Annotated in this window: 155 protein-coding genes, 2 tRNA genes and 1 riboswitch; of the genes, 65 read left to right on the forward strand and 92 right to left on the reverse strand. The window is 66.3% G+C overall.

Annotated elements, in window-relative coordinates:
* Positions 1-237 precede the first annotated feature (237 nt).
* The 8 genes from GO986_RS06765 to GO986_RS06800 all read right to left on the reverse strand — a co-directional run bounded on the left by GO986_RS06765 (position 238) and on the right by GO986_RS06800 (position 9141).
* Complete coding sequence (locus tag GO986_RS06765) at positions 238-936, reverse strand: class I SAM-dependent methyltransferase (RefSeq protein ID WP_157458534.1); 699 nt, start codon at positions 934-936, stop codon at positions 238-240.
* Positions 884-3352, reverse strand: coding sequence for an ATP-dependent helicase HrpB (gene hrpB, locus GO986_RS06770; protein ID WP_369409208.1), 2469 nt, complete (start codon positions 3350-3352; stop codon positions 884-886). The genes GO986_RS06765 and hrpB overlap by 53 nt, the downstream gene beginning before the upstream one ends.
* A 576-nt stretch (positions 3353-3928) precedes the next feature.
* Positions 3929-4570: an HAD family hydrolase gene (locus GO986_RS06775; RefSeq protein ID WP_157458535.1), complete on the reverse strand. Its 642-nt coding sequence runs from the start codon at positions 4568-4570 to the stop codon at positions 3929-3931.
* A 28-nt stretch (positions 4571-4598) separates the two neighbouring features.
* Positions 4599-5549, reverse strand: a complete 951-nt coding sequence (locus tag GO986_RS06780; RefSeq protein WP_157458536.1) for an NAD(P)/FAD-dependent oxidoreductase — start codon at positions 5547-5549, stop codon at positions 4599-4601.
* Positions 5546-6235: an SDR family oxidoreductase gene (locus GO986_RS06785; protein WP_157458537.1), complete on the reverse strand. Its 690-nt coding sequence runs from the start codon at positions 6233-6235 to the stop codon at positions 5546-5548. Before GO986_RS06785 ends, GO986_RS06780 begins: the two co-directional genes overlap by 4 nt.
* A gap of 10 nt (positions 6236-6245) precedes the next feature.
* Positions 6246-6599, reverse strand: a complete 354-nt coding sequence (locus tag GO986_RS06790; RefSeq protein ID WP_157458538.1) for an inorganic diphosphatase — start codon at positions 6597-6599, stop codon at positions 6246-6248.
* On the reverse strand, positions 6596-7291 hold the full coding sequence (gene nfi, locus GO986_RS06795; RefSeq protein ID WP_198170464.1) for a deoxyribonuclease V: 696 nt from the start codon (positions 7289-7291) through the stop codon (positions 6596-6598). Before nfi ends, GO986_RS06790 begins: the two co-directional genes overlap by 4 nt.
* A complete protein-coding gene (locus tag GO986_RS06800) occupies positions 7288-9141 on the reverse strand; it encodes an N-acetylmuramoyl-L-alanine amidase (protein ID WP_157458539.1) in 1854 nt (617 codons plus the stop codon). Before GO986_RS06800 ends, nfi begins: the two co-directional genes overlap by 4 nt.
* A 35-nt stretch (positions 9142-9176) precedes the next feature.
* On the opposite strand from GO986_RS06800, the gene GO986_RS06805 reads away from it, so the two are divergent.
* Together GO986_RS06805 and GO986_RS06810 are read left to right on the forward strand one after the other, a co-directional pair.
* Positions 9177-10361, forward strand: a complete 1185-nt coding sequence (locus tag GO986_RS06805) for a GTP pyrophosphokinase (protein WP_157458540.1) — start codon at positions 9177-9179, stop codon at positions 10359-10361.
* A gap of 90 nt (positions 10362-10451) precedes the next feature.
* Entirely contained in the window at positions 10452-11249 is a 798-nt protein-coding gene (locus GO986_RS06810) for a glycine-rich domain-containing protein (protein WP_157458541.1), read from the forward strand.
* A gap of 282 nt (positions 11250-11531) precedes the next feature.
* Here the strand turns inward: GO986_RS06810 and GO986_RS06815 are convergent, their stop codons facing one another.
* From GO986_RS06815 to GO986_RS06825, 3 genes are all read right to left on the reverse strand, one after another.
* Complete coding sequence (locus GO986_RS06815; protein WP_157458542.1) at positions 11532-12263, reverse strand: HAD family hydrolase; 732 nt, start codon at positions 12261-12263, stop codon at positions 11532-11534.
* Between the two features lie 396 nt (positions 12264-12659).
* Positions 12660-13865 carry a 23S rRNA (cytosine(2499)-C(5))-methyltransferase gene (locus GO986_RS06820; RefSeq protein WP_157458664.1) on the reverse strand — a complete coding sequence of 402 codons (1206 nt, stop codon included), beginning with the start codon at positions 13863-13865 and terminating at the stop codon, positions 12660-12662.
* Positions 13866-14078: 213 nt separating this feature from the next.
* Positions 14079-15302, reverse strand: a complete 1224-nt coding sequence (locus tag GO986_RS06825) for a cation:proton antiporter (protein WP_157458543.1) — start codon at positions 15300-15302, stop codon at positions 14079-14081.
* A 260-nt stretch (positions 15303-15562) separates the two neighbouring features.
* Here GO986_RS06825 and GO986_RS06830 point away from each other — a divergent pair, with 260 nt between their 5' ends.
* Positions 15563-16468 (forward strand): Ig-like domain-containing protein, encoded by a 906-nt coding sequence (locus tag GO986_RS06830; RefSeq protein WP_157458544.1) that lies wholly within the window; start codon positions 15563-15565, stop codon positions 16466-16468.
* 57 nt (positions 16469-16525) lie between these two features.
* Here GO986_RS06830 and GO986_RS06835 read toward each other — a convergent pair whose 3' ends face one another.
* From GO986_RS06835 to tilS, 10 genes are all read right to left on the reverse strand, one after another.
* A complete protein-coding gene (locus tag GO986_RS06835; RefSeq protein WP_157458545.1) occupies positions 16526-17725 on the reverse strand; it encodes a thiolase family protein in 1200 nt (399 codons plus the stop codon).
* A gap of 27 nt (positions 17726-17752) precedes the next feature.
* Positions 17753-18190 (reverse strand): hypothetical protein, encoded by a 438-nt coding sequence (locus GO986_RS06840; RefSeq protein ID WP_157458546.1) that lies wholly within the window; start codon positions 18188-18190, stop codon positions 17753-17755.
* Positions 18187-19368, reverse strand: coding sequence for an alpha/beta hydrolase family protein (locus tag GO986_RS06845; RefSeq protein ID WP_157458547.1), 1182 nt, complete (start codon positions 19366-19368; stop codon positions 18187-18189). Before GO986_RS06845 ends, GO986_RS06840 begins: the two co-directional genes overlap by 4 nt.
* Positions 19369-19393: 25 nt before the next feature.
* On the reverse strand, positions 19394-21754 hold the full coding sequence (locus GO986_RS06850) for a 3-hydroxyacyl-CoA dehydrogenase/enoyl-CoA hydratase family protein (protein WP_157458548.1): 2361 nt from the start codon (positions 21752-21754) through the stop codon (positions 19394-19396).
* A gap of 125 nt (positions 21755-21879) precedes the next feature.
* On the reverse strand, positions 21880-22770 hold the full coding sequence (locus GO986_RS06855) for a phosphotransferase (protein ID WP_157458549.1): 891 nt from the start codon (positions 22768-22770) through the stop codon (positions 21880-21882).
* A complete protein-coding gene (locus GO986_RS06860; protein WP_157458550.1) occupies positions 22767-24734 on the reverse strand; it encodes a radical SAM protein in 1968 nt (655 codons plus the stop codon). Before GO986_RS06860 ends, GO986_RS06855 begins: the two co-directional genes overlap by 4 nt.
* Positions 24735-24946: 212 nt before the next feature.
* Positions 24947-25219, reverse strand: a complete 273-nt coding sequence (locus GO986_RS06865) for a hypothetical protein (protein ID WP_157458551.1) — start codon at positions 25217-25219, stop codon at positions 24947-24949.
* Entirely contained in the window at positions 25216-25983 is a 768-nt protein-coding gene (locus GO986_RS06870; protein ID WP_224575439.1) for a sulfite exporter TauE/SafE family protein, read from the reverse strand. Before GO986_RS06870 ends, GO986_RS06865 begins: the two co-directional genes overlap by 4 nt.
* Positions 25984-26309: 326 nt before the next feature.
* Positions 26310-26690 (reverse strand): hypothetical protein, encoded by a 381-nt coding sequence (locus tag GO986_RS06875; protein WP_157458552.1) that lies wholly within the window; start codon positions 26688-26690, stop codon positions 26310-26312.
* Positions 26687-28288 carry a tRNA lysidine(34) synthetase TilS gene (gene tilS / locus GO986_RS06880; protein WP_369409211.1) on the reverse strand — a complete coding sequence of 534 codons (1602 nt, stop codon included), beginning with the start codon at positions 28286-28288 and terminating at the stop codon, positions 26687-26689. The genes GO986_RS06875 and tilS overlap by 4 nt, the downstream gene beginning before the upstream one ends.
* Positions 28289-28333: 45 nt before the next feature.
* Between tilS and GO986_RS06885 the strand changes: the two genes are divergently transcribed.
* Together GO986_RS06885 and GO986_RS06890 are read left to right on the forward strand one after the other, a co-directional pair.
* Complete coding sequence (locus tag GO986_RS06885; protein WP_157458553.1) at positions 28334-28822, forward strand: peroxiredoxin; 489 nt, start codon at positions 28334-28336, stop codon at positions 28820-28822.
* A gap of 43 nt (positions 28823-28865) precedes the next feature.
* Positions 28866-29615, forward strand: coding sequence for a hypothetical protein (locus tag GO986_RS06890; RefSeq protein WP_157458554.1), 750 nt, complete (start codon positions 28866-28868; stop codon positions 29613-29615).
* A 75-nt stretch (positions 29616-29690) separates the two neighbouring features.
* Here the strand turns inward: GO986_RS06890 and GO986_RS06895 are convergent, their stop codons facing one another.
* Genes GO986_RS06895 through GO986_RS06905 form a run of 3 tightly spaced genes read right to left on the reverse strand, consistent with a single transcriptional unit; the run spans position 29691 to position 33019 of the window.
* Complete coding sequence (locus GO986_RS06895) at positions 29691-31052, reverse strand: acetyl ornithine aminotransferase family protein (protein ID WP_157458555.1); 1362 nt, start codon at positions 31050-31052, stop codon at positions 29691-29693.
* Between the two features lie 5 nt (positions 31053-31057).
* Positions 31058-31570, reverse strand: a complete 513-nt coding sequence (locus tag GO986_RS06900) for a hypothetical protein (RefSeq protein WP_157458556.1) — start codon at positions 31568-31570, stop codon at positions 31058-31060.
* 12 nt (positions 31571-31582) lie between these two features.
* Positions 31583-33019, reverse strand: a complete 1437-nt coding sequence (locus tag GO986_RS06905) for a KamA family radical SAM protein (protein WP_157458557.1) — start codon at positions 33017-33019, stop codon at positions 31583-31585.
* 164 nt (positions 33020-33183) lie between these two features.
* Between GO986_RS06905 and GO986_RS06910 the strand changes: the two genes are divergently transcribed.
* Both GO986_RS06910 and GO986_RS06915 read left to right on the forward strand, forming a co-directional pair.
* Positions 33184-33645: an Lrp/AsnC family transcriptional regulator gene (locus GO986_RS06910; protein ID WP_157458558.1), complete on the forward strand. Its 462-nt coding sequence runs from the start codon at positions 33184-33186 to the stop codon at positions 33643-33645.
* 5 nt (positions 33646-33650) lie between these two features.
* Complete coding sequence (locus tag GO986_RS06915) at positions 33651-34301, forward strand: hypothetical protein (protein ID WP_157458559.1); 651 nt, start codon at positions 33651-33653, stop codon at positions 34299-34301.
* A gap of 19 nt (positions 34302-34320) precedes the next feature.
* Here GO986_RS06915 and GO986_RS06920 read toward each other — a convergent pair whose 3' ends face one another.
* Genes GO986_RS06920 through trpE form a run of 5 tightly spaced genes read right to left on the reverse strand, consistent with a single transcriptional unit; the run spans position 34321 to position 38759 of the window.
* Positions 34321-35217: an ATP-grasp domain-containing protein gene (locus GO986_RS06920; RefSeq protein WP_157458560.1), complete on the reverse strand. Its 897-nt coding sequence runs from the start codon at positions 35215-35217 to the stop codon at positions 34321-34323.
* A gap of 10 nt (positions 35218-35227) precedes the next feature.
* A complete protein-coding gene (trpD, locus tag GO986_RS06925) occupies positions 35228-36244 on the reverse strand; it encodes an anthranilate phosphoribosyltransferase (protein WP_157458667.1) in 1017 nt (338 codons plus the stop codon).
* Positions 36245-36249: 5 nt separating this feature from the next.
* Positions 36250-36894, reverse strand: a complete 645-nt coding sequence (locus GO986_RS06930; protein ID WP_157458561.1) for an anthranilate synthase component II — start codon at positions 36892-36894, stop codon at positions 36250-36252.
* Positions 36891-37286 (reverse strand): four helix bundle protein, encoded by a 396-nt coding sequence (locus GO986_RS06935; RefSeq protein ID WP_232337505.1) that lies wholly within the window; start codon positions 37284-37286, stop codon positions 36891-36893. Before GO986_RS06935 ends, GO986_RS06930 begins: the two co-directional genes overlap by 4 nt.
* Positions 37287-37316: 30 nt before the next feature.
* Positions 37317-38759 (reverse strand): anthranilate synthase component I, encoded by a 1443-nt coding sequence (gene trpE / locus GO986_RS06940; RefSeq protein ID WP_157458562.1) that lies wholly within the window; start codon positions 38757-38759, stop codon positions 37317-37319.
* Positions 38760-39015: 256 nt separating this feature from the next.
* Here trpE and GO986_RS06945 point away from each other — a divergent pair, with 256 nt between their 5' ends.
* Both GO986_RS06945 and GO986_RS06950 read left to right on the forward strand, forming a co-directional pair.
* On the forward strand, positions 39016-39333 hold the full coding sequence (locus tag GO986_RS06945) for a hypothetical protein (protein WP_157458563.1): 318 nt from the start codon (positions 39016-39018) through the stop codon (positions 39331-39333).
* Positions 39330-39890: a hypothetical protein gene (locus GO986_RS06950; RefSeq protein ID WP_157458564.1), complete on the forward strand. Its 561-nt coding sequence runs from the start codon at positions 39330-39332 to the stop codon at positions 39888-39890. The genes GO986_RS06945 and GO986_RS06950 overlap by 4 nt, the downstream gene beginning before the upstream one ends.
* Positions 39891-39922: 32 nt before the next feature.
* Here GO986_RS06950 and GO986_RS22565 read toward each other — a convergent pair whose 3' ends face one another.
* The 11 genes from GO986_RS22565 to GO986_RS07005 form a co-directional block, all read right to left on the reverse strand.
* Positions 39923-44299: an SNF2-related protein gene (locus tag GO986_RS22565; RefSeq protein ID WP_369409212.1), complete on the reverse strand. Its 4377-nt coding sequence runs from the start codon at positions 44297-44299 to the stop codon at positions 39923-39925.
* Positions 44300-44574: 275 nt separating this feature from the next.
* Entirely contained in the window at positions 44575-45696 is a 1122-nt protein-coding gene (locus GO986_RS06960; protein ID WP_369409213.1) for a PQQ-dependent sugar dehydrogenase, read from the reverse strand.
* A 55-nt stretch (positions 45697-45751) separates the two neighbouring features.
* A complete protein-coding gene (locus tag GO986_RS06965; protein ID WP_157458565.1) occupies positions 45752-46033 on the reverse strand; it encodes a YiaA/YiaB family inner membrane protein in 282 nt (93 codons plus the stop codon).
* A gap of 374 nt (positions 46034-46407) precedes the next feature.
* The gene (gene aroA, locus GO986_RS06970) at positions 46408-47727 is read right to left on the reverse strand and encodes a 3-phosphoshikimate 1-carboxyvinyltransferase (RefSeq protein ID WP_198170466.1); all 1320 of its coding nucleotides are present in this window, start codon (positions 47725-47727) and stop codon (positions 46408-46410) included.
* 378 nt (positions 47728-48105) lie between these two features.
* Entirely contained in the window at positions 48106-48705 is a 600-nt protein-coding gene (locus GO986_RS06975) for a macro domain-containing protein (protein WP_157458567.1), read from the reverse strand.
* 293 nt (positions 48706-48998) lie between these two features.
* The gene (locus GO986_RS06980; protein WP_157458568.1) at positions 48999-49988 is read right to left on the reverse strand and encodes a 3-oxoacyl-[acyl-carrier-protein] synthase III C-terminal domain-containing protein; all 990 of its coding nucleotides are present in this window, start codon (positions 49986-49988) and stop codon (positions 48999-49001) included.
* Positions 49985-51304: a F390 synthetase-related protein gene (locus tag GO986_RS06985; RefSeq protein WP_157458569.1), complete on the reverse strand. Its 1320-nt coding sequence runs from the start codon at positions 51302-51304 to the stop codon at positions 49985-49987. Before GO986_RS06985 ends, GO986_RS06980 begins: the two co-directional genes overlap by 4 nt.
* Positions 51301-52116 carry an MBL fold metallo-hydrolase gene (locus tag GO986_RS06990; RefSeq protein ID WP_157458570.1) on the reverse strand — a complete coding sequence of 272 codons (816 nt, stop codon included), beginning with the start codon at positions 52114-52116 and terminating at the stop codon, positions 51301-51303. Before GO986_RS06990 ends, GO986_RS06985 begins: the two co-directional genes overlap by 4 nt.
* Positions 52113-53078, reverse strand: coding sequence for an NAD-dependent epimerase/dehydratase family protein (locus tag GO986_RS06995; protein ID WP_157458571.1), 966 nt, complete (start codon positions 53076-53078; stop codon positions 52113-52115). The genes GO986_RS06990 and GO986_RS06995 overlap by 4 nt, the downstream gene beginning before the upstream one ends.
* Before the next feature lie 491 nt (positions 53079-53569).
* A complete protein-coding gene (locus GO986_RS07000) occupies positions 53570-53905 on the reverse strand; it encodes a hypothetical protein (protein ID WP_157458572.1) in 336 nt (111 codons plus the stop codon).
* Positions 53902-54303 (reverse strand): hypothetical protein, encoded by a 402-nt coding sequence (locus GO986_RS07005; protein WP_157458573.1) that lies wholly within the window; start codon positions 54301-54303, stop codon positions 53902-53904. Before GO986_RS07005 ends, GO986_RS07000 begins: the two co-directional genes overlap by 4 nt.
* 56 nt (positions 54304-54359) lie before the next feature.
* On the opposite strand from GO986_RS07005, the gene GO986_RS07010 reads away from it, so the two are divergent.
* Genes GO986_RS07010 through GO986_RS07020 form a run of 3 tightly spaced genes read left to right on the forward strand, consistent with a single transcriptional unit; the run spans position 54360 to position 56629 of the window.
* A complete protein-coding gene (locus GO986_RS07010) occupies positions 54360-55577 on the forward strand; it encodes a saccharopine dehydrogenase family protein (protein ID WP_157458574.1) in 1218 nt (405 codons plus the stop codon).
* Between the two features lie 5 nt (positions 55578-55582).
* Complete coding sequence (locus GO986_RS07015) at positions 55583-56320, forward strand: class I SAM-dependent methyltransferase (protein WP_157458575.1); 738 nt, start codon at positions 55583-55585, stop codon at positions 56318-56320.
* Positions 56321-56332: 12 nt separating this feature from the next.
* A complete protein-coding gene (locus tag GO986_RS07020) occupies positions 56333-56629 on the forward strand; it encodes a YciI-like protein (protein WP_157458576.1) in 297 nt (98 codons plus the stop codon).
* Between the two features lie 20 nt (positions 56630-56649).
* Here the strand turns inward: GO986_RS07020 and GO986_RS07025 are convergent, their stop codons facing one another.
* A complete protein-coding gene (locus GO986_RS07025; RefSeq protein ID WP_157458577.1) occupies positions 56650-58365 on the reverse strand; it encodes a hypothetical protein in 1716 nt (571 codons plus the stop codon).
* A 431-nt stretch (positions 58366-58796) separates the two neighbouring features.
* Between GO986_RS07025 and GO986_RS07030 the strand changes: the two genes are divergently transcribed.
* A complete protein-coding gene (locus tag GO986_RS07030) occupies positions 58797-59063 on the forward strand; it encodes a hypothetical protein (RefSeq protein WP_157458578.1) in 267 nt (88 codons plus the stop codon).
* Positions 59064-59076: 13 nt separating this feature from the next.
* Here GO986_RS07030 and GO986_RS07035 read toward each other — a convergent pair whose 3' ends face one another.
* Complete coding sequence (locus tag GO986_RS07035; protein WP_157458579.1) at positions 59077-60771, reverse strand: putative ABC transporter permease subunit; 1695 nt, start codon at positions 60769-60771, stop codon at positions 59077-59079.
* Entirely contained in the window at positions 60768-61532 is a 765-nt protein-coding gene (locus GO986_RS07040) for an ABC transporter ATP-binding protein (RefSeq protein WP_157458580.1), read from the reverse strand. Before GO986_RS07040 ends, GO986_RS07035 begins: the two co-directional genes overlap by 4 nt.
* Before the next feature lie 248 nt (positions 61533-61780).
* Between GO986_RS07040 and mutL the strand changes: the two genes are divergently transcribed.
* Positions 61781-63433: a DNA mismatch repair endonuclease MutL gene (mutL, locus tag GO986_RS07045; protein ID WP_157458581.1), complete on the forward strand. Its 1653-nt coding sequence runs from the start codon at positions 61781-61783 to the stop codon at positions 63431-63433.
* Here the strand turns inward: mutL and GO986_RS07050 are convergent.
* Positions 63420-64049 (reverse strand): hypothetical protein, encoded by a 630-nt coding sequence (locus GO986_RS07050; RefSeq protein WP_157458582.1) that lies wholly within the window; start codon positions 64047-64049, stop codon positions 63420-63422. The two genes, mutL and GO986_RS07050, sit on opposite strands and share 14 nt — an antisense overlap.
* Positions 64050-64328: 279 nt before the next feature.
* Between GO986_RS07050 and GO986_RS07055 the strand changes: the two genes are divergently transcribed.
* Positions 64329-65327, forward strand: coding sequence for an MBL fold metallo-hydrolase (locus GO986_RS07055; protein WP_157458583.1), 999 nt, complete (start codon positions 64329-64331; stop codon positions 65325-65327).
* A 230-nt stretch (positions 65328-65557) separates the two neighbouring features.
* On the opposite strand, the gene GO986_RS23385 is transcribed toward GO986_RS07055, so the two are convergent.
* Positions 65558-66799, reverse strand: a complete 1242-nt coding sequence (locus GO986_RS23385) for a phosphotransferase (RefSeq protein ID WP_198170469.1) — start codon at positions 66797-66799, stop codon at positions 65558-65560.
* Entirely contained in the window at positions 66792-67325 is a 534-nt protein-coding gene (locus GO986_RS07065; RefSeq protein ID WP_157458585.1) for a flavin reductase family protein, read from the reverse strand. Before GO986_RS07065 ends, GO986_RS23385 begins: the two co-directional genes overlap by 8 nt.
* Positions 67326-67380: 55 nt before the next feature.
* On the opposite strand from GO986_RS07065, the gene gltX reads away from it, so the two are divergent.
* Entirely contained in the window at positions 67381-68802 is a 1422-nt protein-coding gene (gltX, locus tag GO986_RS07070; protein WP_198170471.1) for a glutamate--tRNA ligase, read from the forward strand.
* 389 nt (positions 68803-69191) lie between these two features.
* Here the strand turns inward: gltX and GO986_RS07075 are convergent, their stop codons facing one another.
* Positions 69192-70355, reverse strand: coding sequence for an META domain-containing protein (locus GO986_RS07075; protein ID WP_157458587.1), 1164 nt, complete (start codon positions 70353-70355; stop codon positions 69192-69194).
* A gap of 276 nt (positions 70356-70631) precedes the next feature.
* Between GO986_RS07075 and GO986_RS07080 the strand changes: the two genes are divergently transcribed.
* Both GO986_RS07080 and GO986_RS07085 read left to right on the forward strand, forming a co-directional pair.
* A complete protein-coding gene (locus GO986_RS07080; RefSeq protein WP_157458588.1) occupies positions 70632-71054 on the forward strand; it encodes a cobalamin B12-binding domain-containing protein in 423 nt (140 codons plus the stop codon).
* Positions 71055-71069: 15 nt separating this feature from the next.
* Positions 71070-72236 carry an MFS transporter gene (locus tag GO986_RS07085; protein WP_369409214.1) on the forward strand — a complete coding sequence of 389 codons (1167 nt, stop codon included), beginning with the start codon at positions 71070-71072 and terminating at the stop codon, positions 72234-72236.
* Between the two features lie 307 nt (positions 72237-72543).
* Here GO986_RS07085 and GO986_RS07090 read toward each other — a convergent pair whose 3' ends face one another.
* Both GO986_RS07090 and GO986_RS07095 read right to left on the reverse strand, forming a co-directional pair.
* Positions 72544-73587, reverse strand: a complete 1044-nt coding sequence (locus tag GO986_RS07090) for an alpha/beta hydrolase family protein (protein ID WP_157458589.1) — start codon at positions 73585-73587, stop codon at positions 72544-72546.
* A gap of 420 nt (positions 73588-74007) precedes the next feature.
* Positions 74008-74097 (reverse strand) — tRNA-Ser (locus GO986_RS07095).
* 203 nt (positions 74098-74300) lie between these two features.
* Between GO986_RS07095 and plsY the strand changes: the two genes are divergently transcribed.
* The 4 genes from plsY (at position 74301) to GO986_RS07115 (ending at position 77501) form a co-directional block, all read left to right on the forward strand.
* Positions 74301-74894 carry a glycerol-3-phosphate 1-O-acyltransferase PlsY gene (plsY, locus tag GO986_RS07100; RefSeq protein ID WP_224576634.1) on the forward strand — a complete coding sequence of 198 codons (594 nt, stop codon included), beginning with the start codon at positions 74301-74303 and terminating at the stop codon, positions 74892-74894.
* Between the two features lie 257 nt (positions 74895-75151).
* Positions 75152-75451, forward strand: coding sequence for a hypothetical protein (locus GO986_RS07105; protein WP_157458590.1), 300 nt, complete (start codon positions 75152-75154; stop codon positions 75449-75451).
* 324 nt (positions 75452-75775) lie between these two features.
* The gene (locus GO986_RS07110; RefSeq protein WP_157458591.1) at positions 75776-76795 is read left to right on the forward strand and encodes an aspartate-semialdehyde dehydrogenase; all 1020 of its coding nucleotides are present in this window, start codon (positions 75776-75778) and stop codon (positions 76793-76795) included.
* 82 nt (positions 76796-76877) lie between these two features.
* Entirely contained in the window at positions 76878-77501 is a 624-nt protein-coding gene (locus GO986_RS07115) for a rhomboid family intramembrane serine protease (protein ID WP_369409215.1), read from the forward strand.
* On the opposite strand, the gene GO986_RS07120 is transcribed toward GO986_RS07115, so the two are convergent.
* Genes GO986_RS07120 through GO986_RS07150 form a run of 7 tightly spaced genes read right to left on the reverse strand, consistent with a single transcriptional unit; the run spans position 77474 to position 83207 of the window.
* Positions 77474-77950, reverse strand: coding sequence for an NUDIX domain-containing protein (locus GO986_RS07120; RefSeq protein WP_157458592.1), 477 nt, complete (start codon positions 77948-77950; stop codon positions 77474-77476). The genes GO986_RS07115 and GO986_RS07120 overlap by 28 nt on opposite strands.
* Entirely contained in the window at positions 77947-78555 is a 609-nt protein-coding gene (locus GO986_RS07125; RefSeq protein WP_157458593.1) for a VOC family protein, read from the reverse strand. Before GO986_RS07125 ends, GO986_RS07120 begins: the two co-directional genes overlap by 4 nt.
* A 51-nt stretch (positions 78556-78606) precedes the next feature.
* The gene (locus GO986_RS07130) at positions 78607-79896 is read right to left on the reverse strand and encodes a hypothetical protein (protein ID WP_157458594.1); all 1290 of its coding nucleotides are present in this window, start codon (positions 79894-79896) and stop codon (positions 78607-78609) included.
* 50 nt (positions 79897-79946) lie between these two features.
* Positions 79947-81215, reverse strand: coding sequence for an NAD(P)/FAD-dependent oxidoreductase (locus GO986_RS07135; RefSeq protein WP_157458595.1), 1269 nt, complete (start codon positions 81213-81215; stop codon positions 79947-79949).
* Between the two features lie 47 nt (positions 81216-81262).
* Positions 81263-82075: a cytochrome c oxidase assembly protein gene (locus tag GO986_RS07140; protein WP_369409216.1), complete on the reverse strand. Its 813-nt coding sequence runs from the start codon at positions 82073-82075 to the stop codon at positions 81263-81265.
* Complete coding sequence (locus tag GO986_RS07145; RefSeq protein WP_157458596.1) at positions 82072-82716, reverse strand: SCO family protein; 645 nt, start codon at positions 82714-82716, stop codon at positions 82072-82074. The genes GO986_RS07140 and GO986_RS07145 overlap by 4 nt, the downstream gene beginning before the upstream one ends.
* Entirely contained in the window at positions 82716-83207 is a 492-nt protein-coding gene (locus GO986_RS07150) for a copper chaperone PCu(A)C (RefSeq protein ID WP_157458597.1), read from the reverse strand. The genes GO986_RS07145 and GO986_RS07150 overlap by 1 nt, the downstream gene beginning before the upstream one ends.
* A 245-nt stretch (positions 83208-83452) precedes the next feature.
* Between GO986_RS07150 and GO986_RS07155 the strand changes: the two genes are divergently transcribed.
* Together GO986_RS07155 and GO986_RS07160 are read left to right on the forward strand one after the other, a co-directional pair.
* The gene (locus tag GO986_RS07155; RefSeq protein ID WP_198170473.1) at positions 83453-84454 is read left to right on the forward strand and encodes a LacI family DNA-binding transcriptional regulator; all 1002 of its coding nucleotides are present in this window, start codon (positions 83453-83455) and stop codon (positions 84452-84454) included.
* Complete coding sequence (locus GO986_RS07160; protein ID WP_369409217.1) at positions 84451-84978, forward strand: DinB family protein; 528 nt, start codon at positions 84451-84453, stop codon at positions 84976-84978. Before GO986_RS07155 ends, GO986_RS07160 begins: the two co-directional genes overlap by 4 nt.
* 15 nt (positions 84979-84993) lie before the next feature.
* Here GO986_RS07160 and GO986_RS07165 read toward each other — a convergent pair whose 3' ends face one another.
* Positions 84994-85362 carry an FUN14 domain-containing protein gene (locus GO986_RS07165; protein WP_224576649.1) on the reverse strand — a complete coding sequence of 123 codons (369 nt, stop codon included), beginning with the start codon at positions 85360-85362 and terminating at the stop codon, positions 84994-84996.
* A 67-nt stretch (positions 85363-85429) separates the two neighbouring features.
* Here GO986_RS07165 and GO986_RS07170 point away from each other — a divergent pair, with 67 nt between their 5' ends.
* Positions 85430-86035 (forward strand): RNA polymerase sigma factor, encoded by a 606-nt coding sequence (locus GO986_RS07170; protein ID WP_198170476.1) that lies wholly within the window; start codon positions 85430-85432, stop codon positions 86033-86035.
* Positions 86036-86304: 269 nt separating this feature from the next.
* Here the strand turns inward: GO986_RS07170 and GO986_RS07175 are convergent, their stop codons facing one another.
* The 3 genes from GO986_RS07175 to GO986_RS07185 all read right to left on the reverse strand — a co-directional run bounded on the left by GO986_RS07175 (position 86305) and on the right by GO986_RS07185 (position 89296).
* Entirely contained in the window at positions 86305-87297 is a 993-nt protein-coding gene (locus tag GO986_RS07175; protein ID WP_369409218.1) for a CAP domain-containing protein, read from the reverse strand.
* Positions 87298-87503: 206 nt separating this feature from the next.
* Entirely contained in the window at positions 87504-88751 is a 1248-nt protein-coding gene (locus GO986_RS07180) for a sensor histidine kinase (RefSeq protein WP_369409219.1), read from the reverse strand.
* Positions 88748-89296, reverse strand: a complete 549-nt coding sequence (locus GO986_RS07185) for a hypothetical protein (RefSeq protein WP_369409220.1) — start codon at positions 89294-89296, stop codon at positions 88748-88750. The genes GO986_RS07180 and GO986_RS07185 overlap by 4 nt, the downstream gene beginning before the upstream one ends.
* Before the next feature lie 201 nt (positions 89297-89497).
* On the opposite strand from GO986_RS07185, the gene GO986_RS07190 reads away from it, so the two are divergent.
* The 5 genes from GO986_RS07190 (at position 89498) to GO986_RS07210 (ending at position 96521) form a co-directional block, all read left to right on the forward strand.
* Positions 89498-90409: a DUF4384 domain-containing protein gene (locus GO986_RS07190; protein WP_157458602.1), complete on the forward strand. Its 912-nt coding sequence runs from the start codon at positions 89498-89500 to the stop codon at positions 90407-90409.
* 156 nt (positions 90410-90565) lie between these two features.
* Positions 90566-92536, forward strand: coding sequence for an alpha-amylase family glycosyl hydrolase (locus GO986_RS07195; RefSeq protein ID WP_369409221.1), 1971 nt, complete (start codon positions 90566-90568; stop codon positions 92534-92536).
* A gap of 367 nt (positions 92537-92903) precedes the next feature.
* Positions 92904-94043, forward strand: coding sequence for a pyruvate dehydrogenase (acetyl-transferring) E1 component subunit alpha (pdhA, locus tag GO986_RS07200; RefSeq protein WP_157458603.1), 1140 nt, complete (start codon positions 92904-92906; stop codon positions 94041-94043).
* Entirely contained in the window at positions 94040-95041 is a 1002-nt protein-coding gene (locus GO986_RS07205) for an alpha-ketoacid dehydrogenase subunit beta (RefSeq protein WP_157458604.1), read from the forward strand. The genes pdhA and GO986_RS07205 overlap by 4 nt, the downstream gene beginning before the upstream one ends.
* Before the next feature lie 250 nt (positions 95042-95291).
* Complete coding sequence (locus GO986_RS07210; protein ID WP_157458605.1) at positions 95292-96521, forward strand: tetratricopeptide repeat protein; 1230 nt, start codon at positions 95292-95294, stop codon at positions 96519-96521.
* Between the two features lie 75 nt (positions 96522-96596).
* Here the strand turns inward: GO986_RS07210 and GO986_RS07215 are convergent, their stop codons facing one another.
* From GO986_RS07215 to rpmH, 4 genes are all read right to left on the reverse strand, one after another.
* On the reverse strand, positions 96597-98240 hold the full coding sequence (locus GO986_RS07215) for a YidC/Oxa1 family membrane protein insertase (RefSeq protein ID WP_157458606.1): 1644 nt from the start codon (positions 98238-98240) through the stop codon (positions 96597-96599).
* Entirely contained in the window at positions 98237-98482 is a 246-nt protein-coding gene (yidD, locus tag GO986_RS07220) for a membrane protein insertion efficiency factor YidD (protein ID WP_157458607.1), read from the reverse strand. The genes GO986_RS07215 and yidD overlap by 4 nt, the downstream gene beginning before the upstream one ends.
* Positions 98479-98901: a ribonuclease P protein component gene (rnpA, locus tag GO986_RS07225; RefSeq protein WP_157458608.1), complete on the reverse strand. Its 423-nt coding sequence runs from the start codon at positions 98899-98901 to the stop codon at positions 98479-98481. The genes yidD and rnpA overlap by 4 nt, the downstream gene beginning before the upstream one ends.
* Positions 98902-98992: 91 nt before the next feature.
* The gene (gene rpmH, locus GO986_RS07230; protein WP_157458609.1) at positions 98993-99136 is read right to left on the reverse strand and encodes a 50S ribosomal protein L34; all 144 of its coding nucleotides are present in this window, start codon (positions 99134-99136) and stop codon (positions 98993-98995) included.
* 343 nt (positions 99137-99479) lie between these two features.
* Here rpmH and GO986_RS07235 point away from each other — a divergent pair, with 343 nt between their 5' ends.
* The 3 genes from GO986_RS07235 to GO986_RS07245 all read left to right on the forward strand — a co-directional run bounded on the left by GO986_RS07235 (position 99480) and on the right by GO986_RS07245 (position 103476).
* A complete protein-coding gene (locus GO986_RS07235) occupies positions 99480-99860 on the forward strand; it encodes a ComEA family DNA-binding protein (protein WP_157458610.1) in 381 nt (126 codons plus the stop codon).
* 95 nt (positions 99861-99955) lie between these two features.
* On the forward strand, positions 99956-101569 hold the full coding sequence (locus GO986_RS07240) for a ComEC/Rec2 family competence protein (RefSeq protein WP_369409222.1): 1614 nt from the start codon (positions 99956-99958) through the stop codon (positions 101567-101569).
* Between the two features lie 77 nt (positions 101570-101646).
* Complete coding sequence (locus GO986_RS07245; protein WP_157458612.1) at positions 101647-103476, forward strand: hypothetical protein; 1830 nt, start codon at positions 101647-101649, stop codon at positions 103474-103476.
* Here GO986_RS07245 and GO986_RS07250 read toward each other — a convergent pair.
* The 9 genes from GO986_RS07250 to GO986_RS07290 are packed head-to-tail and all read right to left on the reverse strand — an operon-like array spanning position 103424 to position 112416.
* Positions 103424-103936, reverse strand: a complete 513-nt coding sequence (locus GO986_RS07250; RefSeq protein WP_198170478.1) for a hypothetical protein — start codon at positions 103934-103936, stop codon at positions 103424-103426. The two genes, GO986_RS07245 and GO986_RS07250, sit on opposite strands and share 53 nt — an antisense overlap.
* Positions 103937-103951: 15 nt before the next feature.
* Positions 103952-105226, reverse strand: a complete 1275-nt coding sequence (locus GO986_RS07255; RefSeq protein ID WP_198170480.1) for a helix-turn-helix domain-containing protein — start codon at positions 105224-105226, stop codon at positions 103952-103954.
* Positions 105227-105240: 14 nt separating this feature from the next.
* Positions 105241-106635 carry a 7-cyano-7-deazaguanine synthase gene (locus GO986_RS07260; protein ID WP_157458615.1) on the reverse strand — a complete coding sequence of 465 codons (1395 nt, stop codon included), beginning with the start codon at positions 106633-106635 and terminating at the stop codon, positions 105241-105243.
* On the reverse strand, positions 106632-107255 hold the full coding sequence (locus GO986_RS07265; protein WP_157458616.1) for a PIN domain-containing protein: 624 nt from the start codon (positions 107253-107255) through the stop codon (positions 106632-106634). Before GO986_RS07265 ends, GO986_RS07260 begins: the two co-directional genes overlap by 4 nt.
* 37 nt (positions 107256-107292) lie before the next feature.
* A complete protein-coding gene (locus GO986_RS07270; protein ID WP_157458617.1) occupies positions 107293-107760 on the reverse strand; it encodes an ASCH domain-containing protein in 468 nt (155 codons plus the stop codon).
* A gap of 36 nt (positions 107761-107796) precedes the next feature.
* Positions 107797-108954 carry a TniQ family protein gene (locus GO986_RS07275; protein WP_157458618.1) on the reverse strand — a complete coding sequence of 386 codons (1158 nt, stop codon included), beginning with the start codon at positions 108952-108954 and terminating at the stop codon, positions 107797-107799.
* Positions 108951-109853 (reverse strand): TniB family NTP-binding protein, encoded by a 903-nt coding sequence (locus tag GO986_RS07280; protein ID WP_157458619.1) that lies wholly within the window; start codon positions 109851-109853, stop codon positions 108951-108953. Before GO986_RS07280 ends, GO986_RS07275 begins: the two co-directional genes overlap by 4 nt.
* Positions 109850-111760, reverse strand: coding sequence for a TnsB C-terminal domain-containing protein (locus GO986_RS07285; RefSeq protein WP_157458620.1), 1911 nt, complete (start codon positions 111758-111760; stop codon positions 109850-109852). Before GO986_RS07285 ends, GO986_RS07280 begins: the two co-directional genes overlap by 4 nt.
* On the reverse strand, positions 111757-112416 hold the full coding sequence (locus tag GO986_RS07290) for a TnsA endonuclease N-terminal domain-containing protein (protein ID WP_157458621.1): 660 nt from the start codon (positions 112414-112416) through the stop codon (positions 111757-111759). Before GO986_RS07290 ends, GO986_RS07285 begins: the two co-directional genes overlap by 4 nt.
* Before the next feature lie 122 nt (positions 112417-112538).
* Here GO986_RS07290 and GO986_RS07295 point away from each other — a divergent pair, with 122 nt between their 5' ends.
* A complete protein-coding gene (locus GO986_RS07295) occupies positions 112539-113075 on the forward strand; it encodes a ComEC/Rec2 family competence protein (protein WP_198170483.1) in 537 nt (178 codons plus the stop codon).
* Positions 113076-113094: 19 nt separating this feature from the next.
* On the opposite strand, the gene GO986_RS07300 is transcribed toward GO986_RS07295, so the two are convergent.
* Complete coding sequence (locus tag GO986_RS07300; protein ID WP_157458622.1) at positions 113095-113544, reverse strand: NUDIX domain-containing protein; 450 nt, start codon at positions 113542-113544, stop codon at positions 113095-113097.
* The gene (locus tag GO986_RS07305) at positions 113541-113999 is read right to left on the reverse strand and encodes an NUDIX domain-containing protein (RefSeq protein WP_157458623.1); all 459 of its coding nucleotides are present in this window, start codon (positions 113997-113999) and stop codon (positions 113541-113543) included. The genes GO986_RS07300 and GO986_RS07305 overlap by 4 nt, the downstream gene beginning before the upstream one ends.
* A gap of 49 nt (positions 114000-114048) precedes the next feature.
* Here GO986_RS07305 and GO986_RS07310 point away from each other — a divergent pair, with 49 nt between their 5' ends.
* The 6 genes from GO986_RS07310 (at position 114049) to GO986_RS07335 (ending at position 120058) form a co-directional block, all read left to right on the forward strand.
* Positions 114049-114507: a hypothetical protein gene (locus GO986_RS07310; RefSeq protein ID WP_157458624.1), complete on the forward strand. Its 459-nt coding sequence runs from the start codon at positions 114049-114051 to the stop codon at positions 114505-114507.
* Between the two features lie 20 nt (positions 114508-114527).
* A riboswitch (TPP riboswitch) is annotated at positions 114528-114629 on the forward strand.
* A 52-nt stretch (positions 114630-114681) separates the two neighbouring features.
* Positions 114682-115710 (forward strand): thiamine ABC transporter substrate-binding protein, encoded by a 1029-nt coding sequence (locus tag GO986_RS07315; protein WP_157458625.1) that lies wholly within the window; start codon positions 114682-114684, stop codon positions 115708-115710.
* Between the two features lie 538 nt (positions 115711-116248).
* Positions 116249-117790 (forward strand): ABC transporter permease, encoded by a 1542-nt coding sequence (locus tag GO986_RS07320; RefSeq protein WP_198170493.1) that lies wholly within the window; start codon positions 116249-116251, stop codon positions 117788-117790.
* A gap of 11 nt (positions 117791-117801) precedes the next feature.
* A complete protein-coding gene (locus GO986_RS07325) occupies positions 117802-118455 on the forward strand; it encodes a DUF8548 family protein (protein ID WP_157458626.1) in 654 nt (217 codons plus the stop codon).
* Positions 118452-119426, forward strand: coding sequence for an ABC transporter ATP-binding protein (locus tag GO986_RS07330; protein ID WP_369409223.1), 975 nt, complete (start codon positions 118452-118454; stop codon positions 119424-119426). Before GO986_RS07325 ends, GO986_RS07330 begins: the two co-directional genes overlap by 4 nt.
* The gene (locus tag GO986_RS07335; protein WP_369409224.1) at positions 119423-120058 is read left to right on the forward strand and encodes a thiamine diphosphokinase; all 636 of its coding nucleotides are present in this window, start codon (positions 119423-119425) and stop codon (positions 120056-120058) included. Before GO986_RS07330 ends, GO986_RS07335 begins: the two co-directional genes overlap by 4 nt.
* Positions 120059-120086: 28 nt before the next feature.
* Here the strand turns inward: GO986_RS07335 and GO986_RS07340 are convergent, their stop codons facing one another.
* Positions 120087-121457, reverse strand: a complete 1371-nt coding sequence (locus GO986_RS07340) for an alpha/beta hydrolase family protein (RefSeq protein WP_157458627.1) — start codon at positions 121455-121457, stop codon at positions 120087-120089.
* A 106-nt stretch (positions 121458-121563) separates the two neighbouring features.
* Between GO986_RS07340 and GO986_RS07345 the strand changes: the two genes are divergently transcribed.
* The 5 genes from GO986_RS07345 (at position 121564) to GO986_RS07365 (ending at position 126005) form a co-directional block, all read left to right on the forward strand.
* Positions 121564-122235 carry a hypothetical protein gene (locus tag GO986_RS07345; RefSeq protein WP_232337506.1) on the forward strand — a complete coding sequence of 224 codons (672 nt, stop codon included), beginning with the start codon at positions 121564-121566 and terminating at the stop codon, positions 122233-122235.
* Between the two features lie 145 nt (positions 122236-122380).
* Positions 122381-122863 (forward strand): hypothetical protein, encoded by a 483-nt coding sequence (locus GO986_RS07350; protein WP_157458628.1) that lies wholly within the window; start codon positions 122381-122383, stop codon positions 122861-122863.
* A 336-nt stretch (positions 122864-123199) separates the two neighbouring features.
* Positions 123200-124546, forward strand: coding sequence for a glutamate-1-semialdehyde 2,1-aminomutase (gene hemL, locus GO986_RS07355; RefSeq protein ID WP_157458629.1), 1347 nt, complete (start codon positions 123200-123202; stop codon positions 124544-124546).
* Positions 124543-124971: a CoA-binding protein gene (locus GO986_RS07360; protein ID WP_157458630.1), complete on the forward strand. Its 429-nt coding sequence runs from the start codon at positions 124543-124545 to the stop codon at positions 124969-124971. Before hemL ends, GO986_RS07360 begins: the two co-directional genes overlap by 4 nt.
* Positions 124972-124973: 2 nt before the next feature.
* On the forward strand, positions 124974-126005 hold the full coding sequence (locus GO986_RS07365; protein ID WP_369409225.1) for an NAD(P)/FAD-dependent oxidoreductase: 1032 nt from the start codon (positions 124974-124976) through the stop codon (positions 126003-126005).
* A gap of 365 nt (positions 126006-126370) precedes the next feature.
* On the opposite strand, the gene recJ is transcribed toward GO986_RS07365, so the two are convergent.
* The 3 genes from recJ to GO986_RS07380 all read right to left on the reverse strand — a co-directional run bounded on the left by recJ (position 126371) and on the right by GO986_RS07380 (position 130317).
* Positions 126371-128437, reverse strand: coding sequence for a single-stranded-DNA-specific exonuclease RecJ (gene recJ, locus GO986_RS07370; protein WP_157458683.1), 2067 nt, complete (start codon positions 128435-128437; stop codon positions 126371-126373).
* Positions 128438-128505: 68 nt separating this feature from the next.
* Positions 128506-128844 carry a hypothetical protein gene (locus GO986_RS07375; protein ID WP_157458632.1) on the reverse strand — a complete coding sequence of 113 codons (339 nt, stop codon included), beginning with the start codon at positions 128842-128844 and terminating at the stop codon, positions 128506-128508.
* A 270-nt stretch (positions 128845-129114) separates the two neighbouring features.
* On the reverse strand, positions 129115-130317 hold the full coding sequence (locus GO986_RS07380; RefSeq protein ID WP_157458633.1) for an outer membrane protein: 1203 nt from the start codon (positions 130315-130317) through the stop codon (positions 129115-129117).
* A 358-nt stretch (positions 130318-130675) separates the two neighbouring features.
* Between GO986_RS07380 and GO986_RS07385 the strand changes: the two genes are divergently transcribed.
* From GO986_RS07385 to GO986_RS07395, 3 genes are all read left to right on the forward strand, one after another.
* Positions 130676-131395 carry a phosphorylase family protein gene (locus GO986_RS07385; RefSeq protein WP_157458634.1) on the forward strand — a complete coding sequence of 240 codons (720 nt, stop codon included), beginning with the start codon at positions 130676-130678 and terminating at the stop codon, positions 131393-131395.
* 331 nt (positions 131396-131726) lie between these two features.
* Entirely contained in the window at positions 131727-132524 is a 798-nt protein-coding gene (locus GO986_RS07390; protein WP_157458635.1) for an enoyl-CoA hydratase/isomerase family protein, read from the forward strand.
* A complete protein-coding gene (locus GO986_RS07395) occupies positions 132517-133572 on the forward strand; it encodes a phosphohydrolase (protein ID WP_369409226.1) in 1056 nt (351 codons plus the stop codon). Before GO986_RS07390 ends, GO986_RS07395 begins: the two co-directional genes overlap by 8 nt.
* 202 nt (positions 133573-133774) lie before the next feature.
* Here GO986_RS07395 and GO986_RS07400 read toward each other — a convergent pair whose 3' ends face one another.
* Positions 133775-134113, reverse strand: coding sequence for a hypothetical protein (locus GO986_RS07400; protein ID WP_157458636.1), 339 nt, complete (start codon positions 134111-134113; stop codon positions 133775-133777).
* Positions 134114-134254: 141 nt separating this feature from the next.
* Here GO986_RS07400 and GO986_RS07405 point away from each other — a divergent pair, with 141 nt between their 5' ends.
* Positions 134255-134725, forward strand: a complete 471-nt coding sequence (locus tag GO986_RS07405) for a transcription elongation factor GreA (RefSeq protein ID WP_157458637.1) — start codon at positions 134255-134257, stop codon at positions 134723-134725.
* A 228-nt stretch (positions 134726-134953) separates the two neighbouring features.
* On the opposite strand, the gene GO986_RS07410 is transcribed toward GO986_RS07405, so the two are convergent.
* On the reverse strand, positions 134954-135448 hold the full coding sequence (locus GO986_RS07410) for an NUDIX hydrolase (RefSeq protein WP_157458638.1): 495 nt from the start codon (positions 135446-135448) through the stop codon (positions 134954-134956).
* Entirely contained in the window at positions 135435-136535 is a 1101-nt protein-coding gene (gene prfA / locus GO986_RS07415) for a peptide chain release factor 1 (protein WP_369409231.1), read from the reverse strand. Before prfA ends, GO986_RS07410 begins: the two co-directional genes overlap by 14 nt.
* A gap of 212 nt (positions 136536-136747) precedes the next feature.
* Here prfA and GO986_RS07420 point away from each other — a divergent pair, with 212 nt between their 5' ends.
* Positions 136748-137710, forward strand: coding sequence for a homoserine dehydrogenase (locus GO986_RS07420; protein WP_157458640.1), 963 nt, complete (start codon positions 136748-136750; stop codon positions 137708-137710).
* A gap of 79 nt (positions 137711-137789) precedes the next feature.
* Here GO986_RS07420 and GO986_RS07425 read toward each other — a convergent pair whose 3' ends face one another.
* Both GO986_RS07425 and GO986_RS07430 read right to left on the reverse strand, forming a co-directional pair.
* Positions 137790-138785, reverse strand: a complete 996-nt coding sequence (locus tag GO986_RS07425; protein WP_157458641.1) for an SIS domain-containing protein — start codon at positions 138783-138785, stop codon at positions 137790-137792.
* 189 nt (positions 138786-138974) lie between these two features.
* Positions 138975-139051, reverse strand: a tRNA-Arg gene (locus GO986_RS07430).
* Positions 139052-139091: 40 nt separating this feature from the next.
* On the opposite strand from GO986_RS07430, the gene GO986_RS07435 reads away from it, so the two are divergent.
* The 3 genes from GO986_RS07435 (at position 139092) to GO986_RS07445 (ending at position 143108) form a co-directional block, all read left to right on the forward strand.
* Positions 139092-141044, forward strand: coding sequence for a peptidylprolyl isomerase (locus GO986_RS07435; RefSeq protein WP_369409227.1), 1953 nt, complete (start codon positions 139092-139094; stop codon positions 141042-141044).
* Positions 141045-141330: 286 nt separating this feature from the next.
* Complete coding sequence (gene trpS, locus GO986_RS07440) at positions 141331-142329, forward strand: tryptophan--tRNA ligase (protein WP_157458642.1); 999 nt, start codon at positions 141331-141333, stop codon at positions 142327-142329.
* A 5-nt stretch (positions 142330-142334) separates the two neighbouring features.
* Positions 142335-143108, forward strand: a complete 774-nt coding sequence (locus tag GO986_RS07445; RefSeq protein WP_369409228.1) for a segregation/condensation protein A — start codon at positions 142335-142337, stop codon at positions 143106-143108.
* A 279-nt stretch (positions 143109-143387) separates the two neighbouring features.
* Here GO986_RS07445 and GO986_RS07450 read toward each other — a convergent pair whose 3' ends face one another.
* Both GO986_RS07450 and GO986_RS07455 read right to left on the reverse strand, forming a co-directional pair.
* Positions 143388-143783: a barstar family protein gene (locus tag GO986_RS07450; RefSeq protein WP_157458643.1), complete on the reverse strand. Its 396-nt coding sequence runs from the start codon at positions 143781-143783 to the stop codon at positions 143388-143390.
* A 151-nt stretch (positions 143784-143934) separates the two neighbouring features.
* A complete protein-coding gene (locus tag GO986_RS07455) occupies positions 143935-144372 on the reverse strand; it encodes a guanyl-specific ribonuclease (protein WP_157458644.1) in 438 nt (145 codons plus the stop codon).
* Positions 144373-144923: 551 nt separating this feature from the next.
* Here GO986_RS07455 and GO986_RS07460 point away from each other — a divergent pair.
* The gene (locus tag GO986_RS07460; protein ID WP_198170495.1) at positions 144924-145406 is read left to right on the forward strand and encodes a DinB family protein; all 483 of its coding nucleotides are present in this window, start codon (positions 144924-144926) and stop codon (positions 145404-145406) included.
* A gap of 197 nt (positions 145407-145603) precedes the next feature.
* Here the strand turns inward: GO986_RS07460 and GO986_RS07465 are convergent, their stop codons facing one another.
* Positions 145604-146431: an undecaprenyl-diphosphate phosphatase gene (locus GO986_RS07465; RefSeq protein ID WP_157458646.1), complete on the reverse strand. Its 828-nt coding sequence runs from the start codon at positions 146429-146431 to the stop codon at positions 145604-145606.
* A gap of 242 nt (positions 146432-146673) precedes the next feature.
* Between GO986_RS07465 and GO986_RS07470 the strand changes: the two genes are divergently transcribed.
* The 8 genes from GO986_RS07470 to GO986_RS07505 all read left to right on the forward strand — a co-directional run bounded on the left by GO986_RS07470 (position 146674) and on the right by GO986_RS07505 (position 154577).
* Positions 146674-147477: an aminoglycoside phosphotransferase family protein gene (locus GO986_RS07470; RefSeq protein WP_369409229.1), complete on the forward strand. Its 804-nt coding sequence runs from the start codon at positions 146674-146676 to the stop codon at positions 147475-147477.
* A gap of 139 nt (positions 147478-147616) precedes the next feature.
* Entirely contained in the window at positions 147617-148366 is a 750-nt protein-coding gene (gene rpsB, locus GO986_RS07475; protein ID WP_157458648.1) for a 30S ribosomal protein S2, read from the forward strand.
* Between the two features lie 96 nt (positions 148367-148462).
* Positions 148463-149257 carry a translation elongation factor Ts gene (gene tsf, locus GO986_RS07480; RefSeq protein WP_157458687.1) on the forward strand — a complete coding sequence of 265 codons (795 nt, stop codon included), beginning with the start codon at positions 148463-148465 and terminating at the stop codon, positions 149255-149257.
* A 122-nt stretch (positions 149258-149379) separates the two neighbouring features.
* Positions 149380-150087, forward strand: coding sequence for a UMP kinase (pyrH, locus tag GO986_RS07485; protein ID WP_157458649.1), 708 nt, complete (start codon positions 149380-149382; stop codon positions 150085-150087).
* A 287-nt stretch (positions 150088-150374) separates the two neighbouring features.
* Entirely contained in the window at positions 150375-150926 is a 552-nt protein-coding gene (gene frr, locus GO986_RS07490) for a ribosome recycling factor (protein ID WP_157458650.1), read from the forward strand.
* Positions 150927-151020: 94 nt separating this feature from the next.
* On the forward strand, positions 151021-151851 hold the full coding sequence (locus GO986_RS07495; protein ID WP_157458651.1) for a phosphatidate cytidylyltransferase: 831 nt from the start codon (positions 151021-151023) through the stop codon (positions 151849-151851).
* 429 nt (positions 151852-152280) lie between these two features.
* Entirely contained in the window at positions 152281-153462 is a 1182-nt protein-coding gene (gene dxr / locus GO986_RS07500; RefSeq protein WP_157458652.1) for a 1-deoxy-D-xylulose-5-phosphate reductoisomerase, read from the forward strand.
* Positions 153459-154577, forward strand: a complete 1119-nt coding sequence (locus GO986_RS07505) for a M50 family metallopeptidase (protein ID WP_369409230.1) — start codon at positions 153459-153461, stop codon at positions 154575-154577. Before dxr ends, GO986_RS07505 begins: the two co-directional genes overlap by 4 nt.
* 68 nt (positions 154578-154645) lie before the next feature.
* Here GO986_RS07505 and GO986_RS07510 read toward each other — a convergent pair whose 3' ends face one another.
* Both GO986_RS07510 and alr read right to left on the reverse strand, forming a co-directional pair.
* Positions 154646-155536, reverse strand: coding sequence for an NmrA family NAD(P)-binding protein (locus GO986_RS07510; RefSeq protein ID WP_157458654.1), 891 nt, complete (start codon positions 155534-155536; stop codon positions 154646-154648).
* A gap of 426 nt (positions 155537-155962) precedes the next feature.
* Positions 155963-157045, reverse strand: a complete 1083-nt coding sequence (alr, locus tag GO986_RS07515; RefSeq protein WP_157458655.1) for an alanine racemase — start codon at positions 157043-157045, stop codon at positions 155963-155965.
* A gap of 49 nt (positions 157046-157094) precedes the next feature.
* On the opposite strand from alr, the gene GO986_RS07520 reads away from it, so the two are divergent.
* Both GO986_RS07520 and GO986_RS07525 read left to right on the forward strand, forming a co-directional pair.
* Complete coding sequence (locus tag GO986_RS07520; protein ID WP_157458656.1) at positions 157095-159050, forward strand: hypothetical protein; 1956 nt, start codon at positions 157095-157097, stop codon at positions 159048-159050.
* A gap of 56 nt (positions 159051-159106) precedes the next feature.
* On the forward strand, positions 159107-159529 hold the full coding sequence (locus tag GO986_RS07525; protein ID WP_157458657.1) for a hypothetical protein: 423 nt from the start codon (positions 159107-159109) through the stop codon (positions 159527-159529).
* Positions 159530-160052: 523 nt separating this feature from the next.
* Here GO986_RS07525 and GO986_RS07530 read toward each other — a convergent pair.
* The 3 genes from GO986_RS07530 to GO986_RS07540 form a co-directional block, all read right to left on the reverse strand.
* Entirely contained in the window at positions 160053-160754 is a 702-nt protein-coding gene (locus GO986_RS07530; RefSeq protein WP_157458658.1) for an ABC transporter ATP-binding protein, read from the reverse strand.
* 1 nt (position 160755) lies between these two features.
* Positions 160756-161919 carry an ABC transporter permease gene (locus tag GO986_RS07535; protein WP_157458659.1) on the reverse strand — a complete coding sequence of 388 codons (1164 nt, stop codon included), beginning with the start codon at positions 161917-161919 and terminating at the stop codon, positions 160756-160758.
* A gap of 82 nt (positions 161920-162001) precedes the next feature.
* The gene (locus GO986_RS07540) at positions 162002-162379 is read right to left on the reverse strand and encodes a hypothetical protein (protein WP_198170497.1); all 378 of its coding nucleotides are present in this window, start codon (positions 162377-162379) and stop codon (positions 162002-162004) included.
* Positions 162380-162476: 97 nt separating this feature from the next.
* Between GO986_RS07540 and GO986_RS07545 the strand changes: the two genes are divergently transcribed.
* The gene (locus GO986_RS07545) at positions 162477-163730 is read left to right on the forward strand and encodes a DUF4127 family protein (RefSeq protein WP_157458661.1); all 1254 of its coding nucleotides are present in this window, start codon (positions 162477-162479) and stop codon (positions 163728-163730) included.
* Positions 163731-163926: the final 196 nt, after the last annotated feature.

Here is a 163926-nt window from a genome sequence, read left to right on the forward strand (position 1 = left end):
GATTGTCGGGGCGTCATCGCGCCCCTGCTGACGCGAGAGCTGGGCACGAATGTCGTCCTGAAGAACGGTCTTCCGTTGCGTTGATGGCAGGGAGGCACCACCAACTTCATTGCAACCGCTGTTTATGGACAGAGCCTCAGTCCGGTCACCCGAGAATTCTGCTCTGAGCAGCGGCCTGGAGGTCTTTTTTGTCCCTGCTGGCGTGACGCTGGATGTCAGCCCAGTCCACACTGAGCGTTAAGCCACCACTGCGCCCTCGGCCTCCAGCACAAACAGGTGGTGGCCCAGGTGAACGCCCAGCACTGTAGACGTCCATCCTTCCTCGGCCAGCACACGCAGCCCGCAGCTGGCAAAGAGAGCTCTCCACTCCACACCAGAGCGCTGGGTCTGGGGGTGGCCCACCTCTAGATTCATCAGGGCGTCCAGCGCCTGGGCCCGGCGGGACGCGCGCGCACCACCCACTTCCACGTCCTCCAGCACCAGCAGCCGCCCGTCCGAGACGCGCGCCGCCTCACGCACGACCGCCGCCGGATCGGGGCAGTGATGCAGCACGAAGGCCAGCAGCACCGTCCCAAACGCCTGGTCCTGAAAAGGCAGGGTCCGGCCGTCGTAGAGTACTCGGCGCAGGCCCAGCCGCCGCGCCAAATGCCGGGCCAGCGGCTGAGCCACCAGCCATTGCCCGGCGGCCCCCCGGTGCGGCCGGACATCCGCCAGGGTGACGGACCAGCCCGCGCGGGCCAGCAGCGCCCCCGTGTGCCCGGTGCCGGCTCCCAGGTCCAGCACTGGGCCGGGAACCATGTAGGGCAACAGCCGCCGCCGCAGGTCTGCCGCCCGCGCCCAGCCCACCGGACCGTACAGGGCCGCCATCAGGGCGCCCCACACGCTACTGGCCCCGCTTTTTGGTGCCGCGCATGGGGGCGTGGGTCCAGGGGTCATCCGGCCAGGGATGCTTGGGATAGCGGCCGCGCAGATCCTTGCGGACCTCGAAATACGACGAGTTCCAGAACGAGCGCAGATCCTGCGTGACCTGCACCGGGCGCCCAGCCGGCGACAGCAGGTGCAGCAGCACTGGGGTGCGCCCGCCGTTGACAGCCGGCGTGTCGGCCAGCCCGAACAGTTCCTGCAACTTGACCGCCAGAATGGGCGCTTGGCCGGGGCGGTAGGTCAGGCGGATGCGGCTGCCGGTCGGCACAGTCAGGTGGGTGGGAGCCAGGTCGTCCAGCTGAGCGAGCAGCCGCCAGGGGAGCTGGGCTTGCAGGGCCGGCAGAAGGTTCAGGCGGGCCAGGTCCTCACGCGAGCGCGCGCTACCCAGAACGGGCCCCAGCCAGTCGTCCAGGGTAGCCAGCAGGCCGGCGTCACTGAGGTCCGGCCAGCTGTCCTCGGGGCGCCAGGCGCGCAGCGATTCCACGCGGTCCCGCAGCGCCTGCGCCTCGGGGGCAAAAGTGAGGAGGTGCAGCCCTTCCGCGCGAATGGCTCCCGTCAGGGCCGCTGCCCGCGATTCCGGGGGCAGGTCGCGCAGGGGGCGCGTCTCCAGCACCAGCGCCCCAAAGCGCCGCTCTCGCTGGGCCAGCAGGGTGCCGCTGCGGGGGTCCCAGCGCACGGCGTCGGTCCACTCGGCGCCGGCCTCCAACGCGGCGGGGTCCAGCGGCGCGGCCAGAAAGATGCGCCCTTCCGCCTGCCCAGCGTCTAGGTGGGCCACGGCCAGCGCCCGCGCCCCGGCCAGGGCGTCCCCCTCGGGCAGCGCGGCGCCCTGGCCGCCCGCCAGCAGAAAGCGCCCGCTCCTGAGCCCAGACACCGACTCGCGCGCCAGTGCCGCCCGCTCCGGGTAGGCCCACGCCACCAGGGCGCCCACCGCGAACGGATCGGGCGGGGTATCGTCTGGGCGCACTCTCAGCAGGCCGCGCCACTGCCGGGACAAGCGCTCGGTACGGTCCAGCACGCCTGCGTCCCCCCTTCCCCGCTCGCCGCGTCGCCAGGCGCGCAGCGCGGCCACCCGGTCGGTCAGGTCTGCGCCGGACCCTGGCGGCAGCGGGTCGCGTTCTTCCAGCAGCGCGGCCACATCGGCGGCCAGGGGAGCGTCCTCAGCCGCGCTCAGCAGATGGGCCAGCCGTGGATGGGTGGGAAAGTCCAGTAGGCGCGCGCCCTCCGGCGTGACGCGGCCCGCGTCGTCCAGGGCGTCCAGACCGCGCAGCACCTCGCGGGCCGCCTGGACCCGGCGCGCGGGCGGCTCGTCCAACCACCAGAGCGTGCCCGGCTCCTGCACGCCCCACTGCGCCAGTTCTAGGGTGAGGGGGGCCAGGTCGGCCTCCAAGACCTCGGGGGGCCGGGCCGCCGGCAAGAGGGGCTGGGTGCGCTCGCTCCAGAGCCGGTAGGCCACCCCCGGCGCCGTGCGCCCGGCCCGGCCCGCCCGCTGCGCCGCCGCGTCCTGTGTGACCCGGCCCGTGACCATGCGCGATAGACCCGAAGCCGGGTCAAACTGGGCAAAACGGCTTTGGCCGCCGTCCACGACCACCCGAACGCCGTCAATGGTGAGCGAGGTTTCCGCGATGCTGGTCGCCAGCACCACCTTGCGCCGCCCCTGGGGGTCAGGGCGCAGCGCCCTTTGCTGCTCGGCCACTGGGAGGTCGCCGTAAAGAGGCAGCACGGCGGCGTCCGTGTCGGCCAGCTGCGCCGCCGCGCCCCGAATCTCCCGCACGCCGGGCAGAAAGGCCAACACGTCCCCCGGCTGGGCCGCCAGCGCCGCGCGCACCTGCCGCGCCACGAGGTCTTCCACGCGCCCGGTCGGGTCAGTGGCCAGATACCGCACCTCAACGGGGTAAGCACGGCCCTGACTTTCAATCAGCGGCGCCCCCAGGCGGCCGGGTAGGGCTGGGTCGAGGGTGGCACTCATGACCAGCACGCGCAGGTCGCCCCGCAGAGCACCCTGCACTTCGCGCAGCAGGGCCAGCGCCAGGTCGGCATTCAGCGAGCGCTCGTGAAACTCGTCCAGAATGACCAGGCCCACGCCGGCCAGTTCCGGATCGTGTTGCAGCCGCCGGGTCAGAATGCCTTCAGTGACCACCTCCAGCCGCGTGGCGGCCGACACCCGCGCTTCAAAGCGCACGCGGTAGCCCACGGTGGCGCCGACCTCTTCCCCCAGACCTTGCGCCAGCCGCGCCGCCACCGCCCGCGCCGCCACCCGCCGGGGCTGAAGCATGATGATCTTTTGCCCGGCCAGCCAGGGCTGATCCAGCAGCGTCAGCGGCAGGGCCGTGCTTTTGCCTGCGCCGGGCGGCGCCTGGACCACCACCAGCGGTTGGGTGGCCAGGGCCGCTTGCACGGCGGGAATGACGTCTTGGATGGGGAGGGTCACGGGGTGAATGGTAAGGGGTGAGTGGCTTTATGATTTTGGGTTGGATGGGGTTTGAAATGCTTTACCCCACCCCCCAGCCCCCTCCCCCAAAGGGGCAGGGGGAGCAACGTTAGCACTGGGCAGGGGTTGACTGATGCGGCGAAGAAGCCAATTCTTTCTGCGCGGTAGACGCCATGGCACACCTGCCGCCCATCGCCCCACGCCCGCGCGCTGCGCGCACGACGGCTTCCGTTGCTGGCCCCGTAAAGTTGGAGTATAGGGACACTTAAACACGAGGTTTTACTTTTGAAAAGACAGAAAAAGGCGCTGTTACTTGCGCGCTTTTGCCTTTGAAAGTAGAACCCACCGAGCGCACCAAGACCCCTTGCCCCAGTGCCGCCCAGGTCCAGGCGAGGCCATTGTGCGCGCAGCGCGCAGGCCCTTTCGCGGGGGCAGCGGATGGCGTCGAAGCCAGACACGTGGACGAACAGAGCAAGCTGGCCGACGCCAGTCAAAACTCTTGCCCAGTGCCAACGTCTGCTCCCCCGTCCCCCCTGGGGATGGGGGCTGGGGGGTGGGGTAAAGCCGCCTAAAAACCTACCCAAGCCCCAACACCCCCCGCAAATCCCCTAGCACCACTTCCGGCACCTCCCCCCCCAACCCATGCCCCGTCGGCAAATATGCCGCCCGCAGCCCCACCGCCTGCGGCCCCCAAATGTCGTTGCGCGGCGAGTCCCCCACAAACCAGGCGTCAGCAGCCCCAACCCTAAGCCGCTCCAGCGCCAACTGGTAAATGCGCGGGTCCGGCTTGCTGAAGCCAACCACTTTGCTGATGACCACATCGTCCACCAAGTCGCTCAGGCCACAGCGGGCCAGGCAGGCCTGTTGCACCGCCTCCCAGCCGTTGGTGACGATACCCAGCCGAACGCCACGCGAACGCAGGGCCCGCAACACGTCGTGGGCGTGTGACATAGGCACAGCGTGATTCATATGCGTCCAGAAATCTTCGAAGAGTGCCTGCGGATCATGCGCCAAAGCCAGTTCTTTGACCAGCTGCGGCATCACCAGCGTCTTGGAACGGTAGCCGTGGTCGTCCAGCTCGACAAACCGCCCGGCGTACCGTTCCGGCAGCTCAAACCGCGCCACATGCTCCGCCAACCAGGCGCGCACAGTGGCCGCGCGGTCATGCAAGGTGCCATCTAGATCGAAAAGAATCGCGTGGGGAACGGCCGCAGGCATCACACGCAGGATAGCCAGCCGAGTCGCCTTAGGACGCCTTACCCTCTGGCCCCTCGTCTGGGGACTTGTGGAAAGCCGCGCCCATGCGGCGCACTTCCTCGTGAATCAGGGTGGTGTTCAGCGACACGGCGGCCGTCATGCCGCCCGACGCCGCACTCATGACGTACTGGGGCGCGCCGGTCATGTCGCCGGCGGCCCACACGCCCCGCACACTGGTCATGCCGTTCTCGTTGACCACCACGCGGCTCTTGTCGTTCAGGTCGCAGCCCAGCGCGGCCGGGAGGGTGCTGCACTGCTGCTGGGTCGGATTGAGAAACAAAGCGTCCAGGCACAGGTCGCCGCCGCCCCGGAACCTCACACGCACATCTTCCCGGCCCGCCAGCCGCAGTAGACGCCCCGTCTGCACGGTAATGCCCACCCGCTGAAGGTCCAGCCGCTGCTCGGCCGTTAATTCGTCGGGGCCGTCAGTGAGCAGCGTGACCTCGTCCGACCAGGACCGCACACTCAGCGCCAGATGGTGCCCCTCCTGGCCCGAACCCAGTACGCCCAGCCGGGCGTCCCGGTTGGGCCAGCCGTCGCAGTAGGGGCAGTGGTGAACGGTCTTGCCCCAGCGCTCGCGCAGGCCAGGCAGGGTGGGCAGTACGTCGCGCACGCCCGTGGCCAGCAGCAGGCGCTGTGACCGCACCCACATGCCTTCTAGGCGCAAGGCGAACCCGTCAGAGGTAAAAGCCGCTTCCCGTGCCAGTTGAGGCACCACCGTCACTGGGTAGGGCGCCAGGTCCGCCAGGCCGATGGTTTTCAGGTGCGTGGGCGTCACCCCGTCGCGGGTGAACACCCCGTGCGCCGCCTGCGCCCGCACGTTGCGGGGAGGGCCGCCGTCCAGCAGCAGGACCCGGCGGTCGGCGCCGCCCAGCACGAGCGCGGCATTCAGGCCCGCCGGCCCCGCGCCCACCACCACGGCGTCGTAAGCATCTGTCATGGGCGTGGCCCCGGCCGCACGCTGAGGTCCGGCAGCGTGGCGTCGCGCGGCGCCTGAAGGGCGAAAGCGATGGTGGCCGCCACCGTCTGCGGATCAACAAAGGCCTCGGGGGTGTAGTCAGCGCCTTCCTGAGCGCGCACTTTGGCCTGCATGGGGGTGGCGGTGCGGCCAGGGTAGATGCTCGTGACGCGCACGCCGTGCTCAGCTTCTTCGTCGCGCAGGGCGTCGGCCAGGGCTTTTAGGGCAAACTTGCTGGCCGCGTAACTGGCCCAGCCCGCGTTCGCCCGCAGGCCCGCCGTGCTGTTCACAAAGACCACGGTGCCCCGCTCGGCCCGCAACTGGGGCAGCAGCAGCCGGGTCAGTTCGGCGGGCGCCACTGTGTTGACCGCCAGGGTATGGGTCCAGACGTCGTGGGGCTGGTCGGCCACCGTGCCCAGTTCAACCACGGCCGCGCTGTGGATGAGATTGGTCACGCGCGGAATGCCGGAGAGAGGCGCCGCAAACGTTTCGGGACGGGTCAAGTCCAGGAGCAGTGGCTGGGCCTGGAGTTCGGCGCATAGGGCATCTAGGGCTGGGCCGCCGCGCCCAGCCAGCAGCAGGTCGTGGGTCGGGGCCAGGGTGCGGGCCAGCGCCGAGCCAATGCCGCCCGCCGCGCCGGTAATCAGGGTGAGGGGCCGCTGGGTCATGGCCCCAACGTTAACGCCCTTCGGCCCACAGCAGGCGCGTGCGAAAATACTGTTCCTGAAACCGGATGATGGTGCCCACCGATTCGGGCGTCCAGGCGGTGCCGCCCCTGGCCACCACCAGCTTGTCTTCGGCGTCGTCCAGGCGCTCGATAATGGCAATCACCTCGCCTTGGGCCGCCTGCACAGGTTCGTCCCAGCCCAGCAGGTAGGCGTCAATGGGGTGACCATCGCCCGCCAGGGTGCCCGGCACCTCGCCGTAATTGACGGGATACACGAGGTCGGGATGCCGGGGATGCACTGACCCCAGGGGCCGGTCCACAACCACCTGCACCTGCTGACCCAAGTAGGAAAGCAGAGCACTCATGGCTGCGCCTCCGGCTGAGTCCCTGGACTGGCCGGCGTGCGGCGCACCAACCCATCGGCGGCGCGCGTGGTTTCGGGGAGGCGGTAGCGCGGGGCCAGGTGCAGCACCCAGGTGAGGGCCGTGGGCAGTGAGACCCGGTGCCCCACCGAGACATACACCGGCCGCACGCCACTCTGGGTTCGCAGGGTGGCCCCCAGGACTTCGGCACCGTCCAGCAGCGGCGTATGCGCGCCTCGGTCCGGTCCCGGCGGCGTCTCTGCACCCGTCAGGCGGGTCTTGCCGCAGCCGATGGTGGGCAGGTCCAGCGCCACGCCCAGATGGCAGGCCAAGCCAAAGCGGCGCGGATGGGCCCGCCCATGCCCGTCACAGACGATTAGGTCGGGGCGGCGGCTCAGGGCTTCCACCGCCCGCGCCACGGGCGAGCATTCGCGGAAGGAAAACAGCCCTGGGATGTAGGGAAACTGCGCCTGGTCACGCACCGTCACCTCCTCCAGCACGGTCAGGGTGCGCGCGTCCAGAAGGGCCGCGGCGGCCACCAGTTCGCCGCTCTGGTCGTGATAGGCCACGTCCACGCCCGCCACTGTGGCCACAGGGCCCAGGTCGTCCTCGGCGACCACCAGCCCGGCCCAGGCGCGCTGCCAGGCCTCGGCCACCTGGGGGTTGGGCGGCGGCGCCAGCAGGTCGGGCCTCACCGCGCCGCTCCAGCGTAAAAGTCAGCGACGCCCTGGGCCAGCGCCTGCGCCAGCCGCTCCTGGCCGGCCGGGCTGTGCAACAGGCGCAGGTTGCCCGCATCGGTCAGGTAGGCCAGTTCCACCAGCACGCTGGGCTGGGTGGTGGGGCGGGTCAGGGCCAGGTCGGCCCCTGGTTTGAGGCCCGCGCCCGGCCCCAGATCGGGCAGACGCGCCCGCAGCGCCGCGAGGATGGCCGCTGCCACCGGCTGCGCCTGCGGATGGGAAAAATACACCTCGGGGCCCCGAATCCCGCGTGGGTCGCGGCCGTCGGGCAGGGCGTTGGCATGCACCGAGATCAGCAGGTCGCTGGCTGTCTCCTCGGCCAGCAGCCCGCGCTCGGTCAGGCCCAGGGTGACGTCGGCGGTGCGGGTCAGGTAAACGGTGGCGCCCTGGGCGCGCAGCAATTCGGCCGCCCGCCGGGCAATCGGCAGCACCAGTCCCTTTTCCGGCACCCGCAAGCTGCCGGCGCCCCCGTTCTGAGTGCCCCCGTGGCCGGGGTCCAGCGTCACCACGCGCCCCAGCAGCGGCTGCGCCGGGTTGAGGCTGGGCGGCAGCCGCACCCTCAGGCGCAGGTCGGGGCCGTCGTAAGCGGCCCTGAAGCCCCAGGCCGCCTGGGCCAGGCGCAGGGTCAACCGGGTGACACCGGGGGCCACCGCCTGCACCTCGGCCCCGGCCAGGGCTGGGGGCCGCTCTGCGGGGACCGTGAGCGGCGCAGCCAATGAGCCATAGAGCGTTAACGCCAGAGTCCGGGCGTCCGGCTGTTCCAGAGTGAACGGTGGGCGCGCAGGGCCCAGTGGCACCCGCACCGAGAGCGCCGGGGTGGGGACAGCGGTGGGCACCGATTTGGGCGGCGCGCTGCTGGTGGCCGTGGGGAGGGCGGACAGAACGGTCCCCTCCCCTTCCCCTTCGGCCGTCACCCCGCCGCCGCTCAGGGCGGGAGGCGGGGCAAAGCCCAGCGGCGAGACCTGGTCAGCCGCCACCAGAGCACCCAGCCCAGGGGCCAGGCGCAGCCGCAGGTCAGGCCCGACCCGGCCCACAGCCCGGAAGGTCATGCCCTCGCGTGGGTACAGCAGCGCCTCGCCGTTCAGGGTGGTCAGGACCGTGCCGGCGGCGTTGATGCCCAGGCCCGGCACACTGCCCGGCAGCTGCGTGACGCTGCGGGCCAGGGCCGGCGCACTGCTGAGGCGGCCCGGCGCCGCCGCGCTGACGGTGCGGCCGTCGCGGCCCGTCAGGCTGACTGTCAATGCCGCGCCGGTCAGGGTCAGCCCGGTGGGCAGCGTATAGGCCCCGCTGTAAACCCCAGCCGGCCCCTCGGTCAGCGGCTGCGCCGGGCCGCCCGCCACCCGGAAGGTGGCCCGGCCACCCGGCGACCCCAGGAAGCGCACCGGCACCCGCCGCTCGGCCGGGCTGTCGTTGGCTGCGTCCCAGAAGTCCAGCGGCTGCGCGGGCTGCACGCTGGCGCGGTCAATGGCGGTGGGCACCGCCGGCAGCGCGCGGGCCACGGTGCGCGTGACGGTCAGCACCCGCGCCGCACTCTGACCGCCCAGGCGCGTCACCAGCCGCAGGGCATTGCCGCCGGCTTTCAGCGGCCACCACGTCATGAACAGGCCATCGGGGCCGGTGGGCACCAGGGTGCCGCTGACCGTCAGAGTGGCGCCCGGCGTCACGCTGCCTTCCAGAATGACGTGGTCGGCGGCCACGCGGTGCCCGTCCGGTGGATAGGCCACATAAATATCCGGCGCGGCCTGCGCGGCGCCCGTCAGCAAGGCGAGACCCAAGACCAGCGAAAGAGAGGGCTTGCAAACGCGCATGCTCCCCGAGATAGCACGGCGTATGCTGCAACTCCATGAGCGACCCGCTGCTGACGGCTTTTGACGCCCAGTTGCCGACCTATGAAGCGCTGCGGGACGCGGCGGTCGCGCACACCGCCAGCTTGATTACGGAGGCGGGCCTGAACATTCACCACGTCACCGGGCGCGTGAAAAAGCGTGCCAGCCTGGGGGATAAACTGCGCCGCAAACCCGGCCGCTACGGCGCGCTGGCCGACGTGACCGACCTGGTGGCCGCGCGCGTGATTACCTATTTCGAGTCGGATGTGGGCCTGGTCGCGCGACTGTTAGAGGAGCACCACACCATCGACTGGGACAACTCGATGGACAAGAGCAAGATGCACGATCCGGACCGTTTTGGGTATCTGGGCGTGCATTACGTCGTGGAGGTGACGCCGCAGACGCCGGGGCTGGCGGCCTTTGCCGGTCTGAAGTTTGAAGTGCAGATTCGCTCGATCCTCCAGCACGCTTGGGCCGAGATTGAGCATGACCTGGGCTACAAAAACCGTGAGGCTATTCCGCGCGAGGTGCAGCGGCGCTTTTACCGCCTGGCGGGCCTGCTGGAGATGGCCGATGAGGAATTCATGGCCCTGCACCGCCTGTCGCGCGACTACGCCGCCACGCTGCCGCAGCGGGTGGCCGAGGCCCCGGACAGCGTGTTTATCGACGCCGCCAGCATGACGCACCTGCTGGGTTTGCCCCCGGTGCGCGACTTGGACGAAGCGGTGGCGCAGGCCCTGCAGGTGCCGCTGCTGACCGGCTGGCCCGACCCCGAGCGCCCGCAGCGCCTGGCCCAGCTGCTGCATTATGTGGGGGTGCATTCGGTGGGGGCGCTGCACAAGGAACTGCGCCGCCACCACGCCGAGGTGGTGTGTTTTGCCTCCACGCTGCTGCCGACCCTCCGCGAGACCTGGACGCCGGCCGGCGGCGCGCGACCCGGCACCAGCGTGGTGCATTACGGCCTGCTGCGCGCCTGCGTCAATCCGGCCCTGAACCCTCACGAGATTGTCAACCTGCTGGACCTGCGCGGCGTTCTGAGCAGTGAGCACCTGGTGCAGGCGGTTCAGAACGCCTACGAGTGTGCGGTGGCGAGCCGTGGGCCAGAGGCCACGCCGCAACCTCTTCAGCCTGCCGTGTCAGCGGGGGCTGAAGATGAGACCCCCGCCCCCCCAGGGCTTGAGCGTCGCCTGACGAGCGACTGACACAGGCGGCGCACGCTGAAGGCGACGGAACAGGGCCAGTGCCGACCGTCCTGGTCAGCCCGCCGCGCCCGCCGTCAAGGGAGAAAGGCTATGCGTTCTGAAGAAACGGTTCGTCAGCCACTGGTCAACGCCGCTTCCCTGTCTACCCCGCTCCTGTGGGCCGCGCTGAACGCCTACGAGTTCCCGCCGGCTCTGCTTCGCCGCGCGGCCCAGGACGCCCGCTGGACCCCGGCCTTCACGGCCCGCGCCGCCCAGGAATACCGCCGCTTTCTGTATCTGGCGGCTATCTGCTCCCACCCCGTCACGCCGTCGAAAGCGGTGGACGAGCTGTGGCACACCCACCTGCTGTTCACCCGCGATTACTGGGAGCGCCTGACGCCGCTGCTGCCCCGGCCCCTGCACCATGAACCCGGCGACGGCCAGCCGAGCGACGCCGCCCACTTCCGCACGCAGTACGAGCAGACGCTGGACGCCTATGCCCAGACCTTTGGAGAGCTGCCCCCAGCAGACCTGTGGCCAGACGCGCGCCGCGCACCCAAGCCGGCCCCGCAAGTGCAGGGCAGCACACGCGGCGCGGCCCTGTGGCTGGCCAGCGGCGCCGGGCTAACCTTGCTCCTCACCTTGCTGGGCCTGCCGCTCTGGTTGACCCTGCCCGTGTTCGGGCTGCTGACGCTCCTGGTGCTGGGTGGGCGTAGCAATCCCCGGACGCCACGCCACGCACCGCGGCGCTACCGCGACAGCGACACCGGGGCGCTGGCCTTCATCGGTCTGGACACCAGTTCAGGCCAAGCCGACAACAGCTGTGACAGCAGTTCCAGTGGAGACAGCGGCGGCGGATGTAGCGATGGAGGCGGCAGCAGTTGCGGTGGCGGGGGCTGTGGCAGCTGAGGCCCTCCCGAACGGAACCCACTGCCTGACAGCGCCATTGAAAGCGCACGGTCTGCGCCTCCGAACCGCGAACTCCGTGCACCCTGCTCCGCCGCTGTCTGATACGGATTCCGCTGAATTGCAGCACAGCCGGAAAGGCACCGCCTGCGCTTCCATATCGCGAAATCCGCATTTTTTCCTTCTCGCTCTGCTGCGCAGCTTTCCAAGTCCGCTCGGATTTCACCGAGCATTCTGCTCAATTCAATCGGAGTGCGTATGAGTCTTCTGACTCTGGCGTCCAGATCAGGTCTTCCCCTCTCGCCAGACACCCTCTGCCCCGGAACGCGGGAGCCCCAGCACCGCCGGCAAGTCCACCAGCCGCTGTACAGAGGGCACCTGGTGGTCGGGGGCGGGGTGGCCGACCCGGTTGACCCACACCGCCCGCAGCCCCGCGTGACGCGCTCCCTCGACATCGTTGGCCCAGGAATCGCCCACCATCACGGCCGCTTCGGGCTGGACGCCCAGCGCGGCGCAGGCGGCGTGGTAGGCGCGGGGGTCAGGCTTGGCGCAGCCCAGATCGTCTATGCACAGCAGCGCGTCCAGTTGGCCCTCCAGCCCAAAGTGCGCCAGTTTTTCAGCCTGCACCTCGCGCACGTAGTTCGTCAGCACCGCCAGCTTCAGGCCCGCCGCCCGCAGGGTGCTCAGCAGGGCGCCGGCACCGTCCAGAAGCGTCCACGCCTGGCGGTAAGCGCTGCGGTAGGTGTGGGTGGCGGCTTCACCGTCGGGCGCCGCCACCCCCAGGTCCGTCAGCAGCCGCGTAAAACGCAGCACCCGCGCGCCGTGGGCCGTCAGCTCGCCCCGAAACAGCATCGGGTCAATCGCCCGAATATGCGCCGCGTGCTGAGCAAACAAGTCGTGGGGGTCCAGGGTCAGGCGGTGACCCGTCGCCAGCGCCCGCAGCCCCGCGTGGGTGCAGGCCGTATCGTCAAACAGAGTGTCGTCCAGGTCCAGAATCACAGCCCGCAGCGGCGTCATGAACGGAGTGTAGAGCGGGTCTTCTGTAACAGGCGGCGCCTCGGCGCAGGAACGGCGTCAGGGGTCGGGCCCGAAGCGGGTGACCTGGACCGCGACCCGGTGGAGCCCTCCCGAAACAGGCACTTGCAAGGTCACCCACATGGGGTAGCCAGAGTGCCCATGAAACACGGCAAGCACATCGAAACAGGTCAGCCGCGAGACCTCCAACAGTTCTCCAATCAGTTCAAACAGCTGTTAGGTCGTCAGAGCGGCCTGTGCCCAGCGGACCTGCGCCTGAGCAAAGCGCTCCTCTAAACGCGCCCGCCGGTCGTCCTGGGCGGGTGAGCATGCCCCGGCCACCGCCGTTCCCAGCATGAAGACCAGCGCTAACCCGCGCCCACATCTGACGGCCCGCATCTAATCCAGTTGCAGGAAAATCGCTTTGAGGTACTGCGCTTCTGGAAAAGTCGCATAGTGGTCCGGAGCGTGGCCGCTGGTCGCCAGTTCGCGCCACGTGCGGCCACTGCGCCCCGCCGCTCCGCGCACCGCTTCCCAGAACTCAGGCGCGCTGACATGCGCCGAGCACGACGCGCTGACCAGAATGCCGCCGCGCTCCAACCGCCGAATCCCGTCGGCCGCCAGCTTGCCGTATGCCCGAATGGCTCCGGCCCGCTCCGTCTCACGCCGGGCCAGCGAAGGCGGGTCGAGAATCACCAGGTCAAAGGGGCGCCCCGGCTGGGCCAGCCACTCGAACACATCGGCCTGCACGGTTTCGTGAGGCGCGGTGAGCTTCGGATTCAGGGCAAAGTTGCGCGCTGCACCCGCCAGAGCGTGCGCGCTGATGTCCAGACTGACCACCTCGGCTGCGCCGCCCCGCGCCGCGTACAGCGAAAAGCCCCCGCTGAAGGAAAAGGCATTCAGGACCCGCCGGCCCCGCGCGTGTTTTTCGACGCGGCGACGGTTGTCGCGCTGGTCCAGAAAAAAGCCGGTCTTCTGCCCGCGCAGGACATCGGCCTCGAAAGCCAGGCCTGTTTCATGGAAAACGACAGTACCGTCCTCTACCTCTCCCGCCACCACCTGACCGTCATGCAGCCCCAGTGCCCCCGCCTGGGCCTGAATATTGCGGCTGAGGCGCAGCACCACCGCGAACCCAGGAAAGCGGGCGGCGAGCAGCCCAAGCACCCGTTCCAGGTGTGGGAACCACGCCGCCGTGTAGAGCTTGAGCACCAGCGTCTGCGAGTAGCGGTCCACCACCAGGCCTGGAAAGCCGTCAGATTCGCCGTTCACCACCCGGTAGCCGTCGGTGTCGGGCCCAAACAGCGGCGCGCGGCGCAGCAAGGCGGCGTCCAGGCGGGCGGTCCACCACGCATCGTCCAGGGTCACGGGCGCGCCCTGATGCAGCACCCGCACCCGCAGCGGGCTGGCCGGGTCGTACAGGCCGATGGCCAGAAAGCGGTCGCGGCGGTCATAGATAACGGCCAGTTCACCGGCCTCGCCTTCGCGGTTCTGGTCACGCAGGCTCGATTCGTACACCCAGGGGTGACCGGCGCGGATATGGGTCTCGGCAGCGGGCGACACCCGCAGGCGCAGGCGGGCACGGGGGGCAGAGGCGGCGTCCGGCATCCCCGCAGGGTAGCGCATGGGGCGCAGAGTCGGCCTCGGCGTGGCGACCTCACCTCCAGCAGTCAGGCTGCCCAGGGGGTAGTAATTCACCTGTATACGCGGCTTTCCCGAGGCCAGACCTGACGGGAAAGGAGCGCCGATCTACTTTTGCAGAACTGTATCCCGTTCTTTCTCTGCCCTGCGCTACCGCACAAGTCCACCTCCTCCCCACCCTCAGGACACCGAACCGACTGCTGTTCGCCGGACCAGCACCCGCAGGGCCAGCGGCGCCAGCACCGTGGTCAGCAGCACCATCAGCAGCACCTGGGCATACACGGGCCCCTCAATGATCCCGGCGGCCAGGCCCAGACTGGCGACAATCAGGCCCACCTCGCCGCGCGGCACCATGCCGGTGCCCACGAGCAGGGCCTCTTGGCCCAGGCTGCGCGCCCCCAGCAGGCCGCCCAGCACCTTACCCGCCACCGCCAGCAGCGTCAGGGCGCCCCCGGCCAGCACCACTGCGGCGCTGGTCAGCACGCTCAGGTCCACCTGCAAGCCCACCACCACGAAGAAGATGGGGGCCAGAAAGGCTTCCAGGGCCTGCACCTTCGACTCGAATTCCAGCTCGTCCTTCACTTCCGCCAGCACCATCCCAGCCAGAAACGCCCCGATGATGGGCGCCAGGCCTGCCACCGTGCTGAGCGCCGCCACCCCCAGGCCCGTCACCACGGCCACATTAAACATGCGCGACACGCTGAGGCTACGCAGGCGCGACTCGAAACGGCGAATGAGCGGCAGGCCCACAGTCAGTACCAGCGCCACAAATCCCAGGCTGAGGCCCAGAATCAGCCCCACCTGCGCCGCGCCCATGCTCTGCCCGGTGCCCAGGCCGCTGACCACCGCCAGCAAGGTCAGGCCCAGAATGTCGTCGATGACCGCTGCACCCAGGATGACCTGGGCGAAGCGGGCGTCCATCACGCCCAGTTCCTGCAACACCTTGGCTGTGATCCCCACCGAGGTCGCCACCAGCGCCGTGCCCACGAACAGGGCACTGACGGTGCCCAGGTTCTGCCACAACCCGAACCCCAGGCCCAGCCCCAGCGGCAGGATGATGCCCAGCAGGGCCACCAGCACGGCTTCCTTGCCCACCGCCAGCAGGTCGCGGAAGCGGGTTTCCAGTCCCACCATGAACAGCAGGAACACGGCGCCCAGTTCGGCCAGGCTCAGTAGAAAGTCGTCGGCCTGCACCAGCCCCAGGGCGCCGGGGCCAATCAGCAGCCCGGCCAGCACTTGCCCCACCACGGCTGGCATCCCAAGGCGGCTGGCCAGCGCCCCGCAAAGGGTGGCCGCGAGCACCACCCAGAACAAGCCCAGCAGCAACCCGGCCGTCTCTCCCGAACTGGCCGCCAGCGCCGAACCAGACAGCAGGGGCAGAAAGGTCAAAAGGAACTTGAACATAGGGAAACCTCCGGTGGAAGCGGATCGAACATAGGGACGGGCCTCAGCGGCGGCACAAAAGAATAGAGACAGGCCAATTTGACCTGTCTCCACCCAAGCGGACTATAGGGGCCGCACCCCGCCGCACGGTGGCGGCGCTGTTCTGCGTTCACTCTACTGCACCCAGCGCCTACCCGGCTCCGACCCTAAGGCCAGATGAGGCAAGCCCGCTGCGGCAAATGAGGCAGCGCGGGGCGTGAGAACACTCTAAGCTGCTTGACGTGAAGCGTTCCGCCCGACTGGCCCTGCCTCTGCTGACCTGCACCGCCCTGCTGACCGCCTGCCCCGGCGGCGGCGACGGTGGCACCACCCCGCCGCCCCCTCCGGCCGACACCACCGCGCCCACTGTGACGCTTCAGGGCGTTCAGAGCGGCCGAACCCTGACGCTGACGGCCAGCGCTCAGGACGCTGTTGGTGTGGCACGGGTGGACTTTTTTGCGGGTACGACCCTGCTGGGCAGTGACACCACCGCGCCCTACGAAGCCCGCCGCACCGTGAGCAATGCAGACAACGGCATTCAGAACTTCACGGCTAAAGCCTATGACGCCGCTGGCAACATGAGCGCGGCGGGCACGCAGGTGACGGTGAATGTTGCCCCCACGCTGTACCAGGGCGTCTGGGGCTGGGGTCTGGTCAACGCGGCCGGCACCTTTGTTGACCAGGGCGCCGTCATTTTTGACGATGAAGGCCGCCAGAACGGCCAGACGGCGGCGCTGGGCATCTACTGGAACCAGGCCGAGACCCGCGCCGGATACAGTCTGCTGGGCGAGATTACCGCCCGAGCAAGACTGGAAACAGCCTTCTCCTTTGACGAGAACCTCAATGACCTGCGCTTTTATTTCATTGGGATAGACGACGACCAGCAGATGGGCACCTTCCAGGGCAAAGCCGCCTTTGAAGGCAGCGGCGCCATCTTCAATGCAGCCGGTGAACCCACGCAAGACGTGTTTGTGTTGCTCGTTCAGTCATCCACCTCTGTGCCCAGCGGGCTGGGCGCCCAGAGCGCCGCCAAAGCACAGGCCCGCGCACTGGTGACTGGAGCGCTGGCTCAGCGCCAGGGCCGCCTGACCCAGCTGAAGACCAACCCTGATGCGGTACGCAACGCCGCACGCACTTTCCTGAAATAAACGCCAAAGCAGAGGGGGACGGAGGCACTAAGCTCCCGTCCCCCTTTCTTATCCTGCTCAGTCGGCCGCTTGCCCTTCTTCCGCCGGGTAAACCTCAATAATCCCCGCTGCGCCCATGCCGCCGCCGATGCACATGGTAATCAGGGCCTTACCGCCGCCCCGGCGCCCAAGCTCGTAGATGGCGCTGGTGGTCAGCTTGGCGCCCGAGCAGCCCAGTGGGTGGCCCAGAGCGATGGCGCCGCCATTCACGTTCAGAATTGCCTCGTCCAGCCCCAGTTCGCGGGCAACCGCCAGCGACTGTGCGGCAAAGGCCTCGTTCAGCTCAATCAAATCAATATCCGCCAGGGTCAGACCCGTCTGGGCCAGCACCTTGGGTACGGCCTTAACGGGGCCAATACCCATCAATTCGGGCTCTACGCCCGCTACCGCAAAGCCCAAGAACTTGGCCAGAGGTTTGACACCCAGTTCCTGCGCCTTCTCGCCGCTCATCAGCAGGACGGCAGCGGCGCCGTCACTGAAAGGGCTGCTATTAGCGGCACTGACCGAGCCGGTCGCTTTGAACGCCGGACGCACCTTGGCCATGTCAGCCAGGTTGGCATCGCGGCGAATCAGCTCGTCCTTGTCAAACTGCATGGTGTCAGACTTCATCTTGGTGCCCTTGGCCTTGTCCACGCGCACTGGCACCGGCACAATCTCCGCGTCAAACTTGCCGGCGTCCTGCGCGGCGGCGGCACGCTGGTGGCTGCGCAGGGCGAAGGCGTCCTGATCTTCGCGGGAAATGCCGTACTTGGTCGCCACGTTCTCGGCAGTCAGGCCCATGCCGATATACGCGCCGGGGCGGCTGTCCACCAGATCGGGGTTGGGGCTGGGGTTGTGGCCGCTCATGGGCACGAAGCTCATGGATTCCACACCGCCCGCCAGCATCACGTCGGCCTGACCCGCCTGAATGGCCGCCGCCGCCATCGCAATGGTTTGCAGGCCGCTGGAGCAGAAGCGGTTGACGGTCACGCCGCCTACGCTGTCGGGCATGCCCGCGCGCAGGGCGGCCAGACGGGCCACGTTCAGGCCCTGCTCGGCTTCGGGGATGGCGCAGCCGAGGTACACGTCTTCCACGACGGCGGCGTCTACACCAGCGCGCTTCACAGCCTCATTTAGCACAAGAGCAGCGAGGTCGTCGGGGCGGGTGTTGGCCAGCGTGCCTTTGACGCCACGACCAACAGGAGTCCGAACAGCCGAAACAATAACAGCATCACGCATACAAATTCTCTCCTCTTATTCGAGAATTCATGAAAGCTCAAGGTGGATTAGGTGGTCTGGAGCATGAAAGAAGAGCTCCTGTTTGACGGGCCTCTGAACTAGAGCAATATTGATGACCTTGTGAGTCATGATATTGACCTTCAACAAACGTCTCCATTCGAATCTAGCCGTTTCGCCAAGAACTAATTCAATGTTTTTGGGCGATCCAAACGGATGGGCAGAAAAGGGAGTCGCTCTCAATAGACCCTCTTGGAGCTTTAGGCCTATCTCTTGGGGTTGGGCAAAGACAAGATTGTCGTATTCAAGCACTCTGTCTTCTCGGATTGACGACACAAAATGAGCAACAGCCACTGTTGAGTGCGCAATTTTGATGACGGGCAGTCTCATCGCCAACTTTGCTTCCTGACGTGCCTGCTTATTTTCGAACAGACCAAGGTGCTGAATAATGACTAAGGGCTCAGTCACACGTCCACCTTCTCCAGCACCCTTCCCACAAACCCCTCTAACTGCGCGTCGTACTTTGCCGGGTCAATGTTCCAGCAGCGGATGTGCTTGGCGCCTTCGACGCGGTGGTACTCGATCAGGTCGGGGCGCGCAGCAGCCAGGGCATCTGCCTGCGACACCGGAATGGTGCGGTCGCGGGTGCCGTGCCACAGAATCATGGGCAGGGTGAACTTCGGCGCAGCGCGTAACTGGTCCACCGTGTCAAAGTCCTGCCCACTGCGGCGCGTCACCACATACTGCGTAAAGGCCGCCACATGCCGCGCCAGAAACTTCGGCAGGCCGAAGCGCGTGCCTTGCGACAGAATCGTGGCCCGCCAGTCCAGCACCGGGCAGTCCAGCGCCACACCCAGCACAGGCAGGGGGAAGGGCTGGTGCTTCTCTCGCAGAACACTCAGCACCACATTTCCACCCATGCTGAAGCCATATAGAACAGCACGCTGGTAGCCGTGTTCTTTAGCCCAGGTCAGGGCGGCGCAGATGTCCTCGGCTTCCTGGTCGCCCAGGGTCAGGTAACCATTGGCTGAACGGGGCGCCCCATGGGCATTGCGGAAGGTGACGAACAGGGAGCCCACCCCCGTCCGCTGCAGTGCCGGCAGCATCCGCAGCGCCTGGGCCCGCTGCCCACCGTGCCCGTGCACCACGATGACCAGGGCGTCCGAATGCTCCGGCACCTCACCTGTGGGCGGAATATGCCAGGCGGGCATCTCGCCCAGCGGCGTAGAGACGGCGGTGTCTTCAAAGGCCACACCCAGCTGGGCCGGCGTGCCGTTGTAGACGAAGGTGGACACCCACGCCAGCGCGCCGTTCGGCAGCACCCCGCGCTCCTGAAGCACTGGGCGCTTGACCAGCGTACCCGTCAACTTGCCGCCGCCCAGCACCGCGTGGCCCCGGTTGGGCAGCAGCGGCACCACACCCACCACCCCGCGCGACAGCGTTTCCGAGCCCGCCGGCAGGTAGATGTCGTTGCCGCGCCGCCCCACCGGCACAAACACACCCTTCACCCATCGGGTTTTAGACCGCAGGGTAATGTCGGCCCCGAACAGCGCGCCAGCGAACACCAGAGCGGCGTAGCCCAGCGCGGCCCAGGCCAGGGCGCGGCGTTTGCGAACGGAGCGGAGTCGGTCAGTCAGGCGGGTCATGGAGTCATCCTGTCAGGTGTGCGCGTTAGTTGCGCAGCGGCTTGCCGGTTTTGAGCATGTGGTCAATGCGCTGCTGCGTGCCCTTCTTGCCCAGCAGGGTCAGGAAGGCCTCGCGTTCCAGGTCCAGCAGGTGCCCCTCGCTGACCTTGGCGGTGCGGTTGTTGCCAGTGCCGCCCGACAGCACGCGCGCCAGTTGCTCTGACACCACAAGGTCGTAATCGGTGATGTAGCCGCCCTGGTGCATACCGTGCAGGGCGCTCTTGATGGCGGCAATGGCGGCGTCGCCCATTACGGGGATGTCCTGGCGAGGCGTGGGCTGCACGTAGCCGGGGGCCAGCGCGAGCACCTGCCGCTTGGCATCCTCCAGGATGTGGTTTTTGTTCATGGCGACGGTGTCGCTGCTGCGCAGGAAGCCCAGGTTGCGCGCTTCCAGGGCGCTGGTGCTGACTTTGGCGGTGCCGATCAATTCAAAGGCGCGCTGCACGGCAGGCAATAGGGTCGCCCCCACGCGCTGGTTAGGCTGCTGCATATCCGTAAAGCGCAGCAGCATTTCCTTGGTGCCGCCGCCGCCGGGAATCAGGCCCACGCCCACTTCCACCAGACCCATGTACAGCTCGGCGCTGGCGACCACATGGTCGGCGTGCAGCGTGAACTCGGCGCCGCCGCCCAGCGTCAGGCCGAAGGGGGCTGCAACCGTGGGGTGGGGGCTGAAGCGCAGGCTGGTCGTCACCTGTTGGAACTGCTTGATGGCATCATCCAGCTCGTCCCACTCGTCGGCTTGGGCCTGCGAGAGAATCAGGGGGAGGTTGGCCCCCGCACTGAAGTTCTCGCCCTGGTTGCCAATCACCAGGCCTGCATAACCCATGTCCTGCACCAGCTTGTGGGCGTCCTGCACGGTCCGCAGCTGATCTTCGCCCAGCGCGTTCATCTTGGCGTGCCACTCGGCCAGCAGCACCCCGTCGCCCAGGTCAATAACGCTGGCTCCGGCGCGCTTCTTGACGACCCTGGTGGCGTCTTTCTTCAGGTCCGTCAGGATGAAGTACGGCGCCTCGTACTTTGTGGCCTCGCCAGTGGGCGTCACGGTTTCCTCGCCCTGGTAGAAGGCCTGGCGGCCACTGGCCTTCATGGCGGCCAGCAGGGGGGGCAGAGGCCGCCCTTCGGCTTCCAGATTGGCGATGACCGTCTGCACGCCCAGGGTGTCCATGGTTTCGAACGGCCCCTGCTCCCAGCCGAAGCCCCATTTCAGGGCGTTGTCAATGTCTTGCAGACGATTCGATACGTTGCCCGCCATCTTGGCGGCGTACCAGAAGCCGTCGTTCATCACGCCGCGCACGAATTCGCCTTCGGGGCCTTCAGCGGCATACAGCGCCTTCACGCGGTCGGCCAGGGGCCGCCCCTTCACGGCGTCCACGGCGGGCACTTTCACCTTGCCCTGGTCCTCGTACTCAAAGGTGTCCAGGTTCAAGTTCAGAATCTTGGTTTTGCCCTTCTCGTCCTTGGTCTTTTTATAGAAGCCGCTGCCGGTCTTGTCCCCCAGAAACTTCTTGTCTTCCACCAGCGCGCGGAAGGCAGGCGTCAGGGTGAAATCCTCGTCCTCGGGCGTGGCTTTGCCCAGGTCGTTGGCCACGTGGTAGATGATGTCCAGGCCCGACAGGTCCGCCGTGCGGAAAGTGGCACTGTTGGCGCGGCCCAGTGCGGGGCCCGTCAGTTGGTCCACCTGGGCCGGCGTCAGGCTCGCCTTTTGCATGTGCTGCATGGCGCGCACGATGCCGTACACCCCAATGCGGTTCGCCACGAAGCCGGGCACGTCGTTGGCCACGACTACACCTTTGCCCAGCGTCGTTTCAGCAAACTCGCTGAAGGTCTTCACGACTTCCGGGTCGGTCTTGGGGGTGGGAATGACTTCCAGCAGATGCAGGTAGCGCGGCGGGTTGAAGAAGTGCGCGCCCACGAAGCGGCGCTGGAAATCCTCACTCCGCCCCTCGATCTGGAGGTGCATGGGAATGCCCGACGAGTTACTGGAAATGATGGCCGTCTTCTTGGCGACCTTTTCGACGCGCTCCCACAGGTCGCGCTTGGCGTCCAGCTTCTCGATGACCGCTTCCAGAATCCAGTCGGCGTCTTTCAGTTTCTTCAGGTCGTCTTCGAGGTTGCCAGGCGTAATCAGGGCGGCGCGACCCGCGTCCATGAAGGCGGCGGGGCGGGCTTTCAGGGCGCGCTGGACGCCCTGCTTGGCCAGGAAATTGCGGTCGGGGTTGTCCGGCAGCACGATGTCGAGCAGCAAAACGGGAATCCCGGCGTTGGCGAGTTGCGCGGCAATAGCAGCGCCCATGACGCCCGCGCCGAGCACGGCAGCCTTTTGAATACGGTGGGGCTGAATCTTCATGCGACCTCCTGCGAGATGGTGAAAAATTAGACTCGGTTCAAGTTTAAGGCGGGGCAGGGGCGTTTGTCCACTGAACGGAAGGCGGGAGCAAGGAAGCAGCAGGTGGGAAAGACAGCGGGCAAGGACTAGAGGATGGGCTTCCCCATCGCCTGCACACTGCCTCGCGCCAGGCGGTCGAGGGCCCGGCGTCCAGCTCGGAGATACGCTTCTTTCCCTTCCGCCACGCCATACGCTAGGTCGCCCAGCGCGCGACAGGTGGCGTACCACGTCGCGCGGCGCAGCAGGGCAGCCGGTTGCGGCGCAACCGCCAACGCAGCAGCCAACAGGTCTGGCTCGGCCCAGTGCAGCAGCCCGGCCCAGTCGCGTGCCGGATCACCCAGGGCGGCGTCGGCCCAGTCCAGCACGCCGCAGGGCAGACCAGCCACATTCAGCAGGACGTGTTCGGCGGCAAAGTCGCCGTGGATGGGCACCAGGGACACATCCAGAGGCGGGGGCGAATCCACGACACGCGCCCAAAAGGCTGAGTTAACAAGGTCGCCTCCAGCCGCCAGGTCCGCGTGCGCGGCCTCCCGCCAATCTGCGCCAGTAGGGTCGTGGTCGGTTGGAAGGTCTATGGACGACCGGGGAACGCGGTGCAGGGCGTTCAGGAAGTGGCCCAGGCTTCGGCCCACCTGGTCAGGCGCGGGCAGCGCCACACCCAGACCAGAGCGGCCGTCCAGCGAGCGCGCCACAGCGAAACCTTCTGGGCATGACGGCGTCGGCTGGCCCCAGCCCAGCACCTCGGGCACCGACAACGGCAGTGCTGGGGCCAGCGCCGCCAGCAGGGCTGCTTCTCTCCGCAGCGCCTCTCCCCTACCGGACCACTTGGGGAAGCGTAGGACCCGCGCCTGACCCAGTCGGTAGACCCGGTGGTCGGTGCCTTCGCCCAGCCAGGTGACTGGCTCCTCTGCCAGGTCCGGGGGCAGCAGGGCCGCCACTTCGGCTGGGCTGAGAGTAGGCAGCGCATCCCCGTTCACAGACGCTTCAGATAGTCCGCGATGCGCAGATAGATGCCAAATTGTTCAGGACCAACGGCCGTGACAAAGCGCCCCCCCTGCTGTAGCGCCCTGATCAGTTTGCCGAACTGGGTGCGATCAAAGCGGCTGAACCCCAGGTTAGACGTGGCGTAGTCAAGGACTGTGCGCGAGAACGCTGGAGCTTCGGCCCAGAGGCGTTCAAGCCGCGCTATGAACTGATCCAGGTCTTCCGGCGGGGCTTTCAGAACGAGCGAGAACCACTGCCTGCACCCAGTGACCCGGTCACGGTCGGACTGAGTCAGCAAAAAATCGGGTGGATGCAGCCCGGCGGCGGCCAGCACCTTCAGAAACAGGGCCGCGTGGTCCGGCCCCTGTTCTTCGTCTTCCTCGCTGCCTTGCAGCAGGGCCGCCCTGACCTCCGCCCAGGAAAGGCCCGCTGCCAGTGCGCGCTGCACCACAGCCAGAAAGTGCTGCCCCCGGACCAGACCCAACAGATAGAGCGGCTCACTCAGCTGTGGGGGGCGCGGCGGGAGGGGGTGTTCGGCTTCGTCCAGCGAGAGCATGTACATGAAGTCGGCGGCGTCCAACTCCACATCTACTGCTGCCCAGCGCGGCTCATCCTCGTCGCCCCCCATGTCACTGCGGCCAAAAATACTGACTGACGGCGCCAACAGCACTGTCCTGACGCGCTCAAACTGGTGAGGGTGTGGGCCAGCCCCCGCCGGATTCGGCTTAAACCACAGGGCGCTCTGATGGTCTATGCCTTCGGCGCTGAGGGGCGCCCCTTCCGGGAGATCACAGAGGTGGCGAATCAGGGCCTGCGCTTCGGCTTCCGTCTGCCGAGAGAAGAGCTGCTCTCTGGCCATCATCAGCGCGGCGGCCAGGTAATACCTTCTGGCCTCCAGGCTGGCGGCTGTGAACTCGCCGTACTTGGTCGCAAACGCTTCTTCCCACTCAACAGGATCAGCTGGGTCATCCGCGACGGGTTCCCGCAGAAGCACCAGAGAATGACTGCTGCTGGAATTGGTGGCAAAGCCCAGGCGGACCCGGCCCCGTGCGGGCGGCGTGACTGGGCCCTGAACAAAACCTGGCGCGGCAAAGTGCTGGAGCCAGTCCGCGTCAAACGGCACCACCGGCCCGCTGTGATAACTGCTGGGCGCCAGCGTCATGGCCACGGCGTCCACATAGGCGCTGAAGCGGCCTTCCTCAGTGTGGTACGAGCCAGGGAGCAGCAGCGCGGCCAGGTCGGCCGGACATTCGGCCGCCAGCGCGGTGTCAATGCTGACAGGCGTGTGCCGCACATAGTCAGCTAAGTCGGCCAGCCACCAGTCATAACTCAGAGGCTGGAACGTCTGCCCGCGTCCCACATCCTTGAAGCCCAGCAGGGTCACACGAATGCCCGCCGCGCCTGCTTCCCGAACCAGCGAGCGTAGTTCTTCCGGCTGCACAGTGCCCATGACCACCTGCGCGACCAACTGCCCGCTGCGGCGCTCGGACGTTAGAATCAGGCTGCCCAGCAGGCGCACCTCGGCGGCGCGGGCCACGCTGACTGCCACGCCGCCCACAAGGTCCCGCACCTGCGGCCACAGCTGCGCCAGCCACCGTAGGCGCCGCGTGGTGAAGTTGGGCACGACGCCCGCCGCCCGGAACAGGTGCAGCGCCGCCAGAAAATCCGGGTATTCGCTGACTTCGCCGCCGCCCAGCGCGACCTCAAACACGCCAGCGCGGCCCGCCTCGGCGGCAATCTGGGCCACATCCTCCAGTCGGGCATGTCTGCGCCCTGGACGCGAGTCCTGATAACAGAACGCGCAGCCCACGCTGCACACATCCGTCAGTTTCACGTCCAGCAGCTCTGGCGCACGCAAACGGGCTGGGGTGAGGCCGGTACTCAGCCGGGCACCCGTCGCCGTGCAAAAGGCCGTCAGTTGCCCACCTTCACTGCGAAAACGCCATGCGGGAAGCATAGAAGCAGTGTAGAGGCCTCAGCGACGACAGGGCGCGACGAAGCTGGCGCAGGGTCAGTCCGAACAGACCAACTAAATCCAGAAGATTCAGGCGTCAGATAGAGCGAATGGCCAGCGGAAGGCGAACTTAGAGCCCTGTGCTGCCCAAAAGTCTCTGCTCACTGCCTGCTGCCGTTGCACGTCAGGCGGAACCACATACTTGTCCTGAACCATCAAAGCAACTGCCGGACCATAACCACCAGCCCCAGCCCTGCCAGGGCCAGCAGCGCTGCCACGCTCAGGCGGCGGTCTGTGCGCCAGCCGCTCAGCGCCACCCACAGCGCGGCCAGCACGGGTACGGCCGCCACCCAGACCACACCCACCCACACCGCAGAAGGCACCAGCAAACCCAGCGCCAGCAGCACCACCCCCACCCAGAAGCCCAGCGGGTACAGCCAGGCAGGAAGTCCAGCCAGCTCCGTATCTGGGCGCGGCTCCGCACTCATGCGTGCCCCCAGTATTTCCAGAGCAGTTGCCCAGCAGTGAAGATGAGCAGGAGGCTGAACAACAGTTTGAGCTGCGCGGCGGGAATGCGGCTTTGTAGGGTGGCCCCGGCCCGCGCGCCCAGCAGCACCCCCAGCGCAATCCCAGCCGCCAGGCGTACGTCCAGCAGCCCACCGGCCTGATACACCAGGGCGTTGCCCACCGCCGTGAGGCCCATGATGAAGGTGCTCGTGGCAATCGCTTGCCGGATAGGCACCCCAGCCATCAGGTTCAGAACCGGCACCTGCACCGTGCCGCCACCTATGCCCAGTAGACCGCTCATGACGCCGGCAAAGGTCATGGCGGGCGGCACCAGCCGGCTGGGGGGACGCTCCTGCTCCACCCGTTTCAGACCGCGCAGGAGGTTGTACGCCGAATACAGCAGCAGCGCCGCAAAAACGGTGGCCACCGCACGGCCCGGCAGCACCAGCCCCAGAAACGACCCCAGCGCGCCGCCCACAATCGTGTACGGCGAGAGCAGGTAACCGGTGCGCGCCCGCACCAGCCCTTGCTGCAGGTAGCTGGCGGCGCCACTGAGGCCCACCGCCAGCACGCCAATCTGACTGACCGCCACGGCCTGTGCGATCGTGATGTCACGGCCAAACAGGGGCAGCACGAATTCCAGGGCGGGCACCACCACCACACCGCCGCCCAGACCCAGGATGGCCCCCAGCACTCCGGCCAGCAGCCCAATGCCGATCACCGCCAGCGTCAGGGCGCTCAGCACCCCAGTCCTTTCTTGCCTGCTTTCACGCCCCGGAGGCTAACGCATGAGGGGCGCCAGGCAGAGGTGAGCGTCTGCTTTTGTAGAGGGGTGACAGATGAGCACTGACCCCAGCCATTTTGTCAGCGAGGCTATTGGGACGCACCGAGACACCTGCACGGGAACAGGACGGGTGCAGGAATAACACAGAGAGGGCCTGAGGATGGCTCTCAAGCTGACTGAAGCGACCCGCCACCAGCCGCCGCCTGCGTTGGGGGGAGAACGGCGATGGTCCCACCCGATAACGTCAGTTCTGTCCCAAGTGGTGAACGGCACAGCCAGAGGCCCTTTTACATTTCTCCTTCAACCGCAGCCACGAACCAGGCGTCGCGGCACGACACCACCACTTCGGCGTAGCCGCTGCCGCCCTGCACCGTGGTCACGAGCGGCAGGGCCAGCAGAAAGCGGCAGCGCAGCTCATCGCCCAGGCGCCCGAACTGGGCTTCCAAAACCTCCCAGGCCACCTCGCCAGTCAGGGGCACCCCCTGCAGGTCGTGCTGGGCCTCAACACCCTGGACATCCTCAAAGACCAGCTGGCCGGGCTGCGCATCCCCGTCCTGGTGAATGTCCCAGCGGAACACCTGAACCGTCCAGACCAGATGCGGCGGGTCAGGGTGCAGGGCGTCTACAGAGGCGTCGTGCCACGTCAGGGTATCGGCGGCGAGCTTCATGGGGTGCCGTCCGGCTGTTTGGCAGCCCGCACTGCCTGAAACGTCTGGCGCAGCAGCCGGGCCGCTTCTCGGGCGCGCACGCCGCCGGTCACCTCTGGCACGTGGCCCCAGTGGGCGGTCAGCAGGTCGTGCTGGCCCCCCAGCGCCCCGGCCCTGGGGTTGGGGGCGCCGTAGACAATCTGCCCCACGCGGGCTTCCAGCGCGGCGCCTAGGCACATGGGGCAGGGTTCCAGGGTCACGACCAGGGTGCAGCCCGTCAGGTAGGGGGTACCCAGAGTGCGGGCGGCTTCCCGCAGAGCGGCCAGCTCGGCGTGCCGGGTCATGTCGCCGTGTTCGCGGCTGGTGTTGCGGCCCCGGCCCGCCACGGCGCCGTCTGGGCCAAGCACCACCGCGCCCACAGGCACCTCGTCGGCCGCAGCGGCCTGGTGCGCCAGCGCCAGCGCCTCACCCATCGCGGCGTGCCAGGGGTCGGGTGGGGCGCCCACCTGTTCACGCGCGCCTACCGCCCACACGGGGGGCTGTACCCCTACCCACTGCACCCCCTCCCCCGACACCAGCAGTGGCATCTGGCCCCGGGCCTCACGCGGCACCTTCAGGTCGGTCAGCACGTCGCTGAGCTTACGCGTGCCGCCAGACAGGGTGATGCGGTCGCCGGGCTGCCGGGTGCGCCGCTGCCAGCCGGCCGGCAGTACAAACGCGGGCTCGGGCAAGGGAACGGGGGCCAGCCAGAGCTTCGAGTCCGTCACGGTTACGGCGTGCGCGTCCGGCAGCGTGAGGTGCGCGGTCTCCCCTGCCGTCAGTGCCCCGACCAGCCGGTCCAGATGCCCGGCATGAAACCGCAGGCCCGCGCCCGACAGTTGCGCGTGCACCCAGCGGCGCAGCACAGCAGGCGGCTGTCGCTCCAGCGGTCCGTGTGCCGTGAGGCCGCTGGCCTGAACCCGCAGCGCCGCGTCATCCTGGGCCTGGTACTGCGCGACACGGGCCAGCGCGGCCTCGACGCTGGGAAAGCGGGCAGCCAGGACCGGCATGACCGCCCCGCGCAGCCAGGCGCGGGTATAGGTGGGGTCGGCGTTGGTTTCATCCTCGCGCCAGCCCTGGCCCAGCCCATGCAAAAAGGTTTCCAAGTCGGCGCGGACCACCGCCAGCCAGGGGCGGTGCACCCAGCCGCGCACCGGGGGAATGCCGTGCAACACGCCCTCGCCGCGCAGCAGCGCCAGCAGCACCGTTTCGGCCTGGTCGCGGCGGGTGTGGGCGGTCAGGATGGCCTGGGCGCCGTGCTTCCGGGCGGTGCGGCCCAGAAAGTCGGCGCGCAGGCGCCGGGCGGCGTCTTCCAGATTCCAGCCGCGCTTTTGCGCCACCGCCGCCGCGTCCACCCGCACCGTTTCAAACGGCACACTCAGCGCGGCGGCCAGTTCGCCCACCCACGCCGCATCTGCTGCTGAGGCTGGCCGCAGGGCATGGTCTAAGTGCGCCGCCACAGGCCGCACACCCATCAGCACCAGCGCCCGCAGCAGCGCCACGCTGTCGGCCCCGCCCGACACACCCACCACGACGACCTGACCGCTGTAGGGCCGCAGCGGCGTTAGCAACACCTTCACCCCTGCATTCTACGGAGGCGGGGGCCGGCGCCTAGAATCGGGCGCATGAGTGTTCAAGTCGGCCAGCCGGCCCCCGACTTTACCCGCCGCAGTGATGATGGCCGCGAGGTCCAGCTGTCGGCCCTGCGGGGCGGGTGGGTGGTGCTGTACTTTTACCCGCGTGCCAGTTCGGCCGGCTGCTCCATTGAGGCGCAGCGCTTTGAAGCGGCCCTGCCAGAATTTGAGCGGCTGGGCGCTCAGGTCGTCGGCGTCAGCACCGATACCGAAGCCCGGCAGGCGGCCTTCCGCGACAGCTGCTCGCTGAGCTACCCCCTGATTCCCGACAGCGACCGCAGCCTGTGCCGCACGTATGGGGTGATCGGCGGCCTGGGCGGGCTGCTGAACATGGCCGCCCGCGCCACCTTCCTGATTGATCCGCAGGGGGCCGTCGCCTGGGTTCACCGCAGCGCCAACCCCATGAGCCATGTGACCGGCACCCTGGCGGAACTGGAACGGCAGCAAGCGGCGCGCGCAGGACAGGCAGCGCGTGGTTAAAAGGTCGTGTCTGGACGGCTCACCTCTGGCCTCCACTCAGCGGGTGAAGCGGCCTGTCCTCCGCGCTGCGCTGATGGTTCTCACTGGCCTGGCGCCCGGGACCAGTGCCGCCGCCCAGACCACCCTCACCGGCACCGTGAAAGCCCAGTCAGAGCACACGGATGAGGCCCTGATCGCGGTGCCGTGGCGGGGTGGCGCAGGCCAGGTGGAGGGGCGTGTGGCGAGCAGCCTGGGCGTGAGCAAGGTCATCGTGAGCGCCCCCATGAGCGCCAGCGGGCAATTCAGCCTCAAGTTGCCAGCCGCCCTGGACAGCAGTCTGTTGCCGCCAGCGACCCGCAGCCCTCTGCCCGGCACGCTGTTTGCGCCGTCTCCAGGGGCCACCTGCACCGGGGCCATCCAGGCCAGCGACCCCACAGCCCGCGTGGTGCAACTGGCGCTGAGTGTCAAGGCGGTCAACACGGGGGGTGAGATTTTCTCGGTGATCAGCAGCGGCCAGTACGATGAGGCCCAGGCCGCCAGTCTTGGCCGCACCCAGACCGGACTGATCTATTACGCCGAGCGGCCTGTCCAGATGCGGGGCACCCAGTCCTGTCAGTGGCGGGACCAGGACTACTTGAACAAAATGACCATCGTGGTTGCGGGTCAGCTGACCCAGGGCTGGAACCGCATGACGCTGGATGTGACCGCCATCACCAAGGGCGCCGAGGTAGACACCACGTTCCGCCTGACCAGCGGCGCGCTGCCCACAAATGACTGGACCCTGTTACCGGACGCGCAGACGGAAGAGCGGTGAAGAGGGGGAATCAAACGCGAGGAGCGTGGTGAGGAAAACCTCAGACCACGCTCCCCGCTGTTCAAACCCCGTTCCTTACTTCAGCTCTCTCAGCGTTGCCCGCATGATCTCCAGACCGGTTGCGGCTTCTTCTTTGGTCAGGATCAGAGGCGGGCTGATACGGATGACCGCCTCACCGCAGTCGAGGTTCAGGAGACCCTTTTCAAACATCGCCATGCTGGCGCGGTCGCGCAGGGCGCCGTCCGGGCTGCCGTCAGGCTTCACGAATTCCAGCCCGATAAAGAGGCCCCGGCCACGCACATCGCCCAGGAAGGGGAATTCTGCCTGCATGCCCTTTAGCTCGGCCATGATGTAGTCGCCCACCACTGAGGCGTTAGTCATCAGGCTGTCGCCGCAGCCAGGATGCTTGATGACACCTTCGAGCAGGTCCAGCGTGGCGTGAGACGCTGCCGCCGCCACCGGATTGCCGCCGTAGGTCGAGCCGTGCGAGCCCACCGGCCACGTCATGACGCTGTCCTTGGCCAGCAGCGCGCCCAGCGGCATGCCCGAGGCAATGCCCTTGGCTGAAGTGATGATGTCAGGCTGCACGTCAAAGTGCTGGAAGCTGAACATCTTGCCGGTGCGGCCCATGCCGGCCTGCACCTCATCGAAAATCAGCATGATGCCGTGCTTGTCGCACAGGGCCCGCAGGCCCGGCAGGAAGTCGGCCGGCGGCACGATGTAGCCACCCTCGCCCTGCATGGGCTCAACGATGATGGCCGCGACCTCATCGGCAGGCAGGATGCCCACGAACAGTTCTTCAATGTGTGCCAGCACCGCCTGCCCGCAGGTTTCGGGGGTGCTGCCCAGCGGCGGACGAAACGGGTTGGGGTAGGGCACGTGTGATACGGCGGGCAGCAGCGGGCCAAAGCCGCGCTTGTACTTGGTTTTGCTGCCGGTCAGGGTAATGGCGCCGTAGGTACGCCCGTGGAAGCTGCCCATCGTGGAGATGATGTGCTGGCGGCCGGTGTGGTTGCGGGCCAATTTGACAGCGGCCTCGACGGCCTCAGCGCCCGAGTTAGAGAAGAACACGCGCCACTTTTCACCGGGCTTTTCGACATGCTTGACCAGCCGCTCGGCCAGGCTGGTGGTGATTTCCTGCGGGTAGTCGGTCAGGCAGACGTGCGTAAACTTCGCCACCTGCTCCTGCACGCCTTTTACGACGTGCGGGTGGGCGTGGCCGGTGGTGCTCACCGCAATGCCGGCAAAGAAGTCCAGCATGGTGTTGCCGTCTACATCAGTCAGCCACACGCCTTCGCCGTGGTCCGGCACGAAGGGATAAGGGCGCATGTAGGAGGTCGAAAGGTGCGCGCGGTCGCGCTCCATGATGGCGGCGGTGTTCGGGCCAGGGAGGGCGGTTTTGAGTTCGGGTTGGCGGGGCTTTGGCAGGGTGGTCATTTTTTCTACTCCTTCAAATCAAAGACTTGCTCAGCAATCCGAGGAGGTAAGCCTTCGCGCCATTCATCTATAAGACGACGGGCGTTCACGGTTACACCTGGAATTGCTTGCCTCAAGCGCGGAGAACCTTTCGAGTCACCTTCAGGAAGAGAATCCAGCCAGTTCAATGGAAAGCTGAGTGGCCCGACCGACTCACTAATGTCTCTAGCAGGGTTAAAACCCAGCTCTGACACGCTGTAAAAACCCGTGTCAAAGTACCGCTCAACTGTCTCAAAGACGGCATATCTCACGGAATGGCAACGGGAAATCTGGCCACGTTTCCGGTAATCAGCGCAGACATACGGATGCGAGTACCAGTAAAGGGCCAGGGCAACCGCTTCTGGACACCGCCGCTGATTCGCCATCCACAGGGCGAGGTCAACATGAAAGTTATCCAGGTACAGCCAGGCAAGGCACATCCACTCAGCGTCAGACGCTGCTTCAGCAAAATGAAAGGCCGCCCAACTGTACTTATCCACACTCAGACCCTATTAATCGCCGCTCACCGACTGCGCTTCACCTTCGACCGGCTGCGGCGCCTGCACCATGCCGTCGGGGGCGGTATCGGTTACAGGACTCCCACCCACGCCGTGCGCGACCCACTTGTCTTCGCGGCTGTTCAGGCGGTGCTTGGTGGCGCCGGGCCGGTTACGACTTTCGCTGAATTCCTTAGGCTCAATGGAAATGCGCTCGCCTTCCATCAGGCCGAAGATGCCGCTCTGGCCGGGCTCCTTGCGCTGCCAGTCCTCGGGCACCACCATGTCGGGGCCGGTGTAATCAGTGGGCTCGGAATACGCAGCGATATAACCCTCAAAGTTGCGCAGAATCAGCTTCTCGGGGCTGTGCGACAGCACGTAATTGGGCGCCACCGGAATCTTGCCGCCGCCGCCAGGAGCGTCCACAACGTAAGTAGGCACGCTGTAGCCCGACGTGTGGCCGCGCAGGCTTTCCATAATTTCCAGGCCCTTGCTGACGGTGGTGCGCAGGTGGCCGGCGCCGTGCACGAGGTCACACTGGTAGATGTAGTAGGGCCGCACGCGAATCTTGACCAGTTCGCGCACCAGCTTCTGCATGATGACGGGGTGGTCGTTCACGCCGCGCAGCAGCACGCTCTGGTTGCCCAGCGGCACGCCGGCGCGGGTCAGGCGGTCGCAGGCTTCGGCGACTTCCGGCGTAATTTCGCGGGGGTGGTTGACATGGATGTTCATCCAGACTGGATGGTTCTCGCTAAGGACATCGCACAGTTCCTGCGTGACGCGCATAGGCATGAACACGGGCACGCGCGTACCGATGCGGATGATCTCAATGTGCTCAATCTTGCGCAGTTCGGCCAGCAGGCGGCCCAGCACTTTGGGCGCCAGGGTCAGGGGGTCGCCGCCCGACAGCAACACGTCGCGCACCTGGGGCGTGTTGCGCAGGTAGTTCAGCTGCTGCTCGTATTCGGCGGGGTTAAAGGTCTCGGTGGGGTCGCCCACAATGCGGCTGCGGGTGCAGTAGCGGCAGTAAGAGGCGCACTGGGTCGTAACCAGCATCAGCACGCGGTCGGGGTAGCGGTGCACCAGGCCGGGCACGGGGCTGTGCTTGTCCTCGGCCAGGCTGTCTTCCATCATCGCCGTGAAAGGCTCAAGTTCGTGGTGCGTGGGGATCACCTGACGGCGCACCGGGCAGGTGGGGTCTTCCGGGTCCATCAGGGACGCAAAGTATGGGGTGATGTCCAGGCGGAAAATGCCGTCGGCGCTGGCGCCCGCGTGCTCGCTGGGAGTCAGGCGAATAACCTCTTCCAGTTCGGCCACCGAGTTGATGCGGTTTTTCAGCTGCCACTTCCAGTCGTACCACTGGGCGTCAGGCACGTCGGCCCACTTGGGCGCGCGGTGGTTGCGGGGGAGCATCTGCTGGCTGCGGACTGTGGCCTGGGGGTGAATGGGCATAGGGGCCTCCGGGGCAAAAGAATGAAACAGAAATTGAGTTCTCCTTTATTTTCCGCGTTCTACACGTGCCTTTGGAATGCTTGCCGCCCCCACAATGCACACCTCAAGCAGACAGAAAACTCTCAAACGCCACCCCTAACCTTCCAAATGCTAAGGTAGGCGCCATGAGACAGTCCGGCGGCACCCTTGACCCTCTCGACCACCGCATCCTGCAGGAGTTGCAAACCGATTCGCGCCTGAGCATGCGCGAGTTGGGCCGCCGCGTCGGGCTATCGGCCCCGGCCGTGACCGAGCGGGTGCGGCGCCTGGAAGATGCAGGGGTAATTCTGGGCTACGGCGTCAGGGTTGCCAGTAAGCCCCTGGGCCGCACCATCACGGCGTTTATCGGGGTGCAAGACAGCGGCCGCAACGACCCCACGCTGGTGCGCTGGGCCGGCAAACACGACGGCGTGCTGGAGTGCCACTCGGTCACCGGGGACAACTCCTGCATCCTGAAGGTGGCCGTGCCCGATGTCGGCGCCCTGGAATCCATGCTGACCGAGCTGATCAATATGGGCTTTACCTGTGACACGAGCATTGTGCTGAGCACGCCGCTGGAAGGCAAACTGCTGCTGCCACCGAAGTAACACAGGTGCGCCTCATCCTGGCTGAAGAGCTGCCTTTCGGGGGCGCGGCCCTCCCCACCACAACGCAACTGAGTTTTTTGGAGGCGCCGCTGCCGCAGGTGGTGCAGGGGTTCGGAACGCAGCAGCGGGCGCTGGGGCGCGTCTGCAGGACTTCTCCGCCTCTTCAGGAACAGACAGGCAACAGTCTGATGCGGCTGCGGCCTCTGTCGTTTCTGGGGCGTCAACACCTCTTCGTGCCAACCGACAGCAGGTGGACGGCGTACTTCAATGATTATCCTCTGGGCACCAACATTCAGGCCACTATTCCTGATCTGGCCCGTCGCCTCGCTTGCCGGGCCCTCTGGATTGAGGCCCTTCCCTGGCAGACGAACACCGAGCCGACAGAAGCGTTGGGGTTCACCGTTCTGGAGCCGCACCCCTCTGACTGGCGGCGTTCCGTCGGCCTGCGCAACCAGAATGGCTTCTGGCGCTTCTGGCAGTTGGGAACGCCCCTTCCCTTCGAGGACACTGTGCGCTACCGATTTCGGAGACGCCAACGCCGCTTTGACCTGACCTGTCTGCGCCACTACGCCGGTGCCTTAGGCGTGCGCCCCTTTGACGAATCCTTCTACCTCGCTGGCGCGGTGCATGTCACGTGTGGGGCCAGCGTGAAGTGATTCAGCTCGTGATCTGTCTTCAGCATCCAACGGCTGACAGCGCCTGCATCAGGGCTTCTGGGGAAAGGCGCTCTGGCAAGCCCGCCACCTGACCGTCGCCCAGTTCCACCACGCGCCATGCGCCGTCCTCGCGCTGGGCCACATCGATGGTGAAGAAGCGGCTGTCCACCGCCCCCAGCACCTCAGCCAGCCAACCAGTCGGCAGCGCCTGAGAGGGATACTCGCCCTCCTCCCAGTATTCGGCCTGGACCGCCAGCTGACCGTCGACCACGAAGAGGCGGTATTCCCAGGTCAGCGGCATGCCGCTGCGGGAGTGCGTGATCAGCGCCTGAAAGGGTTCAAAGCGGCGCAGCACCAAGCCGCCCTGCCAGCCACTTCCCTGCCGCTCGGCAAAGGTGCGAATTACTGTGCGGGCGTGGCCGAGATCAGCCGCGTCAGGAATAAAACACGCCTCAGTCCATTCGTGCTTGCGGGACTTGACGTAATCCTTGACCACCACTGGCCCTGGACCAAGGGCGGCCAGCGCCGCGTCCACCTCGGCCCAGTTCAGGGCACCTGGGTTGGCCGCTGGAATCCAGCGCGTGTCGGGCGAGTGGGGCGCGATGTGATGAAACGAGTCGGGCAGCCAGTGGGTGTGCCGGTACTGCGCGGGCGTGTTGAGCAGCGTCCAGCCTCGCCCCTGAAGGGCGTCAAAGAGGGCCGCATAGGTGTCCGGGGCCATCATCCAGCCCCGGAAGATCGCCTGTCCCTCTCCGGCCGGCACCCAGCGCAGGGCACGGGTTAGGTCGCCGCCTTGCAGCGCCTCAAAGTCCAGCAGCGCGGTGTTCAGACCCAGCGCCTGAGCCGCGTCCAGTTCGGCGCGGTAGGCCTCGTCGGGCACGCGGGCGGAAAACGGCTCGGCGGGAAACAGGAGCATGTCCGGCAGGCTACAGCCTGACCCCGCCGCGCTGCGTGTGGGCCGCGTAGCGCTCCAGCATGGCCCAGCCCTCGCCGCCGCGCATCACCTCGCGGGCCTGCTCGACCCCCTCGCGGATGCTGTCGGCGCGGCCAGCGGTGCGCAGCGCCGCGCCGGCATTCAGGGCCACGATGTCGCGCTGGGCGGGCGTGCCGCCCCCGGTCAGCAGCGCGCGGGTAATCTCGGCGTTCTCGGCGGGCGTGCCGCCCACAATGGCCGCGCGCGGGTGGACCGCCACCCCCGCCTCCTCGGGGTGCAGTTCGCGGTCCACGACCTCGCCGCCGCGCAGGCCCGACACCGTGTTGACGCCGCAGACCGTAAATTCGTCTAGGCCCGCACCGTGAACGACCGTGGCGCCGCTGGCACCGAGCAGCCGCAGCACCTCGGCCAGGGTGCGCGTGAGTTCGGGCTTGAACACCCCCACCACCAGATGCGTGGCACCCGCCGGGTTAGACAGCGGCCCCAGGATGTTAAAGACGGTGCGGGCCGCCAATTCCGAGCGGATGGGCGCGGCGTGGCGCAGCGCGGGGTGGTAGTTGCGCGCAAACATAAACCCCACGCCCAGGGTGTTGATGGCGTCCTCGACAACTTCGGGCGCGGCGTCCAGGTTGACGCCCAGGGCTTCAAGGACATCGGCGCTGCCCGCGCGGCTGCTGGCAGCGCGGTTGCCGTGCTTGGCGACGGGCACCCCCGCTCCAGCCACCACGAAGGCGGTGGTGGTCGAGATGTTGAAGGTGTGTGCGCCGTCGCCCCCCGTGCCCACCACGTCCAGCAGGACCTCGCGCGGCTGCACCTGGACGCGCACGGCGTTTTCCCGCATGGCCTGGGCAAACCCCGCGATTTCCTCGGCGGTCTCGCCGCGCACGCGCAGGGCCGCCAGCGCCGCCGCCAGCCGCACGCTGCTCATGTCACCCGCCATCACCTCGCGCATGAAAGCCGCCGCCTCGACCTGCGAGAGCCGCTCGCCGTTCATCAGCCGCGCGTGCATGGCCGTCACGCGCCGCGCCCTTCTGCCTGCTGTCCCCTCATGGCCTGATGCTCGCGCACCGCCGTCAGGAAATTGCGCAGCATGTCCATCCCGCTCTGGGTGGCGACGCTCTCGGGGTGAAACTGCACGCCGTAAACGGGGTACTCACGGTGCCGCAGCGCCATCACAATCTCTTCTTCGGGGTCCGTCGTCCACGCAGTCGCCACCAGTTCGGGCGGGAGGTCACGCACCACGAGCGAGTGGTAACGGGTAACCGTGACGCCGTCGGGCAAGCCAGCAAACAGGTCGGCCCCGTCATGCCGCACCGGGCTGGTCTTGCCGTGGACCGGCTGCCGCGCCCGCCCTACCTGGGCCCCAAACGCCGCCCCGATGCTCTGGTGCCCCAGACATACGCCCAGCAGCGGATAGGTGGAGCCCAGTTCGCGGATCACGGCCACACTTTGTCCCGCCTCGGCGGGCGTACACGGCCCCGGCGAGACCACGATGGCGTCGGGATTGAGCGCCCGCACCTCGTCCAGCGTGAAGGCGTCGTTGCGCCAGACGGTCAGGTCGCAGCCCAGTTCACCGAAATACTGGACGAGGTTGTAGGTAAACGAGTCGTAGTTGTCGATAAGGAGAAGGCGGGTTGTGGGGTGTGGGTTGTGGGTCATTGAGTGTGTCCCCGCTGGGTTCGTGGATTTTTCCCGTCTTGAGACGCGACGTAGCTTGAAAGTCGGCGCGTCAGAGTGCCGAGTTGCGCAAACAGAGAATGCTCCGGCGCTGGTTCAACCATGTGCAGTCGGTGGGCCAGGTGGAGCAGGGTGTGAAGTTCGTAGGCCGAGCCCAGTGCAATTCGGGCAAAGCGGGCAGCCTCGGCTGGCGACCCGCGCCCGACACCTTCTGAAAGATTGGTCGGAATAGACGCCGCTGCGCGCCGGGCCTGCGAGGTCAGGCCATACCGCTCGTCTGCCGGCCAATGGGCTGAGCAGCGGTACACCTCCTCGGTCAACCTCAACCCTTCCTGCCACACCTCAAGCGTCTGAATCTTCCCCGGCCCCATCATCTTTTCCCTCTCCAACCCACACCCCACGGCCTACAACCCATGAGAAGCCATCTCCACCGCTCGCATCAGGGCCGCCGCCTTGCTGCGCGTTTCCTGCTCTTCGGCGGCAGGGTCGCTGTCGGCGACCACGCCAGCGCCGGCCTGGATGTGCACGCGGCCACCCGTAATGACCATGGTGCGCAGGGTCAGGGCCATATCCATGCTGCCGTCAAAGGCGATGTATCCAAACGAGCCGCCGTAGGGACCGCGCCGCACCGGCTCCAGCTCGTCAATAATCTGCATGGCGCGAATTTTGGGGGCGCCGGACACCGTGCCCATCGGCTGCACGCTGGCCAGGGCGTGCAGGGGCGTCTGACCGGGGCGCAGTTCGCCGGTCACGCTAGAGACGATATGCATGACGTGGCTATAGCGCTCAATGGCAAAGGCGTCCTGCACGCGCACGCTGCCGTAGCGGCTGACCCGGCCCAGGTCGTTGCGGCCCAGGTCCACCAGCATCAGGTGTTCGGCGCGCTCCTTCTCGTCGGCCAGCAGTTCTTCGGCCAGGGCGGCGTCGGCCTCTGGGGTCTGACCACGGGGGCGGGTGCCTGCGATGGGCCGGGTGGTCACACGCACGCCGTCACTGGCCAGCAGGCTCTCGGGGCTGCTGGCGACCAGCGTGACAGGGCCGAGTTGCAAGTAGCCCAGGTAGGGGCTGGGGTTGACCCGGCGCAGGGCGCGGTACAGCGCAAACGGGTGCAGCTCGCCCAGGTCGGCACTGAAGCGCTGGCTGGGCACCACCTGAAAGATGTCCCCGGCCCGGATGTACTCCAGGGCGCGGTTGACAGCCGCCTCAAAGCCCTCAGGCGTGAAGTTGCTGCTAAAGGTGGGGGCAGCGGCTCCTGCCTGACCCGGCACCGGGGGCAAGGGGCCGCGCAACCGGCCCACCAATCCCGCCACCTCGGCGTCGGCCCCGGCCTGGTCTGCGGCCACCGCCACAGCGATCAGGCGGTGCTTGAGGTGGTCGTAAATGACCATCCCGCGCGGCGCCACGAAACAGGCGTCCGGCACCCCCAGCTCGTCGGGGTTCTCGTCCGGCAGGCGCTCGTAGCTGCGAATGAGGTCGTAGGCGGCGTAGCCCACCGCGCCGCCAATCAGCGCGGGCAAGCCAGCGGGCAGCGGCACAGTGCCCGCGACCTCTCCGCGCGTGACTCCGTGATAGAGCCGCGCCAGGGGGTCAGCTTCTGGCCCCGCAAACTCGCCGAAGAGCCCGCTGCTGACCACCTGCCCGCCCCGCGCCTCAAACCGGCCCTGCTCGCCCACCCCGATAAAGGAGTAGCGGCCTAGTTTCTCGCCCGCCTCTACGCTTTCCAGCAAGAAGGCGACCTCCTCGCCCTGCGCGGCTTTCAGGTAGGCAGTGACCGGCGTATCGAGGTCAGCGTTCAGCTCCTGCATGGCAACAGCCAGCGGGGCGCGGTCGGTGGGGGGCAGCGTCATGGGTCTCCTCTGAGGCACACAAAAAAACGCCCGGATGGAAGTTTTCCACCTGGGCGCGTCCGGTTAAGGGAACAGCGAAGCTTAGACCCAGGCGAAACTGGGCCACCACCACGCGCGGGCAACGGTCATACCGCCGCAGCATAGCGCGCAGGAGAAAGCTGAGCAGGGGCCAGAGACCAGGGGCTGTCTACACAGTGCAGCCCAGCGGACCAACACTTGGCAACTGAAAGGGCCTCCTGCCTATAAGTTTGAACCCATGCCAAACGCCTCCGCTGTCGTGAGTGCCGCCTTTCAAGTTCATGGAAGAGGCTGGGCGCTGGAACTGGCCGACCTTGAAGGCACGGTCAGGAAAGGCGATTGGGTCAGTGGCTTTCCCGCCCCCCATGACCACCGCTCTTTGCAGGTGCTGGGGGTTGAGTGTGTTGACAGGGAACTAAGCACGGGCTCTCCCCAGGCCGCCGCCGCAGTGGTCATCGCAAAACTTAAAGGGTCACTGGCGCAGGACATTGTGGGGCGGCAGGTGTCCTTTTCATCCACTAATCCACAGGTCGCCGCCTCACAGGAGAACACATGAACGTCAGTGGCCGCGTTCGCCTCGTTCTGGACCTGCGGCGGCAGGCTCGGCAAGGCACTTCAGGCACAGCGCTCGCGCGGGACCTTCTGACCCGCCCAGAGGTCAGCAGATTTGAAGCTTACGCCCTGGCGATGGACGCCTTCGGCATGGGGTTAAGAGAAGCGCGCGAGCTTGAATGGCTTCTGGGCCAGGACCACGGCGGCACTTACGAAACTATTGAGACAGTCTGGACTCCATACCTGAGCAACTCGCTGCGCTGGCCGAGAAGAGTCGCGCATCTGGAAATCAAGGAGCAGGACGACGTTCTGGTCACAGTTTCCCTTTTTGACTACCGCGAACCGCAGAGAGATGAAGACCTCGTGCTGACGTGGGGAGACGGAGAGGTCATGAGGACGCATACGTTCGACCTTCCCATTTCATATAGGTACGCGCAGCCTGGAACGTACTCTTTCAGCTACCAGGGTGCTGGCTCGTTCCCCTGGACTTTTGGGCATACTTTGAACTTTTCCGAAAGGCAGAGTGGAAAGACAGGCCTGACGTTCCGAGATTGCCCTTAAGCGGCAGGCACACACGGCAAGACACACCCGTTTTAGCCAGCCACCACATCTTCCTCGTCTTCCAGTGGTGCAAACAACCGGTCCAGGTCAGCCGTCGTCAGTTGGGTGGCGTCGCTCAGCCCACCGTCCAGAATGCCGCGCGCCAGGCTGGCTTTGCGGGCTTGGAGGTCGAGAATGCGCTCCTCAACGCTGCCCGCCGCAATCAGTTTGTAAACGAAGACCGGTTTGTCCTGACCAATCCGGTAGGCGCGGTCCGTCGCCTGCTCCTCGGCCGCCGGGTTCCACCAGGGGTCGTAGTGAATCACGGTGTCGGCGGCCGTCAGGTTCAGGCCCACGCCGCCCGCTTTAAGGGTAATCAGGAAGACGTGGGTTTTGCCGCTCTGAAAGGCGTCAATCTGACCCTGGCGGTCCTGCGTGCTGCCAGTAATCATGGAATACGGCATGCCTTCTTCGCGCAGCCAGTCTTCTAGGTGACGCAGCAAGGTGGCAAAGCCGCTGAAAATCAGTACGCGGCGGCCCTCTTCCACCATTTGCGGCAGGTGGGTTTGCAGCCAGTCGAACTTGGCATTGCCCTGCACGCCGCGCGCGGCCTCCAGTTTGACCAGCCTGGGGTCGGTGACCGCCTGCCGGAGCTTCAGGAGCGCGTCCAGAATGGCAATCGTGCTGCGCGCCAGGCCCCGCGCACGCAATTCCTCGCGCACCCGCGTTTCGGTGGTGACCCGCACCGTTTCGTAAAGGTCGCGTTGATCGCCGTCCAGGGTCACGCGCACCGGAATCTCGGTCTTGGGCGGCAGTTCGCGCGCCACGTCCCGCTTCTCGCGCCGCAGGATAAAGGGGCGCACGCGGGCCGACAGGGCGGCGCGGCGACTGGCCTCACCGCGCTTTTCGATGGGCGTGCGGTAGAGGTCACGGAAGGTCTTTTCGTCGTGCAGCAGACCTGGGGCCAGAAAGTTGAACTGCGACCACAGCTCGCCCAGGTGGTTTTCCAGCGGCGTGCCGGTCAGCGCCAGCCGGTGCCGGGCTGACAAGCTGCCCGCCGCCTTGGCCGCCGCCGTGCGCGTGTTTTTGATGTTCTGGGCCTCATCCAGAATGACCAGGTGGTAGGAAAACCCGCCCAGCTCGGTGATGTCACGTGGCAGCAGCGGGTAGGTGGTCAGCACGAGGTCATGGGCCGGAATCTGGGCAAACTGGGCGCGGCGGTCCTTGCCGTGTAGGGTCAGCACCCGCAGCTCTGGGGCAAACTTGGCGGCTTCGGCCTGCCAGTTGCCGATGACGCTGGTGGGCGCCACGACGAGGCTGGGGCGGTCGGCTCGGCCAGAGTCTTTCTCCAGAAGCAGGTGCGCGAGGGCCTGTACCGTGTTATGCGTGACGATATAAGCCTCAGTGACATAGAGCCGGTCGGCGGCAGCCACGGCAATGCACTGGGCTTCCTTTTCGCCCACGTACTCGATGCTCTTGATGCCCCGGCTGGGTGGGTACTTGGTGGGGCGGCGATATGCAGCCAGTTTGGCGGTCAGCCGGAAAGGGTCAAGGTGCGCAGGCAGCTTGAGTGTCACGCGCCAGGCGTGGCCGGTGCGCCTCTCGCCCTGATAGACGTGCGTGGTCACTTTCTGCCGGAGACGGGCAGTGCCCCCCAGCGACTGCACCAGTTCCACCACGCCGCGCGCCAGGGCTTCGGACACGCTGGTGTACTCAATCACCACGCCTGCGTAACCGTCGGTATCCAGGAGGCCTTGCAGCACCGCCAGTCGCTGTTCGGGACTGCCGCGCAGGTACACCTCCGGAATGAACTTGGCCCGGCCGTTGCAGCCGTGCAGACCCAGGGCTTTCAAGTCATCTTTCAGCGGGTTGGGGGTCCAGCGCCCGCCACTCACCAGTCGGTAGGTGCTGACCCGTTCCGTCAGGCGCTCGGCGTGCCGGGCTTCCACGCCCGCAGGCAACGCCAGGGCCCCAACCAACTCGTCTTCTGATGTAATGCCCAACCCGTGCGTCAGGTGGCCGTCACCCAGCAGAGCACCCAGGGTATAGGGGTCAACGGATAAGGCCTGCGGCGCAAACTGCACCGCCTCCACCACCGGGAGGTAATGCCTAAGGTTGCCTGCCGCGTCGGTCAGCGAGGCCCGAATCTGCGCGGTGGTCAGCACCCGTTCCGGCAGGCCGCGCCGCTTGCGAACTGGAGTGTTCACAGCCCAGAGATGCTCCTCGTCCACCTCCACACTGGCGCCGTCGGTCAGGGTCACGCGGTAGATAGGCCGCTTCCCCTGTGGATAGACGCCAATCACCCGAGTAGGGCGGCCGTCACGGCCGATAACGTGGTCCCCCACCTGCACCTCGCCCATTCGGCGCCAGCCCAGCGGCGTCAGGAGGCGGGCGTCCAGTGGCTGCGCCTTACCAAGCCCCATGTCGTCGGCCAGAATGCCGCCCATCTCGTATTCCCGCAGGAATTGCAGCCAGGCCACGCCCTGCCGCTGATAGGGGCGCAGGTCCGCCCTTAGCCCCGGCGGCGGCTCGATGTCACGCACACCGGTAAAGTCGCGCAGGCGGCGCCCCAGTTCCAGCAGACGCTCGGCGCCCAGCCAGCGGGCCTGCACCGCCTCTTCCAGTTGGGCCAGGCGGGCGGCGTCCAGCAGCGGGAGCCTCAGGGGCCCTGGCGGCAGGTCACGCAGATTCAACTCCACCAGCACGCCCAGAATCGCCCGCACCCGGCCAGCAGGCAGCGCCACGCGGCGGCCATCGTCCAGGGACGCGTGCAGCACCTCATCGTCGGGCAGGTCCGCCAGGGCTTCAGGGGTAAAGAGGTGCGGCTGGCGGGCGATCAGGTCGGCCAGGATAGGGATTAGCGAGAGGCGCTGACCGTCCACCACAATGCCCAGGTCCAGGGTGAACCAGCCGCCGTGGCTGTCGTCGGCCTCGCCGTACCAGTCGGTAATCTCGGCGTAATTCAGGGGAAAATCGGGGTGAACGTGGACACTGACCCCTTGCAGTTCCAGGTCAGCCCGGCCCCGGCGCATGAAGTCCATCCAGGCGTCGTCGTCGCCGGCCGTCAGCAGGGTCTCGGTGTCGCCAGGGGCGCTCAGAGTGTACTCGTGGCCGTAAGCGTCATCCAGGGTCAGAAAGCCGGCCAGGGCGACGGTGTGCGCGGCCTCGCGCTCAGCCTCCGGGTCACGGGTCACGCGGGTCAGGACGCCGCCCCGGAACACGGCCGGCCCACCGGGGCTGTGGGCGTCGGGTACCGTCAGGCCCGCGTAGGCGTGGCGCAGTTCGGCGACGGGCAGCGTCACCGGGGTGCGGGCGCCGCTATAAGCGTGGTGGAGGGCCGGGCGCGCGCTCAGGTGCAGCTGCGGGGTATAGGGCAGCCGCTCCTCGCGCACCTGCACCGTCTGGGGAATGGGCAGGTTCAGTCCAGACGCCGTGATGGCGTGGGCCAGCGCCACCGCCTGCGCGGGGGGCAGGGCCGGCCCCGCCAGAAAGCGCGCCACTGTGTCGGCGGGCGCGCCCACCTGCACGCGGCAGAGCTGCTGCGCCTGAGGCTGCACCCCCCAGGGGCGCGGGGTGGGCAGCACCACAGCGTTGGGCGCATCTTCCAGGTGAAGGGTCGGCGTCTGGGCGCCGCGCCCGTCGGCCAGCCAGGCCAGGGTGCCGCGCAGGTCCGGTCCCCGCAAGAGAGGCAGTTCAGGGCGCTCCCAGCACAGGCGGCCCGTTTCCAGCAACTGCTCCAGCAGCAGGTCGGCCGCCGGGTGGTCGTTCAGGGCGTGCAGTTCTTCCTGCCAGCGCCCAGGTTCGTGGGTGGGGGTGGCCGCCACCTCCAGCAGCCGCAGGAGGCCTGCGTCGCGCCGCGCGAAGGCAGGGGCCGTCGAAAGCGTCCGGGGCAGCGCGTAGGTTTCGGCTCCGCGCAGGTCGGCGCCGCCCTCGCTGCGCACCGGCAGGCGCACCAGCCGCAGCGCCACCCGCCGCGCGCCGCCCACCGTGCTGCTGGGGGGCAGCAGACGGAGCACGTAGCGCAGTTCAAACTGCCTCCCCCGGCCGGGGCTGCGGCTCTCGGTAAAGGAAGCCAGCCACTGCTGGGTGCGGGCGTCCAGCGGTTCTTCAGCCGGCGCGTCCTCGGGCGCAGCGTCTTTGGGGACCGGGCGCGGGCCGGGCGGCGGGTCGGTGGACAGCACCAGAGCGGCCACATGCCGGCAGCGGTAACGGCCACAGGTGCAGCTGGAGCCCCGCAGCTGCGGGTCGGGCGGCGGCAGCAGGTCGGCCGTGGCGTGGTACACCATGCCGCCGTCGGTCACATTGGCCTCGGCGTGCCAGCCCAGGTCGGTCCAGGCGCTCTGGATATCCTGCACGGCTTCGGCGCGCAGCGCCAGTCCCTGCGCGGCAGTGTCCAGGGCGAACCCAGGCGGCAGGCGGCTGAGCTTCACGGCGCGCGGGGTGCGGAGCGGGCAGCCCGTCCCGACACAAGGGCGAGGAGCGGCAATGCGGCGGGAACAAACACGCCCCCGAGTCTAGCGCGCCCAGGAAAAAAGCGGTGGAGGTTGTTGGACGTGACCCGGAGGCGAGTCCTCACAACAGAACTCAGCGTGGTTAAGGGTTAAGATCCTCAACCACACCGAGGCGAACACAGTGAGTCTCCGTCAGACGCAGCGGCGACAGTGGAGGGGTATGGTGAGCCCCTCAGTGGAACGGGCAGCCGCTGTCAGCGGGCCTGAATCCGCCAGACCTTGCCAGCCCCGTCGTCGGTAAGGAGGAGGGCGCCGTCTCTCGCCACGGCGAGGTCTACCGGGCGGCCAGCGACGGCATCGCCTTTCAGAAAGCCGGTCAGGAAATCGGCGGTCTGGCCGGTCTGGGGATTGACTGTAATCACCTTGTAGCCGCTTTTTTCAGTGCGGTTCCAGCTGCCGTGCAGCGCCACGAACATCTGCCCCTTGTAGGCGGCCGGGAAGGTGGTGCCCGTGTAAAACGCCAGGCCCAGCGGCGCCGAGTGCGCGGTGGTGAGCCCCAGGGCCGGGGCGGCGCCCGTACAAGTGGCCGCCGTGCGTTTGCCAAAATTACTGTCCCAGACCTGCGGCTGACCGGCCTGGGTGGGGTAGCAGTACGGCCAGCCGTAAAAGCCGCCGTCTGTCACGCCCCAGAAGGCTTCGGGGGGAATGTCGTTGCCCAGTTGGTCGCGTCCGTTGTTGGTGGCGTACAGCTGCCCCCCTGACCACTCCAGGCCCACGGCGTTGCGCAGGCCGCTGGCAAACAACCGGCCGTTCTTGCCGTCGGCGTCGTAGACCCAGACCGCCGCGCGGCGGGGATCTGTTTCCTCGCAGACATTGCAGGTGCTGCCGGCCGAGACATACATGCGGCCGTCAGGCCCGAACACCACCGTGCGGGTGGAGTGGCCGCCGCCCGCCGGCAGCGCCACCACCGCCTGCGCCGTTCCGCTGGCCTTCGTGTCGCCCGCCGCGTAGGGAAAGCGCACCACGCCGTCGGTGTTGGCCACGTACAGAAAACCGCCCTGAATCGCCAGGCCGTGCGGCTGATTCAGGCCGCTGGCATACACCTCTTTGCTGTCGGCCTTGCCGTCGCGGTTGCGGTCGGGCAGGACGTAGACCGTCCCTGCTTCCGTGTCGCTGAGCAGCACGTCACCGTTGCTGGCCACTGTCATCAGGCGCGGCTTTTTAAAGCCTTCGGCGTACAGGGTGACCGCAAAGCCCGCCGGAACGGTGAACCCACTCGTCTCCGGCGGGGTGGGCTCAGGCCTGGTGCCCGACTGGGTGCAGGCGGTGCCCATCAGGGCGAGCGTAAGCAGGGCGGCGCAGGCACGTGGGGTCATGCCCCATCACAGCAGGGCGGGGTGAGGCGCAGATGGCGGGGCGCTCAGCGGCCGCTTAGCCTTCGTACTTGCTGAGGACCTGCTCGGTGCGTGCACTCTTGACGCGGTTAACCAGGCGCTCGTGTTCATGCTTGTCGCGCAGGCTCTTGCTGAGGGTCAGGGTGCTGGCAGTCAGGAACAGGGTGCCCATATACAGGTAGCCCTTAATCCACCAGTCCACCGGAATGAAGTAGATGCCCAGCACCATCAGGCTGAGGCTGACGAGAAACGCAATCCAGATAAAACTGAGCCACGCGGGCGAGTCACCGTGAAGGTCGGGGTTTGTGTACTGGGTCATGGGCTGGGCCTCCGGGTAAGGGAACTGACCCTCAGTGTAGAGAGGCCTGGACCGGCCCGTTGCCGCATCTGCACAGCGTCCAAGTTGGGGCATCGGGAGAGTGACAGCGTTGAGAAGCGGGGGCTGAGACAAGGGCGAAGCGGCCAAAACACGCAGCTCAGTGCCCCCAGCTCCTCACAGAAGTGCGCTGACTTCCAGGGCACGCCAGAAGGGCGTCAGCCTGCTCCGCTATCGCTGTTAGCCCGCCGCTGCGGCTGCTCTGTCACAAGCCTGCTCAGAGCCTGCGGCGGTCGGCCCCCGAATCAACGCCATGCGGGTTGCACTCACCCAGTTCCTTGCAAAGGGAGATGCGAGCGGCGCAAACCTCTTCTCCTTCAGGCGCGGGTGGCCTCGGGGTACTCGAAGCGGGCGCCCAGCGCCTCCAGATGCCGGAAAAACTGCGGGTAACTCTTGCGGATGTGGTGCGCGCCAGTAATCCGCAGAGGCGCCTGAGCATTCAGGCCCAGCACAGTTAGCAGCATGATCATGCGGTGGTCGCCGTGTCCGTCAGCGGTCACGCCTCCGGCCAGGGCCGGAGTCCCCGTCACGGTGAGGCTGTCTGCCGTCTCCTCCACCGTCAGGCCCAGCCGCTCCAACTCGCGCCGGGTGTCCGAGATGCGGTCGCATTCCTTCAGGCGCAGGGTGGCGACATTCTCCCAGGTGGTCGTGCCACTGGCCAGCGCGGCCGCCGCCGTCAGGGCCTGCACGGCATCGGTAAAGCCGTCGCCGTCGCGCGTGACCGCGTGCAGCGGCTGACCACCTCGCACCGTCACAGTGTCGCCCTCGCGGGTCAGATCGGCGCCCATTTCTTGCAGGACGGCCAGGGCCTCGCGCTCGCCCTGAAGGTCGTGTTCGCGCAGGTTGGTCAGGCGAACCACACCCGGGCGGGTGGCGGCCGCCGCCAGAATCGCCGCGCTGCCGGGATAGTCGCCGGGCACCGTCACGCGCCCGGCGCGGTAGGCCTGCCCGCCCGGAATGGTGATGCGGCTCAGGTCACCCGCCGCGCTGGCCTGCACCCCAAAGGCTGCCAGCGTGTCCAGCGTCTGCCGCAGCGGGGCGTGACTCTTGATGTCGCCCGTCAGGCGCAGGTCCAGGCCGCCTGACAGCAGCGGCGCCAGGAACATCAGTGCACTGGCGTACTGGCTGGACCGCTCAGCGCTGACCTCCACCACCCCGCCGCGCACTGGCCCGCTGATGGTGGCGGGCAGCCGCCCCTCCTGGCTCTGTATGCGCGCGCCCAGCCGCTCCAATGCCTCCAGCAGGTCCCCCTGGGGCCGCTTGCCGAGGGAATCGGGGTAATCGGTGACGAAGGTGGTGCCCGTGGTCAGGGCCGCCACGCCCATCAGAAAGCGCGCCACGGCCCCCGCATTGCCCGGATTCAGGGTGACGCCCGCACTGGGCCGCGCGCCGAAGCCGCGAATGACCACGTCTTCGCCCACCAGGGCCACGCCCGCGCCCCAGTCGCGCAGGCAGCGCAACATGGCCCCCGCGTCCTCGCTGGTCGCGGCCCCCACCACGCGCGTTTCGCCCTGAGCCAGCGCGGCGGCCAGCAGGTAGCGCGTGGTGTAGTTCTTGCTGGGCTGCGCCCGCAGTTCACCACGCAGTTCTGCGGCGGGGTACACGATGACATCGAACTTTTCCGGCAGGCCGTCCATGCGGGTCAGAGTAGCGGGCTCAGTAGGCGGGGAAGCACAGGGAAATGGACAGGGGTGAAGGCCAAAAGGGACCTGAAGGGTGGAGCACATATCTGGAGGCCTCTCCAGCTTGAGGAACGACCGAGCACTTCAAAAGAGGAGCCTTAAATACGCACCACGCCACCTTGCCCTGTTCTCACCCAGATTCAGGTGAGGGGTTGGGACGCGCAGGCAAGAAGCGACAGGATGGCGTCGAGGCTGGATATAGGGACGCCATACGCAGTCGAAGCAGTGGCAGTTTGCCAGTGCCCCCTTCTGCTCTCCCCCGCACTAGCGGTAGTGTCACGACTGGTCTGTCCGTAGAAGCAGAGCCGCAGCGCAGGAAACCCGCTTCAGCACTCAGCTCAGCAGGCGGTGGTGCTCCTGAACGGCCTGGCCCAGCGTCATCGGACGGTTCTCCTGGCCAAGCACACAGACGCCGTACGCCGCCGCCATCTGCTGGGCGCTGCGGTTCCCTGGCATCCCGCCAATCGCCGTACACAGCCCAGGGCTCATCACCGAGGTGATTGCTCCTGGGTGCTCCTGCTGAAACTCCCGTACCGCAAGTAAGGCAGCCCGGAACGCCAGGTAAGCATTCACGCTTTCGGGCACCTGGCTCGGTACGCGCATGGTGGGGGCGCAGATCAGGTACGGAATCTCGGCGTCGTAAGTCTCGATCACCAGGGCCTGACCAACTGGCAGTTCTCCGAAGAAGTGACGGCGCAATTCGTCTTGCAGGCGTTCTTGCAGCTGCCAGCCGAAGCGCTGGGTATACACGAGATCAATGCCCCCATCCATGAAACCAAAGCTGTTGGCAGGGCTGAGAACCGCGTCTGCCCGGAGATCGAAGATATCGCCCTGCGAGACGTGAACATCCGGCAGCAAGGCGAACTGCTGCTGCCAGCCGGAGACGACCTCTTCGTTCCGGTCCCGCAGGTAAAGGGTGAGTGATGGGCGCATCCTTCGTGTCAGCTTGTCATACGGATTCCGGTTGAATCCAGCCGCATGCTGGATGAACTCCGAGCAGACTCAAAGAGCTGTGCAGAAGGAGAACAGACGGAAAGCCACCGTCGGCGCCTCCAGAACGCAGCAGTCGTCTCAGCCCTTCATCGTCTGCAAGCAGAGCTTCGAGTCACCGCTTTCGTGAGGAAGACCATCCTTGAAACTTCACTGGGTCTCAGGCGTACCGACGACCTCCCCAGCCAGGCGAAGACCTCTCTCGGCTGGGGAGGGGGCCAGCACGGCCAACCCCTCTACAACCTCAAAATCACCCCGCCCGCAATCAGCCCCGCCCCGGTCCCCACCAGCAGTACCGTCTCCCCTGCCCCCACCGTGCCCCGCGACAGCGCCTGATGCAAGGTCAGCGGCAGGCTAGCGGCAATCACATTTCCCAGCGTGGGCAGGGTCACTTCGATCTGGGCCGCCGGCCACCCATAGCGCCCCATCAGGTCTAGCCCCGCCTGACTGGCCTGGTGCGGCACGACCCGGTCAATGCCGGGCAGACCCGTACTCAGCCCCGGCCGCAGCCGTTCCAGAAAGGCGGGCACCACCCGCGAGGCCAGTTTCAGTACCTGTAGGCCCTGCATGTCAAAGGTGAGGTCGGCCAGCTGCACCCCCGGCTGCTGCGGCATTTTCAGCGTGCCGCCGCCCCGAATGCGGGTGTGATCGGCGCCTTCCGGGTAGGTTTCAATGCGCGCGGCCTGCACGCCCTGCCCAGGCCGCTCGGGCGGCCCCAGCAGTACGGCGGCGGCCCCGTCACCAATCAGCAGCGTGCTTTCAGGCTGCGCGGGGTTCAGGCCCAGGCTGCCCGCCTCGCTGGAAATGATCAGGACATGGCGTGCTTGTCCGGTGTGAATCAGCAGGGCGGCGTGCTGTAAGGCCAGCAGAAAGCTCAGGCAGGTGCCGTGCAGGCTGTAGGTGGCAGCCCCGCGCAGGCCCAGTTCGCGGGCAAACAGGGCGGCGCCGTCGGGAATAGGTTGCAGCTGACTGCCGCTGGCGTTCAGCAGCACGTCTACATCGCCCACCGTCAGGCCCGCTGCGGCCAGGGCGTCGCGGGCCGCCTGGGCCCCCAGGGTCAGGGCCGTTTCTGCACCCGAAATCCAGCGGCGCTCCCGCACACCGCTGCGTTTCAGGGCCAGTTCGGCGGGTACGCCGCACAGCGCGGCGACCTCGGCGGTTGGGACCACACGCGACGGCAACGCCTGCGCGGTGGCCAGAACACGAACGCCCAGATGGTGGGTCATAGAATTTCCTCTGCTGCGGGCCGCCAGCTCCGGGTCACGCGGCGGCGCTTGGTGCCGGGCACAGGGGGCGGCAGTGTGGAAGCGCGCAGCGTCACCTGCGCCGGGTCGGCCCCGCTGCGGGCCAGGGCCGCCCGGACCGCAGCTGTGGCGGCGGCCGCCGTTTCTGGGGTGCACGGCTCAAGCAAGAGGCGCAGCGCCCCCTCGCTGGTCTGTTCGGCGCGGTAGTCGCGCAGGTCCGGCACACCCGCCAGCGCCCCCCGCAGGAAGTCAGGCCACACGGTCACCGGGCCGCCCGGACCTGGCAGCCGCAGGGCGTCGTCCTGCCGCCCCACAACCGCCGCCACACGCCGCGCCGCCCGGCCACAGGGGCACGGAGCGTCCTTCAGACGCAGCAGATCGTCCAGCCGGTGCCGCACAAAGGGCTGGGCCCGCCGCCGCAGGTCGGTGATGACCGGCCTCACCAGACCGCCGCCCACGGCCTCCAGGTCAAAGTGAACGTGCGCCTCGGTCAGGTGCAGCTCGCCGTGTTCACACGGCAGGGCCAGCAGCCCCTCGGTGGCCTGGTACACCTGCACCACCGGGCCCCAGGCGTGCAGCCGCCGGGCATCGTCGTCCTCCAGCACTTCGGCCACGCTGACTACACGGTCGGGGCGCAGGGCGGCCCCCGCATCCTGTACGGCCCGCAGCACCGCAGGTGGCCCCACCACCAGGGTGGGCCGATAGGCCGTCACCTCCTGCACCAGGTCGGGCAAGGGCCGTAGCAGGTCGAAGAATCGGAAGGTCAGCCGCTGGCTGCCCACGCTGCGGTACAGGGGGCTGTCCGCGCGCAGAAAGAAGGCGACGCGGTGCCGCCGCGTCAGGCCGCGCAGCCCGCCGGGCAGCAGCGCGCGCAGCACGGTGCCGGCCCAGCGCGCCTGCTCCTCAGGGCTGACCAGAAAGACGCCCTGGGTGCCGCTGGTGCCGGTGGACAGCCCCACCGTGACCGGGCCGCGTGGAGTCAGGAGTGGCGGGGTGAATTCGCGGGTCTGTTCCGCCCGGCGGGCCGTGGCCAGGGCCTGCTCCAGCGTGACCCCCACCGTGTTCAGGGTGTCAAAGGTGGCGAGCATCTGCGCCTTGTCCGTCGGGGGTAACTCGCGCCAGCGCGACAGGGGCAGCCCAGCCGCCCGAAACCGCGCGGCCACTGCCGGACTGTGCGCGGCCACCCAGCGCAGGTGGCCATGCGCCAGCCGCGCCTGGTGGGCCTCCAGGGCGGCGCGGCAGCGGAAGGTCAGCCGCGTGTCGTCCAGCGCGGCCAGCAGGGTCGGCAAGGCCTTCATCGCCAGCCTTCCGGGGTGTCGTGGCTGACGTGCAGGCGGGCGCGGGGATTGGCCTGCAAGAAGGCCCGCAGCCGCGCGCCGCTGGCCTCTTCCTGCGCTGGATCGAAAAAGGCGGCGCGGGCCACGGGATGAACCGGACGGGCCTCGCGCCCGGCCCGCACACTCCACGCGGCGTCGGCGGCCAGGACGGTCAGGCCCTCGGCCTCGGGCACCAGCAGCCCCACCATGCCGGGCGCGTGACCGGGCAGCGGCACAGCCTGCACCGTGCCATCACCAAATACGTCCGCCACCTCGGGAAAGGGGGCCAGCTCAGGCGGCGCCGGCGCGAAATTCAGCCACTCGGTGCGGGCTTCAAAGTCGTCCGGCAGCGCTTCGGGCAAAAAGGCCCGGCGCACCGCCCGCAGGCCCCTGAGGCCCTGCAAGGGTCCGTAAGCCGCTCGGCTGAGGTGAAAGGTCGCCTGTGGAAAGTCGCGCAGGCCTCCCACATGGTCGGCGTGCAGGTGCGAAACGATGATGTGGCGCACGTCCTGAGGCGCAAAGCCCATCACGGCCAGCTGGGCGCGCGCGGTGTCCTGGGGACGCAGGCGCACCGGGGTCACGAGGCCGTAGAGCACCCCCGGCCAGCGGCGCATGGCCCCCAGCACGGGCGCCCCGTAGCCGGTGTCGAACAGCACCGGGCCGCGGGTGGGATGTAGCAGCAGCGAAAACCCCGCCGGGTACGCCTGCACCCGCCACGCGGCGCCGCGCTCGGTGATGGCGGCCAGGTTGAGGCAGTCGCCGGCCTGGAGGGAAAGAACCCGCACTGAATTCATGGTTGGCTCCTCAGGTGGGCGAAAACGTCGGCCAGGCCCACCTCTGGGGTCACGGCGGGCACGTAGCCCAGGCGCTCGCGGGCTCGGGTCAGGTCCAGCGTCATGGGACGGGTCAGCAGGCGCACGCCGCTGGCCGTCAGCGGCGGCTCGGGCCGGGCCGGGTGAAGGCGCGCGCCCAATTCGAGGAGGTGGGCCGCGCCCTCTATCAGCCGCGCGGGAACGTAGCGGGCCGGGCGGGGCAACGCCAGCGCGTCGGCCAGGCGGTCAACCGTGGCCCAGAGGGGGACCGGTTGCCCGTCAGTCACGTTGAAGACCCCCGGCGCGGGGCGGATCAGGGCCAGTTCGGCGGCCTGAACCACGTTGCGCACATGGGTCAGTTCGGTCCAGACCTCAGCCCGCGTCAGGCGGGGCAGCCGCCCAGTTTTCAGCGCACGGGCCAGCCGGGGCACCAGACTGGTGTCTCCCACGCCGTAGATCCCGCGCGGGCGCAGCACGGTGGCGTCCGGCAGGGCGGCGCGCACCGCTTCTTCGGCCAGCCACTTGCTGCGGGCATAGAGGCTGTCAAAGTGGGGGCCCAGCGGCGTGTCCTCGCGCACCTGCCGGGTCAGGCCCGTGGCGTTGTACACGCTGGGCGTGCTGACGTGAACGAGGCGCGCGCCAGCCGCCGCGCAGGCGCGGGCCAGTTCACCGCTTGGCCAAATGTTGTCCGCCTGGAAGTCTGCCCAGCGCCCCCACAGGGTCGAGCGGGCCGCCGCATGAACCACGGCCTCGGTGCCGCGCAGCAGCGTTCGCCAGTCGGCCCCGCGCAGGTCGGCGGGCACAAAGGTCACCCCGGCCGCCTGCAACTCGGCCCCGCGCGCCGCGTCCCGCCCCAGGCCGCGCACCTCATGTCCAGCAGCCACCAAGCGGCGGGCGACCGCGCCGCCCAGAAAACCTGTTGCGCCCGTAACCAGGACGTTCATCGGTCTCTGAGTATGAGACCTCAGGGCCCGTGAAGCGCGACCTTGGAACGCGGTTAAAAGGAGCCCGCGAGGCAGATGCCGGACTGGGGGCTGCGCCGGGCGGCCCAGGCCAGGAAGCTGCCGCGCACTTTACGCCAGGCACCATGACGACCCTTCCCTTCGCCGCTTCCCGCACCCGCTCGCAGGAACTCACCAGCACCCGGCTGACTTCTGCGCCGCGACGATGGCCCAGAGGGCCCAACCAACCCTGCACATCCGCGTGTACGGCTTGCAGTGGCCTCACCCTGGGCTGTGGGCAAACCGAACTGGGCCACCTCCCTCTCTGCGCATCCGCCCTGCCCGCCGATGAGGGCGGATATCAACTCTGACGGCTGACAGGGGTGAGGCCAGGGTCTTTACCCTGACGGTTGCTGAGATTCAGGACCCCCTGAGGGCCGTTTCGACCCCGCCAGCAGTGCTCAACAAAGGGGTCACCAATATGGTGCTGGCCCTCAGGGGGCGGTGGTAGAGAGGGTCAGGGTCCCCAGGGTCAGCGTGACTTCAAACCCGTTCGGGAGCCGCGAGACCTCGCAGGCCGTGAGCCGCGCCGGCGCCGCCACGCCCCGGTAGGCGGGGCCTAGACAGCTTTCCACGCTGCCCACCTCCAGAAACGGCTTGCCAGGGTCGTCCTGCCAGGCACGGCGCGCGGCGTCCGTGACGGCCTGGGTATAGGTGTGGGCGGTGCGGGTCCGGGCGGCGCGGTCCTGCTGCGCCTGCCACCCCAGCAGCAGCGGCATCGCCACAAACGCCCCCAGCACCAGCGCGCGGCGCAGCGCAAGAGTGTTCATTCGGGCCTCGTCACGCGGTATTGCCGCTCGCCCTGCACCGTCACCGTCACGGTGACCTGGCCGCCGTCCACGGCTACCTCGCACGCCTGGGCGCCGCGTGGCAATGCGCGGGGTAGCACCTGGGCGCAAGTCTGGGTGTAACCAACGCTAGCAGACGGCGACGTGGCCTGCACCGCATCGGCCACCCGCACGGCGTAGTTGCGCACCGCTCGGCCCTGCACCGCCAGGGTGGCGACCACCACGCCAATCAGGGCAAAAAAGCCCACAATGATGGTCAAGAAAGTGCGCTGGGTACGGGCGCGCACCTCCGGCGTGACCTCGCGCAGGTCGCCGCTGCCGCGCAGGCCCGCCGGGGCTGGGGGGGGCGGTGGGGTGGGAACCGGGCGGCGCTTGCTCACGCGGTCCAGCGTAGCGCGCCGGCCCAGGCCAGAAGCCTCACGGTACACTGCACCCCATGAGCAAGGTCATCATCATCGGAGCTGGCGGCGTCGCCAACGTGGTCGCCAAGAAGTGCGCCCAGAACGACAGCGTGTTCTCGGAAGTCCTGATCGCCACCCGGACGGTCAGCAAAGCCGACAAGATCGTCGCGGAGATCAAGCAGCACATGCCGGAGAGCAAAGCGGTGTTCACGACCGCCACCGTGGACGCTGACAACGTCCCCGAACTGGTGGAGCTGATTCGCCGCTTTGGCCCGAAGATGGTCATCAACGTGGCCCTGCCCTACCAGGACCTGACGATCATGGACGCCTGCCTGGAAACCGGCGTGCACTACCTGGACACCGCCAACTACGAGCCCAAGGACGTGGCCAAGTTCGAGTATTCGTGGCAGTGGGCCTACCAGGACCGCTTCAAGGAGGCCGGCCTGACGGCGCTGCTCGGCTGCGGCTTTGACCCCGGCGCCACCCAGGCCTTTACCGCGCACCACGCCAAGCACCACTTCTCTGAAATTCACTACCTGGATATCGTGGACTGCAACAACGGCAACCACGGCAAGGCCTTTGCGACCAACTTCAACCCAGAAATCAACATCCGCGAGATCACGGCCAACGGGCGCTACTGGGACAACGGCGAGTGGGTCGAGACCCAGCCGCTGGAAATTGCCCAGGACATCTACTACCCCAAAGTCGCCACCCGCAAGAGCTTCGTGCTGTACCACGAGGAGCTGGAATCGCTGGTCAAGCACTTCCCGACCATCAAGCGCGCCCGCTTCTGGATGACCTTCGGCGAGGCGTACATCAAGCACCTGAACGTGCTCGAAGGCATCGGCATGACCTCCATTGAGCCCATTGACTTTAATGGGCAGCAGATTGCGCCCATCGAGTTCCTGAAGGCGGTGCTGCCCGCGCCCGAAAGTCTGGCCGAAAACTACACTGGCCAGACCTGCATCGGCGTGCAGGCCAAGGGGATTGGCAAGGACGGCCAGCCCAAGGTGCATTTCGTCTACAACGTCAAGGACCACGCCGACTGCTACCGCGAGGTGCAGGCGCAGGGCGTGTCCTACACGACCGGCGTGCCGGCCATGATCGGCGCCATGCTGATGCTCAGTGGCGACTGGCTGCAGCCCGGCGTCTGGAATGTGGAGCAGTTGGACCCCGATCCCTTCTTCGACGCCATGAACAAGTGGGGCCTGCCGATTGACGAGCTGGCAGGCATTGAGCTGGTCAAGGACTGAGGGCCATGCCGCGGCCAGTCTACGAGGCGGCGGCTGACTTTTACGTCGCCTTCGTGGACCGGCTGCTGGCCGACCCAGAGAGTTTCTGGCATCCCCTCCTGACCCGCTACGACGAATTGCTGGGACCAGACCTGCCCGGCAAACGGGTGCTGGATATCGCCTGCGGTGAGGGGCACCTGGCCCGGCGGCTGTGTGCCTTTGGGCCAGCGTCGGTGCTGGGCATTGACCTGGCCCCAGCACTGGTTGAGGTGGCCAATCAGCGCGCCGCTGACCCTCGCCTGACATTCCGGGTAGACGACGCGCACACCCTGTCCACGGTGCCGACTGCCTCGGTGGACACAGCCGTGTCCAAGCTGGCCCTGATGGACATTCCCGACCACCGCGCGCTGTTCGGGGCCGCCGCGCGGGTGCTAGTGCCAGGGGGCCGCTTCGTCTTCTCGCTGCTGCACCCCTGCTTTGAGGCGCCGTTTCACGAAGAGACGGCGCCCCGCTTCGTGCTGGATGAGGCTGGGGAGCGCCTGGCCTACCGGGTGCAGATGTACCAGCAAGAAGGGCACTGGCAGTCCGGCGGCAGTGGCGTGCGCGGGCGACTGGGAGCGTATCACCGGACCCTCTCGACCCTGATCAATGATCTCTTGGCCGCCAAGTTTCTCCTGCGCGGTCTACACGAACTGACGGGAGGCACGGGCCTGATGGCCCAGGTCCCCCAGACGCTCCTGATTGACGCGCAGGCCCAGGGCTGAAAGGAGCCACATATGCACTATCTGCTGTTTTACCGCGACCTCGTGCCCGACTATCTGACCCGCCGTGAGCCCCTCCGCACCCTCCACCTGGCCCATGCCAAAGCGGCTGAGGCTAGGGGCGAGCTGGTACTGGCCGGCGCCCTGGCCGATCCAGCCGACGGCGCCGTTCTGGTCTTTCAGGGAGCAGGTCCAGAAGTAGCTGAAACCTTCGCCCAGGCGGACCCCTACGTTCTAAACGGGCTGGTGGGGCACTGGGAAGTCCGGCGCTGGATGACGGTGGTGGGGCGAGAAGCAGCCACACAGCCCTAACCTTTCACGCTTGCCCAGTATCAGTTCAATTGCTGTAGGGCTCGGAAGCCTTCAGAGAGTGGGCTCTGACTATCAGCAATACTCTTCCACAGAGTTGCAACCTTAGCCATTTCTGGGTCAGTCTGTTGGTTGACAGGAAGAAGGCCAAAGTCCTGGATAGCCCGGCGCGCAATCAAGCGGTGCTCTTCGCCACCCCTCAGCAAAGCTACGACCAGTGGCAGAGCAGGGACGAGGGGACCCCATATGGACACCCCATTCTCCTTGCGGCCTAACCGCGCAATTTGATAAGCCACGTTGCCGCCAACAGAGAGTCCAATAGTGGGCACACGCAGCCCCAGCCGGGTCAGGTGTGCCACCAGGGGTGTCGGAACAGCCTGATTTCGCCACATTACCCGGGTTTGCACCCGAAGAATTGAGTCTAGCGCCGGAAGAAATTCTCTTATGGGTTGAGGCATGAGCGCTGCATAAGCCGCTGCTTGCGGGTGCCAGCGTCCGACCAACGCAGCCAAACCTTCAGGGGCTGCATAATTGATGACATTTGCATCTTCAAATACATTACGGAATTGCTGCTCCGCTTCTTTCAAAGGGACGTGCAATGTTTCCAAAGGGGTCATGGCTAGTTCTAAGTTCAAGGCAGCAAGGAGCGCACGGTTATACAGCTCCTCCCGCAAGGGCTCTGATAAACCTGTCAGCTCTTGCATGACCATTCCATATTCGCTGAGAAGAAGCCGTGTGCGACCCCTCAACCATTGCCCGAATAACAGGTCACCGTCAAAAATATCGTGTGAAATCGAGCGCTCTGTTTCAATCAGAATAGACCGAAGCAAGTGCTCTCGCTGATTTAGAGCTTTTCCGATCGGAGCCATTGCCTCTGCCCGAGCGAGTAAATGCATCACTTCTATCTGCCAAGCTTGAAGAGGGAGATCGGGGCAGAGGGAAGACTCTTCTGGAGACGATTGACCGTAAAGTGCTCGCCCCCATTGTTCCTGAGAGCGTAGCATGACGTCAGCAGATTGCACCTCAAGTGCTCGATGTATGGCGCTCAGAGCGGCGTCAAGAGCTCCGAGATTAATTAAACCGTTGGATAAGTTGATGGCAGCCATCCTGATCTTCTGAGGACCAACAGTCTCATCAAACATACCCTCTTGCGATAAAACCTCAACACTTTGACTCCAGTGGCCATTTACAGCAAGAGCGCCGCTACGCATAGTCACATAGTATGATTTTAATGAACTACCCTCAAATAAAGATGCTAGAGTAATCAGACGGAGCGAGAGATAGTCGACTTGATCTGTATCACCCAAAACAATGTGTGCTTGCATTAAACCATATGTAATACGCAGCTCAGCTTCTAGCCTGAGCGGATGACCATTAAGCTTATTAATCTCACTCCAAAGCCCTCGCAAAACAACGATGCCTTCGCGAGGGCCGTTAGCTTCCGCAACACCTTTCAGAAAGGGTATCCTAATGTTGGCATTGATTCTTAATGCCAACACCATAAGCCTTAACATCTCGTCGCCTTTTAAATAAGCCTGCTGTAACCACTCAACAGTATCTTCTAGTGGACGAGGCTGTATTCTTAGCGCGAATATACATGCACGGTAGTAACCAATAGCAGTCTTCTGGCTTAAAAAAACCTCAATGAAATCATTATATGTATATCCTTTAGCTTCATGCTGATCCGACCAATCAGTTAAAGCTGCATAGTCCAATAAATCAGGTAAGGGATCTAGCATTGACGATTTAATTGACTCCACTAAGCAGATAAAGCATCAAGCTATTGTACGGCTTCAGGCCATATCCCGCCCCCACTGCCGGGCTCGGGAAATTGGGGGTCATCACATCGCCAAGCACCATAGGAGTATTGAGGATGTTTGCCAGGAGGGCAAGAAAACCCAGGAGGTTGGGGAGGAACGACCCACCAAGATGAGGCATTAACTTCTGTACACAAGAGGAGCAAAACAGCAGCCAAAGAGATAATCTTCATCTGACTTTTAGTATATGTAGATACCATTGCGTTTCTGATGAGAGCAGGTAGAGGTCGCATCTATAAGACAAGGATAGGAATCGACAGAATTCTGAGCGATATACACTTAGATTTTTTGATCCAATCTATTTAGCGTGCCCCAGAGAAATTACCTCTGCAACCGACATTTAGCCTAAGGCCATGACAGTGCCTGAGTTACACACTCTTGAGCGGATTGCCAGATACATAGCTGCCGGCCAGGCCATTCGCGATGGCCAGCTGTCCGAAGGTAGGGCTTTGTTGCAGAAGGCGTATCAGGATTTTCCTCCGGCCTCTTTAACGCGTTTGGAGTGCTCTTTCCTCGTCAAATTTGAAGATGACTTAGTGTTTGCTGGCCAGTTTTTGCCAGATTTAAGGTTTACCATTGTTCTGGTACAAATGTTGGGTAGCTACCGGCAAGCAGCCTGATCTCCTAATAAGCCTACTCACTCTTAAGATCCAGCCGCCTCCACCCCACCCGCAAGCTCAGCCACGTCCCCAGTCCCGTCATCAGCGCCAGACCTATCAATCCCAGTACCCCCTCGACTGTCCCCAGCGCGGAATACCCCGGATAGAGGTCAGGGCGCAGCACGCTCCCCGCTGCCGGCCGCGCGAGCAGGAGCAAGCACAGCACCGAGTACGCCAGGCTCAGGCCCATAAAGGCCAGGCCGCCAGGGCTGACCCCAATTTCGGCAGGGTTATCGGCGTCAAACCGGGGCGCCGCCGCCCCCAAACCCACACCCAGCGCGGTAATGACAAAGGCGTTGCTGACACTCACCAAGCCGCTCAGCAGCAGCAGCGTCGGCCCCAGATTCAGGCTCAGGGCGCCCGCCAGGCCCATGCCCAGCCCCAGCGTCAGCGTGACAGGCAACACGCCCAGAAACTTGCTCAGGACAATCTGGCGCGGAGCGATAGGAGCTGTGCGCAGCAGCCAGTAGGCGCGGCCTTCGGTCGAAACGGCGGGAAACGCCAGCCGCACCGCCACCCCCGCCACGATGAAGCCCTGAAACGCCAGCTGGATATAGCCCAGGATGCCCCGGAACTGCGGCACGGGAATAGGCACAGCCCGCACACTGACCAGATACACGCCCGCCAACGCAGCCACGACTAGGAGCTGACTCCACTGGGTGGGGTCACGCAGGGTCACGCGCAGGTCTTTACTGGCCAGGCTGCCGCCGCGTCCCAGCCTAGCCAGCGACCGCTCGGCCCAGCCGGCGCGGCGCGGCCGGGGGTCCAGCCTCGGCGTGCTGGAATCCAGCGCCCGCGCCCAGCCCTCCTGGTAGGCGCGGGCCGCCAGCAGGGTGGCGGCCACCAGCAGCCCGGCAGTCAGCAGCAACAGGGGCAGCAGCGCCGGCGCCAGTCGGCCCTGTGCAGCCTGCCACACCCCCTGCGCGGCCCACGAAGGCGGCAGCAAAGGACTGCCCGGCCCAGCAAAGTTACGCAGCACGGTTTCGACCTGGGCCGGGTCCTGGAGCCTCTGCACCAGCACCTCGGGGCGCAGGGCGCGAATGGCATAGACCAGCCCGGCGCTGATCAGGACGCCCAGGGCCGTGCTGACTTCTCGTACGCGGCCCACTGGGGCGACGCGCATCAGCCCCACGGCCAGCAGGGCGCCCAGCCCCACCGGGGCCGCAAAGACCAGCACAGCCGCCAGCAGCATGACGCCGTAGGCCCAGAGCGGCGCCCCAAAGTACACGGCCACCGTCATCAGCAGCGGCACACTCAGGAACAGGGGCACCAGGGCGGCATTCAGGAAGGTCTCGCTCACCTTCAAGGCAAAGACGCGCACCGTGGCAATGGGCTGCGTCAACAGAAAATTCAGGTCGTCGCTGAGGTACAGCGTCGAGATGGCCGCCGTCGTCGCACTGAACGTCACGCCGCTGGACAGGGTGATCAAACCAATTTCAAGCACCCGCGCAAACACATTCAGGCCGATGTCCCCGAAGCGGCCCAGAAAGCTCAGTGCCCGCCAGGTGCCGTACACCTCCCCGGTCAGCAGCAGGGCGGCCAGCAGGCCCACCAGCCCATAGCCCCACCTGGGGCCACGCTGGACCGTGCGCCGCAGCGCCCGCAGCTTCAAGGCCCACAGGCTGGGGGGCGGCCCGGGCCGGGTCCCAGGCGCAGGGCGCACCGTCATGCCCCGGCCACCTGTGCCTGCGCGGCCTGCTCCTCTTCAAGCAGCCGGAAGAAAATGCGCTCCAGGCTGTCGCCGTGTACGCCGCCAGCGGCCGTTCCGGTCTGCGCCCGCAGCTCATCCATCGTGCCCTCGCCCAGCACCTTGCCCCGGTCCAGCACCACCAGACGGTCACACACAGCCTCGGCCAGTGGCAGGGAATGGGTGGTCAGCAGCACCGTGCGGCCCCGGTCGGCGTGTGCCCGGAAGAGTTCGCGCACCTGCCGCGCGGCGTGGGGGTCCAGGCCCACCATCGGCTCGTCCACAATCAGGACCGGGGGGTCGGGCAGCAGCGCGGCGATGATGGCGACCTTTTGCCGCATGCCGTGGGAATAGGTTTCGATGGGCTCGTTCCCAAACTCAGTCAGGCGAAAGAAAGCCAGCCAGCGGTCAATCTCGGCGTCGGGGCCCTGCACCCCGTACAGCTGGCCCACGAAGCGCAGCAGTTCGCGGGCCGTCAGTTTGCCGTACAGATAGGGCCGGTCAGGGATGTAACCAAAGGCCGCCTTGGCACGCAGCGGCTCGGTCCAGACATCGTGGCCCTGCACACGCACGGTGCCGGCCGTGGGGCGGGTCAGCCCCACCAGGGCACGAATGGTGGTCGTCTTGCCCGCGCCGTTGCTGCCCAGGAGCCCAAACACCGCGCCGGGCTGCACCGTGAAGCTCAGGTTGCTGACCGCCTCGTGCCGCCCATAGCGCTTGGTGTAGTTCTGGACTTCGATCATGCGGCCAGCGTAGGGGGCCGCGTCTGACAGGGGGGTTACGTTCTGGGTGAGAGGGGCGTTGAGGTGAGCTGTGCCGGATGCGCCACTTTCAGTCCTGAGAGCAGATGATGCCAAACACGGCGCGGCCGGGACTGGTCCGCCCCTGCTTCATGGCCTGTGCCACACTTTCCCCGCCGCCCCGAGGCCGCCCACGACTGGAATCCAGCTCAGCAATGCCCGGCAAAGAGGGCGCTACCCTGACCGGGCACATGGGCCACCCTATTCACGTTCTGCCGGATCACGTCGCGCGCCTGATTGCGGCGGGTGAGGTCGTGTCCCGCCCACTGGACGTGGTCCGTGAGCTGGTGGACAACGCGCTGGACGCGGGCGCCAGCCGCATCGAGGTTGAACTGGAGGGCGGCGGCCTGACCCTGGTGCGGGTGCGGGACAACGGCGCGGGCATTCCGGCCGGGTCGGTGGGGCTGGCGCCGCTCCGGCACGCCACCAGCAAGCTGGCCCCCGACAGCGGGGCGGCGCTGCGGGTGACCACCCTGGGCTTCCGGGGCGAGGCGCTGTGGGCGGCGGCGCAGGCCGGCGAGCTGCACCTGGTCACGCGCCCGGCCGCCCAGGTGGGCGCCGCCGAGGTGCAGGCCTGCGGCGACGAGGTGGGGGTCAGCCGCACCTCGGCCCCGGCCGGCACCACTGTCACCGTGCGGCGGCTGTTTGCGCGGCTGCCTGGTCGCCTGCGCACCCAGGCACCCTCCGCCACCGAGGCGCGCGAGGTCACGGCGCTGCTGGGCCGTTACGTGCTGCACTGGCCGGGCTTGCACTGGCGCCTCACCGTGGACGGCGAGGTGCGGCTGACGCACGCCCCTGCCGACCACCGGGGCGCCGTCGCCAGCGTGTACGGTGCCCTGAACGCCAACCGCGTGCTGCCCGTGAGCAGCGGCGCCGTGCGCGGGGTGGTCTCGCGCCCCGAACTCACGCGGCCCCGGCGCGACCGCATGCATTTCAGCGTCAATGGCCGCCCGGTGCTGGCCCCACCTGAACTGGAACGCGCCGTGATTGACGCTTACGCCGAGCTTCTGCCGGCCGGGACGGCGCCGCTGTGCGTGCTGGACCTGACGGTGGCCCCGGAGGAACACAACCCCAACGTTCACCCCGCCAAGCAGATCGTGGCCCTGGCCGATCTGGGGGCGGTGGCAGCTGGGGTGCGCGCGGCCGTGGAGGCGGCGCTGGCCGGGCACCCGCTGGTGCGCGCCGCGCCCGCCCTGCTGACGCCAGATGCTGCGCCGCCCACTCCCCACGGCCACTTTCCAGCACTGAGCCTGGTGGGCGTGTATCAGGAGCTGTACCTGTTGGCCCAGGGCGAGGGCGACCTGTGGGTGGTGGACGCCCACGCCGCGCACGAGCGTGCCCTCTACGAGCAGCTGCGCCGCGAGGTGCAGGCCGCGCCCCCCCTGGAACTCCCCGAGCCCGAGCTGCTGCACCTGACGCCCGAGCAACTGGCCTGCCTGCACGAACGCGCCCCGGCCCTGCACGCCTGGGGCCTGGCCATCGAGGATTTTGGGGCCGGCCTGGCGCGGCTGCGCGCGCTGCCCGCCGCCCTGGCCGCGCTGCCGGTGCCCCGCTTACACGAACAGATTGTCGAAGCCGCGCTGGGCACCGGCAGCGACCCGGCGCGGGACGTGCTGGCGCGTCTGGCCTGCGCCCCGGCCCTGAAAGCCGGCATGCTGGACCACGCACGGGGCGAGGCGGTGCTGGCGGCGCTGTCAGGCTGCGAGCAGCCCTGGGCCTGTCCCCACGGCCGCCCCACCACCCTGCGCCTGAGCGAACGCGACCTGGCCCACGCCTTCGGGCGCCGGGGTGTGCGCGACGTGCCACGGGGCCGCGACGCCGCGCCCGGCGTCAGCGGGCGGTAAGGGCGCTGCGCTGGCCGCTGAACAGCACCGGAAAGGTGGTGCGGGCCGCGCGGGTCATGACGGGCTGCACCCAGTAGGGCAGCCGGGCCGCCGCGTTCGTGACCTCAAAGCGGCCGTCGCGCGACACCGTCATCACGCCGGTCCAGCCCTGGCGCAGCGTGAGGTTGTAATAGGTGTTCAGGCCGGCGCAGCGCCCCTTCAGCGTCACGGTGCGGTCGCTATACATCCACTGCCCGCGCCGGGTGGGGCTGGTGGGGTGATCGGCCTGCACGACGGTGGCCAGCGAATTGCTGCCCGCATGAAAGGCCAGCAGGGTTTCGGCGGTGTAGGTGCGGGCGCCCGCCGGGGCCACCTTGACCCCCGCGCAGACACTCAGGGGCTGGACGGGCGGCTTGAACGTCTGCGGAAGAGCGATGTGAAAGCGCGCCCCACTGACCCGGCCTGCCCCCAGCAGCCAGCCTTCACTGAGGTTGGTCAGCAGGATGCTCACGGCACCCGGCCCCACCTGGCTCAGCGCCTGCGGATTGCGAATCTCACCGCCGATTTCCAGGGTGGCGGCCGAGGCCAGCGGGGAAAAGAGGCTCAGCACAAGGAACATCCGGGCCAGAAGAGTCATCGGGCGGCAGCATGGGCCGGGCGCGTCAATCTCATGTCGGCCAGCGTGAAGTTCGTTACAGCGGTCTGTGTCAGGCTTACGTCACTGGGCGGATGCTGCCTGACGGCGCAGGATGCCACCATGCGGGTGCCTCCCTCCGCTCCGGCGAACCACTGGAAGGCCTCGGAATTTCTTCCACCCATCGGCCGCAAGAGCGCCAGCTGGTCAGCGCTCTATCTGTCACCCACTCTTTTCACTGAACCTGACCCGTTGACTCCAAGTCAGGTGGAGGCTCCCCCCATGCTTCATGTCACTGTTCTGGGCCGCCCAGCGGCCGACAACGCGCTGCTGGTCAGCGCCGAATCGGGCCAGGGCCGCACGCGCCTGCTGCTCGACTGCGGCGCCGGCACCGCCGAAAGCCTGCCCCTGGCCACCGTGCAGGAGGTTGACCACCTGCTGCTCTCGCACCTTCATATGGACCACATCAGCGGCTTTGACGCCTTTTTCCGCGTCAACTTTGACCGCCAGACGCGCGAGAACCACATCTGGGGACCGCCAGGAACGGCGCGCATCCTGCACCACCGCTTTCAGGGCTTCTGGTGGAACCACGCGCCTGACCTGCGCGGCGTGTGGCACGTCCACGACGTGGGGCCGGGCGAGATACAGACCTTTCTGTTCCGGGCCGAGGAGGCCTTTGCCGTGATGCACAGCGCGGGTCAGCGGGCCCAGGACGGCCCACTGCTGAGCACCCCGCACCTGAGCGTCTCGGCGGTGACACTGGCCCATCACGGGGCCAGCCTGGGCTACCGGGTGCAGGAACCCGAGCGGGTGAACATTGACCCGGCGGCGCTACGGGCGCTGGGCCTGCCGGGCGGGCCGTGGCTGAGCGCCCTGAAAAGCGGCCAGCCGGAGCTGCTCGACACCCCCGCCGGCCCCCGCGACGCCGAGCAACTTCGCCGCACCCTGCTGCGCCGCGAACCGGGCCAGAGCGTGGCCTACCTGACTGATTTTCTGCTGGACGACGCGGCCCACACCCGCCTGACCTCCTGGCTGGCCGGGGTAGAGATCCTGTACGCCGAGGCCCAGTACCTGCCGGAAGACGCCGACCTGGCCGCCCGCCACCACCACACCACCGCCGACAGGGTGGCGCGACTGGCCGCCGACAGTGGCGTGGGGGCGCTGCGGCTGCTGCACCTCTCGCGCCGCTACGCCCCCGAGCGCTGGCCCGAGTTTCTGACGGTGGCGCAGGAAGCCTTTGCAGCCACCGCCTTCCCCGACGACTGGACTCTGTCGGGATAAGACATAGGCTACCTGTCACACCTACAGAGAGCAGAGATCGCCCGGACCTCTGTCGCCACCCTGAATCAGCTCAACCGGCTGCCCGCAACGAGGACCCCGGCGCCTCCAACAGAGTTCCCCTGCACCCCCAGGGCAACGAGACACCAGTCCATTTCATAAGCCTGCCGTCCTTGACAGGCCCCCGCTCTCAGTGTGTTTGAGGGTGACCCTCAAGCGCACTGAAGACTGCTCTAGGTGAGCCGGGCCACTTCGCGCGCGGCCAGCCGCAAATAGTAGGGCGTGTAATTGGGCCGCACGCCCGGCACCGTACCTGTCCAGGTGCGGAAGGTGCGGTCATAGACCGCGGCCCGGTGCAGCAGGGCCAGGGGCAGTGCCTGCCAGAGCAGCGGCGCGGCGTCGGGTGCCCCCAGGGCACGCAGATAGGCCGTGACCAGCCGCTGGGGCAGGTCGGGCCCCGCCTGACGAACCGGCAGCCCCTCGCGGCTGGGATGCAGCGCGAAGGCCAGAAACCACCCGGCGTCCATAAAGGGGTGGGCGGCGCTGGCCGCCTCGCTCCAGTCAAACCAGACCGCGCCGCGCGCCGGGCTGTACAGAGCATTGCGCGGGTGGGCGTCGCCGTGGGCGGGCAGGTTGGGCAGGCCGTGACCGTGCAGGTCGCTGAACGCGGCGCGGATGCGGGGGCGCGCATCTTGCAGGGTGGTCAGGGTCTCGGCCGCCAGGCCCCAGGTGTGGAGTGCGGCGGTCTCGCCCAGCAGGGCGTCCACACACTCAGCCATTTCAGTCAGGGGGAAGCCCGGCGCGCCCAGCCCAGCCAGGGCCGCCGCGTCGGCGCTGCGCTGAAACCCGGCCAGGCGTTCCAGGGCCTGTGTCCAGGCCTGTGGGTCAGCTGCGCTGTCGAGTAACTCACCGCCGTCCAGGGTCAGCAGGGCACACCGGGCCGGGTCGGCGGCCAGGACTGGCGGCAGGAGGCCAGGGTGACACGCGCCCAGGTGGGCACTCAGGGCCGCCTCCTGCCCAGTTTCACAGACCTTCAACCAGGCCCGGCCCGCCTCGGTTGGAACCGTGTTGGTGGCGGTCAGGTCATGGGCGCTGTGCCACTCGACCTCGCCCTGCCGCGTCAGGCCGACGGTCTTCAGGAGCCCATCAGCCAGAGCATTCACCTGCGCCGGCCAGCCGGGGCGCTGCCAGGGGCGGGCATGAGGGATGGGGCCCGGCTGGACCTCGCTCCAGGCGCCTTCACCAGACCACAGGCCATCATTGAGCGCCTGGGCATGGATGAGACCCGCTTGTCCGAACAGATGCCCGCCGTCGTGGAGGGGCCAGATCTCACCGAACGTTGCTCGTAGCGCCGCCTCCAACGGTTGCCCAGCATCCAGGCTCACCGCTGGCCAGTCCCCCGCCGCCGTGCGCCAGACCCGCCGCCCGTCGGGGTGCCAGAGGGCCACTTCACGCCGCAGCGGCGCCTCAGCCACCGTGCTGTGTGCGGGCCTCGGCCGTGGTCGTGTACAGGCTGCGCCCCAGATAAATGGCGGGCTGTGCCACCAGCAGGCCCTGGTCGTCGTAGGCGTCAGGGTCGTAGTGGACGGCCTGCACCTGACCCACCATCAGGTCGTGGTCGCCGGTGGGCAGCACCGCGCTCAGGGTGCAGGTGTAGTGCAGGTAGGCGCCCGCCAGCGCCAGCGGCTCACCGGGCAGGGTGGGCAGACTCAGCAGTGCGTGCTTGTCGTGGCCCCCGTGCAGGCTGTACACGCCGCTGCCCTGCACCGCGCCCGCCCGGCTGTACGGCAGGAAGTTCACCCCAAACCGGCCGCTGGCCTCAATCAGGGGGTGGGTGGCCCGCGCCCGGCCCACCGCGACCCCGTACAGCGGCGGTTCAGCGCTCAGGGCGGTGTGCCAGCCCGCCGCCATCACGTTGCGCACGCCGTCATGCACGGCGGTCACCAGGGCCACGGTGCCGGGGTAGTAGCCGAAAAAGCGGTCTGTGCGTTCGCGCAGCATCGCCCATGAGGATAGCGGCCCTCCGCGCTGCACGCCGCCCCGTATGCTGTGCCCCATGTCTGTCGTGACCCGTATTGCCCCCAGCCCCACCGGCGACCCCCATGTGGGCACCGCGTACATTGGCCTTTTCAATTACACCCTGGCGCGTCAGGGCGGCGGCAAGTTCATCCTGCGCATTGAGGACACCGACCGGGGCCGCTACGTGCCGGACAGTGAAAAACGCATCTTTCAGATGATGCAGTGGCTGGGCCTGACCCCCGATGAGTCGCCCCTGCAAGGCGGCGAGCATGGGCCTTACCGCCAGTCGGAGAGGTTTGACCTGTACGGCGACTATGCCCGGCAGCTCGTCGCCTCGGGCCACGCCTACTACGCCTTTGAAACCCCCGAGGAACTGGGCACCCTGCGAGAAGCCGCCCAGCAGGAGGGCCGCGTGATCGCCGTGCCCAGCCGCGACCTGGATCCCGCCGAAGCGGAGCGCCGCGTAGAGGCCGGGGAGGCGGCCGTAATTCGCCTGAAAGTGCCGCGCGAGGGCGAAACCGTCGTCAACGACCAGCTGCGCGACCCCATTCACTTTCAGAACCGCGAGATTGACGACAAGGTGCTACTCAAGGCCGACGGCTTTCCCACCTACCACCTGGCCAACGTGGTCGATGACCGGCTGATGGGCGTGACCCAGGTGGTGCGCGCCGAAGAATGGATTACCTCTACCCCCATTCACGTGCTGCTGTACCGCGCCTTCGGCTGGCCCGAGCCCGTCTGGGCCCACATGCCCCTGCTGCGCAACGCCGACAAATCCAAAATCAGCAAGCGCAAGAACCCCACCAGCGTGGAGTGGTACATGGACCAGGGCTTTTTGCCGGAGGCCATGCTGAACTTTCTGGCCACGATGGGCTGGACCCACCCGGACGGCCTGGAAGTCTTTGACCTGGCCGAATTTCAGCGGGTGTTCAAGCTAGAAGACGTGACGCTGGGCGGCCCCGTCTTCAGCCTGGACAAGCTGCGCTGGTACAACGGCAAATACCTGCGCGAGGTGCTGGGGGAGGACGAGGTGGCCCGCCGCCTGCACGCTTTTCTGGCCGGACAGAAAGCCGAATTGCCCCTGGACGACTATTTGCGCGCCGTGACCCGCCTGATGACCCCGCGCATTGAGGTCTTCAGCGAATTTCTGGACAAGACGCCGTACTTCTGGAGCGAGGAGTACCCCGTCACCGAGAAGGCGCAGGCGGCCGTGGACGGCGCAAAGGAACTCCTGCCCGATCTGGCCGCGCGCCTGAAGAACCTCCCCAGCTTCGATGCGGCCAGTATCAAGGCCGCCTTCCAGGGCTTCGCTGAAGAGCGCGGCCTGAAGCTGGGCAAGGTGATGCCCCCGGTGCGCGCGGCGGTGGCCGGCACCCTGGAAAGCCCCGATCTGCCCGAGCTGCTGGCCACATTGGGCCAGGCGCGGGTGGTGGCGCGCGTGGAACGGGCCGCGCGGTAAGGCGCACGGGCACAGCAGAGGGGCGGGCGCTGATGTGGCCCGCCCTTCAACATGTACGGCAAGAGGTGACTCCTGCTGATATCGGGGCGAGTCAGCGCCTCTACCGACCCGCCTTTCTGCTCTCTGGTGCCGCCCGTTTTTTGTACCAGCAGGCTCAGTAGCGACTTACCGCCACTTCTGCCCAGACCCGAACAGCGGGTACACACCGCCTTCTGCCGCTGGGTGTCTCCCTTTCCACTCGGCTTGAATCGCAGACTCTCTGGGAGTGGTTCTCAGTGCGGTCGAGGGCAACTCTTACTGAAGCGAGTGAACCTCACGAACAGATGCTTCTGTGAAACTGAAGGCCACTGTTACCGCTGGGTTACAACAGCACCTACTGAGAGTTCTGTTTACTCCTTCTCGAACACCCAGGTCTGCTCCTCGGCGCTCAGGGTTAGGGTTCGGCCGCTGACACGAAGGGTCGGTCCCCCCTCCAGAGCGCTCAGCAGCGGCAGCGTCTGGTCCTCGGGGCACATCATGCGGGTGCTGATCAGCGGGCCGTCTACCAGCAGGCGCCCGCCTTTTAAGCTGTAGGCGCCGCCTAATGAATTGCAGCCGTCGGTGCCGCCTACCCGGCCCCCGTCCAGGGTCAGGGTCACGGGGCGAAAGGTGGGGGGCGCCGCCTGACCATCCAGCAGCTTCAGGCGGTAGGTGCCGCTGACGGCTGGGGCGGCGGGCGGCGTCACGGGCGCCGGGCTAACCGGGGCAGGGCTGACAGGCCCCGCGCCGGTCGCGCTGCGGGTCAGGGTCAGGGTGCCAGCGGCGCCGGTTAGGGTCAGGGTAGTGCCGCTCAGCGCGGGCGTCAGGGGGCCACGCAGCAAGGTGGTCAGCGCCTGCTCAGCCTGGGCCTGTGGGGCCGAACACAGCATGCGGGTGCCCGCCAGCGCCACGAACTGAAACTGTCCACTGCCCAGGCGGGTGCCCGCTGCGCGCAGGGTGTTGCAGCCCACCACGCCCGTGACCGCCAGCTGGGGGCCGCTCACGGTCAGCCCCAGCAGGCCGAGCAGGGGCACGTCCTGACCGCCCAGGATCAGGCGGCGGGCCACATAGCTGCCGTCCAGGGCGGCAGCGGCGGAAGATGAGGTCACGGCGCCTCCGGTGAAAGTCAGGAGGCCACCACCGGCCACCAGGGTCAGGGTACTGCCGCTCTGCTCAAAGCGGGTGGTGCGGGCCAGCAGGCTCAGGTAATCCTCGCGCAGGCTCAGGGCGGCGTCGGGACAGGTCGCGCTGCTGCCGCCCTGAAGCCCACGCAGCAGCAGCGCCTGACCTTTGAGGGTGCCGGCGCCGGTCAGGGGACTGCAACCGGTGCTGCCCGACACCCGCAGCGCCGCGCCGCTGGTCTCCAGGCGCAGGGTGGGCCGCGCCAGGGCCGGGCCGGGCGTGATGGGCACCCCCCCTGGCACCTGGATGCTTTGCAGCGTCCAGGTGGTGCCCACCGGAGAAGCGGCGGCGGTACCCAGCACCGCCAGGGTCAGAGAAGCAGCCAGAGGAAGGACAGTCAGCAGCGCGCGCATGGCCTGGTTGTACACCCCTGGCCTGATGGCGGCGTGATGAGCTGACAGCGGCGGCCTGCTCCACCTTGGAAGTCACAGCGTAACCCTCAATTCTGCCCACGCGGCTGCACATGGCAGGGCCTTACTTCGTTCGCTCCAGGGCGGCCAGGGGCGACACCCCTTGGCCCCTCTAGGTTCTGCTGTAAGTGGCGTCCAGGGGCAGCCTGCCTTCTGGGCCGCCCACCGCGTACAATGCAGGCAAACGCTCGTTAGGAGCGGGGACTGCAGGAGGAACGTATGGAAGACCGCCGCATTCGGGTGCTGATTGCCAAGCCGGGCATGGACGGCCACGACAGAGGTGCCAAGGTGGTGGCGCGCGCCCTGCGTGACGCTGGGATGGAAGTGATTTACACCGGCCTGCGCCAGACCGCCGAAATGATTGTGAATGCCGCCGTACAAGAAGACGTGGACGCCATTGGCCTGAGCGTGCTGTCAGGGGCGCACATGCACTATTTCCGCGAGGTCATGGGCCTGCTTAGAGAGCGGCAGGCCGAGGACATCATCGTGTTTGGGGGCGGCATTATCCCTGACCAGGACCTGCCCACGCTGCAGGAACTGGGGGTAGGGCGCGTCTTTACGCCCGGCGCCAGCACCGAGGACGCGGCGGCCTACCTGCGCGGCGCGGTGCAGGCCCGCTGGCAGGCCCAGGGCGAGGCGTGACCCCCGCCCGCGCCCGTGAGTGACGCGGCCGGGCGCACCGAGCCTCTGACCTTCAGTCGCCTGGCCCCGCTGTATACAGCGCAGGCCCTGGCCACCGGGGCCACGACCGTCAGCACGGTGCTGTCCAGCCTCATCATGAGTGGGCTGGGGCATGAGGGTCTGGCGGGGCTGCCCGCCACCCTGATTAGCGCGGCCGCCGCCCTCTCGGCGGGTTTCTTCGGCGCGTGGATGCTGCGCGCAGGCCGCCGCACAGGCTTGAGTGCGGCGTTCGTGCTGGGCGCCGTGGGCGCTGTGGTTGGGTTTGTGGGAGCGCGTGCGGGCCTGCTGCCCATCTTTTTGCTGGGGGCGGCGCTGGTGGGCGCGGCGCAGGGGGGCTACCAGCAGGCGCGCTACGCCGTGGCCGAGAGCGTTCCCGACGCCCACCGGGGCACCGCCCTGGGAACCCTGATGCTCATGAGCGTGGCCGGCTCTTTTCTGATGACCGGCCTGGCGCGGCCCATTGAAGCGCTGGGGAGCGCCCTGGGCAGCACCCCCGAACTGGCCGGCTGGCTGGTGGGCGCCGCCCTGCTGGGGCTGGCCGCGCTGCTCATTCAGACCTGGCAGCCGCTGCGGGCGCCTGTCAGCGCGTCGCAAGCCCGCCTGAGTCTGCGCGCGGCGTTTGCCATTCCGGGCGTGAAATCCACTGCCCTGGCGCTGGCCACCGCCCAGGGGCTGATGGTTACCCTGATGAGCCTGACGCCGCTGCGCGCGCACCACATGGGCCTGGAACATGCCGGGGTGGCCGCGCTGATCAGCGGGCACATTCTGGGCATGTTCGGTTTTGGCTGGCTGACGGGACCGGCCCTGGACCGCTACGGCCTGCGCTTTGGCTACCTGGGCGGCGCGGCGCTGCTGGCGGCGGCGGCCCTGACCGCGCCCCTGCACGGCACGGCCTGGCTGGCGGTCAGCATGTTTGTGCTGGGCCTGGGCTGGAACCTGGCTTTCGTGGCGGGCAGCAAAGCCCTGACCCGTTTTCCCGCCGCTCAGGGCGTGACAGACGGCCTGAGCTATGTGGCGGCCGGCGCGGGCACCCTGCTGGGCGGCGCCGTGATTGCCCGCTTCGGCTTTCCTGCTCTGGCCCTGACCTGCGCGTTCCTGCCCGGCCTGCTGCTGGTCAGCGCGTGGCGGGTCAAAGGTCAGTGAGACAGGCGCTGACCCCACCAGCCGCATAGACGGCCTAATCCGGGCAGAAAGGAGCGAGGCCGATAAGGTGGCGCCGTGAACTGGAAGAACACTGGTCTACCAGTTCACAGGCGTGAGAGAGAGAATCTCTGTGAGCAGTGGGAGGCGTGCAAAAAACGGCACGCCTCTCACCACTTTGGGATTCCTCACCTCTGCTGCCCACCCTCTCCCCTGGTGACGCCTTGACGAGGTCTGGCGTCAACCCCTCTGGAACACCCTCGCGCCCCAACTCGCTTTCCCTGCTGTGCCCACTCACCACCTACAGCTTTTACGGATTGGGCGCACTGGCGAAGGTGTCGTCTCCCGGCGTCACCGTGCCCTTGCCGCTCTGCTGGTCGTAACGGACGCCGCTATTCATGCGGGCGGCGGCTGCCGCCTGGGTGTTGGCCGCGCTCACGGCGCCGCCGGGCGCAAAAGAACGGGTCCACATGTACCAGCGCGGGGCCACGCCATGCTTGCGGGCCAGGCCGCTGGCAGGGTTCAGGTCGAAGATGTATTCGGGGAAGATCTCGGTGCGGCTGACAAACCGGGCCATCTGCAGGTTGTTGTCGCCGCCCAGGTCCAGCAGGCGACTGCTCTTGATCCATTCCACGGCCACGCCGCTGGCCTTTAGGGTCTGGGCAATGCGGGCGCTGCGGGCCGCTGGAGTGGCATCAGGACTCAGGTAAGCGTAGCTGTGGCCACCACCTGGGCTGGCAGGCGACCAGAACGGGTCGGCCAGAATGACGCGGCCCGGCCGCCTGACGGCAGGCAGGGTGGGGTCGCCGTACGCCTGGTCGGCCAGGACCAGCGCCATCTGCGCCCCCAGCGAGTGCCCCATCACCCGCACGCGCTCGGGGCCGCTGTACGTCCAGGCTGATAGGGCGCTCTTGTAAGCCGAGTAGAAAAGTCCCCCAGCGCTGACCGTGGGCATCCCGGCCTGGGTGTAACTGCCGTCCGGCTGGCGGTAACGCATGTTGATGGTCTGGGTGCGGCCCAGCGCGTCGCGGTAGCTGTAGGTCGGCGTCCAGATTTTGGCCTGGGCGTGATAGGGCACGGCGACTGTGCCTTCATCGTCGGCCAGCTGGGTCCAGTGGTACAGCGCCACGTTCCAGCCCGCCTGAATCCAGGCGTCGGCCACGCTCTGACCCGCCTCGCTGAAGTAAAAGCTGTCGCGCTTGCCAGCCTTGGTGTTGCCGTCCTGCCAGCCGTGAACAAAGATCATGACGGGCCGGGACGGGTCGTAATACCCCGCGATGGCGCCGCCGTCTGTCCGGGCCTTGCAGCCCACGCCGCCCGGAGCCCCGCTCTCGGCCTTCGAGTACCAGTACACCCCTATATCCAGCCCAGAAGCCCCGAACGGGAGCGCCAGCCGGGTGGGACAGGCCGCCGCCTGGGCGCTCAGGGGGCTGCTGCCTGACCCCAGGGCCGTCAGGGCCAGTTGCGCCTCACTGAAGCCCGCCGGAATGGCGGGATCCGGGGTCAGAGCAGGCGAAGGCGCAGAAGTGCAGGCCGCCAGCAGACTGCCGAGCAGCAGCGCCGACGCGGAGCGGGACAGTTAGGCAGGCATGAGGACCTCCGAAAGAGCAAGGCAGCCGCCGGAAGCGGTCTTCCGGCACAGGGGTTCGGTTGTGTGTGCGGGCCGCACCGTACTCCACCCGCGCCCCGAATACCAGCCCCTGAAGTTCAATCAGCAGCCCAAGCGGCCGACCCAAAAAAGCCGGAACCTCTGGGCAGAGGTTCCGGCCGGGCCTGGCGGAACGGGAGGGATTCGAACCCTCGATAAGCTTGCACCTATACACGCTTTCCAGGCGTGCTCCTTCAACCACTCGGACACCGTTCCAGCGGCAGACAATCTAGCGGGTGCCGGGGCGGAATGCAACCCGAAAGCCGTGCCAGCGACGGGAAAACTGGGTCAACCTTATCTCAGACGTGGTTTCTGACCAGAGGGGCGGGTCCGCTCCTCTCCCCCGACGGCAGGGGCCACCTCTCCCAGACCTGCCCGGCCCTGGACGCCTGCCTGCCCGGTTCACCTATGATGCGGGCGTGACTTTGCTGGCCGTGCTGACGGTACTCGCGTCCTACCTCGTCGGCTCGGTGCCGGCGGCGGCCTGGGTGGCCCGCACGCGCGGCGTGGATATTCGCAAGGTGGGCAGCGGCAACAGCGGCGCCACCAATGTGCAGCGGTCGCTGGGCAATGGCCCGGCCCTCTTGGTCGCCCTGTTCGACATCCTGAAAGGCGCGCTGGCGGTCTGGGGCGCGGCCTGGCTGGGGCTGGGGCTGCCTGTCATGGCGGCGTGCGGGATGGCCGCTGTGATCGGCCACAACTTCAGCCCCTTTCTGGGGTTCCGGGGTGGCAAGGGCGTGGCCACCACTTTTGGCACCATGACCGCCCTGCTGCCAGTGGCAGGTCTGGCCTTCGCGGCGCCCATCTTTTTCCTGACAGTCGGGCTCACGCGGCTAGTCTCGGCCGGCAGTCTGCTGGCCGCCGCCGCCGCTGCCCTGAGCGCCGCGCTGGTGGGGCCGCCCTGGCTGGCGCTGGTCTTCGCCGCCCTGGCCCTGCTGATGGCCTGGCAGCACCGCGAGAACATCCGCAAGTTGCAGGCCGGCACCGAGCGGCGCTTCGGCGAGAAGGTCTGAAAGCAGAAGTTAGCAACGACTCTTCGGAGCAGGGGTCCCGATGGGTTGCACGGCTTGTGGCTGCCGCCCACTGCGGCCACATGCCGAGGTTGCCCTGCCTTCTGGTTGCGCCACCTAACTGAAGCCCCAGACCACCCTAGAAACAGCGTGGCACCCTGAGCTGTTGACCGCCTGGCCGTCCCGTCCTGGCCTGCGCTATGCTGGCTGGGTCAAAACAACAGGGGCGCCGGGCAGGGCGGCGCAGATGCAGGGGGAACATGTCGGCCAGGATTCGGGTATACGGCAAAGAAGCGGTATTTACGCAGGGCCAGTGGGACTGCGAGGACGAGAGCTTACAGGCGATGCTGCAGGCCCTGGCCGACCCGCGCGCCGTTACGGACGAGCAGGAGCGCGAACACGCCCTGTACGCCGCCGGACGCCTGGGCGGCCTGATCGCCACCGCCTACGGCTGGGAAGCCGCTCCGCACCCCGAGGCCGAGATTCGCATGGAAGATTTTGCGCCGGCCCGGAAACCTGAACGCGCCGGCTGGCTGGGATTTCTGAAGAAAAAGCGGTGACCGCAAGGCAGCGGGACGCGGCGCCCTTCGCCTGCTGAGCGGCCATCAACAGTGGCCCCATCAGCCTCACCTGAGGCCTGACCCTCTGACAGAGAGCGGAGGATTGCAGCACGCCTGCCCCGTGAATCTGCTGGCCTGCGTCCCGCCTCCTGCTAGTGGCCTCCCCTGCCCCCCCGCTTGACCCCACCCCCCCAACCCCCTACCCTGAGGCGCATGAACGCCCCCACGGTGACCACGACCACGTAAGGGCGGTGTCTGTGAGGACGGCCGCCCTGCGAGACACGCGGGGCGGTTTTTTGTAAAGAGTTGCCAGGAGGGGTGCGTATGCGCGTAGCGATTGTTGGAGCAACCGGAGCGGTCGGCCACGAACTTCTGAAGGTACTGGAGCACAGCAGCCTGCCTATCGACGAGCTGCTGCTGTTCGCCTCGCCCCGTTCGGCGGGCAGCACCCTGACGTTCCGGGACCAGGCCCTGACGGTGCAGGTCACCCCCGAAGGTCCCATTGACGCCGATGTCGTGCTGGCCTCGGCGGGCGGCAGCGTCAGCAAGGCCCTGGCGCCCGCCTGGGTGGCGGGCGGCGCCCTGGTGATTGATAACTCCAGCGCCTTCCGCTACGACGCTGGCGTGCCGCTGGTGGTGCCCGAAGTCAACGGGGACGCCGCGCTGGCCCACCAGGGCATTATCGCCAACCCCAACTGCACCACCGCGATTGCCGTGGTGGCGGTCGCCCCCATTCACCGCGCCTACGGCGTGCGGCGCATGATTGTCAGCACCTACCAGGCCACCAGCGGCGCCGGGGCCAAGGGCATGGATGAGCTGCTGAACGAAACCCACAAAGTGCTGCACGGCAAAGAGGCGGGCGCCGAGGTCTTCGCCCATCCCATTCCCTTTAACGTCATTCCGCACATTGACGCCTTTCAGGACAACGGCTACACCAAAGAGGAAATGAAGGTGGTCTGGGAGACTCGCAAGATTCTGGGCGACGATACGCTCCAGATTTCCTGCACCGCCGTGCGGATTCCGACCCAGCGCACCCACAGCGAGGCCATTACCCTGGACCTGGAGCGGCCTGCCACACCGGCGGCCGTGCGCGAGCTGCTGGCGGGATCGGCCGGTGTCGAGGTGCGGGACGCGCCGGAGGACAAGCTGTATCCCATGCCCCTGACCGCCAGCGGCAAATATGACGTGGAGGTGGGCCGCATCCGCGAGTCGCTGGTGTTTGACGGCGGCATTGACCTGTTTGTGGCGGGGGACCAGCTGCTCAAGGGGGCGGCCCTGAATGCCGTGCAGATTGCCGAATACCTGCACGCCAAGGGGGCACTGAAGGCCAAAGTGCGCGTATAACGCAGTCCATCACGCAGGAAGGGAGGCCGCTCCCGTGCTGGCCTCCTTCCTGTTTTCCCTGCGGCCTCTTTAGACTGGGGGCGTGCATTCCTCTGCTCCCACGGCGCCGGCGCGCCGCCCCTCACCGCTGCGCGCCGCCGCGCTGACGGGCACCCTGATTGCGGGCCTGTGGGTGCAGGAGGTCACCGATCTGGTGGTGTTTGGCGGCGACCTTGATCAGTACGGCATCGTGCCGCGCGAGCCTGAGACCCTGGGGCACATCCTCAGTGCGCCCTTTCTGCATGCAGGCTTTGCTCACCTGCTGGGCAACACTGTGCCGCTGGCGGTGCTGGCCTTTATGAGCGCCCTGCGCGGCACGGCCCGTTTTCTGGCGGCGCTGGCGCTGATCGTGGTGGTGGGCGGCGCGCTGGTGTGGCTGCTGGGGCGCGGGAACAGCATTCACCTGGGCGCCAGCGAGCTGGTGTTCGGTCTGCTGGCCTACCTGCTGGGGGTGGGCTGGTGGGAGCGCACGCTGGGCGCCGTGCTGGTGGCCGCCTCTGCCTTCGTGCTGTACGGCGGCCTGCTGTGGGGCGTGTTGCCCTCGAATCCGGCGGTGTCCTGGGAAGCGCACCTGTTTGGCTTTGTCGCGGGCCTGCTGGCGGCGGCGCTGTTGCACGGGCGCCGGCCACCCCGCGCCGATCAAAGGTCCTGGATACCGCCGCGCTGAAGGTCCGTGGCCACCTGCGCCACCAGCGCGGCCTGTTCCGGCCAGAACAGAGGGGGACAGGCGACGAGCGGGTGCCATTCCAACCGAAACCCCGGTTCCAGCGGCGCCGCCGGCTCTGATTCCAGGGTCACGCCCAGAAAGTAGCGCGTGACCTGCCACTTGGTTTTGACATAGTTCAGCCGCTCCAGGGTGCCCAGGTGCTTCACCAGCCGCACCGCCTGAAGCCCTGCCTCCTCACGCAGTTCGCGGTGCAGGGCGGCTTCGGGCGTTTCGCCGGCCTCCAGGCCACCCTTGGGCAGTTGCTGGTACGGCCCCGGCTCGACGACCACCGCCACCTGCCAGCCCGCCGCGTCTGGGCGCAGCACCACCGCCCCCACACTGGGGCGCTCGGGGACGCCAGGTGGCCGGCGGTAGTGGCCCGCATCGGGCGGCGGCAGGCGAGGGGTCACAGTTCGACCAGACCGTGTGGTGTCTCCAGCACGGCCCGCAGTTCGGGCTGAGGCGCCTCATAGACTTCGACCTCGCCGCTGAACGTCAGGCGCGTCAGGGTGTCTCTCAGGGCGTCGGGGGTCGGGGTGCCCAGATGCAGGCTCAGAAGACGCACCCCGGCGTCGGGCAGGCGGGTGGGGGGCGGCGGGGTCTGCCAGGCGATCAGAGACGGCTGCACGCCGCCGCTGGGCAAGGCCCCGTCTTCCGGCACGGTCAGCGTCCAGCGGTGCTCGCCGCGCGACAGGGCCAGCACCTCCGGCCTCGGCGGCAACGTGGCCACTGCCGCCACCCAATGAATCAGGGCCGGGCCATGCACGAGGCGAGCGCGCATGTCCGGCGTGTCCAGCCCAAACCAGCGGGGACGACCAGGTGACGGCGCGGCCGGATTGACGGCGATCACCTCCAGGTACGCCTGCGGCCCCAGCGACAGCAGGGCGTTGTGGGTACCAAAGAGGTCATGCTCACCGCCCGGCGCCAGGGGGACATGCAGCCGACCTTCCAGCCACGCGCGGCCCTCGGCCAGCGTGCGGGCCGCCACCACCAGATGATCCAGCGTTGCCGTCATAGCGCCAGGATAGAGGGAACCTGACCCCAGGCAGGCCAGGACAGGCTCGCCTCAGGGGCGGCGCAGTTCGCCCTGCAAAGTGGCGCCGCCCTTCATGGTGAGGGTACTCTGGTAGGCCGGGCCCTGCGACGAACTGTACAAGAAGCTTGTCCCAGTCAGGCTGCCCGCTTCGGCGGCGCCGTCCAGCAGGGTGATGGAGAAGAATAGGCCAGACGGCACCGGCGAAGTCTGGGCCAGCAGGACTCCCGAGCCGCGTAGGGTGCCCTGGACCGTCAGGGTCCGGCCGCCCACCGATGCGCTGCCGGTCAGGGCCGCGGTTTCATTGCTGACACGGGTGGCCACGACATTCAGCGTGACGGGCACCGACGGCTCGGCCGGCAAGTCATAGGCCGCGCTTCCCCAGGGGCGGAAGCTGTAGAGCTGCTGGTCGCTGCCAGCGCTCACGCCCTCAGGGGTCACGGTCAGGTTCATGGCGCTGCCCAGCGCCTGGGGCGCACTGGCTTCGCCGGTTTGCACGTTGATTTGCCCAGCTTCGCCGGCGCGCGTGACGTAAACCACCGTGCGCCCGTCCGAGTACAGGTCCACCACCGGCGAGCAGGTGGCCGACGCCTTGAAGGTGCGCTGCACCGCGCCGTCGGCCGCGCGCAGTTCGATGGTGCCGTCCGACCAGCCCTGCAGGTACGCCGAGCCACTTTGAGGGCCAAACGCCGCACTCTCAATGCTGGTGGGCGCCAGATTGCTGGTCAGGGCGCAGGGGTTGCCGTGTCCACTGGCGCCGCCACTGCTCAGGCCGTCTTTGGCCCGCAGGGCGCGGCCTTCACTCAGCCACCACACGTCGTCGCTGCTGCGGTCGGTCAGGATTTTGCGCTCGTTGGACGTGGGCAGGGGCTTGCCGTCGGCGGTGCCCACGCGGGCGTTGGCGGTGAAAGCGTCCGTTGAGGCCACCTCGCCGTCCACGCTGAGGTGAGAGCCCGGCACGTCGCGCGCCGCAGTCTGGACCAGCGTGCGGGGGTCATGCACGGTCAGCTTGCCGCCGCCCAGCACATACAGCGCGCCGCTGGGGCTGTAGGCGATGGCCTGGGCCTGGGGCCGCGCGGCGCGCGCCAGCACCCCGCCGGTGCGGGCGTCCAGCGCCACCACCTGACCCGCCGACGCCCGCAGGACATACAGCACGCCCGCCCCAGCCCGCACGGACGACACCCGGCTGGGCACCACAAATTCCCCGGCCCAGCGGCCACTGAGCATCTTCGGGTCGGTCATCGGCACTTCGGGGGTCAAGGGTCTGGGGCAGGCGGTCAGCAGCAGGGTCAGACCAGCCAGGGCGGGAAGCAAGCGGCGCATAGCCCCACCCTAGCGCGACATGAGAAGCCTGTGGGACAGATTTGACCGCCTTAAGCTCCGCGCGGGCGGCTCATGCCGGCTGGGTCACCCAGGATGATAGCGGCGGCCTTTTCACCGCTTTCCATCGCCCCCTGAATCCCGCTCATGGAGGTGGCCTCACCGGCCAGCAGCACGCCGGGCAGGCGGGTGGCGTGCCCGCTAAGGGTCGAGGCGTATTCGGGCGGCTGGGGATACTGCGCGTGCCGGATGCGCTCGGTGAGCAGCAGGCGCAGCGTGGCCACGCCAGCGGCGCCGTACCAGCGGGCCAGTTCACCGCGCACGCGGGCGTCCAGGGCCTCGTCGTCCAGGTCGGGTAGGTCCAGCACCGTCACGGTCAGGAGGTGACCCCCGGCCGGGGCACGCTCCGGAATGACATTGGAAAGCCAGTGCGCGTTCTGAATAAGCCCCGGCCCAGCGTTCAGCAGCAGGCGGCGCTCGCGGTCCAGAGGCGCGGGGGCGGCGTAGTGCAGGTAGGTGCTGCTCAGGTGGCCACGCGCCGCCGCCGCTTCACCCGTCAGCTGCGCGGCGCTGCTGGGGTCCGTGGCCACGATGACGTGGCGGGCCTCCAGGTCGCCGGCACTGGTTTCCACCGTGACCGAGGCCGCGTGCGGCGTCAGGCGCCGGGCCTGAACCCCCAGGCTCAGGTCCAGGCCCTGGGCCAGTTGCCGGCTGACCTCACCCATGCCAGCGGCAGGCAGGGCCGCGCCGCCGTCAAGCAGCATGCGGAAGTAGTAGCGAAAGAGCCGCGCGCTGGTGTCCAGCTCTCTGCGCAGGAAGATGCCGCCAAAAAAGGGCCGGAAGAAGTGGTCCAGCGCCGCCTCACTGAAGCCGAAGCGGCGCAGGTAGGCCTCGGTGGTCTCGTCGGGGCCGCGCAGCAGTGTCCAGGGGGCCGGACTGCGCAGGCGCAGGGCCAGGGCCGCCACGCGCGCTTTATCGCCCAGGCCCAGGGCGCGCGTGGTCAGGGTGCCGCCCAGGGCGCCGGGATCACTGAAGGGCGACCCCACCACATCGGCCCGCTCGCCCCGGCGAATCACGGCGGCCGACGGCAGAGGCACGAGCCCCAGGGTGTCCAGCTTCAGCCAGCGCTGCGCCGCCGGGTAGGCCGGAAACAGCACCTGATACCCGGCGTCCAGCGTAAAGCCGTCCACCACGCGCGAGTGAACGCGCCCCCCCACCTGCGGCGCGGCCTCCAGAACCCGCACGCGCTGACCGGCGTGCGTAAGCGCGCGCGCGGCGGTCAATCCGGCCAGCCCCGCGCCAATGACAAGAACGTCGTGCATGGGCGCAGGCTACAGGGCGGCGGGGGCCGGGCGCGAGTGCCGCGCCCTCAGGGCCGCGACTCGGGCGGCAGCCCCTGCGACTCGCTGAGGTTGATCAGCCAGGCAAACAGCTGCATAAAGGCCAGCGCCAGCGCGGGCAGACCCGCCAGCATCATGATCCACCCAGAAATCTGCTGGTTTTGCAGCGGCGTCAGGTTCCACAGGCACAGCGCATTGACATACGGCGTGTACAGAACGCGGGGCGCGTACAGCCACACGCTGGCCACCGCCATCATGGGCAGGGCCGCCAGCAGCCCAAACCACCCGCGCGACCCGATACCGGCGGGCTGCACGCCCGGCAGGGGCCGCAGCACCACCCCCCACACCAGCAGGCTGCTCAGCAGATACAGCGCTGGCAGCAGCGCCCCGGCGGTGTTGGACACCACACTGGCATTGAACCCCGCCGGCACGTTCCAGAACACGATGACGGCCGTCCACAGCGCCAGGGCCACCCAGGGGTCCAGCAGCACGCCCAGTCCGCGCCCCAGCCCACTGCGGGGACCCAGGGGCAGCGGCGGCAGGCCCAGCACCAGCAGCGGCGGCACCACTTCGGCCAGCACCATCAGGCGGCCCATGTACAGCGCCATGCTGCCCTGGGTCAGGGTAGCCGCTCGGCTCTGGGTGGTCAGCAGCAGCGCCAGCATGCCCAGGGCAAACAGGGGCACCCGCCAGGCGGGCCAGGGGGCCCCGGCCTGCCGCGAGCGCAGGTAGCCCCAGGCGTAAGCCCCCGCCGCCAGCAGCGCCGGTACCAGCAGCGCGGGGTCAAGGTGCGGCGTGAGCAGGTCGGCCAGCGTGGGACTGAGGCTGCTGGGCAGACTCACCGGGTCTCCAGGACGTGCTGGACATCGGCGCGCACCCGGTCCAGTTGCGGCAGCTGGGTGTAGTCCCACAGCACGCGCAGGTGGCCCTGGGCGTCTATCAGGTAGGTGGCGGTCGTGTGGTTGATCTGATAGGCCGCGCCCTTCACCTCGGCTCGCTGGTAGGCCACGCTGTAGGCGCGCGCCAGCTGGCCCAGCGCCGGCTCGGGCACCCGCACGCCGCGTCCGGCCCCGAAATAGCGGACGTAGTCGTTCAGGTCTTCGGGGGTGTCGCGTGCCGGGTCCACGCTGACCAGCACGATGTCAAAGCGCTTCTGGTCTTCAGGTGGCAGAGCGGCGCGCACCTTACTGAGATAGGACAGGGTCAGTGGGCAGATGTTGGGGCAGTGGGTGAACCCGAAAAACAGCGCGGTGACGCGCCCCTGCCCCGGCGTAAAGGTGTACCGCTGGCCGCCGGCCACCTCGCCCTGAAACCCAGTCGCGGCCGTGGCCGCCGGATAGGCCGTGCCGTAAAACGGGTGCGGACTTCTCAGGCGCGCCGCCACCCACGCCCCCAGCAGCAGCAGCGTGACCGCCACCACCGCCAGTAGCGCCGACACGTACCAGGGCCGCGCAGCCGGGGGGGCCGGCAGGGGCGCGGTCATCAGGGCTTGACCACAGGGGCGTCAAACGTGTGGGTGCCGCCCGCGTCATCGGTGAGGGTTAGGGTCAGGGTCTGGCCTTCTTGCAGGGGCGCGCGCAGGCCCATCAGCATCAAGTGATCGCCGGTGTCGCTCAGGGTCAGGTCGCCGCCTGCAGGCACCGTCAGGGCCGGGGTGTCCTGCATGCCGGTCAGGCCAGCGGCGCTGGTCTGGGTCACCATCAGCATGCCGTGGCTGGCCACGTCGGTCTGCACGCCGACCAGGCGCAGGGGCGCGGGGCCGGCGTTGTGCAGCGTGCCAAACACACTCGTGTCCCCCACGCTGGGAGGCACCGCCACCACGCGGGCGTCGTGAACACTCAGAACGCTGCTGGGCGTGCCCGCCTCACTCTGACGGTGGCCGGTGTGACCCGCCGGGTGGCCTGCCGTCTGGGGGGCCGGCCGGCAGGCCACCAGCGCCAGCAGCGCCGCGCCAAGCAACATCGAACGGGTCATATAGGCGGACCTCCTTCTGGGGTCTTCTTCACCCACCAGGGCAGAGGCAGTCTAGTCCGGCCGGCCCGGCCGCTTTGTCCCCAGCAGCAGCGGGTGACGGCCTGGGCTACGTTGCCGTCCATGCCAAAGGAGCGGACAGGCCGAAAAGCCGCGCCAGAGGTGCTTTCCATGCGTTCTGCTGGTCCACTGCTCACCCGAATCCTATGGAACCCTTTCCACGCAGCGGGTATGCTGGGGGGCAAATCATGCGCAAACCCACCATTCAGGATGTTGCCCGGCAGGCCGGGGTTGGCGTCGGCACCGTGTCACGGGTGCTGAACAACCACGTGGCCGTCAAGGGGGCCACGCGAGAAACCGTTCTCAAGGCCATTGCCGACCTTGATTACACGCCCAACCCCCACGCCCGCCGCATCGCAGGGGGCAAAAGCTACACCATCAGCGTGCTGCTGCCGGTGCTGACCACCGAATTCTATGTGCGGCTGCTGGACGGCCTGGAAACCGCCTTTCAGGAAGCGCGTTATGACGTGGCCATCTTTCCGCTGCTGGACCGCTCGCGGCTGGAACGCTACCTGGGGTCGCACACCCTGGCCTATCAGGCCGACGGGCTGGTGATGGCGACCTACAACCTCACCAAGATGTTTCATGAGCGCCGCCTGCGCACCCAGCAGCCCACGGTGCTGGTGGACGCCTACGCCGACAGCGTGGATTCCTCATTTATGGACAATGTGGCGGGCGGTCGCATGGCGGGCGAGTACGCCGTGACGCTGCCCGGCGCGCTGTACGCCGTGTGGGTGGAGACCGAACTGGACCAGCTGTTTACCACCCGCGTCTTCGAGGACCGCCGCAACGGCTTTCTGGGCGCGCTGCAAGCCGCTGGACGCGCGGTGGCCGCCGAATACACCTCCAGTTTCGATTCGCTGACGGCGCGTAACACCGCCTGCACGGTGCTGGACCAAGCACAGGCAGCGGGCCTGCCCTGCACCGTGTTCGCCTCGGCCGACATGCTGGCGGGCGCCCTGCTGGACGAGGTGCGGCTGCGCGGCCTTCAGATAGGCACAGACGTGCGCGTGATCGGCTTTGACGACCAGCCCTGGGCCGAGAGCCGGGGCCTGACCACCCTGCACCAACCCGTCGAGAGCATGGGCTACGAGGCCGCCCAGCTGCTGCTGACGCGCCTGAACGGCTACAAGGGGCCGGCCCGCGCTCGCCGCTTCGAGCCGCGCCTGGTCGTGCGCGGCAGCGCGTGAATCTGCTGGACCGCCTGCTGGGGCACGACGCCTGGACCACCTGGACGCTGCTCAGCCGGAGCCGAGACCTGACTGAGGAGCAGCTGGACCAGCCGCATGACCTGGGCTGGCGCACGGTGCGCGCGACGCTGCGGCACATCACCGAGAATATGGAGACCTGGACGAATCTGATGACCGGCGTGCCTCCAGCCGCGTGGCCCCCGGCTGAAGGCGACTCGCTCGACGATCTGGACCGTCGCCTGCGTGCGGTCGCCCCGCGCCTGGCCGCACTGGCGCGGCAGATCGAGGCAGAGGGGCGGCTGGACGACACCTGGCTGGACGTGCTGGACCGCCCGCCCCGGCCAAAGACCTACGGCGGCGCCATTGCCCACGTCCTGACCCACTCCATGCATCACCGCGCGCAACTGATTCAGATGCTCAGGGCGCTGGGGCTGCCCAGCGTGCCTGAAGGCGACCTGCTGGGCTGGGAAATGCGGGGAGCGCCGGCTCTCCCGCTCCCTGACCCTCCGAGCAGTCAGCCCTGAACGGCCCTGGCCCACCTACACCCGCGCCCGGAGCCCCAGCAGCAGCCCGCCCGTAAAGGCGCCCGCGAACGGCAGGTTGGCAGTCAGTACACGCATCAGCCACGCGCCTCCCTGTTCCTGCCCCTGCCGCAGCCACGGCTCGGTCAGGGCCTGAACGCGCAGCCAGTTCACGCTGATCAGGTCAAAGTAGGCCAGCAGTTGCAGCACCAGAACCAGCGTTCCCAGCACAATCAGCGCGGCGCGGCCAATGTGGCGCAGCGCCACGCCGGTGGCAAAGCCCAGCAGCGCCCCCACGCTCAGGTCGGGCAGCAGGGGGCGCAGGGCGTCGGCCAGGGTCGCCTCTGGCGGGGGGGCGGCAACCAACGTCTGGACAGTCCGGGTCAAGCTCAAAGTGGGCGCATGGTAGAGCATGGGCCGCCGGGTTGGCGTGCGGGGATGGCAGAGGGGCGCTATGGTAGAAGGCAGCGTGGACGTGCCAACCGAAGTCTCCCCTCCCGACGTGATTTCCCCTGAGCTGCTCGCGCGGCTGACGGCTGGGGATGAAGGGGCGTGGTTTGATTTCGTGCAGGAGTACGAGGGCCGTATGTACGGCTACCTGTACCGCCTGGAGGGCAACAGCGAGGACGCCCTGGACCTGACCCAGGAGGTTTTTTACCGGGCCTGGCGCTCCATTCGCACCTTCCGCGTGGGCGAACGGGTGTTGCCGTGGCTGTATCAGGTGGCGCGCAACACGCAAATCGAGTCGCACCGCCGCAAGCAGTTGCAGCGCTTCTCGCTGGAGCAGGCCCGCGAGGACGTGGGCTTTGAGGTGACCAGCGAAAAGCGCTCGCCGGTGCAGGCCGCCGAAAGCGCCGATGCCCAGGACCGGGTGCAGCGCGCCCTGCAAAAGCTGCCGGCCGAATACCGCGAGGCTGTCGTGCTGCGCTTTGTGGAGGACCTGAGTTACGACGAGATTGCCCAGATTCAGGGGGTGGCCGTGGGCACCGCCAAGAGCCGCGTCTTCCGTGCCAAAGAGCAGCTGGCCGACCTACTGGCGGGCGTCGCCGACGTGCATTGAGAGCAGGCCTCAGCGCGGTTGAGGGGAGAAATCTTCCACCGCTCTGCTGACGAGTGGCGGCCGGAGACAGTGGGGGGAAGTGAAATTCAGGGATGGGCCGTACTCCCCAGGGTGCAAGTGACCGCCGCTGTGGTATCGGTCCTTCACAGCGTTGACGGCGGATAGGCACCTTCAGCAACACCACTTCACCCGCCACCAGATATAAGCCGACCTGTCTCAGCGCTGCCAAACTCTACTGGCCTTCAAGGCACTGGGGCCTCCTCTGCGCTCTACAGCCGGGCAAACACCTGGGTCCAGTAGCGGGTGTAGGTGGTGCCGGGCCGGTTGACATAACTCAGGCCAATCAGAGTGAAGTCGCCCATGATGTTGCGGCAGTGGCCTGGACTTTTTAGCCAGCCCTGCACCACCTCGGCTGGGGTCTGCTGACCGGCGGCGATGTTCTCGGCCACCGTGGTGGGGGTCAGGCCAGCCGCCTGGACCCGGCGCAGGGGCGTACTGCCGTCAAAGCCGCTGGTGTGGTCAAAGTAGCTGTACAGCGACATGCCCGCCGACTGGGCCTGGGCCGCCACCGTCAGGGTGGGGTCCAGTTTCAGGGGCGGCAGAGCAGGGCCGCCGGGGCGCTGCGAGGCGCAGTTCCAGCCCTGGGCGCGCGCTTGATTGGTCAGGCGCAGCACCTCGGCGTCGTAAGGGGCGCTGGTGGTCCAGGGGGCCACAGTGATGTTCAGGCGCTGCTCGGCGGTGCGGCCGTCGCTGGTGGCGGCGCGCACCGTGGCGGCGTAGATGCCGTTGGGCAGCCGGTTCGCCACCGTGCCTACCTCGCGGCCACCCAGCAGCAGGGTCGGCCGGGCCGGCGTATACAGCACGCTGCCCTCGGCACTGAGGCGCACCTCGCCGGGGGTGGGTTGCAGCACGGTCAGGGCGGCGCGCTCGGGACCAGCGCTGAGCACCGGCAGGCTGGCCTCGGCGCGGCTGACTACGCGGCCCTGGGCGTCCAGCAGCGCGGCCTGAAGGCGATAGGTACCGGGCCGGTAATAGATGTGGTCGGCGGCCGGGCCACTGGCCACCGCACCGTCCCCGAAGGTCCACTGCACGGTGTAGCCGGCAGGCGCTGACGCCTGAAAGGTCACCCGCAGCGGCGCCTGACGCTCGGCGCTGGCGCTGTAACCAATGCGGAAGAACCCATCCTGGGCGTGGCCAGAGTCCAGGGCAGCCGAGCCGCCCAGCAGAGCCAGAGTAGACAGCAGGCGGCGGGCAGAGGTCACACCCGCAGGGTAGGACAGCGCCATACGCCACGCTGTAAGCGACTCGGGATTGTCAGGTGTAGATCAGCAGGCGGCGGGCAGGGGTGCCGTGTGCGATGGAGGAACACCGTCCCCACCGCGTTCCTAGCAAGAGCAGCACACAACCACACTGGGCTTTCCGCTCGCAAAGAGCCGCACCTGAGAATATTCCCGCAGACCGCTCTCAATCAGGAGGACGGCGCCGAGACCTCACTGGCTGGCGCAGGTTGTCCGAACGTCAGGGTCAGCAGTAGCCCGCCGCCGGCCGCTTGGGTCATGCTGATGTCGCCGCCGTGGGCACGGGCGTAGCGGCGCACTAGGGGCAGCCCGAGTCCCTGCCCCGCAGTCAGGCCACGTGGACCGCGCTCGTAGGGCAAAAACACGCGGGCGCGTTCATCTGGACCCATGCCGGCGCCAAAGTCGCGCACCCGAATGCGGGGCGCCCCGGCGTGGACATCCAGCGTGACCTCCACATGGCTGTCGGTGTATTTCAGGGCGTTTTCAATCAGGTTTTCCAGCATCTGCCGCACGCGCCCAGGGTCCACAGCCCACACCACGGGCTCCGGCGGATTGAGCACCTGCACCCGCGCCGATGCAAAGCGGTCAGTCAACTCGCGCAGGTCGCGGCGCTGGGGCCTCAGAGTCACATCCAGATACAAATCGTTCAGGCGCGTCAGGTCAGCGCGGCTGGCCAGCTGCCCGGCGCTGTCCTCAATCATGGCCAGCAGGTGCTGGCGCTCCTCGGGGGTCTGGGCCTGGCGCAGCAGGTCGCTGGCCAGCATCAGCGACTGGAGCGGGCGGCGCAGTTCATGGCTGGCCAGGCTCAGGGCCTCGCGCTGCCGGGCCTCACGGCGCTCGACGCGCAGGCGTTCGCCCCGCCACAGCAGCAGCGCGCGCAGAATCAGCAGCACGCTGACCAGCCCCGACAGCAGCGCGGCCACACCCAGCGTGCGGCGCAGGTCACTGAGGGCCTGGGCCGAGCGCAGCCCCAGTTCCCGGCTGTATTCGGCGGCGGCGCTGTTCAGGGCCAGACTTTCGGCCACCGCCTGCGCCACACTGGCGTCGGTGTCCAGCCGTAGGGCGCGCTCGACCACACCCAGCCGCGCCTCGCCCTGCCGCTCGATCTCGGCCAGCAGCACGAACTGCTGGGGATTTTGCGCGCTGGACAGGGCGATGTCGCGCAGCAGGGTGCGGCGGGCCGGACGTTCCTGCGGGTTCAGGCGCGCCACCTGATACTGCAACACGTCCTGCGCCAGCCCCTGATAGGCGTGCGGTTTCCAGCCGCCGCCGGTCTGAATCAGGGCGTCGTAGGCGGGGCGCGTGACCACCACCAAGAGGCCCAAACTCAGCAGCGCGGGCAGCAGCGCCAGCCCCAGTTCACGGGCCAGGCGGCGGCGCGTCACCCCCGGCGGCACTGCCCGGCGCAGCGCACTCACGGCGCCGGGGCCAGGCGTTCGGCGTACCACACCCACGCGGCCGAATACCCCGTGCTGTGAAAGCGCGCTGGCTCTGGCGGCAGCACCACCGTCAGCGGCCCTTTCTCAAGAGTCGAGATGGCGTGACCGTCGGCGCGGTAGGCCAGCATCACCGGAAACTGCAGGTAGTCACTGGCGCGAATGGTCGCCGCAAAGCCGTTGGTGGCCGACACCCGCACGTCCTGTCCGGCAAAGCCGCCCCGCGCCGCCAGGTCACGCAGCGGTACGCCCTCATAGACAAAGCGGCGCCCCAGCTGCGGGTGCAGGGTGGCGTAGCGCACGGTGGGCATGGCCTGAAGCTGCCGCACCGTGAGCCTGAGGGGACCGCGCGCCGTCTCAATGGTCAGCGCGGTGGCCTCGCCTGGGCGGGGCTTGGGCGCCGCCTGGACGAGCCGCACGTAAGGAAACGGGGCCGCGCGCAGCTGAACGGTCACCGCACCGGCCAGCCCCAGCAGAGCGGCGCTCAGAAGGACTGCCTGAGAAAGACGCAGCTTGACCGGCAACACGCGCGCAGTCTACCAACCGGGCCGGGCGCAAAAAGGCCTGAGGCCACACGGCTGAGGCCAGTCGTCGCCCGGCTGCTCCGGTCCCAGTCCAGCTACCACATGAGGCCCCGCCCTCACACATGAACAGGATATAAGCGGGCGCTCCGGCTGACTGGAGTGTGGCGTCAGGCCCAGGTCACTTAGCGGGCGCAGGGTAGAGCCATGAAAGTCATCCTTCCCCTGACCCTCCTCACGGCGGCCCTGGGCTGCAGCGCCCTGGCGGCGCCGACCCTCAGTGCCCAGAGCATCATCGTCAATCCGGCGCCCACCAGCCTGAGCGTCAAGGTTTGGACCGACCGTGACACCAGCGGCGCGGCCACACCCAACTACGCGCCCGGCGAGAAGATTCGGCTGTTTACCCAGGTCAACCAGGACGCCTACGTCTACCTCTTTAATGTGGACCCCAGCGGCCAGGTGGACCTGATTCTGCCCAACCGCTTTCAGGGCGGCGCCAACTTTCTGAAAGCCAATGCTGTCAAGGTGTTTCCGGCGGCGGGCGACCCCTTTACCTTTGACATCGCGGCGCCGTACGGCGTGAACAAGGTGCTGGCGCTCGCCAGTCTGAAGCCTCTGAACCTGGACCAGATTGCGACCTTCAAGAGCCAGCAGAACAGCTTTGCGGACGTGAATGTCAAGGGCCAGCAGGGCCTGGCCCAGGCGCTGAGCATCGTGGTCAATCCCGCGCCTCAGAACAGCTGGATCACCGATACCGCCTCTTATAACGTGGCCGCCCGCGCCAGCGCCGCGCAGCTGAAGACCACGCCCACCTCACCTGTGGCGGCGGCCCCCGCACCCACGACCTCGGCGCCTCGCACCGCGCAGGCCCTGTCGGTCACCGTCGGGCCCTGGGGAAATGCCCGCGAGTGGTCCACGACGGTAGACGGCCGCGCTGACCTCAAAGCCCAGCATGACCAGTACGCCGCCAAGCTCAAGGCCGAGGGCTACACCCTGGTCAAGACCAGCAGCAAACCCAGTGAAATCAAGAGTGAGTTCCGTAAGGGCAGCAGCAAGGCCGAGCTGACGGTCAAGCGCAAGGGCAATCGCCTGGAAATCAAGGTCGAGCGCAGTTCGTAAAACACGGCGCAGCTCAGAGGGGGGTCATCCGGCAGGGTGACCCCCCTCCCCCTTGAGGTCTGAAGCCGCGTTATCGCTTATGATTTCGGGGCACCACAAATTCACGCACCCACTCCGCAGCCGTGCGGGGTGTTCTGTGTGCTGGAGGTTTCAACTGTGAAACGTTCTGCCTTTTGGGGGGTCGTCTCGTCGGCCCTGCTGCTGTCTGCCTGTACTCAAACCCCAGCGCCTAGCCCTGCCCCATCTGGAACCGTTTCCAAAGATGCTGCGCTCACCGGCCAGGCCATCAGCGGCGCGAATATAGACGCCTGGCGGCAGCAGGTGATCTATCTCGTGTTGCCGGACCGTTTCTTTAATGGAAACTCTTCCAATGACACCCTGGGCGCGGCTAACTGCTTAGACCGCACCAGCGCTACCAAGTTTCACGGGGGCGACCTGGCCGGACTGCGCGCCAAGCTGCCCTACATCCGCTACCTGGGGGCCAGCGCCGTCTGGACCACCCCGGTCTACAAGCAAGTCGGGCTGGTCAATGGCAATTCGTGCGGTTATCACGGCTACTGGCCCGACTATGCCAACCCCAACGACACCGCCCTGGACCCCAAATTTGGCACTGGCGCCGAGTTGACCGGCCTAATTAACGACCTCAAGGCCGGCGGGCAAAAGTACATCATGGACATGGTCGTCAACCACGCCGGCTACGGCGCGCGCATTGCCTCGCAGCAGCCCGGCTGGTTTCACGGGAACTGCAGTGGGGACGAGATTGTCTGCCCGTTGGCGGGCCTGCCCGACTTCCGGCAAGAGGACAGCGCGGTGGCCACTTACCTGACCAACCTCTCCAAGAGCTGGGCGGCCACCTACGCCGTGGACGGGATTCGGATGGACACTGTCAAGCACGTGCCCAACAGCTACTGGCAGAACTCATGGGTGCCGGGGGTGCTGGCCACTCGCCCCAATACCTTCCTGCTGGGCGAGGCGTTCCTGTCGGGGAGTGCGTCGCAGCTCAAGCCTTTTCTGGACGCTGGATTCGATTCCACCTTTAACTTCCCGCTGCGTCAGGCCCTGGTGGACGGCGTCGGGAAGGCCGGCAGCCTGGACCGGGTGGCCGCCAGCATGAGCGACACCTTGGGCACCCTGGGCCTGGACCGCACGCTGCTGCAAGTGAACCTGCTGGACAACCACGATGTGCCGCGCTTCGTGAACGAGCCCGGCTCAGGCGTGGCCGAGGGCGAGATTCGGGCCCGCTACCAGAACGCTCTAGGCCTGCTGATGACATTGCCGGGTATTCCGCAGCTGTACTACGGCAACGAACTGGGCATGTACGGCGGCTCCGACCCCGACAACCGCCGCGACATGCCGACCTGGGCCTGGACCGACAGCGGCCGGAACGCCGCGCAGGCCAACTTTGTGGCGGGCGGCGGCACGCCCAAAACCACCTATGACCTGACCAAAAAACTGATTGGGATTCGCACGGCCAACGCGGCGCTCTGGAAAGGCAATTACGCCGAACTGTGGCGGCCCAACGGCGGCCAGAACGTCTACGCCTTCTACCGGGGCAGCGGCGCCAACCGCTTTGTGGTGGTGGTCAATACCTCGGGCAGCAGCGCGGCGGTCAATCTGGACCTGGCCGGCAACAGCGGCATCAGCGCCGCCGACAAGAGCGCGCTGACGAACGGCACCGTCTTTAACGACCTGTTGGCCGAAGGGGCGCCGGCCAGCGCCACGGTGACGGCGGGCAAGCTGCCGGTCACGCTCGGCGCAGGCAAGATGGGCATTTACCGCGCTGGGGCAGCTGGCACCGGCGGCGGCGGCACGGCCGTGCCCGTCACTTTTCAGGTCACGGCCAGCACCTACTTCGGCCAGGACGTGTACCTGCTGGGCGACCGGAGCGAACTGGGCGCCTGGAACACCGCCAGCGCCCTGGCCCTGACCCCCAGCAACTGCAGCGGCAGCACCTGCACCTGGAAAACCACGGTCAGCCTGCCGCCCAGTGCCGCCTTACAATTCAAGTTCGTCAAGAAGCCCGGCGACAGCGGTACCAGCGTCACCTGGGAGAGCGGCAGCAACCGCACGTACACCGTGCCGGCCTCGAGCACAGGAACAGTAAACGGGGGCAGTTGGAGGCCATAAGGGGTCATCAGGGACTTAAAAGAGTTTGAGGGGAGGGAGGCTGTCGTCACGCTCCCCTCTTGATGGAAAAAGTGCATAACCGGCGCCACTGCCCCTCCCCCGTCTCCATTCAACAAACGAGCGTTTGGTCCCTCTGCCTCCCGGCTGCTACGCTGGGAGGCATCCATCTTGCGGAGCGGAAGCCCGCAACCCAGTGCCCTGTCATGCCTGAGCCTCTGCCCTGCCCCCTGCCCGGTGCGCGCCGACTGTTAAACCAGCGCCGCGCGCCCTGACGGCGCTTTTTGAGCAAGCAGAGCGCGGGGTCACTGCGCCTCAGCCGCCTGCTTCTGGCCTGCTTCCGGTTCATTCCCCCCAAGGAGCCTTCCGCATGACTTCACCCAAATCTGTTCCCACCGCACCGGAATCGGGCGAGACCGACCGCGCCTTCCAGGCCGCACAGGCCGCCTACGACGCCGCCCAGCAGGATGACCGTATGGTGCAAATTGTGGCGCCCGACGGCAGCGTGCTTCGCCCCGACCTGCTGCCCGCCCCCGAGATTCGTCTTGAGCTGTACCGCCAGATGCGCCGCGCCCGCCACTTTGATGAGCGCGGCTGGGTGCTCTACCGCCAGGGCCGCCTGGGCGTCTTTCCGCCGTTTGGCGGCATGGAAGCCAGCCAGGTGGGCACCGCCGCCGCGCTGACCAAAAATGACTGGCTGTTTCCCACCTACCGCGACACCGGCGCGGCCCTGACCCTGGGCCTGCCGATTGCGCGCACGCTGGCCTACTGGCGCACCTCACCGCACGGCTGGCACATGCCCGCCGACCTGAAGGTGCTGCCCTTTTACATCCCGATTGCCACCCAGTACCCGCAGGCGGTGGGCGCCGCCCTGGCTGAGCGCCGCAAGGGCACCCGCAATGTGGCGATGGCCTTTATTGGCGACGGCGGCAGCAGCGAGGGTGACTTTCACGAGGCCCTGAATTTTGCCGGCGCCCTGAACGCGCCGTGCGTCTTTATCCTCCAGAACAACGGCTGGGCCATCTCGGTGCCCACGCGCACCCAGACCAAGGCCACCGACCTCTCGCGCCGCGCCGACGGCTACGGCATTCCCGGCGTGCGGGTGGACGGCAACGACGCCCTGGCGACCTACCACGTCACCGCCGAGGCTGTGGCGCGCGCCCGGAACGGCGAAGGCCCCACCCTGATTGAAACCGTGACCTACCGCGTCAAGCCGCACACCGTGGCCGACGACCCCAGCCGCTACCGCACCGAAGCCGAGCTGGAAGGCTGGGACGCTAAAGACCCCGTGCTGCGCCTGCGCACCCACCTGCTGAACGAAGGGCTGCTGACCGAGGAGACCGAGGCCGCACTGCTGGCCGAGGTGGCCGCTGAGTTCGAGGCGGCGCTGCAGGAAGCCGACAGCTATCCCGAACCGACCCCGGCCGAGATTCTGGACCATGTGTTTGCCGAACCCACCCCGCAACTCCAGAAACAGCGCGAGCAGATTCTCGCGGAGGACGCCCAATGACGGCCACTGCCACGAACACCAAGACCATGACGATGGTGGCCGCCATCAACGACGCGCTGGACCTTGCCCTCAGTGCCGACGAGGCCGTGCATATTTTTGGCGAGGACGTGGGCGTGATGGGCGGCGTCTTCCGCGCCACCGACGGCCTGCAGGCCAAGTACGGCGTGGAGCGCGTTTTTGATACCCCCTTGGCCGAAGCCGCCATTGTGGGGATGGGCATTGGCATGGGCCTGGCGGGCCTGAAGCCCATTGCCGAGATTCAGTTTGCGGGCTTCCTCTACCCGGCGCTGGACCAGATTCTGTCGCACCTGGGCCGCTTCCGGCACCGCACCCGCAGCCGCTACCACCTGCCGATGGTCATCCGCGCGCCCTACGGGGGCGGCGTGCATACCCCCGAGCAGCACGCCGACAGCCCCGAGGCCATCCTGGCCCACACGCCGGGCGTCAAGGTGGTCATTCCCAGCACCCCCGCCGACGCCAAGGGCCTGCTGCTGAGCGCCATCAACGACCCCGACCCGGTGTTCTTCTTTGAGGCCATCAAGCTCTACCGCAGCGTGAAAGAGGAAGTGCCGGTGGGCGATTACCGCGTGCCGCTGGGCAAGGCGCGCGTGGCGACCGAAGGCGACGACGTGACGGTCATCTGTTACGGTGGCATGGTTGAAGTAGCGCAGAAGGCCGCCGCCGCCGCCAAGAACGCGGGCATTGGGGTTGAAGTCATTGACTTGCGCACCCTGGTCCCAATGGACACCGACACTGTCCTGGCCAGCGTGGCCAAGACTGGCCGCGCCGTGGTCGTCACCGAGGCGCCCCGCACCGCCGGCTTTCACAGCGAAATCAGCGCCGTGATTGCCGAAGAGGCCATTGAATACCTGCGCGCGCCGATTGTACGCGTGACCGGCTTTGACGCCCCGTATCCGCCATTCACCGCTGTAGAGGACGTCTACCGCCCCAACCCGGTGCGTGTGGCGAAGGCCATCAAGCAGGTCATGGCGTACTAAAAAGCGGGGAGTGGGTTGTGGGAAGTAGGGGGTGGGAACAGCCTTCAGGGCACGGGTGAGGCCCTGGCCATTTACTCTCGCCCCACCACCGCTCCACGCTCGAGGTCTTCAGGATTCACCATCTCCTTCAAAGCCAGAAATCCAGGGGGCGAACCAACTCAATGTGGCTCGCCCTTTTCCGTCCCAAACGGCGACCTTGGCCACGTTTACACCTCAGCGCGGCATCATGAAGGGCACGGACCATAAGGGGATGCGTCTTCCTGTCGTGCTGCTGACCGCTGGCCTTCTGGTGGGAGCCGGCGCTTTTGGCGTGAGCCGCTGGCAAGCTGACAAGACCCGGCCCATGCCAGCGGCGCAGACGGTAGTTCCACCAGTCACCCCGGCGCCGGTTCCCCCAACCATTGAAGCTCAGCCCGAGGTCACGGTCGATCCAGAGCCGGCCGCTGAACCCGCCCCGGCCCCCAAGCCTGACCCGGTGCCTGTGCCCAAGCCGGCACCACCGCCAGCTGCCCTTCTGCCGGCCCACGCCAGTGTCAGCGGTATCCGCCACGAATATCAGCGGCTGAACAACTGCGGGCCCGTGACCATCGGGATGGCCCTGAGCCGTTGGGACAGCACCCTGACCCAGTACGACATTGCCCCCAAGCTCAAGCCCAGCAAGGGTGACGTGAATACCTCGCCGGACGAACTGGCCGCTTACGCTCGCTCGCAGGGCATGGACGTGCACCTCGCTCGTGGGGGCGACCGCACGATGCTGCGTACCCTCCTGGCAGCGGGATTTCCAGTCATCGTGGAGACGTGGTTTATAACCCACGACTCGGGTGGGATGGGGCACTACCGCCTGCTGACCGGCTACGATGACGCAGCGCAGACCTACAGCGCCCTGGATTCCTACCTGGGACCGCTGAAGATGGACTACGCCAAATTTGACGCCCTGTGGCGTTCGTTTGGCCGCACCTTTCTGGTGGTGTCGGCCCCGGCCAAAGCAGAGCAGGTGCGGGCCCTGCTGGGCCAGCGCGCCGACCCGGCCGCCGCCAGAGCCGAGACCCTGCGCGTCGCCCAGGCCGAGGCCACCCGCCTGGGCGACGCGGTGGCGTACCTGAATCTGGGCGAGGCCAAGCTGGCGCTGGGCGATTCGCAGGGCGCGGCGCGCGCCTTTGATCAGGCGCTGGCGGCCCGCCCCGACCCGGCCCTGGACCCCACGCGCCCCGGTTGGGTGCAGGGGGGCCTGGCCTGGCGGGCGCTGTGGTACACCTTCGGGCCATTTGAGGCCTACACCCGTACCGGCCAATACGACAAGGTGATGGCGCTGACGGGGGCGGTGCTCCGCTCGGTGCCTACCCATGAGGAAGCGCACTACTGGCGGGCGCGGGCCCTGGCAGGCTTGGGCCGCACCGCCCAGGCCCAGGCCGCCTACCGCGAAGCGCTGCGCCTGCGCCCTGGCTACGCCGCCGCCCAGCAGGAACTGGCCCGGCTGTAGACCAGAGCCGCCAGAGCCAGATACAAGAAAGCCCCCGCCTGACCAACACAGGCGGGGGCCTCTTCACTGACCACTTTATTTTTTCGGTGCGTCAATCACCTTAGTGGTCTTTGGCGTGTTCGTGGGCCGGGAGCCCGCCTTCTCGACCCTCTGGCCGATGGTGGCGGTTTCCCGCTCCACCTGCTTGTTAATCAGCACCTGCTGGACGATGCCAATCAGGGTGGACAGAATGATGTAGATCGTCACGCCCGCCGGGAAGGTCAGGGCGAAGTACAGGAAAATCAGGTAGATAAACGCCTGCTGCCGGAACATGTCGGGCGTCTTGCGCGTCATCACGTACAGCTGCCCGATGTTGACCACCAGATACACCAGGGCCAGCAGATAGAAGGGGTCGGGAATCGCCAGGTCGGGGAGCCACAGGAAGCCGCTGTCGAACTCGAAGTTACGGATGGTCGACCACAGCGCAATCAGCACCGGAAAGGGAATGAACGTGGAGAGGCAGCCGGCGGGGTTGAAGTTGTAGTCGCGGTACAGCTGCTGCATCTCGGTCTGCATGGCGCGCTGCGAGTCCAGGTCCTTGCGCTCTTTGTACTTCTCCTGAATCTCCTTGATCTTGGGCTGCATGACCTGCATCCGGGCGGTCGTGCGGCCCTGCGCCTGCATCAGCGGCCACATCACGGCGCGCAGCAGCACCGTCAGGATGACCAGCACCAGACCCCAGTTCCCGATCATGCCGTACAACCACTCCATGAATTTGACGATGTAGAGGCTGATCTGCCCGAAGAAGTTGGGCTTAAAGAGGCCCGGCAGGCTGGTATAGCCGCTCTGGTACAGGTGAATCAGTTCGTTGCGGCCACCGTAAATTTCCAGGGTGCTGGTGGCCGGAACGCTGGCGGTAATCAGGCTCTGGGCGCCGCCTGCCAGCGTCACATTGACCGCCTGAGAAGCGTCAGCTGGCGCAGAAGCCGGGGTGGCGGTGCTGCTGGCGTCGCCGGCCTGGGGCCGCAGAATCAGCGCGTGGGCCACCTGACTGGGGTTTTCCTGAAGGGCCGCATACTGAATATTCTCGACCGACAGCTTCCCACTGCCCTGCACGGCGGCTGGCTGCGCGCTGCCCACGGTCAGGGCCTGCACCCGGGGGTCCCCTGCCTTGCCCAGACCGGGGAACAGCAGGTTCACACGCTCGGGGCCGCCCGCGACCTCAGTGCGGACATCCACCTTGAAGTTCCGGGGGTGCAGCGTGACCGTCTTGGTCACGGTCGCGCCGCCCTGGGTGTAGCGGAACACCGCGTCCTGACGGTTGGCCTTGAGGTCGGTGGTCAGGCCCGTGGGGGCGGTGACCTCGGCGGCGGCGACCGGATTCAGGCCACCAGCTGCCTGCACGGCCAGCGCCTTGCGGCCCGCCACCAGATTGACGATGCCCTTCTGGTCACGCAGCGCGGAAAAGTCGTAGGTGCCGTCGGCGCTGCGCTTGATGTACGGCGTGCCGGCGTAGTTCTTGACGTACCAGCCAATCACCTCGCCCCGGCCGTTAAACACCACGTCCTGCAGGTTGCTGGTGGCGATGTACTCGTCACCCGGCAGACCGTCGAAATTGGTGGTGATCCATTCGGGGGTGATGGCCTTGCCGAAGGTCGGCAGGGGGCCGGTGGTGCTGCATCCGGTCAGGAGCAGCGCGCCGCCCAGGGCGGCAAGAGACAGCAGATGTCGGGTCTTCATGGGGTCTGGGGTGGCCTCTTGGGAAAATGGTCGGGCACCGGGTCGGCGCCGCCCGGCACGAAGGGATTACAGCGCGCGATGCGCCACGCGGCCAGCCAGCTGCCCTTGACGGCGCCGTGCCGTTCCAGGGCCTGCGCGGCGTATTCCGAGCAGGTGGGCGTAAAGCGGCAGGTGGGCGCCGGCTTGCGCGGCGACAGGTGCCGCTGGTAAGCGCGCACCGCCCGCACCAGCCCGCGCTTCATGCGGGGCCGCCGGGCGTCACAGGAGGGGAAGGCACAGGGGCAGATACGCCGCCGGCGCTCCCTGGGTTCCCGCCGCCCTTGCTCCGGCGGCTGGGCGCACGGGCCAGCGCGCGGGCCAGTGCCTGTTGCAACTCGCCAAACGGCACCTTCAGGACCGCCGGACCGGGCATCAGGATGGCGCGGCAGGCCGGCAGGCCGCCCGGCAGGGTGCGCAGGGCTTCCCGCACGCGGCGCCGGGCACGGTTGCGGTCCACGGCGCGCTTCAGGGTCTTTTTGGGCACCACGATGCCGATCACGGCGCCTGGGCGCCAGGGCTGCCCGTGGCGGGGCCGGTATTCGGTGACGCGCAGGGTAAACAGCGGGTCGCGCACCACAGCGCCGTGGGCACGCACCTTGCGAAATTCGCGGTCCCCCCGCAATGAATCCAGCGCCACCGGACGGCGGGGCCGTGCCTGCGTGGCGCTGGAGGTGGGGGACTGCGAAATGGTGGCCGCTCCCGGTAAAGGGGGCTTACTCGTCCGCGACGGTGAGCTGGTGGCGGCCCTTGGCGCGGCGGCGCGCCAGGATGTTGCGGCCGGCCTTGGTTTTCATGCGGGCGCGGAAGCCGTGGGTCTTGGCCCGCTTGCGGACGTTGGGCTGGTAGGTACGCTTCATGGTGCTTCTCCTTGACCACTCGCGGAGCGGGTGCACGGCTCTTCTCAGAACAGAGTCGGCGGCGTCACGCGAGAGCGCCCCCCTGGGGAGGCAAACTCCGGAAGTGTAGCATGCCGCAGCAGAGGCGGCCAAGAGGTCAGACTGTCCTCAACGGTTGCTGCTTCCTGTCAGCTCAAGGCCGACACTCAGCCCGTCAGGCCCAGATGGACGCTGCTCTCCCCTGTGAGGCTAGGCAGCGCCTGAGCGCAGATCACTTCGGCTTCCTCAGGCCAGAGAGGTCAACACGCGCCCCTCCTCCACATCTGCGGCAACAGCCGGAATCCCTCTTCTCTAAGCTGACCGCATGTCCAGTCTTTCCCTGCCCTGGTCGCTGCCTCTGGCGGCCGGGGTGCTGCTCACGGCGGCCCTGAGCCTGGGGCCCGTGCTGCTGCCGCGTCCACAGGCGCCAATGGTCACGCGCACGGCTTTGCCACCCGTGACCGCGCCGCAGAGCACCGAACCGCCCACCTACCCCACCACCACCAGCGTTCAGCCGCTGATTTCGGGCCGGGTCAATCTGAACACGGCCTCGCCAGAGCAGTTAGAAGCCCTGCCCAAAGTGGGGCCAGCACTGGCCGGGCGCATTCTGGCGGGGCGGCCCTACCGTTCGCTGGCCGACCTGGACGCCGTGAAGGGCATCGGGCCAGCGGCCCTGAAAGCCCTGACGCCCCTGGTGACGTTCTGAGCGGGGCCACCCTGCCGGCCGCAGCGCGGCCCAGCGCCAGCGCGCCGTCCCACACGGGCCGACTGGCCTGGCCGCTGCCGGCCCTGCTGGGCGCCGTGGGCGGCATTCTGCTGGCCCTGGGCCACGGCTGGGGCGCGGCGGTGCTGGGCCTGGGCGCTGGGCTGGCGGTCTGGGACGCCCGCCCGCTACTGGCGGGGCTGGCGCTGGTGGGCGGCGCGGCCGGATGGTGGGCCGCCACCACGTCCCTGAACCGCCCCGAGCCCCTGACCCCCTGGCTGGGGGCGCAGGTCACGCTGCGCGGCGAGTGGGACGGCCAGTTTCTGACCTTGCAGGCGCCGCGCGCCCGCGTGGCGCTGGCGCCCAAACCCACCCAGGGGCCGGGGCAACTGGAGGTGGCCGGCCGACTGGTGCTCCCCGAGGGCCGCCACACGCCCGGCGGCTTTGACCAGGCAGCGTGGCTGCGCTCTCAGGGCGGCCTGTTTGTGCCCGCCCCCGGCGCGGTGCTGGTGGCAGCCAGGGTGCAGCGGCACGTCCCGGAAGGCGGCCTGCGCGGCTGGTTTCGCCGGGGGCTGACAGCGGGCCTCTCGGGGCAGCAGGCCGCCCTGATGCAGGCAGTGGAACTGGGCGACCGGGGCGACATCGGCCGCGAGAGCTTTGGAGACGGCACAGAAGTCAGGAACGCCTTTAACCGTGCGGGGCTGGCACACCTGATGGCGCTGTCGGGACAGAACGTCGCCCTGATTACCGGGGTCCTGGTCTGGCTGCTGATTCGCGCGGGCGCCGCTCCTGCGTGGCGTTACGGTCTGCCCGCCGCGCTGCTGGCGCCCTACCTGCTGCTGCTGGTGCAGCCGTCGCCCAGCATCACGCGGGCGGTCATCATGGGCGCGGCGGTGCTGCTGGGCCTGGCCGCCGGGCGCGGACGGCCCGACCCCCTGGCCCTGATCTCGCTGGCGGCGCTGGCCTGCTTGCTGCTGTTTCCGCTGTGGCTGCTGGACGTGGGCTTTCAGCTGTCGTTTCTGGCGGTGCTGGCCCTGACCCAGACCGAGCGTGTGGCCGCCCGCCTGCCCACGCGCTGGCCCCGCTGGCTGAAACTGGCGCTGGTCGCCACGGTTCTGGCCGAGCTGGGCACCCTGCCGGTGGTGGCCGGCACCTTCGGGCAGATTCCGGTGGTGGGCCTGCCCGCCAATCTGGTGGCCGGGGCCATCATGGCGGCGCTGGTGCCGCTGGGCTTTCTGGCCGGGCTGCTGGGGCCGCTGGCTGCGCCCATCAACCTGCTGACGGGACCCCTGGCCTCGGCGCTGCTGGCGGTGGCCGAAACCTTCGGCCGCGCGCCCGTGCTGACCTGGGGCACTATCGGCGCGGCGGGGGTGGTGGCTTACGCAACCGCACTGGGGGCCGGTTGGCTGTGGCTGATGAACCGCGTTCGGCTTGAGGTGGCGCTGGGCACTGTCCTTGCCGGCCTGCTGCTGACCGCCCTGCCGGGCTGGCTGGCTCCGGCGCGCGAGGTGGTGTATCTGGATGTCGGGCAGGGCGACAGCACCCTCATTCGCCTGCCGGGCCTGACCATGCTGATTGACGCGGGCGGTTCGGTGGGCAGCGACTACGATGTGGGCGGCCGCACCGTCGTGCCGGCCCTGCGGGCGCTGGGGGTCCGCAAGATTGACGTGCTGGTCGCTTCGCACGCCGACACTGACCATATCGAATGTTAATCCTCTCGCTCGCTGCGAACAAACAATGTTCAGTGCGACTCTAGAGATTTCTGCGACTGACTGTTAAAGTTAGCTGAATGGGATCTGAGCAGCTGCCCGCCATCGACGTTCTTGAACAGGGCATGTGGCAAGTTGTAGCGGTGTTGGGCGTTTCCAAAACTACGAATGGAAAACGACAACTCGTGGTCATTTTCAAAAATCTAGATGCCGGTCAAACAAACCCGACCAAGCTGATCTACCTGCCAATCGAGATGCTGCCATTATTGTGGGCGGGAGCCACTTTCAAAAATGGCATTTTGCAACGTCCTGATGGCGCATCCGAAATTTACAAGACTCGCATCTTACCGAGAAGCGAGAACATTATTGACTACAGGGATCGGATACGTATTAAGCAGTACAGAAAGGACATTACACTTAGTGCTCATCCAGTCGATAACAAAACCGTTCAAATCATATCTAAATATGTTCAACCCGATAAACATCATACATTAGCCAAATATGTAAAATATGCATACTATAGAAATGGCTTTGACATTTATATTATACCCATTATGGAGATAATCAGATATCACTACGCTCTGTTTTGCTCATCTCGACTTATTAATGATATCTTCTCGGGTAAATTAGAGAGTGAAGATTCCCTAAATAGCTTTATAAATACCCGACGTTCCTTTTCTAAAGATAACGAGGCATTTTTAGTTTTGCGGAAGGAGTATACGGATTCAGATCGCTTAATTTTAGGTCTTTTTTACAAAAGTCAAAGGCACTCCTATTTTTTGCAAGCCATCAATATTTCAGCGTCCCTCAGAGATGGTCAAAGCGCTGGCGACTTTTTTGTTTGTCCATATGTTAAATTTCCCTTCACAAGAAGGACAAACCTAACTTTTCAAGGAACGTCTAGCATTCATAAGGCATCCAATTATCACTTCAAGATTCACTGGGTAGAGAGAATTCTCTACTCTCAATTTCGCCTACCCTTCGAGCGTCTTGAGTATGACCGTGATAACACCAGCTTAAGACGGTCAAATGTAGCAAATGATCGAGTCCTTCCTATCGGATGGCAACAACGTCAAATTCAGGGGCGGCTTAGAAAGCCCAAAAGGCTCATTACAAATCAGATTCGGCGACCGCGCAAAGGTATTCAACCTTTGCGCCATTTCTTTGAATCTCCTCTTTCAAATCTCCTTGCACAACTTAAAGGTGGAAAGGTCACTGAGGGAGAACCGGTTAGCCAAAGCGGTGGAGAATCTACACCCATCCCTGTTGAAGAATTAACGGTCCAACCCCCACAGCAGCATGAGGAGGGAGATCTCGGTCAAATCCAGCTCGGGCCTGACCTCTCTCCACCATTGCCCATCAGACCGCCAGTGGGGTTTGACGATCTTACAAAAGCCCTTCAGGAACTCCAGGACAAAGGAGAGATTGATCGTTATGAAGCAGCGGTACCAGAAAATCCATTCGCTCTGACTAATTATAGTGATGACACTACGAGCTGGCTGAAGATCAACGAGACAACATCGAGATCTGGTGTGCTCTTTCATATCGTTGTAGGCACACTCCACTTTTATATTTATGACATCGAGCGGAATCAAGACAGCACTTCCGTTGCGGTTATTCGGCGACCGAATGCCCAGGAAATTGATATAGAAGGAATAGAGAGCATATTGAAAGAAGGTATTCGAATCAGAGGTAGGTGGCAGGCTCGAAGTGAAAAGAATCGTCCACGGCTTGATACATTTGCCATGTCAGCGATTGGACATGCTTACACAAGCTCGAAAACATACGGGGCCGCCCTTCTTAGGGCGGCCCACCTTGGTCTTCTAAAACCAAACACAGTACCTGCGGAATCTGAAATTAGAGCTGATTTAGCCACCAATGACGTAGAGGATGACGGGCAGATGGACTGAAAAAAGAGGCAGAGTGATGAACTGTTGCAACCAGTTCTTCTTGTGTTAAGACCTGATTGTCATGCCATTCCTTAAGCACGCCCACGCTGGTCGTCGTCATAAGCTTTGGCATTTCTTTTGCCAGAATTGACAATATTTTCTGACTATCACTTATCAGTCGACTCTGCTGTTGCTGCGCTAAAATGGCGCAACAAACAGATACAGTCGAGAGTGTTGGATAGAGTCGGCAGTACACATCAACATGATGACAAGGCTCAATAGGCACTTGACGAATCTGTCCTTCATCTAAGAGTTTGACCAAGCCAGCTTGAAGCTCAGCAATCATCCGACTTTCGGAATAGCGCAAAACCTCTTGTGTAACTTCTGGTATCACCGTGATTTGCAGATGTCCCCGCTCTATGATTCTCGGCAGGCAGTCTACAGCCAATAGATTCATCAACGAAAGCGTATCGGGCGTCATCTGCATAGTCAGTCTCTAATGAATTCTCCAATTCACACGCTCTTGGTAACCTTCGAAATCCAAGTTAACCAAGCTACCATCTTCTCTAATATGGGGCACTTGAGTGTATCGAGCGACGACATTGGCAATCTCCCCCTGGTTAATACCCTTCAGATAACGCGTGGTGATCTCCTCAGGTTCTAGCAAATCCTGCTCATAAGCTTCGACGAGATAACGTTTGTAGCGCTCGGGGTATCGGGCCAGAATTTTGTCCAAATAGGTCGGTTCTCCAGAAGTCGTCAGACCAAGTGCTTCTTTCGTCTTTTTTACCACTTTTTGAGACGTCAACCGTTTGACTTCGCTATGTGGTAGATATTCCAGATCGACCAATCGCCGGAGAAAAGCCTCGAAGGACACACTGTACTGATGCGCCATAGCGACGAGATCTCTCACACTGGGCGGTTGGTCGTTGTTGCTTTCCAAGAAATCGTACACGAGTTTCTGCACGCCAGCCTCTGGAAGTGTGAAATTCATGCCGAAAGCTCCTGCAAATTGCTCGGCTGGGTTGCCATGTGGCCGGCTCGTCAAGACCTGAATCTGCACATTATGTGCAGATGTCAACAAATGTCCAGTTTCATGGGCCGCTGTCTGCAATTGACGCTCAATCGGATGATCTTCATTTATAGCGATACACCCACCCAAACCCGAGGCATAGCCATAAAATCCAGAGACCCCTCGCGGCAATGAGAATCGAAAGACCCGCACACCGTACTCTTCCTCCAACAAAGAAAAAAGCTGAGGGATTGGTTCATCCCCGAGGTGCAAGCGTTGACGTTCTTGCCGAGCAATCAGGGCTGCATATTTTTTTAAATCTCGATGTCCCTCAAGAGGATATTGTGTGTGAACTTTAAAAATATGCTTCTTGCCGACCATCTGTTCAAGTTCAAGATAAGCAATGGCCATGTCTTGCAAAGTCTTAATAGCCATATCAAGCTCATCCTGTTCTTGCCCCAATCCCAGATCTTGGACCTGCAATGTTCTTCGGAACTGAACGATCAGATCTGTGTCTCCTGGTGGCAGCGCTACCAAACTATATGGATCCGTGTCATACAGTTTCGACAGGATCAACAGTTCGTGAGCAGAGATTGGCCGCTGCCCCTTCTCAATGTTGATAAAGGTGGGACGAGACATTCCCAACGCTTCAGCAGACTGTTGCTGCACCAGTTTGCGAGCTGTTCGGGCCTGGACCAAGCGCCGAGCAAGTTCCTGTGAATCGATCTGCTGGAGAAGGACTTCAAGATTCGGTTTCATACACTTCCTTTGACCTATGCCCACACTGTGGGCGTGCCCTGCTGAACACGTCGCCATTCCGAGGCGTACATCCGGTATAGACCCACCAAGCCGGTTTCAACGTTTGCTGGGGTATGCCCCAGCAAACGCAAGCCGTCGTAGGCGTACCGCAAGTCAGGGTTGAGCCGCAGCAAACGAACGAGTGCCTGCTCATCGGTCTGCACCGCAACGCGCAGCGCCTCTGCTTGATGGGCCATGAGGTTCAACCATTGACGGTTTTCTTTTGGCAACGTGTCCATAGGTTGGGTATAGCTGGAATCCACGACCCCTGCGGCTTGAAAAGAGATCTGTCTCAGCACACAGGAAGTGCATTCACCGCAGTGAATGCCTTGTACACCCGTATGAGGTTTAGGGCCAATCCCACGACTCGGCGTCCGTTCACAAGACAAGGTCTCTTTCAGAATAGAGCCGAACTGATACTGGGCGGCTTGGGCCACCATCTGGCCTTTAGTCACGAACCAGAAGGGATTATCAATTTGGAAAGGATTTTCGAAGAGCTCTGTCAAGAACTCACTCATCATGAAAATAAAGCGTGGATGCATTGAGCGCGTGTGATCCGCCCCAATAGATGCGCGCGAGTAAGGCAGATTGATAGCCCCTACACCATTCTCGAAGACCTGTAAACCTGTTCCACCTGAACTCGCAGCCACCACGGCACCAAGAGAAATGAATAGAAACCCACGTGTTCTCTGTGAATATTCCTCGCGCAGTTTTTTCGTGCCTTCAAGATTTAGCAGACTCCGCACTACATTATGTCGAACCGAAGTCTCGAAGGTCAAACCCAAGGGTCGTTTCCCCCCTTGATCTTGTAAGGCCTCGCCAATTTGTTTAAATGCCAGATCCTGCTGGTGCTTCAAATGATTCCCACTCGCCGCAATCAGCACTTGCGTTGTCTGCGGATCACGCACACCGTTGAGAAGAACGCCGATCGTTGAATCAGCACCACCGCTGTACAAAGCGTAAGACAGGGTCGTATTGATTTGACGCGAAGCAATGAGCGCCTCCGGTTGACTATTGAAAGAGACTGCGGGAGAGACCCGGTCTACAAATGTGAATGTCCACTGATCCTGGGTCAGGAATTCTAGAGCGTTGCGCAAGCGTGATTGGACTCGTACGTTTTGCCACCGGTGTGGTTCCCGCACCGGGATAATTAAATGAAGCTCACGTTCAGTTGTATGTTCATCATCGCGGTGGCGACGAACGAAACGGTCTGCCACGTAACAGGCCCGCGAGACATCAACAAGGTCTTCATGGTAAGGTCGCAGCTGACACTGGGGCAAGACCTTATTCAATGTGGTAGGCATTTTCAAAAGATCAATGAGATGACGTCCATTACGGCGCTGGCTGAAGTCAAGAACGGCTGATTTCATGGGTTTCCTCCCTGTCTACGCGGCTTCATAAACGTCACCGTCGGTTTTTCGGGGTCAAATTCCACTTTCTTGGGCCGATCCGTCTTGAAGCGTTCCAGTTTTGGCGAGTCACCGTGGTCTCGGACGAGTTCACGGAACTGCTCTTGCGTTTCAGCTCTGACCTTGGCCAACTCCGCCTGGCTGTCAGGTGAAGCGCCAGAAATACCCAATTCGATATTGACCTCCAAACGGGTCAGCAATTCGAATTCCTGGACTTCCAGGCAGGTGCGAACCAAGAGTTCTTCACTCAAGCTGCTTGGGGCCTGATCAAGGAATTGGATCTCCGTCGCAATATCCATCAATGCTCGCCGAGCCAGTTCACCGACCTTGCTCGGCGCCGACGGGAGCGGCTCAAAGACGAACGCACAGCGTTCGTCCATCGGAAGGGCAACAAGCCTTTCGAGGGCTTGGCGGTAGTCCTCCAACGGGCACTGCCCCGCCTGCACGGCGCGACGAACAGCGTTGGTGACCGCATGGAGTAGATGTTCAGTCGCGCTGTCGGTATCTCCCTCGTTCAACGCAGCCGACGCCCCCTGAAAGGGGGCGTTGATCGCCGTGCAGTAATAGTCCTTGTCAGCCATAGTTGACTCGGAGTCTACTCTCTCCGAGTCAAGAAAGTCAAATTAATTTGCCGTTTCTGATTTGACTTTCTTGCCGAACACCATGCCAGGGTTGAAGAGGAAAGTCGAGGGCTTGCCTGAGTCTTTGGCTCAGCTCATCAGCCAAAGGCCAGAGGTGCCGCCGGCCTGAGCAGGCCAATGGCTCAATCATGACGATCTCGTCGAAGATCCACCCATATGGCCCTCTGAACCAGGGATCGTCCAGGTGCGTCACGACTTCTTTCAGCGTCGCGGTGGCCACTACTGCCCCTCGAGGAAACTGTGCGGCATGACAAATGATGCCGTGATCGTTCTTAACCATGTAGCTCCCCAGATAATCATATGTCCGACCTGCATGGATAGCTATACGCCGACCAATAAGTGATTCATCAGGTGACCAATTCCTATTCTCGACTTTCTTTATTCCCATAGCCATCAGAGATGCAAAAGGCTGATCAATAGTTAAAGCAAATGCAATCTGTTCCATATAGATATGATATATCTAAATAGACTCACTGTCAAGCTATCTAGCTCGCACTTTTTTATTTATTTTGAGTAGAACTGTTTGAATTTCTCTGGAATATGAGCTTATCGCCAACATGCACTGATTTTCGTACCAAGGCGGGAAGGCGATGGCTTCAGCTCTACTGAGTAGACCATAAGGAGGTCTATCCAAACTCTGCGCACACTCTTGAAATCTTATGGGCCAATCTCCCAGAATCCATGTCAAATTTTGAAGATTGGCATAGCGGACTCTAACAGGCGAGCGCTCAAATTTTAAACGATTGGTTTCCACTAAAGACGTCGATGGAAAACCACTACGCTTTGAAACTTCTCTCCGAAAAGCCAGTGTTCTAGAATCATAGGTAAGCGCGCGCAAAAGATGACGACATGTGTCAAGGTAGCTACGTGTTTCTGCACAGAGCCCCCCTATGGCAATCCAACGCCCTTCCAAAGGAGCGAGGACGCTTTGTTGCCAGGAGATGAGCCGTGACACCTCACCTTCCAAAGCGATTTTGCCCAAACGACCATTGGATGGCTTTTGAGTTATGCCTGGTCCCCAGATTTCCAAGCGAAGTTGACGAGTTGGCAACGGATCGAAAGAGGTCCAAGCTAGGCTGCGATAATCAAGGGCACAGACCCCGCAATACGCGAGCGATTCTTGCTCGTGATGCGGAGCGCGGCTGTCGCAGGACAGCCGTTGATCCACTGGCGCCCCACAAGCCGGACAAGCGTCCAGGAGTAGACACCGGTGAAGGGGACAAACGGTCACCAGAGACATTCTCCAGATCTGACGGTAGTGAGGTACCGCGTCCTCAGCCAAACAGTCGGGGCAAAGTTGCTGACCATGCATCGTGAAGCGCTGGCGGACTGGGTGCACAGGCATAAACCAGCGATAGGCTCCATGTCGCTGGCGTTTGCCGATGTAGCGCTCCATCAAAGGAGTCAAGGTCGTGCGGCGCACGACCTCAGGAGCAAGCCCCGTCCGCAGAGCCAATCCGTGGAGGAGCGGGGTGGGGAGGTGCTGGTCTAAATCAAGCGACGGATAATGCGTATCCGCGACACAAGCCGCGATCAGCCGCCCGAACGACGTGCCATTTTCAATCGCCAGTCGGGCCAGCCAGGAGGTCAGGATTTCTCCAGGTTCAGGACGAGGCCGAGCGGGCAACAGCCCGCTCATCTCAGAAGTTTCTCCGCTGCCCCGCGGCGTTCTGACGGTGGCGGTCGCTTCAGCTCTTGAAGCAAGCTGAGGTCAATGCATTCCACTTTGCTTTGAATCGCTTTGCGGGCAGCAGCCTTGAGAGTCAATGCAAGCTCCCCCAGAAGCCCCTCAGACTGAAAGTGAAGGTAATCTGCCGTTGCACGGCTGTGCAAACGCGAAGGGCGCTGCAGCGGCAAAGTCTGCTCATACCGTTTGATCAAGGTCCGCCAGGCATCATCATTGTTCCAGCGCGGCAGCGCCAACGGTTCGAAACGGTTACTCAGCTGATCGTCAACTTGCATCGCACGCAAGGCCGCCTGCGTGCCAACCGCGACCAGGGGCAGTTGCAGACTGTTACTCAGATACCGCAGCGAGATCATGAATTGCCGATTGGCAGAGGTGCGTCCGGCCAAACCGTTGTGAATCTCATCGATAATCAGCAGCCTGGTTTCCGCCCGTTCCAGATGATGGAAGGCCAACTTGCGCTTTTTTTCCGAATGATCCTGAGGCCGATACGGAGCTTGAAAAACGTCCAGAAGCTCGTTATAGAACTTGCCCTCGTCGGGCACCGCCGGGGTCTGCAGATAGACGACCGGCATCAAGGTACGTGCCAAATCGGGGTGATGGACGGCAGGAAAAAGGTGACGGAAGCGTTTGGCGATCTGCGTTTTTCCACTATTGGTCTCGCCGACAATCAGCAGATTCGGCATTCGGTCGACGCGAGTATGTTCCAACAGATAGGTCATGTGGGCCAAGAGTTCCTGAGCTCTGGGGTAACTCAACCAGCGGGCCGCTTCCAGGTGCTTCAGACGCACAGCGTCTGAAGCTCGCATGACTGGCACCACGCTCTCGTGCAGATGCGAAAACTCGGAACTCATCCGAAGACCACCTCAACATCATCGAAGCCTTCAAGTTCAGGCAAGTCTTCGTCCATAGAGGAGGAGGGCTGCACCAGAGGTTGTCCAATCTCGACCTCCTGATGGACAGGTGTATGGGTGGCGCGGCGCTGTTGGTGACGACGCTGCCGTTTGGTCGCTTGTTTCGCTGCAGCTTCCATCCGGCGCAACTCCGCATAGGCCGCGAAGATCGTGTCCTCATCCACCTGCGCTTTCCCCTCCTCGCGCACCCGCTGGGTCGCCGCTCGCAGTTCCCACAAACTCACCTGTGCTGGGCGACTGGAATCCCGAAAAGGAATCGGAAAATACTGTTGCAGCTCTGGATCATAGAAATAGATGGTGCTCATATCACGAGGGTCGTATCGACTCAAAAATTTTCGCTTTCGTTGAGGATAACCGGGATCAGACGCATCAATCCAGGGTTTCAAGACATCCGCAAAGTAGTGAATGTGTTTGTAGAGAATGCCGTAGTTTTGGATAGTGTGCTCGAAAAACGGGAGAAAGTCATATTTGAGGCGCGCCAGATCAACGTTCGGAAGCACCAATCCAAGCCCCGGACGGCTGGATGTGCCGAGCACATCCAGCTCGTAGCGTTTAAGTGGAGTGGTCTGGATCCCCTGGTGGAAGCGTTCGTGATACACGCGGGTGATCTGGGTCAACAGCACCTGTTCAAATTCTGCCAAGGTAAAGGCAGCCTGAGCCTCGGAGCGGTATTCACCCCGGTCTTTCGGGTGATGAAAGGTCGTGCCCGGTAGCTCGTGGATCAGCGTGGCAAGCGTATCCATCATGCGCTCGATGTGACCGCCCATATGCGGCTGTCCTTTGGGACGGTACTGAATATCGATCCCGTACTGCTGGCAAGCCCGTTCCAACATTTGACCGTGAAACTCTTTGGCGTTGTCCAAGTGGATGGTGCGAGGTAACCCTTGGATCGGCCATTTAGCATCAAGGCCATGTTTCGCCAGCAAACCTGATTTTGGAAGAATCACGCTGAGCAGACAGAGCCCGACGGAGAGTGCACTTGGGGCATCGAAAGACAGCCAGTAGCCAGCAACAAGCCGAGTACGTAAGTCCAACGCCAAGGTCAGCCAGGGACGGCCGAGTGGGAGCCGGTGGTGATAATCAACCAAGATGACATCAAGTTTGGTGTGGTCAATTTGGATCACCGACAGCGGGTAATCAGCGCCGGGAAACTCCGCGACATGTGGGCGAAAACGGTTCTCTGCTGTTTTCTTCCCGAGACGCTTGGCAACTTGCACGTACTGGGTCCGCTCCGCAATGCGGTTGCGGACAGTGTTGTAGTGAGGCGCTTCTAGACCACGTTCACGGCACAGCCGCATCACTTCCAGACAGGTACTCTGAATGCTCCGCCGTTGAGGGGTGAGGTAAAACTGATTGATAACCTCCTGCACCACAGATTCCACGCCTTCGGGCAGCTTATAGCTGCCCTTGTCTTTTCGTGTTTTGGGCATCAAGCTACTAAGCTGCCTACTCGCCTGATATAAAGCCATCCAGCGATATAAGGTGGCTGCATGTAAATCGAACTCTGCTGCCCTCTCTTCAATTAAGAAGCGGGTTCGCTCATATGGGTGACGTTCTAGCAGAGGACGAATAATCTCAAAGCGGCGTTGAGCTGTCGTCCAATCTTCATCTGGCACAGTCAAAAGATCTGGCATGTTCCCTGGGCCACTCGTGGCCTCGACTGCTGGCTGGATTGCACTCAAAGGAACACGCTCAACGGTGCCTGTAATCAGATGCCGTAAGAGCACGGTTTCAACATCCAATACCTGCACCACAGCGTAGCGCTGCCGGCGATGCTCAATAATCTGCCCGTTGAGCAAATGAATATTGCGCGGAACCTCAGCTGAAGATTCTTTGTCAGGGGTCACAGTCCACCCTCCTGCCCATTGACTGGCCAGATGCAGCTCTGCATAGTGAGCGGCTCATTGAGATCAACGGCAATCTGCCGGATGGCAACCAAATGCCAGAGAAGAGGGATTAACTGCATTTGCCGCTCAGAGAGCGGCGTGATCGCGCTCAGCAGTGTGTACGGATCGGTCAGACGCAGCTCCCTCAAGGCCCGGAGAATGATCTCTGGAGGAGGTGCGGCGGCCGACAAAACGAGATAGCGCTTGAGGAATTTGATGTTATCAAGCAGTGGGAGTCGAATCTCACGCTCGGTGAACACGTGGAAAGTCCAGCCATATTCAGTGGCATACCGCTTTGCAGCCGCAAATTTAGCTGCATAGGCCGCATAATTCTCTTGCAGATCGGCCTGATATTTAATTTCAACCAACAGTGAGGGGCAATGCCCCTCACTGAAAGTGACTAAGAAGTCAGGGGTGTAGTACCGCGTGGTTGTGCCATCGCGATACTCGATACGCACAGGCTGAGCTTCGATTCGCTTCACTGTGGTGTCCCATTGGGTGAGCAGCACAAAGTCCGTCTCCAGGGTGGATTCGGTGCGCACTGGATGCATGCCAGAAGGAACTGCGACCTTACCCGTGACACTTCGGTGGTGAATCGGAATTCGACGTACTGCCATAGAGCCTCCAAAAGCTCAACAGTCGCAAATAAAGACGTAAGTCAGCTAGATTCCGCCGCTATCTGTCGCAAAGAAGCGTAGATCAACCCCTATTTTGCCTACCCATAGTCGCAAACAGCCATGTGATTGTCATCGAAGGGGTGCCGGCCGTGCTGCGCGCCCTGCCGGTGGGCGAGCTGTGGATTGGGCATAACAAACGCGGCGACCCCGTGCTGGACGCCGTACTGGCCGAAGCCCAGGCCCAGGGCGTCCCCGTGCGCGAGGTGCGGCGCGGGGACCGCGTGCAGGCGGCGGGCGCGGCCCTGACGGTGCTGTGGCCAGCCGGGCAGCGCTGGCACCCCGAGGACAATGAGAACAGCGTGGCCCTGACCCTGGAATCGGGCGCCTGGCGCGCGGCGTTTCTGGGCGATCTGGACCAGCAGGGCGAGGTGCTGGCCAGCCCCGGCAACCTGAATGTCCTCAAAGCGGCCCACCACGGCAGCCGCTACTCCACTGGCGAGGCGCTGCTGGCCCAGGCCACCCCCGCCGACACCGTGCTGAGCGTGGGACGCAACACCTACGGTCATCCTCACCCCGATGTGCTGGCGCGGCTGGCACAAGCCCAGTCCAGGGTGTGGCGCACCGATCAGGTGGGGACCATTCGGTGGGCGATTCCGTAAGGCGGAAAGGAAGAACCGATTAGAAGAGAGAGCGCAGGCCATCCCGGCCGTCGACCAGTTCCGTGAAGCGGGCAGCGCCGTGCAGGTGGGCATCAAGAACACTGGGGAGCCACGGCAGCACATCGGGGGGCAGGCGGTCTGGGGCAAACCAGGCCACCTCAGAGGTTTTGTCCAGAGGTCGCGCTTCCCCTTCCCAGGTCCGGGCCAGGAAAAACACGTCCAGGCCCTGCGTACTGTCCAGGTCGTAGCGGCAGGCGCCCAGGCAGGTCAGGTCGTCTGGATGAACGACCAGGTCCACCTCTTCCAGTGTCTCGCGGGCCGCCGTCTGGGCCAGACTCTCGCCCCGTTCCACGCGCCCGCCCGGCAGCCCCCAGAGGCCGTGGGCATACGAGGACCCGTCGCGGCGGCCCAGCAGGAGGCGCCCGGCCCCGTCCTGCACCGCCAGCCACGCCACCAGTTGAAAGCTCATGCCAGGCCGCCCAGCGCGCGCACCTGGCGCACGTCCCGCAACTGCTCTGTAACGGGCACGCCCCGCGCCAGGTGGGCCTCCAGAACGGCAGGCAGCCAGGGCAGGCACTCCGCCGGGAGCGCCGACGGCAGGACCCAGGCAACGGCCGAGGTCTTGTGCAGCGGCTGCGGCTCACCTGTCCACTGGCGGGCCAGAAAGAGAAAATCGGTGCCCTGCGCGCCGTCCACCTCGTAACGGCGCACGCCCAGGACCGACAGGGCCTGCGGGTGCAGCATCAGCCCGGTTTCTTCCCAGACCTCGCGCGCCGCCGCTTCGGGGAGGCCCTCGCCCGCCTTAACCTGTCCACCCGGCAGCCCCCACAGCCCGTGCCCGTACGCTGACCCGTCTCGCCGCCCCAGCAGCACGCGGCCCTGGGCGTCTTGAAGCACTGTCCACACCAGCAGATTGCGCACCATGCCTCAGGGTGACACGCCAGACGCGCCCTTCTGGCCTAGCATCAGGGCAATGAGCTGCATCCTGCGCGTCTATGGCCACTTTGATGTGACCGCTTTTCTGGCCGGAACCGCGTTTGCCCCACATTGGGTGTGGCGGGCAGGCGACCTGCTGGGGCGACCGCCACGCCCGGTCGGTGACTCCGGCTTTCTGCTGGCAACCAGTCAGGCCGAATTTGACCAGCCAGGCCAACAAATTGAGGACACCATCCTTTTTCTGGAGACGCACAACGCCAGCCTGCTGGCCATGCACCAGCGGCTGACAGCCACAGACCCCACGCTGAACCACAGCGACATGGAACTGGACTTTGGGATTGAGGACCGCGTTGGCACACCCGATGAGCAAGGCCGTGAGATTGTCCTCCAGGGCGACTATTTTCCATCTCAGTTGATTCGGCTGGCGGGGCAGCTTGGACTCAGCCTGACGGTATCCCGGTATCCCCGTACGCTTCCAGAGGACACTGAATCCTGAGTTCTGCGCTATTCTTGCGGATGCGTCACCGGGGGTGCCGAACCAGAGCAGGTTTGGCTGAGACTTACCCCAGGAACCTGATCCGGGTCATTCCGGCGGAGGGAGCGTGACTGGCCCCGCCATGCATGCTGGCGGCGGCCCCCGCTTCCCCTCGTGACGCGAGGGGACTTTTTTATGCGTAAAACACTACTGACCGCTCTGCTGCTGGGGGGCGCCGCCCAGGCCCAGACCACCCTGACCGTCATCACCCACGATTCCTTTGACGTGGACAAGAAATTGGTGGCGGCCTTTGAAAGCGCCAACGGCGCCAAGGTGCGGTTCATCAAGGGCGGCGACGCCGGCGAACTGCTCAACCGCCTGATTCTGACCCGCCGCGCCCCGATTGCCGACGTGGTCTACGGCCTGGACAACAGTCTGCTGCCGCGTGCCCGCCAGGCCGGCATTCTGGACGCCTACCGCTCACCGGCCCTGGCGAACGTGCCCGCCGCCTACCGCTTAGACGATGCAGGCCTGCTGAACACCGTGGATTACGGCTTTGTGGCCCTGAATTACGACCGCGCCTGGTTTGACAAAGCAGGTCTAGCTCTGCCCAAAAGTCTGGATGATCTAAAGACCCCCGCCTACGCCAAGTTGACCGTCGTGCAAAGCCCGGCGACCAGCAGCCCTGGCCTGGCCTTCTTGCTGGCCACCGTCAATCACTACGGCGAAGCCGGCGCCTGGCAGTGGTGGCGCGCCGCGCGGGCGGGCGGCATGAAGGTGACGCGCGGCTGGAGCGACGCCTACTACAAAGACTTCACCAGAAACGGCGGCAAGTACCCCATCGTGCTGTCCTACGCCAGCAGCCCTGCCGCCGAAGTGTTTTATGCCGACGGCTTTAACCCCGCCAAGCTGCCGGCCCAGGCCCCGACGGGCAATCTCTTTTTGCCGGGCAGTACGTTCACCCAACTTGAAGGCGTGGGCGTATTGAAGGGAGCCAAGCAGCCTGCTCTGGCCCGCAAGTTCGTGGACTTCATGCTAAGCGGCCCTGTGCAAGCGGACCTGCCCACCCGCATGTGGATCTACCCTGCCGTGCAGGCCACGCCCCTGAATCCAGTGTTCAAGTTTGCCCAGGCACCCAAAGCCGAGGCCATCAAGCCCGCCGTGACGGCCAACCCGCAGCGGTTGGTGGACGCCTGGGTGACGCAGGTGTTGAGGGCGAGGTAAGGCAGAAGGGTAGAGGTGAGATGGGCGGGGTCGTCGCTTGCCCCACCCCCCGAAGGGGCAGGGGGGAGCAACGTTGGCACTGGGCAAGGGTTGACTGGCGTGGCGGGGAGACCAAGTCTTTCTGCGCTGTAGACGCCGTGGCGCTCCTACCGCCCATCGCCTCACGCCCGCGCGCTGCGCGCACGACGGCTTCCGTTGCTGGTCCTGTGGTGGTGGCAGGTGAGGACGCTTAGGGCGCGAGGTTCTACTGTTGAAAGGCGCTCCAGCAGCTTCGTTTTCAAAGTCGAACCTCTGGGCCGCACCAAGACCCCTTGCCCCGTTTCTGCCCAGGGCCAGACGAGGCCAGACACATGACCGAGTTGAGCAGACCCACCAACTTCAGTAGCCACTCTTGCCGAGCGCAGCGCTGCTCGCCCTGTCATCAGGTTCCAGGCGCATCAGTCACACCAGCGGCAACGCGCAGGGCGGCCTGCGCGGCGAAGTCGTCTCCCTTTGGGGGCTGGGGAGTGGGGCACACGCACAGAGCAACTGGCTGCCTATGACCCGTCTCACTTCCTTTCTGCTCACCCTGCCGGGCCTGCTGTTCGTCACCCTCTGCCTGGCCCTGCCCCTCGCCCGAACCCTGCTCGAAGGCGGCGTGACCCTGGCCGTCTGGGCCGACCCCTATTTCCAGGGCCGCCTGCTGTGGACGCTGGCCCAGGCGGCCGTCACGGCTGGTCTGGCCCTGCTGCTGGGCGTGCCGCTGGCTTTTTTGCTGGCCCGCTTTCAGCTGCGTGGCCAGCAGACTTTTCTGCGCCTGCTGCTGCTGCCTTTCGTCACGCCCACGCTGGTCGCCGTGCTGGGGCTCTCGGCACTGCTGGGGCCGCAAGGTTGGGTCACGCGCCTGACCGGCCTGGACCTCAGCGACACGCCCCTGCTGCTGGTGCTGGGCAATCTCTTTTTCAATCTGCCGGTGATGGTGCGCCTGAGCTACGCCAGCTTTGCGCGGGTGCCGGCCGGCCTGCTGGGGGCGGCGCGCAGCCTGGGCGCCAGCGCAAGGCGTGCGGCGTGGGACATTGCCCTGCCGCTGGCCCTGCCGGGGGTGCTGGCCGGGGCCGTGCTGGTCTTTCTGTATTCCGCCCTGAGTTTCGGCCTGCCTCTGGCACTGGGGGGCGAACGCTACGCCACGCTGGAGGTCGAGATTTACACCCTGACCGCCCTGCAACTGCGGCTGCCCGAAGCCAGCGCGCTGATTGTGGGGCAGCTGGGCTTGACGCTGCTGGCCACCTGGACCTACGTGCGCCTGACGCGCGGCGGCGTGGGCGTGCCGGCGGCGGCCCGGCCCCCCGCACGCGGCGCCGCCCGGCTGGCCCTGCTGGGTCTGGGAGGCCTGACGGGCCTGATCTGTTTTGCGCCGCTGCTGGCCGTGGTGGCGCGCGGTCTGCTGGGCACAGGCGGCCCCACCCTGTCCTACTGGCAGGGCGTGCTGGCCGACGACACCACCCCACTGCTGGCCTGGAACACGGTGCGGTTTGGCCTGATGGCTCTGACCGGGGCCACAGTGCTGGGGGGGCTGTACGCGCTGGGGGCGTGGCAGGCGCGGTCACGGGTGCTTGACCTCGTCTCGCTGCTGCCGCTGATGGTCTCGCCGGTCAGTCTGGCGGTGGGCTACCTGCTGGCCTACCCGGCGCTGGCCGCCAGCCTGCCGCTGCTGATCGCGGCCTATACCCTGCTGGCCTGGCCGCTGGTGGTGCGCTCGGTGCTGCCGGCCCTGCGCGCTATTCCGCCCCGGCTGCACGAAGCGGCGCGGTCGTTGGGTGCGGGCGCTGGGGCTGCCTTCCGCACGGTCACTTGGCCGCTGGCCTTTCCGGCCCTGCGCGGCGGCGGCGCGCTGGCCCTGGCCACGGTGCTGGGTGAATTTGGCGCGACCCTGGTGCTGACCCGCCCCGAATGGGCCACCCTCAGCACCGGCCTGTATGACCGCCTGGGCCGCCCCGGCGAGCGGAATCTGGGCGAGGCGTGTGCGCTGGCGACCCTGCTGCTGGTGCTGGCCGGGCTGGCCTTTACCCTGCTGGACGGCGGCGAAGGCGAGGTGACATGAGAGACTCAGGCATGAGTGACCCGCTGACTGAACGGCTACGCACCTTTATTCAGGCTGAGGGCATTGCCATTGACAAGTGCTTCCAACTGCATCCCAGTGGCGTTCATTCGGTAGTGAACTGTGTGTTCAGCGCTCAGGCCAGATTTGATGCCGTGGTAATCCCCATGTTGAACCGGCTGAATGAACGTCTGCCGGATACGCCAGCACTGACTTTTCAGGAGTTTGTGACCGATGTGGACGACCTGGGCCCAGAACGCTACGCCGCCGAAGTTTTGAACCGGCAGAAGCTGGCCAGGCGGCCAAAGGTTGAAGTGGCACGGGATGTGGCCGTGTTCCTCAGCGAAAGGCGCGTGTCCACGCGAGCAGACTTTGAAGCCTTGACCGATGAAAAGGCGGAGCAACTGGTGCTGATTGACCTCGTATGCAAGGTTAAGGGGATTGGCCCAACGCTGGCCCATTACCTGACGTGGCTCATGGGCCGCGAGCAGCATGTCAAGGTGGATAGCCTGCTCACCCGACTGTTTAGACGACTGGAGCCCACAGCACAGAAGACTGAGCTTGTGACTGCCATTCGGGCTATCGCCGCCGAGATGAACACCACCCCTGCCCGCCTGGATAACGCCCTGTGGCGCTATGAAAGTCAGAGAGGAAGATCTCAATTGTGACCGCCCCCGCCCTGACCCTCAGCGGCCTGCACAAAGCCTTTGGCCCCGTCCAAGCCGTGCAGGACGTGACCCTGACCGTTCAGTCAGGCGAAACAGTGGCGCTGCTGGGGCCGTCGGGCTGCGGCAAGAGCACAGTGCTGCGGCTGGTCGCTGGACTAGACCAGCCTGACAGCGGCGCCGTGCAGATTGGCGGCCAGGACATGACCGCGCTCCCCCCCGAAGCCCGCCGGGTGGGCCTGGTGTTTCAGGATTACGCCCTCTTTCCGCACCTGAGCGTGCTGGACAATGTGGCATATGGCCCCCGCGTTCGCGGCGCTCCGCGCGCCCAGGCCCAGCGCCGCGCCCAGGAAGCTCTGGCGCTGGTCGAATTGACGGGGCTGGAGGCCCGCCGCCCCGCCCAGCTGTCCGGCGGGCAGGCGCAGCGGGCGGCACTGGCCCGCGCTCTGGCCACCGACGCGCCCCTGCTGCTGCTGGACGAACCGATGTCCAACCTTGACGAGCGCCTGCGCGCCGAACTGCGGGCCAGCCTGCGGGCGCTGTTTGCGCGGGTGGGGGCCGGCGTGCTGCTGGTCACCCACGACCAGCGCGAGGCGCGTGCGCTGGCCAGCCGCGTAGCGGTGATGCGGGCCGGGCAGCTGATCCAGACAGGCCCGGCCGAGGCGGTGTTCACGGCCCCGGCCACCGCCTGGGTCGCTGCCTTTATGGGCGAAGCCAACCTGCTGCCCGCTGGGCCTGGCCAGGTGCGCCATATCCCTGAAACGGCCCTGCACCTGGGAGCAGGCGAGGCGTGGCCAGCGGTGGCCGCCCCAGCCGGCGAGGGCGGCACGCCGGTCACCGTGACCCACCCCCTTGGCCCGCTGCACCTGACCCTCAGTCCGCGTGAGGCAACCCTGCTGGAGGGCGGCAGATTGCGCCTGACGGTGGACGACGCGCAGGTGCGCCTGCTGCCCGACGACCGGGAGGGCGCGTGATTGCCTGGATTCTGGTGGGGGGCCGCCTCATCCCTACGCCTCTGCTGGGCACGCTGCCGCGCCCAGACCTCGTGATTGCGGCGGATGGCGGCGCGCGCCACGCGGTCCTGCTGGGGGTCACAGTGGACACCTGGGTGGGCGACTTCGATTCTTCGGGAGGGGTGCACATCAGTGCGCCGCGAGAAGTTCATCCCACCGCCAAGAACGCCACCGACGCCGAACTGGCCGTACAGGCCGCCCGCAGCCGCGGCGCCACCGAATTGGTCATTCTGGGCGCCTTTGGGGGCCGCTTTGACCACGCCCTGGCCCTGGCCCTGGGCGCCGTGCGCCTGACGGGCGAGGGCCTGCGCGTCACCCTGACCAGCGGCGATGAATGGGGCTGGCCGCTCCTGCCTAGCTCTCCCCTGTCGCTGGCCCTGCCCCCCGGCGCCACCCTGAGCGTGCTGGCCCTGACGGAGCTGCGCGCCCTGACCCTACGCGGCGTGCGCTGGCCCCTGACGGGCGCCGATGTCCCCCTGGGCAGCGGCTGGACCGTCAGTAATGAGGTCCAGGAGGAGCGGGTCACTGCCGAACTGGGCGCGGGCCTCGCCCTGCTGACTCTCCTTCCCGACACAGCAGAGGAGCCGCGCTAGGGCCGCTCCTCTTTTCTCCCTGCTCAGCTTAGGGACACGCCTCCACCCCGGCCCGCGTGCCGCGCGTAAACCGGCAGCCATACGCCGCCTCGGCGACCACGCTGGGGGTGGTCACGTCGTCGCCGGCGGGTTTGGCCCCGCCCGCTTCCCACTTCACCAGGTCGGTAAAGGCTTCGACCAGTTCGGCTGGCGTAAATTCGCAGTGGCCGGCGGCGCGCACGGCCCGCTGCACCAGCCGTTCGCCGTTGCCCGCCGCGTTCACTACGGCGCGGTAGAGCTGCTGGTGCTTGAACGGCACGTAAAAGTCGCCCGTGGTGTGCACAGTCAGTACCGGCACGCTGATGTCGCCGTTCACACGCGGCAGGAAGCGCACGGTGCCGGGGCGGGCCGGGTTGGGGTCGGCGGCGGGCGTCACGCGCAGGATACCGGCGTTAAATGTCTTCTCGGCCTCGGTGGGGACTGCGCCCGGTGTCCAGCGGTAGGTGGTGCCCGCGTTGCCGTAAAGGTTGCGCGGCAGGATACCCGTCACAGTGCCGTCAGCGCCGCCCGTGCTCAGGACCGCCTGCTGCCACTGGGCGGTGCGGAAGCCCAAGTCAAAGACCGGCCGCGCCCCGCCGGTCAGGTTGCGGGCAATCTCGCGCAGTTTGGCGCCTTGCGTGGCGTTTTCCTGCCACAGCGCGCCGCCCACGCTGCTGAAAGTGGTGGCCAGAATATCGGGCAGCAGCACCCGGTAGGTGTCCTGGCCCTGGGGAAAGGTCTTGGGCCCCAGGCCGGCCAGTTGCGCGGCCACCAGCGGATAGTCACCCAGCCACTGAAACTCGTACTCCTCGTCCATCACGCCGCACAGGGGCAGGGCGGCGGCGTAAGCCGTCTTGTTCTTTGCCGTGGCCTGCGTTTCCTTCTCCACGGCGGCGCCGGCCACGTGCCCGCCCATGCTGACGCCCACAATTAGGGTCTTTTTCGGCGCGGCGTACTTGCCGCCCGTCAGGGACACGAAGGCGTTTGCCAGCGCATTGGTGTCTTCTACCCCCGCCTGCACGTCGTAGGAGTTGGCGCTGTACGAACTGGCGGCCCAGGCGTACCCCTGGCTCAGCCACAGGGCGCGCAGGGGCGGCGCCTGCACACGCAAGTCTTTGCCTTCGCCCGCATAGCCGTGGGCGTACATCACCAGCTGGCCGTTCCAGTTGGCCGGGACCTCAAGGGCGTAACTGGCCTCGCCGTGCAGGCCTGGCAGCTTGCCCTGATACAGGTCGGCGCCGGGCTGGGCGCTCAGCGCAGGCACAATGGCCGTAAAGGTGCGGCTGTCGTGCAGGCGCGTTTCGGTGGGCAGGGGCGCGGGCTGGGTGCGGGTGCAGGCACTCAGGGCCAGGGCCGAGAGCAGAGCGGCAGAGACGCGCATGAAGAAACCTCCGGGGCTGAGGACGAATTGAACTGGGTTTAAAGATTGGAACGCCGCGATGATAGCGCCCGGAACCTCCCCCCGCCCAGCCTCGTACAGTGCAGGCATGAGACAGGTTGGGATGGGCGGGCGTGGACGAGGACTGGGCTGCGGGTGTCTGGGCTGCGGCGGCAGCGCCCTGCTGGTGGTGGCCCTGTTGGGCGGCCTGGCGTGGTTTTTTGTGATTCAGCCGGCCCGGTCGTTTCTGGCCGGCTGGCAGGGGCCGGCGCAGACCCAAACGCAGCCGCCGTCCGGTCAGGCACAGCCCCCAGGGAGCGCCACCTCCACCGGCACCGCGAACGCTGCCCTGACGCGCCAGGACGTGCAGCAGTTCGTGCGGGTGCGCCGCAAGGTGCGCGACGCCCTGGGGTCGTCGTTTACCGGCGTGCAGACAGTCTGGACCGATGTGCAGAACGGCCAGAATCCCAACGTCTTGCAGATGCTGGGCGTGCTGCGTGAGGTGGGCAGCAGCGTGGGGACCGCGCGCCAGGCCCAGGCGGCGGCGCTGAGCAGCGAGGGCATGAGCGCCGAGCGCTACGCCCAGGTGCGCGCCGGAGTCAGCCGCGCGCTGGGCCTTCCCAATGTGGACTTTGCCCAGGCAGCCCAGGCCCTGCAAAGCGGGCAGGTGCCTGACCTGAACAGCACGGTGCAGTCGGGCACCGCCCAGGAGCGGGCGCTGGTGGAGCCCTTCCGCCGCGAACTGACCGCCACGGCCGCCGCGGGACTGCTGGGGCTGTAGGTCAATCCGCTCTCTCTTCCCCCTGGTGCTGGTGTGCCAGGGGGATTTTCTGTACCGGCTTCTCTGGGCCTATGATGACCAGAGGCCCAGCTGCTGCGGCGCTGGCCCCCGCCCCGTTCCTTTCTGCTGTTCCGAGGAGGCACACATGACCCGATTTCACCGCTCGCTGAGGGCCGCCGCACTGCTGGGGGCCGCGCTGGGAGGCGGCGTGCTGGCCGCCGCAACCCTCAAATCATTCTCGATGGACGCCGAAAACGCTTCGGGCAGCGAGAAGTACGTCATCACTGGTAAGGCGCCAGGCACCTACGAGGCCGATACCTTTTTCAAACGGCTTGAAGACGACGACCGCGACGTGACCATGAAATTCCGCGTGGCCAGCACCCTCGTCACCTACGACGTCGCGGCCCCGCGCAAGGTGCTGCGCAGCGTGAAGACCTCCACCCGGCAGCTGCTGGTGCTGGACACGCAGGGCAACTCCAGTTTCTCGGAGCGCTACCACCTGGGGATGTCGGTGGCGGCCAAAGGGGTCCCTGGCCGCTTTGTCTTCTGCGAGGCCAGCGCCGACACGCTGGCACCCATGACCGAAGCCATCGCCATCTGCGACTCGCTGACGGTCAAGAAGAAGTAATACGGACGCCGATTCAATCGTTTGCCAAAACGATTTGATCCGAGCAGGGCGGGTTCCGGGCGTGGAGGTTGCGAGCCAGTTCTGTTCTGATGTATCAACGGAACAGACGGAATCCATATAAGGCGAATTCCGGCGCCTCTGTGGGCCAGCAAGGCCACCCGGTCGGCTCCGCAGATGAAGGCAAAGGAGCAGACGGGGTCAGGCGGGGACACACTGGGACGCTTTCGATGGGCCCCTGGGGTGGCCTGAGCATCAGCAGAGCTAACGCACAGGGCCGGGGCCAACTGTTGCCCACCTTGCGCCTGACGGGTTGCCGCTTCCGCTAAGGTGAGCGGCATGACCACTGACCTTCTGGCGGCGCCTGCGGCCACCACGCGCTCTGAGGCGCTGTTTGCGCGGGCGCGGGCCGTCACACCCGGCGGGGTGAACAGCCCGGTGCGGGCCTTTCGCAGCGTGGGCGGCACCCCGCGCTTTATCGCCAAGGCCGACGGCGCCTACCTGACCGACGCCGACGGCACGCGCTACCTCGATTACATCGGGTCGTGGGGGCCGATGATTCTGGGGCACAACCACCCGGCGGTGCGCGAAGCGGTGGCCGAGGCCCTGCCCCTGGGCACCAGTTACGGCGCCCCCAGCGAGCGCGAGGTGCTGCTGGCCGAACTGGTCACGCGCCTGACCGGCGCCGAGCGGGTGCGCTTTGTCAGCTCTGGCACCGAGGCCACCATGAGCGCCCTGCGCCTGGCACGCGGCTTTACCGGCCGCAAGTACACCGTGAAATTCCGGGGCAACTACCACGGCCATGCCGACGGCCTGCTGGTCGAGGCGGGCAGCGGCCTGCTGACGAACGCCGACACCCTGGGCGCGGCGGCCCCCAGCAGCGCGGGCGTGCCCGAGGACTACGCCCGCCTGACCCTGGTCAGCGAATACAACGACCCGGCGGCCCTGGACGCCCTGATGGCCGCGCGCGGTGACGAGATTGCCGCTGTCATTTTTGAGCCGGTGGTGGGCAACGCCGGGGTGCTGATTCCCACCCCTGACTTCCTGGCCGCGCTGCACCGCGTGAAGGACCGGGGCGCGCTGCTGATTGCCGACGAGGTGATGACGGGCTTTCGCCTGTCGCTGCGCGGCGCCACCGGCCTGCTGGGCCTGGAACCCGACCTCACCTGCTGGGGCAAGATTATCGGCGGCGGCCTGCCGGTGGGCGCTTACGGCGGCCGGGCCGAGGTGATGGATTTCGTTTCGCCGCAGGGGCCGGTGTATCAGGCCGGGACCCTCAGCGGCAATCCTCTGGCGATGGCCGCCGGACTGGCGACCCTGAAAACGCTGGAAGCCGATCCTGGGCTGTATGCCCGGCTGGACGCCTACACGGCGGCGCTGGCAGGGGGCCTGCGGGCGGCGGCGCAGGAGGCGGGCGTGGCGATCAGCATCAACCACGTGGGCAGCATGCTCACGGCCTTTCATCAGGGGGTGCCGGACGGGTCCATTCGGACCTACACCGACGCGGCGCGCAGCGACACCGCCGCCTTCGCCCACTGGTTCCAGGGCCTGCTGGCGCGCGGCGTGTACTGGGCGCCCAGCCAGTTTGAGAGCATCTTTGTCAGTGCCGCGCACGGCGACGAGGAACTGGGCCTGACCCTGGAAGCCGCGCAGGCGGCCTACGCCAGCCTGGGGGCCAGCGCATGACCCTGCGAACCTCTGTCCCCCAGATTCGGCAGGTGCTGACCGACCACAAGGTCATCGCGGTGGTCGGGTTTCACCACGACTCCATGCGCCCGGCCTACTACGTTCCCGAATACATGCACCGCCAGGGCTACACGGTCATTCCAGTCAATCCGGCGCTGGCTGGGCGGGGTCAAAGCTACTTCGGCCACAAGGCGGTGGCCACCCTGGCCGAGTTGGACGTGCCCGTAGACATCGTGGATGTCTTTCGCCGCAGCGACAAGGTGCATGAGCATCTGGACGACATCCTGGCCATGACGCCGCTGCCGAAGGTGGTGTGGCTGCAACTGGGCATCCGCGACGATGCCACAGCCCAGGCCCTGACGGCGCGCGGGATTGATGTGGTGCAGGACCGCTGCCTGCTGGCCGACCACCGGGCGCTGCTCTAAGCGTGGCCGATCTTCTGGTGGTGGGGGCGGGGCTGGCCGGGCTGGCCTGCGCGCGCGACGCCGAGGCGGCCGGCCTGCATGTCCGGCTGCTGGACAAGAGCCGGGGCGTCTCAGGCCGGGCGGCCACCCGCCGCGTCACGCTGCCGGGCGGAGAGGTCGCCCGGCTTGACCACGGAGCCCGCTTTTTCACCGCCCGCCACGAGCGCACCCGCACCCTGGCCGAAAGCGGCGTGCAGAGCGGCTGGAACGCCGTCTGGACGCGCCGCGTGGCCCAGTGGGCCGACGGACAGCTTGACCCTGCCGAGGACGGCCACCCCCGGTATGCCCCGCCCGCAGGCCTGAGCACCCTGGGCCACACGCTGGCGCGCGGGCTGGAAGTCCACAGCACCGCCGAAATCACCAGCCTGGAGAGACGGGCAGGAGGCTGGCGGGTCCATGCCCGCGACGGGCACAGCTGGGAAGGGGCGCGCCTGGTGCTGAACCTGCCGGCGCCTCAACTCCTGGCTCTGCTAAACGATGTCCCCCTGGAGGGCACCGCTTCTGAGGGCGCCTGCCGGACAGCGGCGCAGGTGAGGTTCGCGCCGTGCTGGGCCGCTGGCCTGGTGCTGACGCGGGCCCCGGCCTGGCCGCACCGGGCCACCCAGGCGCGTCACCCCACGCTGGACTGGGTGGCCCTGGAACACACCAAGCGGCCCTCCGGTCATCCGCCGGCGCTGCTGGTGCAGGCGAATGCCGACTGGAGCGCTGCCCATCTGGAGGCCACTCCCGAGGACGTGCTGCCGGTTCTTCACGCCGCTGCCACCGAGATCATGGGCGAAGACCTGGAAGTTCAGGCGACCTTTACCCACCGCTGGCGCTACGCCACCCCGACCCGGCGGGCGCCCGGCCCCTGCCACTGGGACGCTGAACTGGCCCTGGGGTGGTGCGGCGACTGGTTCACCCCCGACGAGCATGGCCCGCGCGTTGAGGCCGCGCTGCTGAGTGGGTGGGCACTGGCGCGCTGGCTTCAGGCGCCGGCCGGGTCCAGCTGGTAAGGCTTTGGTCTGGCGTGGGGACGAACACCGTCCGAGTCAACTGGGTTGGACAGAACACTGGAGGGCAGCGAAATATAAAGCCGGAACTTAGAGCAGCTGGGGTCGTCATCCTCAACCACTCTGGGGAACGCCGGGAATGTCGGCAAGATACAGCGGCGAAAGTGAAATTGCGGGGCGACCCTAACCGCAAGGCGCCCCCGCCAGCCGCTGTGACCAGAGTTCAAGCGCCCAGTTCAAGCCCTAGACGTTGAGTGAACTCAACAGGACGGGTTGTGCCATCTAGGGGATTCGACAATGAAGTAGCTGTAGCACTCATCAGCGACCACAGGAAGAGGGCGCCAAGTCAGCGCCCTCCTCTCTTGTGCTTAGCTCATAGCCAGTTCAGGCTCGGAACTGGGCTGCAGCGGCGCCACACCCAGCATGGCCAGGACGCTGGCCGACCATCCGGCGTCGTCCAGGGTGCGCCAGTGGTGGGCCCATTGCCAGCGGCGGTAGGCGTCGGCCGCCGTTTCCAGGCGCGAAGTGTACGGTGAGTTCAGGTCATCAGCCCCCAGTTCTTGGAGGGGGTTGCTGGGCGGCGCCGACAGGTGGTGCCGGGTCAGGCTGCCTTCCAGGTCGGCCAGCGTCCTGGGGCCAAAGGCAAAGGCCACGCGGCCCCCCAGCAGCCAGCGGCGCAGGTCGTCCTCGGCGGGCAGGGCGTACAGAATTAGCTCGCCGCCGGGATGGGCCTCGCCTGCCGCCGCCAGCGTCAGGCCCGGCACGTTGTCGCGCAGGTAGTCGGCGACAGCCCCCTGGGCGTAGGCGCTGGCCCCCGAACGCAGGTGGGCCAGGGCGGCGCGTGGGTCCAGGCGGGGGGTGGAGGTTTCGGGCGCTGGGGCGTCCAGCGCCACCGGGGCGGGGCGCCGCAGCGCCTGACCCTGCACCTCCAGGCGGTGCTGGCCGCGCCACTCGCTGCCCGTCAGGTGGGCGGCCAGATCCCGTTCGCCGCCCTCGGCGTCCGTTTCGCCAAACTTCACGCCCCGCAGCCCGGCCACCTTGAACTGCAGGCTGTCGCCGCGCTTGCCCACCAGCCGGGTCTCGGTCAGCACGTCGCGCAAGTGCCACAGGGGCAGGGCGTGGCCTTCTCCGAACGGCTCGAAGGCGGCGGTTTGCTCCAGCAGGTCCAGGGTGGCCCCCAGACCCGGCAGCGGCGCGTCCAGCCGGACCCGTGCCTGTGGCGCCGGAAACTGGCGGACATAGTCATGAATGCGGTCACGGAAGGCGTCCAGCTGAGTCTCTTCTATAGCAAAGCCGGCGGCGCCGGGATGCCCCCCATACCGCTTCAGGAGGTCGTGGCTGTGGCGCAGCCCACCCACCGCACTGATGCCCGGCGTGCTGCGCACCGATCCCTTGCCCTGCGCGATGATGTAGACCGGCTTGTGGTAGGTGTCAAGCAGTTTGCTGGCCACAATACCCATCACGCCTGCGTGCCAGTCGGGGTGCGTGACCACCAGCGCCGGGTCACGTGGGTCGGCCAGCGCCAGCGCCTGCCCAAACATCTCGTCTTGCAGCTTGCGCCGCTCGCCGTTGCGGATTTCCAGATACTCAGCCAGGCGGCGGGCTTCATGGGGGCTGGCGGTGGTCAGCAGGTCCAGCGCAATATCAGCTTCTCCCAGCCGCCCAGCGGCATTGATGCGCGGCGCCAGGACAAACGCCACGTCCCGCGCGCTGGGGGCCCGCACCCGCCCGGTCTCCAACAGCGCCCGCAGGCCAGGCAGGGTGGTCTGCCCCAGCGCCTCCAATCCGGCCCGCACCAGGGCCCGGTTCTCGCCCACCAGCGGGGCCACGTCGGCCACGGTCCCCAGGGTAGCCAGGGCGCTCAGGGCGCGCGGCTCGTCCAGGCCCAGGTGGTCACGGACCGCCCAGAGCAGGTGGTAGGCCACCCCCGCGCCCGTCAGGTTGTGCAGGCTGTGGTCGTAAGCCGTGGTCAGCTGCGGATGAACCACCAGGGCCTCGGGAAACTGGTCGCCGGGTGCGTGGTGGTCCGTGACGATGACGTCGGTGTCCCGGTCCAGCAGGGCGCGCACCTCGGCGTGGTTGGTCACGCCGCAGTCCACCGTGACCAGCAGGTCGCAGGCGGCGGCGTGCTCCTCGACCTTGTCGGGGTGCAGGCCGTAGCCTTCTTTCAGGCGGTGGGGAATAAAGCCGTGAACCGTGCCCCCCAGGTCGCGCAGCCCCAGCACCAGCAGCGCCGTGGCGCTCACCCCGTCGGCATCGTAATCGCCGTGAATGCGGATGCGCTGGCCGCGCTGCATGGCCGCTGCGATGCGCCGCGCCGCTTCGTGCAGCGCCGGGTTGGGGGTCAGGGTCAGGGGAGGGTCCAGCAGCGCCGCCGTCACGCCGCGCCCGCTCAGCGCCTGGGCCAGTGGCGGCGCCACACGCCACTCGCGCATGACCCGCAGCAGCTCGGCGCGGCTGGCGGGGGGGGCAAGTGTCCACTCAGGGGCGGGCGGGGTGACCTTCACAGGCCCACCTCTTCGCGGGGGTCGGGGGCCGCGCCCATGCCGCCCAGGCGCGCCTGCAAGGTGGCGGTCAGGCGGTCCTCGGCCGAACGGCGCAGCCGGGCCTCACGCCCCCGGCGTGCCCGTTCGCGCCAGACGCCCGGCAAACACAGGAGCGCAGAAAACACGGCCCCCAGCAGGGCAAATACGGCCACCCCGGCCCCCACCGACACAGTCAGTTCACCGCTGCCCAGCGGCAGAGGCAGGCGCACCAGGCCAGGGTTTTCCAGAGTCACCAGCGCCAGGTAAGCCAGCAGCCCCAGCAGAAACAGCACCTGAAGAAAGGAAACAAGGCGCATCCCCCCAGTGTAGCCCGTCTGGGTGTGTAGAGGCCGGGCTGGTCCCGCGTATAGCAGAAAACCCAGGTGAGCAGCGACCGGGGCAACGTGTACAGAGGTAGAAAAACGATGTTGGACAACGCTGTCAGAGCGCCCGCCGATCTTCTGACCCGAGGTGGCCGCCATAAGAAAGGAGCTGCTGCCCAGGTGTTCTTCAACAGCTGCTCAACCTACCGCTGAGGCAAAGCAAAAAGCCCTCCATGACGGAGGGCTCCTTTAAGTGTGCGGCTCTTAGAAGTAGAACTTCAGGCCAGCCTTCACGCCGCCGGTGAAGCCATTGCTGGCGGTGCTGGTCAGGCCCGTGCCGGCGCCCTTGTTGCTCAGGTAGTAGCGGCCGTTGCCTTCCACAAACACCGAGATGCTGTCGGTCACGCGGTAGTCGGCACCCAGCAGGACGTTGGCGTACACGTCGGTGGCGTTGGTGGTGGTGCTCACGCCACCCGTGGTGCGGGCCTGGCTGCTCGTCAGACCCAGACCGGCGCCCACGTAGGGGGTCAGGTTACCAGAGCCGATATCGTAGGTGGCGTTTACATCGGCGCTGACGCCGTTGTAACCGGGCTGGTATTCCACAGCCGCGCGGGCGCCAATCGCACCGATGACGTTGCTCGAGCCCACGATAGCCGTGCCGTTCAGGCAGTAGTTGACGTTCGTGCGGGTGGCGGCGTTGCCACCCAGCGACAGGCACTGCGAACCAGTCCCGGCCGCTTTGGCCCCAACCGCGACGCCGGCGTACAGGCCCCGCGTGGCTTCGGGGGTGGTAGGAACGGGGTCGCCAATCACAACGGTAGGCGGGGTGGTGACGGGCGGGGTCGTGGTCACGGTGCCGCTCGCGCTGGTGCCGGCGGGGCCTTGCGTACCCGCAGGGCCGGCAGGACCAGCGGGACCCGCAGGGCCGGCGGGGCCAGCAGGACCAGCGGGGATGTTACGAATGGCCGCTTCCAGCGCGTCAATGCGGGCCTGCAGCGCCGTCACGTCCGCTGATGCTGCGCCGGGCGCGCTCACGTCAGCAATGCGGGCTTCCAGGGCGTCAATGCGGGCCTGCTGCTCGGCGCTGAGGCGCTCCAGGTCGGTGACGCGAGTGGCAATGGCGGCCAGCTCAGTGCTGACTTCCTGCATCCCGTTGCCGATGGCCGTCATGTCGCCGGCGGTAAAGCCGCAGTTAGCCAGGGCGCCGGCCTGCAGAGCGCGGTAGAAAATCAGCGCGGCCTGGTAACGGGTCAGGTTTTCGTTGCCACGGTAGGTGCCGTCGGGGAACCCTTGAATCAGTCCACACTGAACAATGCGGTCAACGGCGTCCTTGGCCCAGTGACCAGCGGGCACGTCGCTCAGGGTCACCTGGGCAGGGGCCGCAGTGGTGGTCGTGGTGGTGGTCTGGGCGCTGGCAACGCCGAGGCTCAGAGCCAGGGTGGACGCAAGGAACAGTGGTTTACGCATGTGAGGTTCTCCTTCGGTTCAAAAAAGGCAGGTCAGCGGAACGTGACCTGTCCTCCTTTGCCCACCGTAGGGAGCGGGAGTGAGGTCTTTGTGAATTTCAGGAGGCGTAGACGCTGCTGACCCACTGACAGATGAGAAGAGCCTGACTTAAAGGTGTGAAATGGGAACAAGATGAAAAGAGGTGCTGCCTCAATGAGAGGGTCTTTCAAGCCTCTGCGGAGCTTTTAAGCCTGGGAGGTGAGAAACCTGTCAGGATCATCACGCTTGGCCCTCATGAGTAAAGACGGTCGCGCTTGAGGCCCTTCTCGCACCGATGACGGTTGGAAAAGCGGCCACCGGCCCTGCCTATACTCACCGCATGAGCCAGATTCATGTTCGTGCTGTTCGCGGCGATGTCGCTCCTTATGTGCTGCTGCCCGGCGACCCTAACCGTGCCCGCCATATCGCCCAGACCTACCTTGAAGATGCGCGGGAATACACCTCCCACCGGCAACTGCTGGGCTTTACAGGCACTTACCAGGGCGTGCCCGTCAGTGTGCAGACCACTGGCATGGGCTGTCCCAGCGCGGCCATCGTGGCCGAAGAACTGGCGCGGCTGGGCGCCAAAACCCTGATTCGGGTGGGCACCCTGGGCGGCGCGACCCCCAGCGTGGCCCCCGGCGACCTGGTGATTGCCACCGCCGCTGTGCCCAACGACGGCACCACGCGGCAGCTGCTGGGCGGCGCCCCTTACGCCCCAGCCGCCAGCTTTGAGGTCGTTGAGGCGTCGGTCCAGGCCGCCCGCGCGCACGGCGCGCCGCACCACGTGGGCCTCATCATGACCGAGGACGCCTTTTACGCCAGCACCCCTGAACACGCGCGCCTGTGGGCTGGCCGGGGCGTGCTGGGCTTCGAGATGGAAGCTAGCGCCATTTTTCTAGTGGCGGCCCAGCGGGGCCTGCGCGCCGCCTGCCTGACCGCCTGCAGCAACGATATTGGCGACCCTCAGCTGGTCCCCGACGACGTGCTGGCCGCTGGCGTGGACCGCATGGTGCGCGTGGCCCTGGACGCGATTGGGACGCTGGCCGCCAAAGACTGAGGCCAGGATTCAAGAAGCGAACTGTTTGCTCTGGGCAACCCATTTGAAGGTGGAGGTGACCGCTGCGGCGCGGTCATCTTTTTTTGTGGGCTCGTGGGGCTGAGACGGCTTGCGTCTGCTGCGTTGCCACAGCGGGAGGATACGGAGGTGGCAATTTCACGCCTGGAACCTGTTTCTCTCCTTCCCCATTCGGACTGAATCGTCTTGGCAAACGATTTAACCAGAGTCGGTGCGAAGGGCCGCCTGTCCTGTGCCCGGTCCCACGCTCGCCCAGGGCTCCGCGCCGCCCTGGTCACGCCGCCGCGCGGCCCCGTGTGGCAGGATGGACGCCATGACGCAACTGGACGAATTCGAGTTCAACAACGTGCAAATTGACCAGCACGGCCCTCTCGCCGTGCTGACCATTACCCGCCCAAAGGCCCTGAACGCCCTGAGCGCCGATACCTTCTCGGAGATCGCACAGGCGGTCAACCTGATCGTGGAAGACGCCGAGGTCGGCGCCCTGATCATTACGGGCAGCGGTGACAAGGCGTTCGTGGCGGGCGCCGATATCAGTGAACTCGCCAGCCTGGACGGCGTGTATGACGGCCGCGAGCTGTCGCTGGCTGGCCAGGACGTGATGCACCAGATCAGCAGCCTGCCTATTCCCGTCGTGGCCGCCATCAACGGCTTTGCGCTGGGCGGCGGCCTGGAACTGGCGCTGGCCTGCGACGTGCGTGTGGCGTCCACGGGCGCCCGCCTGGGTATGCCCGAGGTGTCACTGGGCCTGATTCCGGGCTTTGGCGGCACCCAGCGCCTGGCCCGCTTGGTGGGCGCTGGGCGCGCGCTGGACCTGATGCTGACGGCGCGCCAGATCAAAGCCGATGAAGCCCTGGCGATGGGTCTGGTCAATTACGTGGCCGACGACGCCCTGCAGAAGGCGCGCGAGGTCGCAGAAGCCATGGTGAAGCACGCGCCTATCGCCCTGTCGCTGATCAAGGAAGCCGTGCGCCGGGGGCTGGACACCACGCTGGAAGGCGGGCTGGAAATCGAGGCCGACCTGTTTGGCATGACCGTTGCCACCAAGGACTTCCGCGAGGGGGTGGACGCCTTCCTGAACAAGCGCCGCGCGGAGTTCCAGGGTGAGTGAGGACGGCGGCGCCGGAACAGGCGAGCAGAAGTTCCGCCTGAATGTCGAGGGCGGCAAGGTCAGCGACGTGGCGGGGCGCGAGGGTACGCCCCCGGCCCGCGTGGTCGAGTTCACCACCCCACGCGCCAAGCTGATCGAGGAAGCCAACCAGGCCATCCGCACCGACCTGGCCGAGTACCCGCGCGCCCTGGCCGCCTACGAGGCCCTGCGCGCCGATCCGGAGGCGCTGGCCCACTGGGACATGGCGAATTACATCACCATGCGCAAGCTGGGCTACAACGACCACGGGCGCGTCCACGCCTTTATCACCGGCGCGGCCAGCATGGCGATTACCGAGCTGCTGCTCGAAGCCGGGGTCAAGACTGACATCATGGAAAGCGGGGTGGGGGGCGCCGAGGACGTGTTTCTGGCCGTCATCCTGGGCACCATGCTGCACGACATCGGCAACCAGATTCACCGTGTCGGGCACGAGGGCCACGGCGTCGCGCTGGCCCTGCCGATTCTGGACCGCATCATGGGGCCGCTGTACCCCGACCCCTTTAAACGCACGAAGGTGCGGTCCTTCATCCTGGGCGCCATCAACTGCCACGACCTTAACCCAGCGCCGCTGACGCTGGAGGGCGGCATCACGGCGGTGGCCGACGGCACCGACATCACCAAAGGGCGCGGGCGCAAGGCGTTCTCGCTGGGCAGTGTGGACATCCACTCCATCAGTGCGCTGGCGGTGGACCAGGTGGTGATTGAAAAGGGCCGGGACAAGCCGGTGCTGATTAACGTCACCATGAACAACTCGGGCGGCATCTTTCAGGTCGAGGAGATTCTGGCGCCCAAGGTCATCCGCACGCCCATGCGCCGCTTCGTGGAACTGCGCGCCACCACCCGAGAAGAAGGTGACGAGCAGATTCTGTCCAAGGTGCGCCTCGACGGCGACCACTTCGTGATGGACCTGGAAAGCGGCGAGCGCGTGGCCGTCGAGGTGATGGACACGCAAAAGCAGGTGCAAAAAGCCGTGGTGGAAAATCTGGGTATCGGCAACGACAGCCGGTAGGCAAATGCACAAGGAGGCCAGCCCGTGAAAGGTGCTGGCCTCCTTCATTTCATTTACCTCTTTAGACGGATCCCGTCTGTTCCGTTGACAAACCAGAACGGGTTTGCAAACTCCATGCCCGGAACCCGCTCTGCTCTACAGCTTGACAAGTTGCTCTGCTCGGATTCAACCGTTGTTGCAAAGGATTGAATCGGAGTCCGTTTTACTTGTCGGTGCCGGGCAGCGGCGTCGCCCGTTCGGGGCCGCCGTCAATGCCGCCGCTGCGGTGGGTACCTTCGCCGCCCTCGGCGCGGCCTTCCAGGTCGCTGTCGCCGTCGTTGTTGGGCGTGCCCTGGCGGTCTTCAAAGTCGCTGCCGCCCAGGCGACCATCGTTAAAGCCAGGCTGGTCGTTGGGGTTGGCGCTTTCCGCCATCGTGTCGGCGCGCAGGATGCTCTCGGCGGCCATCTTGTCGTTGACCAGCTCGCCAGTGGTGCCGTCGTCGCGCACCTCGCCTTCGGGGGCGAAGCCTTGGTCGCGGTCAATATGGTCATCTCGGGTCATGCGCCGAGCCTACGCGCCGCCCTCGCGCCCTGGGTGGGGCGGCGCTGAGGACAGCCTTTACCAAGTGTGGGCAGATGCGCCTGACCTCCAGCCCAGGATGTCGCCTCTTCTTTGCCGGCCTCCGCCTATACTTGACTGTCTATGACCAGAGAACGCATCACCATGACCCAGCGCGGGTATGACAAATTGCTGGAAACCCTGCACTTCCTGAAAACCACCAAGCGCGAGGAAATCTCCGAGAACATGGGGCGCGCCATCGCCGACGGCGACCTGCGCGAAAGTGCGGCCTACGACGAAGCCCGCATGCAACAGAGCGAAAATGAGGCCCGCATTGCCGAGCTGGAAAGCCAGGTCGAGCGCTCCATGATTGTCGAGGAAGACGCTTCGGGCGGCGCCGGGCTGGGCGCGAAGGTGCGCGTTAAGGACGCCAAGGGCAAGGAACACCAGTTTGAGCTGGTGGGCACCTACGAGGTGGACGTGCTCAAGGGCAAAATCAGCGACGCCAGCCCCATCGGCAAGGCCCTGAGCGGAAAACGGGCCGGCGAGAAGGTCACGGTGCAGCTGCCCAAAGGCACCGCCGAGTTCGAGATTCTCAGCGTGGATTACGTGTAAAGCAGGATTGAGGGAACAGACGGCGCGCTGCGCCCTGTCTCCTTTCAGCACCGCGCCCCGGAGCCATTAAACCTCCGGGGCGCGGTCCTGTTCTGAACGACTTCGATTAAATCAAGCGTTCTGCTTAATTCACGCCAATCGGAACGAGAAAGAGAATGTACAAATGGCGCGATCTGGAGGCGCAGGCAGTGCCCTGCTTGGCTGTGCCGTCATTCAGAGGAAGTCCTCTCAGGTTCTGGGCTTAAGGGCTGGAATCCGTAGTCCGCCCCGGCCGTCCCAGCCCTTGAAGGCATAGAAGCGGCCGGGTTCGCCCGTTTTCAGGTAGTCACTCAGCGGCTCGCGCATGGGCGGGGCCTCGATTTTTTCCAGGGCCTCGTCGGGGGTGCAAAAGCGCGCCTCCACGATAAAACCGTCGGGGTCGGCGGGGTTGAGCAGGCCGTCCCAGGTGGCCTCAAAGGCGACCGCAATGGCGCGCTCGCCCCGGCGCTCATCCTCGATATGGACGGTGTAGGCCATGTGCTTGATGCCGGTCAGCTTCAGGCCCGTTTCCTCGTAGATCTCGCGGTACAGAGCCTCGGGCAGGGTCTCGCCCGGCTCGACAACGCCGCCGGGCAGCGTGTGGCGCACGCGGCCGTGCCCCTGCCAGTCATTGCCGACCAATAGCACGCGCCCAAAGCGGTCGCGCAGAATGCCGGCAGCCACCAGCAGGTCACGCCGCCCCATGCTGCTCGTCTCCCCCGGCCATCTCCAGCAACTGCTGTTCGCGCTGGGCACGCGCCAGCGCCCCCACCACCGGGGCCAGCACGCCGGTCATCACGCTGTCCAGGGGGTGGTTCTTGTCCTCGCCTTCGAGGCGGTGGTCAGTCACGCGGTTTTGCGGGTAGTTGTAGGTGCGAATTTTCTCGCTGCGGTCGCCCGTGCCCACCTGGGCGGCGCGATCCGAGCGTTCCTGCGCTTCACGGGCAGCGCGCTCCCGCTCAGCCAGGCGAGCGGCGAGCACCTGCAGAGCCTTCTCGCGGTTTTTAATCTGTGAGCGGCCATCCTGACAGACCACCATGATTTCATCCGGGGTGCCGGCGCGGTAGACAGCGCGCACAGCCGAGTCGGTGGTATTGACGCCCTGCCCGCCCGCGCCCTGCGAGCGGAACACGTCAATCCTCACCTCGGACAGGTCCAGCTGCACCTCACCCTGCTCGGCTTCGGGCAGCACGGCGACAGTCACCGTACTGGTGTGAATGCGGCCCTGGCTTTCGGTGGCGGGCACACGCTGCACCCGGTGGACGCCGCGCTCCCATTTGAAGGCGCGGTAAGCCCCGTCGCCCGTAACCTCGGCCACCACCTTGCTGGCCCCGCCCAGGTCGCTCTCGTTGGCGTCCAGCACGTTCAGGCGCAGGCCCAGGCCTTCGGCGTAGCGGGTGTACAGCCGCAGCAGGTCCATGACAAACAGCCCGGCTTCGGCGCCGCCGGCCCCGGCCCGCAGTTCCAGAATCACGTCTTTAGGGTCGTCCGGGTCGGTCGGCAGCAGCAGCACCACCAGTTCAGCGTCCAGCTCGGTCAAGCGGGCGCCAAGGGTCTGTACCTCGCCAGCGGCCAGCTCCCGCATATCGGGGTCGGTCAGCAGTTCACGGGCGCCGGCCAGATCGCGGTCCACGCTGTCTCGCTCGCGCAGCACGGTGATCAGGGGCAGCAGCTCGCGGTGGCGGCGGGTCAGGCGGGCGTACTCGCGGGGGTCGGCCAGCGCGGCCGGGTCCCCCAGCGCCCGCTCGACCAGACCAAATTCCGAAGCGAGGGCCGTCAGGCGCGCGCTCACGCGCCGGGGGACTGCCCGCCCCACGGCGGACAGCGGAGAATGGGGGTGGTCACAGGAAACATGAACGCAGTCTAGCGCCCGCCCTGCAGGCTGGGCTGACAGGCAGGGCGGGCTTTTTCCTTACATTTGCCCAGCCCCCGTTCCGGTTGCCCTGGGCGCTCGCCTAACCCGCCCCAGAAGTGCCTGGCCAGGGCGGCGCTACAGTCGGGCGCATGAGAACCGTGACAGTCGGCCTGCTGGGCTGCGGGACCGTGGGCCAGGACGTGCTGAACCTGATCGAGCGCCGCTCGGGTATCTTTGCCGACCTGGGCGTGAAGATTGAAGTGGCGGGCGTGCTGGTGCGCGACGCCGAGAAAGCCCGGAGGATTCCGGCCGGCATCCCCCTGACCACCGATCCCAACTTTTTGCAGGAATGCGGCGTGGTCATTGAAGCGATGGGCGGCATCGAGCGGCCTCTGGCCCTGCTGCGGCCCTCCCTGCGCTCCGGGCGCGCGGTGATTACCGCCAACAAGGCGCTGCTGGCCGAATGCTGGGAAGAACTGCGCGACTACGCCCTGGACGGCAAACTGTACTACGAGGCGTCCGTGATGGCCGGCACCCCGGTCATTGGCCCCATGAGCACCGTGCTGCGCGCCAGCACCTTTACGCGGCTTCAGGCCGTGCTGAACGGCACCTGCCTGTACATCCTGACCCAGATGGAGGGCGGCAAGTCCTACGAGGCGGCGCTGGCCGAGGCGCAGGCGCTGGGCTACGCTGAGGACCCGCCGACCCTGGACGTGGGCGGCTTTGACACCGCCCACAAACTGACGGTCCTGGCCCGCTTCTGTGCCGACGGCAACTTCAAGTACAGCAGTGTAGAGGTGCAGGGCATTGAGGGCGTGACGCTGGCCGACGTGCAGGCCGCTCGCGCGCGCGGCGAACGCATCAAGCTGGTCGCCGAGCTGGACCGGGTGAACGGCGAGTGGCGGGGCCGCGTCTCGCCCCAGAGTCTGCCCGACACGCATCCGTTGTGTAATGCCGGCGCCAGCCGCAACGCGATGGTCTATGAGGGCGAGGAATGCGGCACCCTGATTTTCGCGGGCGGCGGCGCGGGCGGCATGGTGACCGCCAGCGCGATGGTGGGCGACCTGCTGGACTGGGTGATTGGGTTTCCGGGGCACGTTCCGCTGCACTGAGGGGCAGTGGGGAGTGGGCAGTAGGAAGTGGAAAAAGAGAGCGGAGGCTGAGGCAACCGCCCAGTCCCCCACTGCCCACTTACTCCTCCGCTTCGTCCTCGTCGTACGCCTCGTGGTCGGTGCCTGACTCCTCTTCAGGCCAGTCGTCTTCGGTGCGGGTGCGGCGCAGGTCGTCGCGCGGGGCCGAGAGGCGGGCCTGCTCACGGTCATCGCCGCTCATGACGCCCTGGGCGCGGGCCAGCACCGACACGTCGGCGGCGTCGGTGCCGTAACGCTCGGCCAGGTAGGCGGCCACCCACACGCCGAAATACCACAGGGCCAGCGCCGCCGGGTAGCCCTGGGCGCCGTCCGGGGCCGGCACATGAATGATCTCGTCAATGCGCGACTCCAGCACCTCGCGCGCCAGCAGCAGGGTGTCGTCGGCGTCGCCCAGGATGAGGGCCACCTTGGCGTCGCCCTTCTCGTGCTGGGCCTCGAAAGCCGACGTCACCAGCGGCAAGGGGTCACCCACCAGCGGCACGGCCAGCGTCTTGCCGGTGCGCGCCAGCAGCTGCTGCCAGGCGTGCGGCAGAGCGTCGGCGTCAGCGGCGGCCAGCAGCAGGGGCGTGCGGCCCCACAGGCTCCAGGCCAGGTCGCGCGCTGGGTTGTTCTCAGTGACGTGGGGGGCGCAGCGGGCGGCCAGGCCCAGCAGCAGGGCGTCAGCGGCGCGGGCGTCGTCGCCGTGGCCGCTGGCGTGGGCCACGGCTTGGGCAAAATGATAGGTGCTCAGGGGACCGCCCGGCACCAGCACGTCAATTTCTTCGGGGGTGCCACCGGTCGCCACGCGGCGCACGCCCGCGCCCGCCACGGTGGCCAGGTCGGCGTAATCGGTGGCCAGCGCGCCTGCATCCGGGCTGCCCAGCACAAACTGGGTGCCGCTGCGCACCAGGCTGGCCGGCACCAGGCTCTGAAGCAGGTGAGCGGCCAGGGTGCCTTCGCCCACGCCCACCACGCCGTATGGCCCAGCCTCGGCGCGGTCGGGGCCGGCATATGAACCGGGCAGGGCTTCAAGCAGGGTCAGCAGGTGAGGACTCATGGCCACAGGGTAACTTGCCCTGGCCCCAGGCGCACCGCGCGGCGCCGAAAAACCCGCCGCCAGACGGCCTTCAGTGCCTTCACCTCCACTTAACCTTGCGTGCTAGAATCCGGCGCGTGTGTCCTGACATCCCCAGCTGGGCCAAAGCAGAAACACCCCGCCGCGTGAGGGGCAGGGTGCTGAAGACTGTGGCGCGCTCGACTGGACTCGAACCAGTGACCTTTGGCTCCGGAGGCCAACGCTCTATCCACCTGAGCTACGAGCGCAAAGCTCCGGTAACCTAGCACTTCGTATGAAGGAGTTCAAGTGAACAAGAAGAAAGTCGTGAACGTCTTTATGGGCGTTTTGGCCCTGCTGCTGATCGTGGGCATGGCCTATCAGTTCACGCCCAACCTGGGCGACCTGTTTGCCCGCAAAGAGACGGGCACCCCCGCCCTGACCGTCAACGGCACCCGCGTGACCGTCGAAGAGCTGGAAAACGTGCGGCGCAGCAACCCCATTCTGAGCAGCACCGACACTGGCGTGCTGGGCGACGACTTCAAGACGTACATCGTGGCCCAGAAAATCGAGCAGGCCCTGGTCACGGGTGCGGTGAAGGACATCAAGGTCAGCCGGGGTGACGTGAACACCAAGGTCACAGAAGTCCGTGAGCAAAACGACCTGACCGACAACAAGAAGTGGACCGACGCCCTGCAAGGTGCGGGCCTGACCGACGCCACCTACCGCGAGCAGGTGCGCCAGCAGATTGCCATTGAGCGCAAGGTCGAGGAACTGAAAAAGGCCGTGCCTGCGCCCACCGACGCCGAGCTGCGCGCCTACTACGACCTGAACCCCGAGCGCTTTCAGACCGACGCCCGCATTCAGGGCCGTCAGATTGTGGTGGCTGACAAGGCCAAGGCCGCTGCCCTGCTGACCCAACTGAAGGGCGGCGCGGACTTTGCCGAACTGGCGGGCGCAAACAGCACTGAATTTAAGGACCGGGGCGGCGCCCTCGGGCCTGTTGAAAACGGCGTGCCCCGCCCCGTGGCCCAGGTGGCCCTGCCCAGCGAAGTGGGCGCGGCGGCCTTCGCCCTGACGACGGGCGGCCTGACCGATGTCGTGGAGAGCGGCGGCAAGTTCTACATCGTCAAGGTTGAGAAGTACCTGCCCCCCGCGCCGAAGCCCTTTGCCGAGGCCAAGACCGACCTGACGACCGCCGTGCAGGAGCAAAAGCAGAACGCGGCGCTGGAAGCCTGGGTCACGGCCCTGAAAAAAGACGTGAAGGTCGAGTACCAGGACATCAACTGGAAAGTCGAGAATCCCACCGTCGCCACCGTGGGCGGCCAGGACATCCCCTACTCGGAAGTGGTGGGGCAGGTCGTGAGCAACCAGCAGTTTGCGGGCCTCCTCCAGCAGGTGCCCGCCGAACAGGCCGCCGGGCTGGTCAACGGCATCCTCAAGCCCCAGGTAACGCAGCAGCTCATTCAGAGCTACGCCGCCCCCGCCCTGGCCGAGCGCCTGAAGCTGAACCTCACCGGCACCCGCCAGGAACTGGCCGCCGCGCTGGCCGCCTACGGCTCGCGCAACGTCAAGGCCAGCGACGCCGACATTGCCGCCTTCTACGCTCAGAACAAGGCGCAGTTTGAAACGCCCGGCAGCGCCAGCGTCAATGAAGCCAGCTTTAAGGACCAGGCCAAGGCTGTGGCCTTCCGGGGCAGCTTTGCGGGCGGCAACTTTACGGCCGCCGCCACCAAAGCCGGCGGCACCGTCAGCGAGCGCGGCAGCGTGACGGCCGGCAGCGGCACCCTCAGCGAGGAACTGAACGCCGCCGTCTTTACCGCCAAGACCCTGAAGGACGCAGGCGAGGGCAGCCTGACCGACGTGGTGAAGGTGGGCGAGCGCTTCTCGGTGCTGTACGTCGCCGACCTGAAGCCGGCCACCACCCAGCCGCTAAGCGCCGTGCGCGGCCAGATTGAAACCCAGGTGCTGGCCCAGAAGAAGAGTGAAGCCGGGCAGAAGTTCGTGGACGCCCAGGTGGCCACCCTGAAGCCCAAGGACAACCTCAAGACCGTGCTGGCCGCCCAGGAGAAGCGCGTGGCGGCCCAGACGCCCAAGACCCCCGCCAAGGAAGAGGGCGCTGAGAACGGCACCGGCAGCACGGGGGGCACCACCCCTGCGGAAGGCGGCGCCCCCGCAGAGGGCACCGAAGGCACCCCGGCCACGCCTGCCACAGAAGGCGCCGAAGGCACCACCGACCCGGCCACCCCCGCCGAACGCTAAAGCCTGACCTGTTCAGCCGCCCTGCCTCGTGCGGGGCGGTTTTCTGTGGCGCCCCTCTGACCGTAGGCTGGTGGCTAGACAAAGCGCGGTGTCCTCCTGGCCCGTGCTACGGGTGCTGCTCACTCACGGCACAGCCAAGGAAGACACTGTCTGCAACGCCATAGCGCAGCAGCCTGTCTATTCACCTTCTCGCTTCGCCCGGATTTCACCCCGCACACTGCTGGATTCAACCGGCGTCTGTATGAGCAGGCGCCTTTTCGGGCAAATGCTCTAGACTTGGCCGGTTATGCCGCGTGTCTTTTCAGGAATTCAGCCCACCGGTGAGCCGCACATCGGAAACTATTTCGGGGCCATGCGGAACTACGTCGCCCTGGGCGACCAGTTCGGCAAGAACTCGATTTACTGCGTGGTGGACCTGCACGCGCCCACCAACCCGGCGGCCTTTGACCCGGCCCTTCTGGCGGCGCGCACCTTCGAGATGGCGGTGGCCAACTTTGCGGCGGGACTGGACCCCGAGAAGGTCATCTTTTTTGTGCAGTCGCATGTTCCCGAACACACCGAACTGGGCTGGCTCTTTACCCTGCTGACCCCGGTGGGCGAGCTGGAGCGCATGACCCAGTACAAGGACAAGGCGCAAAAGCTGGAAAGCACCCCGGCGGGGCTCCTGATGTACCCGGTGCTTCAGGCGGCCGACATCCTGCTCTATAAGGCCGACACCGTGCCCGTGGGCGAGGACCAGGTGCAGCACATCGAGCTGACGCGCGAGATTGCCCGCAAATTTAACCACGCCTTCGGCGAGATGTTCCCCGAACCCAAAGCCGTGCTGGCCAAAGACGCCCTGCGGATTCCGGGGGTGGACGGCCAGGGCAAAATGAGCAAAAGCAAGGGTGAGGCCAGCACCCTGGGCATCCTGGAACCGCTGGAGTCGATCTGGCAGAAGCTGCGCGTGGCCCCCACCGACCCGGCGCGCGTGCGCCGCACCGACCCCGGCGACCCCGAAAAGTGCCTGGTGGGCGACTACCACAAACTGTTCAGTGACGGCGCCACACTGGCCGAGGTCTACGAGGGCTGCCGCACCGCCGGGATTGGCTGCGTGGACTGCAAGAAGAAGCTGATGACAGGCATCACCGCCCACCTGACCCCCATTCAGGAGCGCGCCGAGGCGCTGAAGGCCGACCCGGACTATGTGCGCGACGCCCTGGTGCAAGGCGCGAAAGAGGCGCGGGCCATTGCCCTGCCGGTCATAGAAGAGGCCCGCAGCAAGGTCGGTTTCCTGCGGCTGTAAAGGCAGTGACGGCGGCCCTGACCTCTTCCTCGTCCGTTCCGGCACCGCCCCCCAGCGGAGCAGGCGGGTTTACCGTCACGCTGCCGGTCTTCACGGGCACCCTGGCTGAGCTGGCAGCGGGCCTGCGGGCCGGGCGCGTGGCGCCAGGCGAGGTGCCGCTGCTGGCCCTGACGCGCGAGGTGCTGGCCTGGGCGCAGGCGGTGACGGGCGGCACCGGTCTGGCCGACGCCCACCCCGACCTGCTGCCTGGTCTGGCCGGGGTGATCGCCCTGAAAGCGCGCCTGCTGCTGCCCCAGCCCGAGCCTGACCTGCCCCCCGACAGCGAATGGGACGACGTTCCCGACGACGTGCTGGAAGGCGTCGAAGCCCTGGCCGAGCTAGACGCCCTGGTGGGGTTTCTGGCCGCCCGGCGCCGCGAACGCGAGGGCCTGATTCCGGCGCGAGCGGTGCCGGTCACCCTGCCCCGGCGCGAGCGCCCGCCCAACCCCCAGGGCAGCCTGGCCCGGCTGGTGCGCGCCGCCCGCAGCGCGGTGCGGCAGGTCGAGGTGCCGCTGCTGGCGCGCGACCGCCTGACCCTGCAAGGAGCGCTCGAAGCCCTGCGGGCATTTGGCACGCGGCTGCGGACCTTTACTTTCCGTGGGGTGCCGGCCCAGGACTGGGGCGAACGCACCACCTATTTCGCCGCGCTGCTGGAAGGCGTCAAGGAAGGCACCTTCAGCGCGCAGCAGCCCGAGACCTACGGCGAAATCACCGTGACCTCGCACCTGACCGAGGATTGAGGAGGCCCTGACGGCGCGGCCAACCTCCACAGCTGTCAAGGGACCGGTGCGGACACCCAAGACTCAGAGGGAGAACCTGGCTTCTTCTGCACAACTCAAGCGTTCTGGCCGTTAATCCAGATTTGGGCCCACCAACTGCACAAACGATTCAAGCCGATTGGACTTGCGAAGCTCCGCAGGAGCAAGAGCGGACTCACGGCGTACGTGCTCTCCGGCTCTTTGCTAGAGGGTTAACGCCCTGGGCAGCCGGCCGTCTGACCTGGCTCGTGTCACCCTGGCTTACCAGGCATCCGGGTCGGCGTCGGCTTCCTCGGTCAGCAGCCAGAGTTGGCGGCCCTGCGCGGCGGCCTCACGCTGGGCGTCCAGCAGCGCAGTTTCCAGGTCAAGGCTCAGGTGGGGGTGGTGGCTGCGAAACTGGGTATAGCTGCACAGCAGCAGGGCCAGGCGGTCTGGCAGACGCTCGGGGTCGGTCAGCACGTCGTACAGGGCGTCCCAGTTGTGACCGAAGGTGCCCGTGATAGCCAGGCCAGACATCAGGGCCAGCATCAGGCTGGGTTTGTCGTGAACCTGGCCAAAGCTCACCTCCCGCACCCCTATCTGATAGCCCGCCGCCAGGATGCGCGGCTCGTGCGGCGCGACCTGCAGGCCACTGGGCGCCTCGTTGAAGACCTGCATTACCAGCCCCCCGGAGATAGCCGCCGCTCGGACCCGTGAAACAACAGCTCAAGTCGAGCAGCACCACATAAAGAACAGCTCGTCTCGCGCGTGGCGGTTAGTCCCACGCAGCCCGCTGGCAGGCAGTAGGAACCGGCGAAATCCACATGCATCATGGGGCAATCCTCCGAAAGCTGGCGTAGTGGTCGGCGGTGTAGTAGCACTCGGCGGTGCGGGTGACAGGCTGACCGCCGCAGACAACGCGGCGCGCGCCCCGGTCCTGCTCGCCCGGCGTGGGCACGGTGTATTCGCGGTAATACGCGCCGGATTGCCGGGGCAGCAGGCGCTCGCGGTTGCCAAAGGTCACGCCGTCCCTGCTATAGGCGAAAGGACCGCCCCCGGCAATCCGGGTCAGCACCCGCTGACCTTCCGGGGGCAGGTCGGCACGCGCCACCCAGAGCAGACCGCTCTCAGGGTCGCGCCCGGTGCTGGCCGGGGCCGAGGTGCTGGGCGGCCGCTGGTCAGCCGCTGGCCCGGTCGTCTGGAGGGGCACCGGGTCACAGGCCGCCAGCAACGTGGCCAGCAGGAGAAGGGGAAGCACAGGCCTCATGCCGCTCAGTCTAGGAGGCAGCGCCACAAGCCGGGCAGAGGATGGCTTAAGCCTGGGATGACGCCGAGGCGAGCAGACCTGTAGAACTGCAACGTACAGGGGGTGGCTGTGCCTTGTTGCCAGCAGGACAATGCCAGAGGCTGTCATACGGATTCCGTCTGTTTCGTTTACAAATCGGAACAGAACCGATTTGCCAACTCCACGCCCGGAACCCGTTTGTCTCCCACTCGCTCCGCTCGGATTGAATCGTTTGCATAAACGATTCAATCGGAGTTCGTATCACTCTCAGCAATACGACTGGCTCATGGACAGCCCTCATGATGCCCTCTGAAGGCAAGGCGACCTGCTCTCGACTGTTCGGATGGAATTGGAATCCGCTTCTCGCATCAGCCCTCTTCGGCCGCGTGTACCGCTGGCGAGCCTGCGGCAAGACAGCCCTGCCTCTCCGCTGGTCCCAAAAGCGGCGATAGAGTAATTCGGCCGGACCCCCTGACCTCCTTCCCGCCTCCATAAAGCCCAACAGGCTTGAGCCCCAGATGAAAGGAGCCCCCATGAGCATCAAAGCGTTCTTGCTTCAGCAGTTCGAGACGGAACATCAGGCATTTGTGCAAGCCCTGAAAGGCATTCCAGAAGAACAGTTTTCCAGAGCTTCCCCCTGCGGCGGCCACTCAGCGGCCTGGATGGCCCTGCACATTCTCGACTGGACCCGCCTCTACCTTCCGGAAGAACAGGGCGGCGGGCCGAAGGCGACCTATGCCTACCTGGGCTGGGAGAACGAACCCTGGACGCAGGCCCTCAAGGGCGAAGCGGCCATGAGCGAGGCCACGTCGCAAGAGACGATTCTTGCCGCGCTGGAAGCTGCGCTGGCGCAGGCCCGCGAAGGCTACGCCCGCATCCCAGAGCAGGGCTTTGCGCCGGAGTACCAGATTCAGACGCCGTTCGGTGAGCGCGTCCTGAGTGACTCGCTGGCGCGGCAGTTGCGGCATATCGCTTACCACCGGGGTCAGGCCGTGCTACTGCAACGTCAGTTGTGACGGACAGCTGAACGGAGGCGCAACCGGAGGGCCGAGGTCAAAGCCATGCGCGCCGCTGAGCCAGCCTGAGCTACCTGACCTGCTTGCCCATCAGGGTTCACCGTACAGTCAGCTCTGGTGCTTCGTCCAAAAAACGCAGCCTGTCCTGTGACGGTCTGCGTTTCTTCAGTGGTCCTGTTGATGTCCAGCGGGGAACTTCAGGCCAGGTTGCCGTCTGTCATGACGCCCGCCGCGATAAGAGCCAGAATCAGCGCGCCCACAATCACGCGGTACACCGCAAACCCTTTAAAGGTGTTGGTGGAGACGAACTTCAGCAGCCAGCCAATCGCTAAGTAGGCGGTGACAAAACTGACGCCCGCCCCCAGCAGCACGTTGACCAGACCAATCTCGCCAAAAATCAGTTCACGTTCCTGAATCAGGTTCAGTAGCGCCGCGCCGCCCAGCGTAGGGACGCCCAGATAGAAGCTGAATTTGGTGGCGGTGGCGCGGTCCAGGCCCAGCACCATGCCGCCCAGAATCGAGCTGGCGCTGCGGGAGAACCCCGGCCACAGCAGGGCCAGGCATTGCAGCGCGCCGATGAGAAAGGACCGGCGCACCCCAATCTTCTCGATGGCGTCCACGCGCGGCGTCACCTTGCGGCTCTCGATCAGCCAGATCAGCACGCCGCCCACGATCAGCGCCCAGGCAACCACGCTAGGGCGGAACAGATAGGCCTTGATGGCGTCGCCGAACAGCACGCCCAGCACCACCGCCGGAATACAGGCCACCAGCACGCCCAGCCACAGGGTGCGCTGGGTCTGGTCGGTGCCGATGTGCCGCACCTTCAGAAAGTCGCGCCAGTAGTACACCAGCACGCTCAGGATGGCGCCGCCCTGAATGACCACTTCGAAAGCGTCTTTGACGTCTTTGGTCCAGGGCACGCCCATCAGGTTGCCGGTCAGAATCAGGTGCCCGGTCGAACTGATGGGCAAAAACTCGGTGATTCCCTCGACGATGCCGTAAACGATGGCGTACAACCAGTCCATAAGGGGCCAGTGTACGGCCTGATATGGACTTCGTTTCATTACGGCGCAGACGGTGCCTTTTCATCTCTGTCTCTACAACGCGGAGTCCGTCTCTGCTCTCGCTCGCCCTTCTGCGAAGCTCTCCGAGTCTGCTGTGCCCCTTTCCAAGTCCGCTCGGAGTTCATCGGGCATTCTGCTGAATTCAATCGGAGTCTGGATGGCAGGGGCTGAAGGACGTCCATCCGAAGACGCAGACTGAGCGGGTGAGGACCGAAACCTATATTCGCCGCTGGGGGCTGGAACCGGACGGCGAGCCGTTTTCCACCCCCAGCAGCGACCTGTGCCCGGTACGGTGGAAGGGGCAAGCGGCCATGCTGAAGGTGGCGAAAGGTGCCGAGGAGCAGCGCGGCAACCTCTTGATGGTGTGGCTGGCGGGACAAGGTGCGGCGCAGGTGTACCGCCACGGTGGACGCGCTGTCGTTCTGGAAAGGATAGAGGGAGATCACGACCTCACCGCGATGGTCGGGGCCGGCCAAGACGATGAGGCCAGCCGGATTCTGTGCTGGGCGGCGGCGGGGGTGCATCTGCCCCGCCCTGGCCCACCGCGCGAACTGCTGCCCCTACCTTGGTGGTTTGAAGCTCTCGCCGACGCTTCCTCTCAGGGTGGCCTGTTTGCCCAGTGCTGGGAGATTGCCCGGCAACTGCTGGATATCCCTCAAGACGTGCGCCCGCTGCACGGCGACCTGCACCACGGCAACGTGATGCACAGTCCGAGGCGCGGCTGGCTGGTCATTGACCCCAAAGGCCTGCTGGGGGAACGGGGCTACGACTTTGCCAACATACTGTGTAACCCGTCACTGGAGACGGCCGGACACCCAGGGCGACTGGAACGGCAGGCGGGCGTGATTGCGGCGGCGGCCGGCCTGGACCGCGCCCGGCTGCTGGCCTGGGTGGCCGCTTACGCCGGCTTATCTGCGGCGTGGCATCTGGAAGATGACCAGCCCACCGAAGCCGGGCAGACCTTGGACCTGGCGCAGCAGGCCCTGGCCCTCTCCCCTGCACCTTAACTTTCGGGTATACTCTCCGTTTGGGTGCCCCCGTGACCCTCCGCTGCGCGCGCTCGAGCGTCGCGCGCTGCCTGGCCTCCCCTGCGTGGCTGGCACGAGGACGGCAAACTTTTTCCCGAATCAACGCTCCGGAGTTTTCATGTCGTACATCTCCATGAAGCAGTTGCTCGAAGCCGGGGTTCACTTCGGCCACGAAACCAAACGCTGGAACCCCAAGTTCAAGCGCTTCATCTTCGCCGAGCGCAACGGCATTTTCATCATTGACCTCCAGAAGACCCTGAAGCAGGTTGACCGCTCCTTTGACTACATCAAGGAACTGGCCGAGCGCGGCGGCGTCATTCTGTTCGTGGGCACCAAGAAGCAGGCCCAGGAAATCGTGGAACTGGAAGCCCGCCGCACCGGCATGCCCTTCGTGACCAGCCGCTGGCTGGGCGGCATGCTGACCAATTTCAAGACCATGCGCACCCGCATTGACCGCCTGAATGAACTGGACGACATGTTCGAGTCGGGCCGCGTCAATGACCGTCTGAAGGCCGAGCGCATCAAGCTGGCCGCCGAGCGCGAGCGCCTGCAGCGCTTTGTGGGCGGCATCCGCAAGATGAGCCGCCTGCCCGACGCGATCTTCGTGGTGGACCCCACCAAGGAAGTCATCGCCGTGCAGGAAGCCAACAAGCTGGGGATTCCCGTGATCGCCCTGGCCGACACCGACTCTGACCCCGATGTCATTGACTACATCGTGCCCGGCAACGACGACGCCATCCGCTCCATCCAGCTGATCACCCACCGCATCGGCGACCTGCTGGTCGAGGCGCGCGGCGGCGGCGAAGACGTGGGCGCGGCCGATGGCGCCGAGCAGACCGAGGACGCCACCGACAGCATCGAGGCCTAAACAGGGCCGGCAGGGGGCTGTCCGGCGAAGGTGATTTGCCCGGACAGCCCCTTTCTCTAAGCATCCTCAACTTCATCCTTTACAGGAGGCATGACCATGCTGGAATCAATCAAGAAACTCCGTGAACTGACGGGCGCAGGCATGATGGACGTCAAAAAGGCCCTGGCCGACGCTGGCAACGACGAAGACAAGGCCATTGCGCTGCTGCGCGAGCGCGGCATTGCCAAGGCCGTCAAGAAGGGTGACCGCGAAGCCAAGGAAGGCATCGTGCGCTTCAAGGTGGACGGCAACCGCGCCGCTATCGTGGAAGTGAACAGCGAAACCGACTTTGTGGCCCGCAACAGCGACTTCCAGGCGATTGTCGAGAAGCTGGCCCAGGCCGCGCTGGACGCGAAGACCAGTGACCTCGAAGAGTTCAAGAACTTCAGCGTGGACGGCGAAACCGTCGCCACCCTGGTCGCCGCCACCGCTGGCAAGATCGGTGAAAACATCGTCCTGAACCGCGTGGCCTACCTGGAAGGCAGCACCGTGGCCGGTTACGTGCACAGCAACGGCAAGATTGGCGTGCTGGTGGACGTGGACGGCGGCACCGACGCCCAGGCCAAGGACGTGGCCCTGCACGTGGCCGCCGAGCGTCCCCAGTTCCTGACCCGCGACGAAGTGAACAGCACCGACATCGACAAAGAGCGCGAAATCCTGACCAACAAGGCGCTCAACGAGGGCAAGCCTCAGCAGATCGTCGAGAAGATCGTCGAGGGCCAGATTGGCAAGTTCTACTCCGAAAAGGTGCTGCCCGAGCAGGCCTTCGTGAAAGACAACAGCGTGACCGTCGCCAAGTACCTGGGCGGCGCCAGCGTCAAACGCTTCGTCCGCTTCGAAATCGGCGCGTAAAGCGTACCGGGGCCCCTGAAAAGGGGCTTTTTTCTGCGCGGCCCTTCCCTGTTCCTGTCGCCCCGGCAGCCGCGCCCGCTGGCTGCCGGCCTTGTTTGCCCCATTCCTGCCGAGGTGTTCATATGTTTAAGCGCGTTCTACTCAAGCTGTCGGGTGAATTCCTGGCGGGCGAATCCGGTTTTGGTATCAGCCCTGACACCACGGCGGCGCTGGCCCGGCGCATCACACAGGCGCTGGACGGCACCGGGGTCGAACTGGCGGTGGTGATTGGCGGCGGGAATTTCTGGCGCGGCGAGCGCAACGGCAAGGGCATGGACCCCGCCACAGCCGATTACATCGGGATGCTGGGCACCGTAATGAACGCGATGGCCCTGCAAGACGCCATGGAAACCGCCGGACGCCCCACCCGCGTCATGAGCGCCATTCAGATGGCGGCCGTGGCCGAGCCGTACATTCGCCGCCGCGCCATTCGGCACCTCGAAAAGGACCGAGTGGTCATCTTTGGCGGGGGCAACGGCGCGCCCTTTTTCACCACCGACACCACCAGCACCCTGCGCGCCCTGGAAATTGGCGCCCAGGTGGTGCTGATGGCCAAAAACAAGGTGGACGGGGTCTATGACAGCGACCCGCGCAAGAACCCGGGCGCGAAGTTCATCTCTCAGGCAACCCACCTGGAAGTCGTCGAGCAGCGCCTGGAAGTCATGGACGCCACCGCCCTGACGCTGTGCATGGACCGCGGCCTGCCCATCGTGGTGTTCGATCTGTTTCAGGAAGGCAACCTGCGCCGCCTGCTTCAAGGCGAGCGGGTGGGCACGCTGATTCAGAGCTGAGTCCAACTCTGATGAAACCGTTGTTACAAAAGCGGTTTCATCCAAGGGCAACAGCGGCAGACTCCAAGAGCTTCGCAGAAGAGCGAGCAGGAGGACAGCGGGGGTCAGGCGTGGGATGTGTCCATCGCTGCCCCTACAAGTTATCAACGGAGCACTCTGCCCGAGGGGCCGCGCCCGCCAGAAGCGGGCATCCTCAAGGCATCCCCAACCCCGCGCCCGCGGCCCGCGCACTGCCGCCGGCTTCCCATCCTTTACACTGGCCGCACTTCCCGGTAAGGAGACTTCACATGGCTGACATGAAAACCATTCAGGCCGACGCCCGCGAAAAGATGGGCAAGGCCATTGAATCGCTGGAAAATAACCTCTCGGTGCTGCGCACAGGCCGCGCCAACCCCGGCATCCTGAAAAAGATTGTGGTGGATTACTACGGCAGCTCTATGCCCATTGACCAGGTCGCCAGCATCACCACCCCCGACGCCCGCACGCTGGTCATCACGCCGTGGGACCGGGGCGCGCTGAACCCCATCGAAAAGGCCATCCGCGACAGCGACCTGGGCCTGAACCCCAACAACAAGGGCGATACGATTTTCATCTCGCTGCCCATGCTGACCGAGGAGCGCCGCCGCGACCTCGTGAAGAACGCCAAGAACTACGCCGAGGACGCCCGCATCGCCATTCGCAACATCCGCAAGCACACGCTGGATGAGGTGAAAAAAGTCGAGGGCATCGGTGACGACGAGATCAAGCGCGGCGAGGCCGACGTGCAGAAGATCACCGACGAGTACGTGACGCGGGTCGAGGCGACCTTCCAGAAGAAGGAGCAGGAAATCCTAGGGTGAAGGCGCCGCGCGCCGGTTGTGGGTTGTGGGTTGTCGGGTGTAGGCGCGTCCCTACAGCCCACAACCCACGTCCCACAGCCTCCCTGGAGGGGCCATGGAATCCCTGAGCAGCCGCATTCTGACCAGCGTGGTGGGCTTTGCCATCCTGAGTCTGGTGGTGTGGGTGGGCTGGGCGGCGCTGCTGCCCGGTCTGATCGTGGTGGCCATCATGGCGCTGCGCGAATACATCCGCATGCTGGACCGCAGCGACATAGACGTGCGGCGCGTGAGCCTGGGGGTGTTTGCGGCGGCGCTGCTGGTGGCCAGCCTGCCCATGTGGCCGTCCACACCCTGGCCCGGTGGCTCGTGGCGCGAGGCGGTGCTGACTGCGGCGGTGGGCTACTTTCTGGTCGTGGAGGTCATCCGGCCCGGCGAGCGGCCTCTGGAACGCATCGTGTATTCCATCTTCGGGCTGCTGTACATTCCCTGGCTGCTGGGCTACTTTCTGCTGCTGCGCTACAGCCCGGACGCCGGCGACGGCCTGCTGTATCTCGCCTTGCCCCTGCTGGCCACCTTTGCCGCCGATATCGGCGGGTATTTTGTGGGCTACTTTTTCGGGCGGCGCAAACTGGCCCCGGAAGTCAGCCCCGGCAAAACGGTGGAAGGCTCGATTGGCGGGCTCCTCTTCAGTTTTCTAATGGTGCTGGGCCTGACCACCGCCACCCACATCTGGACCCCATTTGAGGCTTTGCTGTACGCCATTCTGGTCGCCAGCGCCAGTCAGCTGGGCGACCTGGCCGAGAGCCTCCTCAAACGCTCTCTGAACACCAAGGACAGCGGTACCAGCCTGCCGGGCCACGGCGGGTTTCTGGACCGGGTGGACAGCCTGCTGTTTGCCGTTCCCGCGACGTACCTGTTTTTGAACATCAGCGTGTTTACGCGGTAAGGGGCGGCGGGGCATTGGTGATGGGTGGGAGGACAAGCAAGGCGGCGGCCAAGGCCGCCTCTTTTGTTGTTCTGCCTGCATAAAGCTTTGAAGTACGTCGGTGAGGAAGCCCAATTCCTGACCCGCACAGGGGTTGTACACAGGTGTTGGTTCTCGATTCTGGTCTCTCTCTGCGCTCACCACCTATGCCCTCGTCTCAGCTGGACGGCCGTCTGTCACGCCAACATCCCGGAGCAGCATCAAGTTGCAAACCTCATGCCTGGAAGGGATTTTGCTCCTGCCCACTCTCTCGCAAAGCTGTCCCGGTCTACGGGGCCGCTGTGCCCGTCCAATGGGACGCAACCGAGCTTGCCAACCATTGCGGCGTCCGGCCCAGTCCTGCCCAGTGCCCCATTCGTCCCTGGCCGCTTCCTCTACCATGCAGGGCAGATGAACCCTTCGGTACAGACCATTTCGGTGCTGGGCAGCACGGGCAGTATTGGCACGCAGACGCTGGACATTGCCCGCGAACGGGGCTACCGGGTCACGGCGTTGGCCGCCGGCAAGAATCTGGACCTGCTGGCGGCGCAGGTGCACGAATTTGGCCCGCAGGTGATCAGTGTGGACGGGTCGGTGTATGACCAGGCCAAAGAGCGCTTCTCGGGCGTGCAGGTGACCGCTGACCCCAGTGAGCTGGCAGCGCTGAAAACGGACGTGGTGGTCAATGCCATGAGTGGCCTGATTGGCCTGGCCCCCACCCGCGCCGCCCTGGAAGCTGGGCAGGCCGTGGCACTGGCCACCAAGGAGGCGATGGTCACGGCCGCGCACCTGATGTGGGCGGCGGCCGAGCAGGGGGGGGGGCGCGTGGTGCCGGTGGATTCTGAACACACGGGCATCTTTCAGTGCCTGACCGGCGAGGCCATAGACGACGTGGCCGAGCTGATTCTGACGGCCAGTGGCGGCCCCTTCCGAGAGGGCCCTGCCGACCTGAGCAGCGTGATCCCCGAGCAGGCGCTGAGGCACCCCTCATGGAGCATGGGCCCCAAGGTAACCATTGACAGCGCAACCCTGATGAACAAGGGGCTGGAAGTCATGGAATGCGCCTCGCTGTACGGCCTGCCCCTGTCGCAGGTGGGCGTGGTCATTCATCCCCAGAGCCTGATTCACGCGGCGGTGCGGTTCCGGGACGGCAGCCTGAAAGCGCAGTTTGGCCCCACGGACATGCGCCTGCCGATTGCCTACGCCATTGATGCCGCGCCAGGCGGGATGACCCGCCCCGGTGACGTGCACGGCGCGCGGCGTGGGCGCGAGGTTGGCCGCCACCTGGGCTGGGCCATGCGCGGCGAGTGGTCGTTCAGCGCGCCCGACCTCTCCCGCTTTCCCTGCCTGGCCCTGGCCTACCGCGCGGGCAAAGCGGGTGGCCTGCTGCCGGTGGCCCTGAACGCCGCCGACGAAGTGGCGGTGGACGCCTTCCTGGCCGGGCAACTGGACTTCCTGGGCATTGCCCGCCTCATTGAGCAGGTCCTGGACGAGACCCCGGCTGGCGCACTGACCTGGGACACCCTGGCCGAGGTGGACGCCTGGGCGCGCACACGGGCGCAGGAACTGTGCGTGGGCGGAGTGCGCGCGTGAACGTCCTGCAAGGCATCGCCGCCGCCCTGACCCCACTGGGGCTGCTCTGGACGCTGCTGATTATTAGTCTGGCGACGTTCATTCATGAACTGGCGCACTATGCCCTGGCCCGGTGGCAGGGAGTGACAGTGAACTCCTTTAGCATTGGCATGGGGCCGGTGCTGCTGCGCCGAAACTGGTACGGCACCGAATGGCGGCTGTCGCTGCTGCCCATCGGGGGCTATGTGGAAATTGACGGCATGTCTCCTGAAGAGGACGGCCAGGGCGGCCACCGCCAGCCCACGCGCGGCTTTGCGGCGCTGCCGGCCTGGGGCAAGGTGGCGGTGTTGCTGGCCGGGCCACTGGTCAACCTGCTGCTGGCCACCACGCTGATGACCGTCAACTTCAGCGCCCAGGGGGTGCCGGCCCCAGACCGCGCCCGCATTGAGGAAGTCGTGGCCGGGTCGCGCGCCCAGACCCTGGGCCTCCAGGTGGGCGACGTGATTACGGCGGCCGACGGTCAGGACATTCCAGAAACGGCGCGTCTGGGAGGCCGCGATGTGGCCGGCTGGGAGGGCGTGCGCGAGGTGCTGACGCAGCCCGGCCCCCACAGCTTTACGGTGGTGCGGGCCGGGCAGCCGCGCGAGGTGAAGTTTGACTGGACCCCCGTGGTGGGCGGCGAGCGGCAACTGCTGGGCATCCGCTACGGCCCGGACGTGCAGCCGGTGAGCGTGGGGACCGCCTTCGTCCGCTCCTGGCAGGTGACTGCAGAGGCCCTGCCGCAGGTGCTGCGCTCCTTTGCCGGGCTGTTCCAGCGCTTCTTCACCCTCGACCTGTCGCGCGACGAGAATGTCAGCGGCCCCATCGGCACCGCCGAGATTGTCAGCCGGGCGGCGGCGGTGAGCCCCTGGGCCCTGCTTCAGGTGGCTATTCTGCTGAACCTGTCACTCGCCTTTTTTAACCTGCTGCCGATTCCGGGTCTGGACGGCGGGCGCATCCTGCTCGTGCTGGTGGGGGCTGTGCGTGGCCGGCCTCTGAGCTTCAGCCAGGAACAGGCCATCAACTTCGCGGGCTTCGCCTTCGTGATGCTGCTGATGGTCTTTGTGGTGGTGCGCGACGTGACCCGGTTTTTTTAGGGTTGTAGGGGGTGGGGTGTAGGTTGTGGGAAGGGCAGCGGCGAACATTCGTTTCCGCTGCCCTTTTCCTACAGCCCCTTCAACACCTCCGCCACGCCCGTCCACCGCAGCGCCGGATACCGCCCATTGTCCAGCAGGGTCAGCTTGGCCTGACCCGTGAACATGTCGTGGAGATACTGCATGCCCTGCCAGGCAGGAAACACCTCGTCGCTGGGGGGCGTGAGGGCGCGGGTCAGGGTGGCGAGGGCATGCAGGCTGCCCGTTCCCCCGGCCCGCAGGAGGCCAAACTGGTGGCCGGTCGCGGCCGAGGCCGCCGCCTGAAGACCGCGCGCACTTTGCACGTCGCCCGCCACCCGCAGCCAGCGGGGCGCCGCAGGGTCCAGGGCCACGCGGGCGGTAAACGCGGCGGTATCGGCCACCGTCGTGAAGTCCAGCGGCTGGTCAGCGTCACCCCAGTACAGCACCCGCCGGAGCCTGGGCAGCACCACCGGGGCCTGCCCGGTCAGCAGGTCGGCGAACATGCCGTTCAGGACCGAGGTGGCCTGGATAGGCACGGCATCCAGGCGCGCCCTGAACTCGCGGCGCAGGTCAAGGTTGCGGTTGCGGCCACCTGGCCGGGTGAAATCCACCGAGAAATCCGAGGGGATGAACCGGGGCACCCCGGCCTCCACCGCCGCGTCCAGCAAGCGGGTCTGCACGTCCACGATCACGGCGCGCAGGCCTGAGAGCGCCGACACCACACAGGCCGCGCCCTCCACCGCCCGAATCAGGTCAGGCACGCGGTCGGGGTTGGCGGTGACGACCTCGGCCCCCGCTGCGCGCAGGGCGCTGACTTTTGCGGGATCGCTTTCAGGGCGGACCAGCACGCGCACGGGGGCGCCCAGGCCCAGCAGTTCCTGGGTGATAAGGCGGCCCAGTTGCCCGGTGGGGCCGGCCACGACGATGGGCGCAGAAGACATGCCGGTTATCCTCCCGGCTCAGGCGCGGCGCGACTGTACGGGGCCACACGGCCTGCTCCCACCCCGGCGGGCAGTTCTCACGGGGCACGGGGGGAGCGGCTCATACAGATGCCGCTGAATTGCAGCACAGCCGAACAGGCGCCGTCAGCGCTTCCAGATCGCGCCATCCGCAGCTGTTCCTGCTCGCTCTCCTGCGGCGCTTGTCAAGCCTGCTGCGCCGCTGTCCAAGTCCGCTCGGATTCCACTCGGCATTCTGCTCGATTCAATCGGAGTCTGTCTGACACGGACTCCGATTGAATCGTTTGCACCGCAGGCCTGCGAGGAGGCGCAAAAGCGGGCTGACGGGCGTGGAGTTGGCAACTCAGTGCCCTCCCAAGTTGTCCGCGTTCCAGCCAGCAGGCCGCCTCACTTCCTCACCAAGCCCGGCTACTCTGCTCCCACCACACGCTCGACCCGGTCGCCCAGGCCCGTCAGGACCTCATATTCCACTGTGCCGCCCCAGGCCGCCACGTCGGTCACCGTCACGTCGGCAGGCCCCCAGAGGGTGGCCCAGTCGCCCACCCGAACCGCCAGCCCCGTCACGTCCACCATCAGCTGGTCCATGCAGATGCGGCCCAATACGGGGCGCCACTGGCCGCCCAGCAGCACCTGGGCGTGCCCGGTGGCGTTCCGGGGGTAGCCGTCGGCGTAGCCCATACCGACTGTGGCCACCAGGGTGTCGCGCGCCGCCCGCCACAGACCGCTGTAACTGACCGTCTCGCCGGCGTAGGCCGTGTGCAGGTGGGTCACGCGCGCCTGTAGGGTCATCACCGGACGCAGCGGCAGGAGGCCGCGCAGGTGAGGCGGCGCAAAGCCGTAGGTCGCCAGCCCCGGCCGGGCGAGCGCCATACCGGGCAGCGCGCCAAAGCTCAGCACGCCGCCGCCGTTGGCCGCGTGGGTCAGCAGGGGTGTGGGCGTGGGGGGCAGCGCCGCCAGCACGGCCGCAAAGCGCCGCAGCTGCTCGTGGGCAAAACTGAGGTCGGGTTCGTCGGCGGTGGCGAGGTGGGTGTACGCGCCTTCCAGCAGCCCGCGCTCGGCCAGGCGGCGGCCCACGGCGGCGGCATCTTCGGGACGGGCCCCCAGGCGGTTCATGCCGGTGTCCACCTTCAGGTGCGCGCGGGCGTGGGGCGGCAGGGCGTCGGCCTCCGGCACCGACGCCACCGGCAGGCGCACGCCCAGGTCGGCCAGTGGTCCCACCTCGTGGGGCATGGGGGGGGTCAGCAGCACCACAGGCCGCCCCAGATTCAGCGCGGCCAGGGCGGCCGCCTCGCGCGGGGTGGCCACCGCCAGGCCCCACACGCCGGGGTGGGCCGCCGCCACGCGCGCCACCTCCTCCAGGCCGTGCCCGTAGGCGTTGGCCTTGACGGGCAGCAGCAGCGCCGCGCCGGCCCGCCCGGCCAGCGCCCCCAGGTTGGCGCGCAGGGCATGGGGGTTGATCACGGCGCGGGCGCGGGCAGAAAGGTCAGGCATCTGGCTCCCGATGCTAGCGCTGCGGCCAGAGGTATCCTTCACGCTAGTCATGCCCAAGCCTTTTGCACATTCCCTGGCCCGCCGCACCCTGACCCTGGCCCTGCTGGCTGCCGCCGGCCTGACCTCTGGCGCCGCCGCGCAGACCGGCGGGATTCTGCCCCTGGTGTCGGTGGGCGAAAAGTGGCCCCAGGCGCAGGAATCCTACGTCATCCGGGTGGCGGCCCAGGACGCCGGGAAATCCCTGGGCCTGGAGGTCTATTCGCCCAGTTTCAACCTGGCCGACTATGTGGATGGCCGCCGGGGCGAGGGGTACTTTGGCGACGAGCTGTACAAGAAGAACGAGCCGTTCGAAACCACCTTCACCCTGACCGGTCCAGGCGGCACCGTCACCGAGCGGCGCTACGGCCTGAACCGCGAGCACACCTGGGAAAGCCTGTTTGCGGGCGGTCTGGCGGCCGGCACCTACACCCTGAAGGTCACGAGTAAGGGCGACGGCAAGAACTCGTTTGCTCTGCGCGTGGCGGCGCCCTTTGCCCTGGAAACCAGCGACTTTAGCGTGAACGCCCGCAGCACCGACGCCGAGCCCCTGCTGGCCGCCCGCCTGAACGTCACCGCCGACTGGGTGGGCAAGACCCTGGCGCTGCAAAACTACGACGTGGACGGCCCGCAGGAGGCCGAGGTCTGGGCGGTGCAGCCGAACGGCACCCGCGTGAACCTGACCCCCAGCGACAACGGCCGCACCGCCACCGATCCTTACGTCATCACGCCGGAGCTGGTGGGCGAGTGGCGCGTGTTCATCCGTGTGCTGGGCACCACCCGGCAGTACAGCAACGCCATTCGCTTTGCCTTCCGGGTGGGTGACCAGTCGGTGCGGGCCACAGTGGGCGGCTTCACCCTGCCTGACACTGTGAAAATTACCAACCAGCTGCTGGTCGAGGTCGTGGACCCCCAGGGCCGTCCGATTCCCGGGGCCTCGTACACGCTGGTCGGCGACACGGTGGTGCGGCCGACGCTGCCGGCCGGGTACGTGCCGGTCAGCAGCGCCTTGGTGGCGGGGACCGGCAACATCGTCTCCCCGACTGAAATCCGGTATCAGCCGGGCTTTAACAAGGTGCGCTTCGTGGCCCGCGCGCCGGAAGGGCAACTCGTGGTGGACGCCGTGGCCCTGTACGGCGACCAGCGCCTGCCGCTGACCGGCGTACCGTTTGAGGTCGCGGGCCGCACCCTGTCCACGCCCGCCACCGTGCCGCTGGCGCCCGGCGACTACCCGGTGACGCCCACCGTCATTCCCGGCAGCACCGTGACCCGCCCGCTGCCTGGCCGCGTGACGGACGCCGCCGCTGGGCGCGTCACCATCGAGTACCGGGTGCGCACGGACCTGACGTTGGTCACGGCCCCTGACCTCCTGAACGCCTGCGACGTCACCCAGCTGACGGCCCTGGCCAAGACCGACTTTCCCTACCGCCTGCCGGGCCGCCTGCAACTGAATCTGCCGGGCGGCTGGACCAGCGACTACCCGCTGGAGGTGGCCGGTGAATTCAGCGGCACCCAGCCCCTGCGCCTGAAAGTTCCGGTGCGGGTCTGCCGCACTGACACCGCCCAGGCCACGCTGGACCCCGTTGGCATTAGCACCACTGGCCAGGCGCGGGTGCGCAGTCCTGGCAGCGCCAACGTCACCCGCACGGTCGAGGGCGGCGCGCGGGCCAGCTTGCAAAAAAGCGTGGAGGCCGCCGCCCAGGGTTATCTGGTCACCCTGGTGCTGACGGTGGACAGCACCCTCGACAACGTCCGCCTGGGGGACCCGCTGCCTGCGGGAGGCGCCCAGCCGGCCGTGCGCGGTCCCCTTCAGGTGCAGGGGCCCAGTCTGGCGAACGTGAACCCCCGATTTGAGGGCGACACCATCGTGCTGACCCGCGTGATTCCGGGCACCTATACCCTGACCTACACGCTGCTGAGCGACCAGCCAGCCGACCGCGTGGTGACTCCACCTGACCTGAGCTGGTAAGCCCACAAGCTGCACATCTTCATGTGTCCCATGTGCTTCTCAGGTAGCCTGCGGCCATGAAAGCCCTCTGGCCTGTCCTCCTGGGGTTCGCCCTGACTGCCTGCGGCGCCCAGGTGGCGGCGCCAGGGGTTGACCAGTTGCTGGGCGCCCCCACCGCCCTGAACGTGGGCGGGCAGGTGCTGACGGTGGGCACGGCCCCCGCCGCCAGTTCGCAGGGGTTTGGGGTGAAGGTGCGCCTGGCCTCGGCGCGCACGCCACTGCCGGCCGTGCGGCTGGACGGGGTGTTTGTGGTCAGCGGCTCGGCGCTCTGGAAGTCGCCCCTGAGCAGCGCCGGGGACGGCCAGGGCAGCGCCTGGGGGCGCAACGTCTCTGCCTGGCAACCCGGCGAACCCGTGCAGGTGGTCGTGCGCCTGAAGGACGAACGCGGGCGCGTGCTGTGGCTGCGCGGTCCACAGACACGGGTGGGCCAAGCGCCTTAGAGCTGTTCTCCGAATGCAGCGGCCAGAGGCTCTTCGCTCTGGCCGCTGCATTTTGCCTCACTTAACCCCGCTGCTCGCAGGGCAAGAGCAGCTCCTGTTCTCAAAGACGCCACCAAGCCCCACCTGCTGACCTCAAGGAAGGAGTGGGAGACTGCTCTCTGCTAGCTGTCTTTAGTGGTGTTTGAGGACTTTCCTCAAACGAAGGAAGTGGGCGGAGCGGTTCATCCGGATTCCGCCTTATTGCAGCACAGCGAAGAAAAGCACCGTCTACGCTTCCATATCGCGCAATCCGCATCTGCTCCTTCTCGCTCTCTCACGGAGCTTTTCGAGTCTGCTATCCAGCTTTCCAAGTCCGCTCAGATTTCACCCAGCATTCTGCTCGATTCAATCGGAGCCCGTATCACTCCAGCAGATGCAGTGCCCTCTTCCTTGCTGCAACAGCACACCGCCGTGAAAAGGAGGCCGCACCCGCTGCACATCAGCAAAGACTCGCGCGGCTGTGTCGTGCCACAGGCCACTCACTTCAGCGCACCAGGCTCCCCTGCTCCCCCAGACTCACCACGCCGTCGCGCACATTCAGGTGGTGATTCGCTTGGGCGGCCACGTCGCGGTCATGGGTAATCAGCACCACCGTGCGGCCTGCACTGGCCGCTTCTTGCAGCAGGGCCAGCACCCGCTCGCCAGTGCGGGTGTCGAGGTTGCCGGTGGGTTCGTCGGCCAGCAGCACGCTAGGGTTGCCGGCCAGGGCGCGGGCAATCGCCACCCGCTGCGCCTCGCCGCCCGACAGCTGCCCCGGCAGATGCGACGCGCGGCCTTCTAACCCCACCAGCGCCAGCAGTTCGCGGGCGCGGGCACGGCGCTCTTTGGGCGAGTGGCCCGCCAGGGCCAGCGGAAACTCCACGTTCTCCAGCGCACTGAGAATCCCCACGAGATTGTGGTTCTGAAACACGAAGCCGTAGTGCGCCAGCCGAAAATCGGCGCGCGCGGCCTCCCCCAGCGTGGTCAGGTTGGTGCCGCCTACCTCCACCTGCCCCGTGGTGGGGGTCTCGAAGCCCGCCAGCAAATTCAGCAACGTGCTTTTGCCGCTGCCCGACGGCCCCACCACCGCCGTGAGCCCAGGGGCAAAGGTATGGCTGAAGGGCACCAATGCCTGCACTTGGCCGTCGCCACTGGGATAGACACGCGAGAGGTTCTGCACCTTCAGGACGGGAAAATTGGCGGTCATCTCAGACCCTCCCGAGGGCTTCAGTAATGTTCAGGCGGCTGGCACTGCGCGCGGGCAACAACCCCGAGAGCAGGCCCAACAGAAACGAGATCCCCAGCGCCAGCAGCGTGAGGCGCGGGGTCAGGGCCGCTGCATCAATACCGGCGAGGTCCTGCGTGTACAGGTTGACGCCGGCGATTCCCAGCAAGCCCAGCAGCACGCCGCACACCCCACCCACCAGTGACAGCAGCAGTGATTCGGTCAGTACCAGCGCGCGCACAAACGACGGCCGGGCGCCGATGGCGCGGAGGGTGGCGAACTCGCGGGTGCGCTCGAACACGCCCATCATGACGGTGTTGGCCACCGCCAGGCCGCCCACCACCAACGCAATCAGCGAGATGCCAAAGCGCACGGCGTCACTGATCCTGAGCGCCCGCTCCACAAAACTGAGGAAATCCGATTGCGTGGCGGCCTCCAGATTCAGCCGCTCGGAGATGCGGCCGGCCACAGCGCGGGCCTCACGCGGGTTGTTCAGCTTGACGGCCACCAGCGACACGCGGTCCTGTGCACCCTCACTGGCCTGCAACGTGGTCAGCGGCAGGAAAATGAAGTTGTCCACCAGTCCAGATTCGGGGGCCAGCACGCCCACCACCTTGACGCTGGAGCGGCGGTTGAGGTTCAGACGGCTGCCCAGCCCCAGGTTGAGGTTCTTGGCCGCTTTGGCCCCCACCACCGCCGCGCCGGCCGGGTTGTCACTCGCCTGCAGCGTGCGGCCCTGCGCAACCTTCGAGTTGGGAAACACCGCGCCAATCCCGCCATTCTCGGCCGGTAGGCCGTACAGCACGGCGCTCTGAGTGGGGTCCAGGCTGCCGCGCACCGCCATGATGACTGGCGTGACTGTCTGAATGCCTAGGTCGGGGGCCAGCGCCTGCAGGTCCTGTACAGTCTTTTGCGGCAGGTTGGGGTGCATGGCCAGGCCCTGCGACAGCGGCGTCAGACTGACCTGGATGTCCGGGCCAATGCCGCCCAGTTCGGTGACAAACACCTTGCGGATGCCCTCGCCCAACGATAGAAAGATGACCATGCTGGCCACCGCCACCGTGATACCCAGGGCGGTCAGAAACGTGCGCACCCGGCGCCGGGTCAGGCCGCGCCAGGCCAGTCGCCACAGGTCAGTTGGGGTCATAGGGTGCAGGCTACGCCCCTAGAGGCGGGACAGGTGGCACTGAGGGGCCCGGTTTCAGGCGGCAGGCGCTTTTCGCAGCGGCTTACTCTAGGCTCTGCACCTCAAACCAGGCAGTCTGGGCTTGCACAGCGAACGAGGACTGAGCGAAGTCGGCCAGCGTATAGGGCGCTTCGGCCACTGGGCTCAGGTCCAGATACACGAGCGGACCACTGAACAGCAGGGCAATCCCATGACTCAGGACCACATTCGTTCCCGGTTCCTCCTGCACCCGCAGGAGGCTCACGCCCTCCAACTTTAAGGCCAGCGAACACCAACCTGAAGCGGCCTCCCGGTCCTGCACTTCTAGGACCAGCATGAGCTGTAAGAGGCTGTCCGGGTAAGTCAGTTCTGCGCGCTGGATCAGGCCGTCGTAACACCTCCAGTGGCGTTCCAACAAGGCAGAAGCGGTCTCGGGGGTCAAGCGTTGCACCGCTCAAGTCTCTCACTCTGGAGCAGGGCTCAACTGCTCTCTTGCCTCTTCGGGGGATTTCCTCACCAGCAGCCCGTAAGGTTCCCGCATGCGCCTTGCTCTCCTGGCCCTGCTGTGCGCCGCCTCGGCGAGTGCGCAGACGCTGTTGCCCCTGGATTCCCGCCCCGCCACGCGGGTGCTGCCCGCCCTGATCGCCGGACTGCGCGGCGGAACGGCCCTGGTACCCCCGGCCGCCTTGCTGGGCACCGCCACCACAGGCGCCGACCCAGCGGCCCTGACCACCTGGCTGGCGGCCCAGCCGGCCACCGGCTCCCTGGTGGTGTCGCTGGACGCCCTGGCCTACGGCGGGCTGGTCCAGTCACGCACCAGCTCCCTGAGCGCACAGGCGGCGCTAACCCGCCTGGACCCACTGCGCACCTGGACTGAGCGCACGGGCCAGCCGGTGTACGCCTTTATCACGCTGCCGCGCGAGCCGGACGCTACCAACCGCGCCCGCAATCTGGAGGTGGTGCGCGCCGTGATGGACTGGGCGCGGGAAGGCCGTTTCAAGGAACTCCACGTCACCTGGGACGACGCCCTGCCAGGCAGCCCCGCCCCGAAAGAGGGCGCCGCGCTGGCCGCCCAGGCGCCCGCCAACGTGCGCGTGTACCCCGGTGCCGACGAGGTGCTGTCCATGCTGACCGCCCACGCCCTGGCCCCTGAACCCGCGACGGTGCGCCTGGAATACAGCGACCCCAAAGCCGCCGAGGCCGTGATGAAATACGAGGGCATTCCTCTGACCCAGAGTGCCCTCAACCACGCTCAGGGCAGCGGCTTTGCGGTGGTGCCGGGTGCGGCCGACCTGACCCTCTACGTCTACAACGGCGGTGACCCACGCCGGGCGGCGCTGCGGGTCAGTGCCCTGCTGCGCGCTGGTCCGGTGGCCGTGGCGGACGTGGCACAGGTCAACTTAGGCAACACCCGCTTCTGGAGCGATCTGCGCACCCTGCGCCAGCACGCCAATCTGCGCGCGCTGGCCGCCTGGGGCACGCCCGGCAACAACCTGGGCACCGCCCTGGCCCACGCGAAGCTGAGCCTGCGCGGCGCTGACCCGCTGCGGCAAGACGCCCTGCTGGCCCGCGAGTTTGCCAACGACGTGATTTACTCGGCCCAGGTGCGTGCCCGCCTGCGCCAGCTGGTTCCCGAGGCTGAACTCAGTACCCCGCGTGGACAGGCCGCACTGCAGGAAGCGGCGCAGGGCTTCTTCCCCTTGCGCATAGGCAACACCTATACCCTCAGCGACGCCGAACTGCCGTGGGGCCGCTCGTTTGAATGGGACTTCACCTTAGACGAGAAACGGTAAGAGGCCGGCACCGAAAGCAGCGACCTCCCTCTGCGCCTGCCCTGCATGTGGAGGGGGCTTATACGGACTCCGATTGAATCGAGGATTCTGCTCGATGAAATCCGAGCGGAGCGAGAAGGAACAGATGCGGATTTCGCGATATGGAAGCGCAGACAGTGACTTGCCGGCTGTGCTGCAATTAAGCGGAATCCGTCTC

This window comes from Deinococcus arboris (assembly GCF_009755355.1).
GTDB classification, from domain to species: domain Bacteria; phylum Deinococcota; class Deinococci; order Deinococcales; family Deinococcaceae; genus Deinococcus; species Deinococcus betulae.

Excerpts from the sequence above, each read along its gene's own strand:
- GO986_RS06765 (WP_157458534.1), bottom strand. The coding sequence starts at position 936 with ATGACCCCTGGACCCACGCCCCCATGCGCGGCACCAAAAAGCGGGGCC.
- GO986_RS06775 (WP_157458535.1), bottom strand. The coding sequence starts at position 4,570 with ATGCCTGCGGCCGTTCCCCACGCGATTCTTTTCGATCTAGATGGCACC.
- GO986_RS06780 (WP_157458536.1), bottom strand. The coding sequence starts at position 5,549 with ATGACAGATGCTTACGACGCCGTGGTGGTGGGCGCGGGGCCGGCGGGC.
- GO986_RS06785 (WP_157458537.1), bottom strand. The coding sequence starts at position 6,235 with ATGACCCAGCGGCCCCTCACCCTGATTACCGGCGCGGCGGGCGGCATT.
- GO986_RS06790 (WP_157458538.1), bottom strand. The coding sequence starts at position 6,599 with ATGAGTGCTCTGCTTTCCTACTTGGGTCAGCAGGTGCAGGTGGTTGTG.
- GO986_RS06800 (WP_157458539.1), bottom strand. The coding sequence starts at position 9,141 with ATGCGCGTTTGCAAGCCCTCTCTTTCGCTGGTCTTGGGTCTCGCCTTG.
- GO986_RS06805 (WP_157458540.1), top strand. The coding sequence starts at position 9,177 with ATGAGCGACCCGCTGCTGACGGCTTTTGACGCCCAGTTGCCGACCTAT.
- GO986_RS06810 (WP_157458541.1), top strand. The coding sequence starts at position 10,452 with ATGCGTTCTGAAGAAACGGTTCGTCAGCCACTGGTCAACGCCGCTTCC.
- GO986_RS06815 (WP_157458542.1), bottom strand. The coding sequence starts at position 12,263 with ATGACGCCGCTGCGGGCTGTGATTCTGGACCTGGACGACACTCTGTTT.
- GO986_RS06820 (WP_157458664.1), bottom strand. The coding sequence starts at position 13,865 with ATGCCGGACGCCGCCTCTGCCCCCCGTGCCCGCCTGCGCCTGCGGGTG.
- GO986_RS06825 (WP_157458543.1), bottom strand. The coding sequence starts at position 15,302 with ATGTTCAAGTTCCTTTTGACCTTTCTGCCCCTGCTGTCTGGTTCGGCG.
- GO986_RS06835 (WP_157458545.1), bottom strand. The coding sequence starts at position 17,725 with ATGCGTGATGCTGTTATTGTTTCGGCTGTTCGGACTCCTGTTGGTCGT.
- GO986_RS06845 (WP_157458547.1), bottom strand. The coding sequence starts at position 19,368 with ATGACCCGCCTGACTGACCGACTCCGCTCCGTTCGCAAACGCCGCGCC.
- GO986_RS06850 (WP_157458548.1), bottom strand. The coding sequence starts at position 21,754 with ATGAAGATTCAGCCCCACCGTATTCAAAAGGCTGCCGTGCTCGGCGCG.
- GO986_RS06860 (WP_157458550.1), bottom strand. The coding sequence starts at position 24,734 with ATGCTTCCCGCATGGCGTTTTCGCAGTGAAGGTGGGCAACTGACGGCC.
- GO986_RS06865 (WP_157458551.1), bottom strand. The coding sequence starts at position 25,219 with ATGAGTGCGGAGCCGCGCCCAGATACGGAGCTGGCTGGACTTCCTGCC.
- GO986_RS06875 (WP_157458552.1), bottom strand. The coding sequence starts at position 26,690 with ATGAAGCTCGCCGCCGATACCCTGACGTGGCACGACGCCTCTGTAGAC.
- GO986_RS06885 (WP_157458553.1), top strand. The coding sequence starts at position 28,334 with ATGAGTGTTCAAGTCGGCCAGCCGGCCCCCGACTTTACCCGCCGCAGT.
- GO986_RS06895 (WP_157458555.1), bottom strand. The coding sequence starts at position 31,052 with ATGACCACCCTGCCAAAGCCCCGCCAACCCGAACTCAAAACCGCCCTC.
- GO986_RS06905 (WP_157458557.1), bottom strand. The coding sequence starts at position 33,019 with ATGCCCATTCACCCCCAGGCCACAGTCCGCAGCCAGCAGATGCTCCCC.
- GO986_RS06910 (WP_157458558.1), top strand. The coding sequence starts at position 33,184 with ATGAGACAGTCCGGCGGCACCCTTGACCCTCTCGACCACCGCATCCTG.
- GO986_RS06920 (WP_157458560.1), bottom strand. The coding sequence starts at position 35,217 with ATGCTCCTGTTTCCCGCCGAGCCGTTTTCCGCCCGCGTGCCCGACGAG.
- trpD (WP_157458667.1), bottom strand. The coding sequence starts at position 36,244 with ATGCACGCGCGGCTGATGAACGGCGAGCGGCTCTCGCAGGTCGAGGCG.
- GO986_RS06930 (WP_157458561.1), bottom strand. The coding sequence starts at position 36,894 with ATGACCCACAACCCACACCCCACAACCCGCCTTCTCCTTATCGACAAC.
- GO986_RS06935 (WP_232337505.1), bottom strand. The coding sequence starts at position 37,286 with ATGATGGGGCCGGGGAAGATTCAGACGCTTGAGGTGTGGCAGGAAGGG.
- trpE (WP_157458562.1), bottom strand. The coding sequence starts at position 38,759 with ATGACGCTGCCCCCCACCGACCGCGCCCCGCTGGCTGTTGCCATGCAG.
- GO986_RS06945 (WP_157458563.1), top strand. The coding sequence starts at position 39,016 with ATGCCAAACGCCTCCGCTGTCGTGAGTGCCGCCTTTCAAGTTCATGGA.
- GO986_RS06950 (WP_157458564.1), top strand. The coding sequence starts at position 39,330 with ATGAACGTCAGTGGCCGCGTTCGCCTCGTTCTGGACCTGCGGCGGCAG.
- GO986_RS06960 (WP_369409213.1), bottom strand. The coding sequence starts at position 45,696 with ATGACCCCACGTGCCTGCGCCGCCCTGCTTACGCTCGCCCTGATGGGC.
- GO986_RS06965 (WP_157458565.1), bottom strand. The coding sequence starts at position 46,033 with ATGACCCAGTACACAAACCCCGACCTTCACGGTGACTCGCCCGCGTGG.
- aroA (WP_198170466.1), bottom strand. The coding sequence starts at position 47,727 with ATGGACGGCCTGCCGGAAAAGTTCGATGTCATCGTGTACCCCGCCGCA.
- GO986_RS06975 (WP_157458567.1), bottom strand. The coding sequence starts at position 48,705 with ATGCGCCCATCACTCACCCTTTACCTGCGGGACCGGAACGAAGAGGTC.
- GO986_RS06980 (WP_157458568.1), bottom strand. The coding sequence starts at position 49,988 with ATGACCCACCATCTGGGCGTTCGTGTTCTGGCCACCGCGCAGGCGTTG.
- GO986_RS06985 (WP_157458569.1), bottom strand. The coding sequence starts at position 51,304 with ATGAAGGCCTTGCCGACCCTGCTGGCCGCGCTGGACGACACGCGGCTG.
- GO986_RS06990 (WP_157458570.1), bottom strand. The coding sequence starts at position 52,116 with ATGAATTCAGTGCGGGTTCTTTCCCTCCAGGCCGGCGACTGCCTCAAC.
- GO986_RS06995 (WP_157458571.1), bottom strand. The coding sequence starts at position 53,078 with ATGAACGTCCTGGTTACGGGCGCAACAGGTTTTCTGGGCGGCGCGGTC.
- GO986_RS07000 (WP_157458572.1), bottom strand. The coding sequence starts at position 53,905 with ATGAACACTCTTGCGCTGCGCCGCGCGCTGGTGCTGGGGGCGTTTGTG.
- GO986_RS07010 (WP_157458574.1), top strand. The coding sequence starts at position 54,360 with ATGAGCAAGGTCATCATCATCGGAGCTGGCGGCGTCGCCAACGTGGTC.
- GO986_RS07015 (WP_157458575.1), top strand. The coding sequence starts at position 55,583 with ATGCCGCGGCCAGTCTACGAGGCGGCGGCTGACTTTTACGTCGCCTTC.
- GO986_RS07020 (WP_157458576.1), top strand. The coding sequence starts at position 56,333 with ATGCACTATCTGCTGTTTTACCGCGACCTCGTGCCCGACTATCTGACC.
- GO986_RS07025 (WP_157458577.1), bottom strand. The coding sequence starts at position 58,365 with ATGCTAGATCCCTTACCTGATTTATTGGACTATGCAGCTTTAACTGAT.
- GO986_RS07030 (WP_157458578.1), top strand. The coding sequence starts at position 58,797 with ATGACAGTGCCTGAGTTACACACTCTTGAGCGGATTGCCAGATACATA.
- GO986_RS07035 (WP_157458579.1), bottom strand. The coding sequence starts at position 60,771 with ATGACGGTGCGCCCTGCGCCTGGGACCCGGCCCGGGCCGCCCCCCAGC.
- GO986_RS07040 (WP_157458580.1), bottom strand. The coding sequence starts at position 61,532 with ATGATCGAAGTCCAGAACTACACCAAGCGCTATGGGCGGCACGAGGCG.
- mutL (WP_157458581.1), top strand. The coding sequence starts at position 61,781 with ATGGGCCACCCTATTCACGTTCTGCCGGATCACGTCGCGCGCCTGATT.
- GO986_RS07050 (WP_157458582.1), bottom strand. The coding sequence starts at position 64,049 with ATGACTCTTCTGGCCCGGATGTTCCTTGTGCTGAGCCTCTTTTCCCCG.
- GO986_RS07055 (WP_157458583.1), top strand. The coding sequence starts at position 64,329 with ATGCTTCATGTCACTGTTCTGGGCCGCCCAGCGGCCGACAACGCGCTG.
- GO986_RS07065 (WP_157458585.1), bottom strand. The coding sequence starts at position 67,325 with ATGCTGCGCGAACGCACAGACCGCTTTTTCGGCTACTACCCCGGCACC.
- gltX (WP_198170471.1), top strand. The coding sequence starts at position 67,381 with ATGTCTGTCGTGACCCGTATTGCCCCCAGCCCCACCGGCGACCCCCAT.
- GO986_RS07075 (WP_157458587.1), bottom strand. The coding sequence starts at position 70,355 with ATGCGCGCGCTGCTGACTGTCCTTCCTCTGGCTGCTTCTCTGACCCTG.
- GO986_RS07080 (WP_157458588.1), top strand. The coding sequence starts at position 70,632 with ATGGAAGACCGCCGCATTCGGGTGCTGATTGCCAAGCCGGGCATGGAC.
- GO986_RS07105 (WP_157458590.1), top strand. The coding sequence starts at position 75,152 with ATGTCGGCCAGGATTCGGGTATACGGCAAAGAAGCGGTATTTACGCAG.
- GO986_RS07110 (WP_157458591.1), top strand. The coding sequence starts at position 75,776 with ATGCGCGTAGCGATTGTTGGAGCAACCGGAGCGGTCGGCCACGAACTT.
- GO986_RS07125 (WP_157458593.1), bottom strand. The coding sequence starts at position 78,555 with ATGACGGCAACGCTGGATCATCTGGTGGTGGCGGCCCGCACGCTGGCC.
- GO986_RS07130 (WP_157458594.1), bottom strand. The coding sequence starts at position 79,896 with ATGCGCCGCTTGCTTCCCGCCCTGGCTGGTCTGACCCTGCTGCTGACC.
- GO986_RS07135 (WP_157458595.1), bottom strand. The coding sequence starts at position 81,215 with ATGCACGACGTTCTTGTCATTGGCGCGGGGCTGGCCGGATTGACCGCC.
- GO986_RS07145 (WP_157458596.1), bottom strand. The coding sequence starts at position 82,716 with ATGACCGCGCCCCTGCCGGCCCCCCCGGCTGCGCGGCCCTGGTACGTG.
- GO986_RS07150 (WP_157458597.1), bottom strand. The coding sequence starts at position 83,207 with ATGACCCGTTCGATGTTGCTTGGCGCGGCGCTGCTGGCGCTGGTGGCC.
- GO986_RS07155 (WP_198170473.1), top strand. The coding sequence starts at position 83,453 with ATGCGCAAACCCACCATTCAGGATGTTGCCCGGCAGGCCGGGGTTGGC.
- GO986_RS07170 (WP_198170476.1), top strand. The coding sequence starts at position 85,430 with ATGGTAGAAGGCAGCGTGGACGTGCCAACCGAAGTCTCCCCTCCCGAC.
- GO986_RS07190 (WP_157458602.1), top strand. The coding sequence starts at position 89,498 with ATGAAAGTCATCCTTCCCCTGACCCTCCTCACGGCGGCCCTGGGCTGC.
- pdhA (WP_157458603.1), top strand. The coding sequence starts at position 92,904 with ATGACTTCACCCAAATCTGTTCCCACCGCACCGGAATCGGGCGAGACC.
- GO986_RS07205 (WP_157458604.1), top strand. The coding sequence starts at position 94,040 with ATGACGGCCACTGCCACGAACACCAAGACCATGACGATGGTGGCCGCC.
- GO986_RS07210 (WP_157458605.1), top strand. The coding sequence starts at position 95,292 with ATGCGTCTTCCTGTCGTGCTGCTGACCGCTGGCCTTCTGGTGGGAGCC.
- GO986_RS07215 (WP_157458606.1), bottom strand. The coding sequence starts at position 98,240 with ATGAAGACCCGACATCTGCTGTCTCTTGCCGCCCTGGGCGGCGCGCTG.
- yidD (WP_157458607.1), bottom strand. The coding sequence starts at position 98,482 with ATGAAGCGCGGGCTGGTGCGGGCGGTGCGCGCTTACCAGCGGCACCTG.
- rpmH (WP_157458609.1), bottom strand. The coding sequence starts at position 99,136 with ATGAAGCGTACCTACCAGCCCAACGTCCGCAAGCGGGCCAAGACCCAC.
- GO986_RS07235 (WP_157458610.1), top strand. The coding sequence starts at position 99,480 with ATGTCCAGTCTTTCCCTGCCCTGGTCGCTGCCTCTGGCGGCCGGGGTG.
- GO986_RS07245 (WP_157458612.1), top strand. The coding sequence starts at position 101,647 with ATGGGATCTGAGCAGCTGCCCGCCATCGACGTTCTTGAACAGGGCATG.
- GO986_RS07250 (WP_198170478.1), bottom strand. The coding sequence starts at position 103,936 with ATGACGCCCGATACGCTTTCGTTGATGAATCTATTGGCTGTAGACTGC.
- GO986_RS07255 (WP_198170480.1), bottom strand. The coding sequence starts at position 105,226 with ATGAAACCGAATCTTGAAGTCCTTCTCCAGCAGATCGATTCACAGGAA.
- GO986_RS07260 (WP_157458615.1), bottom strand. The coding sequence starts at position 106,635 with ATGAAATCAGCCGTTCTTGACTTCAGCCAGCGCCGTAATGGACGTCAT.
- GO986_RS07265 (WP_157458616.1), bottom strand. The coding sequence starts at position 107,255 with ATGGCTGACAAGGACTATTACTGCACGGCGATCAACGCCCCCTTTCAG.
- GO986_RS07270 (WP_157458617.1), bottom strand. The coding sequence starts at position 107,760 with ATGGAACAGATTGCATTTGCTTTAACTATTGATCAGCCTTTTGCATCT.
- GO986_RS07275 (WP_157458618.1), bottom strand. The coding sequence starts at position 108,954 with ATGAGCGGGCTGTTGCCCGCTCGGCCTCGTCCTGAACCTGGAGAAATC.
- GO986_RS07280 (WP_157458619.1), bottom strand. The coding sequence starts at position 109,853 with ATGAGTTCCGAGTTTTCGCATCTGCACGAGAGCGTGGTGCCAGTCATG.
- GO986_RS07290 (WP_157458621.1), bottom strand. The coding sequence starts at position 112,416 with ATGGCAGTACGTCGAATTCCGATTCACCACCGAAGTGTCACGGGTAAG.
- GO986_RS07300 (WP_157458622.1), bottom strand. The coding sequence starts at position 113,544 with ATGAGCTTTCAACTGGTGGCGTGGCTGGCGGTGCAGGACGGGGCCGGG.
- GO986_RS07305 (WP_157458623.1), bottom strand. The coding sequence starts at position 113,999 with ATGGTGCGCAATCTGCTGGTGTGGACAGTGCTTCAAGACGCCCAGGGC.
- GO986_RS07310 (WP_157458624.1), top strand. The coding sequence starts at position 114,049 with ATGAGCTGCATCCTGCGCGTCTATGGCCACTTTGATGTGACCGCTTTT.
- GO986_RS07315 (WP_157458625.1), top strand. The coding sequence starts at position 114,682 with ATGCGTAAAACACTACTGACCGCTCTGCTGCTGGGGGGCGCCGCCCAG.
- GO986_RS07320 (WP_198170493.1), top strand. The coding sequence starts at position 116,249 with ATGACCCGTCTCACTTCCTTTCTGCTCACCCTGCCGGGCCTGCTGTTC.
- GO986_RS07325 (WP_157458626.1), top strand. The coding sequence starts at position 117,802 with ATGAGTGACCCGCTGACTGAACGGCTACGCACCTTTATTCAGGCTGAG.
- GO986_RS07340 (WP_157458627.1), bottom strand. The coding sequence starts at position 121,457 with ATGCGCGTCTCTGCCGCTCTGCTCTCGGCCCTGGCCCTGAGTGCCTGC.
- GO986_RS07345 (WP_232337506.1), top strand. The coding sequence starts at position 121,564 with ATGAGACAGGTTGGGATGGGCGGGCGTGGACGAGGACTGGGCTGCGGG.
- GO986_RS07350 (WP_157458628.1), top strand. The coding sequence starts at position 122,381 with ATGACCCGATTTCACCGCTCGCTGAGGGCCGCCGCACTGCTGGGGGCC.
- hemL (WP_157458629.1), top strand. The coding sequence starts at position 123,200 with ATGACCACTGACCTTCTGGCGGCGCCTGCGGCCACCACGCGCTCTGAG.
- GO986_RS07360 (WP_157458630.1), top strand. The coding sequence starts at position 124,543 with ATGACCCTGCGAACCTCTGTCCCCCAGATTCGGCAGGTGCTGACCGAC.
- recJ (WP_157458683.1), bottom strand. The coding sequence starts at position 128,437 with ATGCGCGAGTGGCGTGTGGCGCCGCCACTGGCCCAGGCGCTGAGCGGG.
- GO986_RS07375 (WP_157458632.1), bottom strand. The coding sequence starts at position 128,844 with ATGCGCCTTGTTTCCTTTCTTCAGGTGCTGTTTCTGCTGGGGCTGCTG.
- GO986_RS07380 (WP_157458633.1), bottom strand. The coding sequence starts at position 130,317 with ATGCGTAAACCACTGTTCCTTGCGTCCACCCTGGCTCTGAGCCTCGGC.
- GO986_RS07385 (WP_157458634.1), top strand. The coding sequence starts at position 130,676 with ATGAGCCAGATTCATGTTCGTGCTGTTCGCGGCGATGTCGCTCCTTAT.
- GO986_RS07390 (WP_157458635.1), top strand. The coding sequence starts at position 131,727 with ATGACGCAACTGGACGAATTCGAGTTCAACAACGTGCAAATTGACCAG.
- GO986_RS07400 (WP_157458636.1), bottom strand. The coding sequence starts at position 134,113 with ATGACCCGAGATGACCATATTGACCGCGACCAAGGCTTCGCCCCCGAA.
- GO986_RS07405 (WP_157458637.1), top strand. The coding sequence starts at position 134,255 with ATGACCAGAGAACGCATCACCATGACCCAGCGCGGGTATGACAAATTG.
- GO986_RS07410 (WP_157458638.1), bottom strand. The coding sequence starts at position 135,448 with ATGGGGCGGCGTGACCTGCTGGTGGCTGCCGGCATTCTGCGCGACCGC.
- GO986_RS07420 (WP_157458640.1), top strand. The coding sequence starts at position 136,748 with ATGAGAACCGTGACAGTCGGCCTGCTGGGCTGCGGGACCGTGGGCCAG.
- GO986_RS07425 (WP_157458641.1), bottom strand. The coding sequence starts at position 138,785 with ATGAGTCCTCACCTGCTGACCCTGCTTGAAGCCCTGCCCGGTTCATAT.
- trpS (WP_157458642.1), top strand. The coding sequence starts at position 141,331 with ATGCCGCGTGTCTTTTCAGGAATTCAGCCCACCGGTGAGCCGCACATC.
- GO986_RS07450 (WP_157458643.1), bottom strand. The coding sequence starts at position 143,783 with ATGCAGGTCTTCAACGAGGCGCCCAGTGGCCTGCAGGTCGCGCCGCAC.
- GO986_RS07455 (WP_157458644.1), bottom strand. The coding sequence starts at position 144,372 with ATGAGGCCTGTGCTTCCCCTTCTCCTGCTGGCCACGTTGCTGGCGGCC.
- GO986_RS07460 (WP_198170495.1), top strand. The coding sequence starts at position 144,924 with ATGAGCATCAAAGCGTTCTTGCTTCAGCAGTTCGAGACGGAACATCAG.
- GO986_RS07465 (WP_157458646.1), bottom strand. The coding sequence starts at position 146,431 with ATGGACTGGTTGTACGCCATCGTTTACGGCATCGTCGAGGGAATCACC.
- rpsB (WP_157458648.1), top strand. The coding sequence starts at position 147,617 with ATGTCGTACATCTCCATGAAGCAGTTGCTCGAAGCCGGGGTTCACTTC.
- tsf (WP_157458687.1), top strand. The coding sequence starts at position 148,463 with ATGCTGGAATCAATCAAGAAACTCCGTGAACTGACGGGCGCAGGCATG.
- pyrH (WP_157458649.1), top strand. The coding sequence starts at position 149,380 with ATGTTTAAGCGCGTTCTACTCAAGCTGTCGGGTGAATTCCTGGCGGGC.
- frr (WP_157458650.1), top strand. The coding sequence starts at position 150,375 with ATGGCTGACATGAAAACCATTCAGGCCGACGCCCGCGAAAAGATGGGC.
- GO986_RS07495 (WP_157458651.1), top strand. The coding sequence starts at position 151,021 with ATGGAATCCCTGAGCAGCCGCATTCTGACCAGCGTGGTGGGCTTTGCC.
- dxr (WP_157458652.1), top strand. The coding sequence starts at position 152,281 with ATGAACCCTTCGGTACAGACCATTTCGGTGCTGGGCAGCACGGGCAGT.
- GO986_RS07510 (WP_157458654.1), bottom strand. The coding sequence starts at position 155,536 with ATGTCTTCTGCGCCCATCGTCGTGGCCGGCCCCACCGGGCAACTGGGC.
- alr (WP_157458655.1), bottom strand. The coding sequence starts at position 157,045 with ATGCCTGACCTTTCTGCCCGCGCCCGCGCCGTGATCAACCCCCATGCC.
- GO986_RS07520 (WP_157458656.1), top strand. The coding sequence starts at position 157,095 with ATGCCCAAGCCTTTTGCACATTCCCTGGCCCGCCGCACCCTGACCCTG.
- GO986_RS07525 (WP_157458657.1), top strand. The coding sequence starts at position 159,107 with ATGAAAGCCCTCTGGCCTGTCCTCCTGGGGTTCGCCCTGACTGCCTGC.
- GO986_RS07530 (WP_157458658.1), bottom strand. The coding sequence starts at position 160,754 with ATGACCGCCAATTTTCCCGTCCTGAAGGTGCAGAACCTCTCGCGTGTC.
- GO986_RS07535 (WP_157458659.1), bottom strand. The coding sequence starts at position 161,919 with ATGACCCCAACTGACCTGTGGCGACTGGCCTGGCGCGGCCTGACCCGG.
- GO986_RS07545 (WP_157458661.1), top strand. The coding sequence starts at position 162,477 with ATGCGCCTTGCTCTCCTGGCCCTGCTGTGCGCCGCCTCGGCGAGTGCG.